This window comes from Arthrobacter sp. BK1 (assembly GCF_056680055.1).
This window is the reverse complement of record NZ_CM155263.1, coordinates 2,340,580-2,568,421: the sequence shown is the minus strand read 5'-3', so window position 1 is coordinate 2,568,421 and position 227,842 is coordinate 2,340,580. Positions and strand designations below refer to the sequence as shown.

Annotated in this window: 204 protein-coding genes, 6 rRNA genes and 2 pseudogenes (1 of these 212 cut by a window edge); 95 read left to right on the top strand and 117 right to left on the bottom strand. The window is 65.1% G+C overall.

The annotated features are described in order from the left end of the window. On the bottom strand, positions 1–2,077 hold the 5' portion of the coding sequence (locus AC1MCA_RS11620; RefSeq protein ID WP_479797194.1) for a bifunctional proline dehydrogenase/L-glutamate gamma-semialdehyde dehydrogenase. The gene continues 1,430 nt to the left of window position 1, outside the view; only the first 2,077 of its 3,507 coding nucleotides appear in the window; the start codon lies at positions 2,075–2,077; its stop codon lies off the left edge, out of view. Between the two features lie 261 nt (positions 2,078–2,338). Continuing rightward, entirely contained in the window at positions 2,339–3,802 is a 1,464-nt protein-coding gene (locus AC1MCA_RS11615; protein WP_479797191.1) for an amino acid permease, read from the bottom strand. 154 nt (positions 3,803–3,956) lie between these two features. Between AC1MCA_RS11615 and AC1MCA_RS11610 the strand changes: the two genes are divergently transcribed. From AC1MCA_RS11610 to AC1MCA_RS11600, 3 genes are all read left to right on the top strand, one after another. Next, the gene (locus AC1MCA_RS11610; protein ID WP_479797186.1) at positions 3,957–4,895 is read left to right on the top strand and encodes a LysR family transcriptional regulator; all 939 of its coding nucleotides are present in this window, start codon (positions 3,957–3,959) and stop codon (positions 4,893–4,895) included. A gap of 83 nt (positions 4,896–4,978) precedes the next feature. Next, a complete protein-coding gene (gene panD / locus AC1MCA_RS11605) occupies positions 4,979–5,404 on the top strand; it encodes an aspartate 1-decarboxylase (protein ID WP_479797183.1) in 426 nt (141 codons plus the stop codon). Between the two features lie 51 nt (positions 5,405–5,455). Continuing rightward, positions 5,456–6,382: an AEC family transporter gene (locus AC1MCA_RS11600; protein ID WP_108600942.1), complete on the top strand. Its 927-nt coding sequence runs from the start codon at positions 5,456–5,458 to the stop codon at positions 6,380–6,382. Positions 6,383–6,431: 49 nt separating this feature from the next. Here AC1MCA_RS11600 and AC1MCA_RS11595 read toward each other — a convergent pair whose 3' ends face one another. The 3 genes from AC1MCA_RS11595 to AC1MCA_RS11585 all read right to left on the bottom strand — a co-directional run bounded on the left by AC1MCA_RS11595 (position 6,432) and on the right by AC1MCA_RS11585 (position 11,908). Beyond that, positions 6,432–7,889, bottom strand: a complete 1,458-nt coding sequence (locus AC1MCA_RS11595; protein WP_479797179.1) for an MFS transporter — start codon at positions 7,887–7,889, stop codon at positions 6,432–6,434. Between the two features lie 31 nt (positions 7,890–7,920). Then, positions 7,921–10,569 carry a trehalase-like domain-containing protein gene (locus AC1MCA_RS11590; RefSeq protein ID WP_479797175.1) on the bottom strand — a complete coding sequence of 883 codons (2,649 nt, stop codon included), beginning with the start codon at positions 10,567–10,569 and terminating at the stop codon, positions 7,921–7,923. A gap of 349 nt (positions 10,570–10,918) precedes the next feature. After that, positions 10,919–11,908 (bottom strand): LLM class flavin-dependent oxidoreductase, encoded by a 990-nt coding sequence (locus AC1MCA_RS11585; protein ID WP_479797171.1) that lies wholly within the window; start codon positions 11,906–11,908, stop codon positions 10,919–10,921. A 143-nt stretch (positions 11,909–12,051) separates the two neighbouring features. On the opposite strand from AC1MCA_RS11585, the gene AC1MCA_RS11580 reads away from it, so the two are divergent. Next, positions 12,052–12,936 carry an aldo/keto reductase gene (locus tag AC1MCA_RS11580; protein WP_479797168.1) on the top strand — a complete coding sequence of 295 codons (885 nt, stop codon included), beginning with the start codon at positions 12,052–12,054 and terminating at the stop codon, positions 12,934–12,936. A gap of 58 nt (positions 12,937–12,994) precedes the next feature. Further along, positions 12,995–13,696, top strand: a complete 702-nt coding sequence (locus AC1MCA_RS11575; RefSeq protein WP_479797164.1) for a type 1 glutamine amidotransferase domain-containing protein — start codon at positions 12,995–12,997, stop codon at positions 13,694–13,696. A gap of 73 nt (positions 13,697–13,769) precedes the next feature. On the opposite strand, the gene AC1MCA_RS11570 is transcribed toward AC1MCA_RS11575, so the two are convergent. Continuing rightward, positions 13,770–15,830: a PxKF domain-containing protein gene (locus tag AC1MCA_RS11570; RefSeq protein WP_479797162.1), complete on the bottom strand. Its 2,061-nt coding sequence runs from the start codon at positions 15,828–15,830 to the stop codon at positions 13,770–13,772. A 288-nt stretch (positions 15,831–16,118) separates the two neighbouring features. Here AC1MCA_RS11570 and AC1MCA_RS11565 point away from each other — a divergent pair, with 288 nt between their 5' ends. Next, positions 16,119–17,099, top strand: coding sequence for an ABC transporter substrate-binding protein (locus tag AC1MCA_RS11565; protein ID WP_479797160.1), 981 nt, complete (start codon positions 16,119–16,121; stop codon positions 17,097–17,099). Between the two features lie 124 nt (positions 17,100–17,223). Continuing rightward, positions 17,224–17,796, top strand: coding sequence for an SRPBCC family protein (locus AC1MCA_RS11560; RefSeq protein ID WP_479803366.1), 573 nt, complete (start codon positions 17,224–17,226; stop codon positions 17,794–17,796). Between the two features lie 7 nt (positions 17,797–17,803). Here the strand turns inward: AC1MCA_RS11560 and AC1MCA_RS11555 are convergent, their stop codons facing one another. The 7 genes from AC1MCA_RS11555 to AC1MCA_RS11525 are packed head-to-tail and all read right to left on the bottom strand — an operon-like array spanning position 17,804 to position 24,226. Continuing rightward, entirely contained in the window at positions 17,804–17,965 is a 162-nt protein-coding gene (locus tag AC1MCA_RS11555) for a hypothetical protein (RefSeq protein WP_479797157.1), read from the bottom strand. Then, positions 17,962–19,338 (bottom strand): NtaA/DmoA family FMN-dependent monooxygenase, encoded by a 1,377-nt coding sequence (locus AC1MCA_RS11550; protein ID WP_479797155.1) that lies wholly within the window; start codon positions 19,336–19,338, stop codon positions 17,962–17,964. Before AC1MCA_RS11550 ends, AC1MCA_RS11555 begins: the two co-directional genes overlap by 4 nt. Positions 19,339–19,349: 11 nt before the next feature. Beyond that, positions 19,350–20,420 (bottom strand): LLM class flavin-dependent oxidoreductase, encoded by a 1,071-nt coding sequence (locus AC1MCA_RS11545; RefSeq protein WP_479797153.1) that lies wholly within the window; start codon positions 20,418–20,420, stop codon positions 19,350–19,352. Then, the gene (locus AC1MCA_RS11540; RefSeq protein WP_479797151.1) at positions 20,417–21,253 is read right to left on the bottom strand and encodes a DUF1684 domain-containing protein; all 837 of its coding nucleotides are present in this window, start codon (positions 21,251–21,253) and stop codon (positions 20,417–20,419) included. Before AC1MCA_RS11540 ends, AC1MCA_RS11545 begins: the two co-directional genes overlap by 4 nt. Beyond that, complete coding sequence (locus AC1MCA_RS11535; protein WP_479803365.1) at positions 21,250–22,257, bottom strand: transporter substrate-binding domain-containing protein; 1,008 nt, start codon at positions 22,255–22,257, stop codon at positions 21,250–21,252. The genes AC1MCA_RS11540 and AC1MCA_RS11535 overlap by 4 nt, the downstream gene beginning before the upstream one ends. A gap of 41 nt (positions 22,258–22,298) precedes the next feature. Next, positions 22,299–23,129, bottom strand: a complete 831-nt coding sequence (locus AC1MCA_RS11530) for an amino acid ABC transporter ATP-binding protein (protein WP_479797149.1) — start codon at positions 23,127–23,129, stop codon at positions 22,299–22,301. Then, positions 23,126–24,226, bottom strand: coding sequence for an amino acid ABC transporter permease (locus AC1MCA_RS11525; RefSeq protein ID WP_479797147.1), 1,101 nt, complete (start codon positions 24,224–24,226; stop codon positions 23,126–23,128). The genes AC1MCA_RS11530 and AC1MCA_RS11525 overlap by 4 nt, the downstream gene beginning before the upstream one ends. A gap of 284 nt (positions 24,227–24,510) precedes the next feature. Here AC1MCA_RS11525 and AC1MCA_RS11520 point away from each other — a divergent pair, with 284 nt between their 5' ends. The 4 genes from AC1MCA_RS11520 (at position 24,511) to AC1MCA_RS11505 (ending at position 29,886) form a co-directional block, all read left to right on the top strand. Further along, a complete protein-coding gene (locus tag AC1MCA_RS11520) occupies positions 24,511–26,469 on the top strand; it encodes an FAD/NAD(P)-binding protein (RefSeq protein ID WP_479797145.1) in 1,959 nt (652 codons plus the stop codon). Between the two features lie 3 nt (positions 26,470–26,472). Continuing rightward, positions 26,473–27,039, top strand: a complete 567-nt coding sequence (locus AC1MCA_RS11515; protein WP_479797143.1) for a GNAT family N-acetyltransferase — start codon at positions 26,473–26,475, stop codon at positions 27,037–27,039. 4 nt (positions 27,040–27,043) lie between these two features. Beyond that, positions 27,044–28,750, top strand: a complete 1,707-nt coding sequence (locus tag AC1MCA_RS11510) for a helicase HerA-like domain-containing protein (protein WP_479797141.1) — start codon at positions 27,044–27,046, stop codon at positions 28,748–28,750. A gap of 143 nt (positions 28,751–28,893) precedes the next feature. Further along, entirely contained in the window at positions 28,894–29,886 is a 993-nt protein-coding gene (locus AC1MCA_RS11505; RefSeq protein ID WP_181365310.1) for a hypothetical protein, read from the top strand. 21 nt (positions 29,887–29,907) lie between these two features. On the opposite strand, the gene AC1MCA_RS11500 is transcribed toward AC1MCA_RS11505, so the two are convergent. The 6 genes from AC1MCA_RS11500 to AC1MCA_RS11475 all read right to left on the bottom strand — a co-directional run bounded on the left by AC1MCA_RS11500 (position 29,908) and on the right by AC1MCA_RS11475 (position 40,605). Then, positions 29,908–31,926 carry an NHL domain-containing thioredoxin family protein gene (locus AC1MCA_RS11500; protein ID WP_479797139.1) on the bottom strand — a complete coding sequence of 673 codons (2,019 nt, stop codon included), beginning with the start codon at positions 31,924–31,926 and terminating at the stop codon, positions 29,908–29,910. After that, positions 31,923–34,064: a bifunctional copper resistance protein CopD/cytochrome c oxidase assembly protein gene (locus tag AC1MCA_RS11495; RefSeq protein ID WP_479797137.1), complete on the bottom strand. Its 2,142-nt coding sequence runs from the start codon at positions 34,062–34,064 to the stop codon at positions 31,923–31,925. The genes AC1MCA_RS11500 and AC1MCA_RS11495 overlap by 4 nt, the downstream gene beginning before the upstream one ends. Positions 34,065–34,228: 164 nt before the next feature. Then, positions 34,229–34,516 carry an HU family DNA-binding protein gene (locus tag AC1MCA_RS11490; protein ID WP_056341443.1) on the bottom strand — a complete coding sequence of 96 codons (288 nt, stop codon included), beginning with the start codon at positions 34,514–34,516 and terminating at the stop codon, positions 34,229–34,231. A 520-nt stretch (positions 34,517–35,036) separates the two neighbouring features. Then, positions 35,037–35,153, bottom strand: a 5S ribosomal RNA gene (rrf, locus tag AC1MCA_RS11485). A gap of 249 nt (positions 35,154–35,402) precedes the next feature. Further along, positions 35,403–38,539: ribosomal RNA gene (locus AC1MCA_RS11480) — 23S ribosomal RNA — on the bottom strand. Between the two features lie 543 nt (positions 38,540–39,082). Continuing rightward, a 16S ribosomal RNA gene (locus AC1MCA_RS11475) occupies positions 39,083–40,605 on the bottom strand. The 16S, 23S and 5S rRNA genes sit together here, the layout of an rRNA operon. A gap of 954 nt (positions 40,606–41,559) precedes the next feature. On the opposite strand from AC1MCA_RS11475, the gene AC1MCA_RS11470 reads away from it, so the two are divergent. Further along, a complete protein-coding gene (locus AC1MCA_RS11470) occupies positions 41,560–41,967 on the top strand; it encodes an SHOCT domain-containing protein (RefSeq protein ID WP_479797134.1) in 408 nt (135 codons plus the stop codon). Between the two features lie 364 nt (positions 41,968–42,331). Beyond that, positions 42,332–42,673, top strand: a complete 342-nt coding sequence (locus AC1MCA_RS11465) for a YciI family protein (protein ID WP_479797132.1) — start codon at positions 42,332–42,334, stop codon at positions 42,671–42,673. 323 nt (positions 42,674–42,996) lie between these two features. Here the strand turns inward: AC1MCA_RS11465 and rrf (AC1MCA_RS11460) are convergent. The 6 genes from rrf (AC1MCA_RS11460) to rpmB form a co-directional block, all read right to left on the bottom strand. Next, positions 42,997–43,113 (bottom strand): 5S ribosomal RNA (rrf, locus tag AC1MCA_RS11460). Positions 43,114–43,362: 249 nt separating this feature from the next. After that, a 23S ribosomal RNA gene (locus AC1MCA_RS11455) occupies positions 43,363–46,499 on the bottom strand. 543 nt (positions 46,500–47,042) lie between these two features. After that, positions 47,043–48,565, bottom strand: a 16S ribosomal RNA gene (locus AC1MCA_RS11450). A gap of 665 nt (positions 48,566–49,230) precedes the next feature. Then, positions 49,231–49,536, bottom strand: a complete 306-nt coding sequence (rpsN, locus tag AC1MCA_RS11445; protein WP_011693742.1) for a 30S ribosomal protein S14 — start codon at positions 49,534–49,536, stop codon at positions 49,231–49,233. A gap of 4 nt (positions 49,537–49,540) precedes the next feature. Continuing rightward, positions 49,541–49,708 (bottom strand): 50S ribosomal protein L33, encoded by a 168-nt coding sequence (gene rpmG, locus AC1MCA_RS11440; RefSeq protein ID WP_011693743.1) that lies wholly within the window; start codon positions 49,706–49,708, stop codon positions 49,541–49,543. Next, the gene (gene rpmB, locus AC1MCA_RS11435) at positions 49,708–49,944 is read right to left on the bottom strand and encodes a 50S ribosomal protein L28 (RefSeq protein ID WP_108598676.1); all 237 of its coding nucleotides are present in this window, start codon (positions 49,942–49,944) and stop codon (positions 49,708–49,710) included. Before rpmB ends, rpmG begins: the two co-directional genes overlap by 1 nt. A 351-nt stretch (positions 49,945–50,295) precedes the next feature. On the opposite strand from rpmB, the gene AC1MCA_RS11430 reads away from it, so the two are divergent. From AC1MCA_RS11430 to AC1MCA_RS11420, 3 genes are read left to right on the top strand one after another with little or no spacing between them, the layout of a single operon-like run. Beyond that, positions 50,296–51,762: a ferredoxin reductase family protein gene (locus AC1MCA_RS11430; RefSeq protein WP_479797128.1), complete on the top strand. Its 1,467-nt coding sequence runs from the start codon at positions 50,296–50,298 to the stop codon at positions 51,760–51,762. After that, entirely contained in the window at positions 51,759–52,277 is a 519-nt protein-coding gene (locus AC1MCA_RS11425; RefSeq protein WP_479797126.1) for an FMN-binding protein, read from the top strand. The genes AC1MCA_RS11430 and AC1MCA_RS11425 overlap by 4 nt, the downstream gene beginning before the upstream one ends. A gap of 55 nt (positions 52,278–52,332) precedes the next feature. Then, a complete protein-coding gene (locus AC1MCA_RS11420) occupies positions 52,333–53,088 on the top strand; it encodes an FAD:protein FMN transferase (protein ID WP_479803363.1) in 756 nt (251 codons plus the stop codon). Here AC1MCA_RS11420 and AC1MCA_RS11415 read toward each other — a convergent pair. Both AC1MCA_RS11415 and AC1MCA_RS11410 read right to left on the bottom strand, forming a co-directional pair. Next, complete coding sequence (locus AC1MCA_RS11415; protein ID WP_479797123.1) at positions 53,069–53,836, bottom strand: SGNH/GDSL hydrolase family protein; 768 nt, start codon at positions 53,834–53,836, stop codon at positions 53,069–53,071. The genes AC1MCA_RS11420 and AC1MCA_RS11415 overlap by 20 nt on opposite strands. Before the next feature lie 39 nt (positions 53,837–53,875). Further along, complete coding sequence (locus AC1MCA_RS11410) at positions 53,876–54,355, bottom strand: MarR family winged helix-turn-helix transcriptional regulator (protein ID WP_108598671.1); 480 nt, start codon at positions 54,353–54,355, stop codon at positions 53,876–53,878. A 60-nt stretch (positions 54,356–54,415) separates the two neighbouring features. On the opposite strand from AC1MCA_RS11410, the gene AC1MCA_RS11405 reads away from it, so the two are divergent. Further along, positions 54,416–54,703 carry a YciI family protein gene (locus AC1MCA_RS11405; RefSeq protein WP_479797121.1) on the top strand — a complete coding sequence of 96 codons (288 nt, stop codon included), beginning with the start codon at positions 54,416–54,418 and terminating at the stop codon, positions 54,701–54,703. Here the strand turns inward: AC1MCA_RS11405 and AC1MCA_RS11400 are convergent. The 10 genes and pseudogenes from AC1MCA_RS11400 to AC1MCA_RS11355 all read right to left on the bottom strand — a co-directional run bounded on the left by AC1MCA_RS11400 (position 54,700) and on the right by AC1MCA_RS11355 (position 67,925). Beyond that, the gene (locus AC1MCA_RS11400; RefSeq protein WP_479797120.1) at positions 54,700–55,506 is read right to left on the bottom strand and encodes an SGNH/GDSL hydrolase family protein; all 807 of its coding nucleotides are present in this window, start codon (positions 55,504–55,506) and stop codon (positions 54,700–54,702) included. The two genes, AC1MCA_RS11405 and AC1MCA_RS11400, sit on opposite strands and share 4 nt — an antisense overlap. A 183-nt stretch (positions 55,507–55,689) precedes the next feature. After that, on the bottom strand, positions 55,690–56,730 hold the full coding sequence (locus AC1MCA_RS11395) for a siderophore-interacting protein (protein WP_479797118.1): 1,041 nt from the start codon (positions 56,728–56,730) through the stop codon (positions 55,690–55,692). Next, a complete protein-coding gene (locus AC1MCA_RS11390) occupies positions 56,727–57,542 on the bottom strand; it encodes an ABC transporter ATP-binding protein (protein WP_479797116.1) in 816 nt (271 codons plus the stop codon). Before AC1MCA_RS11390 ends, AC1MCA_RS11395 begins: the two co-directional genes overlap by 4 nt. 1 nt (position 57,543) lies before the next feature. Then, a complete protein-coding gene (locus tag AC1MCA_RS11385) occupies positions 57,544–58,578 on the bottom strand; it encodes a FecCD family ABC transporter permease (RefSeq protein WP_479797115.1) in 1,035 nt (344 codons plus the stop codon). A 77-nt stretch (positions 58,579–58,655) separates the two neighbouring features. Then, on the bottom strand, positions 58,656–59,762 hold the full coding sequence (locus tag AC1MCA_RS11380; protein ID WP_479797111.1) for a FecCD family ABC transporter permease: 1,107 nt from the start codon (positions 59,760–59,762) through the stop codon (positions 58,656–58,658). A gap of 10 nt (positions 59,763–59,772) precedes the next feature. Then, on the bottom strand, positions 59,773–60,864 hold the full coding sequence (locus AC1MCA_RS11375) for an iron-siderophore ABC transporter substrate-binding protein (protein ID WP_479797109.1): 1,092 nt from the start codon (positions 60,862–60,864) through the stop codon (positions 59,773–59,775). Positions 60,865–61,018: 154 nt separating this feature from the next. Beyond that, positions 61,019–61,750, bottom strand: coding sequence for a hypothetical protein (locus tag AC1MCA_RS11370; RefSeq protein ID WP_479797107.1), 732 nt, complete (start codon positions 61,748–61,750; stop codon positions 61,019–61,021). A 195-nt stretch (positions 61,751–61,945) separates the two neighbouring features. Then, positions 61,946–65,401, bottom strand: coding sequence for an ATP-binding protein (locus AC1MCA_RS11365; RefSeq protein WP_479797106.1), 3,456 nt, complete (start codon positions 65,399–65,401; stop codon positions 61,946–61,948). Positions 65,402–65,643: 242 nt separating this feature from the next. Next, positions 65,644–66,462: pseudogene (locus AC1MCA_RS11360) on the bottom strand (DUF4194 domain-containing protein); the annotation flags it as partial. Between the two features lie 2 nt (positions 66,463–66,464). After that, positions 66,465–67,925, bottom strand: coding sequence for a DUF3375 family protein (locus AC1MCA_RS11355; protein ID WP_479797104.1), 1,461 nt, complete (start codon positions 67,923–67,925; stop codon positions 66,465–66,467). 321 nt (positions 67,926–68,246) lie between these two features. Here AC1MCA_RS11355 and AC1MCA_RS11350 point away from each other — a divergent pair, with 321 nt between their 5' ends. The 3 genes from AC1MCA_RS11350 (at position 68,247) to AC1MCA_RS11340 (ending at position 71,487) form a co-directional block, all read left to right on the top strand. Continuing rightward, positions 68,247–68,537, top strand: coding sequence for a hypothetical protein (locus AC1MCA_RS11350; protein WP_479797102.1), 291 nt, complete (start codon positions 68,247–68,249; stop codon positions 68,535–68,537). A 75-nt stretch (positions 68,538–68,612) separates the two neighbouring features. After that, complete coding sequence (locus AC1MCA_RS11345) at positions 68,613–70,628, top strand: acyl-CoA dehydrogenase family protein (protein WP_479797100.1); 2,016 nt, start codon at positions 68,613–68,615, stop codon at positions 70,626–70,628. A 52-nt stretch (positions 70,629–70,680) separates the two neighbouring features. Further along, a complete protein-coding gene (locus AC1MCA_RS11340; RefSeq protein WP_479797098.1) occupies positions 70,681–71,487 on the top strand; it encodes a TIGR04086 family membrane protein in 807 nt (268 codons plus the stop codon). Here AC1MCA_RS11340 and AC1MCA_RS11335 read toward each other — a convergent pair. Next, a complete protein-coding gene (locus AC1MCA_RS11335) occupies positions 71,484–71,885 on the bottom strand; it encodes a YchJ family protein (protein ID WP_479797096.1) in 402 nt (133 codons plus the stop codon). The two genes, AC1MCA_RS11340 and AC1MCA_RS11335, sit on opposite strands and share 4 nt — an antisense overlap. A gap of 233 nt (positions 71,886–72,118) precedes the next feature. On the opposite strand from AC1MCA_RS11335, the gene AC1MCA_RS11330 reads away from it, so the two are divergent. The 4 genes from AC1MCA_RS11330 (at position 72,119) to AC1MCA_RS11315 (ending at position 76,176) form a co-directional block, all read left to right on the top strand. Continuing rightward, the gene (locus AC1MCA_RS11330) at positions 72,119–73,000 is read left to right on the top strand and encodes a hypothetical protein (RefSeq protein ID WP_479797094.1); all 882 of its coding nucleotides are present in this window, start codon (positions 72,119–72,121) and stop codon (positions 72,998–73,000) included. Positions 73,001–73,162: 162 nt separating this feature from the next. After that, entirely contained in the window at positions 73,163–74,227 is a 1,065-nt protein-coding gene (locus tag AC1MCA_RS11325) for an aldo/keto reductase (protein WP_479797092.1), read from the top strand. A gap of 76 nt (positions 74,228–74,303) precedes the next feature. After that, the gene (locus AC1MCA_RS11320) at positions 74,304–75,308 is read left to right on the top strand and encodes an aldo/keto reductase family protein (RefSeq protein WP_479797090.1); all 1,005 of its coding nucleotides are present in this window, start codon (positions 74,304–74,306) and stop codon (positions 75,306–75,308) included. 7 nt (positions 75,309–75,315) lie between these two features. Continuing rightward, complete coding sequence (locus tag AC1MCA_RS11315; protein ID WP_479797088.1) at positions 75,316–76,176, top strand: SDR family oxidoreductase; 861 nt, start codon at positions 75,316–75,318, stop codon at positions 76,174–76,176. Between the two features lie 5 nt (positions 76,177–76,181). Here the strand turns inward: AC1MCA_RS11315 and AC1MCA_RS11310 are convergent, their stop codons facing one another. Genes AC1MCA_RS11310 through AC1MCA_RS11295 form a run of 4 tightly spaced genes read right to left on the bottom strand, consistent with a single transcriptional unit; the run spans position 76,182 to position 80,108 of the window. After that, positions 76,182–76,646: an RpiB/LacA/LacB family sugar-phosphate isomerase gene (locus AC1MCA_RS11310; protein ID WP_479803361.1), complete on the bottom strand. Its 465-nt coding sequence runs from the start codon at positions 76,644–76,646 to the stop codon at positions 76,182–76,184. Positions 76,647–76,669: 23 nt separating this feature from the next. After that, complete coding sequence (locus AC1MCA_RS11305) at positions 76,670–78,430, bottom strand: dihydroxyacetone kinase family protein (protein ID WP_479797087.1); 1,761 nt, start codon at positions 78,428–78,430, stop codon at positions 76,670–76,672. Between the two features lie 43 nt (positions 78,431–78,473). Next, complete coding sequence (locus tag AC1MCA_RS11300) at positions 78,474–79,247, bottom strand: SDR family NAD(P)-dependent oxidoreductase (RefSeq protein WP_108598158.1); 774 nt, start codon at positions 79,245–79,247, stop codon at positions 78,474–78,476. 36 nt (positions 79,248–79,283) lie between these two features. Then, on the bottom strand, positions 79,284–80,108 hold the full coding sequence (locus AC1MCA_RS11295) for a sugar phosphate isomerase/epimerase family protein (protein ID WP_479797085.1): 825 nt from the start codon (positions 80,106–80,108) through the stop codon (positions 79,284–79,286). Positions 80,109–80,297: 189 nt separating this feature from the next. Between AC1MCA_RS11295 and AC1MCA_RS11290 the strand changes: the two genes are divergently transcribed. The 6 genes from AC1MCA_RS11290 to AC1MCA_RS11265 all read left to right on the top strand — a co-directional run bounded on the left by AC1MCA_RS11290 (position 80,298) and on the right by AC1MCA_RS11265 (position 86,248). Beyond that, the gene (locus AC1MCA_RS11290) at positions 80,298–81,635 is read left to right on the top strand and encodes an MFS transporter (RefSeq protein ID WP_479797083.1); all 1,338 of its coding nucleotides are present in this window, start codon (positions 80,298–80,300) and stop codon (positions 81,633–81,635) included. Continuing rightward, a complete protein-coding gene (locus AC1MCA_RS11285; RefSeq protein WP_479797082.1) occupies positions 81,635–82,552 on the top strand; it encodes a transketolase in 918 nt (305 codons plus the stop codon). The genes AC1MCA_RS11290 and AC1MCA_RS11285 overlap by 1 nt, the downstream gene beginning before the upstream one ends. After that, positions 82,549–83,541 carry a transketolase family protein gene (locus tag AC1MCA_RS11280; protein ID WP_479797080.1) on the top strand — a complete coding sequence of 331 codons (993 nt, stop codon included), beginning with the start codon at positions 82,549–82,551 and terminating at the stop codon, positions 83,539–83,541. The genes AC1MCA_RS11285 and AC1MCA_RS11280 overlap by 4 nt, the downstream gene beginning before the upstream one ends. Positions 83,542–83,671: 130 nt before the next feature. Then, on the top strand, positions 83,672–84,331 hold the full coding sequence (locus AC1MCA_RS11275) for a GntR family transcriptional regulator (RefSeq protein WP_479797078.1): 660 nt from the start codon (positions 83,672–83,674) through the stop codon (positions 84,329–84,331). A gap of 73 nt (positions 84,332–84,404) precedes the next feature. Continuing rightward, positions 84,405–84,788 carry an RNA-binding S4 domain-containing protein gene (locus tag AC1MCA_RS11270; protein WP_479797075.1) on the top strand — a complete coding sequence of 128 codons (384 nt, stop codon included), beginning with the start codon at positions 84,405–84,407 and terminating at the stop codon, positions 84,786–84,788. Beyond that, positions 84,785–86,248 carry an amidohydrolase gene (locus AC1MCA_RS11265; RefSeq protein WP_479797073.1) on the top strand — a complete coding sequence of 488 codons (1,464 nt, stop codon included), beginning with the start codon at positions 84,785–84,787 and terminating at the stop codon, positions 86,246–86,248. Before AC1MCA_RS11270 ends, AC1MCA_RS11265 begins: the two co-directional genes overlap by 4 nt. On the opposite strand, the gene AC1MCA_RS11260 is transcribed toward AC1MCA_RS11265, so the two are convergent. Continuing rightward, positions 86,245–86,772: a hypothetical protein gene (locus tag AC1MCA_RS11260; protein ID WP_479797071.1), complete on the bottom strand. Its 528-nt coding sequence runs from the start codon at positions 86,770–86,772 to the stop codon at positions 86,245–86,247. The genes AC1MCA_RS11265 and AC1MCA_RS11260 overlap by 4 nt on opposite strands. 127 nt (positions 86,773–86,899) lie before the next feature. Between AC1MCA_RS11260 and AC1MCA_RS11255 the strand changes: the two genes are divergently transcribed. Continuing rightward, positions 86,900–87,517: a uracil-DNA glycosylase family protein gene (locus tag AC1MCA_RS11255; RefSeq protein ID WP_479797069.1), complete on the top strand. Its 618-nt coding sequence runs from the start codon at positions 86,900–86,902 to the stop codon at positions 87,515–87,517. A 90-nt stretch (positions 87,518–87,607) separates the two neighbouring features. Further along, positions 87,608–88,261 (top strand): SRPBCC family protein, encoded by a 654-nt coding sequence (locus AC1MCA_RS11250; RefSeq protein WP_479797068.1) that lies wholly within the window; start codon positions 87,608–87,610, stop codon positions 88,259–88,261. A 5-nt stretch (positions 88,262–88,266) separates the two neighbouring features. Here the strand turns inward: AC1MCA_RS11250 and AC1MCA_RS11245 are convergent, their stop codons facing one another. The 4 genes from AC1MCA_RS11245 to AC1MCA_RS11230 all read right to left on the bottom strand — a co-directional run bounded on the left by AC1MCA_RS11245 (position 88,267) and on the right by AC1MCA_RS11230 (position 91,418). Then, entirely contained in the window at positions 88,267–89,541 is a 1,275-nt protein-coding gene (locus AC1MCA_RS11245) for a type II toxin-antitoxin system HipA family toxin (protein ID WP_479797066.1), read from the bottom strand. Continuing rightward, entirely contained in the window at positions 89,538–89,804 is a 267-nt protein-coding gene (locus tag AC1MCA_RS11240) for a helix-turn-helix transcriptional regulator (protein WP_479797064.1), read from the bottom strand. Before AC1MCA_RS11240 ends, AC1MCA_RS11245 begins: the two co-directional genes overlap by 4 nt. A gap of 131 nt (positions 89,805–89,935) precedes the next feature. Beyond that, a complete protein-coding gene (locus AC1MCA_RS11235) occupies positions 89,936–90,892 on the bottom strand; it encodes a polysaccharide deacetylase family protein (RefSeq protein ID WP_479797063.1) in 957 nt (318 codons plus the stop codon). 112 nt (positions 90,893–91,004) lie between these two features. Next, entirely contained in the window at positions 91,005–91,418 is a 414-nt protein-coding gene (locus AC1MCA_RS11230) for a hypothetical protein (RefSeq protein ID WP_479797062.1), read from the bottom strand. Between the two features lie 123 nt (positions 91,419–91,541). On the opposite strand from AC1MCA_RS11230, the gene AC1MCA_RS11225 reads away from it, so the two are divergent. From AC1MCA_RS11225 to AC1MCA_RS11180, 10 genes are all read left to right on the top strand, one after another. Next, positions 91,542–92,321: a FadR/GntR family transcriptional regulator gene (locus AC1MCA_RS11225; RefSeq protein ID WP_479797060.1), complete on the top strand. Its 780-nt coding sequence runs from the start codon at positions 91,542–91,544 to the stop codon at positions 92,319–92,321. A 64-nt stretch (positions 92,322–92,385) separates the two neighbouring features. Next, on the top strand, positions 92,386–93,483 hold the full coding sequence (locus AC1MCA_RS11220) for an asparaginase (RefSeq protein WP_479797058.1): 1,098 nt from the start codon (positions 92,386–92,388) through the stop codon (positions 93,481–93,483). Positions 93,484–93,490: 7 nt separating this feature from the next. Next, a complete protein-coding gene (locus tag AC1MCA_RS11215; RefSeq protein ID WP_479797056.1) occupies positions 93,491–94,930 on the top strand; it encodes an aspartate ammonia-lyase in 1,440 nt (479 codons plus the stop codon). A 30-nt stretch (positions 94,931–94,960) separates the two neighbouring features. After that, positions 94,961–96,475, top strand: a complete 1,515-nt coding sequence (locus AC1MCA_RS11210; RefSeq protein WP_479797054.1) for an amino acid permease — start codon at positions 94,961–94,963, stop codon at positions 96,473–96,475. 173 nt (positions 96,476–96,648) lie between these two features. Beyond that, positions 96,649–97,596, top strand: coding sequence for an L-lactate dehydrogenase (locus tag AC1MCA_RS11205; protein WP_479797053.1), 948 nt, complete (start codon positions 96,649–96,651; stop codon positions 97,594–97,596). A 140-nt stretch (positions 97,597–97,736) separates the two neighbouring features. Then, positions 97,737–98,240 carry a universal stress protein gene (locus AC1MCA_RS11200; RefSeq protein ID WP_479797051.1) on the top strand — a complete coding sequence of 168 codons (504 nt, stop codon included), beginning with the start codon at positions 97,737–97,739 and terminating at the stop codon, positions 98,238–98,240. A 340-nt stretch (positions 98,241–98,580) separates the two neighbouring features. Further along, complete coding sequence (locus AC1MCA_RS11195; protein ID WP_479797049.1) at positions 98,581–99,957, top strand: FAD-binding oxidoreductase; 1,377 nt, start codon at positions 98,581–98,583, stop codon at positions 99,955–99,957. A gap of 114 nt (positions 99,958–100,071) precedes the next feature. Beyond that, on the top strand, positions 100,072–101,388 hold the full coding sequence (locus AC1MCA_RS11190; RefSeq protein WP_479797047.1) for an ATP-binding protein: 1,317 nt from the start codon (positions 100,072–100,074) through the stop codon (positions 101,386–101,388). A gap of 137 nt (positions 101,389–101,525) precedes the next feature. Further along, positions 101,526–102,032: a hypothetical protein gene (locus tag AC1MCA_RS11185; RefSeq protein WP_479797045.1), complete on the top strand. Its 507-nt coding sequence runs from the start codon at positions 101,526–101,528 to the stop codon at positions 102,030–102,032. 39 nt (positions 102,033–102,071) lie between these two features. Then, positions 102,072–103,328, top strand: a complete 1,257-nt coding sequence (locus tag AC1MCA_RS11180) for a low temperature requirement protein A (RefSeq protein ID WP_479797043.1) — start codon at positions 102,072–102,074, stop codon at positions 103,326–103,328. On the opposite strand, the gene AC1MCA_RS11175 is transcribed toward AC1MCA_RS11180, so the two are convergent. Both AC1MCA_RS11175 and AC1MCA_RS11170 read right to left on the bottom strand, forming a co-directional pair. Beyond that, positions 103,309–103,953, bottom strand: a complete 645-nt coding sequence (locus AC1MCA_RS11175) for an HD domain-containing protein (RefSeq protein ID WP_479797041.1) — start codon at positions 103,951–103,953, stop codon at positions 103,309–103,311. The genes AC1MCA_RS11180 and AC1MCA_RS11175 overlap by 20 nt on opposite strands. A 23-nt stretch (positions 103,954–103,976) precedes the next feature. Then, the gene (locus AC1MCA_RS11170; protein WP_479797038.1) at positions 103,977–104,453 is read right to left on the bottom strand and encodes a MarR family winged helix-turn-helix transcriptional regulator; all 477 of its coding nucleotides are present in this window, start codon (positions 104,451–104,453) and stop codon (positions 103,977–103,979) included. A 124-nt stretch (positions 104,454–104,577) separates the two neighbouring features. On the opposite strand from AC1MCA_RS11170, the gene AC1MCA_RS11165 reads away from it, so the two are divergent. The 6 genes from AC1MCA_RS11165 (at position 104,578) to AC1MCA_RS11140 (ending at position 111,188) form a co-directional block, all read left to right on the top strand. Continuing rightward, positions 104,578–105,522, top strand: coding sequence for an SDR family NAD(P)-dependent oxidoreductase (locus tag AC1MCA_RS11165; RefSeq protein WP_479797035.1), 945 nt, complete (start codon positions 104,578–104,580; stop codon positions 105,520–105,522). Between the two features lies 1 nt (position 105,523). Next, positions 105,524–106,414 (top strand): amidohydrolase family protein, encoded by an 891-nt coding sequence (locus tag AC1MCA_RS11160; RefSeq protein WP_479797032.1) that lies wholly within the window; start codon positions 105,524–105,526, stop codon positions 106,412–106,414. Between the two features lies 1 nt (position 106,415). Next, positions 106,416–107,660 (top strand): acyl-CoA dehydrogenase family protein, encoded by a 1,245-nt coding sequence (locus tag AC1MCA_RS11155; RefSeq protein ID WP_479797030.1) that lies wholly within the window; start codon positions 106,416–106,418, stop codon positions 107,658–107,660. 63 nt (positions 107,661–107,723) lie between these two features. Then, a complete protein-coding gene (locus AC1MCA_RS11150; RefSeq protein WP_209742095.1) occupies positions 107,724–108,179 on the top strand; it encodes a MaoC family dehydratase in 456 nt (151 codons plus the stop codon). 76 nt (positions 108,180–108,255) lie between these two features. Then, entirely contained in the window at positions 108,256–109,623 is a 1,368-nt protein-coding gene (locus tag AC1MCA_RS11145; RefSeq protein ID WP_479797028.1) for an MFS transporter, read from the top strand. A 17-nt stretch (positions 109,624–109,640) separates the two neighbouring features. Continuing rightward, complete coding sequence (locus tag AC1MCA_RS11140; protein WP_479797026.1) at positions 109,641–111,188, top strand: acyl-CoA synthetase; 1,548 nt, start codon at positions 109,641–109,643, stop codon at positions 111,186–111,188. Here AC1MCA_RS11140 and gluQRS read toward each other — a convergent pair. After that, on the bottom strand, positions 111,179–112,078 hold the full coding sequence (gene gluQRS, locus AC1MCA_RS11135; protein WP_479797023.1) for a tRNA glutamyl-Q(34) synthetase GluQRS: 900 nt from the start codon (positions 112,076–112,078) through the stop codon (positions 111,179–111,181). The genes AC1MCA_RS11140 and gluQRS overlap by 10 nt on opposite strands. A 406-nt stretch (positions 112,079–112,484) precedes the next feature. Between gluQRS and AC1MCA_RS11130 the strand changes: the two genes are divergently transcribed. Then, positions 112,485–112,946, top strand: coding sequence for an Lrp/AsnC family transcriptional regulator (locus AC1MCA_RS11130; protein WP_375134869.1), 462 nt, complete (start codon positions 112,485–112,487; stop codon positions 112,944–112,946). 4 nt (positions 112,947–112,950) lie between these two features. Here AC1MCA_RS11130 and AC1MCA_RS11125 read toward each other — a convergent pair whose 3' ends face one another. Beyond that, a complete protein-coding gene (locus AC1MCA_RS11125; RefSeq protein ID WP_108597594.1) occupies positions 112,951–113,406 on the bottom strand; it encodes an Lrp/AsnC family transcriptional regulator in 456 nt (151 codons plus the stop codon). A gap of 104 nt (positions 113,407–113,510) precedes the next feature. Between AC1MCA_RS11125 and AC1MCA_RS11120 the strand changes: the two genes are divergently transcribed. Next, complete coding sequence (locus tag AC1MCA_RS11120; RefSeq protein ID WP_479797020.1) at positions 113,511–114,164, top strand: LysE family translocator; 654 nt, start codon at positions 113,511–113,513, stop codon at positions 114,162–114,164. A 4-nt stretch (positions 114,165–114,168) separates the two neighbouring features. On the opposite strand, the gene AC1MCA_RS11115 is transcribed toward AC1MCA_RS11120, so the two are convergent. The 6 genes from AC1MCA_RS11115 to AC1MCA_RS11090 all read right to left on the bottom strand — a co-directional run bounded on the left by AC1MCA_RS11115 (position 114,169) and on the right by AC1MCA_RS11090 (position 119,768). Beyond that, the gene (locus tag AC1MCA_RS11115; protein ID WP_479797018.1) at positions 114,169–114,528 is read right to left on the bottom strand and encodes a nuclear transport factor 2 family protein; all 360 of its coding nucleotides are present in this window, start codon (positions 114,526–114,528) and stop codon (positions 114,169–114,171) included. A gap of 90 nt (positions 114,529–114,618) precedes the next feature. Continuing rightward, on the bottom strand, positions 114,619–115,584 hold the full coding sequence (locus AC1MCA_RS11110; protein ID WP_479797016.1) for a hypothetical protein: 966 nt from the start codon (positions 115,582–115,584) through the stop codon (positions 114,619–114,621). A gap of 26 nt (positions 115,585–115,610) precedes the next feature. After that, positions 115,611–116,111 (bottom strand): DUF456 domain-containing protein, encoded by a 501-nt coding sequence (locus AC1MCA_RS11105; RefSeq protein WP_479797015.1) that lies wholly within the window; start codon positions 116,109–116,111, stop codon positions 115,611–115,613. Between the two features lie 161 nt (positions 116,112–116,272). Beyond that, positions 116,273–117,472, bottom strand: a complete 1,200-nt coding sequence (locus AC1MCA_RS11100) for an NAD(P)-dependent malic enzyme (RefSeq protein WP_479797013.1) — start codon at positions 117,470–117,472, stop codon at positions 116,273–116,275. 298 nt (positions 117,473–117,770) lie between these two features. Beyond that, positions 117,771–118,379 carry a TetR/AcrR family transcriptional regulator gene (locus AC1MCA_RS11095; protein ID WP_479797011.1) on the bottom strand — a complete coding sequence of 203 codons (609 nt, stop codon included), beginning with the start codon at positions 118,377–118,379 and terminating at the stop codon, positions 117,771–117,773. 102 nt (positions 118,380–118,481) lie between these two features. Then, positions 118,482–119,768, bottom strand: a complete 1,287-nt coding sequence (locus AC1MCA_RS11090) for an MFS transporter (protein WP_479797009.1) — start codon at positions 119,766–119,768, stop codon at positions 118,482–118,484. Between the two features lie 128 nt (positions 119,769–119,896). Between AC1MCA_RS11090 and rraA the strand changes: the two genes are divergently transcribed. From rraA to AC1MCA_RS11075, 3 genes are all read left to right on the top strand, one after another. After that, positions 119,897–120,394 carry a ribonuclease E activity regulator RraA gene (gene rraA, locus AC1MCA_RS11085; protein WP_479797007.1) on the top strand — a complete coding sequence of 166 codons (498 nt, stop codon included), beginning with the start codon at positions 119,897–119,899 and terminating at the stop codon, positions 120,392–120,394. 159 nt (positions 120,395–120,553) lie between these two features. Continuing rightward, a complete protein-coding gene (locus AC1MCA_RS11080) occupies positions 120,554–122,203 on the top strand; it encodes an MDR family MFS transporter (RefSeq protein WP_479797006.1) in 1,650 nt (549 codons plus the stop codon). 185 nt (positions 122,204–122,388) lie between these two features. Further along, positions 122,389–123,831 carry a sugar porter family MFS transporter gene (locus AC1MCA_RS11075; RefSeq protein ID WP_479797004.1) on the top strand — a complete coding sequence of 481 codons (1,443 nt, stop codon included), beginning with the start codon at positions 122,389–122,391 and terminating at the stop codon, positions 123,829–123,831. Positions 123,832–123,879: 48 nt separating this feature from the next. Here the strand turns inward: AC1MCA_RS11075 and AC1MCA_RS11070 are convergent, their stop codons facing one another. The 8 genes from AC1MCA_RS11070 to AC1MCA_RS11035 form a co-directional block, all read right to left on the bottom strand. Next, positions 123,880–124,371 carry an N-acetyltransferase family protein gene (locus tag AC1MCA_RS11070; RefSeq protein ID WP_479803359.1) on the bottom strand — a complete coding sequence of 164 codons (492 nt, stop codon included), beginning with the start codon at positions 124,369–124,371 and terminating at the stop codon, positions 123,880–123,882. A 186-nt stretch (positions 124,372–124,557) separates the two neighbouring features. Continuing rightward, a complete protein-coding gene (locus AC1MCA_RS11065) occupies positions 124,558–125,316 on the bottom strand; it encodes an iron ABC transporter ATP-binding protein (RefSeq protein ID WP_479797002.1) in 759 nt (252 codons plus the stop codon). Further along, the gene (locus AC1MCA_RS11060) at positions 125,313–126,335 is read right to left on the bottom strand and encodes an iron chelate uptake ABC transporter family permease subunit (RefSeq protein ID WP_479797001.1); all 1,023 of its coding nucleotides are present in this window, start codon (positions 126,333–126,335) and stop codon (positions 125,313–125,315) included. Before AC1MCA_RS11060 ends, AC1MCA_RS11065 begins: the two co-directional genes overlap by 4 nt. Further along, a complete protein-coding gene (locus tag AC1MCA_RS11055; RefSeq protein WP_479796999.1) occupies positions 126,328–127,335 on the bottom strand; it encodes an ABC transporter permease in 1,008 nt (335 codons plus the stop codon). Before AC1MCA_RS11055 ends, AC1MCA_RS11060 begins: the two co-directional genes overlap by 8 nt. 36 nt (positions 127,336–127,371) lie before the next feature. Continuing rightward, complete coding sequence (locus AC1MCA_RS11050) at positions 127,372–128,319, bottom strand: siderophore ABC transporter substrate-binding protein (protein WP_479796997.1); 948 nt, start codon at positions 128,317–128,319, stop codon at positions 127,372–127,374. A gap of 269 nt (positions 128,320–128,588) precedes the next feature. Then, entirely contained in the window at positions 128,589–129,752 is a 1,164-nt protein-coding gene (locus AC1MCA_RS11045; protein WP_479796995.1) for a mannitol-1-phosphate 5-dehydrogenase, read from the bottom strand. Continuing rightward, positions 129,752–131,827 carry a PTS mannitol transporter subunit IICBA gene (locus tag AC1MCA_RS11040; RefSeq protein ID WP_479796993.1) on the bottom strand — a complete coding sequence of 692 codons (2,076 nt, stop codon included), beginning with the start codon at positions 131,825–131,827 and terminating at the stop codon, positions 129,752–129,754. Before AC1MCA_RS11040 ends, AC1MCA_RS11045 begins: the two co-directional genes overlap by 1 nt. A gap of 49 nt (positions 131,828–131,876) precedes the next feature. Beyond that, on the bottom strand, positions 131,877–132,602 hold the full coding sequence (locus AC1MCA_RS11035) for a TetR/AcrR family transcriptional regulator (RefSeq protein WP_479796991.1): 726 nt from the start codon (positions 132,600–132,602) through the stop codon (positions 131,877–131,879). 159 nt (positions 132,603–132,761) lie between these two features. Here AC1MCA_RS11035 and ptsP point away from each other — a divergent pair, with 159 nt between their 5' ends. Then, positions 132,762–134,447 carry a phosphoenolpyruvate--protein phosphotransferase gene (gene ptsP, locus AC1MCA_RS11030; protein ID WP_479796989.1) on the top strand — a complete coding sequence of 562 codons (1,686 nt, stop codon included), beginning with the start codon at positions 132,762–132,764 and terminating at the stop codon, positions 134,445–134,447. A gap of 47 nt (positions 134,448–134,494) precedes the next feature. After that, on the top strand, positions 134,495–134,773 hold the full coding sequence (locus AC1MCA_RS11025; protein ID WP_108598118.1) for an HPr family phosphocarrier protein: 279 nt from the start codon (positions 134,495–134,497) through the stop codon (positions 134,771–134,773). Between the two features lie 50 nt (positions 134,774–134,823). On the opposite strand, the gene AC1MCA_RS11020 is transcribed toward AC1MCA_RS11025, so the two are convergent. After that, positions 134,824–135,606 carry an alpha/beta fold hydrolase gene (locus tag AC1MCA_RS11020; RefSeq protein ID WP_479796987.1) on the bottom strand — a complete coding sequence of 261 codons (783 nt, stop codon included), beginning with the start codon at positions 135,604–135,606 and terminating at the stop codon, positions 134,824–134,826. A gap of 49 nt (positions 135,607–135,655) precedes the next feature. On the opposite strand from AC1MCA_RS11020, the gene AC1MCA_RS11015 reads away from it, so the two are divergent. Further along, positions 135,656–136,132, top strand: a complete 477-nt coding sequence (locus tag AC1MCA_RS11015; RefSeq protein ID WP_479796983.1) for a helix-turn-helix domain-containing protein — start codon at positions 135,656–135,658, stop codon at positions 136,130–136,132. Here AC1MCA_RS11015 and AC1MCA_RS11010 read toward each other — a convergent pair. After that, positions 136,129–137,425: pseudogene (locus AC1MCA_RS11010) on the bottom strand (PucR family transcriptional regulator). The gene AC1MCA_RS11015 and the pseudogene AC1MCA_RS11010 sit on opposite strands and share 4 nt — an antisense overlap. A 157-nt stretch (positions 137,426–137,582) precedes the next feature. Here AC1MCA_RS11010 and ald point away from each other — a divergent pair. Further along, positions 137,583–138,701, top strand: coding sequence for an alanine dehydrogenase (gene ald / locus AC1MCA_RS11005; protein WP_479796980.1), 1,119 nt, complete (start codon positions 137,583–137,585; stop codon positions 138,699–138,701). A gap of 78 nt (positions 138,702–138,779) precedes the next feature. Here the strand turns inward: ald and AC1MCA_RS11000 are convergent, their stop codons facing one another. The 6 genes from AC1MCA_RS11000 to AC1MCA_RS10975 all read right to left on the bottom strand — a co-directional run bounded on the left by AC1MCA_RS11000 (position 138,780) and on the right by AC1MCA_RS10975 (position 147,058). Beyond that, a complete protein-coding gene (locus tag AC1MCA_RS11000) occupies positions 138,780–139,859 on the bottom strand; it encodes a Gfo/Idh/MocA family protein (protein ID WP_479796976.1) in 1,080 nt (359 codons plus the stop codon). A 265-nt stretch (positions 139,860–140,124) separates the two neighbouring features. Next, entirely contained in the window at positions 140,125–141,843 is a 1,719-nt protein-coding gene (locus AC1MCA_RS10995) for an ABC transporter family substrate-binding protein (RefSeq protein ID WP_479796974.1), read from the bottom strand. Positions 141,844–141,895: 52 nt separating this feature from the next. Beyond that, positions 141,896–144,133 (bottom strand): dipeptide ABC transporter ATP-binding protein, encoded by a 2,238-nt coding sequence (locus AC1MCA_RS10990; RefSeq protein WP_479796971.1) that lies wholly within the window; start codon positions 144,131–144,133, stop codon positions 141,896–141,898. Next, positions 144,130–145,104 carry an ABC transporter permease gene (locus AC1MCA_RS10985; protein WP_479796969.1) on the bottom strand — a complete coding sequence of 325 codons (975 nt, stop codon included), beginning with the start codon at positions 145,102–145,104 and terminating at the stop codon, positions 144,130–144,132. Before AC1MCA_RS10985 ends, AC1MCA_RS10990 begins: the two co-directional genes overlap by 4 nt. A 2-nt stretch (positions 145,105–145,106) precedes the next feature. Then, positions 145,107–146,090: an ABC transporter permease gene (locus tag AC1MCA_RS10980; protein WP_108598492.1), complete on the bottom strand. Its 984-nt coding sequence runs from the start codon at positions 146,088–146,090 to the stop codon at positions 145,107–145,109. Between the two features lie 359 nt (positions 146,091–146,449). After that, positions 146,450–147,058, bottom strand: coding sequence for a TetR/AcrR family transcriptional regulator (locus AC1MCA_RS10975; RefSeq protein ID WP_479796967.1), 609 nt, complete (start codon positions 147,056–147,058; stop codon positions 146,450–146,452). Positions 147,059–147,181: 123 nt separating this feature from the next. On the opposite strand from AC1MCA_RS10975, the gene AC1MCA_RS10970 reads away from it, so the two are divergent. From AC1MCA_RS10970 to AC1MCA_RS10950, 5 genes are all read left to right on the top strand, one after another. After that, a complete protein-coding gene (locus AC1MCA_RS10970) occupies positions 147,182–147,739 on the top strand; it encodes an NAD(P)H-dependent oxidoreductase (protein WP_479796965.1) in 558 nt (185 codons plus the stop codon). A 259-nt stretch (positions 147,740–147,998) separates the two neighbouring features. Further along, a complete protein-coding gene (locus tag AC1MCA_RS10965) occupies positions 147,999–148,874 on the top strand; it encodes a GerMN domain-containing protein (RefSeq protein WP_479796963.1) in 876 nt (291 codons plus the stop codon). A 77-nt stretch (positions 148,875–148,951) separates the two neighbouring features. Further along, positions 148,952–150,256 (top strand): aminotransferase-like domain-containing protein, encoded by a 1,305-nt coding sequence (locus tag AC1MCA_RS10960; protein ID WP_479796962.1) that lies wholly within the window; start codon positions 148,952–148,954, stop codon positions 150,254–150,256. A 53-nt stretch (positions 150,257–150,309) separates the two neighbouring features. Further along, entirely contained in the window at positions 150,310–150,738 is a 429-nt protein-coding gene (locus AC1MCA_RS10955; RefSeq protein ID WP_108597811.1) for a universal stress protein, read from the top strand. A 156-nt stretch (positions 150,739–150,894) separates the two neighbouring features. Next, complete coding sequence (locus AC1MCA_RS10950) at positions 150,895–151,242, top strand: hypothetical protein (RefSeq protein ID WP_479796958.1); 348 nt, start codon at positions 150,895–150,897, stop codon at positions 151,240–151,242. A 55-nt stretch (positions 151,243–151,297) separates the two neighbouring features. Here the strand turns inward: AC1MCA_RS10950 and AC1MCA_RS10945 are convergent, their stop codons facing one another. The 5 genes from AC1MCA_RS10945 to AC1MCA_RS10925 all read right to left on the bottom strand — a co-directional run bounded on the left by AC1MCA_RS10945 (position 151,298) and on the right by AC1MCA_RS10925 (position 156,951). Then, the gene (locus tag AC1MCA_RS10945; protein WP_479796953.1) at positions 151,298–151,906 is read right to left on the bottom strand and encodes a phosphatase PAP2 family protein; all 609 of its coding nucleotides are present in this window, start codon (positions 151,904–151,906) and stop codon (positions 151,298–151,300) included. A 15-nt stretch (positions 151,907–151,921) separates the two neighbouring features. Beyond that, positions 151,922–153,397, bottom strand: a complete 1,476-nt coding sequence (locus tag AC1MCA_RS10940; protein ID WP_479796949.1) for a dihydrolipoamide acetyltransferase family protein — start codon at positions 153,395–153,397, stop codon at positions 151,922–151,924. A gap of 46 nt (positions 153,398–153,443) precedes the next feature. Further along, positions 153,444–154,424, bottom strand: a complete 981-nt coding sequence (locus AC1MCA_RS10935; protein ID WP_479796946.1) for an alpha-ketoacid dehydrogenase subunit beta — start codon at positions 154,422–154,424, stop codon at positions 153,444–153,446. After that, entirely contained in the window at positions 154,424–155,683 is a 1,260-nt protein-coding gene (locus AC1MCA_RS10930) for a thiamine pyrophosphate-dependent dehydrogenase E1 component subunit alpha (RefSeq protein WP_479796945.1), read from the bottom strand. The genes AC1MCA_RS10935 and AC1MCA_RS10930 overlap by 1 nt, the downstream gene beginning before the upstream one ends. A 149-nt stretch (positions 155,684–155,832) precedes the next feature. After that, entirely contained in the window at positions 155,833–156,951 is a 1,119-nt protein-coding gene (locus tag AC1MCA_RS10925) for a histidinol-phosphate transaminase (protein ID WP_479796943.1), read from the bottom strand. An 83-nt stretch (positions 156,952–157,034) separates the two neighbouring features. Here AC1MCA_RS10925 and AC1MCA_RS10920 point away from each other — a divergent pair, with 83 nt between their 5' ends. Then, a complete protein-coding gene (locus tag AC1MCA_RS10920) occupies positions 157,035–157,463 on the top strand; it encodes a phage holin family protein (protein ID WP_479796941.1) in 429 nt (142 codons plus the stop codon). Positions 157,464–157,498: 35 nt separating this feature from the next. Here the strand turns inward: AC1MCA_RS10920 and AC1MCA_RS10915 are convergent, their stop codons facing one another. Further along, positions 157,499–158,956, bottom strand: a complete 1,458-nt coding sequence (locus AC1MCA_RS10915) for an alpha/beta hydrolase family protein (protein ID WP_479796938.1) — start codon at positions 158,954–158,956, stop codon at positions 157,499–157,501. Next, positions 158,956–159,258: a hypothetical protein gene (locus AC1MCA_RS10910; protein WP_479796935.1), complete on the bottom strand. Its 303-nt coding sequence runs from the start codon at positions 159,256–159,258 to the stop codon at positions 158,956–158,958. Before AC1MCA_RS10910 ends, AC1MCA_RS10915 begins: the two co-directional genes overlap by 1 nt. Before the next feature lie 153 nt (positions 159,259–159,411). Here AC1MCA_RS10910 and purB point away from each other — a divergent pair, with 153 nt between their 5' ends. After that, complete coding sequence (purB, locus tag AC1MCA_RS10905; protein WP_479796932.1) at positions 159,412–160,854, top strand: adenylosuccinate lyase; 1,443 nt, start codon at positions 159,412–159,414, stop codon at positions 160,852–160,854. A 126-nt stretch (positions 160,855–160,980) separates the two neighbouring features. Next, positions 160,981–161,658: a histidine phosphatase family protein gene (locus tag AC1MCA_RS10900; RefSeq protein WP_479796930.1), complete on the top strand. Its 678-nt coding sequence runs from the start codon at positions 160,981–160,983 to the stop codon at positions 161,656–161,658. Here the strand turns inward: AC1MCA_RS10900 and AC1MCA_RS10895 are convergent. From AC1MCA_RS10895 to AC1MCA_RS10885, 3 genes are all read right to left on the bottom strand, one after another. Beyond that, complete coding sequence (locus AC1MCA_RS10895) at positions 161,655–162,548, bottom strand: serine/threonine-protein kinase (RefSeq protein WP_479796928.1); 894 nt, start codon at positions 162,546–162,548, stop codon at positions 161,655–161,657. The two genes, AC1MCA_RS10900 and AC1MCA_RS10895, sit on opposite strands and share 4 nt — an antisense overlap. Beyond that, positions 162,545–162,832, bottom strand: a complete 288-nt coding sequence (locus AC1MCA_RS10890; RefSeq protein WP_479796926.1) for a hypothetical protein — start codon at positions 162,830–162,832, stop codon at positions 162,545–162,547. The genes AC1MCA_RS10895 and AC1MCA_RS10890 overlap by 4 nt, the downstream gene beginning before the upstream one ends. Before the next feature lie 73 nt (positions 162,833–162,905). After that, positions 162,906–163,424, bottom strand: coding sequence for a MarR family winged helix-turn-helix transcriptional regulator (locus AC1MCA_RS10885; RefSeq protein WP_108599833.1), 519 nt, complete (start codon positions 163,422–163,424; stop codon positions 162,906–162,908). A 172-nt stretch (positions 163,425–163,596) separates the two neighbouring features. Here AC1MCA_RS10885 and AC1MCA_RS10880 point away from each other — a divergent pair, with 172 nt between their 5' ends. From AC1MCA_RS10880 to AC1MCA_RS10860, 5 genes are all read left to right on the top strand, one after another. Further along, positions 163,597–164,100, top strand: coding sequence for a GNAT family N-acetyltransferase (locus tag AC1MCA_RS10880; protein ID WP_108599834.1), 504 nt, complete (start codon positions 163,597–163,599; stop codon positions 164,098–164,100). 73 nt (positions 164,101–164,173) lie between these two features. Further along, positions 164,174–164,608, top strand: a complete 435-nt coding sequence (locus tag AC1MCA_RS10875; protein WP_108599835.1) for an acyl-CoA thioesterase — start codon at positions 164,174–164,176, stop codon at positions 164,606–164,608. A 194-nt stretch (positions 164,609–164,802) separates the two neighbouring features. After that, the gene (locus AC1MCA_RS10870; RefSeq protein ID WP_479796917.1) at positions 164,803–165,879 is read left to right on the top strand and encodes an extracellular solute-binding protein; all 1,077 of its coding nucleotides are present in this window, start codon (positions 164,803–164,805) and stop codon (positions 165,877–165,879) included. A 48-nt stretch (positions 165,880–165,927) separates the two neighbouring features. After that, a complete protein-coding gene (locus tag AC1MCA_RS10865; protein ID WP_479796913.1) occupies positions 165,928–166,995 on the top strand; it encodes an ABC transporter ATP-binding protein in 1,068 nt (355 codons plus the stop codon). Beyond that, entirely contained in the window at positions 166,992–168,812 is a 1,821-nt protein-coding gene (locus AC1MCA_RS10860; RefSeq protein ID WP_479796908.1) for an ABC transporter permease, read from the top strand. Before AC1MCA_RS10865 ends, AC1MCA_RS10860 begins: the two co-directional genes overlap by 4 nt. A 14-nt stretch (positions 168,813–168,826) precedes the next feature. Here the strand turns inward: AC1MCA_RS10860 and AC1MCA_RS10855 are convergent, their stop codons facing one another. Further along, positions 168,827–169,882: an FAD-dependent monooxygenase gene (locus tag AC1MCA_RS10855; protein WP_479796905.1), complete on the bottom strand. Its 1,056-nt coding sequence runs from the start codon at positions 169,880–169,882 to the stop codon at positions 168,827–168,829. Positions 169,883–169,938: 56 nt separating this feature from the next. Between AC1MCA_RS10855 and AC1MCA_RS10850 the strand changes: the two genes are divergently transcribed. Further along, positions 169,939–170,478: a TetR/AcrR family transcriptional regulator gene (locus tag AC1MCA_RS10850; protein ID WP_479796902.1), complete on the top strand. Its 540-nt coding sequence runs from the start codon at positions 169,939–169,941 to the stop codon at positions 170,476–170,478. Between the two features lie 69 nt (positions 170,479–170,547). Here AC1MCA_RS10850 and AC1MCA_RS10845 read toward each other — a convergent pair whose 3' ends face one another. From AC1MCA_RS10845 to AC1MCA_RS10835, 3 genes are all read right to left on the bottom strand, one after another. After that, entirely contained in the window at positions 170,548–171,738 is a 1,191-nt protein-coding gene (locus AC1MCA_RS10845) for a 4-hydroxybenzoate 3-monooxygenase (RefSeq protein ID WP_479796897.1), read from the bottom strand. A 120-nt stretch (positions 171,739–171,858) separates the two neighbouring features. Then, positions 171,859–172,599, bottom strand: a complete 741-nt coding sequence (locus AC1MCA_RS10840; RefSeq protein WP_479796892.1) for an IclR family transcriptional regulator — start codon at positions 172,597–172,599, stop codon at positions 171,859–171,861. Positions 172,600–172,638: 39 nt separating this feature from the next. Next, positions 172,639–173,691, bottom strand: coding sequence for an FUSC family protein (locus tag AC1MCA_RS10835; RefSeq protein ID WP_479796887.1), 1,053 nt, complete (start codon positions 173,689–173,691; stop codon positions 172,639–172,641). A gap of 84 nt (positions 173,692–173,775) precedes the next feature. On the opposite strand from AC1MCA_RS10835, the gene AC1MCA_RS10830 reads away from it, so the two are divergent. Then, entirely contained in the window at positions 173,776–174,627 is an 852-nt protein-coding gene (locus AC1MCA_RS10830; RefSeq protein WP_479796884.1) for an ACT domain-containing protein, read from the top strand. Between the two features lie 3 nt (positions 174,628–174,630). Here AC1MCA_RS10830 and AC1MCA_RS10825 read toward each other — a convergent pair whose 3' ends face one another. The 16 genes from AC1MCA_RS10825 to AC1MCA_RS10750 form a co-directional block, all read right to left on the bottom strand. After that, the gene (locus tag AC1MCA_RS10825) at positions 174,631–175,557 is read right to left on the bottom strand and encodes a diacylglycerol/lipid kinase family protein (RefSeq protein ID WP_479796880.1); all 927 of its coding nucleotides are present in this window, start codon (positions 175,555–175,557) and stop codon (positions 174,631–174,633) included. A gap of 50 nt (positions 175,558–175,607) precedes the next feature. Beyond that, positions 175,608–176,981, bottom strand: coding sequence for an NAD(P)(+) transhydrogenase (Re/Si-specific) subunit beta (locus tag AC1MCA_RS10820; RefSeq protein ID WP_479796876.1), 1,374 nt, complete (start codon positions 176,979–176,981; stop codon positions 175,608–175,610). Continuing rightward, positions 176,978–177,337: an NAD(P) transhydrogenase subunit alpha part 2 gene (locus AC1MCA_RS10815; RefSeq protein ID WP_479796872.1), complete on the bottom strand. Its 360-nt coding sequence runs from the start codon at positions 177,335–177,337 to the stop codon at positions 176,978–176,980. Before AC1MCA_RS10815 ends, AC1MCA_RS10820 begins: the two co-directional genes overlap by 4 nt. Then, on the bottom strand, positions 177,337–178,551 hold the full coding sequence (locus AC1MCA_RS10810) for a Re/Si-specific NAD(P)(+) transhydrogenase subunit alpha (protein ID WP_479796868.1): 1,215 nt from the start codon (positions 178,549–178,551) through the stop codon (positions 177,337–177,339). The genes AC1MCA_RS10815 and AC1MCA_RS10810 overlap by 1 nt, the downstream gene beginning before the upstream one ends. 100 nt (positions 178,552–178,651) lie before the next feature. Beyond that, the gene (locus tag AC1MCA_RS10805; RefSeq protein WP_479796865.1) at positions 178,652–179,464 is read right to left on the bottom strand and encodes an IclR family transcriptional regulator domain-containing protein; all 813 of its coding nucleotides are present in this window, start codon (positions 179,462–179,464) and stop codon (positions 178,652–178,654) included. 106 nt (positions 179,465–179,570) lie between these two features. Continuing rightward, a complete protein-coding gene (locus tag AC1MCA_RS10800) occupies positions 179,571–180,239 on the bottom strand; it encodes a 3-oxoacid CoA-transferase subunit B (RefSeq protein WP_479796861.1) in 669 nt (222 codons plus the stop codon). 2 nt (positions 180,240–180,241) lie between these two features. Then, positions 180,242–180,901 carry a 3-oxoacid CoA-transferase subunit A gene (locus AC1MCA_RS10795; RefSeq protein ID WP_479796858.1) on the bottom strand — a complete coding sequence of 220 codons (660 nt, stop codon included), beginning with the start codon at positions 180,899–180,901 and terminating at the stop codon, positions 180,242–180,244. A 3-nt stretch (positions 180,902–180,904) separates the two neighbouring features. Then, positions 180,905–182,101, bottom strand: a complete 1,197-nt coding sequence (locus AC1MCA_RS10790; protein WP_479796856.1) for a thiolase family protein — start codon at positions 182,099–182,101, stop codon at positions 180,905–180,907. A 3-nt stretch (positions 182,102–182,104) separates the two neighbouring features. Then, positions 182,105–182,569 (bottom strand): 4-carboxymuconolactone decarboxylase, encoded by a 465-nt coding sequence (gene pcaC, locus AC1MCA_RS10785; protein ID WP_479796852.1) that lies wholly within the window; start codon positions 182,567–182,569, stop codon positions 182,105–182,107. Continuing rightward, entirely contained in the window at positions 182,566–183,384 is an 819-nt protein-coding gene (locus AC1MCA_RS10780; RefSeq protein ID WP_479796849.1) for an alpha/beta fold hydrolase, read from the bottom strand. The genes pcaC and AC1MCA_RS10780 overlap by 4 nt, the downstream gene beginning before the upstream one ends. Further along, positions 183,377–184,879, bottom strand: coding sequence for a lyase family protein (locus AC1MCA_RS10775; protein ID WP_479796846.1), 1,503 nt, complete (start codon positions 184,877–184,879; stop codon positions 183,377–183,379). The genes AC1MCA_RS10780 and AC1MCA_RS10775 overlap by 8 nt, the downstream gene beginning before the upstream one ends. After that, the gene (gene pcaG / locus AC1MCA_RS10770) at positions 184,876–185,439 is read right to left on the bottom strand and encodes a protocatechuate 3,4-dioxygenase subunit alpha (protein WP_479796845.1); all 564 of its coding nucleotides are present in this window, start codon (positions 185,437–185,439) and stop codon (positions 184,876–184,878) included. Before pcaG ends, AC1MCA_RS10775 begins: the two co-directional genes overlap by 4 nt. Positions 185,440–185,443: 4 nt before the next feature. Then, on the bottom strand, positions 185,444–186,316 hold the full coding sequence (gene pcaH / locus AC1MCA_RS10765) for a protocatechuate 3,4-dioxygenase subunit beta (RefSeq protein WP_479796843.1): 873 nt from the start codon (positions 186,314–186,316) through the stop codon (positions 185,444–185,446). Between the two features lie 71 nt (positions 186,317–186,387). Next, positions 186,388–188,322, bottom strand: coding sequence for a bifunctional sugar phosphate isomerase/epimerase/4-hydroxyphenylpyruvate dioxygenase family protein (locus AC1MCA_RS10760; RefSeq protein ID WP_479796841.1), 1,935 nt, complete (start codon positions 188,320–188,322; stop codon positions 186,388–186,390). Beyond that, positions 188,322–189,203, bottom strand: a complete 882-nt coding sequence (locus AC1MCA_RS10755) for a shikimate dehydrogenase (RefSeq protein ID WP_479796838.1) — start codon at positions 189,201–189,203, stop codon at positions 188,322–188,324. The genes AC1MCA_RS10760 and AC1MCA_RS10755 overlap by 1 nt, the downstream gene beginning before the upstream one ends. Positions 189,204–189,398: 195 nt before the next feature. Beyond that, positions 189,399–190,274 (bottom strand): IclR family transcriptional regulator, encoded by an 876-nt coding sequence (locus tag AC1MCA_RS10750; protein WP_479796834.1) that lies wholly within the window; start codon positions 190,272–190,274, stop codon positions 189,399–189,401. A 227-nt stretch (positions 190,275–190,501) separates the two neighbouring features. Between AC1MCA_RS10750 and AC1MCA_RS10745 the strand changes: the two genes are divergently transcribed. After that, positions 190,502–191,821: an MFS transporter gene (locus AC1MCA_RS10745; RefSeq protein ID WP_479796832.1), complete on the top strand. Its 1,320-nt coding sequence runs from the start codon at positions 190,502–190,504 to the stop codon at positions 191,819–191,821. A 307-nt stretch (positions 191,822–192,128) separates the two neighbouring features. After that, positions 192,129–193,754 (top strand): HNH endonuclease signature motif containing protein, encoded by a 1,626-nt coding sequence (locus AC1MCA_RS10740; RefSeq protein WP_479796829.1) that lies wholly within the window; start codon positions 192,129–192,131, stop codon positions 193,752–193,754. Between the two features lie 86 nt (positions 193,755–193,840). Here AC1MCA_RS10740 and AC1MCA_RS10735 read toward each other — a convergent pair whose 3' ends face one another. Then, positions 193,841–194,917 carry an ATP-dependent DNA ligase gene (locus tag AC1MCA_RS10735; protein ID WP_479796826.1) on the bottom strand — a complete coding sequence of 359 codons (1,077 nt, stop codon included), beginning with the start codon at positions 194,915–194,917 and terminating at the stop codon, positions 193,841–193,843. Positions 194,918–195,021: 104 nt separating this feature from the next. On the opposite strand from AC1MCA_RS10735, the gene AC1MCA_RS10730 reads away from it, so the two are divergent. The 4 genes from AC1MCA_RS10730 to AC1MCA_RS10715 all read left to right on the top strand — a co-directional run bounded on the left by AC1MCA_RS10730 (position 195,022) and on the right by AC1MCA_RS10715 (position 199,405). Continuing rightward, on the top strand, positions 195,022–196,050 hold the full coding sequence (locus AC1MCA_RS10730) for a TIGR03885 family FMN-dependent LLM class oxidoreductase (RefSeq protein ID WP_479796822.1): 1,029 nt from the start codon (positions 195,022–195,024) through the stop codon (positions 196,048–196,050). Beyond that, on the top strand, positions 196,047–197,738 hold the full coding sequence (locus AC1MCA_RS10725; protein WP_479796820.1) for an alpha-amylase family protein: 1,692 nt from the start codon (positions 196,047–196,049) through the stop codon (positions 197,736–197,738). The genes AC1MCA_RS10730 and AC1MCA_RS10725 overlap by 4 nt, the downstream gene beginning before the upstream one ends. A 69-nt stretch (positions 197,739–197,807) precedes the next feature. After that, positions 197,808–199,034, top strand: a complete 1,227-nt coding sequence (locus AC1MCA_RS10720; RefSeq protein WP_108600513.1) for a pyridoxal phosphate-dependent aminotransferase — start codon at positions 197,808–197,810, stop codon at positions 199,032–199,034. A 134-nt stretch (positions 199,035–199,168) separates the two neighbouring features. Further along, positions 199,169–199,405 carry a hypothetical protein gene (locus AC1MCA_RS10715; protein WP_108600514.1) on the top strand — a complete coding sequence of 79 codons (237 nt, stop codon included), beginning with the start codon at positions 199,169–199,171 and terminating at the stop codon, positions 199,403–199,405. Between the two features lie 143 nt (positions 199,406–199,548). On the opposite strand, the gene AC1MCA_RS10710 is transcribed toward AC1MCA_RS10715, so the two are convergent. Continuing rightward, positions 199,549–200,322 (bottom strand): NAD(P)-dependent oxidoreductase, encoded by a 774-nt coding sequence (locus AC1MCA_RS10710; RefSeq protein WP_479796815.1) that lies wholly within the window; start codon positions 200,320–200,322, stop codon positions 199,549–199,551. Between the two features lie 97 nt (positions 200,323–200,419). Between AC1MCA_RS10710 and AC1MCA_RS10705 the strand changes: the two genes are divergently transcribed. Then, a complete protein-coding gene (locus tag AC1MCA_RS10705) occupies positions 200,420–201,121 on the top strand; it encodes a GntR family transcriptional regulator (RefSeq protein WP_479796812.1) in 702 nt (233 codons plus the stop codon). A gap of 3 nt (positions 201,122–201,124) precedes the next feature. Here the strand turns inward: AC1MCA_RS10705 and ligM (AC1MCA_RS10700) are convergent, their stop codons facing one another. After that, positions 201,125–202,537, bottom strand: coding sequence for a vanillate/3-O-methylgallate O-demethylase (gene ligM / locus AC1MCA_RS10700; RefSeq protein ID WP_479796808.1), 1,413 nt, complete (start codon positions 202,535–202,537; stop codon positions 201,125–201,127). 45 nt (positions 202,538–202,582) lie between these two features. Beyond that, on the bottom strand, positions 202,583–203,935 hold the full coding sequence (locus tag AC1MCA_RS10695; RefSeq protein ID WP_479796806.1) for an aminomethyl transferase family protein: 1,353 nt from the start codon (positions 203,933–203,935) through the stop codon (positions 202,583–202,585). 231 nt (positions 203,936–204,166) lie between these two features. Between AC1MCA_RS10695 and AC1MCA_RS10690 the strand changes: the two genes are divergently transcribed. From AC1MCA_RS10690 to AC1MCA_RS10650, 9 genes are all read left to right on the top strand, one after another. Next, positions 204,167–204,898 (top strand): PIG-L deacetylase family protein, encoded by a 732-nt coding sequence (locus AC1MCA_RS10690; protein ID WP_479796804.1) that lies wholly within the window; start codon positions 204,167–204,169, stop codon positions 204,896–204,898. Beyond that, a complete protein-coding gene (locus AC1MCA_RS10685) occupies positions 204,895–205,635 on the top strand; it encodes a 4-carboxy-4-hydroxy-2-oxoadipate aldolase/oxaloacetate decarboxylase (protein WP_479796802.1) in 741 nt (246 codons plus the stop codon). Before AC1MCA_RS10690 ends, AC1MCA_RS10685 begins: the two co-directional genes overlap by 4 nt. Continuing rightward, positions 205,622–206,701: a 4-oxalomesaconate tautomerase gene (locus AC1MCA_RS10680; protein ID WP_479796800.1), complete on the top strand. Its 1,080-nt coding sequence runs from the start codon at positions 205,622–205,624 to the stop codon at positions 206,699–206,701. Before AC1MCA_RS10685 ends, AC1MCA_RS10680 begins: the two co-directional genes overlap by 14 nt. Positions 206,702–206,723: 22 nt before the next feature. Next, positions 206,724–207,674: a VOC family protein gene (locus tag AC1MCA_RS10675; RefSeq protein WP_479796798.1), complete on the top strand. Its 951-nt coding sequence runs from the start codon at positions 206,724–206,726 to the stop codon at positions 207,672–207,674. Between the two features lie 65 nt (positions 207,675–207,739). After that, complete coding sequence (locus tag AC1MCA_RS10670; RefSeq protein ID WP_479796793.1) at positions 207,740–209,233, top strand: aldehyde dehydrogenase family protein; 1,494 nt, start codon at positions 207,740–207,742, stop codon at positions 209,231–209,233. Between the two features lie 96 nt (positions 209,234–209,329). Continuing rightward, on the top strand, positions 209,330–210,223 hold the full coding sequence (locus tag AC1MCA_RS10665) for a methylenetetrahydrofolate reductase (protein WP_479796790.1): 894 nt from the start codon (positions 209,330–209,332) through the stop codon (positions 210,221–210,223). Positions 210,224–210,233: 10 nt separating this feature from the next. Further along, the gene (purU, locus tag AC1MCA_RS10660; protein ID WP_479796786.1) at positions 210,234–211,106 is read left to right on the top strand and encodes a formyltetrahydrofolate deformylase; all 873 of its coding nucleotides are present in this window, start codon (positions 210,234–210,236) and stop codon (positions 211,104–211,106) included. A 59-nt stretch (positions 211,107–211,165) separates the two neighbouring features. Beyond that, entirely contained in the window at positions 211,166–212,578 is a 1,413-nt protein-coding gene (ligM, locus tag AC1MCA_RS10655) for a vanillate/3-O-methylgallate O-demethylase (protein ID WP_479796783.1), read from the top strand. 72 nt (positions 212,579–212,650) lie between these two features. Beyond that, complete coding sequence (locus AC1MCA_RS10650) at positions 212,651–213,271, top strand: PadR family transcriptional regulator (RefSeq protein ID WP_479796781.1); 621 nt, start codon at positions 212,651–212,653, stop codon at positions 213,269–213,271. Positions 213,272–213,312: 41 nt separating this feature from the next. On the opposite strand, the gene AC1MCA_RS10645 is transcribed toward AC1MCA_RS10650, so the two are convergent. From AC1MCA_RS10645 to AC1MCA_RS10605, 9 genes are all read right to left on the bottom strand, one after another. Continuing rightward, complete coding sequence (locus tag AC1MCA_RS10645) at positions 213,313–214,569, bottom strand: ABC transporter substrate-binding protein (RefSeq protein WP_479796779.1); 1,257 nt, start codon at positions 214,567–214,569, stop codon at positions 213,313–213,315. Continuing rightward, positions 214,566–215,657 carry a branched-chain amino acid ABC transporter permease gene (locus tag AC1MCA_RS10640; RefSeq protein WP_479796776.1) on the bottom strand — a complete coding sequence of 364 codons (1,092 nt, stop codon included), beginning with the start codon at positions 215,655–215,657 and terminating at the stop codon, positions 214,566–214,568. The genes AC1MCA_RS10645 and AC1MCA_RS10640 overlap by 4 nt, the downstream gene beginning before the upstream one ends. Further along, complete coding sequence (locus AC1MCA_RS10635; protein ID WP_479796775.1) at positions 215,657–216,547, bottom strand: branched-chain amino acid ABC transporter permease; 891 nt, start codon at positions 216,545–216,547, stop codon at positions 215,657–215,659. The genes AC1MCA_RS10640 and AC1MCA_RS10635 overlap by 1 nt, the downstream gene beginning before the upstream one ends. Continuing rightward, a complete protein-coding gene (locus AC1MCA_RS10630; protein WP_108599578.1) occupies positions 216,544–217,254 on the bottom strand; it encodes an ABC transporter ATP-binding protein in 711 nt (236 codons plus the stop codon). The genes AC1MCA_RS10635 and AC1MCA_RS10630 overlap by 4 nt, the downstream gene beginning before the upstream one ends. Beyond that, on the bottom strand, positions 217,241–218,023 hold the full coding sequence (locus AC1MCA_RS10625) for an ABC transporter ATP-binding protein (protein WP_479796773.1): 783 nt from the start codon (positions 218,021–218,023) through the stop codon (positions 217,241–217,243). Before AC1MCA_RS10625 ends, AC1MCA_RS10630 begins: the two co-directional genes overlap by 14 nt. 122 nt (positions 218,024–218,145) lie before the next feature. Next, the gene (locus tag AC1MCA_RS10620) at positions 218,146–219,498 is read right to left on the bottom strand and encodes an aminomethyl transferase family protein (RefSeq protein WP_479796771.1); all 1,353 of its coding nucleotides are present in this window, start codon (positions 219,496–219,498) and stop codon (positions 218,146–218,148) included. Between the two features lie 45 nt (positions 219,499–219,543). Beyond that, positions 219,544–219,831, bottom strand: coding sequence for a MoaD/ThiS family protein (locus tag AC1MCA_RS10615; RefSeq protein ID WP_479796769.1), 288 nt, complete (start codon positions 219,829–219,831; stop codon positions 219,544–219,546). Next, positions 219,824–220,945 carry a WD40/YVTN/BNR-like repeat-containing protein gene (locus AC1MCA_RS10610; RefSeq protein WP_479796767.1) on the bottom strand — a complete coding sequence of 374 codons (1,122 nt, stop codon included), beginning with the start codon at positions 220,943–220,945 and terminating at the stop codon, positions 219,824–219,826. Before AC1MCA_RS10610 ends, AC1MCA_RS10615 begins: the two co-directional genes overlap by 8 nt. A gap of 115 nt (positions 220,946–221,060) precedes the next feature. Continuing rightward, a complete protein-coding gene (locus tag AC1MCA_RS10605) occupies positions 221,061–221,261 on the bottom strand; it encodes a hypothetical protein (RefSeq protein ID WP_479796765.1) in 201 nt (66 codons plus the stop codon). 400 nt (positions 221,262–221,661) lie between these two features. On the opposite strand from AC1MCA_RS10605, the gene AC1MCA_RS10600 reads away from it, so the two are divergent. From AC1MCA_RS10600 to AC1MCA_RS10575, 6 genes are all read left to right on the top strand, one after another. After that, positions 221,662–222,180 carry a hypothetical protein gene (locus AC1MCA_RS10600; RefSeq protein WP_479796764.1) on the top strand — a complete coding sequence of 173 codons (519 nt, stop codon included), beginning with the start codon at positions 221,662–221,664 and terminating at the stop codon, positions 222,178–222,180. Between the two features lie 112 nt (positions 222,181–222,292). Then, a complete protein-coding gene (locus AC1MCA_RS10595) occupies positions 222,293–223,033 on the top strand; it encodes a class F sortase (protein WP_479796762.1) in 741 nt (246 codons plus the stop codon). Between the two features lie 62 nt (positions 223,034–223,095). Beyond that, positions 223,096–223,614: a universal stress protein gene (locus AC1MCA_RS10590; protein ID WP_108597722.1), complete on the top strand. Its 519-nt coding sequence runs from the start codon at positions 223,096–223,098 to the stop codon at positions 223,612–223,614. A gap of 313 nt (positions 223,615–223,927) precedes the next feature. After that, complete coding sequence (locus tag AC1MCA_RS10585) at positions 223,928–224,242, top strand: metal-sensitive transcriptional regulator (protein WP_479796760.1); 315 nt, start codon at positions 223,928–223,930, stop codon at positions 224,240–224,242. 76 nt (positions 224,243–224,318) lie between these two features. Continuing rightward, positions 224,319–224,543 carry a heavy-metal-associated domain-containing protein gene (locus AC1MCA_RS10580; RefSeq protein WP_108597724.1) on the top strand — a complete coding sequence of 75 codons (225 nt, stop codon included), beginning with the start codon at positions 224,319–224,321 and terminating at the stop codon, positions 224,541–224,543. Between the two features lie 88 nt (positions 224,544–224,631). After that, the gene (locus tag AC1MCA_RS10575) at positions 224,632–227,010 is read left to right on the top strand and encodes a heavy metal translocating P-type ATPase (RefSeq protein ID WP_479803358.1); all 2,379 of its coding nucleotides are present in this window, start codon (positions 224,632–224,634) and stop codon (positions 227,008–227,010) included. A 33-nt stretch (positions 227,011–227,043) separates the two neighbouring features. On the opposite strand, the gene AC1MCA_RS10570 is transcribed toward AC1MCA_RS10575, so the two are convergent. After that, positions 227,044–227,316: a DUF2277 domain-containing protein gene (locus tag AC1MCA_RS10570; protein WP_479796759.1), complete on the bottom strand. Its 273-nt coding sequence runs from the start codon at positions 227,314–227,316 to the stop codon at positions 227,044–227,046. A 203-nt stretch (positions 227,317–227,519) separates the two neighbouring features. Between AC1MCA_RS10570 and AC1MCA_RS10565 the strand changes: the two genes are divergently transcribed. After that, entirely contained in the window at positions 227,520–227,783 is a 264-nt protein-coding gene (locus AC1MCA_RS10565) for a WXG100 family type VII secretion target (RefSeq protein WP_479796757.1), read from the top strand. The last annotated feature ends 59 nt before the right edge of the window (positions 227,784–227,842 follow it).

Sequence of the window (227,842 nt, the reverse complement as noted above, 5' to 3'; positions counted from 1 at the left end):
GCTCGCCCAGCTGGACCATGGTCAGCACGTCCCGCGGAACACCGGCTTCCCACAGGGCTTCGATCATCACGGCGCCGCTGCGGCGGGCCTGCTTGGCAGGCTTGATCACGACCGCGGAGCCGGCGGCGAGTGCCGCGAGGGTGGACCCTGCGGGGATGGCGACCGGGAAGTTCCACGGGGGGGTCACCACGGTGAGCTTGGCCGGAACGTACGTGGCGCCGTCGACCTTTTCCAGCTTGCGGGCCGATTCTGCGTAGTAGTGGGCAAAGTCCACGGCCTCGCTGACCTCGGGATCGCCCTGGTCGATGGTCTTGCCGGTTTCGCTGGCCATGACCTCGAGGAGATCGGCGCGGCGGGCTTCCAGGACGTCGCCGGCGCGGTGCAGGATCTCGGCTCGCTCGTCGCCGGACAGTGCACCCCAGGCCTTGCCCTTTTCAACGGCAGTTTCGATCACGGAGTTGAGGGTTGCCTCGTCCGCGATGGTGGCTGCTTCCACGGCGGCGTTGCCCAGGGTGGAGGACGGGACGCGGCCCAGGATGGCCCGGCCCCAGTCCCGGTTGGCGGGCAGTGAGGGATCCGTGTCCGGGGTGTCCTTGAACGAATCGTGCGGCAGGGGCTGCGGCGGGAGGTTGCGGTTCTGCTGCCGGTTCGCCGGGGGGACGGCGTCGTCGAGCGTGTCCAGGGAGGCGAGGAAGCGCTGCTTCTCCCGCTCGAAGAGGACTTCGTTTTCGCTCAGCTCGAACACTGCGGACATGAAGTTGTCCTGGCTGGCGCCCTCTTCGAGGCGGCGGATCAGGTAGGCGATCGCGACGTCGAACTCGGCCGGGTGCACCACGGGGGTGTAAAGCAGGAGGGAGCCGACGTCCCTCTTGACAGCTTCGGCCTGGCCCTGCGCCATGCCGAGCAGCATCTCGAACTCGATGCCGGATTCCACGCCGCGCTGCTTGGCCAGGAGCCAGGCGAAGGCGATGTCGAACAGGTTGTGGCCGGCCACGCCGATGCGGATGTTTTTGATCCGGTCCGGGTGCAGCGAGTAGTTGATGACCCGCTTGTAGTTGGTGTCCGAATCCTGCTTGGTGTGCCAGGTGGCCAGCGGCCAGTCGTGGAGTGAGGATTCCACCTGCTCCATGGGCAGGTTGGCGCCCTTGACCACGCGGACCTTGATGGCGGCACCGCCGTTGGCGCGGCGTTCCGCGGCCCATTCCTGGAGGCGGATCATGGCGGAGAGGGCGTCCGGGAGGTAGGCCTGGAGCACGATTCCGGCCTCCAGGTCCTTGAACTCGGGCTTGTCCAGGATCCGGGTGAAGACCGCGATGGTCATGTCCAGGTCCTTGTATTCCTCCATGTCCAGGTTGATGAACTTGGCTTTCCCTCCGTCGCGGGCGAAGGAAGCTGCGCGGGTGAACAGCGGCGTGAGCTTTTCCACGACGTGCTCCACGGCCTCGTCGAACGCCCAGGCGGAGTGCGGGGCCACGGTGGAGGAGACCTTGATGGAGACGTAGTCAACGTCCGGGCGGGCCAGGAGGGTGTGGGTGCCCTCGAGCCGGCGGGAGGCCTCGTGCTCGCCGAGGACTGCTTCACCGAGGAGGTTGACGTTGAGCTTGATGCCATCCTTGCGGATCTTGGCGATGGCCGGGCCGAGCTTGGCGTCGGTGGCGTCCACGATCAGGTGGCCCACCATTTCGCGGAGGACCCGGCGGGCGATCGGGATGACAACCTGCGGCAGGACCGGGGCCATGGTGCCGCCGAGCTGGACAGCACTGCGCATGTACCAGGGCAGGAACGCCGGAACCTTGGGGGCCAGTGCGGCGAGGTTGCGTGCGGCGACGTTCAGGTCCTCGGGGCGGACGACGCCGTCGACGAAGCCCACCGTGAAGTCCAGGCCGTTCGGGTCCTTCAGGACGCCGGCGAGCTGCTGCGCGGAAGCATCGACGGGAACCTTCGAAGCTTCAGTGAGCCAGCGGCGGACCAGCGCGATGGTTTCCGCTGCCAGGGCGCGCGCCTGGGGCACGTCAACGTCGGCAGTGCGGGGCGCCGGGCCGGCGTTCACACCGGGTTCGATTGCAGTGTTGGTCATGGCTGGCTCTCGTTCTTTCTTCGGCAATGTTGGGGTCTTATTCATCAGTATGAGCCTGCGATCACATAAGATAAAGCGATGTTTTCTGAGCAATACAGGTTAGAAAACCCAACCTTTTCGGCGACGCTCTCTCACTCCCTGCACCCTCCCACCCGACGCTCTCTCACTTAATGCGGGAAAAACGGAAACGCTCTCTCACTTTCCTCAAGAAAGTGAGAGAGCGTCCGGGTTTAGGCGACGTTAAGTGAGAGAGCGTTTGGGTCAGGCGAGGGGGCGGTGCATCTCCACAATTTCCTCGTGGCGCGGGCTGTTGGGGTTCATCAGCGAGTGCTTCTTGCCGTAGAAGAAGTAGATGGCCAGGCCAATGACCAGCCACACACCGAACCGCACCCAGGTCTCCCAGTGCAGCTGGAACATCAGGAAGGCCGAGGCCAGGACGCCGAAGGCGGGAATAAAGGGCATCAACGGCAGGCGGAAGGTACGGGGCGCATCGGGCTTCTTGTAGCGGAAGACAATGACTGAGAAGCAGACGACGACGAACGCGGCCAGGATGCCGATGTTTGTGAGGTCCGCGACTTCCTTGATGGGGAACACGCCGGCCAGAAGGGCGGAAGCTACGCCGGCGATCCAGGTGACGCGCTGCGGCGTGCCGTGCCGGTCGGTCTTGGAAAACCAGCCCGGCAGGAGTCCGTCACGGCTCATGGAGAACCAGACCCGGGTAACGCCCAGGAGGAACGTCAGCATCACTGTCAGGATGGACAGAACCGCGAAAACAGAAATGATGGTGGCGATAACCGGCAGGCCTACTCCGGTGAAGGCGGAGGCAAAGCCCGCCTTGGGGTCAATGTCCTTGTAGTTCTGCATGCCGGTCAGCACCAGCGTCGCGGCAACGTAGAGCAGCATGGCAATGATCAGGGACAGGATGATGGCCTTGGGCATGTGCTTCTTGCCGTCCGTCGCCTCTTCGGCCGCCGTACTCATGGCGTCGTAGCCAAACACCGCGAAGAACACGGTGGCAGCGCCGGCCAGCACGGGGCCGAATCCGCTCGGCATAAACGGGTTGTAGTTGTTGGTGTCGATGTAGAAGATGCCAAGACCGATGATGAAAAGGATCAGGATGACCTTGATGGCAACGGCCACCAGTTCGAACCGGCCAAAGGCCTTGGTCCCGCGGGAGAGGATCCACGTCACGATCAGGCAGACGACGATCGCGGGGATGTTGACGATGCCGCCCTTGCCCTCATCGGGCGTGGAGGTCATCCAGACGGGCATGTGGATGCCCAGGCCCGAAAGGAAGGCATCGAAGTATCCCGAGATGCCGATGGCCACCACGGCCACAATCGCAATGTATTCGAGCAGCAGGTCCCAGCCGATGAACCAGCCGATCACCTCGCCAAGCGCCACGTAGCCGTATGTGTAGGCCGAACCCGCGCGGGGGATCATGCCTGCGAATTCGGCATAGGACAGGGCTGCCGCGGCTGAGGCCAGGCCGGCAACCAGGAATGAAATCAACACGGCGGGCCCCACACCCGGAGTGTCTTCGCTACCAGCCGCCACCAGTCCGGCGAGGGAAAAAATGCCGACGCCGATGATGCCGCCGACGCCAATGGCGGTGAGCTGCCAGAGCCCGAGGGACTTGAACAGACCGCTGTGCTTGTTTTCTTCTTCGATGTCGTCAATGGGCTTGCGCCTCATGATCGACTGGGACATGTCTTTAGTGGTCATCAGGAACTCCTGCTTGGGGTGGGGGCCCGTCACGGCGGTCGCTGGCAGCACTTGTGACGGAGGCAACTCAGTCCCAACAGTATGCAAGCATGCTTGCATTAGATAAAGTGACTACTTCTAACCAATATTCATTAGATTCGGTAAGGAATTCCTCATGCTTGATGTTCGCCGCCTCAGGCTTCTCCGGGAATTGAAGATCCGGGGCACCCTTGCGGAGGTGGCAGACGCACTCCAGTACAGCCCGTCGTCGGTCTCTCAGCAACTGGCCCTGCTCGAGAAGGAAGTGGGCGTGGAGCTGCTCCGGAAAACCGGGCGGCGTGTACAGCTGACGCCCCAGGCCGAGGTCCTCGTGGCCCACACCGCCCAGCTGCTTGAGACCATGGAGCAGGCTGAAGCGGACCTCGCCGCCTCCCTCACCACCGTCACAGGTACGGTCCGGATAGCCGTGTTCCAGTCCGCAGCACTGGCGCTGATGCCCGATACCCTCACGCGCATGGGGGCGGCCTACCCGGAGGTGCGCATTGAAATGATCCAGCGCGAACCGGAAACCGCGCTGCACGAGACCTGGGCACGGGACTTTGACCTGGTGATCGCCGAACAGTATCCGGGCCACGCCGCCCCGCGCTACCCCGAACTGGACCGCATCAAGCTGACCACGGATGCCATCCGGCTTGCCGTTCCGCCAAGGTCTCCGGACCAGCCACCAATCACCTCGCTGGAGGACACGGCCGAGCTGCCGTGGGTGATGGAGCCCCGTGGTGCAGCCTCCCGGCACTGGGCGGAACAGGCCTGCCGCAGCGCAGGCTTCGAACCCGATGTCCGCTTCGAAACTGCGGACCTCCAGGCCCAGATGCGGCTGATTGAATCGGGAAATGCCGTGGCGCTGATGCCTGACCTTGTGTGGATTGGCCGCGGCACCACCGCCCAGCTGCTGGATCTGCCCGGCAATCCGCACCGCACTATTTTTACGTCGGTACGCCGTTCCAGTGCCCAGCGCCCAGCCATCCTGGCGGCCCGGGAGATGCTGGCTGCGGCGGCCGCATCCGTGGCGCAGACCGACGACGGCGGCGTCCCCACCGGGGATGCGTCCTAGCGTGGCCGGTTCCGGAACTGCCCGGCCGTAGTGTTCCCTGCGTCACTGCGCGATGCGGGGCCCGGCGCTAGACTGTGGCTGTTATGAATCGCACAATGTTCAAGTCCAAAATCCACCGGGCCACCGTCACGCACGCCGACCTGCACTATGTAGGTTCGGTCACCGTTGACCTGGACCTCCTTGATGCTGCCGATATCCTCCCCGGCGAGCTCGTGGCCATTGTGGACGTGACCAACGGTTCGCGGCTGGAGACGTACACCATCGCCGGCGAGCGCGGCTCGGGCGTCATCGGCATCAACGGCGCCGCCGCGCACCTGATGCACGAGAACGACATCGTCATCCTGATCACGTACGCCCAGATGACCACGGAAGAGGCTCAGTCCTACTCCCCGAAGGTTGTCCATGTGGACCGGGACAACAGGATTGTCCAGATCGGGAACGATCCGGCGGAGGGCCACACGCCCGGCCTGATGCGCCCGCCCTTCGCCCTGAACAACGCCGCACTGTAGCCGGAGCGTGAGTCCGGGCACCCATCACCGCCGAAGCTTCGGGGGTTCCTCTTGGTAGGCGTGCTGCAGGGCTTCTTTGTGGTCTGGTTCATCATCCTGGTGGGCTGGTTTGTGGGCCGGCAGCGGATTCTTGGCGAGAATGGCCGCCAGGTCCTGAGCGGACTGACCTTCTTCGTTGCAAGCCCGGCCCTGCTGTTTGAGACCCTCAGCAAGGCTGAGCTGAATGCAGTCTTCGCGGAACCACTGCTGGTGACCGCCGTGGCTGCCTTTGGCAGCGCCCTGGTCTTCTTTGCGATCGTGAAGTTCTGGCTGAAACGGGCGCTGCCGGAAGCGCTGATGTCCTCGATGGCGGCCTCCCTGGTCAACTCCGCCAACCTGGGCATCCCCATCGCCATCTACGTTCTTGGTGACGCCAGCTACGTGGCTCCATTGCTGATCTTCCAGCTGGCCTTCTTCTCACCGCTGTTCCTGATGTTCCTGGATGCCAGCACCAGCTCACACCGCACCACACCGCTGGGGTTCGTCCTGATGATCCTGCGGAATCCCATGATCGTCGGCGCCGGTTTGGGCCTTCTGGTGGCGGGTACCGGCTGGGAGATTCCGGAGCTGGTCCTGGAGCCCATCCACCTGATCGGCGGCGCCGCGATCCCTGCCATGCTGATCGCGTTCGGCATGAGCCTTAACGGTGGCAGGCCGTTGCAGGCTGCCGCCGGCAGACGCTTCGATACGGTCCTGGCAAGCACCTTCAAGCTGGTGGTCCAGCCAGCCATGGCCTACGTCTTTGCACGCTTTGCCCTGGGCATGGAAGGGCACGCGTTGTTTGCTGTGGTGGTCATTTCCTCCCTACCCACAGCGCAGAACGTCTTTGTTGCCGCCAGTCGCTACAACACCGGGCTAACCGTAGCCAAGGACACCGTCCTGATCACCACAGTGGTGGCGGTACCAGCGATGATCGGCGTAGCCCTCCTGCTCAACTGAACCACCCACCAGGACTTGTGCCGGCTCGGCAACCTCAAGGCACGCGCTCTTAAGGCGATTCGGAGGCCGTATCAGGGTCGAACGTCTGCCGGGAGGGGTCGCCGGAGACGGGGGTGGCGGGCATCGCCATCACCGCGGCCACGGCGAGGACAGCACAGACGAGGACGCTCAGGAAGACGGCCCCGGACGCTGCCACAACGTTCGACCCACCCTCCGCACCGCCGGACGGGCCTGCGTAGACGGCGTTGGCGACGGCGCCGAAGGCAGCCACCCCCAGTGCACTGCCGATGGAGCGGGCGAAGAGGTTGGTGCTGGTGACCACACCGCGCTCGTTCCACGGAACGCTGGACTGCGCTGCGATCAGGGTAGGAGTCGCCACCAGGCCCAGGCCGAGCCCGACGACGAAGCAGCTGCCCGCCACCAGCGCCACGTTGGGTGTGGCCGAGGTGAATGCGAGGAGCGCCACCCCGAGGACGGTGACGCTGATGCCGATCAGGGCCGTGGACTTGAAGCCGATCCGCAGGTAGAACCGGCCCGCCTGCGAGGCGCTGATCGGCCAGCCGACGGTCAGGGCTGCGAGGGCCAGACCGGCAACCAGCGGGGACGTTGACAGGGCCCCGTCCAGGAACGTGGGCACGTAGGAGGTCAGTCCGATCATTACCGTTCCCACACCGAAGGAGACCAGGGCGGTGGTGCCGAGCAGCCGCCGCGATACAACGTACGGCGGAAAGACAGGCTCGGCTGCCCGCCGCTCAACCAGGATAAACAGGAAAAGAAGGACGGCCCCCGAGGCGAAGATGCCGATGCTGAGGGGCGAGTCCCAGGCCCAGCTGTGCCCGCCCTGGAGCGCGCCGAGGATGAGTAGGGTCAGCGAGGCAGCCAGCAGGACAGCGCCTGCATAATCCACCTTGTGCTTGGCCGGTTCCACGTTCTCGTGGAGGGTCCGCACCAGCATCCATCCCGCCAGCAGGCAGAGCGGGACGTTGACCAGGAAGATCCCGCGCCAGGCTCCCAGGGAGGCGAAAATTCCGCCGAGGCTCGGTCCCACAACGGACGACGCCGCCCAGACACTCGCCAGATAGCCTTGGACTTTCGCGCGTTCCTCGAGCGAATAGATGTCACCGGCGATGGTGATGGACACGGGCAGCACGGCTCCGGCACCCAGGCCCTGCAGCGCCCGGAAGGCAATGAGGGCAGGCATGCTCCAGGCGAGGCCGCAGAGGATGGAACCAAGGAGGAAAAGCCCGATGCCGGCCAGGATGATCGGTTTGCGGCCGGCCATATCGGAAAGCTTCCCGTAAATGGGCACCGAGACAGCCTGGGCCAGCAGGTATGCGGAGAAGAGCCATGGAAAAGACGAGAACCCGCCAATGTCAGCCACAATCGAGGGTACGGCTGTGGCCACGATGGTTGCATCAATGGCCACAAGCCCGGTGGCCAGCATGAGGGCAATTAGGATCGGGCCGCGTTCGGAGCGGAATCCCACGGGATTGGCCTCTGTTGTCATCGTTCCACTCTAGGACGGAACGATGCGGCACCTAGTTCTGCGTCCGCGGCTCCTGCCTGTCCTGGTGCCCGTCCAGGAGCCGGGCGCAGCGGATGAAGCCCAGGTGCGAGTATGCCTGGGGGTGGTTTCCAAGGTGTGTTTCCGTGCTGGGATCGTATTCCTCGGGCAAAAGCCCCGTAGGTCCGAACAGGTTCACCAGCTGATCGAACAGGTCCCAGGCCTCTTCTATCCTGCCCACGGCAACGTACGCCTCAATCAGCCAGGTGGTGCAGATGTGGAAGCCGCCCTCCAAACCCGGCAGACCGTCGTCGTACCTGTACCGGAACACGGTCGGCCCCACCCGGAGTTCCCGTTCCACCGCCGTCACGGTATCCAGGAAGCGCTGGTCGGTCACGTCCAGCAGGCCGGACAGGCCGATATGCAGGACGGCGGCATCCAGGTCCGGGCTGTCATACGCCACGGTGTATGACCTGGCGGAGTCATCCCAGCCTTCGCGCAGGACTTCCTCCCGGATGGTGCGGGCCGTGGGCTCCCAGGAGGGCTCCGGCTCCCTGCCGTGCCGGGCTGCGGTGCGGAGTGCCCGGTCCAGGGTTACCCAGCACATCACTTTGGTGTAGACGTGATGCCGTGGGGGACGGCGGGCTTCCCAGATGCCATGGTCGGGTTCGTGCCAGCGGGCCAGCACAGCGGCCGCCATCTGCACCATCAGCTCCCAGTGGTCATCCGCGAGGGTCCCGTGCCGTTCGCTGACGGTGTGGATCAGCTCCGCGATGGGGCCGAAGACATCCAACTGGACCTGATGGTCCGCAGCGTTGCCGATCCGGACGGGCCGGGAGCCCGCGTACCCGGGCAGGCTGTCGACGACGGCTTCGGTGGACAGCGGCGCACCCGTGACCGAATACAGCGGGTGCAGCCATTCCGGGCCGGGCGCATGCTCGAGGATGCGGCCCAGCCAGCCCAGGAATCCGGCCGCTTCCGTGGTGGACCCGAGGTCCACCAGCGCGTTCACGGTCATGGAACCGTCGCGCAGCCAGCAGTACCGGTAATCCCAGTTCCGCGTTCCGCCGATTCCTTCCGGCAGCGACGTGGTGGGGGCGGCCAGCACGGCACCGGTAGGCTCGTGCACCAGGGCACGGAGGACCAGCGCAGAGCGGCGGACCAGCGATGGTTTCACCGAGGGAAGCTCGAGATCCCGTACCCAGCGCCGGGAATGATGGGCTACCCCGGCGCGCCGATCGGTCTCCCCGCCGGGATCCGCCAGCTGCGGTTCGGTATCACCGCAGCGCAGGTTAAGGACCACTGGCCCGTCCTGCAGGTTGACCGACGCCATGGCTGTGGCATGGCGGCCGTCCGAGGTGATGGTGAAGCTGACGCCCGGGGCGAACAAAATGATGGGATCCGATGTGCCCACCACGTGGAGTTCGTCGCCGCGGGCCTCCATGCTGAACGGGGCGTTGGCGTAGTCCGGGCGCGGCGCAAAAACGATCTTGGCGCCGCCGGTGCCGGAGAGCACGCGGACCAGGCTGGTGATGCCCTCGGGCGCCGGCTCGAGGTAGTCCGTGACCGTGACGTCCGCCCAGCGGGTCTCCACAATCATGGTGCTGTCCACATACCGTTGGCCGAGCACCTGGGAGGGCTTGACCGGTTCCACCGTGAAGTGCCCTGCGGCGTCCCCGCCCAGGATGTGCGCGAACAAAGAGCCTGAATCCGGCAGCGGGTGGCTCATCCAGCAGATCTTGGCATCCGGGGTGACCAAAGCGGTGGAAGATCCGTTGCCGATCATCGAGTGCCGCTCGAGCCCCACGGCGTCCTCACCGAAGAGCCACGCGCGCCGCAGTTCGAAGAGCATGGCCAGGACCCGGGCGAATGATTCCGGGTCCCGCAGCCGGTGGGCGGCCTTGGTGTCCCCGGGCCCCACGCGCAGGCCCATGTCCGGACCGCGGAGCGTGGCGATGGCCAGCTCGTCGCTGTAGGCATCCCCGGCGTACAGGGCAGCGCTGGCGCCAAGCCGGGACCTGAGGCTTTCGAGTGCGTCCGCCTTGGACGGCTCCACCACGGAGAGGTCCAGCACGGAGCCGTCCACGATGAAGAACAGGCCGTGGGCCTTGGCGATGTCCCGCGCCGTTTTGGTGACGGTCTTCACCACGTCAGCTGTGGCCGGCCGGGTGTGTATGGAGACAGCCACTGGTTTACGTTCGATCCAGATGCCCGGGTGGAAGCCCACGGCCTCGGACAGTGCTGCACTGACTTTTTGAAGGGTAGCTTCGGTGGCAAGGGATTGGACGTGGGCGTAACCCATGTCCGACTCGGCACCGTGCGAACCGATGAGGTGCACTTCGGCGGGAAGCCGGGATACCGCGGCGAGGTCACGCAGTGAGCGTCCGGAGATGACGGCAGCGTGTGTATTGGGCAGTGCGGCCAGAGCACGCAAGGCGATGGCGGCGCTGCCCAACGGGAGCGTTTCCGTGGAGATGCCTTCGGCGTCGCACAAGGTTCCGCCATAGTTGCACGCCACGAGCAGGCCGGGAACGCGGGCCAGGACCTTGAGCTCTGCAAGCAACGAGGGGGTGAAGCCTTCGTCGGCTGCGTCGGACTGGACGAACGCGCGGAGCAGACCCAAGGGCAGTGACTTGGTCAGGAGCGCGGAATCGGCCACGCTCTGGTTGAGCGGTGTAGGCATTTGCATAACCCTTCACGCAGATTCCTGCCCGGAGCAGCAGCCGCTGGATCTTTCCTGGCGGACATCCGGGTGGTGCCCCGCTCGGGAATTCCCCAGCGGACTTCCTGAGGGGGCACTGTTCATTCTCCGCCTGGGCGGTTTCCCGCGAAAGTCTCCTGCATTACGTATGTGTAAAAGTCGAAAAAGTGGGAACTAACCCTGCAAACCTCATGTCACGCAGGGAAGCCTTTTGGCGCACGACGACGGCGCTCCCCGCGTGTTTCCGGGGAACCCGCCGTCGTGCATTCCCAAAACGGTGCCGGGGGTGACACTATGCGGCGGGGGCCTGGCGCCGCCGAACTGCCGGGTCCTAGACCCGGGCCAGCCCGGCGGCCTGTGCGAGCAACTCCACGGAGCGCAGCCGCGCCTCGGTTCCGGTGCTCTGGTGCGCGACGATGAGTTCATCGGCATCCGAATGCTTCGCAAATTCGTCAAGGTACTCGATCACGGCGTCCGGGGTGCCGATGGCGGAGTACGTCATCATCTGCGAGACGTGCTGGCCCTGCGGGGAGTCAAGGATCATGTCCGCTTCGTCGTCGGTGAACTCGCGGCCGCCACCGAAGAACAGCGAGACGCGGGCGCGCTTGGTGGCTCGGAACGTTTCCTGCGCCTCAGACGCGGAATCCGCTGCGATCACGTTCACTCCGGCGATAACGTGCGGGGCGTCCAGTTGGGTTGAAGGCTTGAATTCGCGGCGGTACAGGGCCACGGCATCCTGCAGGGCGGTGGGGGCGAAGTGGGACGCGAACGCATAAGGGAGACCCAACTGGGCGGCCAGCCGGGCGCCGAACAATGAGGAGCCCAGGATGTACAGCGGAACGTTTGTGCCCTTGCCGGGAGTGGCCTCAACGCCCTGGATCCGGGTGGGGCCGGTGAGGTAGCCCTGCAGTTCCAGGACATCCTGCGGGAAGCTGTCGGCGGACATCGGATCCCGGCGCAAAGCGCGCAGGGTGTTCTGGTCGCTGCCGGGGGCGCGTCCCAGGCCGAGGTCGATCCGGCCGGGGTGGAGGGTTTCGAGGGTGCCGAACTGCTCGGCGATGGTCAGCGGCGAGTGGTTCGGCAGCATGATGCCGCCGGCGCCCAGCCTGATGGTGTTGGTGTGGGCCGCCACGTGGGCAATCAGCACACTGGTGGCCGAGGACGCGATGGAGGACATATTGTGGTGCTCCGCGTACCAGATGCGCCGGTAGCCCAGTTCTTCGGCCCGCTGCGCCATGGCCACACTGCCCGCGAAACTCTCCGCCGCCGTCTGGCCCTTACCAATGGTCGCCAGGTCAAGGATGGAGAGGGGAAGCGTCACGTCGGTGCCGGCCTTTCAATTCGTTGCGTAGTGGTGCGCCGGCCGGGTTCCGGCGGGCACATTGTGGACAACGACGGCGGCGCCCGGGTTATTTCTCCTGTGAGCTACGGAATACTCAGCATGCTGAGGGTGTTGCCGCCCTCATGAGCCAAGACGCGAACCATAAGGAACTGTCCGCAACTATTGACCTCAAGGATTTGGGAACCGTGCACCGCCTGGGCTTCGGTGCCATGCGCATCGTGGGCGACGGAGTGTGGGGTGAGCCCGCCGACAGGCAGGCCGCCATCGCAGTGGTGCGCCGCGCCGTCGAACTCGGCGTGGACTTCATTGACACCGCCGACTCGTACGGGCCCAACGTTAGCGAGGAAATCCTGGCCGAAGCCCTCCACCCCTACAAGGGCGGGCTGAAGATCGGCACGAAGGTCGGCTTCACCCGGACCGGCCCGCACCAGTGGGTCGCGGTGGGCCGGCCCGAATACCTGCGCCAGCAGACCGAGCTGAGCCTGCGGAAGCTGAAGGTGGATACGCTGGATCTGCTGCAGCTGCACCGGATCGATCCGAAGGTGGACGCGGAAGAGCAGTTCGGGGTGCTTCGTGAACTGCAGGACGAGGGCAAGGTCAAGGCCTTGGGCCTGTCCCAGGTCAGCGTGGCCGAGCTCGAGGCAGCCGGAAAACACTTCACCGTCTCCACCGTTCAGAACCGCTACAACCTGACCGACCGCAGCTCCGAGGACGTGCTGGATTACGCGGAGGCACATGGCATCGGCTTCATTCCGTGGGCCCCCATCTCGGCGGGCGAGCTGGCGCAGCCGGGCGGCCCGCTGGACGAAGCGGCGAAGCGACTGGGTGCCACCACCTCGCAGGTGGCCTTGGCGTGGCTGCTGCGCCGCTCCCCCGTCATGATGCCGATTCCGGGAACCGGATCCGTGAAGCACCTCGAAGAAAACATGGCAGCGGCCGGGGTCAGCCTCGATGACGCAACCTACGCCGACCTGGAGGAAGCGTCCAGCGCACTCGCCGAAGCCTAGGAACTGCAACCCGCACTTTTTCAGCCGCGTGAAACCGGCACTGACAGGAGACACAAACATGGCAAACATTCTGATGGTCGTATCGGCCGCTGACTCGCTCACCATGAAGGACGGCAGCGAGCATCCCACAGGTTTCTGGGCCGAGGAGCTTGTGGTTTCGCACCAGCTGCTGCAGGCGGCCGGACATACGGTCCACATCGCTACTCCCGGCGGAATGAAGCCGACCGTGGACCAGGTGAGCCTGGCAGCGGAATCGGCGGGCGGCGAGGAACGTGCGGACGGCTTCCGGGACTACCTTGTTTCGATCGACGCCGAGCTCTCCGCGCCTCTGGCCCTGACCGACGTCGACATCAACTCCTATGTCGCCGTAGTAATGCCTGGTGGGCACGGCCCCATGACGGACCTGTACAAGGACGCCGACCTCGGCCGCCTTCTCGTCGCGGCGGATAAGGCCGGGAAGGTCATCGCCCCGTTCTGTCACGGCCCCGCCGGGCTCCTGAGCGCAACGCTCGACGACGGTTCGTTCGCCTTCGCGGGGCGCCGCCTCACCGTTTTCACCAACGAGGAGGAGCTGACCGGCGGCACCGGAGAGAACACGCCTTGGCTGGTTGAGGATGCCCTGAAGGAGAAGGGAGCCGTCATCGAGAATGCGGCGGCCTGGAGCTCCAACGTGGTCCGCGACAGCAACCTCATCACCGGCCAGAACCCGCAGTCCAGCGAGGCCGTGGCGAAGGAAGTGGTGAAGGCCCTGGCTGCCTGATCGGTTCCTTGCACAGCAGAAGGGGAGGCCCGGCCGTATGGCCGGGCCTCCCCCGATTTACTGTTGTTCGTTCCTACTTGAGCTTGAACTTGGCGTTGATTGTGCTGCCATCGGGAGCCTTCATCGTGAGCTGGTAGCACGTGCCCGCTCCGGTGGGCGTCTTCCAGTTGTAGATGAACTGGCCGGCAGTGGCGTCGTAGCGGAGTGCTGTGCCGCCCGTTGCTACTGTCGTCTCGATCGCGTCGGTAAGCACGTTCGGCTCACAGACGACCGTGCCCATACTCATTTTCATGAGGCTGGCGTCAGTGATTTCGGTGTCGCCCACAAAAACTTCGAACTTGGCCGGAACGGTACTGCCACCCTTGACCGTGTTCACGATCCCACCCATGTCGATCGGCTGGTAGAAGCCCTTGAGCGTCCAGGCCTTCACCTCGTAGGTCTGGTAAGCCACGGCGGTGTTGCCCGCCTTATCAGTAGCCGTTGCAGTCAGGGTGTGAGTGCCGACCGTTGTCTCGTAGTTACTGACAACACAGCTTTCCGGCCCAGACAGGAGGTCCGAAGCGGTGCAGGATGGCTCTGCCGGGGTGGAACCGAAGTAGCTATCCGCCAAGACAGAATCGAAGGCAGCCGTCGGCGGGGTTAGGTCGATCTTGAAAGCGTCCGATTTCGCAGTCCTCGTGTTGCCTGCCATATCTTCGAAGACGGGACTGTCAACCACCACAGAGCCTTCTCCTGTCGAGGTGGCCGTCAGCGTTGCCGGTGAGGCCAGTCCCGAGATCAGGTCGCTTCCGGCGAACGTGGCCTCGACATTGGTGTTGTACCAACCGTTTGCGTTGGGAGACGCGGGGCTGACACTGACGTATGAGACGTCGGGAGCAGTCCAGTCAATATCGAAGGACTGGCTTGCAGCGCCGACCTCGGAGGAATTCCCAGCGATGTCAATAAATGCGGGACTCGCGACGGATACGCCGGCTCCTTGGCCCTCGGAGGTCGCCGAGTCCGTGTCCTTAGTCAGTCCGGAGGTTGCGTCGGTGGCGGTGAAGAAAGCCTCCACGTTCGAGGTGTACCACCCGTTCTTGCCCAAGGTGCCGGTTGCACCGTCGGCGTTACTGACGATAGGTGCGGAGCCATCCTTCTTGATGGGCGCCGTCTCCCAAGTAGCGATACCGCCGCTGCTGGTGGCGGAGCATGAGTAGGTCGTTGCAACCTGATCTGCTTCGATGAGCTCGTCCACACAGTTCTCCCGATTAACCGTGGAAGGCGAATCTGCGTCGGTGACGATCCACGTCAGCTGGACTGCGCTCTTGTACCAGCCTTCGAGCCCGTTCGGATTAGCGGGGCTAAGGGTGTAGCTGATCTGCGGCGCCGTGGCGTCGACGATGTTGTACGTGACCGAACTCTTGATATAGAGGCCACCGGCGTCCGTGTATTCACAGGACGCCTCCTGGGAGCCGACGCCATAGAGGGCATCCGGGCCAGTTATGGCGCTGAGGGTTATGGGGCGAGCGATGGTCCCGTCTTCAGCGTCGGTCGCGGTGCAAACGGCAGCGGGGACGGAACCCTTTTTGTAGTCCTGGCCCCCTGCAACACCGGTAATCGAAAGGCTTGGCGCAGTGTTTGACGGCCCGGGACCAGGAGCGGGAAGCGTGACATTAACCGTGAAATTTACGGGAGTAAGGTCAAAAACTTCGCCCGTGGTGTTGCTTGTCTGAGTGGCGTACACAGAAGCCGTTCCAACACCAACTGGTTTCACAGCCACCAGCTGCACATCGCCACAGGAATCGAAAGTAGCGGAGGTAGGCGAGATGGTCGCCACGGCGGTGTTGCTGGACGCCAGACTCAGAGTAATGACCTCTTTGCTGCCGGTGATGTTGCAGCCATTACTTCCGTCTGCCTTGACCTTCACGACGTACAGAGTTGTAGTGCCGTCCGATCCCCCGAGTGTCAGCGGCATGACCTCTGCAGCGGTGTCGGCAACTGCGTCCAGGTCATTCGAAATCGCATCCGCGTAAGCCACCCCCGCACTCGCCAGAAGCAGGCTCCCCGCAGCCAGCGCAGCCAACGCTTTGAACCCTGCACGCCGGGGCTGTTTCCTGCCCGGTCCCGCGCCCGCACTTACCTCTGAAAGCCTCATAAAAATGCCCTCCCTCATGGCACTGCGGCCGCCGTGGACGCAACGTTGTTTCACCGTAGGCGGCGGGCCCAAGGGGGCACACGCGTAATGGGCACCTGTCTTTTTTGCGCGAGTACTCATATTCGTACGCGCCACTAGTAGCACTACGTGGTTTGTGACCGCCCCTGACGCCCGGTTAACCGCCGTTACTCCCGGTATCGCACCGTTTCGGCGGCCTTTGATCCCGTGCCTGCACTCCCGGATAGTTGCTGCCACAAGCACAAAATCACGAACTTCCAAGGGGAAATCATGGCCACATTCAGGACAAAACCGGCGCTCGGAGCAGCTCTCGCGGTGACCTCGCTGCTGGCGCTTGCCGCCTGCTCGGACCCGGGCGCCACAGCGGCGTCAGCACCGTCGTCGGGCTCCGCCACCACGGCGGGCAAAACGTTCAACCTGGCCCCTGAACAGGACCGCATCACGGTGGACGTCGATGCAGAAGCGGCCGCGCTGGTCCCCGACGCCATCAAGGCGGACGGCAAACTGACCGTGGTCACCACGGGCGGCTCCGCCCCGCTGACGCTGTTCGCGACGGACAACAAGACGCTCATCGGCAGCGAAGTGGACATTGCCTACGCGGTGGGCGGGTCGCTGGGGCTCGAGGTCGAAGTCCTTCCCGTCGCCTGGGCGGACTGGCCCCTGGGCGTCGAGTCGGGCAAATACGAGGCAGTGCTCTCCAACGTGACCGTCACCGAAGCGCGCAAGGAGAAGTTCGACTTCGCCACGTACCGCAATGACCTCCTCGGCTTCTACGCCAAGTCCGACTCCACCATCGGCGACATCAAGGAAGCCAAGGACGTTGCCGGCAAGCGCATCATCGTGGGTTCCGGCACCAACCAGGAAGCGATCCTGGTCCGCTGGGACGAGGAGAACAAGGCGAAGGGGCTCGAGCCGGTGGCCTTCCAGTATTACGACGACGACTCCGCCTCGACCCTGGCACTCCAGTCGGGCCGTGCGGACCTGACGTTCGGCCCGAACGCCTCGGCCGCCTATAAGGCCGCGAAGGACGGCAAAACCAAGGAAGTGGGCACGCTGAACGGCGGCTGGCCACTGACCGCTGAGATCGCCTTCACCACCCAGAAGGGCAACGGCCTCGCTGTTGCAGCCCAGGCGGCCCTCAACCAGCTGATCGAGGACGGCGACTACGCCAGGATCCTGGACCGCTGGGGGCTCTCTTCGGAAGCCATCCAGAAGTCCGAACTGAACCCGGCGGGCCTGCCCAAGAAGTAAGCGGACCTGCCGACGAATGGATCCCCGCACTGCAGCAGCGGTGCGGGGATCCGCCGTTGACCACATGTGGCGGCGTGAGTACGCTGGGCCAACTATCCCCTTGCCGTGGATCGTGGAGGCAGCAGTGGGCGGCAATGCCAAAAGCAGCACAGACTACGAATTTCTGACCGTCTGGCGCGTGACCGGGACCCCGCGCGAGGTGATGGACATTCTGGGTGATGCCGGGGCGCTGGCCCGCTGGTGGCCCTCGGTGTATTTGACGGTTGCGCCTCTGGACCCAGGCACCACGGATGAGAGCGCAAAGACGTTCCTCCTCCACACCAAGGGCTGGCTGCCGTACACCCTGAAGTGGCGGCTCACAGTCACCGAGCCCATCACGGAAAAGGGACTTGCACTGTCCGCCCAGGGTGACCTCAACGGCACCGGACGCTGGACCTTCGAACAGGACGGGCCGGAAACCGTTGTCACCTATGACTGGCGGGTCAGCGCCGCCAAACCGCTGCTGCGTCGGCTCAGCTGGCTGCTCAGGCCCGCCTTTTCCGCGAACCATCGGTGGGCGATGGCCCGCGGGCAGGAAGCCCTCGCCCTGGAATTACGACGACGGCGGCCCGGCGCGGATCTTTCCAATATCCCCTGGCCTGCGCCGCCCACATTTGTCAGCCGGTACCCCTGGCCACGGATAACAACCCACACCTGACAGGACCCTAGAGCCGCTGCTCCCACACCGTCAGCTGCAACCTGACGCCGCCAACTGAAGGGTCGACGGCGGCACTCACCGAAGTGCCGCCGTCGAACACTCCACCGAAGCTGCGGCGCGCGGCCATGAACCAGCTCCGAAGCCACCCGCCGAAGGGGACCGCGCTCATGACGCGCGGACCGCCCCGGCAGGTTCGTCAGCAAAACGCACCGGCGTGTCCAGCCCGAGGTTTTCCCGCAGCGTGCTGCCCGCGTACTCGGTGGGGTAAACACCACGCTGCTGCAGTTCCGGCACCAGATGGTTCACGATGTCGTCGAGGCCGGTGGGTATCAGCCAGGGCGAGATGTTGAACCCGTCCACGGCGCCCACCCGGGCGTACTCCGCCAACCGGTCCGCCACCGCCGTGTATGAACCGGTGAAGGTGGCGTCAATACGCGCCGTCTTCGAGGAAACGAACTGGCGGATGGACAGGCCTTTGTCCTTGGCCTCCGCCCGCCACTGGTCTGCCAGTTGGCGGGCCTTCGCGCCGTGAAAACCGCTGCCGCGGGTCTCGGAGGTCTCCTCCACGACGGGGTCAATCTCCGGCAGCGGGCCGTCAGGATCGTATTCCGACAGTTCGCGGCCCCAGAACTGCTCCAGGTACGCCACCGCCTGCTGCGGCCCGATCTGCAGGCTCCGCACCCACTCCTTCTTCTCCCGGGCCTCGGCATCCGTGGGCGCGAGGATGAACTCGCTTGCCGGCATGATCTGCACGGCATTGGCGCCGCGGCCGGCCGCCAGCGAACGCTCCACGAGGTCCTTGCGGAACTCCACGGCATCGTCGAACTTGGGGTGTGCAGAGAAGATGACGTCCGCCTGGCGTGCCGCAAAGTTGCGGCCCTCCGGGGAATCGCCGGCCTGGAAAAGCACCGGCCGGTACTGCGCGCTGCGGGGCAGTCGCGGCGTCACATCCACCGTGTAATGCTGGCCCTCATGGAGCACGCGGCGGGCGGGCCCCTGCGCCGTGTCCCAGGAGTCCCAGATCCGCTTGGCAGTTTCCACAAACGCTTCGGCGTGCTTGTAACGGTCTGCGTGGTCCAGGTATCCCCCGCGGCGGAAGTTCGCCCCGGTCCAGGCGTTGTCCGTGGTCACGATGTTCCACGCGGCGCGGCCGCCCGAAATCAGGTCAAGGGACGCGAGCCGGTGCGCGAGGTCCGCGGGATCGTTGTAGGTGGTGTTCTGGGTGGCCACCAGCCCGATGTTTTTGGTCACCGACGCCAGGGCGGCCAGCATCGTCTGGGCGTCCGGACGGCCCACCACGTCCAAGGCATGCGGGCGGCCCAGGTGTTCACGCAGGCGAAGTCCCTCGCCCAGGAAGAAGGCGGCGAACAGGCCGCGCTCGGCGGTCTGCGCGATGCGGCGGAACGACTCAAAGTCGGTCTGGGAGCCGGATTCGGCCGCCTTCCAGATGGTGCCGGAGTTGACTCCCTGGAAGAAGATGCCGAACTGGATCTTGCCCGAGGGTGTAAAGACCTCGGATTTAGCACGGTTGTGCTGAGTCATGGTTTTTCCCCTTATTTTCCGGCGCCGACGGCGGCGGCTGCGTAGCGGCTGGCCGGGCGTGTCAGCCCCAGCAGGTCACGGAAGGTGCCGTCCTGGACGGGCGGCCGAAGCGCGCCCCTGCGCCGAAGCTCCGGCAGCACCAGCCGGGAAAGTTCGTCCAGCTCCACGGCGAGCGACGCCGGGTGCAGGCGGACGCCGTCGGCCTCTGCCAGAAGCTCCGTGAGGAGGTCCGTGAGGCCTGCTGCGCTTCCCGCGTACCGCGCACGGCCGCCTTCGGACCCGGCCGAACGCTCAGCCGCAGCCTGCCCTCGGGAGTCAAGGACGACGTCGAGCTCGGCGATCACTGCCACAGTCGCCCCAATCCGGGCACGCACATCGCGCACCTCGGCGGCAAGCAGTTCCGGCGTCGGCGCGGTGACCAGCACAGCGTCAACGGCGTCGGCCGGCACCTGGCCGCTGCCCACCAGCGACGCCGCGGCGATCACAGGCAGCTGACCCTGCAGCGGCCTCGGAATGATGGATGGACCCTTCACCGAGTACGCTGGCCCGGCAAATTCTGCAGGCGTTTCGAAGTCCGCGTAGTGCAGTTTGTCCACGTCGAGGTAGCGGCCCGTGGCGACGTCGCGGATCACGGCATCGTCCTCCCAGGAATCCCACAGCCTGCGGGACACCTCGATGGACGCCGCGGCTTCCTGCGCCACTGCGGTGCCGCTCACGGCGGAACGTCCGACGGCGGCAGCCGCCTCAGGTGATTCCGCTGCGGTGACGATCCACCCGGCACGGCCGCCGGAGACATAATCCAGGCTTGCCAGCTGGGTGGAGACGTGGAACGGCTCCGTGTAGACGGTATCCACTTCGGGTACCAGGGCGATGCTGCGCGTCACCGGCCCTGCGAAGGCCGCGCGCTGCAGCGCGTTGACCCGGCCGGGAACCGGCGCGTCGGAGAAAGTGGCGGCGTGGAAGCCCGCGGATTCAGCGGCGAGGACGGCTTCGGCGAGGCTCGCGAAATCCCCGCCATCCCAGCCGGCGCCGTCGAGCCCGATGGCTAAGAACCCTACCTTGGACGATGCTGCTGTGCTCACTGCTGGTCCTGACGTTCGTAGGGGATCTTTTCGCCGGCTTCAATGGCCACCGGCAGCCGGTTTTCGGCCGGCGGCAGCGGGCAGGTGGCGAGGTCCGTGTAGGCGCACGGCAGGTTCACCGCCCGGTTGAAATCGAGCTCCACGGAACCGTCCGCCGCGGGCACCACCGACAGCGAGCGGTTGGCCGCATAGGTGGTCTTGCCGGAGGTCTGGTCCGTGAACAGCACGGACAGCGAGCCCGGGGCGTGCCCGTTGAACGCGGTCAGCGCCAGTTCCTGGCCCGCCAGCTTGAAGCGGATCTCGCCCGGCGCCTCGTAGACGTGCTGGATGCCTTCGACGGCGGCACCCACTGTGGTGGGCCGCGGCGCCTCGAAGGACACATAGGTTCCACGGACGGCGTACGCCGCATCCGGCGAGTAGGCCGGTGTGCCCTGGTATTCGCGCAGCAGACCGTTCTCCGGATTCCGTGGCCGCACAATGTACTCGCCGCCGCGCTTGGCCACTTCAATGACCGTCTCCCCGGACACCAGGTTGATGCCGCCACGCTCCTCAATCGGGCCGAATTCGAGAGCTGCCCCGGCGGCAGTGTTCAGTTCCTGCCCGTCACGTTGCAGGCTTTCGGCCGGCTCGAGGACTACGCTGACGACGTCGGCCTCCGCGCTCCAGGTGCCCGGGGCACCTTCCAGCCGGGTGGCTTCGCTGCCCAGCCAGTGCAGGTGGGTCACGGCCAGGAAGCCGTGCGGGTGCGCACGGTGGCGTTCGTGTGCAGCGTGCCATTCCTGCCAATCGGCCTCGAAGGATGCGAGGGCGGTTTGAGTATGTAGTGCGTTCATGATGCCTTTCCGGAAGGAGCGGCGGTGGCAGCAGCCTGGGCGGCCGCGAAGGATTCCTCGGTGATGGTCTTGGATTCCGGCAGCGCCTCCTCCGAAAGTCCCCAGCGTTCCAGGACTTCGGCGTAGGAACCGTCCTGGATGGCGGAGTTCAGCGCCTCACTGAGGACGGGAGCCAGGCCGTTGCCGCGCAGGGTGGTGGCGGCCACGAGTGTCTCGGAAGGCCAGCCCGCGTTCACCTTGCCCACCACTTTCAGGTCATCGCGGGTGTTCTCCCGGTACACGGTGGACGGGTAGGGGGCTATGTTGAGGTCGGTCCGGCCGGAGGAGAGCGCCAGGATGGTGTCCGCATCGGTGGAGTAGTACTGCAGGACGGCCGGAGCCTTGCCCTTGCCTTCGAGTTCCTTGTTCCAGGCCAGCAGGATCTTCTCCTGGTTGGTCCCTGAGCCCACGGAAACCTTCAGCCCGGAGATGTCATCCGCGCCCTTGATGTCATAGGCGGCGGACTTTTTGGCCTCGAAGCCCATGTACGCCGCGCGGTAGGTGGCGAAGTCGAACAGCTTCACGCGGTCCTTGTTGACTCCCACGTTGGAGAACACCGCCTCGAAATCGCCGGACTGGGTCTTCAGCGGCCAGTTCTCCCACGAGGTGATCTGGATGTCCAGTTCCAGCCCCAGCTTGTCCGCCACGAGCTGGGCGAGGTCCAGTTCCACACCGATCGGCGTCTTGTCGTCGGTGGCGTGGAAGGTCAGCGGAATGGAACCTGCCGTGGTGGCCACGGTGAGCTTGCCGTCCTTGCCGATCAGCTCCGGGACTGTGGCGGCGAGCGCCGCGTCCTTCTCTGCCCGGATGCGCTGCTGGTCCGGTGCGGTGTTGTAAACCACGCCGTTGCGTGCCGCCGTCGCAGTTGCACTGCTTCCGGACGCTGAGGCTCCCGGGTCTGCGCAGGCGGACAGTGCGGCCGTTCCCAGAAGTACGACGGCGGGCAGCGCCGCCAGTGGGCGCATGCGGCTGTGAGGGCTTGTGAAAGAGGTCACGGGGAGTTCCTTTAGATGTTGAAAGCCGGTTCGAGCATCTTGGAGAAGAAGCTCCGGGTGCGTGGTTCCTGGGGGTTGGTGAAGAGTTCCTGGGGGCTGCCCTGTTCCACGATCTGGCCCTCGTCCATGAACACCACGGTGTCCGCCACATCGCGGGCGAACCCCATCTCGTGGGTGACGATGATCAGGGTGGTGCCGGACTTAGCCAGTTCGCGGATGACATCCAGCACCTCGTTGACCAGTTCCGGGTCAAGGGCGGAGGTTGGCTCGTCGAACAGCAGGATCTTGGGGTCCAGGGCCAGTGCGCGGGCAATCGCCACACGCTGCTGCTGGCCGCCGGAGAGCTGGCGGGGGTAGGCGCCGGCCCGGTCCTTCAGGCCCACCCGGTCCAGGAGTTCAAGCCCGCGGCGGCGGGCTTCCTCCTTGGAACGCCCCTGCGCGACGACGGGCGCCTCGGTGACGTTCTCCAGGGCGGTCAGGTGCGGGAACAGGTTGAAGTTCTGGAAGACCATGCCGATTTCGGTGCGCTGCTTCAGGATGTCCTTCTCGCGCAGCTCGTGCAGGCGCCGGCCCCGGACTTCATAGCCCACCAGCGTCCCGTCGATGGCGATGTGGCCGCCGTCGACCTTTTCCAGGTGGTTGATGGTGCGCAGCAGCGTGGATTTTCCCGAGCCGGACGGTCCCACGATGACGGCCACTCCCCCGGGTTCAACGGTCAGGGTGATGCCTTTGAGGACTTCGGTGGTTCCGAACGATTTGCGGACCTTCGTGATTTCCACCAGGCCACGGGTGGCTTCCGGGGCGGTGGCAGTTTCCGGGCGGCTCTGGGTGGCGGTGCTCATCGCGGGCTCCTTGCGCGGTTGGGTGCCACGGCGTGGGTGGCGAAGAATTTCCGGGCCTTCTGCAGCGGTGTCAGCGGAAGGCTGCGCACAGCGCCCCTGGAGTAGTGCCGTTCGATGTAGTACTGGAAGACGCTGAGCACCGAGGTGATCACCACGTACCAGAGCGTGGCCACCAGGAGCAGCGGGAGTACCTGCTGGGTGCGGTTGTAGATGACCTGGACGGTGTAGAACAGCTCCGAATAGGCCAGGACGTACACGATCGAGGTGCCCTTGACCAGCCCGATGATCTCGTTGAAGGCCGTGGGCAGGATGGCGCGCATGGCCTGCGGCAGGATGATCCGGGTGGACCGGCGCCAGGCCGGAATGCCCAGCGCGGCTGCCGCCTCGAGCTGCCCCTGGTCAACGGAGAGGATGCCGCCGCGGATGATTTCGGCAGAGTAGGCCGCCTGATTCAACGTCAGGCCGAGCACCGCCGCAGCGAACTGGCTGATCAGGGTGGTGGTCTGGACCTCGAAGAACCGGACGTCCGTGAACGGGATCCCCAGGCTGATCTTCTCGTAGAGGTAACCCAGGTTGTACCAAAGGAGCATCTGGACCAGCAGCGGAGTGGACCGGAAGATCCACGAGAAGGTCCAGGACACGGAGACCAGCAGCGGCGAGGCGGAGAGCCGCATCAGGGCGAGAATGAAGCCCAGGACGAACCCGAGGATGCCGGAGATGGCGGTCAGTTTCAAGGTTTCCAGGAGCCCGATGACCACGGACTGCGCGGTGAACCACTGTGCCACAACGCCCCACTCCCACCGCGGGTTGGTGGCGAGCGACCATGCGATGCCGAAGACGCCCAGGGCCACCACGGCAGTTCCCACCCAGCGCCATGGATGCTTTGCGCCCACCAGCGGGAAGCCGGAGTAGTCGGTGGCCGGCTGGCGGGGTCCGGAGCCGGGTCCGGACGGGCCGGATGTCCCCGCCCCGGCGGCTCCCGCCGCAGTCGTTGCCGGATCGGCTGCCGTCTGTTCGGTGGCCGGCTGTCCGGTGGCCGGCCCTGCTGCTTTTGCTGGCTCTGCCGGCTGGGCCACTTTGGTTACTGCTGAACTCATGCGCCACCTCGCTTCTTCACTGGCTGTTTGGGTATCCGGTCGCCGGAACCTGTTGGTCCGGGTGCTGGCTGCAAATCTAGGGCGGTGCGGAAAGGGGCAGCAAGGCGGCAAGTTGCATTACTTCACCCGGCTTCGCACAAGGTCATGAGTCGGTTTTTTACGTCCTGCAACGCCCGGCGACGCGGAGTTAACGGGCGTTACCGGCCCCTCGACCGCCGTCGGACCGGCTGCCTAGCATGGGCACTCAACCCACTGCCAGCACACCGTCCCGATCAGGAGTTCCCATGCCAGCGAGCGCACCGACCGTCGTCTTCGTCGGGGGCGGACCGCGCACCGCAGGGGTGCTGGAGCGGATGGCTGCCAACCGGCCCGGGCTGTTCGCCGGCCCGCTGGATATCCACGTCGTGGAACCGTACGAACCGGGCTCCGGCCGGATCTGGCGGTACGACCAGCACCCGGGACTCATGCTCAACTCAACAGCCGCGGACGTCACCATGTTCACTGACTCCTCCGTGGAATGCGATGGCCCGGCCGTGGACGGCCCCGGCCTTGCCGGGTGGGCCGCCGGGATCCTGGACGGCTCCATCACCGATGTTCCGGACTTTCCGCGGTCCCTCCGCCACCAGCTGCAGTCCCTCACCGGAGGCACCTTCCCCACCCGCCAGCTGAACAGCCAGTACCTGGAGTGGTTCTTCCGCCGCGCGGCTGCTGCCCTCGGGGGACAGGTGACGGTACACCGCACCACTGCCCTCTCCATCGAGCCCGCCGCCACAGCGTCCGACGACGGCCCCCACCTCGTGCGGCTGGCCACCGGCGGGACCCTGCGGGCCGACGTCGTGGTCACGGCGCTCGGCCACACCGACTCACGGCCGGACGCAGCCTCGGCCACGTGGGCAGCCTTCGCCGCCCGGCATGGCGGTTTCCACGCGCCACCCAGCTACACCACCGACGTCGACTATTCAGCCATTGCCCCGGGCCAGGACGTGATCGTTGCCGGGATGGGGCTCGCGTTTGTGGACCTGCTGGTGCTGCTGATGGAAGGCCGCGGCGGCCGGTTCGAGGAAACGCCCGACGGCGGCCTGACCTACCGCGCGTCCGGACGGGAGCCCAGGCTATGGGCCGGTTCGCGGCGCGGGGTGCCCTACCATTCCAAGATCTCCTCCACCCTTCGTGGTGAGGCGCCCGGTGCACTGCGCTTCTTCACCGCCCGCGCCCTCGACTCGCTGCTGGAACGCCACACCGAACTGGACTTCCGTGAACACCTCTGGCCGCTCATCGCCAAGGAAGCCGGCTACAGCTACTACCGGGAGCTGTTCACCGGCAGCCCTGCGCGGGTGGGGGCGTCCTGGGAGGAGTTTGCCGCCCGTTTCGAGGAGCTCGACTGGTACAGCAGCGCCCGGGAGGAACTCGTGGCGGAAACAGTGCCCGATCCCGCCCTGCACCTTGACCTTGAGCGGCTGGACCGTCCGTTCACCGGGCGGGAATTCACCGATGCCCCGGAAGTCCAGGCAGCGGTGGCCGGCTACATCGGGCACGATCTTTCCCTCCGCGACGGTCCGGACCACCCCGAAACCATGGCACTGTTCCTGGCTCTGCTGAAGGTCTATATGGATCTGGGCCGGCTGGTCCCGGCTGACCGTCTTAACGCCCGTTCCCAGCAGGCCGTGCACGGCTGGTGGCACGGTTTCTTCAGCTTCGTCGACTCCGGCCCGCCGCCCCGCCGGCTCCGGGAGATGCTTGCCCTGCACAGGGCCGGGCTGCTGCACTTCCTGGGACCGGGCCTTGCCGTCAGCGCGGATGAGTCCACCGGGGAGTTTGTGGCCGGCTCATCGCAGACAGGCTTCACTGTCCGGGCCAGGGCTTTCATCGAGGCGCGCCTGCCGGCAACGTCGGTGGCCCGCTCACTGAACCCGCTGCTTGAATCCCTCCACCTGTCCGGGCTGGCCACCGAGCAGCAGCTGCTCACAGCCGATGGCATCCACTCCACCGGAAAGCTCCTGGTCTCGGACCGGCATCAGCTCCGGGACCAGCGGGGGCGGACCGCCGGCCGCCTGTTCGGAGTGGGTCCGGGAACGTCAGGCTGGGGAGCGGGCGCCTTTGCCAGGCCACGCACGAATGCCGCGCCCTTCCGGGAAAACGATGCCCTGGCCCGGACCATCCTGACCACCCTCGCCGGGCTGGCCCCGGTATCCTCAATCCGGCAGGACGCGCCTGCCGAACCCCTCGCCGCCGGAAGGACCTGAAGCATGGACGTCGAAACCTTTACTCCCGGTGCCTGTCGCATCCCTGAAGCGGCCCCGGCGGCCCTCGATGCTGCGGCGCTGACCGTGCTGGATCTGCCCATGCACGATCACCGGGTACGGCCGCTCCTGGACGAGCTCGCTGTGGAATACGACTCCAGCTACGGCGATCTCTTTGGCCGCGGCGCCGCCGCCGACGAGCTCAACCGGTACCCGGCGTCGGAGTTCGAGGGACCCGGCGGAGCGCTGCTGGTGGTCCAGGAGAACGGGACCTCCGTTGCAGGCGGCGCGTTCCGGCACTACGGGCCGGGGACGGCAGAATTCAAGCGGATCTGGACCCACTCCGCCCACCGCCGTCGGGGGCTGGCCCGGCTGGTGCTGGCCGAACTGGAAGCCCTGGCCGCCCGCCGCGGCTACACCCGCGTCTACCTGACCACCGGCCCCCGGCAACCCGAAGCCAAATACCTGTACCTCACCTCCGGGTACGAGCCGCAGTTCGACCTCAACGAGGATCCGGAAGTGGTTAGGTCGCTCGCTTTCACGAAGGATCTTCCGGCGCCCCGGCTAAGCTAGCCGCATGGCCAACAAATCCACTGCAGAGAAACTCGCCACCATCCAGAAGGGCTACACCCTGGAAGGTGCCACCATCGAGCTGGGTGCCGCCATTGTGGACGGCGAACTCCACAAGGAAGCCCAGGTCCGGCTGCCGCTTGCCATGATGAACCGCCACGGCCTGGTGGCCGGCGCCACCGGCACCGGCAAGACCGTAACCCTGCACATGATGGCTGAGCAGCTGTCCACCGCCGGCGTTCCTGTTTTCCTGGCGGACATCAAAGGCGATCTCTCCGGCCTGGCCACGGCGGCCACGGGAAGCGGGAAACTCACTGCACGCACTGACGGCATCGGCCAGGCGTGGGCCGGCAAGACCTTCCCGGTGGAGTTCCTTGCCCTGGGTGGCGATGGCAACGGCATCCCCGTGCGGGCCACCATCACCTCTTTCGGCCCTATCCTGCTCTCCCGCGTGATGGAGCTCAACGACACCCAGGAATCCAGCCTCCAGCTGATCTTCCACTTCGCAGACAAGAAGAACCTCGAACTCGTTGACCTCAAGGACCTCCGCGCCGTCATCTCGTTCCTCACCTCGGCCGAAGGCAAGGACGAACTGGAGGAGCTGGGCGGGCTCTCCAAGGCCACCGCCGGCGTCATCCTGCGCGAACTGATCAATCTGGAAGCCCAGGGGCTGGAAAAGTTCTTCGGCGAACCGGAATTCGATACCGCGGAGCTGCTCCGCACAGCCCCGGACGGGCGCGGCGTTGTCACCTGCCTGGAACTCCCCACGCTGCAGACCAAGCCGATGCTGTTCTCCACCTTCCTGATGTGGCTGCTGGCCGACCTCTTCGAAGACCTCCCCGAGGCCGGCGATCTGGACAAGCCCAAGCTCGTGTTCTTCCTGGATGAGGCCCACCTGCTGTTCAACGGCGCTTCCAAGGCCTTCCTCGATGCCATCACCACCACAGTCCGGCTGATCCGGTCCAAGGGCGTGGGGATCTTCTTCGTGACACAGACCCCCAAGGATGTTCCCGCGGATGTTCTGGGCCAGCTGGCCAACCGCATCCAGCACGCGCTGCGCGCCTTCACCCCGGAGGACGCCAAGGCCCTGAAGGCCACCGTGTCCACGTTCCCGGTCAGTGACTACGACCTTGAAGAAACCCTGACATCCGCCGGGATCGGCGAGGCAGTCATCACCGTCATGAACGAGAAAGGCGCGCCCACGCCGGTGGCCCTCACCCGGCTCCGCGCCCCCGAATCCGTCATGGGCCCCAGCACGGACAAACTCATCAAGAGCACGGTGGCCGGCTCCGCGCTGCTCGCCAAATACGGCACGGCGGTGGACAACGTCTCCGCGTACGAGAAGCTCAACGGCAAGGCCGCAGCCCCCACCGGCGACGCCGCGTCCGGCGAGCCCCCGGTTCCGGGACGCGGCCAGGCCGACGTCGATGCCGAGGCCCGCCGGATCGAAGAGGAAATCCTGGGCCGGCCCAGCAGCCGTCCGGCGCCTGCGCCGGACCGCGCCACCCAAGCTGAACCGACCGGGCGTGCACCCCGGCGGCAGGCACCCGAACCCGCGGCCCCGGCAGGTGGCGGGATGATGGGCGATCTGGCCGGAGCACTGGGTGGGGCCTTGGGCGGCGGCCTCAAAAGCATGGCCCGTTCCATGGGCACCCAACTCGGCCGGGAACTGCTCCGTGGAGTGTTCGGCACCTCGTCCCGGCGCCGCCGGTAGGCTGATCCGTACGACGCTCCAGGCCCTGGCCGCCCGCCGTCGGCCGTCAGGAAAGCCGCCGCCAGGACCGCCGCACGCCACCCAGCGGGACGGCGGCTACACCTGTGTTCCGCGGGCTTGCAGGTAACGTAAGGGAAATGCAGATGAGTCAAGCGTTGGTGAGGATAGCGGCCGGGTGGCTGCTTGGCCTCATGCTTGCTGTGGCTGCCGCCATCCTTGGCATCAACGTGGTGAACAATACCGTGGCGAGTCCCCAGCAGCCCGTCCGGGAGTATCTGGACGCCCTGGGCGCGGGTGACGGCGGCAAGGCGCTGGGCCTCCTGCGGGCCACCGTACCTCCCGCTAACGCGGCAATGCTGGACGGAACTGCCCTGCAGACGGCCGCCTCCCGGCTGGCGAATGTGACCATCGGGGACCCGGAAGAACGGGCGGCGAACCAGGTGATGGTGCCGGTCCAATATACGATCGACGGCAGCCGGCTCCGCACCGAGTTCATCTTGGAGAAGACCGGCACCGAATGGCTGTTCTTCAGCACGTGGGCGTTTGTTCCATCACAACTGCCCACGGTCAGTGCCACCGTAGTGAACGCCAGCGAAGCCAACCTTAACGGCGTTCCGGTGAACATGCCCGGCGGCCGGAATTCGTTTGCGGTGTTCTACCCGGGTGAATATGAAGCGTCCCTGAACGGTGAATATTTTGCTGCCCCGGCCACCCGCGCCACCGTTACCTCCCGCGACGTCCCGGCTGCCCCGCTGAACCTGCTGACCGAGGCCACCGAGCAACTGCGGAAGGACGTCGGCGCGAAAGTGAACGAGTTCCTCGATGCCTGCGCTGCCGAGGCTGTCAAACAGCAAAAGCTGCAACCGGACTGCCCCTTCTACTTCGCCAGCACCAACAATGTGGACGACGGCACCATCAAGTGGAGCATCACGGAGTACCCCTCGATCTCCATTGAGCCGTTCGACGGCCGCTGGGTGGTGGCCCCCCTCGACGGCAAGGCCAAGGTGGAAGCCGTCCAGCAGAGTTCCTTCACGGGCGCCTGGTTCCCGCTCAACGAAGAGGTGGACTTCAGCTTCACTACCCGCCTGGACGTCGCCGGCGACACCATCAAGGTGACCCCGCTGCTGAGCTACTAGCGCCGCGTTCGGCCGAGGTGGTCAGTCCATTCCGCGCAGGTCCAGCACCAGCTCGGTGTCGCCGTCGTTGGTCATGAGCACGGGGATGCCCCAGTCCTGCTGGTAGAGGTGGCAGGCGGCGTGGTCCGGGATCTCGCCGTCCTCGGTCTCCGGGCCGTCGCAGGCAGCGGCGCGGGCGGTGATGTGCAGAACGCCCTCCGGGATGTCCGAGGCGAGCTCCAGAGTGCGGAGCAGCCCAACGGAGGTCCCTCCGCCGGCCACGAGAAGCTCGTGCGGCGTGGAGGAGATCTTCAGCTGGGTGGGATCGCCCCAGCGGTCGTCCAGCTTCTGGCCTGTGGGTGCGGTGAAACGGACCGTCAGTTCCAGCAGGCCGGGGGCAATCGGGCTCTTGGGCCGGTGGGTCTGGGCCGCTCCCTCGTCCACCTGCTGCGCTTCCTTGGGGATGGGCACGTACACGAGCTGGTGCTTGTTGGCCTCCACCACAATCAGCAGCGGCTCGGCGCCCGCAGCCTGGGTGTGGTCCACAATGACGTCCGACGGCTCAGCCAGTCCCCGCGCGAGCGTGGATACTGCCTTGGTGGCGGGATCGTAGCGGCGGACGGCGCCGTTGTAGGTGTCGGCAATGGCTACCGAGCCGTCGGGCAGCACGGTGACGCCCAGCGGATGCTGCAGGCGGGCGTCGGAGGCGGCGCCGTCACGGAAGCCGAAATCGAACAGGCCCTTGCCCACGGCGGATTCCACGGTGACCGTACCGTCGTCGCCGATGGCGAGCTTGCGGAGCGCAGAGGTCTCCGAGTCGGCCACCCAGATGTTGCCGTCAGCGTCCTCGGCCAGGCCGGAAGGCTGGGCGAACCAGGCCTCGTGGGCGGGGCCGTCCTGCAGGCCTTCCAGTCCGTTGCCGGCAACGATCGCCACGGCGCCCGTGAGGGGATCGAAGCTGAAGATCTGGTGGGTGCCGGCCATGGCAATGACCACCGCGTTGAGCTTGGAGGACCAGACAACGTCCCACGGCGAGCTGAGCGAAACCTCCAGCGGGTGCTCACTGAGCTTCCCCGTGAACCCGGCCGCGTCCTCGTCCACGCGCGCCGGCCCGGTTTCGAGCAGGCGCTGCACGCCGCTTCCGACGAGGGTGGTGACTGTCCCGTCCGCCAGGGACAGTCCGCGGAGGCGGTGGTTGACGGAGTCGGCGATCACGACGTCGTACCCCGTCTTTGCTGCCATGTCTTCCGGGAGCAGTGCCAGGCCCTGCGGTTCGTTGAACTGTGCGGTCGGCTTGATGGAGTCAACGGCGGCGGCGGGGCCATCCGCATGTCCTTTGGTGCCCGAGCCGAACGTCGCCAGCACGGTGTGGAAGTCGGTGCCCAGTTCCACGACCCGGTGGTGGCCGGTGTCGGTAACCAGCCACGAGCCCCGGGTGGCTGCGGCATCAACGGAGGCGCCGTCGTCGGACGTTCCGTTAGTGGCGGTGCCGCGGCCTGCCGGCAGGAACAAAGCCTTGCCGGGGAACCGCAGCGTGCCGGAGGTGGCTTCCGGGGCGACGTACGGGCCGGAGCCGCGGTGCAGCGTCCCCTTGGCCTCGTGCTCGGCGATAAGTTCCGGGATGAGCACGGCCAGGCCGTCGGCGTGGCCTTCACCGGAGAGGTGGGCCACGATGTAGCCCTCGGGGTCGATGACCACCAGGGTGGGCCACGCGCGGGCTGTGTAGGCCTTCCACGTGTCCAGCTCGGGATCGTCCAGCACGGGGTGGTGGATCTCGTAGCGCTCCACTGCAGCCGCCAGGGCAACGGGATCGGCTTCGTGCTCGAACTTGGGCGAGTGGACTCCCACGGTCACCAGGACGTCGGAGAACTTCTCCTCGAGGGGGCGCAGTTCGTCCAGGACGTGAAGGCAGTTGATGCAGCAGAAGGTCCAGAAGTCGAGCAAAACAATCTTGCCGCGCAGGGCCTCCAGGTCCAGCGATTTGCCGCCGGTATTGAGCCAGTTGCGGCCCACCAGTTCGGAGGCGCGGACCCGGTGTTGCGTGCGTACGGTTTCGCTCATGAGCGTCCTTCCAGCTTTGGATTGCGTTCAGCCAGCTTGGCATCGCGTTCAGCCAATTTGGCAAACATATCGTTGTAAGCAGTCAGATCGGCGTCGTTATTCCTGTCCGCCGCGCGGTCCACCCGCTTGGTCTCGCGCGCATCGGAGCGGGACCACATGATGGCGACGCCGATTGCCACCAGGAGTGTGGGCACCTCACCGATGCCCCAGGCCACTGCGCCGCCCATCTGCTGGTCCAGGAGCGCGGACGGTCCCCAGGCCCGGCCGAGGTTGCCGAAGTAGTCCGCGGCAAGGAGGTTGGTGCCGCCCATGATGGACACGCCGAAGAACGCGTGGAAGCCCATGGTGGCCAGCAGGAGCAGCAGGCGCATGGGGTACGGCGCCCGGCGGGGCAGCGGGTCCGTACCGATCATGGTCAGGATGAAGATGTAGCCGGTGAGGGCGAAGTGCAGGATCATCAGCTCATGGCCCACGTGTTCGCGCATCGCAAACCCGAACGCCTCTGAGTAGTAGAACAGCACGATGGAGCCTGCGAAGTTGGCGGCCGCGAAGATGGGATGGGTCACCAGCTGCGAGAACTTGGAGTGGATGAATATGAGCAGCCATTCGCGCACGCCGCGTGAACCGTCGTTCCTGGCCGGCAGGGCACGGAGCGCCAGTGTCACCGGTGCGCCGAGTACCAGGAAGATGGGGGCCACCATGGTCAGCGCCATGTGGTCCACCATGTGCGCCGAGAAGAGGATCCGGCCGTAAACGGCGGGCGGTCCGGACGTGATGTACGTCAGCACCGCCAGGCCGATCACCCAGTTCACGGTGCGGAACCACTGCCATTTGTCGCCGCGGCGGCGGACCTTGGCCACGCCGAGGATGTACGCCACCAGGCCGAAGATGACCACGGCGATCCAGAGCCAGTCGAGGCGCCACTCCGTGAGCCAGCGCTCAGGGGTCAGTTCCGGAGGAAGCTCGTAGCCGGAGAGGATGAACGCCGGCGAGGCGTCGGGGGCGAAGCTGGTGGGCTCCGGCGGGGCCGAGCGGCTCAAGGCAACGGCGACTCCAGAGGTGGCTCCCATCACGAGAAGTTCCACGAGGACCAGCTGCCAGAGGACCCGGCGCGATGAAAACGCAGAACCCGTGCGGCCAAGCTGGGGGATGACCCACTGCCGGTGCATAAAGCCGATCCCGCCGAGGAACAGGGTGGCCGCCGACTTCACGAGGATCAGCTGGCCGTAGGCCGAGCCGAAGAGGTCGCCCCAGTTGGTAACCCGGATGCTGGCGTTGATCACTCCCGAGGCGAAAACCAGGACGAATGCGAAGCCGGCGAGGGCGGAGAAACGCCGCAGTGTGGATTCGGTGATGTCCGCGGCGGATCCCGCCTTTGTACCCGTCAGGATCCCGGACAGGAGTGCCAGCAGGATGATGCCGCCAACCCAGGTGCTCACGCCCACCAGGTGAAGGCCCAGGGAGTTGATGGCTCCTTCGTGGTCCGAGGAGCTGGACGAGTGGCCGATCAGTGCTGCGGGCACCAGGCCAACCAGAGTCAGGATCAGCGTGAGCGCGAGGCCACCCAGGGACCTTACACCGAACAATGCCGTGGTCACTACGGCGGCGATGATGGTGACGGTGAGCCATGCCCTGCCGGTCTCGATGTCCGTCATGAAGTACACCAGGGCGCGGGTGAACTCGGCGTCCCCGGACAGCCCCTGCCCCGCCACGTCCGAATACGTAAGGACCAGCACTGCGATGGCGGAAAGCGTCCACACGGCACCCGCGGCGGCGGCAATCGCCAGGGCCCGGGCGAAGGCGGGGTGTTCCGGGGCCTCGCCGTCGTGATGCCTGGAGCGTGGGCCCGACGTCCTGGGCAGGATTCCGACGGCGAATATCAGTCCGCCGATGACGGTGGCCAGGGAAACGTTGTGGATGGCCTTGCTGACCGGGAGTCCCCAACGGGCCAGTGCTCCGGGGTCTGATACTTCACGCGTTGCTGCTGCACCGGAAAACAGGAGAGCAACTGCCAGGCTAACCAACAGTGCTGCGAGTCCCGCCAACTGCCACGGCCGGGAAATCCCCAGGGTGCCAGCGCCGTTCTGCTGAGGGGCAGGCTGTGGTGCTGTGGGACGGGACTTTGCTGCGGAAGGCACCTATCCATTGTCCGCTACCGGCGCCCACGCGGCGAATCGGCTGAAGGGCAACCGGGCTCAGGCGGCGCAGCCACTCAGGGGACGAAGCGGTACAGGACACTTCGGGTTAAAGCAGTGGAGCGGCGACCACATGGTCACCGCTCCACTCATGTTGCCGAAGAAGACTACTTCTTCTTGGCGACAGCAGCCTTCAGCTTGGAGCCTGCGGTCAGCTTGACGCTGTGGCCGGCTGCGATCTGGATGGTCTCGCCCGTCTGCGGGTTGCGGCCGGTGCGAGCTGCACGGTCGGTGCGCTCAACTGCGAGCCAGCCCGGGATGGTGATCTTCTCGCCGGCGGCGACGGAAGTCTCGAAAACCTCGAACAGTGCATCGAGGACGGAGTTGACGGCTGCCTGGCTGGTGCCGGCCTTGCCTGCTACCTCTGAAACAAGTTCACTACGGTTCTTAGCCATTGATGTCCTCCTGGACGGTCACGATTCTGGAGCCTGAACGCGGCATGCGTGCAAGCCACTGTTCGAAAACTTACCAGCTTGCGCCCGTGAGGTCCGCAAATTCCGCGTGTTTCCGCGACTTTTTGACTTAAATCACGGGTTTTTAGGGGATTCTGAGGGGAATTGCGCCCAGAGCGGACGCTCTCTCACTTCCTGCACCGTTTCAAGGAACGCTCTGGCAGTTGCTGCACCGTTTAGGGGGACGCTCTGGCAGTTGCTGCACCGTTTGGGCGGACGCTCTCTCACTTCCTGCACCATCTGAAGGAACGCTCTGTCTGGTCATCAGCGACCTTCGGGGAAAGTTCTTGGTAAGGTCCGACGGCGGTACGTGGCCCGGGTGCGTGGGCCCGGGAGTGGTGGGTGGGCCGGGGTCGGTGTGTGGCCTGGGCCGGGGCGCCCACCGTGTGTGGTGGTGTGGTGGGTGTTGTTTAAATGGGTCAGGCCCCGACACGTGTGTGTCGGGGCCTGGCCTTGAATGATGTTCCGGCGGTGACCTACTCTCCCACACCCTCCCGGGTGCAGTACCATCGGCGCTGTGGGTCTTAGCTTCCGGGTTCGGAATGGGACCGGGCGTTTCCCCCACGCTATGACCGCCGTAACCCTTGCTCCGCACCCGTCCGGGCCCTGTTTGTTTGGGCCTGGCTTGGGGTGGGAAAATTTGTGGTTACAACTGTGCTCCAGTTTTTGGTTGGAGCTGTGGTGTTGTTATTCAGTTGTTGGTTCCTGTGCAACTTACCGTGTGACGGGTTTGTTGGTTGGGAACCACATAGTGGACGCAAGCAGTCTTGTTTATCTTTTTACCGACCCCGTGGTGCAAACGCTTTTGAATCCGTTTGCGGGGTGGTGTGTGGTGTAAGTTATCGGCCTATTAGTACCGGTCAGCTTCACGAGTCGTTAGTCCTCGCTTCCACATCCGGCCTATCAACCCAGTGGTCTGGCTGGGGGCCTCTCACACACAAGGTGTATGGAAATCTCATCTCGAAGCGAGCTTCCCGCTTAGATGCTTTCAGCGGTTATCCCATCCGAACGTAGCTAATCAGCGGTGCACTTGGCAGTACAACTGACACACCAGAGGTTCGTCCGTCCCGGTCCTCTCGTACTAAGGACAGCCCTTCTCAAATTTCCTGCGCGCGCAGCGGATAGGGACCGAACTGTCTCACGACGTTCTAAACCCAGCTCGCGTACCGCTTTAATGGGCGAACAGCCCAACCCTTGGGACCTACTCCAGCCCCAGGATGCGACGAGCCGACATCGAGGTGCCAAACCATGCCGTCGATATGGACTCTTGGGCAAGATCAGCCTGTTATCCCCGAGGTACCTTTTATCCGTTGAGCGACGGCCATTCCACAATGTACCGCCGGATCACTAGTCCCGACTTTCGTCCCTGCTCGAGATGTCTCTCTCACAGTCAAGCTCCCTTGTGCACTTACACTCGACACCTGATTGCCAACCAGGCTGAGGGAACCTTTGGGCGCCTCCGTTACTTTTTAGGAGGCAACCGCCCCAGTTAAACTACCCATCAGGCACTGTCCCTGACCCGGATTACGGGCCGAAGTTAGATGTCCAAAGTGACCAGAGTGGTATTTCAACGATGACTCCACCCGAACTGGCGTCCGGGCTTCAACGTCTCCCACCTATCCTACACAAGCCACTCCGAACACCAATACCAAACTATAGTAAAGGTCTCGGGGTCTTTCCGTCCTGCTGCGCGTAACGAGCATCTTTACTCGTACTGCAATTTCGCCGAGTTTATGGTTGAGACAGCGGGGAAGTCGTTACTCCATTCGTGCAGGTCGGAACTTACCCGACAAGGAATTTCGCTACCTTAGGATGGTTATAGTTACCACCGCCGTTTACTGGGGCTTGAATTCTCAGCTTCGCCGTGAGGCTAACCGGTCCTCTTAACCTTCCAGCACCGGGCAGGAGTCAGTCCGTATACATCGTCTTGCGACTTCGCACGGACCTGTGTTTTTAGTAAACAGTCGCTTCCCCCTGGTCTCTGCGGCCCCGATCCCCTCCGGACAGCAAGTGTCCATCAAGGTTGGGGCCCCCCTTCTCCCGAAGTTACGGGGGCATTTTGCCGAGTTCCTTAACCATAATTCTCTCGATCGCCTTAGTATTCTCTACCTGATCACCTGTGTCGGTTTGGGGTACGGGCGGCTAAAACCTCGCGTCGATGCTTTTCTCGGCAGCATAGGATCACCAAATCCCCCCAAACGGGGGTCCCATCAGATCTCAGGCATCATGAACGGCGGATTTGCCTACCGTTCGCCCTACATCCTTAGACCGGGACAACCATCGCCCGGCTTGGCTACCTTCCTGCGTCACACCTGTTAATACGCTTGCCTCCCAGGATCAGGTCCCGCGCTCCACCAAAACCCTCACACCACAAGGGTGATCGGGCAGGTCTCGGGCGGTTAGTATCCCCTGTTCAGCATGGGCGGTTTTTCGCCGGTACGGGAATATCAACCCGTTGTCCATCGACTACGCCTGTCGGCCTCGCCTTAGGTCCCGACTTACCCAGGGCAGATTAGCTTGACCCTGGAACCCTTGATCATTCGGCGGACGGGTTTCTCACCCGTCTTTCGCTACTCATGCCTGCATTCTCACTCGTGTAGGCTCCACCGCTGGTTTACACCGCGACTTCACTGCCCACACGACGCTCCCCTACCACTCCAGACGCCTGAACCAACCCAACAAGTGGGCGGCTTGGCTACTATCTGAAATCCACAACTTCGGCGGTGTACTTGAGCCCCGCTACATTGTCGGCGCGGAATCACTTGACCAGTGAGCTATTACGCACTCTTTTAAGGATGGCTGCTTCTAAGCCAACCTCCTGGTTGTCTTCGCAACTCCACATCCTTTCCCACTTAGCACACGCTTAGGGGCCTTAGTTGGTGGTCTGGGCTGTTTCCCTCTCGACTATGAAGCTTATCCCCCACAGTCTCACTGCTGCGCTCTCACTTACCGGCATTCGGAGTTTGGCTGACGTCAGTAACCTTGTAGGGCCCATTAGCCATCCAGTAGCTCTACCTCCGGTAAGAAACACGCAACGCTGCACCTAAATGCATTTCGGGGAGAACCAGCTATCACGAAGTTTGATTGGCCTTTCACCCCTACCCACAGCTCATCCCCTCCATTTTCAACTGAAGTGGGTTCGGTCCTCCACGACGTCTTACCGTCGCTTCAACCTGGCCATGGGTAGATCACTTCGCTTCGGGTCTAGATCACGCCACTGCAACGCCCTATTCAGACTCGCTTTCGCTACGGCTTCCCCACACGGGTTAACCTCGCGACGTAACACTAACTCGCAGGCTCATTCTTCAAAAGGCACGCCGTCACAACTACAAAGGCTGCTCCGACGGATTGTAAGCACACGGTTTCAGGTACTGTTTCACTCCCCTCCCGGGGTACTTTTCACCTTTCCCTCACGGTACTGGTCCGCTATCGGTCATTAGGGAGTATTTAGGCTTATCAGGTGGTCCTGACAGATTCGCACGGGATTTCTCGGGCCCCGTGCTACTTGGGATACTCTCCAGGCGGCACAAAACATTTCGGTTACGGGGCTCACACCCTCTCTGGCCGGCCTTTCAAGACCGTTCACCTATGCCTGCACATCACACCTCACTGTCCCGGCAGAGACAGTACGGAAAGTCCCACAACCCCGACCATGCAACGCCCGCCGGCTATCACACATGGAACGGTTTAGCCTGATCCGCGTTCGCTCGCCACTACTAACGGAATCACTATTGTTTTCTCTTCCTGCGGGTACTGAGATGTTTCACTTCCCCGCGTTCCCTCCACGCACCCTATGTGTTCAGATGCGGGTCACCAGATCACTCGCGCGTCTGGCGGGGTTTCCCCATTCGGACACCCTGGGATCACAGTCCGGTTATCGACTCCCCCAGGCTTATCGCAGATTCCTACGTCCTTCTTCGGCTCCTAATGCCAAGGCATCCACCGTGTGCTCTTAAAAACTTGACCACAAAAGATCAAAAAAACTAATTTTCGAGAGAACCACGAAAACCACCCGGACACCACCACCACAACCCAAAGGCCACAGCAACAGACGCCCGGACAGATCCAGGTTCATATTCTTGGAAATTGCTTCTTATAAAAGATGCTCGCGTCCACTATGTAGTTCTCAAACAACAACCCCATACCACACACCCCACACACAACCCCCAAAGGGACCAACATGCATGATCGGTGCAGCCAGGAAACCAGAAACAAACAAACCCGAACCCCTCCCCATCAGGGAAGAACCCGGCCCTGTTGCCTCAGGACCCAACAGTGTGCCAAACACTAAACCACCCATTCCCCACCCCACCGTTCCAGGACACCGGCCGTGGTAAACCACAACAGGACATCCGTACTGGACGGGACAAAAAACACGCGGCCGCTACTTGTTGATATTCCACCCTTGAGCACCCGCCGCAGAACAATCGTCTGCGCAACGGGCATATACTCCTGACAACCCCACCACACGGACATACATCCGGCAGGATGGTTGTAGGTGCTCCTTAGAAAGGAGGTGATCCAGCCGCACCTTCCGGTACGGCTACCTTGTTACGACTTAGTCCCAATCGCCAGTCCCACCTTCGACAGCTCCCTCCCACAAGGGGTTAGGCCACCGGCTTCGGGTGTTACCAACTTTCGTGACTTGACGGGCGGTGTGTACAAGGCCCGGGAACGTATTCACCGCAGCGTTGCTGATCTGCGATTACTAGCGACTCCGACTTCATGGGGTCGAGTTGCAGACCCCAATCCGAACTGAGACCGGCTTTTTGGGATTAGCTCCACCTCACAGTATCGCAACCCTTTGTACCGGCCATTGTAGCATGCGTGAAGCCCAAGACATAAGGGGCATGATGATTTGACGTCGTCCCCACCTTCCTCCGAGTTGACCCCGGCAGTCTCCTATGAGTCCCCGCCATAACGCGCTGGCAACATAGAACGAGGGTTGCGCTCGTTGCGGGACTTAACCCAACATCTCACGACACGAGCTGACGACAACCATGCACCACCTGTGAACCGACCGCAAGCGGGGCACCTGTTTCCAGGTATTTCCAGTCCATGTCAAGCCTTGGTAAGGTTCTTCGCGTTGCATCGAATTAATCCGCATGCTCCGCCGCTTGTGCGGGCCCCCGTCAATTCCTTTGAGTTTTAGCCTTGCGGCCGTACTCCCCAGGCGGGGCACTTAATGCGTTAGCTACGGCGCGGAAAACGTGGAATGTCCCCCACACCTAGTGCCCAACGTTTACGGCATGGACTACCAGGGTATCTAATCCTGTTCGCTCCCCATGCTTTCGCTCCTCAGCGTCAGTTAATGCCCAGAGACCTGCCTTCGCCATCGGTGTTCCTCCTGATATCTGCGCATTTCACCGCTACACCAGGAATTCCAGTCTCCCCTACATCACTCTAGTCTGCCCGTACCCACCGCAGATCCGGAGTTGAGCCCCGGACTTTCACGGCAGACGCGACAAACCGCCTACGAGCTCTTTACGCCCAATAATTCCGGATAACGCTTGCGCCCTACGTATTACCGCGGCTGCTGGCACGTAGTTAGCCGGCGCTTCTTCTGCAGGTACCGTCACTTTCGCTTCTTCCCTACTGAAAGAGGTTTACAACCCGAAGGCCGTCATCCCTCACGCGGCGTCGCTGCATCAGGCTTGCGCCCATTGTGCAATATTCCCCACTGCTGCCTCCCGTAGGAGTCTGGGCCGTGTCTCAGTCCCAGTGTGGCCGGTCACCCTCTCAGGCCGGCTACCCGTCGTCGCCTTGGTGAGCCATTACCTCACCAACAAGCTGATAGGCCGCGAGTCCATCCAAAACCACAAAAAGCTTTCCACCCCCCACCATGCGATGAGGAGTCATATCCGGTATTAGACCCAGTTTCCCAGGCTTATCCCAGAGTTAAGGGCAGGTTACTCACGTGTTACTCACCCGTTCGCCACTAATCCACCAGCAAGCTGGCTTCATCGTTCGACTTGCATGTGTTAAGCACGCCGCCAGCGTTCATCCTGAGCCAGGATCAAACTCTCCGTTGAAGTAAAACAAAAACGAACACAACCACCAGCCCCGGGAAAACGGGACAAAACGGCTGCAAAATTTGAAACCAGCTGTAAAAACCAAACACCATCCACGGGATGGACAGGCCTGGCCAAAACAACCAATCAATAAAACAATTGGTATCAACAAACTTGGCACACTATTGAGTTCTCAAACAACAGACACACCCGGCACCACCACAACAACTCAGCCGTGGATCGCTCCGGAGCAACTTTTCAAACTTACCCGAACTCCCGCCCCGATGCAAATCCATATCCCAGGACCAACACCAGCAAGAAACCCGAACCCCCACCACATCCAGGCACTCAAACGAGCCACCAGAATCTGGACTTGAATTAGGGGGTTTGGCCGCCCGCGGTAACCAGCTCTTCGCTGTTCCCCTCGCGGCGACTTAGAAAACAATACACCCACCCAACCCCCACCGCAAATCCACCCCCACACCACGCCATGCACTCGGCAAATCCCCGGAAACACACGGAATCCGGGGCCCTACGGCCGCCTCAGAGGCAGCCGCACCCTGGATACTCGTTGTGTTCACTGGCTCACATCTATCCGCGCCCGCATGCCCCGCATGCCCATCGCTGGAATGATCCGTATTGGGCATGGTTGTCGGTGGTGATGAACATGCACTACTCCACGTCCTTGCCGGGCTGGAGAAGGACTTCGAGGACGCCTTCGGCGCGGCTAGGCCGATCATTACTCCCATGCCGGGATTCCAGGACCCCATCCTGACATGCGCGCCGGACCTGGGTCCGGCGCAGGTTGTTCGCGAGTCCCACGCCGCCGGACGGCCACACATGGCTCCGGCCACGAGGCGAGCCTGCAGTTCGCTGCCGTCAGCGCGGTGAGGACGGGCCCACCGGCACCAGTGTCGTCCCAGAAGTACACGCCGGGGATGTTCAATAAACAGCCGCAGGTCTAGTCTTCATCCCATGAACGAACACACGGTTCCCCACGAGGCGGGCGGGTATTTGTTCGAGTTTGGAAGGAGGCCTCCCCTCCGTGAGACGGCACGTTGGATGACTGGACTCGGCCTCATCATCGGCGGCGTGGCCATCATGGTCATAGGAAATGCTTCGTCCTCCTATTTGTCCCTCCCCCTGGGAATTGCAATAGCAGTTCTCGGCGTCATTCTCCTCATAACGTATGCCTTCGACAAGAACAGGAAGAACCGAGCTTTCCCCGTTCAGGCAAACAGGCATCGGATCAGGTCCAGCCGTGGGGTGAGGGGCAAAGATTCCTTAGCATCGGATCTTGCCATCCTTGCAGACCTCTATTCGCAGGGTGCACTCTCCCGAGGGGAATTTGAGGCCGCCAAGCGCCGATTACTCGATGTCTGACACCTGGCCTCCTGTGGCAACCCGGCGCTGAGGTAGCTGACCGGTATTCCCCAGGTAAACCCGTCAGGTGGAGCCGCGAGGGTATTTTGACTCATTCGTTGATGGCGTCGGTTGGGCCGTTGGACGTGACGGCACATCGAAGGATGCCGGCACCCGGGCGGCTCGCTTCTCTAGGGCCAGAACAGGCGCGGTGACCTTTCGGCCGGCCACCAGGGCGCCGACGTCGAGTAGGTTCTTCGCGCCGATCGAGGCGCCCCCGCCTTGACCACATAACGTGCGCCGGAGCCATAATCGAGCTGGGCGCCAGCGCTGTGCCGATGACAGTAGCGAATGGATGGCGCTGCCGGAGCAGAGGAGTTCTCGAATGACAAAATATCTGATTTCGTTCCCGGGAGAGGCCATGGTGGTCCCCGCGGAGGAATTCGAGTCCGTGGTTGAAGCATCGCATGCCGTCATAGAGGAGGCCAAGGCGGCGGGCGTGTACGTCTTCGGCGGCGGGATCGATGAGGACGTGGACCCGGTGCGCGTGACCGGCGACGGTACGGTCACGGAAGGCACGTACCCAGGCCACAAGGTGCCCAACGGCGGCTACACCATTCTCGAGCTGCCCTCGTGGGAGGCGGCACTTGAGTGGGCCGCGAAAATCGCCATCGCCTGCCGCTGCCCCCAAGAACTCCGGCAGTTCCACTACGACCCTGCCAGCTGACCTGCGCAACTTTCGCCACAGTCGGTCGCGGGCCGAATAGGGCGTTAGAGCTGGCCGACGCTACTTTGCTGTCGGCAGCCGGCGCTGCGTGCCTGTGCGTGATCACGCTTCATGACTACTGGCGAGGGTTTGCGGATATCGTGCGGCTAGTGCCAGAGGGTTCCCTGGGTTCGTGCGGGTGCTGCCTGGGCGTTGGGAGAATCGGTGCAGGTACTGCCAGAGGGTTCCCCGGTTGCTTGGGGCTGGCGTGGGTGGTGTGGGTGGTGTTGTTTAAATGGGTCAGGCCCCGACACGTGTGTGTCGGGGCCTGGCCTTGAATGATGTTCCGGCGGTGACCTACTCTCCCACACCCTCCCGGGTGCAGTACCATCGGCGCTGTGGGTCTTAGCTTCCGGGTTCGGAATGGGACCGGGCGTTTCCCCCACGCTATGACCGCCGTAACCCTTGCTCCGCACCCGTCCGGGCCCTGTTTGTTTGGGCCTGGCTTGGGCTGGGAAAATTTGTGGTTACAACTGTGCTCCAGTTTTTGGTTGGAGCTGTGGTGTTGTTATTCAGTTGTTGGTTCCTGTGCAACTTACCGTGTGACGGGTTTGTTGGTTGGGAACCACATAGTGGACGCAAGCAGTCTTGTTTATCTTTTTACCGACCCCGTGGTGCAAACGCTTTTGAATCCGTTTGCGGGGTGGTGTGTGGTGTAAGTTATCGGCCTATTAGTACCGGTCAGCTTCACGAGTCGTTAGTCCTCGCTTCCACATCCGGCCTATCAACCCAGTGGTCTGGCTGGGGGCCTCTCACACACAAGGTGTATGGAAATCTCATCTCGAAGCGAGCTTCCCGCTTAGATGCTTTCAGCGGTTATCCCATCCGAACGTAGCTAATCAGCGGTGCACTTGGCAGTACAACTGACACACCAGAGGTTCGTCCGTCCCGGTCCTCTCGTACTAAGGACAGCCCTTCTCAAATTTCCTGCGCGCGCAGCGGATAGGGACCGAACTGTCTCACGACGTTCTAAACCCAGCTCGCGTACCGCTTTAATGGGCGAACAGCCCAACCCTTGGGACCTACTCCAGCCCCAGGATGCGACGAGCCGACATCGAGGTGCCAAACCATGCCGTCGATATGGACTCTTGGGCAAGATCAGCCTGTTATCCCCGAGGTACCTTTTATCCGTTGAGCGACGGCCATTCCACAATGTACCGCCGGATCACTAGTCCCGACTTTCGTCCCTGCTCGAGATGTCTCTCTCACAGTCAAGCTCCCTTGTGCACTTACACTCGACACCTGATTGCCAACCAGGCTGAGGGAACCTTTGGGCGCCTCCGTTACTTTTTAGGAGGCAACCGCCCCAGTTAAACTACCCATCAGGCACTGTCCCTGACCCGGATTACGGGCCGAAGTTAGATGTCCAAAGTGACCAGAGTGGTATTTCAACGATGACTCCACCCGAACTGGCGTCCGGGCTTCAACGTCTCCCACCTATCCTACACAAGCCACTCCGAACACCAATACCAAACTATAGTAAAGGTCTCGGGGTCTTTCCGTCCTGCTGCGCGTAACGAGCATCTTTACTCGTACTGCAATTTCGCCGAGTTTATGGTTGAGACAGCGGGGAAGTCGTTACTCCATTCGTGCAGGTCGGAACTTACCCGACAAGGAATTTCGCTACCTTAGGATGGTTATAGTTACCACCGCCGTTTACTGGGGCTTGAATTCTCAGCTTCGCCGTGAGGCTAACCGGTCCTCTTAACCTTCCAGCACCGGGCAGGAGTCAGTCCGTATACATCGTCTTGCGACTTCGCACGGACCTGTGTTTTTAGTAAACAGTCGCTTCCCCCTGGTCTCTGCGGCCCCGATCCCCTCCGGACAGCAAGTGTCCATCAAGGTTGGGGCCCCCCTTCTCCCGAAGTTACGGGGGCATTTTGCCGAGTTCCTTAACCATAATTCTCTCGATCGCCTTAGTATTCTCTACCTGATCACCTGTGTCGGTTTGGGGTACGGGCGGCTAAAACCTCGCGTCGATGCTTTTCTCGGCAGCATAGGATCACCAAATCCCCCCAAACGGGGGTCCCATCAGATCTCAGGCATCATGAACGGCGGATTTGCCTACCGTTCGCCCTACATCCTTAGACCGGGACAACCATCGCCCGGCTTGGCTACCTTCCTGCGTCACACCTGTTAATACGCTTGCCTCCCAGGATCAGGTCCCGCGCTCCACCAAAACCCTCACACCACAAGGGTGATCGGGCAGGTCTCGGGCGGTTAGTATCCCCTGTTCAGCATGGGCGGTTTTTCGCCGGTACGGGAATATCAACCCGTTGTCCATCGACTACGCCTGTCGGCCTCGCCTTAGGTCCCGACTTACCCAGGGCAGATTAGCTTGACCCTGGAACCCTTGATCATTCGGCGGACGGGTTTCTCACCCGTCTTTCGCTACTCATGCCTGCATTCTCACTCGTGTAGGCTCCACCGCTGGTTTACACCGCGACTTCACTGCCCACACGACGCTCCCCTACCACTCCAGACGCCTGAACCAACCCAACAAGTGGGCGGCTTGGCTACTATCTGAAATCCACAACTTCGGCGGTGTACTTGAGCCCCGCTACATTGTCGGCGCGGAATCACTTGACCAGTGAGCTATTACGCACTCTTTTAAGGATGGCTGCTTCTAAGCCAACCTCCTGGTTGTCTTCGCAACTCCACATCCTTTCCCACTTAGCACACGCTTAGGGGCCTTAGTTGGTGGTCTGGGCTGTTTCCCTCTCGACTATGAAGCTTATCCCCCACAGTCTCACTGCTGCGCTCTCACTTACCGGCATTCGGAGTTTGGCTGACGTCAGTAACCTTGTAGGGCCCATTAGCCATCCAGTAGCTCTACCTCCGGTAAGAAACACGCAACGCTGCACCTAAATGCATTTCGGGGAGAACCAGCTATCACGAAGTTTGATTGGCCTTTCACCCCTACCCACAGCTCATCCCCTCCATTTTCAACTGAAGTGGGTTCGGTCCTCCACGACGTCTTACCGTCGCTTCAACCTGGCCATGGGTAGATCACTTCGCTTCGGGTCTAGATCACGCCACTGCAACGCCCTATTCAGACTCGCTTTCGCTACGGCTTCCCCACACGGGTTAACCTCGCGACGTAACACTAACTCGCAGGCTCATTCTTCAAAAGGCACGCCGTCACAACTACAAAGGCTGCTCCGACGGATTGTAAGCACACGGTTTCAGGTACTGTTTCACTCCCCTCCCGGGGTACTTTTCACCTTTCCCTCACGGTACTGGTCCGCTATCGGTCATTAGGGAGTATTTAGGCTTATCAGGTGGTCCTGACAGATTCGCACGGGATTTCTCGGGCCCCGTGCTACTTGGGATACTCTCCAGGCGGCACAAAACATTTCGGTTACGGGGCTCACACCCTCTCTGGCCGGCCTTTCAAGACCGTTCACCTATGCCTGCACATCACACCTCACTGTCCCGGCAGAGACAGTACGGAAAGTCCCACAACCCCGACCATGCAACGCCCGCCGGCTATCACACATGGAACGGTTTAGCCTGATCCGCGTTCGCTCGCCACTACTAACGGAATCACTATTGTTTTCTCTTCCTGCGGGTACTGAGATGTTTCACTTCCCCGCGTTCCCTCCACGCACCCTATGTGTTCAGATGCGGGTCACCAGATCACTCGCGCGTCTGGCGGGGTTTCCCCATTCGGACACCCTGGGATCACAGTCCGGTTATCGACTCCCCCAGGCTTATCGCAGATTCCTACGTCCTTCTTCGGCTCCTAATGCCAAGGCATCCACCGTGTGCTCTTAAAAACTTGACCACAAAAGATCAAAAAAACTAATTTTCGAGAGAACCACGAAAACCACCCGGACACCACCACCACAACCCAAAGGCCACAGCAACAGACGCCCGGACAGATCCAGGTTCATATTCTTGGAAATTGCTTCTTATAAAAGATGCTCGCGTCCACTATGTAGTTCTCAAACAACAACCCCATACCACACACCCCACACACAACCCCCAAAGGGACCAACATGCATGATCGGTGCAGCCAGGAAACCAGAAACAAACAAACCCGAACCCCTCCCCATCAGGGAAGAACCCGGCCCTGTTGCCTCAGGACCCAACAGTGTGCCAAACACTAAACCACCCATTCCCCACCCCACCGTTCCAGGACACCGGCCGTGGTAAACCACAACAGGACATCCGTACTGGACGGGACAAAAAACACGCGGCCGCTACTTGTTGATATTCCACCCTTGAGCACCCGCCGCAGAACAATCGTCTGCGCAACGGGCATATACTCCTGACAACCCCACCACACGGACATACATCCGGCAGGACGGTTGTAGGTGCTCCTTAGAAAGGAGGTGATCCAGCCGCACCTTCCGGTACGGCTACCTTGTTACGACTTAGTCCCAATCGCCAGTCCCACCTTCGACAGCTCCCTCCCACAAGGGGTTAGGCCACCGGCTTCGGGTGTTACCAACTTTCGTGACTTGACGGGCGGTGTGTACAAGGCCCGGGAACGTATTCACCGCAGCGTTGCTGATCTGCGATTACTAGCGACTCCGACTTCATGGGGTCGAGTTGCAGACCCCAATCCGAACTGAGACCGGCTTTTTGGGATTAGCTCCACCTCACAGTATCGCAACCCTTTGTACCGGCCATTGTAGCATGCGTGAAGCCCAAGACATAAGGGGCATGATGATTTGACGTCGTCCCCACCTTCCTCCGAGTTGACCCCGGCAGTCTCCTATGAGTCCCCGCCATAACGCGCTGGCAACATAGAACGAGGGTTGCGCTCGTTGCGGGACTTAACCCAACATCTCACGACACGAGCTGACGACAACCATGCACCACCTGTGAACCGACCGCAAGCGGGGCACCTGTTTCCAGGTATTTCCAGTCCATGTCAAGCCTTGGTAAGGTTCTTCGCGTTGCATCGAATTAATCCGCATGCTCCGCCGCTTGTGCGGGCCCCCGTCAATTCCTTTGAGTTTTAGCCTTGCGGCCGTACTCCCCAGGCGGGGCACTTAATGCGTTAGCTACGGCGCGGAAAACGTGGAATGTCCCCCACACCTAGTGCCCAACGTTTACGGCATGGACTACCAGGGTATCTAATCCTGTTCGCTCCCCATGCTTTCGCTCCTCAGCGTCAGTTAATGCCCAGAGACCTGCCTTCGCCATCGGTGTTCCTCCTGATATCTGCGCATTTCACCGCTACACCAGGAATTCCAGTCTCCCCTACATCACTCTAGTCTGCCCGTACCCACCGCAGATCCGGAGTTGAGCCCCGGACTTTCACGGCAGACGCGACAAACCGCCTACGAGCTCTTTACGCCCAATAATTCCGGATAACGCTTGCGCCCTACGTATTACCGCGGCTGCTGGCACGTAGTTAGCCGGCGCTTCTTCTGCAGGTACCGTCACTTTCGCTTCTTCCCTACTGAAAGAGGTTTACAACCCGAAGGCCGTCATCCCTCACGCGGCGTCGCTGCATCAGGCTTGCGCCCATTGTGCAATATTCCCCACTGCTGCCTCCCGTAGGAGTCTGGGCCGTGTCTCAGTCCCAGTGTGGCCGGTCACCCTCTCAGGCCGGCTACCCGTCGTCGCCTTGGTGAGCCATTACCTCACCAACAAGCTGATAGGCCGCGAGTCCATCCAAAACCACAAAAAGCTTTCCACCCCCCACCATGCGATGAGGAGTCATATCCGGTATTAGACCCAGTTTCCCAGGCTTATCCCAGAGTTAAGGGCAGGTTACTCACGTGTTACTCACCCGTTCGCCACTAATCCACCAGCAAGCTGGCTTCATCGTTCGACTTGCATGTGTTAAGCACGCCGCCAGCGTTCATCCTGAGCCAGGATCAAACTCTCCGTTGAAGTAAAACAAAAACGAACACAACCACCAGCCCCGGGAAAACGGGACAAAACGGCTGCAAAATTTGAAACCAGCTGTAAAAACCAAACACCATCCACGGGATGGACAGGCCTGGCCAAAACAACCAATCAATAAAACAATTGGTATCAACAAACTTGGCACACTATTGAGTTCTCAAACAACAGACACACCCGGCACCACCACAACAACTCAGCCGTGGATCGCTCCGGAGCAACTTTTCAAACTTACCCGAACTCCCGCCCCGATGCAAATCCATATCCCAGGACCAACACCAGCAAGAAACCCGAACCCCCACCACATCCAGGCACTCAAACGAGCCACCAGAATCTGGACTTGAATTAGGGGGTTTGGCCGCCCGCGGTAACCAGCTCTTCGCTGTTCCCCTCGCGGCGACTTAGAAAACAATACACCCACCCAACCCCCACCGCAAATCCACCCCCACACCACGCCAAAACCCCGCAGTTCCGGGCCCTGAGGCGGCATCTACCCTCAAAACCGGGCGCCGCCGTCGTTCGCGGTTTCTGTGTGCTGCAGCACAACCACGAAGCACCACTCCCACAGGCAGGACCACAACGCTTAAAGCAGAAGGGCCGGCAACCAAACGGTTGCCGGCCCTTCTCAAGCAGCTGGAATCAGCGGTGCTGGATTACCAGGAAGACTTGGTGATACCCGGAAGCTCACCACGGTGAGCCATGTCGCGGAAGCGAACACGGGAGATACCGAACTTCTGGAAGGTACCGCGGGGACGGCCGTCGATGATGTCGCGGTTACGCAGACGGACGGGCGACGCGTTGCGCGGCAGCTTCTGCAGGCCGAGGCGTGCAGCTTCGCGTGCCTCGTCGGTGGACGCGGGGTCAACCAGAGCCTTCTTCAGTTCGAGGCGCTTTGCAGCATAACGCTCAACGATGACTTTACGCTGTTCGTTCTTGGCGATCATTGACTTCTTAGCCATGTGCTTAGCGCTCCTCTCGGAATTCGACGTGCTTACGGATGCGGGGGTCGTACTTCTTCAGAACCATACGGTCCGGATCGTTACGACGGTTCTTGCGCGTCACGTAGGTGTAACCCGTGCCCGCGGTCGACTTGAGCTTGATGATCGGACGTACGTCCTTGTCCTTAGCCACTAGAGCTTCACCCCACGAGCCAGGATCGAGGCGACGACTACGTCGATGCCGCGTACGTCGATGGTCTTGATGCCACGAGCAGAAACCTGCAGCGTGACGTTACGGCGCAGGGACGGAACCCAGTAGCGCTTCTTCTGGATGTTCGGATCGAACCGACGCTTGTTGCGTCGGTGCGAGTGCGAAATGCTGTGCCCAAAGCCCGGCTCGGCTCCGGTCACTTGGCAGTGTGCTGCCATGACTTCTCCTCAAGAATTGAATGTAATGATCCGCATATCTGCTGCAGGATCATGCGTCTAGATGCGACCCAAAGTGATCAGGGTGAACGGTTAGTCACGCAACTTGAGCCCCTAACTACCGGCTACCCTGCAGAAAATTACCGGGCCACCGGAGCAATTGCGCACGCTCCGCGCACTTAGCGCCCACCAAGTCTACGAGTTCAGGCAATTAAAGACCAATCCGCCGTCAAGCGGGTGTATAAGGGCCGTGCATCGGGCGGCTCCGGGACAACCTCCGTCGCCACTGCACTCATAGCTGGGTGACCGGTATTTTCACAGCTGAATGAAAGCTTCGGGGTTCATCTTTGAAGCATGACAACACAGCTCCGGCGGGCCGCTCCGGCCCACAACCCATCCGGCCACCGGGGCCTCAGACCGGTCCACGGCCGGTCCGGCCTGTTCCACGGCCAGCACCGCCGGCGCCTGCTCCGCATGGACGCCCTGACCGCTATCGCCTGGAGTTCGGTGGCAGCCGCGGTGGCTTTGTGGCTGGCCGACGGCGGCGCAACAGTGATCAGTTCACCCGCCGCCGCGTTTACCGCACTGGGAATTGTGGCCGGGTTGGCAGGAATGGACCTGGTCCTGCTGATGCTGCTCCTGGCCGCCCGGATCCCCCTGATTGACCGTACCTTCGGCCATGACAGGGCACTTGAATTCCACCGCAAGCTCGGCAAACCGTCGCTGTACCTGTTGCTGGCCCACGGGCTCCTGATAGCCGTCGGCTACGGCATGGCGGAGGGCCTCAATCCCATTAGCGAATCGATTGCCCTGTGGGTATTGGTACCCGATATGTGGCTGGCCTTCGTGTCGCTGGCCCTGTTCATCGCGGTGGTGGTCACCTCGCTGGTGGCGGTGCGGCGTCGGTTCCCCTACGAGTTCTGGTACGCCGTGCACCTGCTGACGTATGCCGCCGTCGGCACATCCCTTCCGCACCAATTCAGCGTGGGCGGGCTGTTCGCGGAGGGGACCTGGCAGCGGGCGTATTGGCTGGCCATCTGCATCGCCACCGGCGCTGCCCTGCTGTATTTCCGGGTGGCTCAGCCTATCGTTGCCACGTCCCGGCATCAGCTCACAGTCAGCCGGGTGACCAGGGTTGCCCCGGGCGTGGTCAACATCGAAATGACCGGGTACCAGCTGGACAGGCTCTCCGGGAATGGCGGACGCTTCTTCATCTGGCGCTTCCTGTCCCCCGGCCTGTGGTGGCATCCGCACCCCTTCAGCCTGTCGGCCGAACCCCTGGCATCCGGACCCCAGGGTGAATCGAAGCTGCGCATCACCGTCCGGAATCTGGGCCGGGGTTCCGCCCAACTCATGAGGCTGCGGCCCGGCACCAGGGTTGCTGTGGAAGGCCCGTACGGAATGTTCGGCACGGCCGCGCGTACCCGGGACAAAGTGGTGATGATCGGTGCGGGAATCGGCATCACACCGTTGCGCGCCCTGCTGGAAAGCACACCGTTTGCTCCCGGCAGCGCTACCGTCCTGCTGCGCGGCCACACCGAACAGGAGCTCTACCTGGGATCCGAGATCCTGGAGCTCTGCGAAAACCGCGGTGCCAGGCTTTTCCATCTGACAGGTCCCCGTGTGCCTTGGGACGAGAAAGGCTGGTTGCCGGAAGACGCTGTGCGCGCCGGCTATGACCTGGCATCCTATGCCCCGGACATTGCGGAGGCGGACGTCTACATCTGCGGGCCGGCGGCCTGGGCCCGCAACGTCGTCGTAGCTGCCCACGCTGCCGGCGTCGGGCCGGAACAAATCCATCACGAAAGGTTCGACTGGTGAAAGCACGGGGAGCAGTATCAGCGGCCCTGGCCTCGGCCGGCATCCTCCTCGCCGGCTGGCAGGCCGGAGTGCAGGTAGCGGAAATCCACAGCTCGGCGGCGTCCACATCGGCCGGCACAGACACGGGTGGAACCGGAGCGACCGGCGCCTCAGGTTCGTTGGATTCATCGAGCCAGGCCGCCGCACCGGCGTCCGGATCGTCCGGAGCAGCCGGTTCCGCTGGCGCGGCGGCCGCTGCTGCAGCCACGTACGACGGCGCCGTGGTACCCACGCGGTTCGGCTCGGTCCAGGTGCAGATCACCGTGAAAGCCGGGGCAATCACCGATGTCACAGCGCTCCAGCTCACGGACGATGACCGGAAGTCCATCCAGATCAGCAACCGGGCCGCGCCTTTGCTGCGCAGCGAAGTACTGGCCGCCCAGTCGGCCGACGTCAAGAGCATCAGCGGGGCCACCGTCACCAGCAACGCCTACCTCACGTCCCTCCAGGCAGCCATTGATGCCGCGAACCTCTGAGAACGTCCCCGCCACTCCCCCGCGGCCGCTCCTGAAGGCAAGGACTTTCCAGAGCATGGGCACCGTCATCAGCCTCACCCTGCCCGTCGCAATCCCGGGAGGAAACCCGCCGGACGACGAGCTGGCAGCGGCTGCCGCCGTCGTCGAACGCCTGTTCCGTGACCTGGACCAGACATTCAGTCTGTACCGGCCGGATTCCGAAGCCAGCAGGCTGGCACGAGGCGACCTTTCGCTCCGGGCGGCGTCGCCGGCCATGCGTGAGCGGTACGAGGAGGCAATGACGTGGCGGCTGCGCACCGAGGGCGCGTTCACACCCGAAAGGCCCGACGGCGTACTGGACCTTTCCGGCCTCATCAAGGCCCATGCGGTCCGCGAGTCGGGGACCTCGCTGCTGGCTCTAGGGCGCGCGGACTGGTGCCTGAACGCCGGCGGGGACATCCTGGTCAGCGGTTCGCCGGAGCCCGGAAGCTACGAACTCTGGGATGCCGGCATCATCGATCCCCTGGACCGCGGGGCCCTGCTCACCGGCTATCCGCTGGGGCACGGACGCGGGCATGAGGCGTTGGCGACCTCAGGTTCGGCGGAACGGGGGGACCACATTTGGTCCGCGGCAGCTTCAGGCAGTGAGTTTATGCAGGTATCGGTGCTGGCCAAGGACATCGTCACCGCGGACGTTTTAGCCACGGCGATCGTCGCCGGCGGAGTACCGATGCTGAACCGCGCCACTGACGGCTGGGATATCGACGTCCTCGCTGTCAGGACCGATGGCCGGCTGCTGGCAACCCCTGGTTTTAGGGCTGGAGTCTCGTGAGCTGAGGGTACCTGGGCGCCAGCCCGTCCCCGGAGGACTTGCCCGTCACGCGCCGGACCACCCACGGCCCGGCAAATTCGCGGACCCAGCGGGCGTTGGCGCGGAGGGCGTCGGCCCGGCTCAGTTCCGGGACCGGCGTCATCGGCGGGACCTCAATGGAGTGGTCATGCTGCAGCACCGCCAGGACGCGCTTGGCCATGTTGGCGTGCCCGGCGGCGGACATGTGCATCCGGTCCCGGGCCCACATTCCCCAGTCGTAGTACTCGTTGAAGCGCCAGTAATCCACCAGCAGTGCGCCGTGGTCCCCGGCGATGCCGCGGACCAGTTCGTTGTAGATGGCCGTGCGGCCGCGCATGGTGCTGAAAACCTTGGAACCGCGTGCGTCGAACCCGGTGAACACCACAACCGTTGCCCCGGTCGCGGCCAGCTTGCCAATTCCGGCGTCGTACTCGGCCAGCAGATCATCGATGTCGATCCTGGGCCGCAGGATGTCATTGGCACCTGCGTAAATGGTCACCAGGGTGGGATTAAGTTCGACGGCGGCGTCCACCTGTTCGGCCATAATCTGGCGAAGTTTCCTGCCGCGGATGGCGAGGTTGGCGTACCCGAAGCCCGGATCCGCCGCACCCAGCTGTTCCGCTACCCGGTCAGCCCAGCCGCGGACACCGTTGGGGCGCGCGGGATCGTCATCACCCACGCCTTCCGTGAAGGAATCGCCGAGGGCTACGAAGCGGGTCGAAAAATCCATAGCGCCAGTGTGCCACCTGTTGCTGCAGGCAACCAAGAATCAGCTTTCGCGGAGGATCCAGTGGTCATCGTCGAGGCGGGCCACAATCTTTTCCGCGATGCGGGCCAAATCGTTGACATCGCGGTCTGTCAGGGCGTCCAGGAACTTGGTGCGGACCGCTTCCACGTGCCCCGGTGCCAGTGACACCAAAGTGGCCATCCCGTCGTCGGACAGGTGTGCAGTGGTGACGCGTGCATCCCGGGGGTGCGGACGCCGTTCCAGCCAGCCGCGCTTCTCCAGCTTGGACACAACGTGCGAGAGCCTGGACAGCGAGGAGCTGGTCCGGGCGGCCAGTTCACTCATCGGCAGGAAGCGGCCCTCGGCTTCGGACAGCATGGCCATGACGTTGTAATCGAACAGCGACACTTTGCCGGCGGTGTGCAGCTGGTTGTCCAGCGCGGCGGGAAGCATGGTGTTGATGCTCAGCATGGCCAGCCAAGCACGGCGTTCATCGGCATTGAGCCAGCGCGGTTCGGTCATGAATCCATTCTATGCTTGACAGTTCAAGTGGCTGGCCGACGCCCCGGTAAGATTGTGCCCATGTATGTTGTGTCCCTGACTTACAAAGTGCCCGAAGACATTGTGGAGTTTCACCTGCCGGGCCATGTTGAATGGCTGAAGAATGCCTTCGACGACGGCGTCTTTGTTGCAGCCGGACGCAAGGTCCCCCGCACCGGCGGGCTGTTGCTGTCCAGGGCGGACCGGCAGACTCTCGACGGCAGCCTGGCCAAGGATCCCTTCTACATCAACGGCGTGGCTGACTTCGAAGTCATGGAATTCGCGGCCAACAGGGTGGCGCCGGGCTTTGAAAACCTGTTGGATACCTAGGATTTTCCGGCCTTTGCCCGGTTCTTTTCGGCCAACTTCTTCAGCCCGCCCTTCCGCGGCACCTTGACCGGGTCCGGCCAGCGCGGTTTGAGGGTGTCGCCCAGCGTGACGCCCCGGATTTTGCGGCCGAAAAGTGGCAGCACCCACTCCCTCACCCAGCTTCGCTGACGCTGTTCCCACTCCCTGAGGCTGAGTCTTTCGAGCGGTTCCCACTCCTTGGGACGGATCTTATGCGGCACTCCAAGCTGGTCCAACACTTGCCCGGCGAGGTACTTGTGGCCGGCCTTGGACATGTGAAGCCTGTCCGAGTCCCACATCCGCCGGTCGTGGAAGGCGTCCAGGCACCAGTAGTCGACCAGGACGGCGCCGTAGGTAGTGGCAATCGTTCGCACGCGCTGGTTGTAGAACGTATTGCGCTTCTTCAGCAGTTCCAGGACGGCGGAAACCTTGACGTCGAACCCGGTGAAGAGGACCACCGTCGCCCCACTCCCGGCAAGCTGTGCCACCACGCCCTCATACTCGTCCATCAAGGCAGTCATGTCGGTGCCGATGTCCAGGATGTCGTTGCCGCCGGCGTACAGCGTAACCAGCGTGGGTTTCATGGCGAGTGCCGGCTCCAACTGCTCGCTGATGACGTGCCGCAGGCGTTTGCTCCGGATGGCCAGGTTGGCGTATTCCCAGCCAGGTTCCGCCTTCGCGAGTTTCTCCGCTACCCGGTCAGCCCAGCCCCGGACCCCGTTGGGCAGCCGCTCGTCCCGGTCCCCCACGCCCTCGGTAAACGAATCCCCGAGGGCAACAAACACACGCCGCCCACTCGAAGGAAGCAAAGAATAAGCGCACACCCCGCCACGCTAACCAACCAAGGAAACAACAGGGTTAACGGCCAGCGACAGGAACTGCAAGAGCGTCTGGAAAAAACCCACATTAAGTGCGAGAGCGTTTGGGGTGGGGCCGGACGTCTGCCCTCCGGCCCGGGCCTGCGAACCTTAGAGCTCGGCCTTGCCGCGGCGCCAGTAGCCCATGAACGCGACCTGCTTCCGGTCGATCCCCACGTCCCGCACCAGGTACCGCCGCATGTCCTTAATGACGGCCGCCTCGCCGGCGATCCAGGCATAGAAGGGCATGCCGCCCGCCGGAACGTCGGGGTTCTTGCTGGCCTCGATCTCGGCGGTTTCCATCCGCGCCGGGGTCTCCCAGAGGATGTCCACGTCCACATTGACGTCCTCGGGCTCCGGGCCTGCGCCGGCGTCGGACGCTTTGATCCCCACCCAGCCCGGAACGGGGACGGCCTTTCGCACCGCGTCCTGCAGCAGTTCCCCGTGCGGGCGGGCGCGTCCGATGGCTGCGCCGCGCGCCAGCCAGGTGATCTGGACGTCGGCCGGCGACGTCAGTTCAAGGAAGTCTCCGGCCTCCGGGACCTCCAGGAAGGCGTGGCCGGTCATGTAGGGCGGCAGGCTTTCGAGGATGGCGGAGATGGCGGGAACGGCGGTTTCGTCACCGGCGAGGAGGACGCGCTGTGCCATTCCGGGCCGCCACTCGATCCCGCCGTAGATCTCGGCGGTGTAGCACTGGGCGGCGCGGTTGTTGGGGCCGATGATGGTGATGGCATCGCCCGGTTTGGCTTTGAGGGCCCAGTTGGCGGCCGGGCCGCCGTTGCCCTCCGCATCAAAGTGCATGACGAAGTCGACGTCAATTTCCGGGTACACCGAGTCCAGCCGCGACCCGCGGACAGTGTAGGTGCGCATGGAGCCCCGGACGGCCGCGTCCATGGCCAGCCATTCCTGGTACCAGCCGGACTGCGCCATCTCGAAGGCGGGCAGGGGGATCTCCGTGCCGTCGTCCGCGAGGGAGGGGATCATGAGCTTGATCCGCAGGTCCAAGGTGTCGCCGTTCACGCCGAAGTCACGCAGGCAGTACCCGCCAAAGGTGATCCGGCGGAAGTTGGGGCTCAGCTCCTGCACGGAGGATACGGTGACCTCGAAGGCCAGGGTCATGGGCTGGGTGGCGGCAATATCGCGGGTCTTCATGAAACGAGCTCCAATTCAGTGGCGGTGGTGTGGTGGCGTCCGATGGGAATGATCAGTGGCGTGCCTGAGACCGGATCAGGGATCACCCGGGATTCGAGGCCGAAGACGCTGCGGACCAGCTCCTCGGTAACAACAGCAGAGGGATCGCCGAGGGCAACGACTGCGCCGTTCTTCATGGCGATGACGTGGTCCGCGTAGCGTGCCGCCAGGTTCAGGTCGTGCAGGACGATGGCCACGGTGGTGCCGCGTTTGCGGTTCAGGTCCGTGACGAGGTCCAGGACTTCCACCTGGTGGGCCAGGTCCAGGTAGGTGGTGGGCTCGTCCAGCAGGAGGACCTCCGTTTCCTGGGCCAGTGCCATCGCGATCCAGACGCGCTGGCGCTGTCCGCCGGAGAGCTCGTCGACGTTCCGATCGGCGAGGTCCAGCGTTTCGGTCGCTTCGAGCGCGCGCTGCACGGCGGCGTCGTCCTCCGGGCTCCAGCTCCGGAAGAAGCCCTGGTGCGGGTACCGCCCGCGCCCCACAAGGTCGCGGACGGCAATGCCGTCCGGCGCGGTGGGGTGCTGCGGGAGGAGTCCCAGGGTGCGGGCCAGTTCGCGGGCGGGGCGGGAGTGGATGTCCTTCCCGTCCAGCGTGACCGCTCCGGCGGCAGGCTTGAGCAGGCGGGACAGTCCGCGGAGCAGCGTGGACTTGCCGCAGGCGTTGGCGCCCACGATCATGGTCACCTTGCCCTCGGGGATATCAGCCGTGAGGCCGTCCACCACGCAGCGCTGATCGTATTTCAGCGTGAGGTCCTTGGCGCTGAGAACAGCCATGTCAGGCATCCTTCCGGTTGGCCGTGACCAGGAGCCACAGCAGGAACGGGGCACCGAGCGCGCCGGTGATGACGCCGACGGGCAGCACGGTGCCGTCCAGCAGCAGGGGGGCGATGTTGGCGGCGAAGTAATCGGCCGCCAGGACAATGAGCGCCCCAACAAGGGCCGACGCCGGCAGGCTGGCTTTGTTCGTGACGCGCCGGGCGATGGGACCGGCGAGGAAGGCGACGAATGCAACCGGGCCTGCTGCCGCCGTCGCCACCGCTGCCAGCGCTACTGCCGTGACCACCACGGCGAGGCGGGTGAAGCCGACGCGGATGCCCAGTCCGGCCGCGGCGTCGTCGCCGAGTTCCAGGATGCGGAGCGGGCCGGCGAGGGCGATGACGGCCGGAATCAGGACCAGGAGTGCCAGGGACAGCATCGTGGCCCGGTCCCAGTTGGCGGAGTTGAGGGACCCGTTGAGCCAGACGAGTGCATCGGCTGCGGTGCGGATGTCCGCGCGGGTCATCAGGAAGCTGACCACTGCGTGCAGGGCGGCGGCGATGCCTACGCCTGCCAGGATCAGCCGGTTTCCGGCAGCGTTTCCACGGTTGCCGCCGCCGGAGCCGAGTGATCCGCCGCGGGAGATGGCGTAGATGACGGCTGCCACTCCCAAGGCTCCTGCCAGGGCGGCGCCGGAAACCGCCGCACCGGATGCGCCGAAGACCACGATGGCCGTGACTGCTGCAGCGCTGGCGCCGTAGCTGATGCCGATCACATCGGGGCTGGCCAGCGGGTTGCGGAGCATGGTCTGGAACAGTCCGCCGGCCAGGCCGAAGGCCACCCCGATCATGGTCCCGATCACGGCCCGCGGCAGCTTGTTTTCCATCACGATGAAGCTGGCGCCGGGGATCCGTTCGCCGCCTGTCAGGTGGGCGATCACGATCTTGAAAAAGTCCGGGATGGTCACGGTGTAGCTGCCGAGCAGGACATAGACAGCAAACAGGAGGATGACGCCGGCCGCCAGAAACCCTGTCCGCCAACCTTGCGCTATCACTTTTGGCCGCCGAAACCCGGTTTTGACGGCCGGAAGTGACAGGGCAACGGGGGGTCTGGGGACGGTTTCGGTGAGTTTCACAGCCCGGCCCCTTTCCCGCGGCGGATCAGCCAGACGAAGACCGGTGCGCCGATAAGGGCCGTCATAATGCCGGCCGGGACCTCTCCGGGGAGCAGGATGACGCGGCCAACGATATCGGAGCCGAGGAGCAGCGCCGGGGCCAGAACCAGGGAGAACGGCAGGATCCAGCGGTAGTCAGGACCCGTCAGGGAGCGGACGGCGTGCGGAACGACCAGTCCCACGAAGCCGATGGGTCCGGCCAGCGCCGTTGCCGAACCGCAGAGCAGCACAATGCCCAGGGCAGTAATCCCCCGTGCAAGGCCCACTCGCTGGCCGAGGCCGCGGGCGATGTCGTCGCCCAGGGCCAGGCTGTTGAGGATCCGTCCGGTGGAAAGGACAATCAGGGCCCCTACTGCCAGGAACGGCAGGCCCGGAAGCACTACGGACCAGTCGCGGCCGGCAATACCGCCCACCTGCCAGAAACGGAAGCGGTCCAGGGTGTCCTGGCTGGAGACCAGGATGACGTTCATCAGCGAGAACAGTCCGGCGCTGAGTGCTGCGCCGGCAAGGGCGAGCTTGACCGGGGTTGCACCGTCCCTGCCCAGGGAAGCGACGAGGTACACCACGACGGCGGCCGCCGCTGCACCGATGAAAGCGAACCAGATGTAGCCGGTGAGGGAGGAGATGCCGAAGATGTAGATGCCGGTGACCACGGCCAGGGCGGCGCCGGCGTTGACGCCCATAATGCCGGGGTCCGCCAGCGGGTTCCGGGCCACACCCTGCATGGCAGCGCCGGCAAGGCCCAGGGCACTGCCGGCGAGAAGTCCCAGGACGGTGCGCGGGATGCGGGCGTGGACAACAGCGTGGTCGCCGTTGGCGGGATCGAATTGGGTGAGCGCCTGCCACACGGTGACGGGGGAAAGTCCGCGGGCACCGATGGCCAACGATGCGGCGGTCAGCACAACAAGTACGACGACGGCGGCCAGCAGCCAGGCGGCTTGCTTGCCCCGGGGGCGCGCGCGGCCGGCGGCGGGGCGCTGAGAGGTGAGCTCTCGGCGCTTAGGCGGCACCAAAGCGCTGAGGCCTCGCCTCTGGCTGGGCGCCGTCGTCGTACTTTCGGTCATGGGACGGTATTTACTTCACTGCGTCCGCGGCGGTGGCCAGCTGCGGGAGGAACGTGTCCAGTGACCACGGCAGGCTCAGCGGGGAGGAAGCGGAGATGGACAGCGTCAGGGTGTTGTCCGAATCGGCAACCAGGGCGCCGCTCTGGATGGCCGGGATCTGGCCGAGCAGCGGGTCCGCCTTGATGGAATCGGTGGTGGCTGCATCCGGGACCCAGGTCACGAAGATGTCGGATTCGAGTTCATTGGCCTTCTCAGCGGACCACCGGATGAAGAATTCCTTGGAGCCCTTCGAGTTCTCCTCCACAACGGGGGCAAGCGTCATGCCGATCTCGCTCAGGAAGCGGGGGCGGTTGTCGTTGGCGGTATAGACGTTGACACCGTCGGCCGAGGCGGGCTCCAGGTTGCCGTAGATGTAGCTCTTGCCGGCGATCTGCGGGTACTTGGACACCTTGTCCTTGATGGTGGCCTCGGTATCGGAGATCAGCTTGGTGGCCTCCGCGTCCTTGCCAAGGGCCTTACCGATAATGGAGGTGGAGTCCTGCCAGGACGTTCCGTAGGCCACCTCGGGGTGGGCCACCACAGGGGCGATCTCGCTGAGCTTCTTGTAGTCCTCTTCGGTCAGGCCGGAGTAGGCGGCCAGGATGACGTCAGGGGTGAGCTTTGCGATCTCCGTGAAGTTGATGCCGTCGGCCTCGGAGTACTGGACCGGAGCCTTTTCCGTGCCGAAACCGGCGCCGAGTTCCGTCAGTGCCGCGTCCTTCCACGGTGTGGAGCCCTGCTCGTTGCCGCCCCACTCGTTCTTGGGGACGCCCACAGGAACAACACCGAGGGCAATGGCTACGTCGTCATTGACCCAGGAGACGGTGGCTACACGGGTGGGCTGTTCCTTGATAATGGTTTCGCCAAAGACGTGCTTGATGGTGACCGGGAACTGTGCGCTGCTGGAGCTGGAAGTGGTGGCATCCGAGGTGGAGGCCGCAGGTCCGGTAGAGCAGGCGGACAGGCTGAGCGCCGCGGCGGCCAGGACGGCCGTTGCCTTGCCGGCTGTCTTGAGCAGCGTGCGACGGGTGGCACGGGGGCCGGAGAAGAGGGGGGAAGTCACGGAACTCCTTAGGTCAATGATGCGAACCTAAGTAAGGGTAGCCTAGCCTCCTGTGAATTACGCAACGTTGTCATGGCGTAATTGACATACATGACGAAGGACACAAAAAGCGCTCCCCCACTTTCGTGAAGGAGCGCCCCTGGTGGTTGGCGTGTCAGCTGTAGGAAATGCTCATCATGAGGGCCTTCAGCGCCTGGCCTTCTTCCCCCGCGAGCCACGCTTTGGCGGCGTCTTCGCTCGCGAACGGGTTGTCAATGAACGTGACTTCGGCAATCAGGATCCGCTCACCGATCCGGATAAGTCCGGGCAGCCCCATCTCCGCCCCGGCAATGGGAGCCCCCGGCGTCAGGTGCATGCGGTACCTGGGGATGTCGTTCACGTTGTCCACATAAAAGGAGTAGTGGGCCGCAGGTTCTGGCTGCCCCTGGAGCCCGGGAACCGGCAGGGACTCGAACACGGTCCGGATGACGGGGCTGCTCACGCCATCCGCGATGACGCCTGTGTAGATCTCGGCCTGCCGCTGCCCGGTCGCGTCATAAACCGTGGCTGTTCCCACCAGCGGCGACGCCGAGGCCTCAAACAGCTCCACCCGCCAGTCGGCCGGGTACTTAAAGGAAAGCCGCCCGGCCGGGAATGTGTACGTTGCCAGCCCGGCAGGCGCTGGCGCTGATGCCGTGGGAGCGGACGACGTCGGCCGCTCACCCGCCGTCGCCGGGCTCGCCGTGCCGCTGGGGACAGGGGTCGCGCTCGCTGACGCCGGGGCGGTGGCCCCTGCGGCAGGAGTGCCGGCAGCGTCTGATGAGACGTTTGCCATGCAGCCCGTGAGGGTAAGGGCTGCGAGGGTCGCGAGAGCCGCAAAGGTGCGGGCGCGATGAACTGGGTGCATCGGTGGTGCCTTTCCAAAGAAGGCCGTCAAACTCAGCAGGCGTCAGACGCGGGACCCAGCGTTCCGCAACTACCCATCGGGGAGGATGAAGGCGAGTGTTTGATGTCCACCAGAATGGCATCCGCTTCATCGCCCCGACTAGGGTTTCCGGAATATATCCATCGATTTGTTATAAAAACATTCCTAGCACCACCGTTAGCGCAAAACGATGTCAACCGGGTTCGCCTCGGAGCGCCAGGCCCCCTCTTCGCCGGCCCGGGGGCGGATCACGGGCGCCGTCAGGACACCGGAACGGTTGGTGCGCTTGTCCCGCAGGATTTCCGTGACCGAGCCGAGGTGCCTGGACAGGTCGATCACGTTTTCCGGGGCGGCCAGCAGCAGCTGGAATCCGAACTCGTGCAGGGCTTTGATGCCCGCACCGGCGAACTCCTCGGAGGCCAGCACGAACGCCTCGTCCATCATCACGGTGCCGTAGGTAGTGAAACCCTGCTCGGCGATGCCCAGCTGGTAGCTCAGTGCTGCGGCCATGATGAAAGCGGTAAAACGCTGCCGCTCGCCGCCGGACATGGAGCCGGTATCGGCGTGCATATAGACATCGGTCCGCTTGCCGCCCCGTGGACCGGCAACTTCCCGGTGTTCCTTGCACTGGATGAAAAGGTGCCCACGGACGTCCAGCACCTCGGCGCGCCAGCGGCGGTCCTCCGGAGCCTGGGAACCCAATCTCTTGACCAGCGTTTCGAGGGTTTTGTAGCGGGCGGTCAGCTCGGCGTCGTCGTCTCCTCCTGATGCGGTGGTGTCCGTACCGCCGCGGGCGGGCCGCGTGTGCCGGGCCTTCAGCGCGTTATGAATGGCGTCCTTGAACTGCTTGGCCGTGGCGGGCATGGTCTGCTTGATGTCCAGTTCCAGGAAGCTGCCTTCGTGGAAGTTGACCTCGGCCAGGATGCCGTTGAGGGGGAGGATCCGGCTGGAGATGGAACGGCGCTCCTCGTCCAGAAGGTGCAGCAGCGTGCTGAAGGATTCATGGGTCCGCTGGTTGAAGAACTGGCGGAACTCCGATTCCTGGGCAGGCAGGCCGTCGCTGACGATGGCGTGGTAGCGGGATTCGAACTCCCCCGCCGCGCCGATGGACGTGCCGTGGTCCGCGGAAATTGCCGATCCCCACTCACGCACAAAGCCCTCGAAGATCCGGGTCAGCCGCTCGGAGGTTGCCTGACCGCGCGTCTCGGTGGCGTGCAGCTCCCCCAGCAGCGCTGTCCGGACACGGTTGGCAAGGTTGTCCAGCTCGTGCATCTCGCTGATGTCACCGAATTCGGTGAAGTAGGGCTCCAGCGCGGTGACGGTGGCGGCCGACGGCGGCGCCTGCTCCAGGCGGGTCCGCGCAGCTTCCAGCAGGGAATCGGCGGCGCTGAGCTGCCGGTCGAGCGACTTGTATTCGCTTTGCAGGACGGCCGCGGCCTCGGTGCTGGCCTGGTGTTTCTGCCGCGCTGATTCGATGTTCGCCCGCAGCGGTTCCAGGTCTGCCTGAGCTGCCAGGGCATCCTTGAGCCGCTGTTCAATCCTGGTGAGTTCCTCGCCGGCAACGGCGGCAGAGACCTGTTCCCAGGACCGGTGGTCCTCGGCGATACGGCGCAGGGCGTCAAGCTGACGGCTCATGCCCTGGTGGGATTCTTCGCGGCTCTGCGCCAGCTCGGCCGCCTTGGCCAGCTCCTGCTGCAGATCTTCCACCTGCGCGGCCACAAGTTCCAGCTTGGCCGCGTTGTCGAAACCGAGCACGTAATCCTGGCGCCCGGTGAAGCGGTCGTCTTTCTCCACCGTGTGCCGGTTGCGTTTGACCACCCCGCCCAGGCTCAGGCCCTTGTCCAGGGCGGCCAGTTCATCGGGGTCCTCGACGCACTGGTAGGCGAAGTCGAGGGCGATCCGCTCGCGGATCCACTCGCCGGCGTCCGCCACCGCACCGCTGGCAAGGATGTCCAGCTTGGTGAGCAGATCGCCGTCGCGCACGTCCTCAACGGCCAGCGCGCCGCCGGCGAGCGGCTTGGAGACGTCCACGGCGCGGATGGCGCCGCGCACCTTGTGGTCGTTAAGGAAACGGGTCACGGCGGCGAAATGCTCACCGGGGACCAGCAGCGTGGTGGCCAGGTTCCGGAGCGCGCGCTCCGCCGCCGGCCGCCACTGTTCCTGCCCGTCGGCGAGGTCCATCAGCTCGCCACCGAACGGCATCCGGTCTTCGGGCACGCCCGTTGCGGCAGCGATCGCCGCACGGTTCTCAATGCTCGACGGCGGCAGCAGGGACTTGCGCGTCTTCAGCGACACGAGCTCCTGCTGGGCGGCGGCCAGTTCGCGTTTTTTGGTGGCGTGGCCGTCGAACGCTTCGAACCGGAGTTCCTGCAGGGCCTGGGAATCATCCTTCAGTTCCGCGGATCTGGCTGCTGCGTGCTCGTGGGCCTGTTCCCAGCCCCCAGCCGTCCACTCAAGCTGCAATCCGGCGTCGGACAGTGCCTTGCGGGCAGCCTCCTCCACCTGCTGGCGGAGCCTCAGCCCAACCCTGGCGTTCTCCATCGACTGCTCGATCGCGGAGATCGCGTTGCCGCCCTGGTTGTTGTAGTCGGTTTCCAGCTCGCGCAGTTCCTTGGCCAGTCCGTCACGGACCGAACGCTCGGCGGCGAGGTCCTTGGCCTTGGCCTGGGCCAGTTCCTTGATCCGGGCCAGCGTCTTCTGGTGCACGGTGACCGCGAGCTGCTGCTTGTAGGTTTCGAACTCCTCGCCTGCAAGTTCGCGGAGCCGGTTCGCATCAAGCAGGGACTGCGCGTACTCCTTGTTCAGCCCGGGCACGGGGGCAAGCTGGTCGCGCTGCTGCCGCACATCCTCCAGCCGCTGCCGGATGGACATCAGGTTACTGAACTCCTCCACCACGTCATCGGCTGCGGTGAGGGTGGCGGGAGCATCCAGGACCTGGTCGCGGAAGAACGTGTTGACGCTTCCACCAAGGCCCTTGCCTGCCTGGATCACCCGGAGCAGCGGCAGCGCCTGGTCCGAGCTGATCCCCAGCAGCCGGCGAAAACGCTCGGCGAATGCCTTATGGACATCGAAGATCTGGGCGTCGGGGAAGATGGCCTCGAGCGCGGCCTTGGTGAAGCGCTTGTCGGTGATGTCCTCGATGGCCGGCAGGTCCAGCGGCTTGTTGTCGATCAGGTAAAAGCGGCCGACGCTGGACTCGGTGCCGTTCTTGGGCACGTCGAACAGGGCGGACACCGTGACGCGGGTGCCCGCTGCGTTATCGAACGTCAGCGCAACGGCGGACCACGTGGCACCCGGACGCTGGAACGCGCTGGCCGAGCCTTCGCCCACCGCCTTGTCGCCCACCTTGCCCCGCATGTAGGTGAACGTGGTCCTCTTGTCCTCCACAGCACCGCCTGCGCGCTGGGCCGCCGCCTCATTCGAGCGCGGCCTCGCATCAAACACGCGCAGCATGGCGTCAAACAGCGTGGACTTTCCCACGCCCGAGTTGCCCGTCAGCAGCGTTCCGTTCCGGTCCACGTGCATCGTGTGGGCCCCGTGGAACGTCCCCCAGTTGACCACCTGCACCAACGCAAGGCGCATCTGGCCCGGGTTCGTGAGCTCGCCCATCGGCAACATGGATGCGATGCTCATGCGTCTACTCCCCCGGCTTCCGTTGCTTCCTCACCAGTCGCAGCACCACCGGACACATGCTCTGCGTGCTCGCTCGTTCCTCGCTTAGACGCACGCTGCCGCATGTCCCCGGCGTCACCGCTCATACCCGGAACCTGCGCACCCACGGACGACGACGCCGATGCCGCCCAGGGAGTGGCTTCGGGCCTATCGGAGCCGGGCGACTCGCTGCTTGCAGCAGAGTCGCCCGGCGGAGGGGCGGGGGCGGCGTCGTCGTCGTCGTCCCCACTGTCCTCGTCCGCGGGACTGTCGCCGTCGAGCTCCAGCATCGCTTCTGTGCCTGTGGCATCCGTGGTGGCGGCCACCAGGGCTTCGATCTGGGCCGGGATGTCGCCGATGTTTTCGAAGGGCAGGGCCAGGGGGAGGGCGTTGGAGATGGTGTAGACGTCATCCAGGGGCGTGGTGAGGAGGAGCTGGCGGGCCAGGAGTTTGGTGATGGCGCGGGTGACCACGTCCGAGTCGCGCAGGGCGTCCTGCTGTCCGGCGGGTTGGTAGTGGGCCACGAGGTCGGCGATTTCCTCTCGCGTGATGGTGGGGTCCGTCTGGGCAGTGACGTGGCGGTCCAGCAGCAGGCGCAGCCGGAGCAGCACGATGGTCTCCACCCGGCTCAGCGCGCGTTGCTGGCGCAGGATGCTGGAGCGTGTGCTGCCGCCGATCGCCTCGGGATCGACCGGGCGCAGGACGGCGATCTTGCGTTCGTGGTCCAACTGGAGGGTGAGGAAAAGTTCGGACAGCCGGCTGCGGAGAATCAGCTGGTTGTCCAGCAGCGTGGTCCAGAGTCTCTCGTCGCGGCCGCCATCCACGTACGGTCCCTTGAGCAGCTTCACCAGCGCCTGGCGCACCTTCATGGTGAGCACGCCGGTATCGCCGGGGAACAGCGCAGCACCATCCACGAAGGTGTCTCGGGGAGTGACTGTGAAGGGGCGCTCACTGTGGGATGGCACCTCTGCAGCGGGGGCGGTCTCCGCAAGGTGCGGGTCCTCCTCAACGGGAGGCGCCGCCGTCGTGATCTCTTCAGTCATCGTCAATCCTTCTTCAGGGTGACCACCGGCAGGTATGCCTTGCGGGTGGTGCCGTCGATCTGTTCGAAGTCGAGGCCGTCCCAGGCTTCGCGGTCGAAATTCGCTCCGGCCTGCAGCGCGTGCGCGAGCAGGGCCCGGATGGAGTTGATGTGTTGCTCTTCCGCCGGCAACTGGGCCCAGGCCTCGGCAAGGGTGGCGGCTCCGGCAACGGCTGCCCGGATGGCCTCCGGCCGGGCTTTGCCCGTCCTCGGCGAGCGCACCCGGTCCGAGTCGCTGAAGGAAATGGGATCGGCGAGCTTGGGTGGCACTGCGAACTCGTCCGGATCGTAGAGCTTGACCATGGCCAGGGATTCGAACCCGGCGTTGAAAAGCACCGGGCCGCGGACCAGGCCGGGCCGTTCCCGTTCGTATGGCAGGGACCTGATGGCCTGCTCGGCCTCGCGGAGGACCTTCCGGAGGCGGACGGACTGGCGGAAGTCATCGCTCTGGACGTAGGTGTTCAGGCTTTCGCTGAGCTTGCCGTAGATGCGCTGGATCTGGCCGTGCTGGTGGCGGAGTTCAGCCACCAGGTTCTTGAGCGTCTCCCGGTCCTCCGGGGACAGGTCGTCGGCGAACTGCCGGCTGAGCACCTCGCCGATGGCCGAACGGAACCGGACCTGCTGCTGGGGGTCCTCCAGGAACGCCGTGAAGGACCGGAAAGTCCTGCCTTCGGGACTTTGCCGGAGCCGCTTGTCCGCCTCAAGGACCTGGGCCATGGTGGCGCCCTTGCTGAGCGATTCCTCGATGATCTGGTTACGGAGGGCGCCCACCAGTTCCTCGATGCGGTCGCGCATCTTCTTGTAGTCGGCGGGCAGGCTTGCGGCCAGGTCCAGGATGTTGCCTGCAGCCTCCACGGCTTCGTCGTCATCGAGGAGGCCGTCGAAGTCGCCGGAGCTGATGTCCTGGATCAGTTGCCGCCGCTCGCCGATCTCCTCTTCGAGGGATTCGAGCCGGGCGCTCTGGTCCGGGTTGGTCTCGTTGGCGAGCTTCTCCACGTCGCCCAACAGGGTGCCCAGCCGGGAACCGTTCAGGGTGGACCGCTCGCTGGAGAGGCTGTCCAGGAAGGCGAGGACACGGGCCGCGGGTTCGGTGACCTCGTAGACAATCTGTCCGGACTGGTTTCGGCGGGTCAGGAAGTTCTTGCGTGTCCACTCGTCCGCATACTTCTTCCCGGTCGGAGGACCGTCGACGGAGCCTCCCAGCCCCGGATCCTGGCGCCGCAACTGCTCAAGGAAAGAGTCGACGTCGGCGTGGAACTCCTCAAGCGGAAGCTGCGGGCGGGTGCGGGTGAAGGAGGCCTGCAGGACGGCGATGACCCAGGGAGCCGACCGAGTGAGCGCCCAGGCAGGTCCTTTGGTCAGGAGTTCGAGGTCCCGGAGCCGGGCGCTGATCGCATCAGCGGATGACGCGGCGGAGCGGGGCACGCACTCTCCTTCAGCTGCTGGGTGTTGGTTGGGCAGCGCGGAAACGCGAAAACTGCCAACTACAAGGTTAACGCAGACCCTCCCAACCCAACGCGGGGTCACTTCCGGCCCGATGCAACGGCATTATCGGGCGTGGAGTGACCCCGCGTTGGGTGGGAGTGCGTGAGGGTTCCGCGATCGCTCCGTTACCTACCTCGCGGTAGCATTTCGATCCCATACCAACCCGGCATTATCAGCGCCGCCGCTCTGGATGCGGCGGCGGCCTGCCCCTACGCTCGTGCTACTGATCTCAACCGAAGCAATGGCGCAGCAGGGGGAAGCATGCAGTTTGATCTAAGTGCAGTGGAAACGGCCACCATGGTATTCGTCGGAACCCTGGTTTTCGGCCTGCTCCTGGTGGCTTTCATCCTCACCGCGGGGTTTCTTGCCCTGGTCCTGGTGGGGGTGGGAAAGCTTGCCTGGTTCCTCGTTTCCACCTCGCTGCTGGCCGTGGTCCACGGCATCAACCATGGTTGGGACCGGCTGGTGCACCACGCCTCAACTGTCGAGGTCCCCGGGGACTTCCAGGGCCAGCCATCCCCTAGCACCGGAAGCTACCCGCGGGTAATCTAAAGGGACAGCTGAAGGGTTCTCCAACCCGGCGGATCCATGGCTTGAACCGGCCATCCCGGGCAGAGGAGATACCCCATGAGCTCCGCAACCGACAGTCCTGCCGCCAACACCGCTGCAGCCGATGCTCCGGCCGCGGACGTCCCGGTCGCTGCCAGTAACATCGGGCCCGAGGCTACTGCGGCAGAAGCCCGCGCCCTTTCCGAGGCTGCCCGTGAAAAGGGCTGGGACCGGCCGAGCTTCGCCAAGGGACTGTACCTGGGAGACTTCGACCTCAGCCTCATCCACCCGTGGCCTAAGGCCCAGGCCGAGGACGTGGAGCGCGGCGAGGCTTTTATGGAGCGCCTCACCGAGTACGCCCGCACCATGTCCGGCCGGGTGATCGAGCGTGACTCGCAGATCCCGGACGAATACATCAGGGGCCTGGCCGACCTTGGAGTCTTCGGCATGAAGATCCCCCAGGAGTACGGCGGCCTGGGCCTGTCCATGGTCTACTACGGCCGTGCCCTGGCGCTGCTGGGCAGTGTCCACCCGAGCATCGGCGCCCTGATCTCGGCCCACCAATCCATCGGCGTCCCTGAGCCGGTTAAGGTCTTCGGGACCCCGGAGCAGAAACGCGAATACCTGCCCCGGTGCGCCGCCGGGGCCATCACCGCCTTCCTGCTCACGGAACCGGATGTTGGCAGTGACCCTGCCCGGATGGGCAGCACCGCAGTTCCCACGGACGACGGCGGATCCTACGTTCTGGACGGCGTGAAACTTTGGACCACCAACGGCGTGATCGCCGAGCTGGTGGTGGTGATGGCCGTGGTGCCGGCCCGCACCGACGCCGACGGTTCGCACCACAAGGGTGGCATCAGCGCCTTTGTGGTGGAGATGGACTCCCCCGGCATCACCGTGGAGAACCGCAACTCCTTCATGGGACTGCGCGGCATTGAAAACGGTGTGACGCGCTTCCACCAGGTCCGGGTCCCGGCGGCGAACAGGCTCGGACGCGAAGGCCAGGGCCTGAAGATCGCCCTGACCACGCTGAATACCGGCCGGCTCTCACTCCCGGCGCTGTGCGTTGCGTCCGGCCGCTGGAGCCTGAAAATCGCCCGCGAATGGTCGAACGCCCGCACCCAGTGGGGGCAGCCGGTGGGCAAACACGAGGCCGTGGGCAAGAAGATCGCCTTCATCGCTGCCACGACCTTTGCTTTGGACGCCGTCTTCGAGCTGTCTGCGGAACTCGCCGACGCCGGCCAGAAGGACATCAGGATCGAGGCGGCCCTGGCCAAGCTGTGGTCCACCGAGATCAGCTACCTGATCGCCGACGAGCTGGTCCAGATCCGCGGCGGCCGCGGCTTCGAGACGGCCGAGTCCCTCGAGGCCCGCGGCGAAAGGGCGGTTCCGGCGGAGCAGCAGCTCCGCGACCTCCGGATCAACAGGGTCTTCGAGGGCTCCTCGGAAATCATGAAACTGTTCATCGCCCGCGAAGCCGTGGATGCCCACCTTGCCGCCGCGGGCGCCCTCGGGTCCATGGAAGCGAGCCTGCAGGAGAAGGCTCGGGCCGCCGTCGGGGCTTCCGGCTTTTATGCCAGGTGGCTGCCCAAGCTGGTGGCCGGCGCCGGCATGGATCCCCGGTCCTACAGCGAGTTCGGCCGGCTGGGAAAGCAACTGAGGTATGTGGAGCGTTCCTCGCGCCGGCTGGCCCGGCAGACTTTTTACGGCATGGGCCGGTGGCAGGCGAAGCTTGAACTCAAGCAGGCGTTCCTGGGCCGGGTAGTGGATATCGGAGCCGAGCTGTTTGCGATGGCAGCAAGCTGCTCGCGGGCCGAGATGCTGCTGCGCACCGCTCCGGACCGCGCGGCCACCGCCTACGAGCTCGCCGAGGCATTCTGCGAACAGTCACGCGTGCGCGTTGACGGGTACTTTGACGAGCTGTGGCGGAACACCGATGACGGCGACCGCGACCTTTCGCGCAAGGTCCTCGCCGGCGATTACACCTGGCTCGAGGCCGGGGTCCTGGACCAGTCGGAGGGCACCGGCCCGTGGATCGCTGACGCGACGCCGGGCGCTTCCACCAAAGAAAACCTGCACCGGAGGTACCGCTAGCACGATGGTAAGCATCCTTGTTATCGCGGCGAACCAGTGGTTGAGTTGACCCATGAGCAACCTAACGAACCCAGAGGACAAACTTCCGCGGACTGCCCGGAATGAGAATCTACGGAGTGAAACTGCTCGTGACCAGGCCTTCGCCGGCGGCGAACCCACGCGCGTCTACGACCGGACACCGGCGCCTTCCGCTGAACGGGACTACCAGCCGGATCCGGCCGCTGCCGAACAGGACTCGCCGGTCGTCGATCCGCGCCTGACCGACCCCAGCCTGACGGACCGGCACACCGCGGTGGCCCGTGAGAAAGAACAGTTTGGCGGCATCAAGGTGGGCTCCGCCTTCTTCGGCTGGCTGGCGGCAACCGGCATGTCAGTTCTCCTCACCGCCTTCGTGGCGGCTCTGGGAACCGCGGTTGGCCTGGCGAACAGCACCGATGTCAACGAGGCCCTCAACCAGGTGGCCACCAACGGCACGGTGGGGCTGGTGGGAATGATCGTCCTGCTGGTGATCCTGTTCGTCTCCTACTATTCGGGCGGCTACGTGGCCGGCAGGATGGCCCGCTTCAACGGAGCCAAGCAGGGCTTTATGGTGTGGATCTGGGCGTTGATCGCCGCTGTCGTGGTGGCACTGCTGGGCATCATCGCCGGCCAGCAGTTCAACATCCTGGCCAACCTGAACAGCTTCCCGCGGATCCCCATCAACGAGGGCCAGCTGAGCACCATGGGCATCATCGCCGCCATTGTGGTGGCCGTTGTTGCCCTCGCCGGAGCGGTCCTTGGCGGACTGGCTGGCATGCACTTCCACCGCAAGGTGGACCGGGCAGGCTTCACCCCGGATGCAACGTACAGCGAGAGCTAGTCCTGCAGCACAGCATCAACGTAGTACCAGCGCCGGTTCTCGCGGACGAAGCGGCTGTTTTCGTGCTGGACTCCGCGTTCGCCGTCGTGCCTGAAGTGGGCGTTGAACTCGACCGTGCCTGCGGTGTCCAGCGGGCCGCCGCGGCTGGTGGACAGGATATCCAGGCGCCGCCACTCCATGGTGGGATCGAGTTCCAGCCCGGCAGGTGCCGTGTCCGGATGCCAGGTTTTGAGCAGGTATCCGGTGTTGAGCAGGGCAAAGGCACTGTAGCGGGAACGCATCAGCTGCTCAGCCGTGGCGGCCTCTGCCTGGCCGGAGTGGAAGCGTCCGCAGCATTCGGCATAGGCCAGGCCGGAGAGGCAAACGCAGTTGCTGGTGTCGAGTGGTTTTTCAGGCATTTTGCTCCGGCCGGTTGCGCGTCAGCCACCGTTCGGCGGACGCTTTGTTCCCTTCCGATTCTAGGCGCAGGCGCCGTTGTCACATCCGGTAACAGGTTCGGAACAACCTCCACCGGGCCCCCTCCACGGGCGGCACAGCCCGCAAATAGTCCGTAAGGTGGTGGAGGGGGCCGGTTGCCCGCTGGCAGTGGTTTCCGGGACGGACGCCGCAGCCGCAGAGAGGAGAAGTGCACGTGGGAGATTCAACGACGATCGCTCTCCACCTGACTTTTTTCGGCACGCTTGGCCTGGCGTTGGTGATGTTCCTGGGGCTGTTCCTGCTGGTGATTCTCACGCTGGTGATCGCCGGCGTGGGGCGGCTGGCAGCCCTCTTCGTCATGGCCCTCCTTGGCAGGCGTCCCAGGAACGAGACCCTTCCGCTGGTCCGCTTTTCCGGGACGCAGGCGCCGGGCGCTTCCGCGTCACCGCAACATTCAACGCACGACGACGGCGCGGCCCCTTTGCGGATAAAGCCGGCCCGCGCCGGGGTGCTTCGTGCCAAAACCGGCGTTCTGCTGGGTCATACCCGCACCCTGCACAGCTCGGCGAATAAAGCTGCCTCCTCGGCTGTTTCGGCAGCGGTGTCCACGGCGCAGGCACACAGCCGGGCGGCCAGCGCCGTCGTGCTTAAGCCACGCGACTGGCGCAAGGCTGTCCGCAACGGCCGCAACCTCCTGAAACCGTCCGAACTCGGGCCACGGCTGCAGGACGCCGTGGAACACCACCCGCTCCTGACCGCCGCGCGCCGGGAACCGCCGGTGCTGGCTGAGGACTGGGCAGCGGCCGTCGCCAAAGCAGACGCCCGTGCCATGGCCCGGGCCCGGGCCGCCGCACCGGAAATCACCATCTCGGTCCGCGACCTGCCCGCTCCCTGCGTGCCGGCGGAAAAAGTGGTGGCCGTGGCGCCCCTGGTGGAGTCGGCGCTGCACCAGGACCGTCCTGCTCGTGATGTGCCGCGGTCCTTCACGAAACCCTCGGAGCCCGCTCCCTTGTCGCCGCTGGACACCGGCTCGCTGTTGTCCCTGTCCGGACACGCCAGCATCCTCAAAGGAAAGCTGCCTGCCGACAGGCGCTGACCGCCCTGCTGCTTCACAAACCGTCATCGGTGCGGGCCTGCGTTACCCCGTGCTACGAAAAGCTAAGGACTGTGGACTTTTCCTGCTGCCCGGTCCCGAATTTGTGTAGCGTCGTGACGATCCACAGCAAACGCGTGGGACATCGATCGTCAGGAGCCGGGGATGAGCCTCAGCGAACTTCGTGTGTTCGGCCGGTCGGGCACGCCCATCAGCCCGCTCACTTTGGGCACCATGAACTTCGGCGAAGGCCCCGGCGCCTCCCCGGGCAGCGCCCCGACAGGCGGCTCGCCCACCGGCGCGGATGACAGCATCCGCATCATCCAGGCCGCCCTTGACGCCGGCATCACCGCGGTGGACACCGCGGACGTGTACTCACAGGGTGAGTCCGAACAGGTGGTGGGGCGCGCACTCCGCGGCCGCCGCGACGACGTCTTCCTGGCCACCAAGTTCCACGGCCAGATGAGCGCCAACCCGGCCCACTCCGGGAACTCGCGCCGCTGGATCATGCAGGCAGTGGAAGGCAGCCTCCGCAGGCTCCAGACGGACCGGATCGATCTCTACCAGGCGCACCGGCCGGACTACAACACTGACGTCCTGGAGACCATCACGGCCCTGAACGACCTCATCCGCCAGGGCAAGATCCTCTACTACGGCACCTCGGTGTTCACCCCGGCACAACTGGTGGAGGCCCAATGGCTCGCCACCACCAACCACCTGATCCCGCCGGTGGGCAACCAGGTCCCCTATTCCATGCTGGTCCGCGGCAATGAACGCGACGTTCTCCCCATCTCCCAGCAGTACGGACTGGGTGTTCTGGCGTACGGCCCCTTGGCGGGCGGGTGGCTGTCCGGCGACTTCGTCCTGGACGCCGGCAAGCCGCCGGCCCGCGTGCATTCGTTGCCGGGCCGGTACGACATTTCCGGACCGGCCAGCGAGCGGAAACTTTTGGCCGCGGACTCGCTGGCACGGCTGGCGGATAAGTTGGAGATTTCCCTGGTGGAACTCGCCATCGGCTTCGCCCTGAACCATCCGGCCATCAGCAGCGTGATCATCGGCCCGCGCACCGAAGAGCACCTGAACGCCTACCTCAAGGCCGCGGACAGCCTGCTGGGCGAATCGGTGCTTGATGCGATCGACGAACTCGTACCGCCCGGCACCAACTTCGTGGAACGCGACGCCGGAGCCGTGGTGCCGTCACTGGAGTACGCGGAGCTCCGCCGCCGCTAGGCGCGCCACCCACCACCGCCGTCGTTGTTGTGGAAAGCCCTTACCGTGAGCCGCCATCTCGGCTAGCGTGAAAACCATGGAATTCAGATACCTCGGAAACAGCGGCTTCAAAGTCTCGGAAATCACGTTCGGCAACTGGCTGACCCACGGCTCCCAGGTGGAGAACGACGTCGCCACCCAATGCGTGCGGGCTGCGCTCGACGCCGGCATCAGCACCTTCGACACGGCAGACGTCTACGCAAACACCGCCGCGGAAACTGTCCTGGGCGAGGCCCTGAAGGGCGAGCGCCGCGAGTCGCTGGAAATCTTCACCAAGGTCTACAACCCCACCGGCCCCAAGGGGAAGAACGATGTGGGCCTGTCCCGCAAGCACATCATGGAGGCCATCAACGGTTCCCTTCATAGGCTGCAGACGGACTACGTGGACCTGTACCAGGCACACCGCTACGACTTCGAAACGCCCCTTGAAGAGACCATGCAGGCGTTCGCGGACATTGTCCGGCAGGGCAAGGCGCTGTACATCGGTGTCAGCGAGTGGACCGCGGAACAGCTCCGCGAAGGCCACGCCCTGTCCAAGGAACTTGGTTTCCAGCTGATCTCCAACCAGCCGCAGTACAGCATGCTGTGGCGGGTCATCGAGGCCGAGGTGGTGCCCGCGTCCGAAGAGCTGGGCATCTCCCAGATTGTCTGGTCCCCCATGGGCCAGGGTGTCCTGAGCGGCAAGTACCTGCCGGGCCAGCCTGCGCCCGAAGGCAGCCGCGCCACAGACAGCAAGGGCGGTGCCCGGATGATCGAGCGCTGGATGCGCGACGACGTGCTCGCCGCAGTCCAGGAGCTCAAGCCCATCGCGGCCGAGGCCGGGCTGTCCATGCCGCAGCTCGCCGTGGCCTGGGTCCTGCAGAACCCCAACGTTGCCTCAGCGATCGTCGGCGCGTCCCGCCCCGAGCAGATTGCGGACAGCGTGGCCGCCGCAGGGATTGTCCTGGACCCTGATGTCATGAAGAAGATCGATGACGCAGTGGGCTCCGTGGCCGAACGCGATCCTGCGCACACCCAGTCCCCCGCTACCCGCCAGGCCTAGGAGTTCAATGACCGCCCTTCCAGCCCTGCCAGAGCTTGCCATCACCGGATCCACGGGTTCTTTGGGCGGGATGGTGGCACGGCAACTGGCCGGCGCCGGAAGCCCCCAGCGCCTGCTGGTCCGGGAAGCCAGCCGCGCGCCGGAGCTGGAAGGCGCGGTCCCTCTGGTTTTCAGCTACGCCGATCCGGCCCTGGCAAAACAGGCATTGGAGGGCGTCAAGGTCCTGTTTATGGTGTCCGGCCAGGAGGCCGAGGACAGGCTGAAGCAGCACTTCACGTTTATCGCCGCGGCCGCCGCGGCAGGCGTCGAGCACATCGTCTACACCTCCTTTTATGGCGCAGCCCCCGATTGCACGTTCACCTTGGGCAGGGACCACTACGCCACGGAGGAGCGGATCAAATCCTCCGGCATGGCATACACGTTCCTCAGGGACAACCTGTACCTCGACTTCCTGCCGCAACTGGCAGGCCAAGACGGCGTGATCCGCGGCCCCGCCGGGGACGGTGTGGTTTCGGCGGTTGCCCGCGAGGACATCGCCCGGTGCGCCGTGATGGTCCTGCGGGATCCTGCGCTCCACGTGGGGGCCACCTATAACCTCACCGGCCCGGAGGAACTGACCCTGGCCCGGGCAGCCGAGATCCTCACGAAGGGCACCGGGCGGAGCATCTCCTACCAGCCCGAAACCGTGGAAGAGGCGTACCGGTCGCGGGAGTCCTACGGCGCGCCGCCGTGGCAGGTGGATGCCTGGGTGAGCACGTACACCTCCATTGCTTCCGGCGAGGCAGCCGGCCTGTCACCCGATGTCCACGCGTTGACGGGCCGTGAGCCGCTGGGCCTGGCGGAGTTCGTGGAGCAGCCCCAGTTGTAGACGGGTCAGCAGCCCTCGGAATCGGTGAGGACCTTGACCTTGTGGGCTGAGGCCGAGTCCGGATCGAAGGTGTAGCCGATCCATTCGCGGGCCAGCCTGCTGGCAAGCTCCACCCCGATGACGCGCTGTCCCATGGTGAGCACCTGGCAGTCATTGGAGAGGACTGAGCGTTCCACGGAGAAGGAGTCGTGCGCGGTGGTGGCCCGGATTCCGTCCACATTGTTGGCGGCGATGGCCACCCCGATTCCGGTGCCGCAGAACAGGATGGCGCGGTCGGCCTTCCCGTCCCGGATCAGTTCGCCCGCGGCGATGCCAACATAGGGGTACGGTTTGCTGAACTCCTCCGGGCTGTCGGTGCGGTTGACTCCGAGATCCATGACCTCGCTGATCCGCGGGTCAGCCCGCAGGTCGGCCAGTATGCGGTTTTTGTAGTCGACGCCGGCCTCATCTGCGCCCACCACCAACCGCAGTCCGGTGGAGGGGCTTGCGGCGGTCACGAACGGGCTCCTGCCGGGTGTGCGGACACGGGGCGGGAAGAAACGGCGCCGGCCAGGATCGGGCCAATCACGGTAAAGATCATGGCCAGCGACGTGGCACCGGGGTCAGGGGTGCCCACGCTTTTCTCAGCGAGGGGGCGGGCCCGTCCCTTCAGTGGCCGCAGCGAGGCGGTGGCCTTTGCCGCCGTTTCAGCTTCCTGCGCGGCGGCCGCCCACGCCTGGCGAAGGTCAACGCCCCCGCCCACCAGGCGGCTCAGGGTTTCGGTAAAGGGCAGCAGCGCGTCCACCATGGTCTTGTCGCCTGCTTCGGCCTTCCCCAGGCCAGTGATCCTGGCAGCGAAGGCGCGCATTCCTGCCGCCAGCGCAGCCGCGTCGGGTGTCTCCTGGTTCCCCAGTGATTCGCCCAGCGCCCGCAGGCCCGCGCCCCAGAGCACCCCTGACGTGCCGCCGGCCTTATCAGCCCAGGCATCGCCGGCGGCGATCAGGACCGAGCCCGCACCCGCGCCGTGGTCGGCAGCATCGGTACCGGCTGCTGCGGCGGCATCGATCCCGCGGACCATGCCGCGGCCGTGGTCACCGTCGCCGGCCACGGCGTCCAGGTCGCCGAGCCACCCCTCGGCGTCGTGCAGGGATTGGCGGGTGGCCTCAAGGGCCGCCACGCACTGGACCGCATAGCTCCGGGAGCCGCGGTCGGCGTCATACGCTGTCTCGGTGGCGTCGACGTCGGCCGTGTCGTTGCTGCGGTCACCCGTCTGGGCCGCCGCAACACCGCGCCGGTAGGCGGGCGTTTCGGCCGGCGCCGCCCAGAGCGGCTCCAGCTCGTCATCCAGCCACGTGACGGTCAGCGAAACACCGGACATGTCCAGGCTGGTAACCAGCTCCCCCACTTCCGGCAGGACCAGGGTGTAGCCGGCGTCGCGCAGGAGCGGGGCCACGGTCAGCCAGAGGACGAAGAGTTCCTCGTGCTTGGTGGAACCGAGCCCGTTCAGGATCACCGCGAGGCGGTCTCCGGCATCGGGTGGGGTTTCGGCGAGGATCCGGGACACAAATTCCTGGCCGAGTTCCTTGGCGGACGGCAGGTCCGTGTCGAAGAGGCCCGGCTCGCCGTGGATTCCCAAACCGAGCCCCATCTGCCCGTCAGCGAGAGCGAACAGCGGGGCGTCGGCGCCGGGAAACGTGCAGCCATGGAACGCGCTGCCGATGGTCCGGGTCAGGCTGTTGGCCTTCCGGCCCAGGCGCACCACATCGGCCAGGTCCGCGCCGGCTTCGGCGGCGGCACCCATGATCTTGAAGACGGTAAAGTCACCGGCTATCCCGCGGCGCTTGTCAGCTTCCGACGGCGGCGCACTGGCGATGTCATCAGTGACCAGGACGTTTTCAACCCCGATGCCCTCGGCGGCAAGCCGCTCGCTGGCCATCCCGAAGTTCAGCACGTCCCCGGCATAGTTGCCATAGGTGAACACCACGCCGGCGCCTGACTCCGCAGCCTTGGCCACAGCGTAGGCCTGTTGCGCCGAGGGTGAGGTGAAGATGTTGCCCACCACGGCGCCGTCGGCCAGTCCGCTGCCGATCAGGCCGGCAAAGGCCGGGTAGTGCCCGGATCCGCCGCCGGCGAGGACCGCCACTTTCGGCCGGGCCGGACGGTGGCGGCGAACGGCGCCGCCGGGGACCTGGCGCACCAGGCCGGAGTGGATATCGCAAAATCCGGCCAGGGCTTCGTCCGCGAATTCGGCGGGATCGTTGAAAATCTTGGTCATGGTGGGCTCTCTGATGGGGTCTAAGTCTGCAGGTGGAGCGCTGCTAGTGGATGTGGCTGCCGCCATTGATGTCGATGGTGGTGCCCGTGAGGTAGGCCGACTCCTCGGAGGACAGGAAGGTGATGACGGCGGCGATTTCCTCGGTGGTGGCGTTGCGGCCCAGGGGGATGCCGGCGTTGATGGCGGCTTCCTGTTCCTCGGTGCTGCCCACGCGGATGTTGGTGTCCACGGCGCCCGGGGTGATGGCGTTGACGGTGACGCCGGTGGCACCGATTTCGCGGGCCAGTGCCTTGGTCAGGCCGAGGATTGCCGCCTTTGCTGCGGAGTAGGGGACCTTGCCGAAGACGCCGCCGCCGCGCTGGGCCGAGACGGAGGACATGTTGACGATCCGGCCCCAGCCGTTCTCGATCATGTCCGGCAGGAACGCCTTGGTGACCAGGTAAGTACCCGTGGCGTTAACGTCCATCACCTTGTGCCAGAGCTCAAGGGTGGTTTCCAGGAACGGCACCGGCGAGGTGATCCCGGCAATATTCGCAAGGGCTCCCACCGGCGGAAGGTTGCCGGCGGTGATTTCGGCCTTGACGGCTGCGTAGGCGGCGTTGACGGAACCTTCGTTGGCGACGTCGACCTCGTAGCCGAATGCCGGGACGTTGAACTCATTGCCGATCTCGGCGGCTACCTTGGCGGACTTCTCGGCGTCGAGGTCCAGGATCACCACCGCCCAGCCCTGGTTCGCGTAGCGGCGTGCGGTGGTGATGCCGATGCCGCGGTCCGAGGTTGCTCCGGTGAGGACGGCAGTACGCTGGATGGTGGTCATGATGCTCCTTGTAATTGGTTGGTCTAGCTGGGTGATTCAGATGAGGTCGGTGATGAAGCTGGCCGCTTTGGCGGCGGCAGCGGGGCGTTCGTCGTGGGTGACGTCGCGGGTTTCGAGTTCGAGGGAGAAGTGGCCGGTATAGCCGCCCGCCGCAAGGGCGTTCAGTCCCGCGGCGAAGTCCGCGTTGCCGTTGCCGATGCTGAGGTTGATGTTCCCCGGCACGGCGTCCCGGAGGTGGACGTGGGAAATCCTTCCCTCGTGCCGCTTGAGGTACTCCAGCGGATCCTCGCCCGCAGCCACGATGTGGCTGAAGTCCATGACAATCCCGACGCCGGATCCGGCCAGCCGCTGCGCCAGCAGTTCGGCTCGCTCCAGGTTCCAGCAGAACCGCAGGAAGTGCAGCGATTCGGTCCAGAGTTCGACGCCGAATCCGGCGGCCCGCTGTCCGGCGTGGGTGAGCTGGGCCGCGATGAGGTCGAGATCGGCTTCCAGGTTCTGGACCGGTTCGTGGCCCAAGGCGCCGCACGGCAAAACAAGCGCCCTGGCGCCGGTTGTGGCCGTCAGGGTGAGCAGGGCTTCCAGGTGCCGCTCGCGGGCGGCCTGCTGGCCGCCGTCGAGCACTGCATTGAGATCCCCAATGTCCCCGTTGACTGAACGGACCCGCAGCCCGGATGCGGCAACTTCCGCAGCAACGGCGGCAACAGCGTCCAGGGTCAGTTCATAAGGGACGTGGTCACACACTCCCGGCAACGCGCCCAGATCGATTTCGTCGAAGCCAAGTCCGGCGATGGTGCGCAGGGCAGTCGCCAGGTCCTGGTGGCGGAAGCTGATGGACGAGCAGCCGAGTCGGGAGGTGAACATCGTCGTTGATCCTCTGGTTCATGCGTTGCGGGTGGTGATGCAGACCACACTAGCGTTGGCAACTGTCAACAGTCAACTGTTGAAGTTGACTGTTGACATTGGATCATGATGCAGGTCACACTTGACGCATCAGTTGTTAACAGTCGACAGTGGTGGTGCGAGAGCATCACGCTTTTCGAAAGGAATCACATGAGCAACGAGGCTCTGAAAATGCGCGGCCACGTGCATGGCACCAAGGACGCCAAGCGCGTCGCGATCGGCTCCGGTGTTGGCGCCGTCATTGAGACGTACGACTTTATTGGCTTCGGCACCGCCGCTGCACTGTACTTCGGAACCGCCTTCTTCCCCACCGGTGACCCGGTGACTGGTACGCTCGCGGCCTTCGCCACCCTCGGCGTCGGGTTCGCAGCCCGGCCCATCGGCGGCATCATCGGCGGCCACCTGGGCGACAAGGTGGGCCGCAAGCCGGTCCTGGTAGCCTCCCTGATCCTGATGGGTGTGGCCACGTTCCTGATCGGCCTGCTTCCCACCTACGAGCAGGTGGGCCTGCTCGCTCCGGCGCTGCTGGTCTTCGTCCGTGTTGTCCAGGGCCTGGCCTTCGGCGCTGAATGGGGCGGCGCCATCCTCATGAGTTACGAGCATGCACCGTGGAAGTCCAAGGGCAAGTACACCGGCATCGTCCAGGCCGGGTTCCCGGTAGGCCTGCTCCTGGCGAACCTGGTGTTCCTGGTCAGCGTGAACCTCGGCGGCGAACTCGCCTGGCGCGTCCCGTTCCTTGCCAGCATCGTACTGGTGGCCGTTGGCCTGATCATCCGCTCCAAGGTCCCCGAGTCCCCGGTCTTTGACGAGGTCAAGGAAAGCGGCTCCATTGTAAAGAACCCCATCATGGAGGTCATCAGGACCGACTGGCGCAGCATCGTGCGCGGCATCGGCCTGCGCATCGCCGAGACCGCCGGCTACGCCGTGTCCATCACCTACATGATTTCCTACCTGCACACCCAGCAGCTCGCTGACAAGACCCAGACCCTCGTGGCATTGTGCATCGCCTCGTTCATCGGCATCTTCGCCACCATGGCCTGGGCCCGCCTCACGGACAGGATCGGCCGGCGCCCGCTCTACATCTGGTCCACGGCCTTCGCCCTCCTGTTCGGCATCCCCATGTTCCTCATGGTCAACACCGGCATGCTCATCTTCATCATCGCCACGATCGTGATCTCCTACGCCGTCTGCCAGAACTCCCTCGCCGGTGCGCAGGGCCCCTGGTTCCCCGAACTGTTCCAGGCCAAGACCCGCTCCTCCGGAGCGTCGCTGGCCTACCAGATCTCGGCCATGGTCTCCGGGTTCACCCCCTTCATCACCACCCTGCTGTTCGTAGCACTCGGCTGGATGGGCCCCGCGCTCCTCTTCAGCCTGTACGCCGCGATAGGCCTCTGGGCCGCCCTCGTCACCCGCGAAACCTGGGGCAAGCGCGAGCGCCAGCTCGCCGATGAGGCCACCAAAAGCACCCCCCAGTCGGTGAACGTCTGATGACCACCACCCACGAACTGCATACGGCCGCACCCCTCCGGAAAGGGCGCAGCACCACGGAAACTCCGGCAGAACGGCTCGAAAGGGTATCCGCGGCCGCCTACCGGATCCGCCACCACGCCCTGAACATGGGCGAGGTGCAGGGCCAGGGCTACGTGGGCCAGGCCCTGGGAGCCGCGGACATGCTGGCAGTCGTTTACGCCGACCAGCTCCGTTTCCGCCCCGAGGATCCGCACTGGGAAGCACGTGACCGGTTCCTGCTCTCCACCGGGCACTACGCGATCGGCCACTACGCAGCCCTGGCCGAAGCCGGCACCATCCCTGTCTCTGAGCTTGAGACCTACGGCTCGGACGATTCACGGCTGCCGATGTCAGGCATGTCCACCTACACCCCCGGCATGGAAATCTCCGGCGGATCCCTGGGCCACGGCCTCCCGATCGCCATCGGCATGGCCCTGGGCCTGCGTTACCAGGGCTCCGGAGCGAGGGTCTACAACTTCCTCTCCGACGGCGAACTGGACGAAGGCTCCACCTGGGAGGCCGCCATGGGCGGGCACCACCACCAGCTGGGAAACCTGACAGCCATGGTGGACATCAACGCCCTCCAGGCCGACGGCAAAACCGATACCGTGCTCCGCACCGAACCCGTGACCGAGAAGTGGGAAGCATTCGGCTGGTACACCCAGCGCGTGAACGGGAACGACGTCGGCGCGCTGCTCGCAGCGTTCGACAACGCAGCCGCCCAGGCCGCCGCCGTCGGACGGCCTTCGGTGATCCTGTGTGACACGAAGGTGGGCCGTGGAGTGCCGCTGCTGGAGGAACGGGAGAAGGCGCACTTCATGCGCATCGAGGAACACGAGTGGCAGACCTGCCGCGAACAGCTGACCGCAGGATTCGAAGGAAAGGCAGTCCGATGAGCGCCGTTGCCGCACCCAAGCTGAAGACCTCGGCCATGATCGCGTCCTTCGCCGATCCCGGCCAGAAGACAGCCCCGGCACCGTTCGGGCATGCGCTGGTCAAAGCCGCTCAGGAAAACGACAAGATCGTTGGCCTGACCGCGGACCTGGGCAAGTACACCGACATGCACATCTTCGCCCAGGCCTTCCCGGAACGGTTCTTCCAAATGGGCATGGCCGAGCAGCTCCTGTTCGGCGCCGCCGCCGGCCTGGCCGAAACCGGACTGGTGCCGTTCGCATCCACCTACTCGGTGTTCGCCGCCCGGCGCGCCTACGACTTCCTCTGTCTGGACGCCGCCGAGCCGAACCTGAACGTGAACATCGTGGGCGGACTCCCCGGCCTGACCACAGGCTACGGCCCCAGCCACCAGGCCACCGAGGACATGGCGATCTTCCGCGGCATGCCCAACCTGACCATCGTGGACCCCTGCGACTCGATCGACATCGAGCAGGCAGTGCCCCAGCTGGCCGCCAGCGAGGGACCCACCTACCTCCGGCTGCTGCGCGGCAACGTCCCCACCGTGCTCGATGAATACGGCTACACCTTCGAACTGGGCAAGGCCAAAGTCCTCCGCGGCGGAAACGACGTCGTGTTCATCTCCTCCGGGCTGATGACCATGCGTGCCCTCCAGGCCGCCAAAGCACTGGCAGAACACAACGTGGACGTCGCCGTCGTACACACCCCCACCATCAAACCGTTCGACGCCGCCACCGTCCTGGCCGAAATCAACACCGACCGGCTCGCGGTGACCCTGGAGAACCACAGCGTGACCGGTGGCCTGTTCGAAACGGTGGCCTCCGCCGTCGTCACCGCAGGTCTTGGCAGGCGGGTGGTACCGGTGGCGCTGCCGGACGCATTCCTTGATGCCGGGGCGCTGCCCACCCTGCACGACCGCTACGGGCTCACCGTGCAGAAGATCGTGGCGAAGGTCCTGTCCGAGCTGAAGTAGGCCGCGCCCCACAGAAGCTTCTTCCGGAAGCGCGGAGCCATCACCACCGGGCTCCGCGCTTCTGGCGTAGCATCAACAGTTAACGCGCCACTGTAAACAGTCGACCACTGACATTGAGGAAGTAACCGCGATGGCCGGAGCAACAGCACCGCTGCTGGGACTGCAGAAGAAAAGCCTTCGCGAGCAGGCCCTCGCCGCGCTTCGTGCGGCCATCACGAGCGGCGAACTGGAGCCGGGCAAACACCTGGTGGAAACCGAGCTCTCGGAAATGCTCCAAATCAGCCGGGGCACGCTCCGCGAAGCCCTCCGCCAGCTGGAGCAGGAGGGGCTCCTGTCCGCCGGACCACGCGGCCGCCTATCGGTCAGGCACCTGGATGCCAAGGAAATCCGCGACATCTTCTCCGTCCGGGCAGCCCTGGAATCCCTGGCGGCGCGGACCCTGTGCGAACTGCCGGACCGGCAGCTCGTGAGCAGCAAGCTGCGCGCGGCCATTGATGCGATGACTGCGGCCGAGAACGGCAGCATGCCGGAGCGCGTGGAGTCGGACCTGGAATTCCATCGGACCCTGTGCCGGCTGACCGGAAACGAAACCCTGCTGCACTCCTGGGAATCGCTTGAGGGGTCCATCCGGATGTCCATCATGTTCGCGGGACAGGAAAGGGGCATCAAGAACATGAGCGTGGACCGGCACAACGAGATTGTCGATGCGATCGAAACCGGCGATGCCTCCCTGGCCCGGAACACCATCCGCGAGCACATGGACACTGCCGCAGCGAACCTCGTGGCGTAACGCCTGCACCGCCTTCGGCTTCCCTGCACTGTCCTTTCGCCAGGGCAGCCACGCCGTATACTCGTTGCCAGCCATGACCATCCTCCCGTCCTCCCCCGCCAGCGTCCGCATCGACGCCTGGTTGTGGGCCATCCGCGCCTACAAGACCCGCTCCCTGGCCACAGCCTCCTGCCGGGCGGGACACGTGCGCCTGAACGGCAGCCCGGCCAAGGCGTCGGCCACCCTGGTTACCGGCGATACGGTCACCATCCGGATGTCCGGCTTTGAACGCACCCTTGAAGTCCGCCGCCTGATCGCCAAACGCGTGGGCGCCGAAGCCGCATCGCACTGTTTCACTGACCACACGCCGCCGCGGCCAGTGGCACCGGCGCTGGGACTCCCCCAGCGGGACCGCGGTGCGGGACGGCCCACCAAAAAGGACCGCCGCGAGATGGAACGGCTCAAGGGCCCGGCGTGACCGAACTCGTTTTGGCAGGAGCACGGCAGCCGGGCGGGCCCGGGCCCGTCAACCTGCACCTTCGCAACGGCGCCGTGGCCGGGATCAGCAACGGTGGAGAGTTGCCGGCAGGCGTCCGGGTAGTGAATCTGGATGGACGCTATGTCATTCCCGGCCTCTGGGACGAGCACGTGCACATGACCCAATGGGCCCTGCACACCAACAGGCCCGATCTCTCGGGGGCCGCCTCCGCGGGCGCGGCGGCCTCCGTCGTGCGTTCCCATGCGTCATCAGGTGACCCTTCAATCACCACCGTTGGTGTGGGCTTCCGCGATGCGCTCTGGCCGGATGTTCCCACCTTGGAAATGCTCGACGCCGCGACCGGCAACCAGCCGACGGTCCTGATCAGCCATGACCTGCACTGCGTCTGGCTGAACAGTGCGGCGGCCCGCCGTTACGCAGTGGAGCCGGATGCCAGCGGGCTGCTTCGCGAAGAACCGGCGTTCGCCCTGACCCGCGAGCTGGGAAAACTGCCGGACAGTGTTGTTGACACGTGGGTCCTGGACGCCGCGCGGGACGCGGCAACCCGGGGTGTTGTGGGCATAGTTGACTTCGAAATGACGTGGAACCGTGAGCCCTGGCTGCGCCGGATCGCGAACGGATTCAACGCGCTCCGGGTGGACGCCGGCGTCTATCCGGAGGACCTGGACCGGGCAGTCAATGCGGGAATGCGCACAGGACAGGAGGCCGACGGCGGCAATGCCCTGTTGCGGACCGGTCCGCTGAAGGTACTGATCGACGGTTCGCTGAACACCCGCACGGCCTACTGCGCGGACCCTTACCCCCACGGCGGGCATGGCTTGCTCACCGTGAGTGAAGAGGAACTGTTCAAGCTGCTGGTCCGCGCGGGGGAGGCCGGCTTCGTCCCGGCAGTCCATGCCATCGGAGATGCCGCCAACCAGGTGGCTTTGGACGCGTTTGAACGTGCCGGCATAGGTGGCCGGATCGAGCATGCCCAGTTTGTCCGTGCGCAGGACCTCCGCCGCTTTGGCCGGCTGGGCGTCACCGCGAGCATCCAGCCGGTTCACGCCCTGGATGACCGCGACGCCGCCGAGTCCAACTGGCGCGGCCGCACCGACCGGGCCTTTCCGCTGCGGTCCCTCCTGGATTCCGGCGCAACCCTGGCCCTCGGCTCGGACGCTCCCGTTGCACCGCTGGAACCGTGGACCGCCATCTCGGCGGCCACCACGCGTGCCCGGTGTGACGGACGCGGGCCCTGGCATCCGGAGGAGGCCATTTCACGGCAGCAGGCACTGGCTGCCTCCGCCAGGGGACGCAGCGGCCTCCGGATTGGCGATCCGGCTGACCTTGCCGTCCTCGACGCCGATCCGCTCAGCATCCCGGACGCCGGCCTGGCCGGCATGCCTGTGGCCGCCACGCTGCTGGCAGGCAGGTTTACGTTCGACGGCGGTTTGGCCTAGTCAGGGATGCCGGTTTCCGGACGCTGGTCCTTCGTGCGCGCCTGGACCAGGTTCGCGAACGGCAGCTTTCCGTGGGCTTCGACGAACTCTGCGTGATACCGCGCTTCGGCGTTGTTAAGTTCCTCGGCAGGCAGCTCTTTCCACGCGACGATGAGCGCATCCGTGTGGGTCAGCTGCCAGATGAGCCGGCCGTCCCAGTGTCCCGGCGGTTTGCCTTTGCCGAAGTCGAGGAATTCCTGGATCTGACGCCGGAGGCCTCTGTTTCCCTTGCTGCCCGGCCCTGCCTTGCCGATGTAGAGGATGTCCGCGCCGTCCACCCATTCGGCCAGGAGGGGCTCCGGGGGCAGGCTGGGATCCTTCTTTTTGAAGATGCCGGCGGTACTTTTCTTCAGGAAATGCGGCTCGTACTCATTCGGCCGCATCACCGCGAACAATCCGGTCCCCTGCGGCACCCTCATGATCTCCAGGCTGCCGAGGGTCCTGAAGCCGGCAAACCCATCCGCTTTGAGCGTTTTCCTGTCCATCCAGAAGACGTTACCCCGCGGGGCGCCCACCCGGAGGAGCGAAATCACCCTGCGCACCCCCACGCCCAAAAGCGTAGAGTGGAACAAGACGCCTGATTCTGGACGCCTTGCTGCTGAGGGAGAGATCGTGACGATTGACTGGGACGAAAAAAAGGCCCTGCTACAGGAACCAAACATCGCGGCGGTGACGCAGCTCTGCGATGAACTGATGGAAAAGAAGCCAGGGTCCGTCGTCCCGTACATCGACCCCGTGCACGATGAGGACGAATGCCGGATCGTCAGCCTCCATGTCAGCCCGGGCAAGGGCACCGAGTCCGGCTTCGTCTCGCACTTCAATGACGACGAAGCCGCCCGCCGTGCCACGCAGATCTACGAACTGGCCGAGCTTGACCCCCGCTACGTGATGCCGTGGAACGCCTACCCGTGGGTGCGGGACCCCGATCTTCCCTCCGCGCTTAACGTCCAGGAAAAGACCGACGGCCTGCGCCCCTTCCGGCAGTTCCTCAAGATCAACCGGCGCGTATCGGCAGTCATTGCACACGGCACGGACGCCTCCACGTTCCTCACCCTCTTCGAGAAGACCTACCACTCTTCGCTGAAGAACAGCGGCATCAAGATCTACAAGGCCAGCGCGCTCGGCGGGCGGGCCTTTGCTGTTTCCGAAGCCAAGCAGGAAGAGCTCCTGGCCAAGAGCGTGGATGTCTACAAGGACGCCATGCAACGGGCCGGCATCCAGCACCTCTAGCTCTGGCCCCTGGCCTCCGACGGCGCTATGTTGAGCCTACTGATGACGTGAGAGTTCCCATCAGATTCGGTTCCAGTCGAAGGAGACGCTGTGAGCACGAAAGTAACGAAACATATTGTCGTTGAGGTACCGGTCGGCACTGCCTACAACCAATGGACCCAATTCGGGGACTTTCCGCATTTTATGGGCGGCGTGGAAAGCGTGACGCAACTCAGCGATGCCCGGCTGAAATGGGTGGCGCACATCGCCGGGGTCCGCAGGCAATGGGAAGCCAGGATCATCGAGCAGATTCCGGACAGCAGGGTGGCATGGACGTCCACCGAAGGCGCGACCAACTCAGGCGTGGTGGACTTCAAGGATGCAGGCGGGAACAAAACGCAGGTGTCGCTCACTCTGGAATACCAGCCCGAGGGCATCGTGGAAAAGGTCGGCGACCTGCTCCACGTGGTGGCCCGGCAGGCGGAGCACGACCTGAAGAAGTTCAAGGAGTTCATCGAACATGAGGGGCACGCCACCGGAGCCTGGCGGAAATCAGTCCCCGGCACTGAAACCCGAGCAGCCTCGGGGACAGCTGCGGGTGCAAACCGGTTCGCCCATCCGTTCGACCAGACCAACGGCCTGGTGGATTTCGAGGGCGAGTCGGACGAAACGGCCGAAGGCGAGAACTACAGCGCGGCGGAACGCAAGGCCCGCCACCGGGACGAGGGCTACCTACTGCCTCCACCCACCAGCGGCACGTTCTGACAGCTTCAGCCTTCCAGCAGGCGCCGTCGGTGTTTCAGCTCCTTGACCCATGCCCTGGTGACCATGTCCGGAAACGGCGAGCCGCCGTCGTCGTTCCGTCCGGCACTATTCCGTTTGGCACTATTCCTTCCGGCATCACTGACACCCGCGAAAGCGGTGCCCGCCTCGAGATCCGCGATCAGCGGACCTGACGCCTTCAGGGCCACCTCCAGAACCTGGACCGCCGTGCGCTCGGTAAGGCCCAGCTCCTTGGCCCAGCCAAGGAAGTGGCGGCGGGAAATGCCGCTCCTTTTGCCGTTGAGCGTCAGCGCCAGGGTCTTGTCCCCGTAGACCACCGTGGAGGGGATGTCGTACACCGGCGCGATGGTCCACTCGCCGTGCGGCTGCTGGACCATGGAAACGTTCTTCGCGTGCAGGTCCCCGTTGCCGCTCAGCCACGCAAACGCTCCCTGGATGGCGAGGTTGCGCAGGGCCGGCAGGGGTGCGGCGCAGTAGTCAGCGAGCGCGTGGCACACCGTCCCGAAGCCCACGTTGTACTTGTCCGCCGGATACAGCTTCAGGACCTGCGCCCCGTCCTCGACGGCCAGGCGCTGGATCCCGCCGGACTGTCCGCCGGGAACCGGAACCCGGTCGAAGCGCTCCACCAAAAGGCCAGGCCGGCCCGCGACATCCCGGATCAGTTCAACCCTGCTCAGCGGGATCCGCAGTTTGGCCGCGTACCGGAACATCACCAGCTCGTTCTCCACCACGTGCGGGAATTCCGGGGCGTTGAGCTTGAGGATGAACCGCCTGCCGGCGCTGGCCACGGGGAGCGAGATCATCCCGGCGGACAGCTTGTCCTGCACCCCGGCGAGTGCCACGGGATCGATCAGGTCCGGATCCCCCAGCAGCTGGTCGAAGTCCACCGGCAGCCTGGTGTCCACCTCGACCGCGTGCTCATCGGGGTCCAGCGGTTCGCCGTGCCCCACGATCTGAACGTCGCCCACCGGGTTTCCGCCGGCGGCGATGAGGAGGGAGAGGTCGTCGTCGGCGCTGGTCTTGATGGACCGCCGGAGAGCATTGAGTCGGCGGCCTTCGGGCAGCAGTCCGGTGAAATAGGGCGGCGCCGCCCCCGCCGCGGAAAGGACCGGCTCAGTGGTCAGGGGAAGGGAACTGGCGACGGCGGGTCCCCCGGACGCGAGATAGGCCGGCAGGTAGCTGAACTTGGTCCCGCCGTCGTGCCGTTCCAGCCGCGCGGCGAGCACGCCTGCTTTGTAGATGTCCGCGACGCGGTGTTTCATGACCCTGCTGCTTCGGGGCTGGTTTCGTGCGTGAGCGCCCTGGCAGCTTCGCTGGACCGGGTGGCGAGCCGGAGCTCGAGGCCCAGGGTTTCCAGCACGGCGGTCAGTGAATCCAGCTGAACGCTCGGTTTACCTTGCTCCACAAACCTGACAAAGCGCTCGGACACACCGGCCATATCGGCGAGGTCCTGCTGCGTCAGGCCCAGCCCGGCGCGGCGGGCGCGGACCTCCGCGGCCACCAAGTCTGTGAAAGGTTCAGTCATCGCGCTCCAATAGGTACGATCGTGCCGTTCTGCTGCCTGTCACCAGACTACGCCGGTCCATTGATCCTGAACACTGGCATAACGGAACGATCGTACCGATTCTGCAACTTTGAATTTCGCCTCAAACGGCACTACAGCAGGCTGTCCAACGTCACGAAGCTGTACCCGGCAGCGCGGACGCGTTCGATGATCTGCGGGAGGGCGTCCGCGTCCAGGGTGGAGCCGTCGTCGGGGTTGGAGCCGATGTGCATCAGGACGATCTCGCCCGGACGCAGCGCAGCCAGCACCCGGTCCGCCACGATCTGCGCGCTGATGCTGCCGCTGGTCCCTTTCCAGCCGAGCGTGTCCACGGTCCACCGCACAGGCACGTAACCGAGGTTGTTCACGGCCGCGATGGTGCGGGCATCGCGCTCACCGAACGGAAAGCGGAAGAACGGCCTCGGGTCTGCGCCTTCGGCCAGGATGGCCTGCTCCGCAGCCAGTATTTCGCTGGCTATGCCGGCATCCGGGAGCCCGGCGAAACCAGGATGCGTCATCGAATGGTTGCCCACCCGGTGGCCGGCCGCCACAATTGCGGACACGCCGGCAGGATTCGCCGCGGCCCAGCTGCCGGTGAAGAAGAACGACGCCGGGACCCCGCCATTAGCGAGCCCCTGCAGGATCTTGGGCAGTCCGGCGGAGTTGGCGCCGGCGTCGAACGTCAACGCGACAACCGGCCCTGCGCCCGGCAGCACTTCAACATCCTGGCCCAGCAGAGCGAGCGGGAACGGCGCGGCCGGCGGCGGTTCGGGCGGGGCGGGGGGCTGTTCGGTCACGGGCGGTTCGGGACTTATCACCGGCGGGGGCGGGGCGGAGGTGGGTATGGCGCCGGACACTGACGGCGACGGCGACGCCGTAGTGGGAGCCGCCGTCGTAGTTGGTGCGGGAACCTCGGAGGTGGCGGCCGCCGACGGCGAAACTGAAGGGGCCGGGCCACCAGCCTGTGGGGCCATGGACACGGCCGCCGCCCACACAATGGCCCCCATCACCAGCACAGCAGCCAGGACCGCGGCGACCACAGGGCGGTTCCAGGTGGAGATCGGCCTCATGCTTCAGCGTGCCGGTACTGCCCGCCCGACCGGAAGGGCAGAAAGGCCCGGCCAAAAGACCCTGCCCGCAAGGAGAAGCCGGGCTGCAGGCCGTCAGGGCCCATGCCGCGCTCTAGAAGAGCGGTGCGGTGTCCTTCTGCACCAAGGCCGGATTTCCTACTGATTCCCTCTTTTTCTTAAGGAACCCGGCCCGCTGGTACCGCTGGGCCATGATGAAACCGGCAGGGGTGCCATGCTCGTAGGACTCAACAAAGACTGCTTCCTGCCGCCCTTCCGACGAGGTGATGAATCCGTCCCAGGCAAGGGCTACGCGGTCAGGCAGCGGCTCTTCCGTGACGGACTGCCTTGCCGCGGCGACTCCCGCTTCAAGCTGGCCGTCCACCAGGTACCTCTGCAGGTCCCGTCGGCCGCCATGCTCCCGGATCACGAAAGGCACGAGGTCGGCGCCCGACGAAACCACTGAATCGATGGCGTGGTCCAGCGCCATGAAGGCGAGGTTGACAAGCTCCTCAGAGTATTCATCCATGGCAGGAGACTAGCGGGTGTGCTGAGCAAAATCCGGTCAAGGAGGGCAAACACTCCGGAGTTCATGAAGCTTCACAGCAGGAGCCCTATTGACACCCGGTGTGACCCGTGCCATATTGAAAGGGTGAACCTGTCAGACAGCCGGACAGCAGGACAACCTGCGAATCCTTCCCGCGACCAGCCCGCCGGTGCCCAGTTAGCGGGCACCCAGTTAGCGGGCACCCAGTCCGCCGGCGCCCAGCCGCTCGCCAGGCTCAGCGCTGCCGAGGCGGTGTTCAACGCCATCCGCGGCGACATTGAGTCCGGCCACGTGGCAGTGGGCGGGAAGCTCAGCTCCGAGGCGATGCTCGCCCAGCAGTATGGGGTCAGCCGTTCTGTCATCCGGGAAGCCCTCAGGTCCTGCACGGCCCTGGGCCTGACGGTCACCAAAACCGGAAAGGGCACCTTTGTGGTGGCCGACAAGGTAGCCAACGACCTCACGCTCGGCCAGTACTCGGCGCGGGACCTCACCGAGGCCCGTCCCCACATCGAGGTTCCGGCAGCGGGTCTGGCCGCGCAGCGCAGAACAGCTGACGAGCTGGAAACCCTCCGCCACATCGTCGCCGCCATGACCACGGAAACGGACCCCGAATCCTGGGTCGCCCTGGACTCCAGCTTCCACGCCGCCATCGCCAGGGCCAGCGGCAACAAGGTGTTCGCCAGCGTGGTGGCCGATATCCGGGGAGCCCTGGCCTTCCAGTCCGAGACGCTGAACATGGTGGCCGATCGCCAACACGCCTCGGACATCGAGCATCAGCAGATCCTCGCCGCCATCGAGGCCGGCTCCGCGGAGGAAGCCAGCCAAGCCATGGCCACGCACCTGCGCGCAGTCGGCGTCGCCCTCGACTCCATCCTCAGCAAGTAACCGCTCCCACCAGTAACCGCCCCGTCACGTACCCGCTTCACCAAGCGGCTCCCTTGAGGACTTCATGCCAGCCCCTGCCTTTCCTGCTGCCCAAACCGCGGCCGTGCGCGCCGCCGAACCAGAGCCCGGGATGCTCCCGCAGCACTCACCCCTGGTGGTAGCCACCCGCGATGGCCTGGTGGAGAGCGTCCATTACGGCTCCGTCATCGCCACCGCCCCGGACGGCGAAGTCCTGGCAGCCGCCGGGGACCACCTTGCCCCGTTCTACCCCCGTTCCTCACTCAAGCCCCTGCAGGCCGTGGCCATGGTCCGTGCGGGCCTGAAGCTGCCCGCCGACCTGCTCGCCCTCACTGCCGCGAGCCACTCCGGCGGGGCCAGGCACCGCGGCGGTACCCAGCGCATCCTCGCCATGCACGGACTCACGGCCGGCGACCTGGAGAACAGCACCGACCTCCCTTACGGCACCAGCGAGCGCGAGGACTGGCTGCGCTCAGGCCTCCACGCCACGCGCCTGACCCAGAACTGCTCCGGCAAGCACGCCGCCATGGCTGCCACCTGCGTCATCAACGGCTGGCAGGTCAAGGGCTACCTCGACCCCTCCCACCCGCTGCAGCAACTGGTCGCCGCCACGGTCGAAGAGCTCACCGGTGAGCAGCCGCTGGGCCACAGCACCGATGGCTGCGGAACCCCGCTTTTTGCGCTCACCCTCCGCGGAATGGCCCGCGCTTTCGGAACCATCGCCGCCGCTGCGGCCTCCGCCGGTGCGAGTGCTGCCGTCAGCACCCCCGACGGCGGCGGGAACGCCCCGCAACTGGCGGAAGCCGCCGTCGGGCTCGCCATGCGGCAACACCCTGACATGGTGGCCGGCGAGCGCCGCGACGTCACCGAACTGATGCGGCTCCTCCCGGGCGCCGTGGCGAAAGACGGCTTCGAGGGTGTGCAGCTCGTGGGGCTGCCCGACGGCCGCGCTGTAGCCGTGAAAATTTCCGACGGCGGCGACCGCGCCCGCATGCCTGCCACCGTCCATGTCCTGCATGCCCTCGGCGTGGACACCGCGAACCTCGCCGGGATCGGCACCGCCCCCGTTGTGGGTGGCGGCCACCGGGTCGGCCTGCTCCAGCCCCTCGATTTCCTGTCCACGCCCGACACCGAAGCCCTGTAAGGACACCATGCCCGACCTGACCATTAGTGAAGCCGCGCCCATTGATACCGCGCCAGGGACCCGCCCTGAGCACGACCTCCTGGGTGACCGCGACGTCCCTGCGGCCGCCTACTGGGGAGTCCACACCCTGCGCGCTGTGGAAAACTTCCCCATCACCGGGCAGCCGCTGTCCTCCAACATGCACCTGGTCCGCGGCCTTGCCGCCGTGAAACTCGCCGCCGCCCGGACCAACCACGAGCTCGGGCTCCTGGACGCGGAACGCGCCAACGCCATCGGGCAGGCCTGCGAAGACGTGATGGCCGGAAAACTCAGCGACCAGTTTGTGGTGGACGTGATCCAGGGCGGTGCCGGGACCTCATCGAACATGAACGCGAACGAGGTCATCGCCAACCGCGCCCTCGAAATCCTCGGCCACCCCAAGGGCGACTACGCCCGGCTGCACCCCAACGACCACGTCAACCTCAGCCAGTCCACCAACGACGTCTACCCCACAGCCGTGAAGCTGGGCACCATCTTCGCCACCCGGGAACTGCTGGACGCTCTCGCCGAACTCGAAGAGGCCTGCGCCGCCAAAGCCCTGGAATTCCGCGCCGTGGTGAAAATGGGCCGCACCCAGCTGCAGGACGCCGTCCCCATGACCCTGGGCCAGGAGTTCGGCAGCTACGCCGTGACCATCGGCGAGGACCGGCTGCGTCTGGCCGAAGCCGACCTGCTGATCCACGAAATCAACCTCGGCGCCACGGCGATCGGGACCGGCCTGAACGCCCACCCCGGCTATGCCGAGGCAGCCTGCCGGCACCTCGCCGAGATCACCGGCCTGCCGCTGGTTACCGCCGTCGACCTCATCGAAGCCACCCAGGACGTCGGCGCCTTCGTGCACCTGTCCGGCGTGCTCAAGCGTGTGGCCGTGAAGCTCTCCAAAATCTGCAACGACCTCCGCCTGCTCTCCTCCGGCCCGCGTGCCGGCTTCGGCGAAATCAACCTGCCGGCAGTCCAGTCCGGCTCCTCGATCATGCCCGGCAAAATCAACCCCGTGATCCCCGAAGTGGTCAGCCAGGTGGCCTACGAGGTCATCGGCAATGACGTCACCATCACCATGGCGGCCGAGGCCGGGCAGCTCCAGCTCAACGCCTTCGAACCCATCATCGTCCACAGCCTCCACAAGAGCATCTCCCACCTCGAAGCAGCCTGCCGCACCCTCACGGCACGCTGCATCCGGGGCATCACCGCCAACACCGAACACCTCCGCCGCACCGTGGAACAGTCAATTGGCCTGGTCACGGCACTGAATCCCCACCTCGGCTACGCCACAGCCACCGCCATCGCCCAGGAGGCCCTCGCCACCGGCAAGGGTGTGGCCGAACTCGTGCTCGAGCATGGCCTGCTCACCGCCGGCCAGCTCGAGGAACTCCTCAGCCCCGAACGCCTCGCCAACCTCAGCAAGTAGTCCCCCAACGGATCATCCCAAGGACATCCCATGACGAATCCCCCCATCCCTGACCACATCATCGACGGCGGCCACGCGCACGCCTCCGAGACTGCCCTGCACGCGGAAGACCAGGGCTACCACAAGAACCTCAAACCCCGGCAGATCCAAATGATCGCCATTGGCGGGGCCATCGGTACCGGCCTGTTCCTCGGCGCAGGCGGCCGCCTCAACGCCGCAGGCCCCTCGCTGGTCATCGCCTACGCAGTCTGCGGCTTCTTCGCCTTCCTCATCCTCCGGGCCCTGGGCGAACTGGTACTCCACCGGCCCTCCTCGGGCTCGTTCGTCTCCTACGCCCGCGAATTCTTCGGCGAGAAAGCCGCGTTCGTCTCCGGCTGGTTCTACTGGATCAACTGGGCCACCACCACCATCGTGGACATCACCGCCGCCGCCCTGTACATGAACTTCTTCGGCAACTACATCCCCTGGATGGCGGACGTCCCGCAATGGGCCTGGGCCCTGATCGCCCTCGTGGTGGTCCTCGCCCTGAACCTGGTCTCCGTCAAGGTCTTCGGCGAGATGGAATTCTGGTTCGCCCTGATCAAGGTCGCCGCCCTGGTCATCTTCCTGGTGGTCGGCACATACTTCGTCATCTTCGGCACCCCCGTGGACGGCCAGCAGGTCGGCCTGAGCCTCCTCTCGGACAACGGCGGGATCTTCCCCAACGGCCTGCTCCCCATGATCATCCTCATGCAGGGCGTCCTGTTCGCCTACGCCTCCATCGAACTGGTCGGCACAGCCGCCGGCGAAACCGAAAACCCCCAAAAGATCATGCCCAAAGCCATCAACTCCGTGGTCTTCCGCATCGCCGTGTTCTACGTCGGCTCCGTCATCCTCCTGGCCCTGCTCCTGCCCTACACCTCCTACGAAAAAGGCGTCAGCCCCTTCGTAACCTTCTTCGGCTCCATCGGCATCCAAGGCGTCGACGTCATCATGAACCTCGTGGTCCTCACCGCCGCCCTGTCCTCCCTCAACGCCGGCCTCTACTCCACCGGCCGGATCCTGCGCTCCATGTCAGTGAACGGCTCCGCCCCGAAATTCGCCTCCCGCATGAACAAAGCAGGCGTCCCCTACGGCGGCATCGCCATCACCGCCGCCGTATCCCTGCTCGGCGTCCCACTGAACTACCTCGTCCCCGCCCAGGCCTTCGAAATCGTCCTGAACGTCGCCTCCGTCGGCATCGTCATGACCTGGGCCACCATCGTCCTCTGCCAGATCCAACTCAAACGCTGGGCCGACAAAGGCTGGCTCGAACGCCCCTCCTTCCGCATGTTCGGCGCCCCCTACACCAGCTACCTCTCCCTGCTCTTCCTCGCCGGCGTCCTGATCATGGTCTTCATCGACTCACCCCTGACCATGCTCGTCACCGCCATCGCCTCCGCCCTCATGGTCGCCGGCTGGTACGCATGCCGCCACCGCATCCGCGAAATCGCCCAGGCCCGTGAAGGCTTCACCGGCAGCGCCCCCGTAGTGGCCAACCCGCCTGCGGCGACGTTCAAGAAGTAGATTCCCGTCCGGACTGGCACGGCTGCGGCTCGCGCGGCCGTGCCAGACCGGACGGCCGCGCCGGGACAGGTGTCCCGTAGCTCCCCAGTCGGTAGCATGAGGCCATTGCGGACACTCGTACAGCGGTGTTTCCGGAGCTCCCCGAGTTCCGGGAACAGGGGAAGAGGTAGGTCGTGCCAGGTTCCAAACTTGCCATTGTGGGAGCCGGAAGTGTGGGCACTTCGCTTGCCTACGCCGCCCTGATCCGGGGTTCGGCCAGCAACATTGCCCTCTTCGACGTCAACGCCCTCAAGGCTGAGGCGGAAGTCCTGGACCTGGCCCACGGCACGCAGTTCGCCGCAGCGGCGGCCGCCGTCACCGGTGGTGGCGACATCGCCGTGACGGAAGGTGCCGACGTCGTGGTTATCACTGCCGGAGCCAAGCAGGCTCCGGGCCAAACCCGGCTGGACCTGGCGGGGACGAACGTCCGCATCCTCGAACAGCTTATGCCGCAGCTGATGCAGCACGCCCCGGACGCCGTCTATGTCCTGGTCACCAACCCGTGCGATGTACTCACGGTGGCTGCTCAGAAGATCTCCGGGCTGCCGGCCGAACGAGTCTTCTCCTCCGGCACCGTGCTGGATACGTCGCGGCTGCGCTGGCTTTTGGCCCGGCGGGCCGGCGTCTCCGTGGCCAGCGTCCACGCCAGCATGGTGGGTGAGCACGGCGATACCGAGTTCCCCGTATGGTCCGGCGCAACCATCGGTCCCGTCCCCATCCGCGACTGGGAAGAGGACGGCAAAAAGATCTTCACCCCCGCGTACCTTGCAGAAACCGCCCAGGAAGTGACCCAGGCGGCCTACAAGGTCATCGCCGGCAAAGGTGCCACGAACTACGCCATCGGCCTTTCCGGGGCACGGATCGTGGAGGCCCTGCTCCGGGACGAGAACGCCGTCCTTCCCGTTTCCACTGTGCTCAGCGGCCCCTACGGGATCAACGGCGTGGCACTGTCCCTGCCGAGCGTGGTGGGCCGCGGCGGCGTGCACCGCATTCTTCACACCCCCATGGACGACGGCGAACTGGCGGCACTGCAGCATTCCGCCGACACGTTGCGGAACACCATGGGCACGCTGGGAATCTGAGCCTCCAGCGGGCAACGCACAGAGCTCCTTAGCCTTTCCGTCCCGGGACCTTGTGCTCTTGAAAGCCCGCATCCCCGGGTCTAGCGTCAGCCACATCATGCTGATTCAACGGCGAACCGCAGCTTAAGGAGCTTAGGGAAATGACGGATAGGGAAGCCAAAGTAATAGTCGGCGTCGACGGTTCCGATGCCTCAGTGCAGGCACTGCGTTTTGCTGCCCAGCTGGCACCCGCGCTGGACGCCCACCTTCATGCAGTAGCCTGCTGGGACTTTCCGCAGATGTACGCCGGCTACGTTCCGCCCGATTTCGAGGCCTTCCAGGCGGCCGCCGCCAAGACGCTGGCCGAGAGCCTCGACAAGGCGTTCGGGCCGGACGCGCCCCAGGACATGAGCAAGGAGCTGATCCGGGGCCCGGCCCCGGCGAAACTGGTTGAGGCAGCGGCCGGCGCCGCAATGCTGGTGGTGGGCCGCCGCGGGCATGGCGGTATCCGCGGCATGCACCTGGGTTCTGTCAGTACAGCCTGCGTTTCCCATGCCGACTGCCCGGTCCTGGTGATCCATTCGGACGGCGGCAGCAGCAGCCAGGGCACCCACCGCCTCTGGCGAGGCCACAAATCCAAGGGTGAGAACACGCCCGCTGTGTAGGTCGGGCGCTCCCCGGCCGTGCCCTCAGGACAGAATCTGAGCGTACGACGGCGGCACCCGGGGTTCCCTCCCCGGAACCCGAGGTGCCGGCGTCGTACGTTAAGTGCATTGACCATCGCCCGCCGTCGGCGTACTTTGGCGAATAGCCGGTCCCGCTGACGCGCCCGGTCGGACTGCCATCCGGCGGCCCTGCAGTCATGAAGCACGCCACGGCAGAGCGTGCGGCGAGGCCGCACCGCCGCTGCTGCGGTGCACCGGTCTCGAAACCTCACATCGGGCAAGGCCAGCTGGCGGGGTGCACGCCTGAACACCTGAGCATTCTTCAGCTTTGGAGTTCACCATGAACAGCAATTCCCTTCTGTCATTGCAGGAAAAAGTACGCGGGCCCCTCACCACGGCCGACAGCCCGGATTACGACACCGCCCGGGCCGTCTACAACGGCATGATCGACAAACGTCCGGCTGCCGTCCTTCAGGTTTCCCAGGTGGCTGACGTCATCGCCGGAGTCAATTTCGCCCGGGACGAGGGCCTGGACATTGCCTTGCGGGGCGGCGGCCACAGCGCCCCCGGCTTCGGGACCTGCGACGGCGGACTGGTGCTTGACTTCACCAACCGCCGCGGTGTGCGCGTGGACCCCTCCACAGCGACGGCGTGGTCGGAAACTGGTGCAACGTGGGCGGATTTCAACCACGCCACGAACGCTTTCGGCCTCGCCACCACAGGCGGCTTCGTCGGTTCCACGGGGGTCGCCGGGCTGACCTTGGGCGGCGGCATCGGCTACCTCTCCCGCAAATACGGGCTCTCATGCGACAACCTGAAGTCAGCCGATGTGGTCACCGCTGACGGGAAATTCCGGCATGCCAGCGCTACGGAAAACGACGACCTCTTCTGGGCCCTCCGCGGCGGAACCGGAAACTTCGGGGTGGTGACCTCCTTGGAGTTCACCCTTCATCCTGTGGACATCATCTATGGCGGCCTGATCATCTACCTCCTTGAACATGCGGAGGCCGTGGGCCGGCTGTACCGTGACACCATCGCCACGGCACCGGAGGAACTGGGTCTCTTTATCGGGGTGCACCAGGGACCACCGGTCCCGTTCCTTCCGGAGGAATACCACGGACGTCCCGTGGTGGTGCTGGTGGGCGCCTGGATGGGACAGCCTGATGAAGGACAGCGGCGGTGGCAGCCATTCATGGACGTGGCTCCGGTGGCCGGCTCGTTTGTGGGGCCGATCCCCTACCCTGCCCTGAACACCCTCTTCGACCCGATGTTGCCGAAAGGACTCCAGGCCTACTGGAAGGCCGAGTTCCTGCCCGCGATGAGTGACGAGGTCATCAAGGTGGCAAAGCACTTCGGCGAAGCTGTCCCCAGCCTGCAGACAGCCAACCACTTTTACCCCATCAACGGCGCAGTGCAGCGTGTGCCGAAGGACGCGACGGCCTTCCCGTGCCGGGATGTCGATTTCGCCGCGGTGATTGCAGGAATGTGGGAGAACCCTGCGGACAACGAAGCGAACACCCGCTGGGTCCGCGAGTATGCGGCCGCGCTGAGTGAGCACAGCGCAGGCGGCGCCTACATCAACTTCATGGACGCCGACGATCAGTCCCGGATCGCGGACAACTACGCCGGCAACTACGGACGGCTGGCCAGCATCAAGGCGAAATACGATCCCGACAATCTGTTCCACATCAACCAGAACATCAAACCGGCCACCTGAGCATTCCTCCCCGTCCTCCTGTAACGCAACGCTCCCGCAACCCTCCGTCGCGGGCTGATCGCCTATGCTCAGCAGAGCACTCAGTTCAACGACGAACCACCCGGGAGACACGGCATGACCAACTGGCGGATCAGGGACTTCCACTCTGCGGACCTGGACGGGATCCTGCACCTGTGGGAAACCCTCAAGGCAAACAACGTGGAACCCGTCTATGCCCTCTCCGAGGTCCTCGCCTCCTGCGAAAAGGACCACGCTGTAGTGGCGGTGCTGGGTGACATGGTGGTGGGCGCCGCCGTCGGACGCGCAGCCCACGACCAGGGCTGGATCGTCTTCCTGGCCACCCTGCCGGAATATCGCGGCCGCGGGATCGGCACCTCGCTGCTCGCCGCCGTCGAAAACCGGATGGCGCCGCACGGGCTGAACAAACTGTCCGCCCTGATGCCCGAGTCCGAGACCCGTGTGGAAGCCTTCCTCAGCCGCGGTTTCGCGCTCAAGAAGAACCTGCGCTACTTCGAGCGGACCATCCCGGTGCAGCGCCAGGAGCTGGGTGCGCTGGGGCAGCTGGGCGGGCGGATCCTGGCACGCGACCTCTGGGAAAACGTGGCCGGCATGCGCAACGAAAAGGAACTCCTCGAACGCCGGCTGGTCCTGCCGCTGGCCGAGGCCGATCTCGCGGACGAATACGGTGTGGTGCCGCCGCGTGCAGTCGTTCTGTTTGGTCCTCCGGGCACAGGCAAAACCACGTTCGCGAAGGCCATCGCGTCCCGGCTGGAGTGGCCGTTCGTGGAGGTTTTCCCATCCCGTTTGGCCTCCGACCCGAAGGGCCTGGCCGGCGCGCTGCGCGAGACCTTCCTGGAGATCGCCGAACTGGAGCACGCTGTGGTGTTCATCGACGAGGTGGAGGAGATCGCCTCCCAGCGGTCAGGTGAACCGCCGTCGCCGCTGCAGGGCGTCACGAACGAACTCCTGAAGATCATCCCGGCCTTCCGCGAACAGCCCGGGCGCCTGCTGGTCTGCGCCACCAACTTCATCCGCGCGCTGGACACGGCGTTCCTGCGCCACGGCCGGTTCGACTACGTCATCCCCATCGGCCTCCCCGACCGCCAGGCCCGCGAGGCCATGTGGCAGCGTTTCATCCCCGCCACCGTGGTGGACGACGTTGACGTGGAGCTCCTGGTGGAACGGACCGGCGGCTTCTCCCCCGCGGACATCGAGTACGCTGCCCGGAGCGCCTCCCAGCGTGCCTTGGAAAAAGCAGTGTACGACGACGGCGGTGCGGCTTCCGGCGGAAGCCTTTCAGTCCGCGAGGCGGTGCGGAAGGGGCCCTGCACGCAGGACTATCTGGACGCGATCGGCGAAACGCGGACCACCGTGAGCCAGGAAGTCCACGAACAGTTCCTCGAGGACATCGACGCCCTGGGCCGGGTTTAGCCACAAGTTTCCTGGTACTGCACTGCCGTGGGGTCCTGCGGGCGGCTGTGTTATCCACACCGGGTTATCCACGCTAGTTATCCACATGGGCGCTCATCCTCCGGGTGCTTCCCTGGCTCCCGCGGGATGCTATGTACATGGGAAACAGGGCAGCGGTTGAGGCGGCGGAGGCTGTTTGTGCCTCCGCCGCCTTGCTGCTCGCTGCGGCCAAGCGCGGCGCGGATTCTGCCGGGTTGGTGGGGCCTGGCGGCCTCACGGGGTCCGCTGGGTATCCCGGGACCGCGGACTCTGCCGAACTGGCGGGGTCTGCCGGAGCTGCCGGCTGTGCGGATGATGATCCGTTGAGCCGGGAGGCTGACGGCTGGCTGGACACGCTGGCCCTGACTGCTCGGATCAACGCGCAGATCGCCGCCGTCACCGTCCACGCAGCGGCGGGCTACGCGGGCACGGCACAGGCTCTGGCGGCTCCTGATGTCTCTGACCGGGCCCACGAGATGGCTGTCGTGGCCGGCCATACCGACTCCGAGCGGCCAGAGCTTCCCCTGCCCAGCCGTGCGGAAATGGAAGCCGCTGCCGATGCGGGGGCCAAGGCCGGCAGAAAACCACAGTCCCAGGAGAAGCCTGAGTTTCATAGGCATTCGTAACTGTGGAGTGCGAAACACGCCAACGGTAATCTGTGACGCATGCCTTCAAATCCACTCCGGCACACCATGGCGCGCATGGGCGGGCGGGATCCTCACGAACGGCACCGCGCCGCCACCCCGCTTGAGCTCTTCTTCGACCTCACGTTCGTCATTGCATTCGGCGTGGCAGGAAGCCAGTTCGCGCACGAGATCGCCGAAGCCCACTTGGGTGCGGGCCTGCTCGGGTTCTCCTTCGCCATGTTCGCCGTGATCTGGGCGTGGATCAACTTCACCTGGTTCGCCAGCGCCTACGACACCGACGATTGGATCTTCCGGGTGGTGACCATGATCCAAATTGTCGGTGTACTGATTCTCACCATGGGAATCGAACCCATGTTCCACTCGCTGGTGGAAGGGGAACACGTCGACAACCAGGTGATCGTGGGCGGCTATGTGGTCATGCGGGTCGCGCTCATTTTCCAATGGCTGCGCGCGGCCAGGCAGGATCCGGCCCGCCGGCAAACGTGCCTGCGCTACGCCAGGTACCTTGCCCTCGTCCAACTCGGATGGATCGCGGTGCTGGTCATCCAGGCCGACGTGCTCACAACCTTCCTCATGACGGCACCCCTGATCATGCTCGAGATGGCCACTCCGTACGTGGCAGAGCGCAGAGCCACCACACCGTGGCACGCGCACCATATCGCGGAACGGTACGGCTTGCTGGCCATCATTGCCTTAGGAGAATGCCTCGTGGGCGCCATCGAAACCCTCCGCGCCATCGTGGCCAGCCATGGCTGGAGCGTTGATGCCGCCCTCGTCGGCTTCGGCGGAACGGCATTGGCGTTCGCCATGTGGTGGATCTATTTCATGCTTCCCGCAGGCCAGGCGCTGCACAAACGCCGACGCCAGTCCTACCTTTTCGGATACGGACACATCCCCATCTTCGCCGCGATTGCTGCCACGGGCGCAGGTCTCCATGTGGCGGCCTACTACATCGACCACGAGGCACATGTCAGCGCGGCGATGGCCGTAGCCAGCATCGCCGTCCCCGTGGCACTGTTCAAAGGCTCACTGACCTGGCTGTACAGCGTCATGGTAGGCGCCGACCGCACCATTATCATCGTTGCCGCTTGCGTACTGGCCGCGTTGGCAGGCTCAGTTGGCCTCGCTGCTGCCGGGGCGTCGGTGCCGGTATGCCTGCTGGTCATGGTGCTGGCGCTGGGCGTTTCGATTGTTGTTGACGAGCGTCGGGGCTCCGAGCGGCTGCAGCGTGCGCTGGAACAGCTGGAATCCGGGGCTACTTCTCCCCAGCGTTAGCAGCGTCTGCCACTCCACGGTCATCCTCATAGGACAGGTTCTCGTAGTCGGTCTGGTCTTCCTCGTCCAGCCGGTCATCCAGCTCCTTGAGCAGCCACGGGTTCACCCGGCCCAGGATCTTGCGGATTTCCTCGACCTCCACGGCGGCGTAAAGCACGGGGCGCGCATCACGGTATTTGGTGACGGGCGGCTTGTCCGGCCATTTTTCGGCCAGTGCCCTGACGCGCTCGGGCAATGAGTTGTGGGCGTTATCCGCAATCTTGACCAAGGCGGCGTCGTGGTCTTCCGCGATGTAGCGGATCCCGTCAGCGTAGTCGTCGGGATTGTCGTGGAGCCTGTTGGTCACCCGTTCGATGATGTCCACGGCACGCTCGGAAACACCCATGTCCAGGAGTGCCCGCCGGGTGATCGGTGTGTCCTCGGCGATATCGTGCAGGTATCCAGCGATCCGGATGTCGTCGTCGAAGTCCGCGAGCGCGTCTCCCACGGCAATCACGTGCTCACGGTAGGGCCGCTTGAGCTTGTCCTTCTGCCGGTTGTGGGCCACTTCGGCCAGGACCTTCGCAGTCTCTACGGTGAATCCGGGCTGGGGGGAGGCTGCTTCTTGGAACTCTGGTTCGGACATGGTTCCAGCCTACGCGCCGGACTCTAGGAGTCGCCCCACAGCGCCTTACGGAGCAATGCCTTGACGGTCGCCACTTCGTCCGCCGACAACCGCTCCAGCGCCTCGACCTCCGCGGATTGGGCGGCCTTCCGCGCTTCGACAAGCAGCTTTGAGCCTTCCCCTGTCGCCGTGACCGTCTTTGCCCGGCGGTCTTGCTTGCCCGGAGCCCGGACAACCAGTCCGCGCTTTTCCAGCTCATCCACCAGGGCGACGATCTGGCTGGGGTCAAGGCTGAGGAAGTCGGCAAGCTCGCGCTGGGTTGGCTCGAGGCCGCTGTCTGAAAGGATGAGCACCGAGTACGAGCGCTCCTTGAGATTGAAATCCGCCAGCGCCCGGTTGTTCAGCACCGACCCCGCCGCATGGAGCTTGGCCAGCAGGAACCCCATGTCATTGGTGATCGAGGCTCCCACCAATTTATCCTCGGCCCCGTTCTGCTTCAGGCCCTGCATATCGATCGTCATAGCGCTCCAGAAAGTTCCCAAAATAAATCGTTGACATTTACAACAATCCATATTCTCATGGATACAGAACACAGCATCCCATGCCGGACGGCAGGATGCACGGTCGGGTAGCAAAGGAGCAGCCATGAGCCTGTCAGGAAAAGTAGCAATCGTCACCGGCAGCGGACGGGGCCTGGGCCTCGCCTACGCCAGGGAACTCGCCAAACAGGGCGCCGCCGTCGTCATTAATGACGTGGACGCGGCCGTGGCGGCGGAGGCAGTCAGCCTTATCGAGTCCGACGGCGGCCGCGCGGTTTCAGTCGTCGCTCCCGTGGGAAGCAGTGAAGTCGCCAAGCAGCTCGTGGAGACGGCCGTGGCGGAGTTCGGGCGCCTGGACATCCTGGTCACCAACGCCGGCATCCTCCGCGACAAGAGCCTGCTGAAGATGACCGATGAGGACTTCGACCTGGTGATCAACGTCCACCTGAAGGGCACTTTCACCTGCGTCCGCGAAACGTTCGCCTACTTCAAGGAAAACGGTATCGCCGGCCGCATCGTCACCATCGGCTCCCCCACCGGCCAGCGCGGCAACTTCGGCCAGACCAACTACGCCGCAGCAAAGGCCGGGATCGTGGGCATGGTCCGGACCTGGGCGCTGGAGATGAAAAAAGCGGGCGTCACCGTCAACGCCGTCATCCCCGTCGCCGCGACCGCCATGACCAAGACCGTGCCGTACTTCCAGAAAGCCATCGAAGCGGACGAGCGCGGCGAAGCCATGCCCGCCTTCTTCCGCCACGACCTGGGCTTCGGCACGGCCGACGACGTCGCGGGGCTCGTTGCCTTCCTCGCCTCTGACGCCGCAGCGGGAGTCACCGGCCAGGCCATCGGTGCCGGCGGGGACCGCCTCCAGCTCTGGACCCATCCGGAAGCTGCGGCCACCGAATACCGCGAAGGCGGCTGGCGCTACGAGGATCTGGTGGAAAACTTCGACTCGCTCCTGGGCGGCAAACTCCAGGGTTTCGGCGAGGAATTCCTGCCGCTGCCCGAAGACCTCCAGCCGGCCCAGCCCGCAGCAGCGGTGGCGCGCTGACATGTCCACCCGCTACGAACCGGCAATCGACATTGCAAAGATCGATGCGATCGACATGCACGTCCACCTCGAGGTGGACGGCCACGGCCACCAGTCCCTGCCCCCAACCCTCACCGAAGCCTCAGCCAAGTACTTCAAATCCGAGGACCGAACCCCCTCCCTTGACCGCATCGCCGAGGTCTACCGCGAACTGAACATGGCCGCCGTCGTGTTCACCGTGGATGCCCGCACCCAGCTCAACCACGAGCCCAACAGCATTCCGGATCTGATCGCGGGCGCCGCCCGCAATAACGACGTCCTGATTCCCTTTGGCAGCGTGGACCCGCGCACCGGACCGGAAGCGATCCGCGGAGCCGTTCACCAGGCCGAGGACTTAGGGGCCCGCGGCTTCAAGTTCCACCCGAGCCTGCAGGGCTTCGACCCGTCCAACGAAGAGTTCTACCCCCTCTGGAATACGCTCCAGGACCTCCGCTTGCCGGCGATTTTCCACACCGGCCAGAACGGCATGGGCGCAGGCCTTCCCGGCGGCTACGGAATCAAGCTGGGCTACTCCAACCCGCTCCTGTTGGACGCCGTCGCCGCGGACTTCCCGGAACTGCAGATCATCATGGCCCATCCCTCCGTTCCGTGGCAGGACGAGGCCAACTCCATCGCTACGCACAAGGCGAACGTGTTCATCGACCTCTCCGGCTGGTCCCCCAAGTACTTCCCGGAATCCCTCGTACGAGCCTCCAACTCCTACCTCCAGGACAAGGTCCTGTTCGGCACCGATTTCCCGCTCATCACACCGGAAAAGTGGCTCGGGGCCTTCGCGGACCTTCCGCTCAAAGACGAGATCAGGCCCAAGATCCTCAAGCACAACGCCGTCCGCCTGCTCGGACTCGGAGGCTGATATGACTGCCACCACGGACATCAACGCCATAACAGACCCCGCTTCAGAACAGACCCGGCTCTATGAGGTCTGTGACTACTACGAGGCCGAGTCCCTCCTGACCGGGGACGAAAGGCGCGTCCTGGGCAGGCTGCGCAGCTTCCTGGATGAGAAAGCCCGTCCACTGCTGGCCGATCACTGGGAACGCGGGGAGTTTCCCACCGAACTCGCACAGCCGCTGATCGACCTGGACCTGATGGAACCCGCCGGACTGACCGGGGGCGACGCGGGTGCAGGACGGGTTCCGGCCCGCGGCATCTACCAGGGCTTCCGGATCTTCGAGCTCGCCCGGACCGATGCCTCGCTGGCAACCTGGTACACCTCGCAGGCCGGGCTTTTCCGCACGGCTATCAGGGTGGGCGCCTCAGCGGAACAGCAACAGGAGTGGATGCCCAAGGTCATCGACTTCTCGCTCAAGGGCGTCTTCTCCCTGACCGAGCCCGACTCAGGCTCCGATATCGCCGGCGGGCTCTCCACCACCGCACGGCGCGAAGGCGACAGCTGGATCATTGACGGTGCCAAGCGCTGGATCGGCGGCGCTGCCAGCGCCGACGTCCTGGCAGTCTTTGCCCGCGACGTGGCCGACGGCCAGGTGAAGGCCTTCCTGGTTGACCGCCAGGCCGAGGGCGTGACGCTCGAAAAGATCCACCGGAAGACATCCCTGCGGATGATGCAGAACGCGCACATCACCCTGGACGGGGTGCGGGTTCCGGAGTCCATGCGCCTGCACAACGTGAACTCCTTCCGCGACGTGGCAGCGATGCTGCGTGCCATGCGCTCCGACGTCGCCTGGATCGCCGCCGGCGTCCAGGCCGGCGCTTTCGAAGCCGCGTTGCGCTACGTCAAAGAGCGCCAGCAGTTCGGCCGTTCGCTGGGCTCCTTCCAACTGGTCCAGGAGAAGCTGGCCAGGATGCTCGGCAACGTCACGTCTGCACTGTCCCTGGTGGTCAGGCTGACCGAACAGCAGGCCAAGGGCATCTACCGGGACCAGGATTCAGCCCTGGCAAAGATGCAGACTTCCCTGCTCATGCGGGAAACCGTTGCGCTGGCCCGCGAGGTTGTGGGCGGCAACGGCATCACCCTCGAAACCGACGTGGCCCGGTTCCACGCGGACGCCGAGGCAATCTACTCGTACGAGGGCACCCACGAAATCAACGCCCTCATCATTGGCCGCGCTCTTACCGGCGAAAGCGCCTTCACCCGCTGAACCGCCCGTCGTCGTACTTTCACCATCCCCGATCAGGAACCGACCCCCAAACTGGAGGCAAAGATGCCCAATCTCGTCGTCGACTTCGACAAACTGCTCACCCTCGCCGGCACCGACCTCGGTGTCACCGAATACCGTGAAATCACGCAGGAACAGATCAACAAATTCGCTGACGCAACCGGCGATGACCAGTGGATCCATGTGGACCCGGAACGCGCCAAAGACGGCCCGTTCGGCGCACCGATCGCCCACGGCTTCCTCACCCTCTCGCTCATCATCCCGTTCTGGGGCGAGCTGTTCGACGTCGACGGCGTCACCACCAAAGTGAACTATGGCCTGGACAAGGTCCGCTTCACGTCGCCGGTGAAGGTGGGCTCGCGGATCCGCATGCAGGCCACCATCGCCGAGGTCACCGAGGTCAAGGGCGGCGCCCAGATCAAGGTCGCCAACACCATCGAGATCGAAGGCCAGGAACGCCCCGCCGTCGTCGCGGAATTCCTGGCGCGGTTCTACAAGTAGCCCTCCGACTTCCCACGTTTCCGCACCACACCCCTCGTCTTTTCTTCTGTACTCATCCGTACCAAAAGGAACAGCCATGTCCGGAATCACCCAGCTTCAAGCCATGGGCACCGCGGAGCGCCGCAAGGAAGCGCGCACCGTCATCGCCTCCAGTTACCTCGGCAGCACCATCGAATACTACGATTTTCTCCTCTATGCCACCGCCGCGGCCGTGGTCTTCCCGAAGGTCTTCTTCAGCGGGATGGACGACTGGGTAGGCGTGGTGGCTGCCTACGGCACCTTCGCCGCGGGCTACGTCGCCCGGCCCCTGGGCGGCATCATCTTCGGCCACTTCGGTGACAAGGTTGGCCGTAAGAGCATGCTCATCATTTCCATGCTGGTCATGGGGATCGCATCCACACTCATCGGCGTGGTCCCGGATGCGTCCGTGGCCGGGCCGTGGGGTGCTGTACTCCTGGTGATTCTGCGCGTTTTCCAGGGCATCGCCGTGGGCGGAGAATGGGGTGGCGCAGCGCTCATGGCCCTGGAGCACTCCGAGTCCGGAAAACGCGGCTTTGCGGCCTCGTTCGTCAACGCCGGCGCTCCGACCGGCGCCGTCCTTGGCACGCTCATGATGGGAGCATTCTCGGCCCTGCCCAACGACCAGTTCCTCACCTGGGGTTGGCGGGTGCCCTTCCTGCTCTCGTTCGTGCTGCTGGGCGTGGGCATGTTCGTCCGCCTGAAGGTCTCCGAGAGCCCCATCTTCAAGGCCGCGCTCGAGCAGGAAAAGGTCGAGCGGGAACGCGCCGACCAGGAAGCGCGGAAGCAGGGACTGACCAGCAAGCGGGACATCCCGCTGCTGCAGGTGCTGCGGCGCCCCAAGACCCTGATCTTCACCATGCTGGCGGGGGCCGCCGGCTTCGCCCTCCAAGTAGTGCTGGCAACTTTCTCGGTAACCTTTGCGGTCTCCAAGGGCGCCGATCGGCAAGGCGTTCTCTACGCCTTCGCGGCGGCGTCGGCCCTGTCCATCGTGTTTGTCATCCTGGGTGGCCGGCTTTCGGACAAACTCGGGCGGCGGCCGGTGATGATCGGCGGCCTGGTGCTGTTCGTCATCTACCTGATTCCCATGTTTTCGCTGCTGTCCTCAAACAACATCGCCCTGATCTTCGTGGCATTCGCCATCGGCCTGATGATCCACTCCACATTGTTCGGTCCCCTGGCGGCGTTCGTATCGGAACAGTTTGGTACCACGTCCCGCTACACCGGCGCGTCACTGGGCTACCAGCTGGCCACCCTGCTCGGTGCCGGATTCACGCCCGGGATCGTGGCGCAGATCTTCAAGGATTCCGGCCAGGACACGGGCTCCGTGGTCATTTACCTTGCGATCATGTCTGTAGTGTCCATCGTCTTCATCCTGCTGACCCGGGAGCCGAAGAACAACGACCTCCTGACAGTCAAGTCCTGAGCGGAAAGGATTTCGCCGTGGAAAACTTTGGCATCGGCTCGTGGCTTCAACGCCGCCGCCCCAAGTCCGGCAGCAAGACAGCCCTGATCAGCGGCCAGCAGGAAATGAGTTACGACCAGCTGGCCGAGCGGTCCGTCAGGCTGGCCAACGCACTGCGGGATGGCGGCGTGGGCCGAGGGGACAGGGTGGCCTATCTGGGCGATAACCATCCGTCCTTCCTGGAAACCCTGTTCGCCTGCGGGCAGCTGGGGGCCATCTTCGTCCCCCTGAATACCCGTTTGGCGCCGCCGGAAATCCAGTTCCAGCTCGTGGACTGCGGGGCGTCCGCCCTGATCCATGGACTGAGCCTGGATGCCCTCGCCGCTGCCGGTTCAGCCGGCACCGCCGTCACGCGCCGCATCTCAGTGATGGATGCCGTGGGTACCAAGGGACAGGGCCCGACGGCGGCGGAAGACTTCGAGGAGGTCCTCGCGGCCGGCGCGGACCAGTACATCGATGAAGAGGTAGGCCTGGACGACGGCGCCATGATCCTCTACACGTCCGGCACCACAGGGCACCCCAAGGGGGCGTTGCTGACGCACGGAAACGTGGCGTGGAACTGCCTGAACGTGATCGTGGACTTCGATTTTGCATCCACCGATGTGGCCCTGATGATCTCGCCGATGTTCCACGTGGCCTCCCTGAACATGGGGGTCCTGCCCACCATACTCAAGGGCGGAACAGTGGTACTGGAAACCAAGTTCGATCCCCGGCGGACCCTCGAACTCGTCGAACAGCACCGCGCCACCACCATCAGCGGGGTGCCCACGACATACCAGATGCTGTGCGAGCACCCGGCGTGGGACACCTCGGACCTCAGCTCGCTCAACAAGCTGACCTGCGGCGGGTCCGCTGTGCCAATGCGGGTCATTGACGCCTACGAAAAACGGGGCCTCCGCTTCTCCAATGGCTACGGAATGACGGAGACCGCGCCCGGGGCGACCACACTGCCCGCTGCCAGGTCGAGGGACAAGGCCGGCTCGTCCGGGCTTCCCCACTTCTTCACGGATGTGCGGATCGCCGACTTCGACGGCACCGTGGCGGTGCCGGGATCGGTGGGTGAAATCCAGATCAAGGGTCCCAATGTAATCCGCGAATACTGGAACCGGCCTGAGGCGAGTGCGGACTCCTATGCGGAGGGCGGCTGGTTCAAGTCCGGCGACATGGGCTACAAGGACGACGACGGTTTTGTGTTCGTCTCGGACCGGCTCAAGGACATGATCATCTCGGGGGGAGAGAACATCTACCCCGCCGAAGTGGAGCAGGCCATCAGTGAACTGGTCCCGGTAGGCAGCGTGGCGGTGATCGGGGTGCCGGATGAGAAATGGGGTGAGGTTCCCCGGGCCGTGGTGCTGCTGCGCGAGGGCGCCAGGCTCACAGAGGCGGAACTGCGGGCACATCTTGAGGGCCGGCTGGCGCGCTACAAAATTCCAAAATCAGTGGTCTTCGTCGATGAGATGCCCCGTACTGCCAGTGGCAAGATCCGGAAGGCTGATCTTCGGAAGCTTTCTGCAGGTCAGCCCTGAGCTGCCCCCTGGAAACCGGTCCACACCCACGGCTCCCGCGGGAGGCTGTCCGGCCGGAACGCTGCGAGCGCCTGCTCCAGCCTTCCGGCCGGCAGTCCCAGGGACCGCAGGATGAGGTCCCGGACGCCGGTGGCCGGATGGCCACTTAGCTCCAGGTCGGCGAGGGTGACTGCACCGTCTCGCTTGGCAAGCCGGGCGCCGTCGGAATTCACCACCAGGGGAACATGGGCATATTCCGGGACAGGAATATTCAAAAGCATGGCGAGATATGCCTGGCGCGGGGTGGACGGCAGCAGGTCGTCGCCCCTTACCACCTGATCGATTCCCTGGGCGGCGTCGTCCACCACCACGGCGAGGTTGTAGGCCGTCACGCCGTCGTTACGGCGCAGCACGAAGTCGTCCACTACACCGGTGAACGCACCATGCAGGACATCCTTCACCGTGTACTCCGTGACCTCGGCGCGAAGCCGGGTGGCGGCCGGCCGGGTGGACCGCCTGATCTCCAGTTCCGCTGGCTCCAGGTTCCGGCAGGTCCCCGGGTAGGCACCCTGCGGGGCGTGCGGGGCAGACGGCGCCTCCTGGATTTCGCGGCGGGTGCAGAAGCATTCGTACGTCAGGCCAGCGGCGCTGAGCCTGCTGATCGCGTCGGTGTACAGCCCTGATCGCTCGGTCTGGCGCACGACGGCGCCGTCCCAGGTCACGCCGACGGCTGCCAGATCGCGGAGCTGCTCAGCCTCCGCGCCGGCCCGTGCACGGTCCAGGTCCTCAATGCGCAGCAGGAAGTCCCGGCCGGTGGACCTGGCGAAAAGCCACGCGAGGATGGCGGTGCGCAGGTTGCCAACGTGCAGTTCGCCTGATGGGCTGGGGGCGAAGCGGCCTGCTGGGGTCATAAAACCAACCCTACGCAACAGCACAACGCGGGGTCACATAAGACCCAAAACGGACGCCCGGAGGGACCGGAAGTGACCCCGCGTTGCAGTATCCCAGGTGAGGCAAACACAAGAGCCCCTCAGCTACGGCCGGCTTCGGGAGTCGGACGTGGCTCAGGGGCTCTTGCTTTGGTTGCGGAGTGACAATGGTGTGAACAAGTGTCAATCAGCGGCGGCTTCCTTGCGGGAAGCTGAGTCCAGGGACCGGGTGGTGTGCCGGGGGTCCTGTAGCCTGGCGGGCGTCGGCGGTAGCCACTGCCCTGTTGCCACCATTTGACCAGAGAACCTACAGTTGGCACAACGGGCACACCATTCGTTGGTCAGTCTGACTAGCAGAGGCCAATACAATCGACAGGAACTGATCAGATTGCAGCAGCAGCTGGACTCCACAGACCGCCGCATCCTCCTCGCCCTTGATGAGGACCCCCGCGTGCCGGTCATGGTCCTCGCCCAGCGGCTCGGCCTCGCACGCGGAACGGTTCAGGCCCGGCTCGAGCGGATGACGGCGTCGGGATTCCTCCGGCCCAACAGCAGCCGCGTCCTGCCGTCGGCCCTCGGCCGTGGCGTGGCTGCCGCCGTCAGCGCAGAACTGGACCAAAGCCACCTCAATGAGGCCATCGCCGCCCTCCGCGAAATCCCCGAAGTCCTGGAATGCCATGCACCCGCCGGCGATACCGATCTCCTCATCCGGGTGGTGGCCACCAGCCCCGACGATCTTTACCGGGTGTCAGAGGAGATCAGGCTCTGCCCAGGCATCGTCCGCACCTCTACCAGCATGTTCCTGCGCGAGGTCATCCCCTACCGAACGTCGGGGCTGCTCCGCGACTGAGACGCTACACCGGCGGGCCGGCGTTGGACTTGAGGTTCTTCATCACCAGCGTGGACGTCAGCCGTTCGACGCCGGGCAGTGAGGTGAGTTCGGCATCGTAGAAGCGCTGGTAGGCCGGCAGGTCTTCGGCGATGACCTTCAACAGGTAGTCCGGCGAGCCGAAGAGCCGCTGGGCTTCGACGATGTTCGGATTGTCCGCCACCCGGTTCTCGAAGATCTCCATGGTGGAGCGGTCCACCTGGCGCAGGGTGACGAACACGATCGCCTCGAAGCCCAGCCCTACTGCGGCCGGATCGATGTCCGCTTTGTAGCCCCGGATCACGCCAGAGGCCTCAAGATCGCGCAGCCTGCGGTGGCAGGGCGCAACGGTCAGTCCCACCTTGGCTGCAAGCGCCGTGGCCGTCATTCGGCCGTCCTGCTTGAGGTGACGCAAGATATTCCTGTCAATATGGTCAATCACGCAAAAATCTTACCAAGACAGACCCTAAGCGGGCGAAAAAGGTAAGCACTTATGCCCCCTGATTCAATATGGTTTGTCCTGTAGCCATCGGACAGGAGCAAACCATGAACCCCCAACTGTTTTTCGCCTTTGTGCTGGTGGCTGCCGCCCTCGCCTGCACCCCCGGCGTGGACTGGGCCTACTCCATCACCGCCGGACTCCGTCAGCGCAGTTTTGTCCCTGCTGTCGCGGGGCTCTGCGGCGGGTACGTCCTGCACACCGTGCTCCTGGTGGCCGGACTCGCGGCGCTGCTGACCGGCCTGCCCGGCGTCCTGGGCTGGCTGACCGTAGCCGGCGCAGGCTATCTGCTCTGGGTGGGCATCAGCACCCTCCGCTCCTGGCGTGGGGCATCCTTCGCGGCGGCCGACACCATCGGGAAACCGTCCAACCAGCTGCGGACCTTCCTTCAGGGCATGGGGACCAGCGGCATCAATCCCAAGGGGCTCCTCTTTTACGTGGCCCTGGTGCCGCAGTTCGTCAGCCCGGACGCTGCCCTCCCGGTTCCGGTCCAGTCCGGCCTGCTGGGGCTGACCTTTGTCCTGCTCGCCGGGGCCGTCTACACCTGCGTTGCGCTGCTGGCCCGCAAACTCCTGCAGTCCCGCCCGGGTGCCGCGCGCGCGGTCACCCTTGCCAGCGGAATCATCATGGTGCTCCTTGGGGTGGTGCTCCTGTCCGAGCAGGTGGTCCCGCTGATTGCCGGACTCACCAGCCAAGCCTGAGGGTTCAGGCCTTGCGCTCCATAAACCATTCAGTGAATGCCGACGCCCGCCCATCCGGTTCCAGACGGATGACCCACAGGTTGTCGTAACTTGGACGGTCCGCCAGATAGTCGGTGAACCCCTGCACAAAAGCCAAGGGGCCGTCGGCACCGACCAGGTTCCAGTCAAAGATCCAGTGGTCAGGCTCATCGCGGGCCTCCAGCCAGCGATCCACGATCTGTTCGCGCCCGCGCCAGGGATCCCTGTCATGCGGCCGGGTTTCGTAGACGGCGTCCTCGGTAAAGAGTGCGCGGATATCGTCGGGCTCATTGGTGGTCCACGCCGCGATGTACTTTTCCATCCAGGACCTCACTGCGTCGCTCATGCCTCCGTTGTACTCCGGGGCGGTGGGCTCCACAAGGCCGGCCGGCCCCAGACCGTACGCACCATCAGCCGCCAGGGCCAGCCTGCAAGGTCATTTTCCGCCCAGCTGTTCCCATTCCTGCTCCCACAACCGGCGCTCATCGATGTCCTTGCGGATAACTTCGAAAGTTTCCAGTTCTGCAGGCCTCCCGCGGAGCCAGTCACGCGGGTTGAGCGATTTCCGGCCGTTGTCCAGCACCAGCAGCGCACGGTCCGTCAGGGCATCATTGCGGAGCACCAGATCGGTCTTGCGACGACGGAGCACCTCCTTCAGCGCTTCCTGCGCCTTCGCATGCAGGCCGAGCCGCCGCAGCGCCCGCCCGCGGAGCAGCAGCAGCGCTGCCGAAAGGTCATCGGAGTTCATCAGGCCCTCGGTCCAGATCACCACTTCCTTGTCCCGTCCCAGCGAGAACGCCAGCGCACAGCGCGCCAGGGCGGACGGCAGCGACGGCGGCAGGGCGGCCACCGTCTGCAGGGCGGCTTCCAGCTGGCCGGTCTCCCGCAGGGAATGCGAGAGCGCCAAGAATACGGACTCCTGGCTGAACAGGACAGGAACCACGATGCGTTCGGCCACCTCGACCCGGGTGACCACGCGCGTAAGGTAGTTGGCCGCGTAGATGTTGGCGTCGTCGTCGTTCCTGATGGACAGCCCGCGCTGGAGCAGTTCGGAAGCGCGCAGGTGGCCACCGTGCTGGTACGCGAGGAGTCCGGCCATCACCGAGCAGAGCCCAGCCCAGCCGGGGTAGGTGCGGCCCAACGTGATGAGCCGTTCGGGTTCCTTGCTGTTGAAGATGGCGTCGTGAACCGCTTTGACGGGCTTGGCGGGCATCCGCTTGAGCCTGGGGACCTCGCCATCCACGGAGATCAGCGCCGCGTCCCGGCCGCCCAGCACGCCGTGGAGTATCCCGCCCACGTTCCCGGCAAGCTCCCGGACCGGCGTCTGCAGGTGGGTGTGGCCGAACGGCGTCAGATCGCGCGTATCCCGGTAGATCGGTCCTTTGGCATCCCCCACGGTCATGCTTCCATGCTACGGGGCTGTCCCGGCTACGTGGCTGCGGCGACCCAGAGTCCGATGACCCACGTGCTCGCCGCCAGGCACGCCAACCCGAACTCCACCAGCATGCCCAGCCCGGTGGCTTTCAGGGCGGCCCAGCTGGTGGACGTGGCCGTGCCGATGTTCCGGGTGCGCAGGAATTCGCTGAGCAACAGTCCGGCGGCGAACCCGACAAAGAGCCCCACCACGGGGATGAGGAACATTCCGGCCACACCTGCCACGAGACCAATCACCACGCTGCGGTTGGGAATGCTGTGCTGCCTGAGCTTGCGTCCGGTCAGCACTGCACTGGCCGCCATGCCGGCGAGCACAAACACCATTCCTACCGCGAAGACCACCCAGCCGGCCGTTCCGGCACCGCCCCAGATCGCCCACGCCAGCAGGCTGAGTCCGATCAGGAAGCTGCCGGGCAGGACCGGGATGACGGTGCCCGCCACACCGACCAGGATCGCCAGGCCGCACAGAATGGTCACAACAGTCTCGGAGTTCATGAACCCCAGCTTAGGGCGGCAGCACGGCCGCTCCCGGCACCGCCCGTATCGCGCTGGTTAACTTCCGCGCGGACCAGTGCGTTAACGCCCGACGGCGGCGCCCCGGTGAGGGAGGCACCGCCGTCGGGCGTTGTTGCTGGTTGTGCTGGTGTGCGCGGGCTTTACTCCGCTACCACGGCTGCGGCGACGGCTGCCGTCACGGCCGGGGCAACACGGGGATCCAGCGGGCTGGGCACGATGTAATCCGCGGACAGGTCCGCTTCGGCGAGTTCCGCGATGGCACGTGCCGCGGCGAGCTTCATGGCGGGCGTGATCCGGCGGGCGCCTGCATCCAGCGCGCCACGGAAAATCCCGGGGAAGGCCAGCACGTTGTTGATCTGGTTGGGGAAATCGCTGCGGCCGGTGGCCACGACGGCTGCGTACTTGGACGCGACCTCGGGCAGGACTTCAGGGTCCGGGTTGGAGAGTGCGAACACGATGGAGTTGGCGTTCATCAGCTTGAGGTGGTCCTCGGCGAGCTTGGAGGAGGAAACCCCGATGAAGACGTCCGCGCCGAGCAGGGCCTCGCCGGGGCCGCCGTTGATGCCGCGCGGGTTGCTGCGTGCCGCCATCTGGGCCTTCTTGCTCTGCGGATCGGCGGCGATGTCCGCGCGCTCACTGTTGATGACGCCCTTGGAGTCGAGCAGCACCACATCGCTGATGCCGGCGGTGAGCAGGATTTCGGCGACGGCGATGCCGGCGGCACCGGCACCGGAAACCACCACCTTCAGTGCTTCCAGCCCGCGGCCGGTGACCTTGGCGGCGTTCGTCAGGGCGGCGAGCGCAACCACGGCGGTGCCGTGCTGGTCATCGTGCATGACCGGGCAGTCCAGTGCCTCGATGAGCTTCTCTTCGAGCTCGAAACAGCGCGGTGCCGAGATGTCCTCGAGGTTGACGGCGCCGAAGCTGGGGCGGAGGCGGACCAGGGTTTCGATGATCTCGTCCACGTCGGTGGTGTTCAGGACCAGGGGAATGGAATCCAGTTCGCCGAAGGTCTTGAACAGGGCGGACTTGCCCTCCATGACGGGCAGCGAGGCGCTGGCTCCGATGTTGCCCAGGCCCAGCACCGCGGTGCCGTCGCTGACCACAACCACCAGGCGCTGCGCCCAGGTGAGGGTCCGGGCCAGTTCCGGATTGTGGTGGATGGCGCGGCTGACTTCGGCCACCCCCGGGGTGTACGCGATGGAAAGGTCGCGCTTGTTGGCCAGCGGGACGGTGCTGCTGATGGAGAGCTTGCCACCCAGGTGGGCGTCGAAGATCTCGGCTTCGGTCAGGGCCGTGGCGGCGGAATTGTCGGTGGGTGCGATTGCGTCAATGGACACTTCGTTGTCTCCTGGGGCTAGCCGTGGGCGCACGGCGCAGAAAGGCTCAAGCACAGGGAGGCTCAAGGTGAGGGAAATCGGAGCTTCCTGGGCCCTAAGGTGGCGGGCCCGGTGTGAAGCCGTTGAGATGTCTGCAGATGCTGGTTGCCAGCCACTCCGGTCCTGCAATGATAATCAGCATGGGCCCGACGAAATCGACGTCAAGCACCCTCAGAGGCCCAAAAAGGGCAAAAACAGCCTTTTTTGTGACTCAAATCACGGCAAAAAGCGCATTTATAGCCGCATTGGTCTAGACCGGTTACGCTGTCCGGCGGGTTGTTTTGACCGTGGGCGATGCCGGAGCGAGCAGGGTGCAGGCCTTTTTGAGGTCCTCTTCGGCTTCGAAGAGCGACAACCGGCGGTTTCGGACTGACTGGACCAGACCAGTGACCGTCAGCAGGAGCACACGCGCTGCCGCGGCGTCGTCGGAAGCCACCGAAACAGCCTTTTCGCTCAGCGCATCGATCTCCCGCAGGAGGGCGGTGGTGTCTTTCTCCTCGAGGTAGACACCCCGCCGCAGGCACTGCTCTACAGCGGGCTGCATCACCCGCATGTGGAAGATCTCCATCACCACCCCGGTGAGGGCCCGGCCGCGGAACCGGGAGGCTGACGCCTGGGTGCGTGACTGGAGCTCGTCCAGCTGGTGGCGGTAGAGCGAGAGCATCAGGTGCGTGGCGGAGGGAAAGTAGCGGTGGATCGTACCCAGCGGCACGTCGGCCTTTTCTGCGATCTCCGAGAGTTCCACCGAGTCGAGCCCTTTGCGGGCAAACCCTCCCGCGGCCTCCAGGATGCGGGTGTAGCGCAGCCGCTGGCGCGGAGTGGCGGGCCTCTCGGCCATGGGCGGATAGACGGAAAGGGTCTCAGGCATCAGCGTTCCGGGGTTGTGTTTTATGGCGCAGCAGCCAGGAGCGTCCCCATCCCGTGCCGCCTGCAGTCCGCGTCAACTATACGGCACAACTTTGTGGCGTATTTAGTCAACACCTTTGATTTTCACGACGAACACGGCGCCCAGCAGGCCGATGACCGCTGCCGTGGTGAACAGCGTGACGTACCCGCCAAGGAACTGCAGGGAGATGAACGCAATGAGCGGAGCGAAGACCTGCGGGAGGGAATTGGCCACGTTGATGACGCCCATGTCCTTACCCCGGTCCGCCGCCTGTGGAAGCACTTGGGTCAGCAGCGCGAAGTCGACCGCGAGGTAGGCTCCGAACCCGACCCCCAGGATGCCTGCACCCACCAGAGCGCCGGGCCAGACGGGGAAGAAAGCCATGATCAGCCCGGCCATGGCGATGGTGGCCGAGGAGGCGATCACAAAGGGTTTGCGCTTCCCCACCCGGTCGCTCCAGGGCCCTGCCACCACTGCGGTGATCATGACCATCACCGCGTAGATCCCGGTAAGGATCAGAACGCCCAGCGCCGGGTCCTCATGTTTGATGACATCCCGCAGGAAGAAGAGCAGGTACACGATGGTCAGCTGGTTACCCACGTTGACCAGGAACCGCGTGAGCCATGCCCATGCAAAGTCCGGGTGGCGGGCCGGGCTGATCCAGAATCCGCGCAGGAAGACTGCCCACGCGAAGGGTGGCCGGGCTTCCTTGGGCAGCGGCGGATCATTCCGATGGAAGAGATACGGCAGGACGGAGAACAGCAGGGCCGCCGCACACATGGTGTATCCCACCATGTAGTTGCCCGAGACCACTGCGCCGAAAACCGCGCCAACCAGGATTCCCAGGGTCTGGCCCATGGCCGCCAGGCCGCCCACTCCGCCGCGCTGCAGCACTGGCACGCGGTCCGGGACAGCAGCCGTAATCGCCGCATAGGCCGCGTTGGCACCGAGCTGGACCAGGCACCAGAACAGGACCATCAGGGCCACAGCGGTGGCGCCGGACATGGCCAGCAAAGCGGCAGTGGCCAGGATGGCACCCGCCAGGACCCACGGAGCCCGCCGGCCGAACCCGGAGACCGTCCGGTCGGACAACGCACCAAAGAGCGGATTGGCCACCAGCGACACCGCAGCACCGCAGCCGGTCACCAGGGACAGGATGGCTTCCTTGCTGCCCGCATCAATGCTGATGGCCTGCTGGCCGATGAAGACATTAATGGGACCGAAGAAGGCGGCGTTGATGCCGACGTTGACCAGCACCAGCCCGGTCACCCAGCGCGCGGTGACCTTCTGCGTCGGTTCGGCGAGCGCCGCCGTCGAGCGTTCCGCCGCAGCGCCGTGATCCGGCGCGGCCGGTATGTCGGACAGGCTCATGCTGGTTCCCCCTGGAACGGTTGGTGATTCTGAAAATCAGACTATCGTGGGCATCACCCCGCAGCGTGTCATACGCCGGGACATTCCCAGGCGCACCTGCCCGCTCTACGGACTCCAAGGAGAACCACATGGCCGCATCAGCCGAAAACACGTCCAGCCCTGCCGTCAACACGGCCGACCTCTACGACGAGCGCGGCGAGGAACTGGCGTCAGTCTCCCTCCAGTTCCAGTCCCTGGGCGGCCGCTCGCATTTCAGCGGACCGGTACGGACCATCCGCTGCTTCCAGGACAACGCCCTGGTGAAGTCCACCCTCGCCACCCCCGGCAACGGCGCCGTGCTGGTAGTGGACGGTGGCGGGTCGCTCGGCACTGCCCTCATGGGGGACATGATTGCCGAAAGTGCCGTGGCAAACGGCTGGGCCGGCGTCGTCATCAACGGGGCAATCCGGGACCGCGAAGCGATCGCCGCCCTGGATCTGGGGGTCAAGGCGCTGGGCAGCAACCCGCGCAAGAGCGCCAAGGACGGCGCCGGTGAAGTCGACGTGGATGTGGTGATCGACGGCGTGACGTTCCGGCCCGGCGTCACCGTCTGGTGCGATCCGGACGGGATCCTGGTCCAGCGCTGAGTGGCGGGATCCCGGCGCTAAAGCGGCTTGAGAGAGCTGGGATTCCGCCAATCGGTTCGAGCTACGGGAATTTACCCGGCTGCAGGAACAAATCGGGAAGTAACATAGTTACCGAAAGCAACTAACAGGCTTGATCCCTTTTTCTTCGTTGGAGCACCCATGTCCAAAACCACTGCCGCGCGCGCCGCCGGCGAAACCCTGACGCAGCGTCAGATCGTCACCGTGATGGTGGGACTGATGCTGGGCATGTTCCTGGCCTCCCTGGACCAGACCATCGTGTCCACGTCCATTTACACCATCGCCAACGACCTCGACGGCCTCTCCCTCCAGGCCTGGGCAACCACCGCATACCTCATCACCTCCACCGTGAGCACGCCGCTGTACGGCAAGCTGAGCGATATCTTCGGCCGCCGCCCGCTGTACCTGATCGCCATCGTGATCTTCCTGGTGGGCTCGCTGTACGCGGGTTCGGTGAACTCCATGACTGAACTGGCCATCGCCCGCGGTGTCCAGGGCCTCGGCGCCGGCGGCCTGCTGGCCCTCGCGCTGACCATCATCGGCGACATCGTGTCCCTCAAGGACCGGGCCAAGTATCAGGGCTACTTCATGTCGGTGTTTGGCATCTCCTCCGTGCTCGGCCCTGTGGTGGGCGGTGCATTCGCCGGATCAGCCACCATCCTGGGTTTTGACGGGTGGCGCTGGGTGTTCTTCATCAACCTGCCCATCGGCCTGGCCGCCCTTGCCGTGGTGTTCCTGTTCCTGCACCTTCCGGCCAAGCATGTGAAGCAGAAGATCGACTACTTCGGCGCCGCCGCCATCACCCTCGCGATTGTCCCGCTGCTGCTGGTGGCGGAACAGGGCCGCAGCTGGGGCTGGGCCTCGTTCAACTCATTCCTTTGCTACGGGCTGGGCGTCGTCGGCATCATCTGGTTCCTGCTGGCCGAAAAGCGCGCCGGCGACTACGCCCTGATCCCGCTCCGGCTCTTCCGCAACCTGACCTTCGGCCTTTCGTCGTTGCTGAACTTCATCATCGGCATCGGCATGTTCGGCGCCATCGCCATGCTTCCCATGTACCTGCAGCTGGTGAAGGGCCTGACCCCCACCGAGGCCGGCCTGATGATGATCACTTTCACCGTGGGCATCCTGACAGGTTCCATCACCGCCGGACGCACCATCTCGGCGTCGGGAACGTTCCGGATCTTCCCCATCATGGGAACGGCGATCCTCACCACCGCAGCGCTGGTGATGGGTCTGTCCCTGGGCGTGGACACCGGCCTGTGGGTCCCCGGCGTGATCGCGGTGTTCTTCGGCATGGGACTTGGTTTCTGCATGCAGCCGCTCACCCTGGCCATGCAGGTTTCCGTGCCGCCAAAGGACATGGGCGTGGGGACTTCCTCCGCTGCATTCTTCCGGTCCATGGGCGGCGCGGTGGGCACTGCGGTGTTCATCTCCATGCTGTTCAGCGTGGCCGCCGGACGGATCGCCGACACCATGAAATCGGCCATGGGAAGCGCCGATTACCAGGCCGTCCTAAACGATCCCGCCGTGGCCGCGGACCCCGCCAACGCCAAGCTCTACGAATTCTTCCGGAACGGCGCCTCGAACGATTCACTCAATGACACCAGCTGGCTGCACTCGGCCAACAGCGTGCTGACCCGTCCCATCACCGAGGGCTTCGCCTACGCGATCGATTCGGTCATGCTCACCGCCGCCGTCCTCACCGGCATCGCCTTCCTCATCAGCTTCGCGCTGCCCAAGAAGAAGCTGACGGACCCGAAGACGGCCAAGGAGCCCGTGGCGGTCCACTAAAGCCCCGCTCCGAAACTGCGGACGACGACGGCGGCGCGGCCCGCCGTCGTCGGCTTTCCGCCCTTGACTGGAACAGGACGCCGCGGCATGGAACACTGTGTAGCGCGTGTGCGCCGGCCATCCGACCCGTCGCCGCAGCCGACGACGTCCGCCGCACCCACCCCACCCCCAACGCAGGGAGCACCATGCCCATCGCCCAGGAACAGACCACCGCCAAGGTTCCGCAGCGGGTGATCTGGCTGGCTCTTGCAGGAGCGGTGGGCGGTTTCCTGTTCGGTTTCGACTCCTCGGTGGTCAACGGTGCGGTGGATGCCATCAAGGATGAATTCGCTCTCTCCGAGGCCGTCACGGGCTTTGCCGTGGCCGTCGCTTTGCTGGGCTGCGCCGCCGGCGCGTTCCTCGCCGGCAAGGTGGCCGACCGCTACGGCCGGATCCCTGCCATGAAGCTCGGCGCACTCCTGTTCCTGGTCAGCGCCATCGGAACCGGCTTCGCGTTCGGCGTCTGGGACCTGATCTTCTGGCGCCTCGTAGGCGGCCTGGGCATCGGCCTCGCATCGGTGATCGCCCCGGCCTACATTTCCGAGATTTCGCCGCGGCAGGTCCGCGGCAGGCTCGCCTCGCTGCAGCAACTTGCCATCACCACGGGTATCTTCGCCGCGCTCCTGTCCGATGCCATTTTCGCCACCACCGCCGGCGGCGCGGACCAGGCGTTCTGGCTCGGCATCGAAGCCTGGCGCTGGATGTTCCTCGCCGCGGCGGTTCCGGCAGTGGTTTACGGCTGGATCGCGTACACGTTGCCTGAATCCCCGCGCTTCCTGGTCATCCAGGGCAAGGAAGACGAAGCGCGGAAGGTCTTCGATTCGATCGCTCCGTCCGAGGAGACCGATAGGCACATCCGCGAGATCCAGGACGCCATCGAAGAAGACAAGCTGGCCGGCCAGAAGGGCTCCCTCCGGGGCAAGACCTTCGGACTCCAGGCCGTGGTCTGGGTGGGCATCATCCTCTCCGTCCTGCAGCAGTTCGTGGGCATCAACGTGATCTTCTACTACTCCACCACGCTGTGGAAGGCGGTTGGTTTCCAGGAGAAGGACTCCCTCACCATCTCCGTGGCCACCTCCATCACCAACATCCTGGTGACCCTCGTGGCCATCGCCCTGGTGGACCGGATCGGCCGCCGCCCCATCCTCCTGGCCGGCTCCATCGGCATGGCGGTGTCCCTGGGCACCATGGCCTTGGCGTTCTCCTCCGCCGTGGGCGCCGGCTCGGAGATCTCCCTGCCGGGCGCGTGGGGACCGGTGGCCCTGGTGGCGGCCAACATCTTCGTGGTCAGCTTCGGTGCGTCCTGGGGACCCCTGGTGTGGGTGCTGCTGGGCGAGATCTTCCCGTCGCGGATCCGTGCCCGTGCCCTGGGCCTGGCTGCGGCCGCACAGTGGGTGGCCAACTTTGCCATCACGCTCAGCTTCCCCGTGATGGCCGCCGCGTCACTGCCGCTGACCTACGCGATGTATGCGCTGTTCGCTGCGGCGTCCTTCTTCTTCGTGATGTTCAAGGTGCCGGAGACCAACGGCATGTCGCTGGAGCAGGCCGAGACCCTGTTCGTGCGCAAACGCAAGGGCTCCGCCGTCTGACCCAACGCTCTGGCACTTCCTGCGCATTTCCCGGCAACGCTCTGGCACCTAGAGTGTGAGCTTCATGCCCTCGTGGCTGGCGTCGAAGCCAAGGCGCTCGTAGAACCGGTGCGCCGCCGTCCGGGTTTTGTGGGTGGTCAACTGCATCATGGAACAGCCCCGGCGCCTGGACTCCTCGATGGCCCACTGGACCATCACGTTGCCGATCCCCTGGCCACGAAGGCTCCCCGCAACGCGTACGCCTTCAAGCTGCGAACGCCACGACCCCTGCCGCGAGATGCCGGGCAGGAAGCTCAGCTGGAACGTCGCAACCACCGAACCGGTAGCTGCCCCTTGCGGCACCAACTCCCCCACAACCAGCAGGTGGGACGGGTCTCCGTCGATCGCGGCAAAAGCCTGCTCGTAAGGCTCCATGTCCCCCACGTTTTCACGCGCGGCGCCCATCGAGTCGTCCGCAAGCAGCTGCACCATGGCGGGCAGATCGGCACGTACGGCGGGGCGGAGCCGGAACGTCCCGCCGTCGAAGTCGGCAGTCAGCAAAGGGAGCGGGGCATCTGGGTTCCGGGTCACCGCACAAGCATTTCACAGCCGACGCCGGCACTCACCGCGAGTGCCGGCGTCGTGCGTTGCGCGAGAGCGTTGCCGCAAAACTGCATGAAGTGAGTGAGCGTTGCCCAAAAACCCGCATTAAGTGAGAGAGCGTCGGTAGGCAGTGCTGGCAGCGGGTCAGGCGAAGTAGACGCCGATGCGGTTGCCGTCGATCTCCTCGATGCGGATATCGATGTCGTAGACGTCGTGCAGCATGGCGGACTGCATGATGTCCGCCGGGCTCCCCTGATGCACCAGGCGCCCGTTCTTCATCGCCAGGATGGTGTCCGAGTAGCAGGACGCGAAGTTGATGTCGTGGACCACCAGGACGATGGTCTTGCCCAGATCGTCGGCCAGCCGGCGCAGCAGCCGCATCATTTCCACCGAGTGCTTCATGTCCAGGTTGTTCAGCGGCTCGTCCAGGAGCAGGTATTCGGTGTCCTGCGCCAGGACCATGGCGATGTAGGCCCGCTGCCGCTGCCCGCCGGAGAGTTCGTCCACAAACTTGTCCGCCATGGAGCCAAGGTCCAGGTGACCAATGGATTCCTCCACGATGGCCTTGTCCTCAACGGTGGGGCGGCCGCCTGAGTGCGGGAACCGGCCGAAGGCCACGAGGTCGCGGACGGTCAGGCGCATGGTCAGGTGGTTCTCCTGGCGGAGGATGGCCATGGTCCGCGCGAGGTCCCGGCTGGGGGTTCCCGCGACGTCGAGTCCGCCAACGGAAACGGCGCCGCTCTCCAACGGTTGCAGCCGGCTGATCAGGGACAACAGCGTGGACTTGCCGGCACCGTTGGGTCCGATGATCGAAGTGATCCCGCCGCGGGGAATCACGCAGGTCACGTCGTCCAGGACTGCCTGGCCGCCGTAGCTCTTGGACACGTTCCGAACGTCGATCACTTGAGCGAGCCTTTCAGCAGGAGGTAGAGGAACAGGATGCCGCCGGCGAACTCGATGACCACGCTCAGGGCGGTTGCGAAGCCGAAGACGCGCTCCAGGACCAGCTGGCCACCCACCAGGGCCACGGCCCCGATCAGCACCACAATCGGGAGCAGCCGGGCGTGATTGAAGCCGCGGCAGAGCTGGTACCCGAGGCTGACCACCAGCAGGCCAAAGAACGTCACGGGCCCCACCAACGCGGTGGACACGGCCACCAGCAGCGAACAGGCCAGCAGGATCCACATGACCACCCGGCGGTGGTCCACACCCACATTGATGGCCAGTTCCCGGCCCAGGGCAAGGACATCCAGCGTGCTGCGGGCCCGCCAGACGGCCACACACACAGCGGCGATAACGACGGCGGACACGGCCAGCAGGGCAGGATCCACGTTGTTGAAACTCGCGAAGAACAGGTCCTGCAGGATGATGAATTCGCTCGGTTCCATGAGCCGCTGCAGCAGGGACGAGAAGCCCCGGAAGAGGCTGCCCAAAATGATTCCCACGAGCAGCAGCAGGTGCAGGGAACGGGTGGCCCCGGTGAACATCCAGCGGTACAGCAGCGCACTGAAGGCAACCATGAGGACCACTTCGACGCCGAACATCAGCGTGGGCGGCGCGGCGTTAACGGCTGCCGCCCCCACAGTGAACGCGAGCGCGGTCTGCACCAGGATGTAGAGCGAATCGAAGCCCATGATGGACGGTGTGAGGATCCGGTTGGCCGTGACGGTCTGGAAGAGCAGGGTGGAGACGCCCACGGCCACCGCCACGAGCAGCATGGCCGCAACCTTCAGGGCGCGCCGCGGGAGGACGTAGCCTACGTTGCCTTTGAGGTCGCTGAACAGGAAGAAGGCGACGGCGGCGATGGTGCAGGCGAGCAGGGTGCCGATGACCAGCTTGGGTGAAGCGTTCCGGACGGAGGCTATGAGTTTTGTACCCGCGCCGTGCGTGGTGTTTTTCTGCTGGAGGAGGGTCTCAGCCATTGCGTTTCCTCAGGATCAGGATGAGGAACAGGATGGCCCCCACCACGGCCATCACCATGCCCACGGGTACCTCGTACGGATAGCGGATGGTCCGGCCGATCACGTCGCAGATAAGCACAAATCCGGCGCCGAACAGGGCAGTCCATGGAACGGCCCGGCGGAGGTTGTCGCCGAACAGGAGTGAGACGATGTTGGGTACCACCAGTCCGAGAAACGGCACGGCCCCCACAGTGGTAACCACCACGGCGGAGATCAGCGAGACAATCACCAGGCCCAGGCGCATGGTCCGGGCGTAGTTGAGGCCGAGGTTCGTGGTGAAGTCCTCGCCCATCCCGGCCACAGTGAACCGGTCGGCGGCGAGCAGGCCCACCAGTATGAGCACCGCCACGATCCAGAGCAGTTCATAGCGCCCGCGGAGCACGCCGGAGAAGTCACCGATCATCCAGTTGCTGAGGGTCTGCAGCAGGTCGTACCGGTAGGCAAAGAACGTGGTGATGGCTGCGATGACTCCGCCCAGCATGATGCCCACCAGGGGGATGAGGAGGGTGTTGCGCGCGGGCAGGCGCCGCAGGATGGTCAGGAACAGGGCGGTGCCCAGGATGGCGAAAACACTGGCCACGCCCATGCGGAGGAGGATGGGCGCCGTCGGGATAAAGACGGTGATCACCAGGATTCCCAGGGTGGCCGATTCCACGGTTCCCACCGTGGACGGTTCCACAAAACGGTTGCGGGCCATCAGCTGCATGATCAGGCCCGCCACGGCCACTGCCATCCCGGCGAGGACCACGGCGAGGGTACGGGGTACGCGGGAAATCCAGAAGATTTCGACGGCGGCCGGGTCACCAGCCAGCAGCGCGGGCAACGACACGTCGCTGACGCCCACGAACATACTCCCGGCGGCCAATGCCAGCACAACGGCGGCGGCCGCAGCCAGTCCCGCGAATTCGCGGGTCCGGCTGCGGCTTACCGGCGCGGTGGTGCGCAGGGCCGTGGCGGTCACTTTCGAAGCTCAGTCAGGGAGAGTGTCAGAAACGGTTCAGGCCACCGAATCGGCGACGGCATTGACCATTGCCTGGACGTTGTTCAGGCCGTAGCCAACGATGTACCAGGCGGCCGGGTCCAGGTTGATGACCCTGTTGTTCCTGGCCGCATTGGTGGACTGCACCAGTTCGTTGTCCAGTACCGGGCTGGCTGCAGCTTGGGTTCCGATGGCGGTGTCGCGGTTGATCACGTACAGGAGGTCCGGGTTGACCTGCTTGATGTATTCGAAGGAGACGGCCTCGCCGTGGCTGCCTTCGGACTTCACGTTTGCTGCGGTGGGAACGCCCAGGACGTCGTGGATGATGCCGAAGCGGGACCCGGCGCCGTAGGCGGTCACTTCGCCGCCGGACGTCAGGACAATAAGACCCTTGCCTGCGTTGGCGGCCTTGGCCCGGGTTTCAGCGATGGTGGAATCCACGCTGGCCAGCTTCGCGTTGACGTCGGCTTCCTTGGCGAAAATGGTGCCCAGCTTCTGCGTCTGGGCCTTGAAGCTTTCCATCGGGTTGGCTGCATCGACGGACAGGTCGATGGTGGGGGCGATCTTGCTCAGTTCCTCGTACGCGCCGGCGGTGCGGCCGGAGATGATGATGAGGTCCGGCGCGCCGGCGCTGACGGCTTCAAAGTCGGGCTCTTTCAGCGAGCCGATCTTCTCGTATGTGGCGTCCGCGTACTTCGAGAGGGACTCAGGGTAGCTGGCCTCGGGAACGCCGGCGGGCTCCACGCCGAGGGCGTCCAGGGTGTCCAGGACGCCAAGGTCGAAGGTGAAGACCTTCTCCGGGTTGACCGGCACATTCGCCGTGCTGCCCTGCGCGTGCTCCACCGTGATGGTGGCGGCTTCGTCTGAGGAGGAGGACGCGACGGCGCCGCCCCCGCAGGCGGTGATGGTCAGAAGAGCTGCTCCCGCCGCTAGTGCCCCCAAGTAGCTCGACAGCTTCTTCTTCATGCCAGGATCTCCACTCCGCTATTACGTCACAAGTTTGTTCGCTAATGTCCCTGAACTCTATAAGTAAGGTGAGGCTAACTTCAAAACGCGGAGCCCGATACGGACACAAAGTGCTGGAGCTCACAACGCACGACGCCGGCACTCACGGTGAGTGCCGGCGTCGTACGTTGCAGGAGCGTCCCTCGAAAACCCGCAGGTACTGCGAGAGGGTTCCCGGAAAAGCTGCAGATAGTGAGAGAGCGTCCGGGGCGGGGGCTCGGGGCAGCGGATCAGGCGGGGGTTTTGGCCCCTTCCTGCTGGCGCTCCTCGACGAGGGTGGCGACGGCGTTGAACAGCGGATGGTCCGGAGCCAGGCCGGTGATCTTCTCCGTAGCCTCAGCCGGTGATGACGACGCGAGGATCTGCGTAAGCTCTGTGGCTTCGGCGTCGGCGGGGTCGTTGAAGCGCAGGGCCGCCGCGATGGCGCCCAGGAGCGCCTCCGGCACGATCCCGCGCTCGGCCAGCTCCGCAGCCGGGCCGATGAACCGTTCATGCCGGCTCAGCTTCCGCAGCGGGGCGCGGCCCACCCGGTTCACCGTGTCAGGCAGGTGCGGGTTGGAGAACCGGACCAGGATCTTCTGGACGTAGGCTTCCTGTTCGTCGTTGCTGAAGCCGTGCTTGGCCACCAGCAACTGCTTGGTCTCCTCGAGGACCGCCCGGACGTCTTCGGCAACGTCCTGGTCAGCCATGGCTTCGGAGATCTTCTCCAGGCCTGCCTCGAAGCCGAAGTAGGCCGCGGCGGCGTGCCCCGTGTTGACCGTGAACAGCTTCCGTTCGATGTAAGGCGAGAGGTCGTCCACGAACGTTGCGCCCGGGATCACCGGCTCGGCCCCGGCGAACGGGGTGCGGTCGATGACCCACTCATAGAACGTTTCCACCGTGACGTCCAGGCCCTGGCCCGGCTCCTGGTTGGGTACGATCCGGTCCACGGCGGTGTTCGCAAACACCGCCAGGGAGTCCAGCGATCCGGCGGCATCGTCCCAGAGCCCGGCCACTTCCGCCCGAAGGATGTCCGTGGCGTTGATGGCATTCTCGCAGGCCATGACCTGCAGCGGCGCCAGACCTGCCTCCCGGGCCGCGATGCCCTTGGTGATGGCGGGCGCCACGAACTTCAGGATGTGGGGGCCCACCGCCGTGGTGACGATATCCGCCGTCGCGATTTCCCGGACCAGCTCCGCTTCCTGGGTGCCCGAGTTCAGCGCGCGGAAGCCGTCCACGGTCCGCACGGTGGGGTGCTCCCCCACCTCGTGGACCTTGTAGCTGTCCGCCCCGGCCAGTTGGTCGATCAGGGCCTCGGCCACGTCCGCGAAGACCAGCTCATAGCCTGAGTTGTGCAGCAGCAGTCCCACGAATCCGCGGCCGATGTTGCCTGCTCCGAAATGTACGGCCTTCACTATGCGTTCACCTTGCCGAACAGCTCCAGGACTTCATCCACGGACGTGGCCGCTTCGAGCTGGGCCACCTGGGCCTTGTTGGTGAACACCTTGGCGATGGAGGACAGGATGTGGAGGTGCTCGTTGTTGACGCCGGCCACACCCACCACGAACTTGACCTGCTTGCCGTTCCAGTCGATGCCGTCCGGGTAGCGGATCACGGAAACCGCGGACTTCATGATGTGGTCCTTGGCGGCGTTGGTGCCGTGCGGAATTGCCAGGAAGCTGCCCATGTAGGTGGAGACGGATTCCTCGCGCTCGTGCATGGCGTCGATGTAGGCCTCGTCCACGGCGCCGCGTGCCAGCAGGAGCCGGCCCGCCTCGTCGATGGCGGCATCGCGTGTGGTGGCCCTGCCGTTGAGGATCACGCTGTCAGGAACCAGGATGTCCGACGGCGGCGCGGCGGCCGGTTCTGCATCCACCGGGGCGTCCGCTGCGTGTGCGCCGTGGCCGGCAGCACCGGCAGCGGCACCTCCTGCGGCGGCGGCGGCACCGAGGGCAGCACCGGCAGTACCGGCACCAGCAGCGCCAGTGGCAGTCCCGGTGCGGGCACCGGCGTCGGCAGTGCCCTCCGTGTTGCTTTCCCTGACCAGCTCAACGATTTCGTCGTAGCGGGGGCTGTTCATGAAGTTGTCCACGGAGAAGTGCGCGGCACTGGCTGTAGCCGGTTTGGCGCGCTCGGTGAGGTCCTGGTGCGTGATCACGATGTCGTAGGTATCACTGAGGTTGGCGATGGCGGAATTGGTGACCTTGACGTCCGGGAACCCGGCGGCCTTGATCTTGTTCCGCAGCACCGAGGCGCCCATGGCACTGGACCCCATGCCGGCGTCGCAGGCGAACACGATGTTCCGGACGGGTCCGGCGAGGACGGCCGTTCCCACTCCCGCACCGGCAGCACCGGCGAGGGTTGAGGAAACGGAGCTCTTCTTGCCCTTCAGGGATTCCATCTGGGAGGTTGCGGCGGCCAGGCTGTCCTCCTCGGTGTTACCCACCGGGGTCTTGCTGGCCTTCAGGATGACCGAGGCGATCAGGAAGGACACCGTTGCGGCGAGGAGCACGGACAGTGCCACCCCGAAGTAACTATCGCTGGCGGTGGCCGCGAAGACGGCGAGGATGCTGCCCGGGGCTGCCGGGGAACGCAGGCCTGCGCCGGTGAGCACCAGGGTGAAGATGCCGGTCATGCCGCCACCGATTGCGGCGAGGATGATGATGGGCTTCATCAGGACGAACGGGAAGTAGATCTCGTGGATGCCGCCGACGAACTGGATCAGGGCAGCGCCGGGGGCCGAAGCCTTGGCCAGGCCCTTGCCGAAGAACATGTACGCCAGCAGGATGCCTACACCGGGACCGGGGTTGGCCTCGAGCAGGAAGAGGATCGACTTGCCGTTGGCGAGCGCCTGTTCCGTGCCCAAGGGCGTCAGGATGCCGTGGTTGACGGCGTTGTTCAGGAAGAGGACCTTGGCCGGCTCGATGAAGATGCTGGTGAAGGGCAGCAGGCCGTTATTGACCAGGAATTCGACCACGGCACTGGCACCGTCGCTGAACGTCTTCACCACCGGGCCGATCACCAGCATGCCGAAGATGGCCAGGACGGCGGCCACGATACCGGCCGAGAAGTTGTCGATCAGCATCTCGAAGCCCGGCTTGACCCTGCCTTCCCAGACCTTGTCCAGCTTCTTCATGATCCAGGCGGTCAGCGGGCCCATAATCATGGCGCCGATGAACATGGGGATGTCCGTACCAACGATCACGCCCATGGTTGCGGCCGCGCCAACAACGCCGCCGCGGACGCCGTGGACCATCCGGCCTCCGGTGAAGCCGATCAGCAGCGGGAGGAGGTAGGTGATCATTGGCCCCACGAGCTTGGCCAATTCCTCATTGGGAGTAAAGCCAGCCGGAATGAAGAAGGCCGTGATGATGCCCCAGGCGATAAACGCCCCCATGTTGGGCATGATCATTCCGGACAGGAACGTCCCGAACTTCTGGACGCCGACCCGCAGGCTGGTGCGGGGTTTCGCAACTGTCTCTGTTGCCATGTGATTTCCTAACCGTCTTTCCTGCGGCTTCGCAGGCTGGGTCCGATAATTACGACGAGCTGGTGGAGATCCGGTGGAGCCATTCGAGGAAAAGCTTGAGTTCCGAGTTCGAGAGCTGGTCTGAGTGCGACGCCTGAAGTGCGGCGTTCAGGGCGATCGCTGCCACCACCACCGAAGATTTCCCGGAATCTTCCGGGACGGCCCCTGTGGCCTGCTCGGAGGACACCGCAAAGATCATGGCGTCTCTGGTCATGGAGGACAGTTCAAGGTTCCGTTCGGCGGCGGGTTCCGCGATCAGCATCAGGGTCACGCCCACGTTGGCCGCCAGGATTGACCTGGCTGCTTCCCGCGGCTGGACATTGAGCTGGCCCGCCACTGCGGCTTTGTTCAGCATCTCCTCCATCAGCGCCTCGGCATCGGCAACGATGGCGGGGCGGCTTTCAGGACGGATATTGCCGAACATCACCAGATAAAGCTCCGGCTGGTTAAGCCCGAACTGGACGTGGTTATCCCACATCCGCCGGATATCCACGAGCGGATTCCCGGACGGGGCGAAATCCCTTTCGCCCGCAACGTATTCCTCAAAACCTGCGGCGACGACGGCGTCGAAAAGACCTTCCTTGTCACCGAAGTGGTGGTATAGCGTGGGCGCCGTAACACCGGCCAGCTGCGTGATCTGGCGGGTTGAAATGGACGCTCCCGCGGACTTTGCCAGCAATTCTGCCGCTGCTCGCAACAGCCGCATTTTGGGGGGAAGCTGGCCATCCAAACTCATAGCCGCTACCCTATCACCTATAGCATTGCTATATGAACTGAATCACATACAATTTTTTCAGGCGCGTTTCCGCTGTTGCACAGAGTAGTTGCGGCGGCCCCGGCATGGCGCCGGGACAACCTTGGCGGGCCTGGCTATCGGAAGAGAACGAGGAACTCAGTGCAGACCTTCCCAGGAGTAGGCGTCAGCCCCGGCCGCATCATCGGAACCATCCGCCAAATGCCCAAACCGATCAGCGAACCCCCTGCTGGCGAACAGCTGGCTGCCGGAGTCACCGCCGAGGATGCGACAGCCGCCCTCAAGACCGCCTCCCAGGCCGTGCACGATGAACTGAAGAACCGTGCCGCCCACGCCACCGGTGACGGCAAAGCAGTCCTCGAAGCCACAGCACTGATGGCCAAGGACACCATGCTGATCAAGGGCGCGGCCAAGCTCGTGGCCCGCGGCACCTCCGCTGAACGCGCCATCTGGGAGTCCGGTTCCTCCGTGTCCGAGATGCTCCACAACCTGGGCGGCTACATGGCTGAACGCGCCACCGACGTCCTGGATGTTCGCGCCCGGATCGTCGCCGAGCTGCGCGGCGTGCCCGCGCCCGGCATTCCCGCGTCCAGCACGCCGTTCGTCCTGATTGCCGAGGACCTGGCACCGGCTGATACTGCCACCCTGGACCCGAACAAGGTACTGGCACTCGTGACGGCAGGCGGCGGCCCCCAGTCCCACACCGCCATCATTGCCCGCTCCCTTGGCCTGCCGGCCGTAGTGGCGGCAGTAGGGGTGGACGAGCTGAAGGACGGCACGGAAGTTTATGTGGACGGCGCCGCCGGCACCATCACGGCCGAGCCTGATGAATCACTGCGTGCCACAGCGGAAGCCTGGGCTGCCACCGCTTCCCTGCTGGCCGAATTCAGCGGCACGGGCACGACGGCGGATGGGCACCTGGTGCCTCTGCTCGCCAACGTTGGCGGCGGCAAGGATGCCGAAGCGGCCGCAAAACTCGGCGCCCAGGGCGTTGGCCTGTTCCGCACCGAATTCTGCTTCCTGGAACGGGACACCGAGCCCACCGTGGAAGAGCAGGCCGCCGCCTACAAGAGCGTTTTTGATGCGTTCCCGGGCAAGAAAGTGGTCCTTCGTACGCTCGACGCCGGCGCCGACAAGCCGCTCCCGTTCCTGACCGACTCCACCGAACCCAACCCCGCGCTGGGCGTCCGCGGCTACCGCACGGACTTCACCACCCCGGGCGTCCTGGACCGCCAGCTGGAAGCAATCGCCCAGGCGGAGAAGGGCTCCGGGGCCGATGTCTGGGTGATGGCACCGATGATCTCCACAGCGGAAGAGGCTGCCCGCTTTGCCTCCATGTGCGCCGACGCCGGAATCAAGACGCCCGGCGTGATGGTGGAAGTGCCCTCCGCAGCGCTGACCGCCGAAGCGATCCTCCGCGAGGTGGGTTTCGCCAGCCTGGGCACCAACGACCTCACGCAGTACGCCATGGCCGCCGACCGCCAGCTCGGCCCGCTCGCAAACCTGAACACCCCGTGGCAGCCGGCCGTGCTGCGCCTGGTGGGCCTGACCGTGGAAGGCTCCCGGGCTGAAGGCCACAACAAACCCGTGGGCGTCTGCGGTGAGGCCGCCGCTGACCCGGCCCTCGCCGTCGTACTGACCGGGCTGGGGGTGAGCACACTCTCCATGACCGCGCGGTCGCTTGCCGCCGTGGCGGCAGTCCTGAAGACGGTCACCCTGGCCGAGGCCCAGGAGCTGGCCAAGCTCGCGCTGTCCGCACCGAGTGCCACCGAAGCACGCGCCTGGGTGCGGGAAAAACTGCCCATTCTCCAGGAACTCGGCCTCTAGCCACCAGCTTGATGACCACCGCCCTCACCACCCCACCAGGAGGAACCATGCCCGAACGCACCGCCACCATCGCCAGCCGCTCCGGCCTGCACGCACGCCCAGCGGCGCTGTTTGCAGAAGCCGCCGGAGAGGTGGGCGTGGAAGTCACCATTGCCAAGCCTGGCGAGCCGGCAGATGAGGCGCTGGACGCCTCGAGCATCCTGTCGCTGATGACCCTGGGGGCTGAAAACGGAGACGTCGTGGTGCTCCGGGCCGAGGGCGACGGCGCCGATGCCGCACTGGACTCGCTGGTCAAGCTACTGGAAACAGATCTCGACGCCGTCTAGCGCACAGTTGTATAACGCCCGACGGCGGGACGCTGCTTTGCGGACTGCGCTCAGGCGGTGACGCCGAAGCCGTTCACAGCCCGCACCCACGCGGTGATCGCTGCCGCCGCGGGCCCCGGGGCGGTGTGCTGGAAAACGTGACCCTGTCCGGGGATCTCGGTCAGGCTCCCAAGGGCCGTTTGCCCTGCCAGCCGTTCACACCATCCGCGGCTGGCCACGGGATCCTTGCTGCCACGCATCACCAGAACGGGTTGCCCGATCCCGCGGACCCTGGCTTCGATCGGATATTCCATCATCACGGGCAACTCGGTCAGGTACCAGCGGAAACCGGCCCGGAAGTAGTCCGAGAAAACTATGGCGTTCGAGGTCACGCTTTCGCTGAACATCGCATCGCGGGTCAGGGCGAGTGCCTGCCGGGCCACGGATTTGCGGTTCGCGTCCACTACCGGACCCATCAGCACCACACCGGCCACCAGTTCCGGTTCCTGCAAGGCGAGTTCAACGGCATGCTGGGTTCCCATGGAATGGCCGATCACCACGCAGGATCTCACGCCGGCGTCGGATAACGCCGTATGGACAAAGGCCGCGTACTCGCCCACCGGCACCTGGCGGGCGGGCCTCGGGGCGTCGCCGAAGCCGGGGAGGTCAAAGGTGTAAACGTCGGCGGCCAGAGCGAGTTCATGGTGCAGCCTGGCAAGGTATCGGTGGGAGACCCCGATCCCATGCAGCAGCACGTACGCCGGGCGTGGAGGGGTTCCGGCTGCCGCCACGGAGGTGTACAGCCGGCCGGTCAATCCGCCGAATTCAATGGCCTTGCCACCGGTGAGTTTCACCCAGTGAGCATACCGCCGCCGCCAGCGAATCCGGCGTTAGGCTGATGCCATGGCACTGATAGCTCCGAGGATGACAGCCGGCCTTCCGGCCGAGGACGCAGGAAAACTGCGGCAGGCACTGGAAGGTGGCCACGACATCACGGTGTTTGTGGACGGCACCGTCCACCGGCTGACGCCCGGGGCGAGGGACGCCGTCGTCGACCTCCTCAGCCGGTTCAGCCGCGGCGAAGCGGTGACCGTCAGCAGCGTTGAGGAAATGCTCACCACGTCCCAGGCCGCGGAACTTGCCGGGATTTCCCACACGTACCTGCGGAACATGACCGACCGCGGTGAGATCCCGGTGGAATACCGCGGCACACACCGCCGGATCAGGCTTGCTGCGATCCTGGCGTGGCTTGACCAGCAGAAGAAAAGCGAACAGCAGAACGGCGGGGAAGCCCCTGCAGCCCCGGAGGCTGTGGCTTCGGAGGCTGCTGCCAAGAGGGCGGGAAAAGGTCAAGCGGGTCAGTCAGCCGGTGGCAACTAAATCCGGGGCCGCAGGGCCCAGCGCCGCATTTTCAGCGCCGCATGGAGCTCCAGCCGTGGCATTCCCCGGAGCGGGTCCACACCCAGGAGCTGGCGGATGCGGCCCAGCCTGTTGTAGATACTGCTCCGGTGCAGGTGGAGTTTGGCGGCAACGTCCTGGATGGAGCCGTCGTTGTCGTAGATGAGCTCCAGGACAGGGAGGAGCTCGCCGTTGCGGTCGTGGTCCTCCAGCATGCGCACATAGACGGAGCCCGAGTCAGCCCATGCCCCGGCCCCGCCCCCGGCCGAGCCCAGCAGCTGGTAGATCCCGGTGGCCCGGCAGTCCACCAATTCGCCCAGTTGGGGATCCACCGCTGCCGCCTGGGCGGCCAGCCTGGACTGCCGGTACGCCTCAGCAAGCCCGCGGGGTTTGGCGAAGCCCTCACTGATCCCCAGAATGATGCGGTGCACCGGCCGCCCGGAACGCTTGGCGAGCTCCAACTGGTAGTGCACCAGGACTTGGGCGTGGCTGGCGCGCCCCACGGATTCGCGGAACAGCACCACTGAATGGGTTTCAGTTCCTGCGCTGAACAGCACCAGGTCAACGCCGATGGTGGCCTGCAGGGCGGCCGAACGGTGGATCAGCGTGGAGGCAAGGGGGTCGGGGCCGCCGGCCCAGCCATCGGCGTCGAGCACTGTCACCACCTGCCACGGCCCTTTGCCCTGGATTTCCTTCCACCCCGCAACGGCCGCCAGGGCGTTGGCTTCGCCGGAACAGGCGGCCAGGAACTCCCGTTCACGGCCGCGCCGGAATTCGGATTCGGCGGTGTTGGATTCCAGCAGCAGGCCCGAGAGCTGCTCGATCTCCTGGCCAACGTCCGGCAGCTGGGCAAGGATCGCCGCCGGGTTTTCGTCCTCCGAATCCTGCTGGACCCACAGGTAGCCCACGCGGAATCCCCGCACCATCAGCGGAACGCAGATCCGGCCCAGCATTCCGAGATTCGGGTTGGCGGGGATCGCCAACGGACGCACCGCCGTCGCAATGCCATGGGAAAGCTGCCAGGCGCTGACATCGGCCGGCACCCTCTTGCTCAGCAGGAAGTTGACCCGGACCCGGTCCGCGTGGGCCTGGTTGGAGCTGTAGGCGAGCAGCAGGCCGTCCAGATCTTCCAGCGAAAGTCCGTGTCCGAGCTTCCCGGCCACCTGTTCCACAAGCTGTTCCACATCCTGCTGCTGCATGGGGCAACACTACTGCTTTGCGGGGCGCCGCGACGAACGGACACGAGGCGACACCTGACGCCCTCAGGCTGAACAAGTGTCGAGCATCGAGGGATTAAAACCGCAGAATGGCGCGGATCCCGCCCCGGGGCCAATCCGTCTTTCCTGTCGACTGGGTCACATCCGGATTTATTCTGGAAGTACGAATTTTCCCGCGATTCCGGGCCGCTGGCCTGGTGAACATGGAGCCCAAAATGATCATCGGTGTCCCCAAAGAGATCAAGAACAACGAATTCCGCGTGGCCATCACCGCCGCCGGCGTCCACGAGTTCCGCACCTACGGCCACACAGTCCTGGTGGAGCGCGGCGCAGGTCTTGGTTCCGGGATCACGGACGAGGAATACGCCATCGCCGGCGCCGAAATCGTCGCCGCCGCGGACGATGTCTGGGCCCGCGCCGACATGGTCATGAAGGTCAAGGAACCCGTTGCAGCGGAATACCACCGCTTCCGCAAGGGACTGATCCTCTTCACGTACCTGCACCTCGCGGCCGAACCGGAACTGACCCGGGAGCTGATCAACTCCGGCGTCACCGCCATCGCCTACGAAACCGTCCAGGAAGGCCGCGCGCTGCCGCTGCTGGCCCCGATGTCAGAGGTCGCCGGCCGGCTTTCCGTCCAGGTTGGCGCCACTTCCCTGATGGCTCCGGCAGGCGGCAAGGGTGTGCTGCTCGGCGGCGTCCCGGGTGTCCGTCCCGCCAAGATAGTTGTCCTCGGCGCCGGTGTTGCCGGAACCAACGCTGCGGCGATGGCCCTGGGCCTGGGTGCCGACGTCACCATCCTGGACATCAACATCAACCGCCTCCGTGAACTCGATGCCCAGTACCAGGGCCGCCTGAAGACCGTGGCCTCAAACAAGTACGAGATCGAGAAGTCAGTGGTGGACGCCGATCTGGTGATCGGTTCCGTCCTGATCCCCGGCGCCAAGGCTCCCAAGCTGGTCAGCAACGAACTGGTCTCCCGCATGAAGCCCGGCTCCGTGCTGGTGGACATCGCAGTGGACCAGGGCGGCTGCTTCGAGGACACCCGCCCCACCACCCACCAGGAACCCACGTACAAGGTGCACAACACCATCTTCTACTGCGTGGCCAACATGCCCGGCGCGGTGCCCAACACGTCCACCTACGCGCTGACCAACGTCACGCTGCGGTACGCCGTTGCACTGGCCAACCTGGGCGTCAAAGCCGCTTTTGACCGCGACCCCGCCCTCGCCGCCGGCCTCAACATCGCTGCCGGACATGTGGCACACCACTCCGTCTCCGAGGCCCACGGCCTGCCGCTCGTCGCCGACTGGCACCAAGTGGTCTCAGCCTAAGCCTTAGTCCGTCCTGCTGCGCTGGACGACGCACATCCCCTGCGTGCTGCCGGATGTGTGTCGTCCAGCGCTTGTTGGTTAAGCCCGTTTCGCAGCCAGTTCCCGTGCTTGCTCGATTAAATTGAGGGCCTCTACCGGCCCTGCGGGGTCTACCGGGACGGGGAGGACTGAGGCCGTGCCGCCGTCGAGGATCTTCTGTGCCAGCAGCCGGTAGAACTCGGGGTAGGCACCGCGCTCTGTGGGCAGTGCCTCGAGATGGCCGTCGCGGCCCAGTGCTCCCGCCCATTCCGGCGCTTCGACGCCGAACTCCTCGTCCAGCGGGCTGCCGCCGGCCACGATGTACGGCTCCTGCGGGTCGATTCCGTGCTTGGTGAACGCTCCCGTGGACCCGAGGATGCGGAAGCGCGGACCCTGCTGCGCGCAGAGCATGTTCATGCTCAGGTGACTGGTCACGCCGGACTCGTGGTTGAGGACCAGGAAGACGTCGTCGTCCACTTTCTCGTGGGGACGGCGTGCCTGCAGCTCAGCGTGGGCCACAGTGGCCGGGCCGAACAGCAGGAGTGCCTGGTCAATGAGGTGCGTGCCCAGGTCGAACAGGACACCGCCTCCGTCCGCTGCCGTGGCGTCTACCTTCCACGCCTTTGCGGTGTCCGGGGACCACCGTTCGAAACTGGACTCAAAGCGGGTCACGCTTCCCAGGGCTTCCCCGGCCAGCAGCCTCCGGACCGTGAGGAAGTCCCCGTCCCAGCGGCGGTTCTGGAAGACCGTGAGTACGCGGCCCAGCCGCTCCGCCAGGGCGATCAGCTCCCGTCCCTGCGCGCTCGTGACGGCAAAGGGTTTGTCCACCACGACGTCGAGCCCGGCCTCAAGTGCAGCCTTAGCCAGCGGGTAGTGGGTGGCGGGCGGGGTCCCCAGCACCACCACATCAAGCTCGCCGGCCAACGCAAGAACAGCGTCGCCGTCGGGCACTGTTTTGGTGCCCGGGTACCGCTCCGTGACGGCAGCCTGCCGGCCGGCGTCGGACGTTGCAACGACGTCCAGCGAATAGTGGGGGTCCGCCGCAATCAGCGGCGCGTGGAAGACACTGCCGGACAGGCCAAAGCCGACGACGGCGGTGCGGAGGGTGCGGTTGGTGCGTTCAGGTTCGGTGCCGGTCATAGCCCAACGCTACCCCGCCACCCTCTGGCACTTCCTGCAGGTTACACCCACACGCTCTGGCAGTTCCTGCGGGCCCCAGACGAACGCTCTAGCACTCCCTGCGGTTAGCGGCGCCGGCGGTTAAAAGGAGGTGCCAGAGCGTTTCGGGAAAACCTGCAGGAGGTGCCAGAGCGTCGGACGGGGTGGGGGAACGGCGAAGGCCGGCACTTCCTGGAGTTCAGGCAGTGCCGGCCTTGGCCGTAAGAGGTGGAACGTCAGGCGGGAGTTACTTCTTTTCCCAGCCGATGGTGGTCCAGTCCGGAACCTGGGAGAGGCTCTGGAACAGGGACGGGCCGTAGTTGGCCAGGCCGGTGCGGACGAACGAGATCTGCGGGCCGTTCATCACAACACCCATGGAGAAGTACTTGGCCATGTGCTCTTTTTCAACTTCCATGGCTGCCTTGTTGCGCTCCACGTTGTCCTCGATGGAGGCCAGGTCAGCGATCTTCTTGTCCAGTTCGGCGTCGCCCAGCTGGTTTTCGTTGACCTTGGAGTCGTAGTACTGCTTGACGGCGTCCGTGGCGTCCGGGCCAACCGTGTAGCCGGAGACGCTCATGTCGAAGTCGCGGCCGCCGATGACCTTGCCGAAGTCGGCAGAAGCGCGCTGGTCGATCCCAACGTCCATGCCGCCGGCCTGGAGCTGCTTCTGGAGGGTCTGGGTGAAGGCGAGCGTGGTGGGATCGTCACCGAAGTTGCTGATCTTGAACGCGGCCGGCTTGCCGTCCTTCTCCATAATGCCCGCGGCGTTGGCGGTGTAGCCGGCGTCGGTCAGGACCTTCTTGGCTGCGTCGGCGCCCGTTTCCTTCACAGGGTAGTTGTCCTGGTAGTACTCGGAGAACGGCAGGACCATCATGGAACCGGAGCTGGGCTCTTCCCAGTTCAGGCCGTTGAAGCGGACTTTGCGGAGGGCTTCGCGGTCGACGGCGGCGAAGATCGCCTTGCGGACCGCCACATCGGTGACCTTCTGGGCGTTGATGTTCATGCCACCGGCGAAGAGACGCTGGCCGCGGCGGACCTCGGAGTCCTTGGTGCCCTCCAGCTGCTTGTACAGGGAGATGGTGTTGGCGGACATGCCGTCGATCTCACCGTTCTTGAAGGCTGCGATCTGGGCACTGGTTTCCAGCTGCCGGAAGACCACGTTTGCCAGCACGGGCTTGGTGCCCCACCACTTGTCGTTGGGAACGAGGGTTACCGTCTTGGCTGCGGTGTCGTACTGGTCCAGCTTGAATGGACCGGCCATCCACTCAGGGTGCATTTCGCCAACGAAGCCCTCGTTGAAGATTTCGGGGGTGTTGACGGCCGGGTGGATCAGGCCGAAGAAGAGGGAGTCCACCGGGTAGACCGGCTGGCTCGTCTTGACGATGATTTCCTTGTCGCTGCTGCCGGCTTCAACGGACTCAACGAATTCGTAGGCTCCGGAGCTCACGATGTCGTAGCCGGCATCCGGGCTCTTGAGGATGTTCCAGGTGTTCTGGAAAGCCTTGATGTCGATGGGGGTGCCATCGTTGTAGGTGGCCTTCTCGTTGACCTTGATGGTGACGGTCTGCTTGCCGTCCTTGACTTCGCTCTCAACCGACTCGCAGAAATCCTTGTTCGGCGTGGCCTTGCCGACGAAGTCGACCTTCCAGCAACCGCCGATGCCGCCGCTGTTCACAGCCACCGGGTTCATGGGGATCTGCAGTGCGGAGTTGTCGGCGCTGTTGCCGTTGTTGGAGAACCCGTTGAAGTCCGGCCCGATGTTGCCAAGCGGCAGGGTGACCTTGCCGCCGGGCTCAAGGTCCGCCGCCGGCTTCTCATTGATGCTTATCAGCTTGGAGAGGTCGCTGCCTGACTCCTGCCCCTTGGCAGTCTCCGGTCCGGTAGACGTGCCTCCACCGCCGCAAGCAGTCAGCGTCAAAGCAGCCGCTATGGCTGCCGCTCCGCCAATCTTGGTCAGATTCTTCATGGTTTTCCCTTCATTGGTGCGAGTGGTGGTGCTTGTGGTGGGTCGAAAAAATCTAGGGCGCATGGGGTTCCGCGGTTTCATGGACCACCAGCATGTCCTCGTCCAGTTCGCCGTCCGGGAAGAAGCAGGCGAACTGCTGGTCCAGGACCGGAACCGGCCCCGCTTCAAGGGCTTTCACTGCCGCCGAGGGCTGGACAGCCTCCAGCGGCGGCTCCAAGGTGAGGCATTTCTCCTGCTTGGCAGCAGGGAGCGCAGCGAACACAGGGCAGCGGGTGGCGAAGTTGCAGCCCTTGGGAGCGTCCAGTGGCGACGGCAGGTCACCTTTGAGGATGATCCGCTCGCGTGTGCGTTCGAGCTGCGGGTCGGGGACCGGAATGGCGGAGAGCAGCGCGCGCGTGTAGGGGTGGCGCGGGTTGTCGAAGACCCTGTCCACTTCCCCGATCTCTACAATCTTCCCGAGGTACATGACCGCCACGCGGTTGGAGATGTGCCGGACCACGGAGAGGTCGTGGGCCACCATCAGGTAGCTGAGGCCCAGCTCCGCGCGCAGCTTGTCCAGCAGGTTGATGACGCCGGCCTGGACGGACACGTCCAGGGCAGACACGGGCTCGTCCAGAACCACCAGCTTCGGGTTCACGGCCAAGGCACGGGCGATGCCCACGCGCTGGCGCTGGCCGCCGGAGAACTGGTTGGGGAACCGGTTGACGTGATCGGGCTGCAGCCCCACCAGCTTCATCAGCTCCATGATCCGATTCCGGATGGCCGCCTTGTCCATCCCGGCGTTCTGCAGCGGTTCGGCCAGGACCTCGTACACGGTGAAGCGGGGGTCCAGAGCACCGGTGGGATCCTGGAAGACCATCTGCAGCTCGCGCCGCATGGCGCTCCTGGTCCTGGCGTCGGTGGCTTCCTTGTTGCTGAGGCCGCCGATCCTCACCTCGCCGTCCTGGTCCTTGTGGAACTCCATGATTTCCAGGAGCGTGGTGGTCTTGCCCGAGCCCGACTCCCCCACGATGGCGAAGCATTCACCTTCACGGATGTCGAAGCTGAGGCCGTCCACGGCCTTGACGGTGCCGATGCGCCGTTTCAGCAGCGCGCCCTTGGTCAGCGGAAAGTGCTTGCGCACGTCCTTGAGCTCCAGGACCGTGGCGCGTTCCGCCCGGGGGATGGCGTCAAAGCCGGACACCGGAACCGGCGGGGCCGAGAAGATTTCCAGGACATCGACGTCGCCGCCCAGTGAGCCGGACTTGATGCAGGCAGCGTTGTGTCCCGGGTGTCCGCCGGCCGGCAGCAGCGGCGGCTCGCCGGTCAGGCAGGCGTCCGCCACCAGGGGGCAACGCGGTGCGAAGGAGCAGCCGGTGGGCGTGTAGATCAGGTTGGGCGGGATGCCCTCGATGGGGACCAATGAGGTCTTCTCGGCAACGTCCACCCGGGGGACCGCGCCCAGCAAACCCATGGTGTAGGGCATGCGGGGGTTGTAGTAAATGTCATCCACCCGGCCGGTTTCCACGGGCTTGCCCGCGTACATGACCATGATGTCGTCCGCGATGCCGGCCACCACACCGAGGTCGTGGGTGATCATCACGACGGCGGCGCCCGTCTCTTCCTGCGCCTTATGAAGCACCTCAAGCACCTGGGCCTGGATGGTGACGTCCAGCGCCGTCGTCGGCTCATCCGCGATCAGCACCCGCGGGTTGTTGGCGATGGCGATCGCGATCATCACGCGCTGGCGCATACCGCCGGAAAACTCGTGCGGGAACGCCCGGAGCCTGTCCTTGGGACTGGGGATCCCCACCATCGCCAGAAGTTCGACGGCGCGGGCTTCCTTCGCCGGGTTGCTCATGCCGGGATTGTGGATGGTGAGCGCCTCGATGATCTGGGCGCCCACGGTGTACACCGGGGTGAGGGAGGACAGCGGGTCCTGGAACACCATGGCGATGTCGTTGCCGCGGAAGGCGCACATGGCTTTGTCGCTGAGGCCGAGCAGCTCCTTGCCCTTGAGCCGCACTGATCCGGAGATCTCCGCGGTGGGCGGCAGGAGCCCCATGATGGCGAGCGAGGTGACGGACTTTCCCGAGCCGGATTCGCCCACAATGCCCAGGGTCTGGCCCGGCATAAGGTCGAAGTCAACACCGCGGACCGCGTGCACCACACCGTTCTCTGAGTTGAACCGGACGTTCAGGTCCCGGACCGACAGGACCGCGTCCGACGGCGTGTGGAGGCCTGCGATGTGGAGGCGTTCTGCCGGCGTGGGGGCCGGGTCAGCCGGTTCGAGGTACGTTCCGCTGCTCATGTGGCCCTCTTCTGTGCGCTGTTCTTCTTTGCCCGGCCAACCGAACTCGAGCTCGGGTCAAACGCGTCACGCAAGCCGTCGTTCATCATGGCCAGCGACCCTGTGAGCAGGAACATCACGGTCAACGGAACCCAGAACATCCACGGGAAGGTCTGCACCTGGGAGGTGGCCCCGCCGATCAGCACGCCCAGGCTCACGTCCGGAACCTTGATGCCGATGCCGATGAACGAGAAGGCAACTTCCGCCAGGATGGCGCCGGTGACTCCGCGGGTGATGTCCAGGACCAGGAGCGAACCGATATTCGGGACCAGGTGCCGCCACACAATACGCCGCGGCGGGACACCCATGTACTGCGCTGCCTTGACGAAGTCACGCTGCATCAGCGACATGGACAGCGAGCGGATCAGCCTGGCGGTGCCCATCCAGCTGAACACGAGCAGGACGATGATCAGCAGGAGCCAGCTGGGGAGGTTCTTCTTTAAGCCATCGCCTCCGCCGCTGGTGGCGACGGCCACCACCAGCAGGGCAGGCATCATGATGAGCGCCTCGAGGAAGAAGAGCATCACCTTGTCCACTTTGCCGCCGAAATAGGCCATGGTGCAGCCGTAGACTGCGGCAATCAGGACGGACACCAGGCCCACAATGAGGCCGATGAGAATGGAGATGCGGGTGCCTTCGACGGTCATCGCGTAGAGGTCGATGCCGGCCTGGGATGTGCCCAGGAAGTGCTCGGCCGACGGTGGCATGCCGATGTTGAAGGGGTCGATGGTTTCTTTGTCCCACGGGGTGAAATATCCGCCGACAAAGGAGAAGGCAGTCAGACCGAGGAAGATGGCCAGGCCCGCCACGGCGGTCCGGTTCCGCATGAAGCGCCGGAAAATGATGGTGGATTTGCCGATGATGACATCTGCGCTGTCCAGGTGGGCGTCCTGGGCCACTGCCGCCGGGTCGATGGCGTTGAGGTTGGTCATGGCTACTGCACCCTCACTCTCGGGTCTACCAGCGTGGTGGCAAAGTCAGCCAGGATGGCGCCGAGGGCAAAGATCACTGAGCCGTAGGCGAGGGTGGCGGTTGCGGCATTCACGTCCTGCAGGGAGATGGCGTCAATGCTCCACGAACCCACTCCGGGCCAGGCGAAGATCTTCTCGGCGAAGAAGCCGCCCGCGAAGATAGCGGGAATGGTGAACGCGATGCTCTGGGCTACGGGAATAAAGGACACCCGGAGGGCGTGCCGGGAAATGGCCTGGTTGCGGGTCAGCCCCTTGGCGCGTGCCGTTCGGACAAAGTCGGCATTGACGTTGTCCAGCAGGTACTGCCGCTGGGCGATCTGGTACGAGCCCCAGCCCACCAGGGTGATGGCTGCCGTGGGTACTGCGTAGTGTGCCAGCATGTCCACGAACTGGGCCCATCCCGGTGCCATGCCCGGCGTGGAGATGCCGGTGACGAAGAAGATGCGCTCCCCGACAGTCTCGTTGATGTTGATGGCACCGAGCTGCACCAGGAAGTAAGCGATGGGGGCCGGCACGATGTACGCCAGGTAGCTGTACGAGGTGATGACACGGTCCTGGAACTTGTACTGGCGGGCCGCCGAGTACACACCGAGGGCGACGCCAATGACAAGGGTCAGGACGATCGAGGCGAGGAACAGTCGGGTTGAGATCCATACCCGGTCACCGAATTCGGCGTTGATGAAGGCGCCGTTGGGGCTGCGTCCCCAGTCCCAGCGGGTCACGATCGCCGTGAGCCACTCCACGTAGCGTTCCCACGGGCTAAGGTCCGGGTCCAGCCCCTTCAGGCGCATGGAGTTGGCTACCTGTTCCGGGGTGGGGCGGGGAATCCGTTCCTGCTCGAGCAGTGCCGGCTTGAGGGAACTGACCGCCAGGAAGTACCCGGCCGAGGTGGTCAGGAAGATCATGAAGACGTACGTGATGCCGCGCTTGGCAAGGTACCTGAGCATGCGGCAGCTACTTTTGGATCGTTGCCGCCGGGACGCTTGACGTACACACCAGGGGATCGCCCTGTGCCGGCACCGGCCTGTTTACCTCGACTGCATCCACGTTTCAGATCCTTCCGATTTCCCCAGCCAGCCACGGATCGCGCCGCCCCCAGGTCTCCGCCGGCGCATTCGCCGGCCTTCGCGACCGACACTCACAAGTCCATAAGAACTATGTTGCGGGTCACATTCCAGAGGAAACTATCACATGGATGAGTCCGGCATGTGAGCATCTGCCGGAGAATGGCGGGACCGTATCAGATCGTTATGAATTGTTCAGTGGAATTGATTTGACTGGACGTTTTGCCGGAATGTGGCGTATGCTACGGCGCCCGAACCAGCCGGGTGACGAGTTCCCGCCAGGACGCCGCGAGCCGCCCGGGCGGCAGTCCATGGACGCGGACGGCATGCAGCAGCCTGTCCGGTTCGAGCGTGGCGCCCAGTGCCATAGCCATCAGCCACGGGTCCGCGTCCATCCCCTCCTCCCGCAGGAGGAACTCAATGTGGCGCTGGGCCAAAACCGCGGCCGGCACTTCGTAACGGCCGTTCGCCGTACCCTCGGCAGCGGCCGCCAGATCGCCGTGCTCCAGGACAAATGCGATCCGCTCCGCACCGAACGCGATCAGCCGGTCCAGCCCCCGCGCGCCCGGCCCGAGCGGTGGCGGGCCGAACATAAAGCGCTCCTGAAACGCCGCTTCAGAATCGCTAAGCAGCGTCATCATCAGCCCGGTACGGCTGCCGAAGCGGCGGAATACAGTGCCCTTGCCCACTCCGGCGCGTTCCGCGAGGGCGTCCATGGTCAGGCCATCCACCCCGGACTCTGTGATCAGCTCGCGGGCGGCATCCAGCAGACGCTGCCGGTTCCGCGCGGCGTCGCTTCGCTCTTGAACGGGGCCGGAGAGCGATCCGGGCAGCAGTGGGATGAAGCTCACACTCCGTATCCTAGTCCCCGGGAATAATAATCGGACCGCGGTCCGTTTAGCTCAGTGAAGGCCACACAGCCTCCATCTTCCACCGGTTAGCGGCCCGGCCGCAGCCCGAACCCAGGAGTCCGTATGTCAAAGAACACCGTACTTACCCTTGTCGGCAGCCTCCGCGCCGAGTCCACCAACCAGAAGCTGGCCGAAGCCATCGCGCTGAACGCTCCCGAGCACGTGGACGTTGTCATCCACGAGAGCCTCGGAAACATCCCGTTCTACAACGAGGACATCGACGTCGAAGGCCAGGTCCCCGCGGCCGCCGCAGCCCTGCGCGCCGCTGCCAACGAGGCCGACACCCTCCTGCTGGTCACCCCCGAGCACAACGGCACGGTGCCCGCGTCCCTGAAGAACGCCATCGACTGGCTGTCCCGCCCCTACGGCGCCGGCGCCCTCACCGGCAAGCCCACCGCCGTCGTCGGCACCGCCTTTGGCCAGTTCGGCGGCGTCTGGGCCCAGGACGAAGCCCGCAAGGCAGTCGGCATCGCCGGCGCCCAGGTCCTCGAGGACGTCAAGCTCGCCGTCCCCGGCTCCATGGTCCGCTTCGCCGAACTGCACCCGAAGGACGACGCCGAAGTTGTTGAGCAGATCAAGGGCGTCTTCGACGCACTGCTCGCACCGCAGCCTGCCGCCTAAGGCTGACGCCGCAGGCTGCATCCCGGGCTGCCGCCCGCACCACCTGCACTGCCTCAAGGCTTGTGCAACCTCAATGCCCCGGACGCAAAAAAATGGCATCCGGGGCATTTTTGTTACCGCACCGTAAGCGCCGGGGGCACGGGGAGCGCAGGCGTGACCAAGTCTTGTTCCAACCGGAACCATGCCGCCATTTTCAGGCCTGCTGGAGCGCCGTAACGTTAATGCACGGGGACGCACAGGATGGGAACACGGTGCAGAGATGGCAGGCAGACGGGGTGCCGGAAAACTGATGGCGACGGCGGCAGTACTGACGCTTCCGCTGTGGCTGGGCTGCTGCGCTCCCGGCTCCGATCCCTCCGCCGGCCGCGTTTTCACGCCGGGTTCAGCCACCGTTGGCCGCACTGCGCCCGCCGAGGGGCCGTTGGTCCCGACCCCACAGCCCCAGGCTCCCCCGCCGTTGGAAACGGTACGGACCGACCCGCCCGCCACTCAAACAGGCACTGCCCTGACCGACCCAGTGCAATCCCCTCAGACAGAGCCTGACACCGGGCCCGCCGGACCGGCTTCCTCCGTGATCGCCGCGGAGCTATCAGCGCCCGGCGGGGCTACCGCTACGACCCCTCCTGGACCGTCGCTGCGCACTGATCCCGTGGTGACTGTCCGCCCGTCGCCCACGCCCGGGTCCCCATCGCCGCGATCGTCTGAAACGCCCGACGAAACCGCCTCTGGCCGGTCCGCAGGCACCGGGACGGTGACCGCCTACTACGTGCTGATTGACGACGGCGGCGCGAGCGGTGTGCGTTTCGGCTGCAATGACAGCCTGGCCGGCATCCGGCGGACCGTGCAGGGTCCGGTTGAGCCGCTGCCGTCCGCAATGCGCGCGCTCCTGGACGGAACCACCGCGGACGGGTTGTACAACTCGTTGTCTGCGTCAACCCTGACGTTCCTGTCCGGAAGTTTCGATGGCACCACTGTCACGGTCTACCTTTCAGGCACCATCCGCCCCGGTGGCGCCTGTGACATCCCCCGGGTAGAGGCCCAGCTCACGCAAACGGCGGTTGCATCCGTGGGCGCCATCCGGGCCGAGGTCTATATCAATGGGACTCCGCTGGCCGAAGCGTTGCGCCTGAACTAGGAGTTCCCCGGCAAGGCAAAAAACTTTTTGTCAACAAGTGTTGCCTAACCGGCAACTAGCGGCTGTATCCTGAGGAAGTGACCCACGAGACACTTGCCGCCGCAGCAGCGCAGCTGCCACCCGAAGCCATCGACGCCATCGAACGTGCGGCCACGTCCGCCCATCGCGCCGTCCATCCGCACGAGGCGCTCTTTTCCGCCCGCGCTGCCCACATCAAACAATCCGCGGTCAGGGATGTTTTTGACATCTCGATGCGGCCCGGGCTGGTGTCGCTCGCCGGCGGCAATCCCTACCTCCAGTCGCTCCCCCTGAAACGCCTGGCTGAGACCGCAGCCGGTATTTTCGCCGAGGAAGGCCTCACAGCGCTGCAATACGGCGCCGGCCAGGGCACCGAGGAATTGCGCACCCAGATCTGCGAGGTCATGGCCGAGGAGGGGATTATGGACGCCCTCCCGCAGAACGTGGTGATCACTGCCGGCTCACAGTCGGCCCAGGACGTGGCCACCAAGGTCTTCTGCAATCCGGGAGACGTAGTGCTGGTGGAGAACCCCACGTACGTGGGCGCATTGAACACCTTCGAGGCGTACCAGGTAGAGGTGGCCACGGTGGAGATGGACGACGCCGGGCTGATCCCTGAGCTCTTGGAGGCAAAGATCGCAGCACTCCAGACTGCCGGGAAGAACATCAAGTTCCTGTACACCATCCCCAGCTTCAACAACCCCTCGGGCATTACGCTCGTTCGGGAGCGCAGGCAGCAGATCGTCGATATATGCCGCAACGCGAATATTCTGGTCCTCGAGGACAACCCCTATGGGCTCCTGCGGTTCGACGGGAAGCCCCTGGAGCCACTCCGGGCGGCCAATCCGGCGGATGTCATCTATCTGGGCTCGTTCTCGAAGATCTTTGCTCCGGGCCTGCGGATCGGCTGGGCGCTGGTTCCCGAACACCTTCAGCGGCGCTACTACCTGGCCTCCGAGGCAGTCACGCTGTGTCCGCCCACCCTGAACCAGATGCTGGTTTCCGCGTACCTCCGGGACTACGACTGGAAGGGCCAGATCGAAACCTACCGTGGCCTGTACGCCGAGCGCTGCGCTGCGATGCTCTCCGCCCTCGAAGAACACATGCCGGCCGGAACCAGCTGGACCAGGCCCGAAGGCGGCTTCTTCGTCTGGGTCACGCTGCCGGAAGGGATGGACACTTATCCCCTGCTGCAGAAGGCAATCGATGCCGGAGTCGTCTTCATCCCGGGTGCCGCCTTCAGTCCCGCCGACGGGCCCTCGAACAAGCTGCGGCTGGCTTTCAGTGCAGTACCGCCCGACGCGATCAAGGAAGGCATCCGCCGCTTGGCGCCGGTGCTGCGCGAAGCCCTCGCCGCGCTGTAGCGTTGGCCTCACTGAGCGTGGCCGTAAGTCATACCGAGTAAAGGAGCACGAGAATGAGCGGAATCATCGTAGTGGGGGTTGACGGCAGCGAGACTGCCAAGAAGGCAGCCGAGTCGGCCCGGGACCTCGCAGCCGCCCTGGATGCCTCGCTGCATGTGGTCTCCGCTTTCGACAGCGACCGTACCGAGGTCTTCGGCTCGGGCAGCGATCAGTGGATCGTTTCCGACGCCGACGGTGCCGAGCACGTCGCCAGGACGGTAGCCGACGCCCTGGCCGGTCCCGTCAAGGTGACCTACTCGTCTGCCCGCGGCAAGCCCGCAGAGGCACTCATCAAGGAAGCCGAGCGCCTCGATGCCAAAATGATCGTGGTGGGAAACCGGCGGATGCGGGGCATCGGACGGGTCCTGGGCAGCGTGGCGAACAGCGTGGCACACAACGCCACATGCGACGTCTACATCGCCAACACGTACGACGTCAACTAAATAGCGGACCAGTACCGGGCACCATGCCCTCCCCACGGCGGCGCATGGTGTCCGTTCTCACGCCCGGACGGCCGATGTGGGCATGTCCCGGACGATAAAATGGGAGTGCCCTCAATGGAGCGGACAGCCACTATCCACGCCGTCCAAAGGGTTCCCTTGATTTCTCTCCAGCGCCGCCAGCTTGTAGGCCACGACATCCTCCTGGCACGTCACGGCAACCACATCTGCTCCACGCGGGTCGACCACGGCAACGGCCGGGTGGTCGCGCTGCTGGATGACGGCTCGGTGGACAGCGCCCCCAACCTCATCTCGCCGGATCTCCGCCTGCCGGAGACCATCCGCAGTGTCCTGCGCGAAGACCGGAAGTTCTTCGGGGCTGTCGCGGGGGTGTCGGTGGTGCTGGGCGGCCTGTTTTTCGCCGCCTACGCAGGTGTGGCAGGATCCCTGGGCAGCGATGCCGAAGTTTCGGAACTGATGATGGCGTTCTCCGCCTACACCTACTGACGGCTTGTATCCCAACGCTTAATCGCAGGTGTCCGAGGCTGGCCCTGACGCGCTCCTAGAGGAGCCAGCCGCGCAGCAGCCACCACAGACCGGCCATCACCACCGCGCCGAACAGCGATCCGGCCACCACCTGGGCAAGGGTGTGTGCGCGCAGGACCACGCGGGACCACCCGACGGCGGGGATGAGCAACACCAGGGGCAGCCATGCCGGCCCCAGCATCAGGACAGAAATAACGGCCGACGACGATATTGCGGCCGCGTGCCCGCTGATCTTCCAGAACGGGCTGACCGCCGCCAGGACGATGATGCCGGCCACGATCGCCAGCACGGTGACCACGACGCTCCGGGGCGCATGGGTGGCTGCCAGCACCACCAGTCCGGCGACGACAGAACCCAGCGCCATCAGCATCACCGGCGCGCGCTGCCTGCGGTTGCTGACGTGGTGGTCAGTGACTTTGCCCAAACGCACCAGCGCCAGCAGCAGGATGAGCGGGAGCACGCAGACGAACAGCGCAGCCAGGGCGCCATAGCCGATGGTTCCCGGGAATCCCGGCTCGATCACCGGGCTGATGAGCAGCACCAGCGTGACCACCACCGGGGGTTGGAAGACTTCGGTCAGCCATCTGGCGGTACGGTTTTGGGCGCGGAGCGTTGCGTTGCTCACTCGTGTGCTCCCCGACTAGTCCAGCAGGAGGGCCGGCTCCTCGAGGATGGCGGCTACGTCCGCCATAAAGCGGGCGGACAGGTCCCCGTCCACCACCCGGTGGTCGAAGGAACCGCCGAGCGTGGTGATCCAGCGCGGAATGACTTCGCCGTCGAGCACCCAGGGCTTTTGCTTGATGGTTCCGAACGCCACGATCGCCACTTCACCGGGGTTGATGATGGGCGTTCCGGTGTCGATCCCCAGCGCGCCGATGTTGGTGATGGTGAGCGTTCCGCCCTGCATCTGGGCCGGCTGGGTCTTGCCCGCCCTGGCTGTGGTTGCCAGATTGTTCAGGGCAACGGCCAGTTCCTTGAGCGAGAGATCCTGGGCGTCCTTGATGTTGGGAACCATCAGGCCGCGCGGGGTTGCTGCTGCGATGCCGAGGTTCATGTAGTGCTTGACGTGGATCTCGGCGGTGTCGGTTCCGTCCGCATTGTCCACCCACGTGGCGTTGACGCTCGGGTTCCGGGCCGCGGCCCAGATGACTGCCTTGGCCAGGATCAGCAGGGGCGATACCTTGATTCCTTCGAAGTCGCGGGAGGCCTTCAGCCGCTTGACGAACTCCATGGTGCGGCTGGCATCCACGTCCACGAAGATGCTCACGTGAGGGGCGGCGAACGCCGATTCCACCATGGCCCGGGCCGTTGCCTTGCGGACGCCCTTGACGGGAATCTTTTCGATGCGCTGGTCCTGCGGCTTCCCGGCCTTGCCCCAGAAGCCGTCGGCCTTGTCCAGTTCGGCGTCGCGCTGGGCCTGGTAACTGACCAGGTCCTCACGGGTCACTTCGCCGCGGGAGCCGGTGGCCACCACATCGGCAAGGTCGATTCCCAGGTCCCGCGCGATTTTCCGCACCGGCGGCTTGGCCAGGACACGGTTCACCAGCCCGGTGATGGTTCCACCGAGCGTTGGACGGGTGTCGACGGCCTCGGCGGCCTGGCCCGGAGCAGTCTCCTGCCACTGTGCGGTGACTTCTGCCAGTGTGTGCGGCTGTACAGGCTCGATTTCCGGTGAGTTGCGCGACACGGCGGCGGCGGGCGCCGCCTTCCGGGGACGGCGTTTGACGGCGTCCGCTTTCGGACCGGATCCCACCAGCGGACCGCCGGCCGGGGCACCGCCTGAAGTGCCGGCGTCGTGCGTGGGAAGCATGCCGTATAGGGGCTGGACCGGAGTGGCGGGCGCGGGGACATCAGCGGGAGTCGGGTCGCCGGAAACGGCGTCCGAGACGCTGATGATGGCGGTGCCGACGTCGATGGTCACCCCTTCGGGGACCAGCAGTTCGGTGACCGTGCCGGCGAAGGGCGACGGCAGCTCAACGAGCGATTTGGCGGTCTCGATCTCGCACAGGACATCGTTGATGGCAACAGTGTCCCCGGGCTTGACCTTCCACGCGACGATTTCCGCCTCGGTGAGGCCTTCGCCCACGTCGGGAAGGTTGAACTTGTTCAGGGTCATGATGTCCTCTTTCAGCGGCAAGCGCGAGCGGGGAGGGTGCGGTCGGCTAGTAGGCCAGGGCGCGGTCCAGCGCCTCGAGAATCCGGTCGATGTCCGGGAGGTAGTCTTCCTCCACCTTGGCCACCGGATACGGCATGTGGAAGCCGCCGACGCGGATGACGGGAGCTTCAAGGGAAAGGAACGCCCGTTCGCTGATCCGGGCAGCGATCTCGCCGCCGATCCCGCCGAACGTAGGTGCCTCGTGGGCCACCACCAGCCGCCCGGTCTTTTTCGCCGACGCCGTGACGGTATCGAAGTCGATCGGGGAGATGGAGCGCAGGTCAATGACCTCGATGCTGTGGCCGTCCTCAGCGGCGGCTTCCGCGGCGGCGAGGGCTACGGGCACGAGCGGGCCGTACGCCACCACCGTGGCGTCAGTGCCCTCGCGGAGCACGTGTGCCTTGAAGGGGTCGGCGGAGGCGCCGGGTGATTCCGTGTCCACTTCTCCCCTGAGCCAGTAGCGGCGCTTGGGCTCGAAGACAATCACCGGGTCCTGGCACTCAACGGCCTGCCGGATCATCCAGTAGGCGTCGTGGGCGTTGGACGGCGTGATGATCCGCAGGCCGGCGGTGTGCGCGAACAGTGCTTCCGGCGATTCCGAATGGTGCTCAATTGAGCCGATTCCCCCGCCGTAAGGGATCCGGATGACCACCGGAACGGTCAGGTTGCCGTTGCTGCGGGCATGCATCTTGGCCAGCTGGGTGGTGATCTGGTTGAAGCCAGGGAACACAAAACCGTCGAACTGGATCTCGCAGACGGGCAGGTAGCCGCGCAAAGCCAGGCCAATGGCGGTGCCGATAATGCCTGACTCCGCCAACGGGGTGTCCACTACGCGGTCTGCGCCGAACTCCGCGAGGAGACCATCGGTGACGCGGTAGACGCCGCCGAGGGCTCCGATGTCCTCGCCCATGAGCAGGGACCGCGGATTGTTCCCAAGGGTGGCGCGCAGGGCCTCGTTCAGTGCCTTGGCTATGGTCATGGTGGTCATCAGTTGGCCGCCCCGTCCTCTGCCCCGGCGGGCCTCGTGTCGGATTCAGTGGTGTCAGCAAACCCGGCGCTGTACGCCTCGAACCACGCGAGTTCCTCGGCGACCAGGGGGTGCGCTTCAACGTAGGTGTTGGCGAACGAGGTCCGGATGTCCGGGGTTTCGAAGTCGTGGATGGTTTTGCGGACATACGTGGCGAGGTCGTCGCCGTCGGCCTTGACCTGTTCAAAGAAGGCGTCGTCTGCAAAACCCTGCGCCCGCAGGTACTTTTCCAGGCGGTCGAGCGGATCCTTGGCCCGCCAGAGGGCTTCCTCAGCGGATGCCCGGTACTTGGTGGGATCGTCAGCGGTGGTGTGGGCACCCACGCGGTACGTGAAGGCCTCGATCAGCACCGGCCCGTTGCCCTCACGGGCTTGCTCCAGGGCCCATTCGGTGACCGCGTGGACGGCGATCACGTCATTGCCGTCCACCCGGATGCCGGGGAAACCGTAGCCCTTGGCGCGGTTGGACAGTGGAATGCGGGTCTGCACCGAGCTGGGCACTGAGATGGCCCAGTGGTTGTTCTGGCAGAAGAACACCACAGGTGCTTTGTAAGAGGAGGCAAACACCATGGATTCGTGGACGTCGCCCTCGGAACTGGCACCGTCACCGAAATAGACCATCACGGCAGCTTTCGGTTCCGCCGGCTGGCCCGGTACGGCCTCGGCAGCAGCCGCAGCAAGCTTCTGGTCCCGCTGGATTCCCATCGCGTAGCCCACCGCATGCGGGGTCTGCGCCGCAAGGACCAGGGTGTAGAGGTGGAAGTTGGTGTCCTTCGGGTTCCAGCCGCCGTTGGAGACGCCCCGGAACTGCCTGAGGAGTTCGGCAAGGTCCACATTGCGCGTCAGGGCAACGCCGTGCTCGCGGTACGTGGGGAAGATGTAGTCCTGCGGCTGGCTGGCCCGTCCAGAACCGATCTGCGCGGCTTCCTGGCCGGTCAGCGGTACCCAGAGCGAGAGCTGGCCCTGGCGCTGGAGGGCCGTTGATTCGACATCGAACCGGCGGATCTTGGCCATGTCAGCGTAGAAGCCGCGAAGCTTTTCTGCATCCAGCCGGTCCGCATAGGCGGAGAACAGGGGATCGGAGCCCAAGGTCCCGTCAGGTGCCAGGAGCTGGATCATGGGCTCTGCCGGGTCACCCTGCTGGGCTTCCGCCTCTGCCTCGAGTTGGTCGTCCAACTCTGTGCCGTCGAACTCGGTGGAGGGCAGATGTGTGGCGCCCATACCGTCTCCTTGCTTGCCGCATATGGATGCGTTGCAATGTCGCTGGGATATATGCCCCACAAGGAATGCATTCCCTTGATGGCATATATATTGGCTTTCTGGTCCTTACTTTATCTTCAGTAGGTGCCGCCGCTGTTACATGTTAAGCGCTAGGAACGCCGTGGCGGCTTTGTATAGTCCGCACAGAGCTCGAGGAAACGGGTGTTCGCCTCCACTTCCCCGATGCTGACCCGCACGCCTTCGTTGCCGAATGCCCTGACCGACAACGCGTGGGTTCCCGCGAGTTCGGCAAATTCACTGCTGTTTTCGCCAAGGCCCAGCCACACGAAGTTGCCCTGGGCCTCGGGGACAAACCAGCCGAGTTCGCGCAGCCCGGCAGTGACGCGCACCCGTTCATCCACGAGGCTTTGTACCCTTTCTACAACCTGGTGGTAGTTCTGCAGCGAAACGATGGCGGCCCGTTCAGCGATCTGTGACACTGCGAAGGGTGTGGCAGCGACCCGAAGATACTGTGTCAGTTCAGGGCTGGACACGCTGTAGCCCACGCGGAGACCTGCCAGGCCGTGGGCCTTGGAGAACGTGCGGAGCACTATGACGTTCGGGTATTTGCGATACAGCCTGATGCCGTCGACAGCATCGTCGTCCCGGACAAACTCCTGGTAGGCCTCGTCGATGACCACCACAACGTCGGATGGGACCGCCTGGATGAACCGCTCGGTTTCGGCGGCGGTCAGGATGGGGCCCGTGGGGTTGTTCGGAGTGCACAGCAGGATGACGCGGGTGCGGACCGTGACGGCTGCCGCCATGGCATCCAGGTCGTGGCGCCCGTCCGGGGTCAGCGGGATCTGGACGCCTTCGGCGCCCACCAGTCCCACGCTGATGGGGTAGGCCTCGAAAGAGCGCCATGCATAGATGACTTCGTCGGCCTTGCCGTCATCATTCTGACCGGCGAAGGTGGTCAGCAGCTGGTTGAGGGCGCCCAGGCTTCCGGCGCCAGTGACGACGTCTTCGGCGGGGACATCGAGGAATTCGGCGAGCGCCGCGCGCAGTTTGCTGCTGAGCGGATCCGGGTAACGGTTGAAGTCCGTCTGCCCTGCAATGGCTTCAAGTACTGCCGGAATGGGGGGCAACGGGTTCTCATTGGAGGACAGCTTGTAGCTGGTCAATCCCTCGACGGCGACGGGAGGCTTACCTGCGGCGTAGCGGGGAAGCCGGGCCACCACCGGGCGGGGGCGGATTCCCCCGGACAGGGTCTCTGAAGAAGTCATGCAGACCAGCCTACTTCTGATGTCCGGGCGTGCAGCCGGTGTCCGCCCAGGAGGCGCACAGGGCAATGTGACAGCATGGACGCATGCGATCTTTCATTGTTCGGGTCCTCATAAACGGGCTGGCCCTCTGGATTGCCAGCTGGATACTTCCGGGCCTGGATATTTCCACGTCGGCGACCACCGAGGCCGTGGCCAAGACGGGTGTAACCCAGGGCACGGATACCATCGGCATCATTCTGGCCTACCTCTTCATCGGGCTGATCTTCGGCGTGGTGAATGCCTTCGTCCGCCCCCTGGTCAGCTTCCTCAGCTTGCCCATCACCATCCTTACCCTGGGCCTGTTCACGATCGTCATCAATGCCGCCATGCTGTACCTGACCTCATGGATCAGCAGCTACACGCCGGTGCACTTCACCATCGACTCCTTCTTCTGGACAGCGGTACTCGCCGCCATCATCATCACGCTTATCTCGCTCGTGGCCGGCCGGGTTCCCGGCGGCCGGCGGCGCTGACAGCGGGCACGGCGTCAGCTGCCCGCCGGAGCTGACTACCGGCCGGCGCTGACTTCCGGCGGCTTGGGTGGGGACTGCGGCCGGGGCGTCGGCTGAGGCGCCGTGACGGTCTGTGGCTCGGGCGCCTTCGTGCGGGAAAGTGCGAAACGGGTGGCCATCGCCGTACTGCCCGCGCCGAGCACGCCGCCAAGGACGGCCGTCGATGCCACAAGCGAGGGGTCCGCGCTGGCCGAAACAAGCCGGGCGCCTTCTTCATAGTTGGTGAGCCGGTGGCCAGGCCCAAGGCCGGGGTCCTCCCCCTCCGGCGTGTGGACAGGACCATTCAAAGTCACGGTGACCCGGTTCCTTGAGTCGGGGCCGGGCGTCCCGTCACTTCCCGGAACCCAGTCCTGCCGGTGCTCCAGATGCAGGGTGCTGATCCCGGCGGCAGGAACGATCCCACCCACCGGGGAGCCGGCTGTGAGGACATACTTCATGTCGTACTCGTTGAGAAACAGCTCGTCGGTGGCAAGGTTCATGGCATGGATTCCGCCCTGGCTGTAGCCCACGGCAACAACGGGCGCCCCGGTTTCGGCCCCTGCAGCCCGCAGGGCCTGCAAGACGGCAGCATTGATTTCCTTGGAGCGATGACCAAGTCCTTCAGCAATCCCTGCTTCGTCAAAGGGGTTGCTGCCACCCATTTCGCCCCCGGTCTGGGTACCGGGGATCACCACCACGAACGCCTTCTTCCCATCGTTATCCACCTCGACCACCTCGATATAGCCTTCGCCGCGTTCATTGACGATCCGCGCCCGCTCCAGGAGCGCTGCGGGCGAACCATCGAACCCGATGGGCAGCGTCTCCCGCCGGTCACCCGTAACAGCACGCGGCTGCAGGATCCGGATGTCCTGCCCTGCAACGCCGGTGAGCAAGGGAACGGCAGCTGCTATGTGCCTGCCGGCAGCCAGATCGGCCCCGACCGCCACGGCAAAGCGTTCCGGTGAGACTGCCAGCAGGACCCCCAGCGCCAACGGACCGACGATCTGTTCCGCGGTTTCTCCGTTGAGGGCATGGCCCAGCCAGAGATCTCCCGCCTGTCGGCCAAGGGCCCCGGGGTCTCCCAGCCCGGCACCGGCACCGCGCGAAAGGTCCGCCAACACCTCCGCCGCCTCGTAGTCGCGCTGGCTGGCCCGAACCTGGCTGCTGATCCGTCGCAGCTCGTCTCGGACGGCCCGGACGCTCCACTCGGCTTCGCCGACGGACAGCAGGGCCAAGGCCCCTGAAGGCCGCGAATCGTTCTGATATGCGCACAGGTCCTCCCAGATGCGGTGCACTTCGACCTCCACGGCGGCCAGTTCGTCGGCGAGATGATCGAGCTTTCCGGCACCGTGGATGAGTTCCTCAAGCTGGAACGTCATGCCGCCGATACCGCCCCTGATTTCGAGTGCCCCGTCCATCGCAGGCCCGGTCAGCGAGATGGGGCCGCCGCTGCCGGACGGCGTCACCTCGGCCATCAGTACCGCCCGGCCGTTGTGCCTGCCTGGGATGCAACCTCCCGGGCATGGCGGTGCACCGCAGCCGAGGCGTCATGCAGCCGAACCCGTACCCGGCCGAGCGCGGCCTCCTGGAGTGCCACAGAATTCCGGTAGGCCCGCCCGGCCGGTGACTGCCATTCGAGCAGCTGGATTTCCCGGAAGCTGTAAACAACGTTCTCCACCTGCTCTGTACACCTGGCTACCCGCCCGGCCAACTGCAGGACCTCATAGGCCCGCGACATACGTGCCGCCAGGTCCCCTGCCCCCAAGTCCCCGCTCATGCCTGCCTGTTCCCCTCACCTGTTCTGTGGTGTTGTACGTGCCGACGCTACGGAACAGCACCCGCCCCCGGAAGCACCGGCGTCGGCTATGTGGACAAGTCACACCAGGTTCCCGCTTAAGCAGCGCCTGGGAGTTCATGAAACAATCAGCACATGCCTGAAACTGCCGCCCCAGCTGATACCCGCACGCCCTCCGGACGCCTTGCCCTCGCCGCGTCATCGGAGCAGATCGCCCTGGGCCCGCTGGACGGCCGCTACCAGTCCGCCGTCGCACCCCTCGTTGACTACCTGTCCGAGGCAGCATTGAACCGCGACCGGGTGGCTGTTGAAGTCGAGTGGCTCATCCACCTGACGGGTAACAATGTCCTGCCCGGCGCAGGCCCGCTCACCGCGGAGCAGCAGGACCAGCTGCGGGCAATCGTCACTGAATTCGACGCCTCATCAGTCTCCGAGCTTGCCGAGATCGAAGCCGTTACGGTCCACGACGTCAAGGCCGTGGAGTACTACATCGGCCGCCGCCTCCCGGCCATCGGCATCGAAAACCTGACCGCCATGGTGCATTTCGGCTGCACCTCCGAGGACATCAACAACCTTTCCTACGCCCTCGGCGTCAAGGGCGCTGTGGAGGACGTGTGGCTGCCTGCAGCCCGTGACCTCGTGGCGCAGATCAGCGCCATGGCAGCGGATAACCGCGCCGTGCCCATGCTGTCCCGTACGCACGGCCAGCCGGCCACGCCCACCACGCTGGGCAAGGAACTGGCCGTCATCGCCCACCGCCTGACCCGCCAGCTGGACCGGATTGCCAGGACCGAATACCTGGGCAAGATCAACGGCGCCACCGGCACGTACGCGGCCCACGTGGCATCGGTTCCGGGCGCGGACTGGCAACAGGTCTCCAAATCGTTCGTGGAGGGCCTTGGCCTGACCTGGAACCCGCTGACCACCCAGATCGAAAGCCATGACTGGCAGGCAGAGCTGTACGCCGACGTCGCGCGGTTCAACCGGATCCTGCACAACGTCTGCACGGACATCTGGAGCTACATCTCCATCGGCTACTTCGCGCAGATCCCCGTGGCCGGCGCCACCGGATCCTCCACCATGCCGCACAAGGTCAACCCGATCCGCTTCGAAAACGCCGAGGCCAACCTGGAGATTTCCTCCGGCCTGCTGGACGTCCTCGGTTCCACGCTGGTGACCTCCCGCTGGCAGCGCGACCTCACGGACTCCTCCAGCCAGCGCAACATCGGCGTGGCGTTCGGCCACTCCCTCCTGGCCATCTCCAATGTGGCCAAGGGCCTGGACCGCCTCGACGTCGCCGAAGACGTCCTCGCTGCGGACCTGGACACCAACTGGGAAGTCCTGGGCGAGGCCATCCAGATGGTCATGCGCGCCGAGGCGATCGCCGGCGTCGAGGGCATGGAGAACCCTTATGAGCGGCTTAAGGACCTTACCCGTGGCCAGCGCGTGGACGCCGCCCGCATGCAGGAATTCGTCCAGAGCCTGGGCCTGTCTGCCGAGGCCGAGGCGCGGCTGCTCGCACTCACGCCCGGCAAGTACACCGGCATCGCCGATCAGCTGGTGGACCACCTCAAGTAGGAGGAGCCCGCGCGGCAGGTAGCTCCGTCCCGGTTGCCGGGGCTGAACGCCCAGCCAGCATAAATTACGACGGCGGCGCCGGGCTCTGTGGGCCCGGCGCCGCCGCTGAGGTGCGAAACTGGGTCCATGAAGCTGCTCCTCATCCGTCATGGACAGACCCCCGGCAACGTACTCGGCCAGTTGGACACCGCGCACCCCGGGCCAGGGCTGACCGAACTGGGCGAACGGCAGGCCGAGGCGATGGCGCGGTCACTGGTGAACGAGCCGATCGGTTCGCTCTACGCCTCCACCCTCCTCCGGACACAGATCACTGCTGCCCCGCTTTCCCGGCTGCTCGGCGTTGAGGTGGAAGTGCTGGACGGACTGCATGAAATCGAAGCCGGGTCGCTGGAAAAGCTGACCGATAAGGAATCGCATAAGCACTACATGGGGACGGTTTTTGCGTGGGCAGCCGGGGACCTGGACCGCAGGATGCCTGCCGGTCCCGACGGGCACGAGTTCTTTGGCCGGTTCGACGCCGCCATCACCCTGATTGCCGAACGCGCCGTCCGCGGAGGTGACAAGGGAGTGGCCGCCGTTGTCAGCCATGGTGCCGCTATCCGCACCTGGGCTGGTCTAAGGGCCGACGGCGCAGACCACGAGTTTGCCGCGAAGCATGTGCTGTCCAACACCGGAATTGTGGCGTTGGAAGGGGACCCCGACGCCGGCTGGAAGCTGATCCATTGGGATGGAAGCCCGGTTGGCGGCCTCGCCCTGGCGGACCCTACAGCCGAGGACCCGACCGGCCAGGACAAATCGAGCTAGGCCGGCAGCCGCTGCCTCTGGCTTGGGCACCACGCGCTCCGCGGCCGGCGGTGGGTGAAATCGGGGTATGAGACCGCCGGGAGAAGCCGCCCAACCCAGGCAGCTGCTTCGGCGGCCGAGGGCCGTTCCAGGGGATCCATGGCCGTCAATGCCCGCAGCAGGGGCTCCCAGCCAGGGCCCAGGTTCTGCGGAATCCCAGGGTTCCGGAGCGTCCGGGCCACCAGGGATTCAACTGCCGTGCCGGGAAATGCCTTCTTCCCCGTCATCAGTTCAAGGAGGACAAGCCCCATGGCGTAGACATCCCAGGCAGGCTGCGCGGCGCCACCGGAGGCCTGCTCCGGGCTCATGTAGTGGACGGTTCCCGACGAGATGCCGGCTTGGGGCGCGGCTCCAACCTGTGAGGCGATGCCGAAGTCGACGAGGCGCACCGGACTCCGCCGGAGGCCACTGAGCATGAGGTTTGCCGGCTTGATGTCGCAGTGCACCAGGGCGTTGGTGTGGATGTGATTCAACGCCTCGAACATGCCCACTGCCCAGGGCGCCACGTCCGCCGGGCCGCGGGGACCGGTCCGGATGACCTCCAGGAGGCTGGTACCAAGAGCCAGTTCTTCCACCAAATACGGCCGGTCGGCGAGGGGTCCGCCGGCAGGCATGATGCCCTCGGCGATGAAACCGATGATGGAGGGGTGTGCCAGGGATGCAAGAACCCTGGCTTCGTTGTGGATGCGTTCGTGCGCCTTCCGGCCAGGCTCCGCGGCGACTTTGACAGCCACCTCACGGAAGTCTGACTGGTCGATCGCGCGGAAAACCACAGCCAGGGAGCCGCGGCCCAGGCGTTCGCGCAGTTGGAAACGGCCGGTGGCCTCGGCCCGGCCTGCGGAAATGCTCAACGGCCCGTGTGCATGGCCGCGGGGGCCATGCCGGCAACAAAGCCCGCCGATGCCTCAGGCGCAGCCCAGGCATCCAGTTGAAACCCGCAGCCGCAGCGCCACACCGGCGGCAGCTGCACGGGCCCATCCTCGTCATCGAAAGAGTAGCCGGCGCCCTCGGCGCCGACAGCCGGTGTCACCAGGTCCATCGGTTCGTTGCAGTGGAGCGGCGTGCCGCCTGTCCCTGGATGCTGCCGTTCGTCGAACTGCATGCCTATCTCAGAACACCGCTCAAAAGTGACCATCGGCCTACGACTCCATCTCCAAGGACTGAACAATCGTAAGCATACATATATATAGTCCAACTAACTAGTCAGGCTAGATACTTTCTTCGGTCGGGTGTCGGCGCTCACCTTCCAGCGCTTCGGCCATGCGCCGCAGGAAGTCCACCACAACGCGCGCATCCTCGGCAGAAAGCCCCTCGGCCACTGCCATCATGCGGCGGTGCATGCCGCCCAGGGTCACCCGGACTTCCTTGTCCGATTCGACCGTAGGAACCACCACCACGGAACGGCGGTCAGTGGGGTGCGGCTCACGGCGTACATGGCCGCTCTCCACGAGCCGATCGATCAGGGAGGTGGTGGAGGCGCTGGTTATCCCCAGGAACCGGCTGAGGTCCTTGGGTACTGCCGTCTGACCGGAGGCCTGCACACGCAGGAGGTAACGGAGGGCCAGGATGTCCGTTTCACCCATCCCCATGGAGTCGCGGGTGGAGCGGCGCACGGCGGTTTCGGCGGTCCGGTAGTCCCTCAGCGACTTGAGAACGGCTGCACTGTAGTCCAGCTGGCCGTCCGGCCCGTACCAGTACCCGGAACCCTCGTTGTCAATGGAAGCCATGCCATAACATTAGCCCGTCTTGTATCTAGGCTTCCATGCAAAGTCGTCGCAAGCAGGCACCCTCAGGGTTATCGCTTTGCTTACGCCGGGGAAACACAGCGTTAACGGCGCACTCCTAGGCTTGGTACGCATAGCCCTTCGCCACATCGAGTTCGCCGGAATCGAGGCAGTCATGCAGACCAATCCCCGTCTCAGCATCAGGTCCGTTACATGGTCCAACCCAGTGGGAGCTGATCTGCGCAGGGCACAACAGGCCGAACTGGACGCCCGCTTCGGTACCCCTGACCACGAACCGGGGACCCCGCCGTCGAGCGCTGACTGCGCCGTATTCCTGGTGGCATATGACAAAGCCTCCGGGCAGCCGGTGGGGTGCGGCGGACTGAGGCTCCTGGACAGCGTCACCGCTGAAATCAAGCGACTCTACGTGCTCCCCTACACCCGGGGTTCAGGGGTGGCGAGCTCCATCCTGGCGGCACTCGAGGCCGAGGCCTACAAACAGGGCATCACCCGGGTCAAGGCGGAGGCCGGCTCAGCACAGCCGGATGGCCGCAACTTCTACCAGAACTCCGGCTTCGAACCCGTCCCCAACTTCGGCGCCTATATCGGAGTGGCGCACTCGTACTGCTACGCCAAGGTGATCGATTCCCACAGCGCAGCGCACACCGCCATGGCCTGAGCAGTAAGGGTTGACGCCGTCACACTGCCTCCGCCACTGCGCCCCGCGCGCCGCCGTCGACTAATCTCGCCGTATGGAATCCGCTGACATCACCTTCCGCACCCGCAAGTGGGTCCGCCCAGAGGACCTCAACGCCAATGGCACGTTGTTTGGCGGAAGCCTGCTGAAGTGGATCGATGAAGAGGCTGCGATCTACGCGATTCTCCAACTCGGAAACGGCCGCGCTGTCACCAAATACATCTCTGAAATCAACTTCGTGAGCTCCGCAGTGCAAGGCGACCTGATCGAAATGGGTCTGACCGCGACCCGCTTTGGCCGTACGTCACTGACCATGCGGGCCGAAGTACGCAACATGATCACCCGCCAAAGCATCCTGACCATTGAGGAGATCGTTTTTGTGAACCTCAACCCGGCAGGCAAGCCGGAACCCCATGGCTACACCGAGATTACCTATGACCGGGACAGGATCCCGACGCACCATCTGACGGAAACCCTCGAACAGGACTGAGGGCCCGACGGCGGTCGGCGCCTGTTTGCCGCCCGTTCACCTCCCGCACGCTGAACGTTTCAGTGCTCGCACCAGACTGATCAGCCCGGCTGTTTATCAAATCGATAGCAATAGACGCATCTATTCGACGCGCCCAGCTATAGGCTTGCCGAACAATGCTCCGGTCCGCTCCAGTCCAGAAATGAGTCCTGATCGTGCGAAAATTCCAAACCTTGGCCGCCGCCGTCGTCGCCGCTACCCTGCTTGCCGGTTGCGGGGGTGGATCCCCTACCCCGGCCGCGTCCGGTGATGCTTCGTCCGCGCCCGCCGGTGCCTCCGGCGAAACCCTCGTCATCTACACCAACTCCAATGGAGAAGGGCGCGGCGAATGGCTGACTGCCGAGGCTACGAAGGCGGGCTTCAAGGTCGAGGTTGTCGGCGCAGGCGGGGCGGATGCGACCAATAAGCTGATCGCCGAGAAGAACAACCCCATCGCCGACATCGCTTTCGGACTGAACAACATGTACTTCGCCCAGATCAAGGCCGAAGGCGCTCTGGAGCCGTACAAGCCGGCCTGGGCGGGTGACGTGGACGCGGAGCTCGGCGACGGTGAAGCCTACTGGCCGCTGGTAAAGCAGGCCATCCTCCTCGGCTACAACTCGGACAAGATCAAGGCTGATGCCGCCCCCACTGACTGGACCGACCTCTGGACCAAGGACGAATTCAAGGACCGCTACGAGCGTGTCACAGGCATGGGCACCGCCACTGCGCAGCTCGTGTTCGCGAGCATCCTCACCCGCTACAAGGATGATTCGGGTGACCTGGGCATCTCGGATGAGGGCTGGAAGCAGGTGGAGCAGTACTTCCAGAACGGCAGCCCGGCCGTAGCGAAGACGGACCTGTTTGCCCGCATCGCTTCGGGCGAAGTGGACATGGGCCAGATGCCGTCCTCGATCATCACCGAACGTGAGAAGACCTTCAAGGTCAACGTGGAGACCGTCATGCCGTCGGTAGGAGTTCCGCTTGCTGTGGAGCAGATTGCCCTCGTCAAGGGAACCGACAAGAAGGAAGAAGCCCAGAAGTTCATCGACTGGTACGGCAGCGCCGAGGTCCAGGGCGCATTCGCCAAGAAGTTCAACTCGATGCCGGTCAACAAGGTCGCGGCAGAACAGGCCAACCCTGAGGTGCTGGACTTCTTCGCCGACCTCAAGCAGCAGGACATCGACTGGGACTTCGTCCAGGAGAACATGGGCCCGTGGGTGGAGAAGATCGAACTCGAGTACATGCCCTAGTTCGCCATCCTTCCCGTTCCTTCCAGTCCCACCCAGACAGGCTCCGTCATGATCCGCTTGGACAACATCGAAGTTTCCTTTGGCGATTTCATTGCCATTCCCAACCTAGACCTGCATGTGAAGCCCGGGGAGTTCTTCACCTTGCTCGGCCCCAGCGGGTGTGGCAAGACCACGGCACTGCGGACCCTGGCAGGGTTCATTGAGCCCTCCCAGGGAACAGTCCACGTGGACGGAAAAAACGTGACGAAGCTGCCCAGCGACAAACGCCAGGTGGGCATGGTGTTCCAGAACTATGCCCTGTTCCCCAGCATGAGCGTGTGGGAAAACATTGCGTTCGGCCTCCGGGTCCGGAAGGAAAAGTCAGCCGAGAGCGACCGCCTGGTGCGCGATATAGCGCACCGGGTGGAGCTCAGCGATGAACAGCTGCACAAAAACGTGGCTGAGCTTTCGGGTGGCCAGCAGCAACGCGTGGCCGTGGCCCGCGCCCTGGTGCTCAAGCCCAAGATCCTGCTGCTGGATGAGCCGCTGTCCAACCTCGATGCGAAGCTCCGGCACCAGCTGAGGCAACAGCTCAAGGACCTGCAGAGCGAGTTCGGGATCACCACGGTCTATGTCACCCACGACCAGGATGAGGCCCTGGCCATGAGCGACCGGGTGGCTGTTTTCAACAAGGGCGTGGTGGAGCAGATCGGAACACCGCAGGACATCTATGACAATGCGGCCACGGAATTTGTTTGCAACTTCATCGGCGACAGCTCCGCGCTCACCCCCAAGTTCGTGGCGGAGGTGAACAGGGCGTCCGGTGAGGAACTCAGCACCGGGGCCAACTCCTACCTCCGGGTGGAAAAAGCCTCCCTGACCCCACCGGCGGACGGAGGCACCGCCGTCGGGCTTTCCGGGCAAGTGGTGTCACGGACGTACCACGGCCTCCACAGCCGCTATGTGGTCCGCAGCCACGGGGCGGAGATCCGCCTGCTCGTCAAAGAGGACGGCGGTGTGCAGCCGGAACCCGGTGCGGACACCACCGTTTATGTCCAGCCCAACCACATCCTGCAGTATGACCGGGATACCGGGCTGGCCCTGGACAGGCAGGGCGAGCCAGTGGCCCTGCCATGAGCACCCCCTCCTCGACCAAAGGCATGCTCCGCTCCCCGTTTGTGCTGATCGTGGGCGTGGTCCTCACGTGGTTCATCGCCGCCTTCCTGGTGTGGCCCAACCTGAACGTCCTGATGGTCACGTTCTTTCCGGACGGCAATTTCTCCGGCCGCGCAGCGGAGAAGCTGTTCTCTTCACAGCGGGCCATGAAGTCCCTGGGCAACAGTTTCCTCCTGGCTGTGGCACTGTCCATCACCGTCAATGTGGTGGGCATCTTCATTGTGCTGGTCACGCATTACTTCAAAATCCGCGGATCGAGGATCCTGTTCCTGGGCTACGCCTCGACGTTCATCTACGGCGGCATTGTGCTGGCCGCGGGCTACAAGTTCATCTACGGGGACAAGGGAATTGTCACCTCGCTCCTGGTGAAGGTCTTTCCCGGGATGGATCCGGCGTGGTTCTCGGGGTTCTTCGCCGTCCTGGTGGTGATGACCTTCGCCACCACCACCAACCACATGCTGTTCGTGGCCAATGCCCTGAAGGGTGTTGATTACCAGACCATCGAGGCGGCCAAGAACCTGGGCGCCTCAACGTGGACCATTCTGCGCCGGATAGTGCTGCCGATGCTCAAACCCACCCTGTTCGCGGTCACCATCCTGTCCTTCCTCACCGGCCTGGGTGCCCTGAGCGCTCCGCAGGTGCTGGGCGGGCGGGATTTCCAGACCATCACGCCGATGATCCTGACGTTCACCAACAGCCCCACGTCCCGGGATCTGGCCGCCCTGCTGGCCGTCATCCTGGGTGTGGCCACGATCCTGATGCTGGCCGTGATGTCTCGGCTGGAGAAAGGCGGCACCTACTTCTCGGTGTCCAAGGTGTCCTCCGCGCTGCAGAAACAGCAGATCACCAGCCCCGCAGCGAACGCCACGGTCCACATCCTGGCCTACCTGCTGTTCGCTATCTACACCCTTCCGGTGGTCCTGATCGTCCTCTACTCCTTTGCTGACGGCGCCGCCATCCAAACCGGGCAGATCTCCTTCGGCAGCCTGACCCTGGACAACTACATCCATGTCCTGACCCAGCCATCGGGCCTCCGGCCGTTCATTGTCAGCGTTATCTACAGCGCGCTGGCCGCGGTCATCGCCGTGGGCGGGCTGCTGTTTGTGGCCCGGCTGCTGCAGAAGTACAAGAACTGGGTCAGCACGGTGTTCGAGTACCTGCTCCACATCCCCTGGGTCCTGCCCTCAGCGCTGCTGGCACTGGGCCTGATCCTCAGCTACGACCACCCGAATCCCCTGGTGGGCGGAGCGGTCCTCACCGGGACCACGGTAATCCTGCTGATTGCCTTCGTGACGGTCAAGATTCCCTTCACGCTGCGGATGCTCAAAGCCTCTTTTGCCTCGGTCAACTCTTCCCTGGAGGAAGCGGCGGCCATCATGGGCGCCAAAACGCTGTACGTCTTCCGCCGCATCCTGCTCCCGCTGGTCCTGCCCGCCGCCGCGGCTATCACGGCCCTGAACTTCAACAGCATGCTGGACGACTACGACACCGCCATCTTCCTGGCCCACCCCCTCGTCCAGCCGCTCGGCCTGGTGATCAAAGCGAACACCGACGGCGCTGAAGGGGTCCAAGGGGTGGCGAACACCTTTGTCTACACCGTGCTGCTGATGGTGATCACCGGCGTGACCATGTACCTGGTCTACGGCCGCTCCAGCCGCCGGGGCACCTCGGGGAAGCGGCCGGGCGTGGCGGTGGCCCCGACTGTTCCGGGCCCCGTCCTGGCTGAAGTTCCAGGCGGCGTCCCGGGCGGTAAGGAACCCGCGGCGCCGGTACGCTGAGCCCGGCCGGCCGGCTACCGGGTGGAACCGCTTCCGACGGCGGTGCGTGCTGTCCGCCGTCCGGCCAGGGCGAGGAGCCGGTCCCGCAGCGGCTGGGCAGTCTCGGCGAGAGCCACCCGCCCCATCGCCGAAGATGCAAGGCTCATGCCCTGGGTGCGGAGCCGGCGCGAGCGGTCGTAGGTGCGCAGCGCCTCTGCGCGGGGCCGGGTATTGAGCAGGCCGGCCAACGTGGCTGCGTCCACCAGCGATTCACAGGCGCCGCGGCCGAGGTTGGGCGTCATGGCATGTGCGGCGTCGCCAATCAGGATGGTGTTGCCGCGGACGTAGGACCGCAGCAGAGGAGTAGTCCAGATCCGCTGGGCCAGCGTGAGCCCGGGAGTGGCCCCGGCGAGTACCTGGCGGATGGCAGGCCCGTGCCCTGAGTAGCGCCGCCTGACCTCCTCGAGCGTTGACGCGACGTCGATGCCGGTGGGCCCAAGTTCGGAACGGTAGCTTGCGAACCACAAGGTCCCGGTAGCGATGGGGCCAATGCCGAACAGGTCCCCACGGCCCCAGTACTCCCCCACATGGTCAGGATTGACCGGTGATGGGACCACACCACGCACTGCGAGATAAGGGGTGAGCCTGGCGCCGGTCTGTGCGCCCCAAACACTTCGGCGGACTGCGCTGTGCACGCCATCCGCACCCACCACCAGATCCGCTCCGGACGGAACCGTGTCCACCCGCCTGGTGATCCGGCGGACTGAGTCCGGGACCGCGGCGTCAAGCAGGCGCAGAAGGTCCACCCGGGAGACAGCCACCACATTCTTTTCGTCGAAACTTACCCACGGAGCCCCTGCGGCATTTCGTAGGGCCCCGCTGCTGACAGCCGGGCTGCACCGCCTGACGTCCTCGAGGATACCCACCGTTTCCAGCGCCCCCTGCGCGTTGGGCCACATGGCCAGCACCGTTCCAACGACCGGCAGTTCCGGCCGCTTCTCGATGACAGTTACTTCGAAGCGGCTGTGGTCCAGGCAGGCTGCCAAGGCAAGGCCCGCGATTCCGCCGCCAATGATCGAGATCGATTCCATGGGAGCGAGTTTACTACTTTTGTAGTGAAACGGAAGATCCCAACTAGACTTGGCATATGCCTGACCGCCGGACGCAACTCATCGATGCCGCCTTATCCGTCGTGGCGGACAAAGGGATGAAGGGCCTGACCCACCGCTCCGTGGACGCCGCGGCGCAGCTTCCGGAGGGGACGACGTCGAATTACTACCGGAACCGGGCATCCTTGGTGGAGGCCGTCCTGGACCGGCTGGAGCAGCTGGATGTCGAACTGCTGCAGCGCTTCGGCCCCGCCGGCCCGCCACAGGACACCGGGGAAATCGCCGAACAGCTTGCCGCCCTGGTCATGGCGCTCCTCCAGCAGCACGCTCCCCTCACGCGGGCCCGCCTGGCCCTCTCACTGGACCGGCCCGAGGCCGTGACGGCAGGACACTACCGGCTGGTGGGCGGCCTGGAGCAGACCCTCACAGGACTGGGCATCCCGGACGCGGGCGCTCGGGCACGCGATGTGTCCGACTATGGGGACGGCCTCCTGCTCCACCAGCTGACCGCACGGCGCGCCGAACAGCCGGACCAGACCGCGGTGGCCAACGCGATCCGGCGGCTGCTGGCACCCTGAGGCACCTTTCGCCGCCGTGCGCGACGGCGACCTGCCGCCTCCGGCAGCGCCAGCACCGCCGTCGTACTGCTAAGCCTGGCCCGGCCAGCCTGTGTAGGCCTCTGCGAGGTAGGCCATGCCGTGCTTCGATGAGACCACGGAGTTCAGTTCGCCGAGCTGGCGGGCCCGGGAGAAGTCGTCCGCGTCGGTGGGGGTGTGCAGCATGGTGGTCATCCAGTAGGAGAACTGCTGGGCCTTCCACACCCGCTCCAGCGCGCGGTCGCTGAAGGAGTCCAGCAGGGCGGTGGAGCCGTTGCCGTAGAACGAGTCCAGCCCTTCGAACAGGACCTTGACGTCGTGGATGGCCAGGTTCAGGCCCTTCGCGCCGGTGGGCGGAACCGTGTGGGCTGCGTCGCCGGCAAGGAACAGGTTCCCGTGGCGCATCGGGGTGTGCACAAAGCTGCGGAAGGGCAGGACCATCTTGTCGATGACCGGGCCCTCCTTGAGCTCGAACCCGTTGCCGTTGACGCGGCTGCGGAATTCCGCCCAGATCCGGTCATCGTCCCATTCGGCCACGTTCTCCTTGGGATCGCACTGGAAGTACATCCGCTGCACGGTCTCGGTGCGCTGGCTGATAAGGGCGAACCCGTTGTCAGAGTTGGCGTAGATCAGCTCGTCCGAGCTGCGCGGGGCCGCGGCCAGGATGCCGAACCAGGCGAACGGGTACTCGTGGAAATACCACTTGCGGTTTGCCTCCGGGATCTGGAAGCGGCAGTGGCTGCGCGAGCCGTCCGCGCCTACCAGGAAGTCCGCCTGGATCTCGAACTCCACACCGTCCGCGTCCGTGAACCAGACCTTCGGTTTGCCTTCCAGATCATGCACGCTGGTGTCCGTGACGCTGTACCGGACGTCGCCGCCGTCGGCCTTCCGCCGTGCGGCGAGGTCCAGGAAGACGTCCGTCTGGGGGTAGAGCCACACTGACTCCCCGACGAGTTCCTTGAAGTCGATGCGGTGGCTTTCGCCGTTGAAGCGCAGCTCGATGCCGTCGTGCCGGTCCCCGTCACGGAGCACACGGTCTGACGCTCCGCTGTCCACCAGCATGTTGACGGTGCCGTGCTCGAGGATACCGGCGCGGACCGTCTCCGAGATTTCCTTGTGGCTGCGGACCTCGATCACGGTGGACTCGATGCCTGACTTTGCCAGCAGGTGGGAAAGCATCAGCCCTGCGGGGCCGGCGCCCATGATGGCGACTTGGGTGGTGATGACCTTGCGTGGTGCCATGACTCGTCTCGCTTCGTTGCGGGACTCCTGCCCGGCAGGAGTCGTGGATGCGTCTGCTAACAGTGTCCGCCGCCTGCCCCGACTCCCCATAGACCGCTTCCGTTGAATGGAAGGACGAGTTCAGTCAATGAGCTGCCTCGCGATGCCACGGGCGGCGGTCTGCAGGGCCGGAACCAGCGCCTGCAGGCGCATCTCCTGCAACGGAACAACGACGCCGAGCGCAGCCACTGCGCGCTGCCTTACGTCCAGGACGGGGACGGCAATGCCCCAGGTGTCCGGATCCACGACGCCTGCCAACTGCGCAAACCCCTGGTGTGCCGTCTCGGCCAGGAGCAGCCTGACGGCGTCCGGAGTGAGCCTGCCGGCCGGATCAGTGAACTGCGTGAGGTAGTCCGCCTGGAGGGACTTCTCCTGATGCGCCATCAGGGCCAGCCCTGCCGAGGACACGTGGACCGGCATCCGCCCGGCCACTTTCGCCCGGTTGGCAACGGATCCTCGGCGCGACATCCGCTCCACAAACAGCGCCTCCCAGCCATCTAAGACCGCCAGGTTCACATTCTGGTTGAGTACCTGCTGGATGTCCTCCATAAAGGGAAGGGCAGCCTGCCGCAGGGCCAGGGTGGGCGAATTGCGGTTCACCAACTCCCAGAGCCGCAGGCCGAGCCGGACGTTACCGCCGTCGCCCGTTTCGAGCAGGCCATGGGCTGAGAGCTGCCGCACGATGCGGTGGGCGCTGGTGAGCGGCAGCCCGGAGCGTGCGGCGAGCTCGGAGAGCTGGAGGCTGCTCACGCCCTCAGGGAAGGCGGAGATGACCCGGACCACCCGGTCGACCACAGAATCACCGGACGTCGAGTTGGCCATGGCTGCTGCTTCCGTTCAATGGTGCGATCTGTCTCCAGACTACAGCCCGCGCAGCCGCCGCCAGGCTGCAGGAGCCAGCACCACGCCAACCCCCACGGCGGCACCGATCACCGTTTCGATGATCCGGTCCCGGAGCAGGAGGGCGGGCGAGGAAGGTACCACCAGCAGCGTGGAGATCAGGGCCAGAGGTGTGATGAAGACCTGCGCCAGCAAGTACTGCCGGATGATGAACATCTCTGCGCCGAACTGGCAGAGCGCCATCACCAGCACTGTCTGCCACGGTTCCAGGCCGAGCAGGAGGATAGCGGCGAGGACCGCCAGGCCCAGCACTGTCCCGATGATCCTCTGGACGCCGCGGCTGATACGGTGCCGCGTGGTGTGCCCCACGAGCGGCACCACGGCAGCCACCATGGCCCAATAATTGTGGCCGAATCCCAGCCACTGCCCCGCCAGGGTGGCCAGGGTGCCGGCCACGCCCGCAGCGACGAGGTAGCCGAGGCCTTCCAGCCAGGCGGCGCGCCTTTCGCCAGGCGTGCGCCGGATATGCGGCGGCCGTACCCAGGGTGTGCGGTGGCTGGGGAGAATCCGTGACGAGAAACCAATAACCAGTGAAAGCACAGTGGCGAGCGCGGCAACCAGCATGGCCTCCCCCAGGGGTGGCTGGTTGGGGATGGAGGCGATGGCTGCGAATGCGAAGATATGGAACAGCGAGCCGCCCGGCCGAAGACGCAGCAGGGAAATCACCAGGGAGCAGCCGCCGGCCACCAGTGTGGTGGCCAGGACCAGGAACCACGTGGCAGCCATCGCGTCCAACCCCCAGGCGCCACCCAACCGGGCCGCGAGGGCTGCCAGGAACATGACCAGGAGCATCAGCAGGCCCGCCCGGAGCTGCAGCACAAAGCGGGTGCCGTGGGGTTCCCCGCGCCCGTAGATTCCGGTAAACGCGCCGAACGACGCGAAGATGGCCAGATCCAGCCGGCCCAGCAGCACCAGGGTGATCAGGGGCACAAACACCCCCACGGCGCAGCGCAGGGCGGGGTGGTGGTCCTTGTTGCCGGGGGCAATGCTGAACATGTCAGCGAGGAACTTCACCTTTCGATCCTAGGGCCTGGACCTTTCGCATAATCGGAACGGCAGGGCAACACCCCCGAAACACCGTCCTGTGACTCTGATGACATGAAGTACTCCGGGGATAAGAAGCCTGCTGCCACGAACCCTGCCGCCGATCTGAGCTGCGAAGTCTGCGGCCTTATGCCGGAACCCACCAAGACCCGCCTGACGCTCGCCAACATCGCGGTGATGCTCCCGATCGAACTCCTGGTCCACGCACTCGTGGTGGAAACACACCTGCCGTACGTGGCAAAAGTCCTGGTGCTCACACTCACCGCAACCGCCCTGGTGATCTGGGTGGCGGAACCCTCCGCGGCGCGGATCCTGCGTGGCTGGCTGCATGCGCCGGCGCTGAAGCTCCGCAGGAAAATGGGCACCGCACCGGCCTTGTGGCGGGCCCGGACGGTCATGCAGGACACGCCCGGCTCCCTGCACAGGCTCACCCAGGCGTTGGCCCGCCTGGACACCAATATCCTGAGCATCCATGTCCACCCGGTGCCCGGCGGGGTGCTGGACGAGTTTGTGCTCTCCGCTCCGGGGAACCTCAGTGAACGCCAGCTGCTGGAGGCACTGCACGACGGCGGCGGCTCGCGTTCCCAGGTCTGGCCCACCACGGCGCTTGCCATGGCCGACGGGCAGACCAAGGCCCTGAGCCTCGCCGCACGGATCGCCGGAGCCCCGGATGAACTTCCGCTGGCAGTGGCCGAGCTGCTCCGCGCCCGGATCCTCACCCCGGCGGAAGCCATCCTGGAAAAGTACGACGCCGGCACCCGGTTGAAGATTCCCACCGCCTGGCACGGGCCCATCACCTTTGTCCGTCCCGGCGAGCCGTTCACGCCGGCTGAATCAGCCCGCGCCCACCGGCTCGCCGAGCTGGCGGAGATCCTCTCGCACCAGCCGGCGGCCGCCGCCCGGTGAACGCTAGTTGGCCGCCATCCGGATGGTCAGGGCCTCAGGATCCATGGTCATGACCACGTGCTTGCCCTCGCCCTCGTGGTCGCCATCGAGCTGGTAGTCGTCGTTGTGCTCCAGGGTGATCTCCACGGATTTGCCCTGGAAGTATTCAACGGAGGTGTCCTGGCCCTTGCCTTTGCCGATCATGCCGGCGATCACTGAGAACCAGCCGAGCTTCCCCTTCGGCGCGAGGACCACAACATCCAGGAGACCGTCGTCCACCTTTGCGTCGGGGAAGATCTCCAGGTTGCCCTGGACCTTGCCGCAGTTTCCCACCATCACGCTGCGTACCCCGCGGTGGACCACGTCCTTGCCGTCCACAATAATGGTGGCCTTCACGGGCTTACCGGGCAGGTTCCGGATGCCGGCGTCCACGTAGGCCAGCCAGCCCACTTTGTCCTTGAGGTCCTCGTTGGTGTCGGCCATGATGGTGGCGTCATACCCCACGCCTGCCATGACGAGGAACACCTGTTCTTTGTCCGGGTTGGACCGGACAGCCCGGACGACGTCGATTTTGCGCTCCCAGCCGGTCAGGGCCCCCACCATGGCGCCTTCAACGTCGGTGACGTCCATGCCCAGGTTGCGTGCCAGCAGGTTTCCCGTGCCCAGCGGCAGCAGGCCCATGGGGATGCCGGTGCCGGCGAGTACCTCAGCGACGCACCGGACGGTGCCGTCCCCGCCGGCCGCAATGACGATGTCGGCACCCTGCTCGAGTGCCTCTTTCGCCTGGCCCACGCCGGGGTCATCCTTGGTGGTTTCCAGCCAGATGGGCTCGCCCCAGCCGTTGCTCTCGGAGTGCTTGGCCATCAGGCCGCGCACGTCGATGTCCACCGGCTTGGCCGGGTTGATGATGACGGCTGCGCGCTTGGGGGAAGTGGAGCTCGTATCTGACATGGTGTCCTTCGCTGACGTGGTGAAAGAGGTCCTGCTGACAGCGTACTTGGCTACAGCGCCTTAACCGCGCCGAGCACCTTGGCCAGGGAGTCCTTGGCGTCGCCGAAGAGCAGGGAGGTCTGCGGTTCATACAGGAGGTCGTTCTCGATCCCCGCGAACCCTGGCCGCATCGAGCGCTTCAGGAAGATCACCTGGCGGGCCTCTGCCACTTCGAGGATGGGCATGCCGTAGATGGGTGAGCCTGACGAGGTCTTGGCGGCGGGGTTCACCACATCGTTTGCGCCCACCACGAGGGCCACGTCCGCGGTCCGGAACTCGGAGTTGATCTCGCCCATTTCCTTGAGCGATTCGTACGGCACGTTGGCCTCGGCCAGGAGCACGTTCATGTGCCCTGGCATCCGGCCGGCCACGGGGTGGATGGCGAAGTCCACCTCGATTCCGCGGGCTTCCAGGGCCAAAGCGAGTTCGGCGGCGGTGTGCTGTCCCTGCGCCACGGCCAGGCCGTAGCCCGGCACGATGATCACCCGCTGCGCATACCCCAGGAGCACGGCCACGTCCTCCGCACTGGAGGACCTGACGGGACGTTCGCTCACGGCGGTGGATCCCGCCGTCGAACCTCCCTTGAAGGCGCCGAACAGGATGCCGGCCACGCTGCGGCCCATGGCGGCAGCCATCGCCCGGGTCAGGATGGTACCGGAGGCGCCCACCAGGGTGCCCGCCACCACCAGGAGAACGTTGCCGAGCACCACGCCGGACGCCGCGACGGCCAGGCCGGTGAAGGCGTTCAGCAGCGAGATGACGATGGGCACGTCCGCGCCGCCCACCGGCAGCACCAGCAACGCACCGGCAGCGAGCCCCAGCACCATCAGCAGCACGGCAAGCGGCAGCGAGCCGGTCAGGACCACGGCGGCGCCGGTGCCCACCGCAGCGAGCAGGACCGCCGCCATGACTATGGGGAGCCCGGGAAAAACGACCGGCCGGGTGGTCATCAGCTCCTGCAGTTTGGCGAAGGTGACCCCCGATCCGGCAAAGGACACCGCGCCCACCAGGAGGGTGAAGACGATGGCCAGCCGCACCCACGGATCGCCGGTGTGGCTGAGTTCGAGCAGTGCCACCAGGGCCGCCGCGCCGCCGCCCACCCCGTTGAAGAGCGCCACCAGTTGCGGCATCTGCGTCATCTTGACGCGCCTGGCCACTGGTGCGGCGACGGCGGTACCTACCGCTATGGCGCCGACGATCCAGGGAATGTTCTCGAGCCGCGCGGAGAAGAACACTGTGACAACGGCGAGCAGCGCCCCGAAAGCCCCGATCAGGTTCCCGCGCCGGGCCGTGCGCGGCGAGCTGAGGCCGCGCAGCGCCAGGATGAAGAACACCGCGGCGGTGAGGTAGAGGAGCGATGTCCAGACCGGATCGAGGAGGGTCATTTCCCCTCCCCTCTGGCCGGCAGCCCGTTGGGCCCGGGATTCTCCCTGCGGCCTGCGGGTTCGTTGGGGGCCGGGGTCTCTTTGCGCGCATGGAACATGTGCAGCATCCGGTCCGTGACTACAAAGCCGCCCACCAGGTTTGCCGTGGCCAGGACGACGGCGAGCAGCGCCACCGCGAGGACCCACGGGTCCGCAGCCTGGCCGGCCACAATGATGGCGCCCACCAGGATGATGCCGTGGATGGCGTTGGCTCCGGACATCAGGGGCGTGTGCAGGGTGCTGGAGACCTTGGAGACCACTTCGAAGCCCACAAACACTGCCAGCACGGTGACCGTCAGCAGGCTCATGCCGTCCATCAGCGCTCACCCCTGTCCTGAACGCTCGGTGCGTGGCCGGGTACATGGGGTGCGTGGTCCGGCAGGGCCGGGATGAGCGCCGCGAGTGCTTCCGCTGTGGGCAGGTGCCGCACCGCGCCGTCGTGGGTGAGACACGCACCGGCTATGACGTCGTCGTCGAAATCGGGTGCAACAACGCCGTCGCGGGTCATCAGGGCCAGCAGGTTGGCGACGTTCTTGGCGAAGAGGCGGGACGCGTCCGACGCCAGAGCGGACGGCGCGTCCTTAAGCCCCACGAGGGTGACGTGGCCGTGCCCGTCGGCGGTGGGGACCAGGATGTCCTCGCCGGGGACGGAGCCTTCCACGTTGCCGCCGGACTCCGCGGCGAGGTCGACGACGACTGAACCGGGGCGCATTGCCTGCACCATTTGGCGGGAAACGAGGAGGGGGGCCCGCCTGCCGGGGACGGCCGCCGTCGTAATCAGGACGTCGGACTGGGCCACATGCGGGGCCAGCAGCTCACGCTGGAGGGCGCCGCGGTCAGCACTGAGCTCCCGGGCGTAGCCTCCCGATGCTTCGGCGGTCTCGAGGTCCAGTTTGATGAAGGTGCCTCCCATCGAGGCCACCTCGTCCGCGGAGGCCGGCCGGATGTCGTTCGCGGAGACGCGGGCACCGAGCCGCTTGGCGGTGCCGATGGCCTGGAGGCCGGCCACTCCCGCTCCGAGCACCAGCACACGGGCCGGCGGAACGGTTCCGGCGGCGGTCATAAACAGCGGGAAGAACCGTGGCAGCCGGATGGCAGCTTCCAGGACGCAGCGGTAGCCGGCCACCAGAGCCTGGGAGCTGAGGGCATCCATGGACTGCGCCCGGGAGATGCGGGGCACCAGTTCCAGGGCGAAGGACGTGACCCCTGCGTCCGCGAGTGCCTGGACGGTAGCCAGCTCGGACGACGGCGAGGCCAGGCCCACGGTGACGGCGCCACTGTGCAGGGCCTTCGCCGTCGCGGGTTCCAGGGGGCGGACATGGGCCAGGACATCGAGTTCGGACAGGTCCAAGGCCTGTACCAGCCGGCAACCGGCTTCCGCGTAATCATGGTCCGGGTAGCCGGCGGGGGCACCGGCCATGGACTCGACGATGACTTCAAGGCCCAGCCCTGCCAGCTGCCTGACGGTTTCCGGTGTGGCGGCCACCCGGAGCTCACCTTCATGACGTTCCCGCGGTATGCCCAGTTTCACCGGCCAACTCCCCTCACGGACGTAGTTGGCTAGAGTCTATGACCCTGCCGTGCGAAGTGGCAGCAGTTCCGGAAGAATCGCAGCAGGCGGGAGATGGTTCCTAGCCGCGGGCGGTCAGGTCCGCGGAGATCAGCTTGGCTGTTGCCACAATTTCTTCGGCCACGGAGGCGAGGTAGGCGTCCCGGTCCGGCTGGGCGGCCACCGACTGGGCCTGCAGCGAAACGTTGACTGCGGCCACCACTTTGGTGGGTCCGTCGTACACCGGGGCGGCAACGGACATCAGCCCCAATTCGAGCTCCTGGTCCACCAGGCACCAGCCCTGGGCCCGGACGGTTTCGAGCACGGCCAACAGTTCCGGGACGCTGCCCAGCCCCCGCGGGGTCAGGGGTTTGATCTCCGTCCCCGCGAGGTAGGCCTTGAGGCCGGCCGGCGGAAGGGCGGCGAGCAGGACCCTGCCCATGGACGTGGCATACGCCGGGAAGCGCGTGCCCACGGTGATGCCGACGTTCATGATCCGGCGTGTGGTCACCCGGGCAATGTAGGCGATGTCGGTGCCGTCCAGCACCGCAGCGGAGGTTGACTCCCCCAGTTTCAGGGACAGTTCCTCCAGGTGCGGCATGGCCAGCTGCGGCAGGGACAGCCCCGAAAGGTAGGCGTAGCCCAGTTGCAGGACCATGGCCGTGAGCGCGAAGGTTTTGCCGTCGGTGCGTACGTAGCCGAGCTCAACGAGCGTGTGCAGGAAACGCCGCGCCGTGGCCCTGGTCAGGTTTGTCCGGGCGGCGACCTCGGTGAGGGTCATGACCGGATGTTCGGTGTCGAACGCACGGATCACGGCCAGCCCGCGTGCCAGCGACTGCACGTACTGGTCGCTCGCCTGCGGGGCGGCCAGTACCTCTTGGCGTGCGTCGATCATGGTTACCAATCCTAGCGGCGCGGTGGGCGGGGAAATGCGGCTTGTGGGGCCTGCTCTCCGTACCCCCGCAGCTGCGAACGGACGTAGGGCGGGCCCCACAAAGGGCCTAGGCGGAAGCCTTGAGCGGGACCGGTACGAGCGCCTGGAGCTCCTCGAAGGTGCAGCCGAACGTCTCACGGACGGTGACGCCGTCGGGTCCAGTGAGGAACACCGCCTTGTCCGTGTACACGCGGGTCACGCAGCCCACCCCGGTCAGGGGGTAGGTGCAGGACTCCACGATCTTCGACGCGCCTTCGCGGGTCAGGAGCGTCATCATCACGAACACGTCCTTGGCACCGGTGGCCAAATCCATGGCGCCGCCCACGGCCGGAATGGCGTCCGGGGCGCCGGTGTGCCAGTTGGCCAGGTCACCGGTGGCCGAGACCTGGAATGCGCCGAGCACGCAGATGTCCAGGTGGCCGCCGCGCATGATCGCGAACGAGTCGGCGTGGTGGAAGTAGGACGCACCCGGGAGTTCGGTGACGGGGATCTTGCCGGCGTTGATGAGGTCGCCGTCGATCTGGTCTCCGGTGGCTGCCGGGCCCATGCCCAGCATGCCGTTCTCGGTGTGGAGCGTGATGTTCTGCTCCGGCTTGAGGTAGTTGGACACCAGCGTGGGCTGGCCGATGCCGAGGTTCACGAACGAGCCCGGGGCGATGTCCCGCGCCACCAGTTCGGCGAGTTCGTCCCGGCCCAGGGGCTTATCGGAGGTCTGGATGCTGGTCGGGGTGCTCATGGTCAGGCCACCTTCACGATGCTGTTGACGTAGATTCCGGGGGTAACCACGTTTTCCGGGTCGAGGCCTCCGGTGGGGACGATCTCGGACACCTGGACCACCGTGTGCTTGGCGGCGGCGGCCATGATGGGGCCGAAGTTCCGGGCGGTCTTGCGGTACACAAGGTTCCCCACGCCGTCGGCCTTCAGCGCCTTGATCAGTGCGACGTCGGCGTGGAGGGGCGTCTCGAAGACCTGGCCGCGCCCGTCGATGATCCGGGTTTCCTTGCCCTCGGCCAACATGGTGCCGTAGCCGGTGGGGGTGAAGAACCCGCCGATGCCGGCTCCGGCGGCGCGGATCCGCTCGGCAAGGTTGCCCTGCGGGACCAGCTCGAGCTCGATCTCGCCGGCCTTGTACTTGGCATCGAAGTGCCAGGAATCGGACTGCCGCGGGAAGGAGCAGATCATCTTCTTCACCCGGCCTTCCTTGATGAGCAGCGCCAGGCCCTGGTCACCCTGGCCGGCGTTGTTGTTCACCACTGTCAGGCCGGTGGCCCCGCAGTCCATCAGGGCGTCGATCAGTTCGAACGGCTGCCCGGCGTTGCCGAACCCGCCGATCATCACGGTGGAGCCGTCCTTGATGCCCGCGACGGCCTCGTTGACGGTGTCTACAAATGTCAGCATTGCTCAGCCCTTCATGGAAGTTACATTTTCAAGCACGATGGCGAGGCCCTGGCCGACGCCGATGCAGATCGCGGCGACGCCCCAGCGTTCCCCGGAGGCCTGCAGGGACCGGGCGAGGGTGCCCAGGATCCGGGTGCCGGACGCGCCGAGCGGGTGGCCCATCGCGATCGCACCGCCGTGCCGGTTCACAATTCCCGGGTCGATGCCCCAGGCGTTGATGCACGCCAGGGACTGCGCAGCGAACGCCTCGTTAAGTTCGACGGCGCCCACCTGGTCCCAGCCGATGCCCGCCTTCGCGAGGGCCTTGTTCGCAGCCTCCACCGGCGCGTAGCCGAAGAACTGCGGATCATTGGCGTGCGCGCCGCGGCCGGCGATGCGGGCCAGGGGTTCCAGGCCCAGGATTTCCGCGGCGTTCTCGGAGCCGATCCACGCAGCCGACGCCCCATCGGAGAGCGGCGAGGCGTTCCCGGCCGTGACGGTGCCGTTCTCGGCCCGGAACACGGTCTTGAGCCCGGCGAGCTTCTCCGCCGAGGACCCGGCCCGGATGCCCTCGTCCCGGACCAGGTCAGTGCCAGGCACCGGGGTGACCAGGTTGTCGTAGAACCCCTCATCCCACGCCGCAGCGGAGAGGTTGTGCGAGTTCGCCGCGAACTCATCCTGCTGCTCCCGGCTCACCCCGTACTTCTCCCGCAACCGCTCGGTGGCCTCGCCCAGGGAAATGGTCCACTCCGCCGGCATCGCCTTGTTCACCAGCCGCCAGCCCAACGTGGTGGACGCCAGTGTCAGGTCCCCGGCCGGGTACGGCTTCTCGGTCTTCGGCAACACCCACGGCGCCCGCGACATCGACTCTGCCCCGCCGACCAGCATCAGCTCAGCGTCCCCGGCATTGATCTGCCGGGACGCGATGATCGCCGCATCCAACGACGAGCCGCACAACCGGTTAACCGACGTGCCCGGGATCGAGACCGGCAAACCCGCGAGCAGGGTGCCCATCCGGGCGATGTTCCGGTTCTCCTCACCGGCACCGTTCGCGTTCCCGAACACCACCTCATCGATCCGCTCCGGATCCAAACCCGGAGCCCGCTTCACGGACTCCCTGATCACATGCGCAGCGAGGTCATCCGGACGGACCCCCGCCAAACCCGAGCCGAACTTACCGAACGGAGTGCGCACGGCGTCGTACACAAAAGCCTGATTCATGATTTATTGCCCGTTTCTTTCTGTATCAATGACGGCGTTGTCCATTTCATGGAATACCTGCTGAGCTGTCTTGAAGGCCGTATTTGCCGACGGAACGCCACAGTAGATGGCGGTCTGGAGCAGGATTTCCTTGATTTCGTCCCGGCTCAGGCCGTTGGTGAGGGCGGCCCGGATGTGCATGGCCAGTTCCTCCCAGTGACCGTGCGCCACCATGGCGGTGATGGTCACGGCCGAGCGCATCGGGCGGGATATGCCCGGGCGGGTCCAGATGCCGCCCCAGGCGATCCGCGTGATCATGTCCTGGAAGTCCTCGGTGAAGGCGTCCATGTTGGCGGTTGCCCGGTCAACGTGGGCGTCACCCAGCACTTCACGGCGGACCACCATGCCGCCGTCGTAAATTTCCTTGCTGGTGGCAGCGGGCTGGACCACGCCGTGGCGCTCCGGGCCGGCTGTCTGCAGATCGGTCATTTGCCGGCTCCGCGGGATTCGCTCCAGGAGATCAGGTTCCGCAGCAGTTCGGCCACGTGGGCGGGCGCCTCGGCGGGGGCAAGGTGCGCCACTCCTTCGAGGGTCACGGCGTTCGCTGTACCGCCGCCGGCGGTGATGCCGGCAACGATTTCTTCAGCGAACGACGGCGGTACAACCGTATCCGCCGCGCCCGCCACAGCCTGGGTGGGGACGGTGATGCTGCCGAGTTCGTCGCGGACGTCATACGCGGCCAGCGCTTCACAGCAGTAGGCGTAGCTGAAGCGGTCGGCGTCGCGCAGCGAGTGCAGGAGGCGGCTGCTCAGGTCAGGGTCGCGGTCCATAAAGCCCGGGGCAAACCAGCGCTCAGCCGAGCCCTGGAGCACCACCGGCGTCCCCAGCTTCCGTACTGTTTCGGCCCGTTCCAGCCAGCCTTCGGGGGTGCCGATCTTCGCGCCGGAGCACTGCACCGAGAGGCTCTTGAGCCGTTCGCCGTGCTTGATGCCCAGCTGCAGGCCGGTGGCCCCGCCGAGTGAGACTCCCGCGTAGTGGAAGGCTTCACCGGGGGCGATCGAATCCACCAGGTCCACCACGGAGTCCGCCAGCGCTGCGACGTCGAAGGGCTCGCTGGCGGCCGGCGAAACACCATGTCCGGGAAGGTCCCAGGCTACGACGTCGTAGTCGTTGCCGAGCAGGGAAGCCGTTGCGGACCACAGGATCGAGGACGTACCCAGCGAGGGTCCCACCACCAGGAGGGGATGTTCGCCCAGGGGGCGCTGGGGCGAAAGCAGGACTGCCTTCAGGGTTGGATTAGCCACGGTTGGCTCCGTTCGCGTTGGGGTCCACAGGTGACCCGGGGTCTGAAATAGGTGTGCCCGGTGCGGCAAAATCCGGATAGGCGGCGAGGATCCGCCGGGTGATTCCGGCCGCCTGTCCCAGGTAATTGGCCGGGTCCAGCAGCTCGTCCAGCTGTCCATCGGACAGCCGGTCCGCCGGAACGGCACCGCGGAGCAGCCGGCGGTACGTGCCCGCCTGCTCTGCAGTCGGGACCTGGAGCGTCTGGTCCACCACGGCCTGGAGCTGCTCCTTGCCGGCGCGGCCGTCCTTGGCCTCCAGCAGCGGAGCCACGGCGGCGCCCACCCCTTCGGCCAGCAGCAGCGGACCGGCGAGGTCCAGGTTGCGGCGGATGGCGTCCGGAAAAACCTGCAATCCTTCGGCGAGCTCCCTGAGCTGTCCGGCTGCCCCCAGGGCCAGCTGCAGGAGCTGGCGGAGGGCCGGCCATTCCGTGTGCCAGGCGCCGTCCGGGCGTTCGTCGTTGAAGTTGGCCGCAGCCAGGTGCAGCTGGGCCACGAGCTGGGGGGCCTGCAGGGCGGCACTGCGGATCAGGACGGAGAGGACCGGGTTCTGCTTCTGCGGCATGGCCGAGGACACACCGCGTCCGGCTGCCCGTGGTTCGGCGAGCTCGGCAACCTCGGGCCGGCTCAGGAACAGGACGTCAGCGGCGATCTTGCCGGCGGCGTCGAGCACCGTGGCCAGCGCATTGCCCAGGGACGTGACGGCCAGCCGGTTGGTGTGCCACGGTGCGGGCGCTGCGGCAAGGCCCAATTGCGCGGCCAGCGCGTCAGCGAGGTCAAAGGGGTTTGTTGCAGCTCCGGCTGTCAGCACGGTTCCGGCGGCCAGGGTACCTGCCGCACCACCGAACTGCACCGGGAATTCAGTCCGTTCCAGCAGCCGTCCCGCCGCGGCCACACCATGGAACCACTGCGCCGCCCGGAGCCCGAAGGTGAATGGCAGGGAGTGCTGGGTGAGGCTGCGGCCCACCCCCAGCGTGTCCGCATGCTTCTCCGCCAAGGCGGCGAGCGCCGTCGTCGTGCATTTCAGGTCCGCGAGCAGCGCGTCAACGGTGTTGCGGGCGAGCAGCATCAGGGCGCTGTCCAGCACGTCCTGGCTGGTCAGCGAGGTGTGGACCGCCTTCCCAGCCCCGATGCCCGCGGTATCCAGCGCCGAAACCTGCTTCCGCAGATCGGCGAGGAGCGGGATCACGGGATTGCCGCCACCCTGGGCACGGAGCGCGATGTCCGCCACGTCGTAGCGGCCAGCCTCGGCGGCGGAGGCCACGACGGCGGCGGAACCGGCAGGTGCCAGGTCCGCCGCTTCGAGCACCGCAGCCCAGCCCGACTCGACGGCGAGAATCGCCGCCAGCACCGCCCGGTCCCCCGTCAGCACCCGCACCAGGGGCGAGGCTGACACGGGACTCAGCAGGCCGGCGTCGCCATCAGCGTCGGCTCCATAACCCAGGGCGGCAGCGCTCACTGGAAGTCCAGGAAGACTGTTTCGCCCTCACCCTGCAGCCGGACGTCCCAGGTGAGTCCGCCGTCGGCGTCGCGGCGTGCGATCAGGGTCTTGCGGCGCTCCGGATCCAGCGAGGACAGCAGCGGGTCCTTCGCCAGCGCCTCCTCATTTTCCGGAAGATAGATCCGGCTGAACAGCCGGTTGGTCAGGCCGCGGGCAAAGATGGCGACGGCGATGAACGGCGCCGAGCCTTCCTCGGTGGCTCCGGGGTTGACCGTGGTGAACGTGTAGATTCCGGTGTTGCCCACGGAGCTGCGGCCGAAGCCGGTGAAGGAGTAGCCGTCACGGACCAGGGAACCGGTCCGGTCCACCACGTTGCCTTCAGAGTCCGGCTGCCAGATTTCCAGGATGGCATCCGGGACGGTGGCGCCGGAGCCGTCATAAACGGTGCCCTGCAGGCGGATGGAACCGGGCGAGCCGGGGGCCAGCAGTTCGCGGTCTTTTTCGTACGGGAGGGCGTAGCCAAAGAAGGGGCCAACCGTCTGGCCGGGCGTCGGGGTGAGTTTGGTCTGGTTGCTCATGTGACTAGGCCTCGTCGCCTTCTGCGCCAAGCGCTTCGTTCTCGGTCCAGGTCCGCTTGGAACCGGTCAGGACGATGTCCCAGTTGTAGCCCAGGGCCCACTCGGGCTCCGTGAGGTTGTGGTCGTAATCGGCCACCAGGCGGTCCCGGGCATCCTGGTCCACGATGGTCTGGTAGATCGGATCCAGCGGGAAGAGCTGGTCCCCGGGGAAGTACATCTGCGTGATGATGCGCTGGGTGAACTCGGTCCCGAACAGCGAGAAGTGGATGTGCGCCGGGCGCCAGGCGTTCAGGTGGTTCTTCCAGGGGTAGGCGCCGGGCTTGATGGTGGTGAACCGGTAGGAGCCGTCCGGGCCGGTGATGCAGCGGCCAACGCCGGTGAAGTTGGGATCCAGCGGGGCCGGGTGCTGATCGCGCTTGTGGATGTAACGGCCGGCAGCATTGGCCTGCCAGATCTCCACCAGCTGGCCGGCCACAGGCCGGCCGTCGCCATCGAGCACACGCCCGGCAACAATGATCCGCTCGCCCTGCGGCTCGCCGTTGTGCTGGATGGTCAGGTCCGATTCCAGGGCGTGGACGTCCTGGTGGCCGAACGCCGGCGAGTACAGCTCGATGGTCTCCGGATCGGCGTGGTGCAGGTCCTTGGTGGGGTGCCGCAGGATGCTGCTGCGGTACGGCGGGTAGTCCAGCCGAGGCTGCACTTCGGCCGGGGTACCGCTCTTCAGGGCCTGGGCATAAGCCTCCCCGATGGACTTGATCTCTGCACTGAGATCCTGCTGCGTCTCCACTGCTGCGTCCAGGGGGGCGTGTCCTGCCTTCGGTTCTGCAGGGGGTACAAGCTCATCCGTTTCAAGCTCGGCTTTGGTTTCTTGCGTCACGGCTGGCTCCTCTCGTTTCTGTTCGGTGTGCGGTACTGCTCTTTGGATGGGTCAGATCGGTGTGGGCGGGATCAGGTGGTGCGGCTTAGTTGGTCGTACTGAACGGCGTGCCGCACGGGCGCGTTGGGTGCGCCGTAGCCGTCGTAGGCCCCACGGCGTTCCACCATTTCGAAGAACACGCTGCCCACGGTGGCGGTGTAGAAGTGCAGGAACTCGCCGTCGGCGTCGCGGTCATAGAGGAGGTTCAGTTCCTGCAGCGTGGCCAGGAAATCCGGGGCCAGGCCAAAACGGGCGTCCAGGTCCTCGTAGTAGTTGGCGGGAATTTGCAGGAACTCCAGGCCGCGGGCTTTGCAGTCCCGGGCGGTGGCCACCAGGTCATCCACGGCGAAGGCGATGTGTTCCTGGTACGTCCTGCGCGCGCCCGTCCCGGCGGCTGACCCGGGTCCGGAGGCGCCGTCCTGCTGCATCAGCGGGGCGAGGTTCAGAACAAGCCGCACCGAACGGTCCCCGGTGAGCATGACCTGCGAGCGCACCAGCCCGGTGGGGCTGGGAACCTCGGCGAACGGCTGCGGCTCCAGGGCCAGCGCGCTGGTGTAGAACAGGACGGCTTCGTCGAAGTGCTGCCAGGGCTGGGCCAGGTTGACGTGGTCAATCACGGCCGTGGCCCCGGCTGCCGGCACCTCGAGGCCTTCGCCAAACTCGCGCGTCCAGGCTGCGGTGCCGTCGGGGCTGCCCTGGCACAGGAAAATTTCGGTGGAATCCGGGGCTGCGAAGCCCTGGAAAATCTCCTCGTTGGCCTGTGTCTTCCGCGGGACCGCGGGGGCCTTCAGTTGCTGGGCGCGGGCGGCGGCAATCACCGGAGACTCGACGTCGAACCCCAAAGCGGCGATGGCAGGCTCGGCGTGCGTCGCAGCCTGCTCGTTGATGATCACCCGCGCGTGGCCCATGGACCAGAGCTGCACGTCCTTGGTGCGGTGCCTGCCGTTGAACTCGAAGCCCAGCTGGCCCAGGACCGTTTCGAGGACTTTCGAGTCAGCGGCCCGGACCTCGGCGAAGTTGTATCCCGCCGGCTCGGCAACCTGCGGCAGGGTGGCCAGTTCCATGGGATAACGACGACGGCCCGGGGCCTTCGAAGCTGCGGCACCATTGCCGGTGGCATTGGCGGCGGCCAGTACAGGGGCGTTGGCGTCCAGCCACTTGGCGCTCTGTTCCTCCAGCCAGATGAGCGAGCGCATGGCGTCAACGGCCGTGCGCTCCACGTCCGACTGGCGGAAGACGTCGTTGAAGATCTCCAGCGACACCGGTCCGCTGTAGCCGGCCCGGATCACGTGGCCCATGAACTTGGCCAGCTCGAACTGACCCTCGCCCGGGAAGACCCGGTAGTGCCGGCTCCAGGACAGCACATCCATGGAGAGTTTGGGCGCGTCGGCAACCTGGACGAAGAAGATTTTCTCCGGGTTGAAGGCTTCGATGGGAGCGGTGTTCCAGTTGCGGGAAAGGATGTGGAACGAATCCAGGCAGGTGCCCAGGCTGGGGTGGTCCACCGCTTCCACCAGCTTGTGGGCATGTTCGTAATCGCTGACGTATTTGCCCCAGGCCAGGGCCTCATAGGCAACCTTGACGCCGTGGTCCCCCGCGAGGGCTGCCAGGCGGCCCAGCTGTTCGGCGCGGAGGTCGTCGCTGTCGATGCTGGCCGTGGCCACGTTGGAGCAGACCAGGATGGTGTCCATGCCGAGCCGCTCCATGAGCTTGAATTTGGCTTCGGCCCGGCGCAGGTTGGCGGCGAGGAGGTCCTCTTCCACGCTGTCGAAATCGCGGAAGGGCTGGTACAGGTCCAGCGTCAGGCCAAGGTCTGCGGCCATTTTCCGGACGTCCTCCGGCGCGAGCGGCGAGGTCACCAGGTCCTGCTCGAAGATTTCGATGCCGTCAAAGCCCGCGATGGCGCAGGCCTGCATCTTCTCCTTCAGGGTGCCGGAAAGGCAGACGGTGGCAATTCCGGTGCGCATCAGGCGGCCACCTCTTCAGCGGCCACAAGCTCCAGGAAGTGGCCGCGCATGCGGTCAGCGTCAGCCGTCAGCCCGGTGAAGATCCGGAATGCATCCGCAGCCTGGCCAACAGCCATCCGCCCTCCGTCCAGGACTTCGCAGCCCTTGGCCCGGGCAGCCAACACCAGTTCGGTCTCAATGGGACGGTAGACAATGTCCGCCACCCAGTGCCGTGGTTCGAGCAGATCAAGATCCAGCGGAGCTCCCGGATGGGCGGCCATTCCTACCGGAGTGCAGTGCACCAGACCGTCGGCCAGGGGCATCAGCTGCGGCAGCTCCGCCGTCGTACGCGCCGTGACGGTGCGGCCCGGGAAGAAGCCGGCCAGTTCCCCGGCGCGCGCCGCGGCGCGGGCGGGATCGACGTCCACCAGGTCCAGTGCCTGAACTCCGGCGGTCAGCAGGGCGTAAGCGACGGCGGAACCGGCACCGCCGGCGCCGAGCTGGACCACCCGGTCAAGTTTCGCTCCCGGCAGTCCGGAGGCAAGGGCGGAGGCGAAGCCGGAAAAGTCCGTGTTGTGGCCGATGAACCGGCCGTCCTCGATCACCACGGTGTTCACGGCGCCCAGCTTGAGGGCGTCCGGGGAAATCTCATCCAGGTGCTGGAGTACAAGCTGTTTGCAGGGGTGGGTGATGTTCAGGCCGTTGAAGCCGAGGCTGCGGGCACTGTTGAGCAGGTCGCCCACAGCTTCACCAGTCAGTCCGAGCTCCAGCAGGTCGATGGGGCGGTAGAGATAGCGCAGGCCCTGCACATCACCTTCGCGTTCGTGCATGGGCGGGGTGAGTGACGGCATCACGCCATCGCCAACCAGTCCCACAAGGTAGGACTCAGTTCGATTGCTCATCCGGGCAGCTCCTTTGATACGGCACCTGGCGGGCGGCGTCGCACTGGGCGGACGCGGCGGGCCGGTGATAGGGATTACAGTACAACACTTGTTCACTTCTCGCACTCTTGTTCGACATACGAACATAGAATATTGGCGGGGGTTGTTGCCGGCTCCGGGTCCGGCGCGGCATTGACACCCGGCCCGGCCCCCGCATCACCGCTGCGGCAGGCGCGCGGCCAGCTCGGCGGCAGCTTCCTGCAGCAGGGGGACGTGCGCCAGGAGGGCCTCCATGCTGAGGCGGAAAACCGGCACGGCAGTGGCCAGGGAGGCGAAGGCGTGGCCCTGTGAATTGAGCAGCGGCACCGCCACGGCGCGCATCCCGTTCTCGTTCTCCTCATCCATGACCGCGTAGCCCTGCCGGCGCACCTTCTCCATTTCCGCGCGGAAGACCCCGCGGTCCGTGATGGTGTGCTCGGTCAGCGGCTCGAGGTCCAGCTCTTCGATGAGACTTTCACGCTCCGCGTCCTCGGCGAAGGCCACCAAGGCCTTGCCAACCGCGGTTGCGTGCAGTGCACCCAGATGACCGGGGTCACTGGTCACGCGGAAGGTTTGCGGGCCGTCCACCTTGTTCACCGTCAGGTGGTGATGGCCGTCGCGGACGCTAAGGATGGTGGCCTCGCCCGTCTGCTCTGTCACGCGGCGCAGGACCGGCATGGCTGTACCGGCGAATCCATGGTGATTGGAGACCCGCTGGCCCAGCTGGAAGATCCGGAGGCCCAGGTGATAGCGGCGGCCATCCGGCTCATAGTCCACAAAGCCGTCCCGGGTCAGGGAACCCAGCAGCCGATAGGTAGTGCTGAAGGGAAGCTCGGCACGGCGGGAGATCTCGGCTGCACTGGCACCCTTGGGTTCATCGCCAAGGAGGACCAGGAGCCCAAGCGCCTTACCCACCATGTCAGTACGGTCAGCCTTCGGAGCTTTCACCCCGGCATTTGCCTCGGCGCTCTTGATCACGGCCTCGGCCTGGGCGGAAGCTTCATCTGTGGCAGCGGAGGCGTCATCGGCCGCTGTGGTTTGGTTCACACTCATAACTCGATGTTGCCACATCGTGGAAGCAATTTCTAGATGGTGATTATTTTCTTGACAAGTGACTCCACTCACAGTCATGATTGCTGTATCGCACAAGTAGCTCCCACTATGTGGCTACAAGTCCAGATTCATTGACGGACTCCAGCCGCACCGCACCCGGCACCACCACGCTGCGGCTGCGACTCCCCAGATCCATCCGCGACACTGTCGTCACACAAAGGAACTCCATGAGCCAGACACTTCCGTCCGCGGGGCAGGGCACTGTAGCCCCGGCCGGGACACCAAAGAAAGCAGCCCTCGCCAGCTTCCTGGGCAGCGCGGTCGAATACTACGACTTCTTCATCTTCGGTTCGGCCGCCGCCCTGATCTTCCCGACGGTCTTCTTCCCCGATGCGGGAGCAAATGCGGCCGTCATGTCCTTCGCCACCTTCGGATTCGCTTACGTGGCACGGCCCGTCGGCGCCGTCATCCTGGGCCACTTCGGTGACCGGGTGGGCCGCCGGAAGGTCCTGATGTTCACCCTGCTGCTGATGGGCGCCTCGACGTTCCTGATCGGCTGCCTTCCCGACTTCAACACCGTGGGCTGGTGGGCTCCGGCCCTGCTGGTGCTTGCACGGCTTTGCCAGGGCCTCTCCGCCGCAGGTGAGCAGGCCGGCGCCTCATCCATGACCCTGGAACACGCACCGGACAACCGCCGCTCCTTCTTCACCTCCTGGACCCTCACCGGCACCCAGGGCGGCCAGATCCTCGCCGCCCTCGTCTTCATCCCCGTCCTGGCCCTCCCGGACGAGATCAAGTTCGGCATCGGCTGGCGCATCCCGTTCTGGCTCAGCGCCGTGGTGGTGCTGGTTGCGTTCTTCATCCGCCGCACCCTGCACGAACCGCCGGCTTTCGAGGAAGCCCAAAAGACTGCCCAGATCTCCAAGCTCCCCGTCGCCGACCTGCTCAAGGGCCACTGGCGCGACGTCCTCCGCGTTATTGCCTGCGCCTTCATCGCCGCAGTATCCACCGTGTTCGGCACACTGGCCATCACCTACGCCAAGACCGTCGCCGGTGTTGACGGCACCACCACCCTCTGGCTCGTCGTCGGCGCCAACCTGGTGGCCCTGGGCACCCAGCCGCTGTTCGGCATGCTGGCTGACAAGATCGGCCGTAAGCCGGTCTTCATCTACGGCGCCGTTGCCAGTGCGGTCCTCACGCCGGTGTTCCTGCTGAGCCTGGAGTCCGGCAGCGTTCCGCTGATGTTCCTTGCAGCCATCGGCTTCTTCTCCTGCGGCTATGCAGCCTCGAACGCCGTCTGGCCGTCCTTCTACGCCGAGATGTTCAGCACCAAGGTCCGCTTCTCCGGCCTGGCGATCGGCACGCAGCTGGGCTTCCTGATGGCAGGATTCGCCCCGGCCATCGTGGCTGCCATGGGCGGCATCCGGCCCGGGGGCTGGGTCCAGATCAGCATCTTCACCGCTGTTATCTGCAGCATCGCAGCCATCTCAGCCCTCACTGCGAAGGAAACCTTCAAGGTCCCCACGAAGCAGCTCGGCCTGAAGTAATCCCCGTCCGGACCGACTGACCGGACGTTCCTGCCCGGTTCCTCCAGGAAAGCCCGCCATTCTTCCACGGAATGGCGGGCTTTCCCATGTTCGGGCTGCGGGAACCGGCCGGAGCAAACGGGCAGGAACGTACGTACGACGACGGGTGTCAGCACGTGCCTATCGCGAACTCGCCCCTCCCTCTTTCCCCTTCCGCTTGCACGGGGGCACCCGCCCGGGGCCGGTCTTTCTGGAGCGAGGACTCCGGTCTTTGGGCCAGGCCCGGGCCTGCCGCGTTATTGTCAGACCCACCTGTGATGATGAATTCATGGGAACAAGCGCGGTGGTGGCGGAGGCATTTGCGGCTATCAATGCCGGCTTCGCTGTGCTTGCTGCCGTGGTCACCGACGCCCGTGTTGGAGCAGCAGCCGCCGGGCCGGATTCGGGTGCTGATCCTGCGGCCTGCCTGGCCGAAGACTGCCTTCAGATCCTCTCCCGGGTCGCTGAATCGGAGCCGCGGCTGGCCGCCGTGAAGGCCCTCGCCGCCGCCAAATACTTCGAAACTGCGGCGTTGATCGCCGGGCCCCTAACCGTCCCCGGGGACGCTGCAGTGCAGGAGATGGCGGTCCGGGCAGAAGTCGCCTGTGTCCTGACCATCGGCGAGCGGGCCGCGGGTTCGCTCCTGCACCACTCCCTGATGCTGACCACCAGGCTGCCGCTGACCCTGGCCGCCCTGCGGGACGGCTCCCTGTCCTGGCAGCACGCCCGGGTCATGGTCGAGGAAGCGGACACCCTTGACCCGGCAGGTGCCGCGGCGTTGGAGACACACTTCCTGGACCCGGGCCCGGAGGCCCCGGATGCCGCCCGGGCCTGCACCGCAGGACAGATGCCGGCGTCCCGGTTCCGGCACAAGGCTCGCACCTGGCGGGAACGCCACCATGCCGAGAGTATCGAGGAACGCCACGCCAAGGGTGTCCTGGACCGCCGGGTCCAGTACTGCCCGGACCAGGACGGGATGGCCTGGATCACCGCCTACCTCCCCGCAGATCAGGCAGTGGCGATCTGGAACCGCACCACCGCGATCGCCCGCGGCCTGCAAGGGCCTGATGAGTCGCGCACCCTCACCCAGCTCCGCGCCGACACGTTCGCCAAGGCCCTGCTCAGCAGCGGGATCGCGCTCAACGCCACGGCCCTCGACAACACCGGGGCCCTGGCCAACACCGGGACCCCGATCAACACCTGGAACGAGTCCGGCAGCGGGGAAGAGTCCAGCAGCGGGGAAGGCCGCAATGCCAGCGGCGGTGAAGCGGTGAATCCGGGCAAGGTCCCCACCCCGCGGGCCCAGGTCCTGGTCACCGTCCCGGTTTTCGCCCTGCTCGGCGTCACCGGTGAACCCGCGATGCTCGACGGGTACGGCCCGATCCCGGCATCGATGGCCCGGGACCTCCTGGCCAACGGGGCCGAATCCTTCTACCGGGTCCTCGTGGACCCCCGCGACGGGGCACCACTGGAGATCGGCCGGACCAGCTACCGCCTCACCAAAGCCATGAAACACGCCCTTCAGCTCCGGGACGGCAAATGCACCTTCCCCGGCTGCAACAACCAGTCCCTGGACAACGACACCGACCACCTCACCGCCTGGGCCCACGGCGGAACCACCGGCATCAGCAACCTGGCCCAACTCTGCCCGAAACACCACAAACTCAAACACAACAGCGGCTGGACACCCACGGCCGCCGCCAGAAACCAGTCCCCCGGCTGGACCTCACCCACCGGCAGACACTACAAAGCCGAACCCCACGACTGGGAACCACCCCACTGGCCCCAAAAACCCGAAACACAACGCAAACCCGAACCGGGCCACGGCTCCGGCTCGGGCCACCCCGACTTCATCCACATCGGCCTCTCCCTGGGAGAGGGCGGCATCGAACGGTTCCTCCACACCGCCAGCTGACAGTAGCCGAGAGCCGCCTGCACCCAGTTACCCCCACAATCCGGCAATCCGGCAATCCGGCAATCCGGCAATCCGGCGAACCCGTACTACGGCTGCCCGGCCTGTAGGACGGATTCGAGATCGAAGTTAACAGGTTCCTCCAGCTGGGCGTAGGTGCAGGATTCGGGGTCGCGGTCCGGCCGCCACCGGTTGAATTGGGCTGTGTGGCGGAACCTCTCGCCCTCCATATGGTCGTACCTGACCTCCACCACCAGTTCAGGCCGCAGCGGAACAAAGGACAGGTCCTTCCCGGCGCTCCAGCGGCTTCCCTCGGCCTTCCGGGGCGTCCGTTCACCTTCCTCCTGTTTCGCCCAGGCCCAGGGATGGTCGTCGAAGTCGGTAACCAGCGGCTGCAGCTGCTCGAAAAGCTCCTGACGGCGTTTCATCGGGAAGGCGCCGATCACCCCCACGCTGGCCAGGGCGCCGTCGTCCTTGTACAACCCGAGCAGCAGCGAGCCGATCGCGTCCGGACCGCTCTTATGCACCCGGTAGCCGGCCACCACGCAGTCGGCAGTGCGTTCATGCTTGATCTTGAACATCACGCGCTTGTCGGGCTGATAGCTGCCGGCCACAGGCTTGGCCACGATCCCGTCCAGGCCCGCCCCCTCGAACTGCTGGAACCACTGTTCGGCGAGTGCCTTGTCCCGGGTCGCGGCGGTGAGATGGACCGGTGCCTTGCTGCCGGCGAGCGCCTCCTCCAGTGCCGCTCGGCGCTCCGCGAAGGGCCGGCCAGTGTAGTCGTCGTCGCCCAAGGCAAGCAGGTCGAAGGCTACAAACTTGGCGGGGGTCTGCTCCGCCAGCAGTTTGACCCGGCTGGCCGCCGGGTGGATCCGCTGCTGGAGGGCATCGAAGTCCAGCCGGTCCCCTGAGGCTCCCACCAGGACAATCTCGCCGTCCACCACACAGCGGGGCGGCAGGTTCTCCTTCAGGGCCACCACCAGCTCAGGAAAATACCGGGTCATGGGTTTCTCGTTGCGGCTGCCGATCTCCACCTCATCGCCGTCGCGGAAAATGATGGACCGGAAGCCGTCCCATTTTGGTTCGTAGCTCAGGTCGCCGTCCGGCACACCACTGACGGATTTGGCGAGCATGGGCGAAACGGGAGGCATCACGGGAAGGTACATACTGCCCATTCTTGCCCGGCCACGGCGGCTGCGAAAGGCCTTCGTCGGCAAAAGCCCAGTTGAGGGCCTCGACACTGCACACCGCGGGACGGTAGACCTTAACGATGCCCACTATCGGATTTCACGCTTCCCATGAACAGATCAGTCCCGGACAACTGCTCAAGGACGTCCAGCACGCGGAGCAAGCCGGCTTTGACGCCGCCATGTGCTCGGACCACATCGAGCCATGGTCAGCCAGGCAGGGGCACTCGGGGTTCGCCTGGTCCTGGCTGGGCGCCGCGCTGGCCACCACGTCGCTGAAATTCGGTGTGGTGACGGCCCCCGGCCAGCGTTACCACCCCGCCATCATTGCCCACGCTTCGGCCACCTTGGCCAGCATGTTTCCGGGCCGGTTCTGGCTGGCCCCGGGCAGCGGCGAGAACATGAACGAGCACGTCACCGGTGATGCCTGGCCGCCCAAGGAAACCCGGCAGCAGCGGCTTGAAGAGTGTGTGGACATTATCCGGCGGCTGCACAGTGGCGAGGAAGTGACCCATCAGGGGCTGGTGACCGTGGAGCAGGCCCGGATCTGGGATGTGCCGGATCCTGCCCCGCAGCTGATCGCGCCGGCCATCAGCGTGGACACCGCGCGCCGCGCAGCGGGCTGGGCGAACGGACTGGTGACGGTGAACCAGCCTGCAGAAAAGCTGAAGGACATGCTGACCGCCTACCGGGACCACGGAGGCCGAGGCAAGGCGGTGCTGCAGGTCCACCTTTCCTGGGCGCCGCGGGAAGCAGACGCCGTGGCGGTTGCGATGGACCAGTGGCGCACCAACATCTTTGCGCCACCCGTCCCGTGGGATCTCCCCACAGCAGGGCATTTCGACGGCGTGAGCGCCCACATCGGCGAGGATCAGGTCCGCAAATCCGTGAACGTCTCGGCCAGCCTGCACCAGCACGCGGAGTGGCTCGCCGGCTACGCCGACCTGGGCTTCGACGAGCTCTACCTGCACTTCGTGGGGCAGGACCAGGCCCCGTTCATCGACGCCTTTGCAGCGGATGTCCTGCCGCAGTTGCGCCCCAAACCTCCGCTGTGGTCACCCGTGCAGGAATCCCCCGCGCCCGAGTCAGCCGTCAAGGAGAGCACGCCATGAGAATCGCGCAAACGTCTGACCTCTGGTGGAAAAATGCCGTCATCTACTGCCTGGACCCTGAGACCTTTTTCGACGACGACGGTGACGGGACCGGTGACTTCGCCGGCCTCACCCAGCGGGTGGACTACCTCGCAGCACTGGGCGTTACCTGTATCTGGCTGATGCCCTTCTACCCGTCGCCGGACAGGGATGACGGCTACGACATCACCGACGTGTACGGCGTGGATCCACGACTCGGCACACTGGGCGACGTGGTGGAGTTCATCCGGACCGCCAAGGACCGGGGAATGCGGGTGATCGCGGACTACGTCATCAACCACACCTCGGACAAGCACCCGTGGTTCAAGGAATCCCGGAAGTCCGTGGACAACCCCTACCGCGATTACTACGTGTGGCGGAAAGACACTCCCCCGGACACCTCCGAACAGGTGGTGTTCCCCGGTGAGGAAACGTCCATCTGGACCCAGGACAAGGCCACCGGCGAGTGGTACCTGCACATGTTCGCCAAGCACCAGCCGGACCTGAACGTCGCCAACCCTAAGGTCCGGGACGAGATCGCCAAATCCATGGGTTTCTGGCTGCAGATGGGACTGGACGGTTTTCGCTTGGATGCCGTGCCGTTCTTCCTGGAATTGCAGGGGGTGTCCAAGGATGATGCGGCGAAGATCGATCCGCACGACTACCTGGCAGCCCTGCGCAGCTTCCTGAACCGGCGCAGCGGGAGCGCAGTGCTGCTGGGCGAGGTCAACCTCCCGTACAAGGAGCAGGTGAAGTACTTCGGCGGGCCCGAGGGCAACGAGCTGAACATGCAGTTCGACTTCCTGAGCATGCAGAACCTCTACCTCTCGCTGGCCAGGGAGGATGCCCGCCCGTTGGCCAAAACCCTCGCCGCCAGGCCCGCCATCCATCCGGATAACCAGTGGGCAATGTTCGTGCGCAACCACGACGAACTGACGCTGGACAAACTCACCGACGACGAGCGTGAGGAAGTTTTCGCAGCGTTTGGCCCGGACCCGGACATGCAGATGTACGGACGCGGCCTCCGGCGTCGCCTCCCGCCGATGCTCGACGGCGATCCCGCCCGGCTGCGCATGGTCTATTCGCTGATGTTCTCACTCCCCGGAACACCTGTCCTTTTCTATGGCGAGGAGATCGGCATGGGTGAGGACCTGCGTGCCGAGGGCCGCTCCGCCGTACGATCGCCGATGCAGTGGAATGACACCGACAACGGCGGATTCTCCACCGCTCCCGCCGACAAGCTGGTAGCGCAGGTGGTTGACGGCTACTTCGGGCCGAAGAACATCAACGCGGCGCAGGCCGTCAGGGACCCCGATTCGCTATGGAATTTCATTGCCACGCTCATCCGGCGCTACCGGGAGAGCCCCGAGCTCAGCTGGGGGGACTTCGAACTCATCAAACAGTCAGATCCGGGGGTGCTCCTGCACAGCTGCACGCGCGCCGGTTCAACAATGGTGGTGGCCCACAATCTGGCCGCCCAGCCGGCAGCCGTCACAGCAAAGGTCTCCTCGCCGGAAGATCCCCAGGAGACGTTTGACGGCGCCATCCTGCTGGATCTGCTCGACGGCGACAACGTGCCGTTGGAGGCCGACGGCGGCTTCACCGTTGAGCTGGGCCGTTACGGCTACCGCTGGTTCAGGATCCAGCGGCCGGGTGACCGCCGTATCTGACCCCGCGTGCGTGGCTGACTCCGGGCTGGCAGTTCGGCAGTTACCCCGCACCCTGTGAAATGATCAGTCATGCGCATGATGCAGCACTCCAGCAAGCTCCAGAATGTCCGGTATGAACTCCGCGGCCCGATTCTCCAGGCGGCCAAAAAGATGGAGGCCGAGGGGCACCGGATCCTGAAAATGAATCTCGGGGACACCGCCCCCTTCGGACTGGAAGCTCCCGAGTCTGTGGTGGTGGACATGATCTATCACCTGCGGGGCGCCCAGGGCTACAGCGATTCCAAAGGCATCTTCTCGGCCCGCACCGCCATCTCGCAGTACTACCAGACCCGTGGACTGATGCAGATCGGCGTCGAGGACATCTTCATCGGCAACGGCGTGAGCGAGTTGATCTCCATGTGCCTGCAGGCGTTCATGGAAAACGGCGATGAGATCCTCGTCCCGGCCCCCGACTACCCGCTGTGGACGGCCGCCGTGACGCTCACAGGCGGCAAACCGGTGCACTACCTGTGTGATGAGGCAGAGCAGTGGTGGCCGGACATGGACGACGTCGAGGCAAAGATCACCGAGCGCACCAAAGGCATCGTGATCATCAATCCGAACAACCCCACAGGGGCTGTGTACCCGCGGCGTATCCTGGAGCAGTTCGCGGCCCTTGCCCGCAAGCACAACCTTGTCCTGTTCTCCGACGAAATCTACGAGAAGGTCCTGTATGGGAAGGCGCAGCACATCCATACGGCGTCGGTGGCGGAAGACGTGTGCTGCCTGACCTTCAGCGGACTGTCGAAGGCCTACCGCATGCCCGGGTACCGGGCGGGCTGGGTGGCCATCACCGGCCCCCTGGCGGCCACGGCGAACTACCGGGAAGGCCTGGAGCTGCTTGCTTCGCTGCGGCTGTGCGCGAACGTCCCCGCCCAGCATGCAATCCAGACCTGCCTCGGCGGTTACCAAAGCATCGATGCGCTGGTCCGGCCCGGCGGCAGGCTGCGGGAGCAGCGGGATCTCGCCTTCAACCTCCTGACGGCCATCCCCGGTGTCACGTGCGTCCCCGCCGCAGGTGCCATGTACCTCTTTCCCCGCCTGGATCCTGAGCTTTACCCGATCCGGAGTGATGAGGAGTTTGTCCTTGATCTTCTTCAGGACCAAAAGATCCTCGTCTCGCACGGCTCCGCGTTCAACTGGCCCGCGCCGGACCACTTCCGTTTCGTCATCCTTCCCACCGCGCTGGAAATCGAGGAAGCGGTCCGCAGGATCTCGACGTTCCTGGCGGGCTACCGCGCCCGCTTGGCGGCCTGAGGGCAACGGCCCGGCAATACTTCGGCCTGAGAACTAACCGGCCCCTAACGCTGAGGAAATGCGGCCGCAACATTGCCCCGCCACACTGGAGTTGTCCGCAAGCGCAGGCACCCAGCTCCAGCCAGGAGGCCCCCATGTTGAAGGAAGCCAGAACCCATGTGACACGAGTCCGCGCCCTGGACCAGCTCCACCGCGGCGACGAGATCGAAGCCCGCCTGTCAGTGGGCCCCAGTTACGACGACGTCGTCATCCGGCGCGGCAGCGTCCAGGAAACCGCACCCGGCATCGGAGTGGTGTGGATCATGGACCACCACACGGGAATGCGCAAGGCCATCAACACGGAGGAATGCCGGATCTGGCGGATCGCCTGAAGCTTCCACAGCACGGTCCGGACACAGGCAATGGCAGTCAGCGGCTGCTGGCCAGTGGCGGGTGTAGTCAGTAAGGACTGCCCGCCGGCCAGCAGCCAGCCGACCCGGTCCTGCCTGTTTCCGGTTTCACCCGGGATCCGCTTTCACCCTGGATCGGGCCGAGACAGTGAATGCAGCCACTGAATCGTGCCGTCTGTCATCGGATGGGGTACGCCGAGCGTCTCGAGGAACGAACGCGCGTCGTCCATCTCAGCCTCACGCCGCTTGGCATGCACCGGCGTGCCCCCAAGGATCCGCGACACCACTGAATGCCCGGCAGGGCCCAGCTCGGACGCGATCTGGTCGACGATCCAGTCCTCCGCACCCACTGCCCGGGCAGCAGTGACAGACTCAAGAACTGTTGCAGCGAGGCCTTTCATAAAAACGCTGCGAAGCAGCTTCAGCCCCGCCGCCGCTCCCGCTTCGTCACCCACCACCGCGGCGGGAATCCCCAGCCCCGTCAGGATGGCCTGCAGCTCCCCTGCCGCCGAACCACTCAGCGCCAGGGGTGTCCCCACCCCGGACCGGGCCACCGGCGCGAGGATGGCAACATCAACAAAGGCAATGCCCTGTTCGTCGGCACATTTCGCGAGCCGCCGCTTGTCCGTCGGACCGGCGGTGTTCATGTCGGCGAAAATTGCCGTCCGTTCCATCGCCGGCAACGCCTCCGCCAGGGCGGAGTCCGCCGCGCGGCCGCCCACCAGGCTCAGCACCAGCGCAGCCCCGCGGACTGCAGCGCCGGCGTCGCCCGCGGAACGGACCCCTGACGGCACAGCGGAAACGAGCGGATCCGCTGCCGTTACGCTCAGTCCCAGCCGGGCAAGATCGGCTGCATAGATGCTTCCGGCTTCCCCCAGGCCCAAAACGGCGACGCGCATGGGAACACTTCCCTCCGTTGCTCCTAAGATTGTAGACAAAATGGTGGCCAGCATCCGGGGCGCCAGGGTTCCGGCGATTTTGGGAGTTTGAGTACGAATGCCGTCAACACTTGAGAACGCTTCACCGGCGGCCGACGCCGAAGGCGGCGTCGATCAAAGAGTGACCGACCTTATCCGCGACGCCATCATCCGGGGTGAATACGTCCCGAACCAGCGGCTCGTCGAGGCGGACCTCAGCGCGGCCTTCTCCGCGAGCCGGGCAACCGTCCGCACTGCCCTTCTTGAGCTTGCCGGCGAAGGCCTGGTCGAACGCCTGCCGAACCGCGGATCCAGGGTGAGGGCAATATCCGTGGATGAGGCCATCGAGATCCTTGAGGTGCGGATTGGAGTCGAGGGCCTGTGCGCCGCCAAGACAGCCGCCACCCTCACAGACGAAGATGCCGAAGCCTTCGGCCGCCTTCGCGCAGCGATGATCGACTCGGTCGCCGAGGGGGACCTCGTCGAGTATGCGCGGCTGAACCGCTACCTCGACGTCAGGGTCCGCGAACTGAGCAATCATGCCACCGCCTCCGATGTGCTGGCCCGGTTGCATGCGCAGAGCGTCCGGCACCAGTTCAAACTGTCCTCGCGGCCGCAGCGGGCCAAGGTCTCGGTCTGGGAGCACGTCGCGATCATCGACGCCGTCGTGGCCCACGATCCGGACGCTGCGGAGCAGGCCGTACGCACCCACCTGTTGAGCGTCATTGATGCACTTCGCGATATTTCATCCGCTGAACCCGGACAGCCCGCAGCACCCTGACACTTAACTGGCCGCGGGTCCGGCCGTGCGCCAGCCACCGTGGTATTCGGTCCGTGCGGTAACGGCGTAAGGGGCAGGGCTCACCACTGCACGGACACTGAGCTGCTCGTGTGGCTCCACCGTGGTCTTGCGCGATCCGCCGTCCGGTTCGCCCCAGATAACGCGGACTTCGGTGCCGATTTCGACGTCGGGATCCACCGTAGCCAGGGAGAGCCCGCGCCGTTCGTTGGCGGTGACACCGGTGAAGAGCGAAAGACCCACCCCCGTACCGTCAGCGTCCACCACGGAGTCGTAGTTCGATGAGCCGTAGTTCGCATTGGGGATGTCGAAGAACTGGTAGCCCGGCTTGTCGCGGTCCAGGAATGACGCCCAGATCTTTGCCAGGTCCTCGTCGTTCCAGGCCAGGGTGACCTTCTTGCGCTGTGAAGCGGGGTCCACCTTTTCGAGGGCATCACGGCCGATGAAGTCGTGATCGAACTTCACGAACGAGCCGTAGCCGAGCTCCCACGGCGTCAGGTAGTAGTCCTCGATGTTGCCGGATACATAGGAGCCGGCGAGCGCATTGATCGCCTCATAACTCGTGGCAGGCAGCCATTGACGGTAGGCGCGCTCGGCGTCGCTGCTGTAGATCGCCGGCAGGGGCGAGGGGATCCAGCCCGATTCGAGGGTGTTCGAGGAGTACGCACGGGAACCGCAGGGTTCGAGCCCGAATTCGGCGCCCGCGGTGAGCACCGCGTCGCGGATTTTCCCGTGCTGCTCATACGGTCCCCAGATCTCCAGTCCGGGTGCTCCGGCCATCCCGTGGCGCAGGGTGCGTACCTGTTCCCCGCCAATATTCAGGTGCCCCATGTGGAAAAACTTCACCTGTTCAAGCTTCCCGTTATTGAGTTTCTCAATAATCTGCCACGCATTCGGACCCTGGATCTGGAAGCGGAAGAACTCCCGCTCGACGGCCTGGCCATACGGGCGCGACGGCGACCGGTCGTCGTAGGTGCATTCGACGTCGTATCCTCCCGTCTCGGCGTGGAACTGCAGCCAGTTCGCGGCCGGCGCCCGCCCGACGTAGACGAACTCGTTCCCGGCGAGGTGGAAAAGGATGCCGTCACCGATCACACCGCCGTTGGACGCCGTCGGCACGAACTGCTTTGCGGTGTTCACGGGGAAGTTGGCGAAGCTGTTGATGCCGGTATCCGAAAGGAGCTTGAGCGCGCCGGGGCCCTTCATGAAGAAGTTCACCATGTGGTGGGACTGGTCATAGAGCACCGCGGTTTCCCGCCAGGCGCGCTGCTCACGCCGCCAGTTGGTGAACTCCGCCGGGACCACGGGGTAGATGTACGTGCCGAGTTGGGAGTTTCGCAACAGTTCGACGGTGTTGCCTGCCTCGTCGAGCACATCCTGCAGGGACTTGCTTGCCATCAGGTTTTCTCCTTCGGTACTGGTCGGGTTTTTGGCCGCGCACCCTTAGGCGGCGCGGTAGCTCTCTCGCGCGAACTGAACGAACGGCGCCGGGGCCACCGTGGCGCGCACGGCCACCTGGCGGTGCGGTTCCACCTGGAGCTTGGTCGAATTGGGTTCTTCGCCCCAGAGCACGCTCACTTCAGCACCGATCTCAGCGGTGCCCGGGTCCAGGCTGGCGAGCGAGACGAAGGACTGCTCATTGGCGATATAGCCGCAGTCGAAGGACTGTCCGATGCCGGCCCCGTCCTGGAGCACTTGATCCACCTGGTACAGGGCATACCGTGCTTTGGGCAGCTCGATGTACTTGGCCGGGAGGCCTGGCCGCAGGAGCGAGCCGATCGCTTCCTGGACATCGTCAGGGTTCCACACCAGCGTCACTTTCCGGCGGTGCGAGCCCTGGGGCAGGCCCTTGAGGGCGTCGCTGCCGATGAAGTCATGATCGAAAGCGACGGAACGTCCGTAGTCCAGGTCGTAGGGCGTGAGGTAGTAGTCCTCGATGTCCGCCGAATCGTAGCTGCCGCCGAGGGAGCCGGCCGCCGGGGCGGGAAGCCATTCACGGTAGGCCCGGAGCGCGTCGTCGGAGAAGATCGCCGGCACCGGGGACGGAACCCAGCCCGATTCGAGGTTCGCTGTGGAGTAGCCCTTCGCCCCCACCTGGGTCAGGCCGAACTCCGCGCCTGCCTCCAGCAACGCGTCCCGGACCCGGCCGCCGTCGGCCCATGGCCCGAACAGTTCGTAGCCGGGCTGGCCGGCCATCCCGTGCCGGATGCTGCGGACTTCGAGCCCGGCGATCGGGAAGCGGCCCATGTGGAAAAAGCCGATGTGCGGAACGGCGCCGCCGATCAGCTTCTCCACGATTGCGGGGGCGGCGGGTCCCTGCAGCTCGTACCTGAACAGCCGCGGGTTCCCCTGGCGGACGATCGAGTTTCCGTCCCGCTCCACCTCGACGTCGTGGCCGCCGGTCTCGGCATGGAACTGCACCCAGTCGATCACCATCTGGTGCCCCACCAGGTTGTAGGAGTCCTCCTCGAGGTGGGCCAGGATGGCGTCGCCGATCAGTTGCCCCTGATTATTGACCGCGATGAACTGCTTGGCGCGGTCAACCGGGAACCTGGCGAAGGAGTTCACGGCGAGCCCGCTGAGCAGCCGCTCCGCGCCAGGGCCCCTCACGAACAGATCCGTCATGTGGTGGGACTGGTCAAGCAGTGCGCAACTGGCGCGCCAGGAGTGCTGTTCGGAACGCCAGTTGCTGAATTCGGGCGCTACCGGGAAGACGGTGGGGTGGGCCGGCGAGTTCCGCAGCAGCTCCATTGGAGAGCCCAGCCGATCGATCGCGGCCTGCAGGGTTTCGGTCATTGCAATGTCTCCGTCACGGTGAACTCCTTTGTCCGACCCCGCCGGGCGAATGGGCGGCAGGCTCCTTGAACGTGAGTCTAAAACATGCGTGCCAAGATTGGTAACAAAATTGTATCCGAAGCCTTGACCGGCGTGCCAGAGCGTGGTTGTCTGGCACTGTCCGCTGGTGCCGGGCTGTTCACGGATGCGGGCGCGTCGAGGATTGCTGAGCGATCCGGGGAGGACCTGATCATGGCTACTCAAGGGACAGTGCTCGTGGTGAGCGCGCACGCGGGCGACTTCGTCTGGCGTGCCGGCGGCGCCATTGCCGCCGCCACCGCCCGCGGCGACCGCGCCGTCGTCGTCTGCCTCTCCTACGGCGAGCGCGGCGAGTCCGCCAGCCAATGGCTCGCCGGGAAGTCGCTGGAGGAAATCAAGGCCTTGCGGCGCAGTGAGGCCCAGGCCGCCGCGGGAGCACTTGGAGCCGAGATCGAATTCCTCGACGCCGGCGACTATCCGCTGCTGCCGAGCCGCGAACTGCTCGATCAGCTCGTCCGGATCTACCGGCGGGTGCAGCCCACAGTGGTGCTGACGCACCCGCTCTCGGACCCGTACAACGGCGACCATCCGGCGGCTGCCCGGCTGGCGATCGAGGCAAGGATCCTGGCCCAGGCGATCGGCTACGACGCACCGGGCGAGGTGCTCGGTGCGCCGCCGGTGTTCTTTTTCGAGCCGCACCAGCCCGAACAGTGCGACTTCAAACCCGACGTCCTGCTCGACATTACGGCCGCCTTCCCAGCGAAGCAGAAGGCCATGGAGTGCCTGCCGGCGCAGCAGCACATGTGGGATTACTACACCTCGCTGGCAGTGCGGCGCGGGGTGCAGGTCAAGCGGAATGCGGGCCCGAACCTCGGCCTTCCGGTGGACACTAAAGGCGAGGCGTACATGCGGTTCTACCCCCAGGTCACCGAGGTCCTCGAATGAACACCGTGGTGGTCACAGATGTGGAACGGGCTGATGCCTCAAACATCGGGGAGCTCGCGGCCCACGGCGTCGCGACCGTGCACGAGGCGATGGGGCGCACCGGACTCGTGGGCGCAACGCTCCGCCCCATCCAGGACGGCGTCCGGATCGCGGGGTCGGCAGTGACCGTGCTGTGCTGGCCGGGAGACAACCTCATGATCCATGCCGCCGTGGAGCAGTGCCGCGACGGAGACGTGCTGGTGGTGACCACTGCTTCCCCTTCGCTGGACGGTTCATTCGGTGAACTGTTCGCCACTGCGCTGCAGCACCGCGGGGTCCGCGGCCTCATCACCACCGGCGGGGTCCGCGACGTCGCTGACCTGCGGGCGATGGGCTTTCCCGTCTGGTCCGCCGCCGTCAACGCCCAGGGCACGGTCAAGGCGACGGCCGGCTCGGTGAATGTGCCGATCACCGTGGGCGGCACCATCGTCCGGGCGGGGGACGTGATCGTGGCCGACGACGACGGCGTGCTGTGCGTGCCGCGCGGGGACGTGCCGGCGGCACTCAAGGCCGCCGATTCCAGGGTCAGGAAAGAGGCGGAGTCCCGCGCGGCCTACCTCGCCGGTGAGTTGAGCCTGGACCGCAATAACCTCCGCGGCGTGCTGGACCAGCTGGGTGTGCGTTACCTCAGCGCAGCCGAGTTTGAGGCCGGCCACTACGGCGCCGGCGGGCTCGAGGCGGACCGTGGCCGCGGTTGAGGGCATCCCCTGCATGTACCTTCGCGGCGGCACGTCCAAGGGAGCGTTTTTTCTCGCCTCCGACCTCCCGGACAACACGGACCAGCGGGATGACCTGTTGCTGCGGATCATGGGCACACCTGACCCCCGGCAGATCGACGGGCTGGGCGGCGCGCATCCCCTCACCAGCAAGGTGGCCGTCATCTCGCCGTCCCCGGACGGGGGCGCCGACGTGGACTACCTCTTCCTGCAGCTGGGCGTCGACACGGCGTTCGTCACAAGCCGCCAGAACTGCGGCAACATCCTGGCCGGGGTGGGGCCGTTTGCGGTGGAGCGCGGCCTCGTCGCTGCCGGGGACGGGCTGACCCGGGTGCGCATCCGCATGGTCAACACGGACAGCATCGCCACCGCCACGTTCGCCACCCCCGGCGGGGTGGTGGATTACGACGGCGGCCTGGAGATCGACGGCGTACCCGGAACCGCCGGTGCCATCAGGCTCAACTTCGAGGACACTGCCGGTTCGTCAACGGGGGCGCTCTTCCCGTCCGGGAAGGTATTGGACCACGTAGCCGGGGTGGACGTGACGTGCGTGGACAACGGCATGCCGAGCGTGCTCCTGCGCGCCGCGGACGTTGGCGTCAGCGGCAGCGAGTCGCCGGAAGACCTTGAAGCGAACGAGGAACTGGCCCGCCGTCTCGCCGGGCTGCGCCGCGCGGCCGCCGAGCTAATGGGCATGGGGGACGTCTCCGGTGCCACCGTGCCGAAGCTGGTGCTGCTGGCCCCGCCCCGGGCGGGCGGTGCCATCGCCACCCGCAGTTTCCTGCCGGTCCGGGTCCACACGTCGATCGGCGTGCTCGGGGCACTCACGGTCGGCGCGGGAGTTCTCGCCGAGGGGTCGGTGGGCCACGACCTCGCCGGGTTGCCCGCCGCCGGAACCCCTTTCCGCATCGAGCATCCCACCGGCCACTTCGATGTTGAGGTCGGGGTGGAAGCGGCCGCGGACGGCTTCACAGTCACCCGCTCCGCAGCCCTTCGCACGGCACGAAAGATCTTCGACGGCCGCGTTTTCCCGCGCCCCCGCCTGTGACCGCCAGAGAGAGGACAAGTCCATGACCGGGTACACCTCGTTCGACGTCGCCCACCTGGGGAACGTGGAGCTGCTGACGCCCACCTTCGAGAAGAGCCTGTGGTTCTTCCGTGATCTCCTGGCGATGCGGGTCGTTGCGGAGTCCGGTGATTCCGTTTACCTGCGCACGTGGGACGAGTACCAGCTTTACTCGGTGAAGCTCACCTCAGCGGCGGACGCCGGCGTCGGGCGGACCACCTTCCGCACCACCAGCCAGGAAGCGCTTGAGCGCCGCGTCGCCGCCATTGAGGCGACGGGACTCGGCGTCGGCTGGGTTGACGGCGAAGTGGGCACCGGCCCTGCCTATGCCTTCCGCGACCCCGACGGACACGATCTGGCCATTTACTACGAGACAGAGCGGTACGTGGCCACCGATGACAAGCCGGCGCTCAAGAACCAGGCCTCCGCCTTTCCCGGCCGTGGCGTGAACGCCCGCCGGCTGGACCACATCAACTTCCTCGCCAAGGACGTGGTGGCCAACGGCGAATTCATTGCCACCGCCCTGCAGGGGCGCGAGAGTGAGAGGATCAAGCTCGACGACGGCGGATACGCCGCGTGGTGGTTCCACTTCAACAACAAGTCCTACGACATCGTCTACTCGGATGACTGGACCAAGCACGGCAACCGGCTCCATCACGTCGCCTTCGCCCCGGACACCCGGGAGGACATCCTCAAGGCCGCCGACATCTTCCTCGAGAACGGCATCCACATCGAGTCCGGCCCGCATAAGCACGCCATCAACCAGACCTTCTTCCTCTACGTCTGGGAGCCGGGCGGAAACCGGATTGAACTGGCGAACGCCGGCGCCCGCCTGCTGCTGGACCCCGATTCCCCTGTGGTGGAGTGGACCCAGGAGGAACGCAGGAAGGGCCAGGCCTGGGGCATGAAGACCATCGAGACGTTCCATACCCATGGAACGCCGAACGTCCAGTGACCGGAAATGAACCAGGGACCAGAATTAAGTTATCCGGCAGTACTGCACAGAGAGGTGCTTGAGCCATGACCAACACAGTGAACACAGCGGCCCCGGTGACAACGGGGCTGTACATCGGTGGCGCGGAACGCCGGGCGTCCGCCACGCTGGACGTGGTTGATCCGGGAAAGCCGGGCGTCGTCGTCGGGCATGCAGCGGCGGCAGGTCCCGGGGACGTGGACGATGCCATTGCCGCGGCGAAGGAGGCATATCCCGCCTGGTCTGCGCTGAGCGCCCGGGAACGCGCCGAACAGATGCGGGTGGCACTTGAGGGGATCGCCGACTTCCGGGACGAGGACGCCGCCATCCTCTCGCAGGAAAACGGAAAGATCCGGATGGAGGCGTGGGTGGACTCCCTCGTCTTCGAGATCCGGTGGAACCTTGCCCTGGCAATGGCGGATGAAGTGGACGCCACCAGGGTGCTCCCGCCGGCGCCAGGCACGCCCGTATCCACCACTGTGGCGTTCCAGCCGCTCGGCGTGGTGACCATCATCGTGCCGTTCAACTGGCCCATAGCCATCCTCGCGGCGTCGCTGCCGCACGCCCTTCTCGCCGGCAACACCGCCATTGTGAAGCCACCGCCCACCACTCCCCTCGCCACAACCCGGGTGGTCCAGCGGATCGCCGAGAAGCTGCCGCCGGGCGTGCTGAACGTAGTGACGGGCAAGGACGCTGATGTGTCAGCCCTGATCACCAGCCCAGACGTGGCGAAGGTGTGCTTCACCGGCAGCGTCGCCGGCGGTAAGCGCATCATGGAAATGGCCTCGAAATCACTGACCCGGGTGACCCTGGAGCTTGGCGGGAACGATGCCGCCGTCATGCTGGAGGACGCGGTCCTCGACGACGTCCACCTGGACCGGCTGTACGCCGCGATCTTCGACACCACCGGGCAGATCTGCATGAACGCCAAGCGGATCTACGTCCACCGTTCGCGCCTGGACGAGGTGGTGGCGGGACTTTCGGAGCGGCTGGACAGGGCGGTGATCGGCTACGGGCTCGCCGAGGGCACCACGATGGGTCCACTGCATTCCCCTGCCCAGAAGGCCTTCGTCAGCGAAATCATCGAGGAGGCGAAGGCCGCCGGAGCGGACGTCCGGGAGTTCGGAACCCTTCCGGCAGACCCGGACCTGCAGGGCGGCAACTTCCTGCGCCCCGCGCTGGTGATCAACCCGGACCCCTCGCTGCGGGTTGTGACGCAGGAACAGTTCGGCCCCGTGATCCCGCTAATTCCTTTCGACACGGAGGAAGAAGCTGTGAAGATGGCGAACGACACCTGGTCCGGGCTCTGCGGGTCTGTGTGGACGGCCGATCCAGGGGCGGCCAACCGGGTGGGCGGCAAGCTCGTCTGCGGTTACGTCTGGGTCAATGACCACGGGGCCACGCGCCTGGACCTGCGTGCTCCGTTCGGCGGCATGAAGCAGTCCGGCATGGGCAGGGAACAAGGGATCGAAGGAGTCCGCGCGTTCCAGGACACCCGCTCGATCGCCCATCTGGATCCTGACGCCCTCGCCGCGGGCTGAGGCCGGTCCGCCACTTTACCTATGTACATTCCCTATCCACATAGGTAAAGTGGTGTGTGGGCGCAACGGGGCGCCTCGCCGAAAGGACCTGCGATCGTGACTAAAATTTCGCACGCGACCAACCGTGCAGCATCCCTGAACCTCATGAAGGATTTCTCGCTTGAAATGACCGGGAAAGACATCCCGGCGCTCATCGAGGCCAGACCCCTGATCCCGCTGGGCACCCGCATCAACGTGACCTTCCTTGGCAACGAGGACCTGGAAATGCGGGTGGCCGCGGCCAAGGCAGTGCGCGAACTCGGCTTCGTGCCCGTCCCGCACCTCTCGGCCCGCCGCCTGAAGTCCCGGCAGCAACTTGAGGAGTTCCTCGGACGCCTGCAGGAGGTCGACGCCGCCGGGCACCTGTTCGTCATCGGGGGCGATCCTGCCCAGCCCGAAGGGCCGTACAGCGACTCGCTGGCCGTCATCAACAGCGGAGTGCTGCAGCAGTTCGGGGTCCGCGAAGTGGGGATGTCCGGCTACCCCGAAGGCCACCCAAGCATCCCCAGCGAAACCCTGTGGCGTGCGCTGGAGGAGAAGTCAGCGGTGCTCCAGGAGCAGGGCCTCGACCCCCTGATCGTGACCCAGTTCGCGTTTGACACTGATCCCGTTGCCGGCTGGATCGACGCCGTCCGGGCCCGCGGCATCAACGCTCCCATCCGCGTCGGTACGCCGGGCCCGGCAGGAGTCAAGCGGCTCCTGGGCTTTGCGCGCCGCTTCGGCATCGGCGCCAATGCCATGATCGTGAGGAAGTATGGCTTCTCCCTCACCAACCTGATGGGGGTTGCCGGCCCGGACAACTTCGTCAACGACCTGGCCGCAGTGCTCGCCGAACACTCCGCGGGCGGCGGCCCCGGCCTGGCCGGGCCGGTCGGACTGCATTTCTACACTTTCGGCGGCCTGGCGGAGACCGCCACGTGGGTCCGCCGGTTCAACTCCGGGCAGGAGTGAGGCGGCAGCGATGGCTGTGCACACCGAGGCCAAGCGGGACCAGGCATGCCTGATTGTCCACGGTCCGGACCAGCCGGGGATCGTCGCCGCGGTGGCGGCCCTGGTCACCCGCAACAAAGGGAACATCGTCTCGCTCGACCAGTACTCGTCCGATCCCACCGGGGGTGACTTCTTCCAGCGGGTGGTGTTCAGCCGGCCCGATCTGGCAGTAGCGATGCCCGCGCTCGAGGACGACCTTGGGCAGACCCTCTCCCCGCTGGGGCTGGACTGGACCCTGACGGACCAGTCCGTTCCCAAGCGCATGGCCATCCTGGTCTCCACGTCCGATCACTGCCTGCTTGAACTGCTCTGGCGGCACCGCCGCGGTGAGCTGCCGGTGACCATCCCCATGGTGATCTCGAACCACACCAATACTGCCGAGGACGTCCGTTCCTTCGGCGTCCCGTTCTTCCATGTGCCCTCACTGGATGCGGACAAGTCACATGCGGAGGCCGAGATCCTGAAGCTGCTGGCGGGCAATGTGGATTTTGTGGTGCTCGCCCGCTACATGCAGATCCTGTCCCCGGAGTTCCTCGACCGGGCCGGGGTTCCGCTCATCAACATCCACCACTCCTTCCTGCCCGCGTTCATCGGCGCGGCCCCTTACCGGAAGGCGAAGGCGCGCGGCGTGAAACTGATCGGCGCAACGTCGCACTACGTGACCAAGGACCTCGACGAGGGCCCGATCATCGAACAGGATGTGGCCCGGGTGACGCATGCCCACACCGCCACCGACCTGCAGGCCCGTGGCGCGTACGTGGAGCGGGCCGTCCTCTCGCGCGCCGTGCAGTGGCACGCCGAGGACCGCGTCATCCGGCACGGCAACCAGACCATCGTTTTCTGATCCGTCCCACTTGGATCAAGCAACCACAACAGAGCACATCGACAGACAAGAGGTTCATCGTGGCACCCAGGAATCTGCAGGAAGTACTCGATTCGTCCCGCGGCGCGGTTGACCTGCTCCGCAACTCGCAGATCGGTTCCTACATCTACCCGGTGGTTCCGGCCGACTTCCAGAACTGGATCAAGGAGCAGACAGCGTGGCGCCAAACCGCGGTGCTGTACGACCAGTCCCACCACATGGACAACCTGTTCATGCGGGGTTCGGACGCCATCAAGCTCATCTCGTCCACGGCCATCAATTCCACGGCCGTGTTCCCCGTGAACAAGGCCAAGCAGTATGTGCCCACCACAGCGTCCGGCCACGTGATCGGCGACGGCATCCTGTTCCGCGAGGGCGAGGACGAGTACACCTATGTCGGCCGCGCCCCGGCAGCGAACTGGCTGCTGTACCACGGCGAAACCGGCGGCTACAGGAATCTGGACATCACGGTGGACCGCCGTTCCCCGTCCAGGCCCTACGGCGGGAAGGTCAACCGCCACTACTACCGTTTCCAGATCCAGGGCCCGAACGCCTGGCAGGTCATCGAGAAGCTCAACAACGGCCCGCTCGAGCAGCTCAAGTTCTTCAACATGTCCACGATGACCATCGCCGGCACCACCGTCCGCACCCTTCGCCACGGCATGGCAGGCGCACCGGGCCTGGAGGTCTGGGGCCCCTACGCTGACCACGGCCGTATCCGTGACGCGATCGTCGAGGCAGGGGCCGAGTTCGGGCTGGTTCCCGTTGGTTCCCGCGCCTATCCTTCCAATACCCTGGAGTCGGGCTGGATCCCGTCGCCGCTGCCGGCCATCTACTCCGGTGAGGCCGAGCGCGGGTACCGCGAATGGCTTCCTGCCGACGGCTACGAGGCCACTGGAACCCTGGCCGGTTCGTTCGTGTCCGCGAACATCGAGGACTACTACCTGACCCCCTGGGAGCTCGGCTACGGCTCGTTCGTGAAGTTCGATCACGACTTCATCGGCCGCGACGCCCTTGAAAAAGTGGATCCCGCTTCGCAGCGCAAGAAGGTCACCCTGGCCTGGGACGGCGGGGACGTTACCTCGATTTTCGCCTCGCTGTTCAACGTTGAAGGCCCGAGCTACAAGTTCTTCGACCTGCCCCTCGCGAACTACGGCTCCGCGAACTACGACTCCGTCGTCGACGCTGACGGCACCGTCGTCGGGTACTCCATGTTCACCGGCTACAGTGCCAACGAACGGCGGGCACTCTCCCTCGCGACGATCGACCCCAACGTCCCCGAAGGCACTGAGCTGAAGGTCGTGTGGGGCGAGCCCGACGGCGGAACCTCCAAGGCCGCCGTCGAGCCGCACGAACAAACTGAAGTGCGCGCCGTCGTCAGCCCGGTGCCGTACTCCTCCGTTGCCCGCGCAACGTACCAGGGCGGGTGGCGGACAAACTACAAGTCGGCCTAGGCTGGAAGCCGGCCCATCAGGGGGCTGCGTGAGCCCCCTGATACCGGCGTCCGGCCACCTAAGGAGTCCTCCATGAGCCTGCGATACGCGCTGCTTGCGCTGCTTCGTGTGGGGCCGCTCTCAGGCTACGAACTGCAGAAGCAGTTCTCGGCCTCTGTTGGACACGTGTGGCACGCGCCGGACTCGCAGATCTACCCGGAGCTGCGCAAGATGGAGGCCGAACACCTTATCGAAGGTGAAGAACAGCCCCGCGGCCAGCGCGCCACCCGGAAGGTCTACCACGTGACGGAGGCGGGGGACCAGGCGTTCCAGGCCTGGATGCACACCCCTTTGGAGTATGCGCGGGTCCGCGATCCCGCCCACCTTCGGGCGGCCTACCTCGAAGCAACCACCCCTGAGGCGGCCCGCGAGTTCTTCCGAGCGCACATCGTGCAGTGGGAAAGCGAGCTCGCGCAATGGGAGCGGGAACTCCTGAGGATAGAGGAAGTTGCCAACCCCATGCTGGTACGCCGGCTTGCCGTGACGGAACCGGAGGACCGCGAGCGCACTATCGCCTTCAAACGGTTCACCTACGAAGGCCTGGTGGAGCGTGCCCGCGGGGAAATCGCCTGGGCGCAGCGCGGCCTCAAGCTCATCGACGAACTCGGCGGTACAGGCCGCGTCCAGCCGAACCGGGGCAGCGCCCGCGTGTAGCGCGATGCCCCCGGCCGTTTTAGCCGTTCACCCTGCAGCGCCTAGCCGAAGTTCTCCGCGGTGGCGTATCCCCTGCCGTTGTACTTCTGGACCAGGACCGAGGAAACGGCCGGCTGACCGTCAACTGTGGTGTCCACGGCCGTGCCTTCGAGCATCAGAGGCGCCTGCAGGCCCTTGATATCCCGCAGGGCCGTCATGAAATTCTCACGCGTCGGCTCGGTCATGTTCTCGAACGCCTCCTCAAGCGTGGCGCCCACCATGTAGCTCCACATGCAGTGCGGGAACGCCGGCATGTCCGGGTAGTTGCCGTATTGCTTGAGGTCCGCCAGGAACTTCACCACGTCCTCATTCTGGGCGAACTCCGGGCTCTGCGGCGCCTTGGCGAAGGAGACAGTGTAAATGCCCGGATAGGCCGCGGCACCTCCCGGCTGGAGGATGGCGGTGGGGCTTGAGGTGTTGGACGGCAGGAACCAGCTGGGCTTCCAGCCGATCTGCTGGGCCTTCTGCAGCGATGCAATCACCAGCGGGGTGATGGACATCGCGTTGAAGAAGACGTCAGCGCCCGACGCCGCCAGCTGGGTCAGCTGCGCGTCCACCGATGTGTCGGTGGCCTCGTACGTCTGTTCCCCGACGATGGAGACATTTGAGGCTCCCTGGACGGCTTCCTTGAAGCCCTCCACATACCCCTTGCCGTAGTCATCGTTCTGATACAGGACCGCGACCTTGTGCTGCTGGCCCGACTTCGCGAGCAGCTCGCCGAAGGCCGATCCCTCGTTCTGGTAGATCGGGACGAAGCCGATCTGCCAGGGGCTCTCCTCCCGGTCGCTGAACAGCGGGTCGCCGGTCATCACCAGTACCTGGGGGACCTTGGCGCTGATGGCAGCATCGCGGAAGGCACGGTTGGTCGGTGTGCCAAGTCCTGACGTCACCGCAAAGACGTTGTCCGAGACCATCTGCTGGAAGTTCGACAGCGACTTCTGGGGATCGTAGGCGTCGTCGTAGGCCTTGATATTGACGGTCCTGGTCTTGCCGTCGCCGAACTTCACGCCGCCCGCTGCGTTCACGGAACCGAAGTAGGCCTGGACGCCTGCGACGGTGCAGGTACCGGGTCCAGCCGTCGCACCGCTCAGCGGAGTGGTGACACCCAGGGTGATCGCCGAGTCCGTGATGCCCGGCGCCGCCGTGGTCCCGCCGCCCTCCCCGGGCGCCGTGCGGGTGCATCCTGTGAGGGAGAGCGCAGCGATCGATGCCATCGCGACGATGCCAAGGACCCCGCCTGATTTTTTTCTACTCTTCATGATCGATCTTGCCTCTCTGTTTTTTCGAGTCCCTCCGGCGCGGGCTCCGTGGCTGGAGGGGGCGCCGGAGTGGTCTGCGGAGGATGACTCCCGGTGGTGGTTCGGGCGGTGGTGGGACGGTTGGTGCGCCCGCGCATGAGCCGTCGGACCACCCGGGGAAGACTGACCAGTCCCTGCGGCAGCAGGAAAAGGACCACGAGAAGGATGGCACCCTGGCTGGCTGTGGTGAAGCTGGGATCGATGGCGTTCGTGAGCTGCGGAACAAAGACGTAGTACGCGCCACCGATCAGCGAGCCGATGATGCTCCCCGCGCCACCGATCACCATGGCCGCCAGAAGGCTGATGGAGTGGCCGAAGCTGAGGGTCTCGGGCGAGGTGTACTGCACGGCAGCCATGTAAAGAAAGCCGCTTGCCCCGCCGTAGATCGAGGCGATGGTGAACGCCAGGACTTTGGTGCGGTAGGGCGAGACACCCATGGAGGCAGCCACGGCTTCGTTTTCCTTGACCACTCCGAACGCCCGCCCGTACTTGCCGCGGACCAGGTTCCGCGCCAGGAGGAAGGCGACCACCGTCACCAGCAACACGATGTAGTACTGCCACTGGTCGCTATAGAGGTTGCTCCACTCGGGGGCGTCCGAGAAACGGGCCGAGATGCCCTGGGACCCGCCGGTGAATTCGTCGAGCCGCTTGGCCAGCGGGACCCCCACAATAGGCAGCGCGATGGTCACCATGGCGATCGCGAGGCCGCCGAGCCGGGCCGCTGCGAGCGCCACGAGCAGCCCGACGATGCCCGCGACGGCGCAGGCGGCAATGAACACCACCACAATGTTCCAGTCATGGTTGACGCCGTAGGCGGTGACGTAGGCGCCGAGCCCAACGAAGAAGATCTGGCCCAGGTTGACCTGTCCCGTGTAGCCCATCACGATGTTGAGCCCCAGGACGGCCACGGCGTAGACCCCGATCCGGACCAGTGTCTGGTTGGCGAACGGCGGAAGGAAGAGCGGGGCCGCGAGCAGTACAAGAGCGAGCACCACAACAAGGGCAATCCGCGCCGGCCTGCTGCGGAGAACGGACGGTGCGTTGCTCATCAGACCCTCACCACGACCTTTCGGCCGAACAGGCCCTGGGGACGGAGGATGAGGATGACGAAGATCAGGGCAAACGGCACAGCGATCTTCAGGTCATGGCCGATGAGGGGCACGTAGACGGCGACGAGGTTCTCCAGGACGCCGATCGCTGACGCGGCAAGCACGCAGCCGATCGGGCTGCTCAGGCCGCCGAGGATAACGGCGGCGAGCGCATAGACGAGTGCGGTGTCGAGCATGCCGGGGGTCAGGGTCAGTTGCGGGGCCACCATCACGCCGGCAATGGCACCGAGGGTCGCGGCGAGCCCCCAGCCGATCATCAGCAGCCGCCCTACCGGGAGGCCCGAAAACGCGGCGGAGCCGGGGTTGTCGGCGACTGCCCGGAGCGCGAGCCCCAGCTTGGTCCGGAGGAAGAGCACCTGCAGGACCACCATGATCACGATGATGGTCAGGGTGGTGGCAAGGGACCGGACGCTCACCACAGCGCCGAGGATTTCCAAGCTGGTCAAGGGGAAGAGGGAAGGGAACGGAAGGTTGTTGTAGCTCCAGACGACGGCGGCGATGCCGGTGACCAGTGTCAGCAGGCCGATGGTCACCACCACGGCCGTGTCCGGGTCGCCGCGTTCGAATCGGCGGACCAGGAACCGTTCCACCAGTGCGCCGATGAAGAAGGAGAGCACCACCGAGAGAAGAATTGCGGCAATGAGCGGCAGGCCCCACTGCACGAAGGCGTAGGCAATGTACGCGGACAGGACGGCCATCCCGCCCTGGGCAAAGTTGATCAGGCCGGTCGCCTGGTTCACCAGCACGATGGCGAGGGCCAGGGCGGCGTAGACGGAGCCGGTTGCCAGGCCGTCCACCACAAGCTGGATAAAGGTCCCCAGGGTGCTCAACCCCCCAGGTAGGCGCGGCGGATCTCGTCCATGCCCTTGAGTTCGGCCGAGGTGCCGGTCAGCACGTTGCGTCCTGTCTCCAGGACGGTGGCGGTGTCCACCAGCGAGAAGGCGAGGTTGGCGTTCTGCTCCACCACCACCATGGCGATGCCGGACTCGAGCCGCAGCCGCCGGATGGCCTCATAGACGGTTTTGGCCGTGCTCGGCGCCAGCCCCAGGGACGCTTCGTCGAGCAGCAACAGCTTGGGTTTCGCCATGAACGCCCTGGCGACAGCGAGCATCTGCTGCTCACCCCCGGAGAGTGCCGCCGCCCGCGAGCCGATCCGGTCCTGGAGCTGCGGAAAGAGGTCGAGGCAATAGTCGACGTCGGCGGAGATCCCCTGCCGGCCTTTGCGGAGGTAGGCGCCCACCAGCAGGTTTTCACGCACGGTGAGCTGGCCCAGGGTTCCACGGCCTTCCGGTACGTGGGCGATCCCCAGCGCGGCAACCTGGTCGGGGCGGAAACCGCGGATTTCGCGGCCCTCGAACGTGATCCGTCCGCTGGTACGGACGGTGCCGCTGATGGCGCGCAGGGTGGTGGTCTTGCCCGCCCCGTTGGCGCCGAGGATGCCCACCGAACCGCCCTCGGGCACGCTGAGCGACACCCCGTCGAGCACCTGCACAGGCCCGTAGGACGCGGTCACGCCGGCCAGTTCAAGCAGCGTCATCCGCGGCGTCCTTTCCGATGTAGGCCTCGATCACCCGGGGATCTGATTGCGCCTGGGCGGCAGTGCCCTCCATCAGCTTGCGGCCGTGGTCCAGCACCACCACCTGGTCGGTGAGGGCCGAGATTAGCCCCATGTGGTGCTCGACGATGACTATGGTGATGTCCTGCTCGGCACGGACCCGCTTGACGGTACTGATCAGGTGCTCCACCTCACCGTGCGACAGCCCGGCGGCAGGTTCGTCGAGCAGCAGCAGTGAGGGTTTGGAGAGCAGCGCGCGCCACAGCTCAACACCCTTGTGCAGCCCGTGTGAGAGTTCATCGGCGGGCCGGTCCGCCGCCCAGCCCAGGCCTGCGCGGTCCAGGAGTTCGAGCGCCTCCGAGCGCATCCCCCGCTCGGCCCGGACGGTGTGCGGCAGCCGCAACGCCCACGGGATGGGCCCGCCGGGGAGCCTGGTGTGGCCCCCGAGGAGCACGTTTTCCAGGACAGTGGAGTGCAGCTGCAGGGCAGGATGCTGGAAGGTCCTCGCCAGGCCCAGGCGCGAAAGGTGCGACGGAGCGCTGCCCAGCACCTCAGTGCCGTCGATGGTGATGGAACCCGAATTCGGCTTGTAATGGCCGCTGATGCAGTTGAAAAGGGAGGTCTTTCCCGCACCGTTGGGACCCACCAGGCCGAAGATGACGCCCGGCTCCACGTTGAAGCTCACTTCCTGCAGCACCTTGACGCCGCCGAAGTGCAGGTTCACGTCCTTCAGGCTCAGGCCTGCGGCCACCCTCTACCTCCCTGTCGCATCATTGCTCGGGATAGACGCGTCCGTCACGTCCGCACGAAACAGACGCTACGGATCGAAAACGAAATTGTCAACGATTTTGAAACGAGTTTTCACGCCCTTTTTCATGACGTGCGGTAGCCGGCCCGCGCGTACTCGGTGAAGGGGGCCGGGGCGACAGTGGCGCGCATTTCCACCTGCCGATGGTGTTCCACCTGCGCCTTCCCGGAATTGGGTTCCTCACCCCAAAGGACGGTCACTTCGGTTCCCGTTTGGGCATGCTCGACGTCGATGGTGGCCAGGGAGAGGAAGACCTGCTCATTGGCCAGGTAGCCGACGTCGAACGAGATCCCGACCGTGTTGCCGTCCTTCAGGATCCGGTCCGTCTGGAACAGCGCATAGCGCGACTTGGGGAGCTCGATGTACTTGGCGGGATTGCCACCGCCGAGGATGGATCCAAGCGCTTTGGTCACGTCCTCGTTGTTCCACACCAGCGTGACCTTCGTGCGCCGCTGGTTTTCGGCATGCCGCTGCAGGGCTTCTTTGCCGAGGAACTCGTGGTCGAAGGAGACCGAGCGGCCGAGCCCGATGTCGTACGGAGTGACGTAGTAGTCGGCGACCTCCGCCGAGTAGAAGCTGCCCCCGAATGAGCCCGCCTTCGAGAGGTCGAGCCATTCACGGTAGGCCTTGAGTTCGGGCTCGAAGATTGCCGGCGGCGGCGACGGCACCCAGCCGGAGCCGAGGTTCGCCGAGGAATAGCCCTTCGCCCCGACCTGCGTGATGCCAAATTCCTCGCCGTCCGCGAGCAGTTTCGCGTGCACTGCCGCGGCATCTGCCCACGGACCCCACAGCTCGAAGCCCGGCTGCCCGGCCATGCCGTGCCGCAGAACGCCCACGTTGCGCCCGTCGATGCTGACTTCACCCATGTGGAAGAACTTCAGCTCCGGCGCCGGCTGCCCGGTGACCTTCTCGATGATGGCGGGTGCGTTCGGCCCTTGCAGTTCGTAACGGAAGAGTTTCGGATCGCCCTTGCGGATCAGCGAATGGTCATCGCGTTCCAGCGTGAGGTCCCAGCCGCCGTCGACGATGTTGTATTCCACCCAATCGGCCAGCATCGGAAGGGCCACAAGATCGAAGGAGTCCTCGGCGAGGTGGAAGAGAATACCGTCGCCGATGAGGTAGCCGTCGTGGTTGACCGCGACCAGCTGCTTCGCGCGGCCCACGTGATAGGCGGCAGCTGAGTTGGTGCCGATCCAGGTGAAGAACTCCGTCGCGTCGGGACCACTGACGAACAGGTCCGCCATGTGGTGCGACTGGTCCAGCAACGCGCAAGCGTCCCGCCACGATGCCTGTTCAGTCCGCCAGTTGGTGAACTCCGGAGTGACGGGAAAAGTGAAGGGCCGGGACTTGGCATTGCGCAGCACCTCAACGGCGCTGCCCTGCTGATCGATTGCTGACTGCAGGCTCTGGTTGGTCATGACAATTCCCTCCTGTGGAATCCAGGACGGCCACGTTGCCGTCAGTTATCCCCCTGCCACCGACTGGATGATGAGCACCTCCTGGCCCGGAGCCACTTCGGTGTCCAGGCCGTGGAGCCGGCGCACTTCGTCCCCGTCCACGTAGATATTGACGAACCGGCGAAGTGCACCGGTTTCGTCACGCAGGCGCCTGCCCAGCACCGGGTAACCTCCGGTGACCGCATCCAGCAGCGAAGCCACAGTCAGCGGCCCGGCAGCAGGCGCAGTCAGTACCGGCTGGCCGCCGGCCAGAGGCTGGAGGACGCTGGGCAGCACCACACTGATGTCAGGCACCGCTGACAGCTGCCCCTGAGAGTACGGCGGCCCGGACACACAGGACGTCGGGAAGATGCGAGGCCACCTCGCGGAAGGTTTCCCCCTCATCCGCGCTGGCGAATACCGTACCGCCGCGTGTGCCGAAGTAGACGCCTGCCGGTTCAGCCGTATCCACCGAGGCGGCGTCGCGCAGGACGCTGTTGTATTCGTGCCCGGGCAGTCCCGCATCCAGCCTCTTCCAGGTGCCGCCGGCGTCGTCGGTGCGGTGCACGGCAAGCTTTCCGTCAGGCGGGATCCTCTCGCCGTCGGCCTTCAGCGGGACAACCCAGGCAGTTCCTTCGCGGCGCGGGTGGGTCAGCATCACGAAACCAAAATCGGCCGGCAGGCCTTCTGCGATGGAGTTCCAGTTTTCCCCGTCATCGTCCGTGCGGTAGACGCCGTGGTGGTTCTGCGCATAGAGCCTGCCGTCGACGGCGGCGTCCGCGGCGATTTTGTGGACGCACTGGCCGAATTCAGGGTTGGGATCCGGCATGAAGTAGGCCGAGATCCCCTTGTTCCTGGGCTCCCAGGAGGTTCCGCCGTCGAGCGAGCGGTAGACCCCGCCGGTACTCATCGCAACGTGGACCTTGTCCCCGGCGGGGCTCACCACAATGGAGTGGGCGGCAGCGCCGCCATAGCCGGCACCCCATTCGCTGCGGTGGGGGTGGTCCCAGAGCCCGCGGTTAAGCTCGAAGTGCTCGCCGCCATCGGTGGACTTCCAGACGGAGATCGGTTCGGCTCCGGCCCAGACGACGCCGGGCCGCGACTCTGCGTCAGGGTAGATCTGCCAGATGCGTTCCACTGCTGCGCCGGTATCCTCCGGAAAGGTGATTGCCCCTTGCTCCGGTTCGGTCCACGTGGCACCCAGGTCATCGGAGTGGGCAACTGTGGGGCCCCAGTGCTCGGATCTGACGCCCACCATGATCCGCGTACGGCCGTCCCGGGTGTCGATGGCGATGCTGGGAATTTCACTCATCAGGAAATGCGGGCCGGAGAAGGACCATTGCTGCCTGTCCTGGCTGGTGGCCAGCCACAGGCCTTTTTTGGTCCCGATTGCCAAGACAAAACTCTCTGCGGTTGCCATGCACCCCATGCAACCACCGCGGCCGGGCAGCCGCAACGCTTTTCTTCGCTATGTGTACTTACTTCGCTAGGTGGACCGGCAGCGCGCAACGCGGCGGCTGGTGCGCTGGTCCATCTGCTGCCCGTCAGTCCACGAATTCTGACTGGGTCTCAATAAAGTCCCAATCGGCCTCCGTGAGGACCGAGACGGGCGTGCCCGGGTGGGGCCCGCCCGCTTCGGCGATGCCCTGCAGGACAGGGAGCGGCAGCTCCTCCGCACGAAGGTTTTCCCGCAGCCACTCCTTGCTGTCCAGGTTCAGATCCAGCCACCACATGAAGATTTCCATGACCCTCACGCACCTTTCATATGCTCCAACGTTAGGCTCGGGTCCGCCATCGTTCAAGGGCCCGCCAATCCGAGTACTACCAGCCCGCTTCCGGGTACATACAGGTATCGCCGCAGGTCAAAGCCGTGCAAAGACGAGTACCTCCTACTCGCGACCGGGCCGTATCTGCGCCCCTAGCCTGATGTCATAAGCAAGCTGGCCATGCTGTTGGGGCATCGAGAGCCGTCGCTAACCCCTCCGCATGGTCCGTTTCACAACAGACTGGGGAGAAAACATCATGAAACGAGCCATCACAACTTTGGGGGTCGTGGGGCTGGCATTGTTCAGTGTCGCTGTACCGGCCTCCGCGGACAACGAAAATAAGGAAGAAAAGCTTGTGTCGATCTGTCACGGGGGGAACATGACCAGCATGGCTCCTCAGGGCGTTGGCGGGCCGAACGGCCACAGCGGGCACCCGGACGACATCATCGAGCCGTACGATCTTCTGCCTTTGGGGTTGAACTGGAACGAGGCCGATGGCTTCAAGAACTGCGGGGTCGTGGTTCCGCCGGTCGTTGTGGTCACACCGCCGCCCGTTGTTGTCACGCCGGAGACGCCCGTCATCGTCACTCCGGAGACGCCCACCATCGTTGAACCGCCTGCAGGGGCAGTGGTTCCGGCGGGGCAGACACCGGCTGCGCAGACACCGGCACCACAGGCGGCTGCTCCGAAGGCAGCCGCCCCTAAGGCAGCCGCAAAGGTTCCCGCCGCAGCAGCCTCTGCTGTCAAGGGCACCAACCAGGGCTACAACGCGCAGACCTCGGTGGGCGGGGCGGGCGAAAGCACCACCTGGCTGGCCGGGCTGGGTGTCCTGCTCGGTGCCGGTGCCCTGGTGGCAATGCGTCGCAGGTCCGGCACGGAATCGCCGACGGCGGGCTGACGCCACCGGCTTTCGAGGACTCACACCGAGGGCGTCCCGCCGTATGAGGCGGGGCGCCTTCGGCGCACTCACCGCCGTGGGGTACACCCGGCTGACCAACAAAGGGGGCACCGTGCCTAAGCATTCCGGCCAGCGTGGCATCCTCGGCCGTGTCCTTCCGGGCCGCGGGTTGAACCGTGGAGATTTTGCCATCCTGCTGTGCGGCGTCCTGGGTTTCCTTTCCCTGACCTTCGGCGCTCCCCTGCTCAACCACGCGGAGCCCGCCGTGCCGGCGGCGGCACCATTCACCACGTCCCGCGCAACGCCGCCGGCCGTTCCCTGGCCACTGTCCCTCACGCCCGAGACGACCGCACCTGCGGGTGAGCCCCTGCCTGGCGCGGCCGGAAGTGCCGCTGACCCCGTTTTGCCCGATGCCTCGGCGCCCCTTCGTGTTCTTTATCCCTCAGCGGCAATCGACACAGCCATCCACCCTTTGGAGCCGGACTCCTCGGCAGTATCCAGCCGGACCCTCGTTCCGCCCACCACGATGGACGGGTATTGGCTGACTCCGTTCGGGACGCCGGGCAACGGGTCAGGCAACACCACGTACATCATCGGGCACAGCTGGGAGGGCCGGGATGCCCCGTTCAACCACCTCAGCTCCGCCGCCTCGGTGGGCGATGTGTTCGACGTCGTCACGGCAACCGGCACCATTGCCTACCGCGTGGACAGTGTGACCACCTACCTGAAGTCCGGCCTCAAGGACAGCGACATCTGGGACATGGTTCCCAACCGCGTGGTCCTGATCAGCTGCTATACCGAAGACCCGTGGGGGAAGAACGTGGTGGTGTCGGCGTCACCGACCGGCCCATAGGAAGCCGGGCTCATCGCGCGGCGCTCTGTTCAAGCGGCGGCATGCAGGCTAAGAATGGGCGTATGACTCCAGAACGATTCAGTGCCCCGGCCCCGCTCCTCGTCGGAGTGATGCCCAACCAGCATCCGGAAGTGCTGAAGACGGCAGCAACGCTGGCTGCCAGGCTGTCTGTGCCTTTGGTGTGCGCCTACGTGGATGAGGCCAGCTACCTGGTGGAATGGGATCCGGCCAGGTCCGCCCACCGCCTTTCCCTCCACCCGGACCAGAACGGTGACGACATCCGCGCGATGACCGCCGGGCTCGAGGCGGAAATCGAAGGGGCAGTCGCCGATGCCGCGCAGGGGGGCACGCCGGTCGAGTGGACCCTGAGGACCCTGGCGGGAGATCCCGCCCGCGCCCTGGCCCGGCTGGCCGCGGAAGGCGACGCCCCCATGATCATCGTCGGAACATCCGAGAAAGGGCTGTCCCACAGGATCGCCGAGGCCTTGAGCGGCTCTGTGGGACAGTGGCTCGCCCACCATCAAAGCAGGCCGGTGCTGGTGGTTCCCTACCGGCGGCCGGCGCATGAAGACCGGGACTAGGGACGCAGGCTGAGGCTTCGGCGGCCCCTGCCGGAGCGGGTTCCGGCGGCAGAAATAATAAAGCGAAAGTAGTTATTCGAGGTGGTAGCGGTCAGCCATACCGGCAAGTAAGCTGGTTCAAGCAGAGCGATCCGGCCAAAGTTCCGGGGAGAATCTGCCCAAAGACTGCTCCGGAGTGCGTATCCCCCAATAACGCACTCCGGAGCTTTTTTTGTGCCCTTTGTGACGGCGGCCGGCTTCCGGCCCTCCCCCTCGGATTCGATACCCCCAGGGGGTACTTGACGGATACCCCCACGGGGTATAGCTTGGAAAAATGGAAGCAACCCAGGCAGCAGTGCACGGTTATACCGCGAACAAGGAAGCGTACCTGCGCCGGCTCAAGCGCATCGAGGGCCAGGTGCGCGGGATCGCCAGGATGGTGGATGAGGACAAGTACTGCATCGACATCCTGACGCAGGTCGCCGCGGTCACCAAGGCACTCCATGCGGTGAGCCTGGGGCTGGTGGAAGAACATATCGGCCACTGCGTCGTCGGGGCGGCTGCGGAACCGGATGCCGGCCTCCGTGCTGAAGCAATCGACGCCAAGGTCAAAGAGGCATCAGAGGCCATCGGCCGTCTTCTGCGCTGACGGCCGGCAACAACACCAGCCAGGAACAACACAAGCCAGTGCCAGCCACCCGCGGGCACCAACAAAGGAGCAAGCCATGAGCACCACCACCGTCAGCGTTTCGGGAATGACCTGCGGACACTGCGTGTCCTCCGTCAGTGAAGAACTTGAGTCACTCGCCGGCGTTGAAGCTGTCGACGTCGACCTCAACGCCGGCGGCATCTCCACCGTGACCATCACCTCAACCGAGGAACTCTCGCCGTCCGAGATCGGTGAAGCCGTGGCCGAGGCCGGCTACCTGGTTATCGCCAACGAGGCGTAGGAACCTGAACATCCGGGAGCCCGCAGTGAGCACAGACCACCTTCAGCAACCGGCCGGAACAAGGGTCCTTGAACTGGACATCGAAGGCATGACGTGTGCCTCCTGCGTCAACCGGGTGGAACGGAAACTCGGCAAGCTCGACGGCGTCCAGGCATCAGTCAACCTCCCCCTCGAATCCGCCCAGGTCACGGTACCGGCCGCCATTACGGACCAGCAGATCGTGGACACAGTCAACGCCATCGGCTACACGGCTAAACTCCGCCACCACCCGACGCCCGAACACCACGCCGGCGAGTTCGAGGACCACGCGGGGGGCGGCGTTACGGACGGCGACCCCGGCGCCGATTCCGGTGGTATGCGGAAGCGTGCGTCTAAGGTGGGCCCACGGGGGCAGGGTTTCCTGGCCGGGCTCGCGAGGCAAGGGGGCCAGCGGGGAGGAACGACCGAGCACGCGGAGCATGGTGCCGGAGCCGGCGCCCAACGTGACCACATGTCCCACGCTGCTTCCCAATTGAGGCCGCGCCTGATCGTGGCGGCCGCCCTGACACTGCCCGTTTTCCTGATCTCGATGATCCCCGCCCTGCAGTTCCCGAACTGGGGTTGGGTTGCGGGTTTGCTGGCTCTTCCGGTGGTCAGCTGGGCAGCGTGGCCGTTCCACCGGGCTGCGGCCATCAATGCGCGCCATCTTGCCTCCACCATGGACACCCTGGTCTCCATCGGCGTCTCGGCGGCCTACCTCTTCAGTGTGTGGCAGCTGGCGATCGATCCCCGCATGACCGAGCACCCTGGCATGGCCGGAATGGAATCCGGCGCCCTGTACTTTGAAGTGGCCGCCGTGGTCACTACTTTCCTGCTCCTGGGGCGCTTCCTGGAGGCCAACGCCAAGCAGAAGGCGGGCGATGCCCTGAGGGCGTTGCTGAACCTCGGCGCGAAGGACGCCACCGTGCTGCGCGACGGCGCCGAACACAAAGTCCCGGCTGACCGGCTCCGGGTGGGGGACATTGTGGTGGTCCGGCCGGGTGAGAAGATCGCCACCGATGGGGTGGTGATCGATGGAAGTTCCGCCGTGGATGCCTCCTTGTTGACCGGCGAGTCAGTTCCCGTGGAGGTGGGGCCGCAGAGCAAGGTCACCGGGGCCACCATCAACACGTCCGGCCGCCTTCTGGTCCGTGCCACGCGGGTGGGCTCGGAAACAACACTTGCCCAGATGGCACGGCTGGTCTCGCAGGCACAAACCGGCAAGGCACCCATTGCCCGCCTCGCGGACAGGATCAGCGCCGTCTTCGTCCCTGTGGTGCTGGTCATCGCTGTGCTCACCTTCGCGTTGTGGCTGGCCTTCAGCGGCCCCGCGGTTGAAGGTTCCGAACTCCGTGCAGCCTTTACAGCGGCAGTTGCCGTCCTGGTCATCGCCTGCCCCTGCGCGTTGGGCCTGGCTACCCCGGTGGGGCTGCTCACCGGAACCGGCCGCGGGGCCCAACTGGGCATCCTGATCAAGGGTCCCCAGGTCCTGGAAGACACCCGCACCGTGGACACCATCCTGCTCGACAAGACGGGGACCGTGACCAGTGGCAAGCTCGCCGTCGACAACACCATGGTTTTCGACGGCTACCAGCAGCGGGACGTGCTGCGCCTCGCCGGGGCTGTTGAAGCAGCGTCGGAGCATCCGATCGCGCACGCGATAGCGGCTGCCGCGTTCGACGGCGGGCGCCCGCCCGCCGTCGAAAACTTCCGTTCAGCGCCGGGCGGCGGTGTCGAAGGAACCGTGGAAGGGCAGGTTGTCCTGGCGGGCCGGACCGGCTGGCTCACAGAAAATGGAATCCGCGTGTCGGCAAGCCAGCAGCAGGCCCTCGCGGCGGCGGAAAGGACCGGCGCCACCGCTATCTGGGTGGCTGTGAACGGCGCGCCTTCGGGCATCATCAGCCTCCGCGACACCATCAAGCCGGGTTCCGCTGTGGCCATCGCCAGGCTGAAAGAGCTGGGCTTGCGTCCTGTCCTGCTGACCGGTGACAACGCGGCAGTGGCGCAGCAGGTGGCCGCCGCCGTCGGCATTTCCCCCGATGACGTCTACGCAGGCGTCCTGCCCGCCGGAAAGGTCGAAGCCGTCCGCACGCTTCAGGCGGCCGGCGCAGTCGTGGCCATGGCCGGCGACGGTGTGAATGATGCGGCCGCCCTGGCGCAGGCGGACCTGGGCATCGCCATGGGTTCAGGTACCGATGTAGCCATCGAAGCGGCTGACCTCACGGTGATGGGCAACGATCTGGGCCAGGTGGCGCAGGCTATCGAATTGTCGCGCCGGACACTGGCCACCATCAAGACCAACCTGTTCTGGGCGTTCTTCTATAACGCCATCGGCATTCCGGTGGCTGCCCTGGGGCTTCTGAACCCCATGATCGCGGGAGCTGCGATGGCTGCCAGTTCAGTACTGGTGGTAGCGAACTCGCTCCGGCTCCGGAGCTTCGGCAAGTAACGGCGTCGAAGCGCCCGCGCTTGTCCGGTGCGCTCAGGCAGTGCCGAAGCGGACCGCGGCACGGGCCTTGGCTTTGGCAGCCTCTTCGTCCCGGTCCTTGGCCGGCGAATGGGAGACCAGCGAGTCCAGCAGGTGTTGGGTGATGTGGGCGATCTCGTGCACCGCCTCTTCGAAAGCGTCCTCGTTGGCCTTGGACGGCTTCGTGCTTCCGCTGATCTTGCGCACGTACTGCAGCGCGGCGGCGTGCACCTCTTCGGAGGTGGCGTGCGGCTCAAAGTTGTGGAGGGTTCGAATATTCCGGCACATATTGCCATGCTAGGCTCTGGAGCGCCTGGGATCGACCCCCTGCCCGTGACACAGGTGTGCATGGGCAGGACTGTATGGGCAGCGGTCCCCATCGACTATGTTTGGGGGCCGGGATAGGTTCTAGGTAATGGATCTTCCGGATGAGCCGGAGGCCGCTGGGGATGCCGACACCGTTCGGATCCAAGAAAATGAGGAGAACACAGATGGCTATTTGGGGCGCAGATGTAGAGCAGCTCAGGACCCTCGGCACCAAGCTGCAGAACGGTGCTGACCAGATCGAGCAGCAGCGGACCAACCTCGGACGCCTCCTGGACAGCACCACCTGGGAAGGCCCGGACGCCAAGCACTTCCGCAGCGAATGGCACGGCACCCACACGAGCGCCCTGAACCAGGTCATCCAGGCCCTGAAGGACGCCGGCACGAAGGCCACCAAGAACGCCAACGAGCAGGACCAGGCTTCACGCTAGCCAGTAGCGCCCAAGCATTCACCGCAAGGGTCCGGACACAGCACAGTGTCCGGGCCCTC

Excerpts from the sequence above, each read along its gene's own strand:
- AC1MCA_RS11615 (WP_479797191.1), bottom strand. The coding sequence starts at position 3,802 with ATGACCACTAAAGACATGTCCCAGTCGATCATGAGGCGCAAGCCCATT.
- AC1MCA_RS11610 (WP_479797186.1), top strand. The coding sequence starts at position 3,957 with ATGCTTGATGTTCGCCGCCTCAGGCTTCTCCGGGAATTGAAGATCCGG.
- panD (WP_479797183.1), top strand. The coding sequence starts at position 4,979 with ATGAATCGCACAATGTTCAAGTCCAAAATCCACCGGGCCACCGTCACG.
- AC1MCA_RS11595 (WP_479797179.1), bottom strand. The coding sequence starts at position 7,889 with ATGACAACAGAGGCCAATCCCGTGGGATTCCGCTCCGAACGCGGCCCG.
- AC1MCA_RS11590 (WP_479797175.1), bottom strand. The coding sequence starts at position 10,569 with ATGCCTACACCGCTCAACCAGAGCGTGGCCGATTCCGCGCTCCTGACC.
- AC1MCA_RS11580 (WP_479797168.1), top strand. The coding sequence starts at position 12,052 with ATGAGCCAAGACGCGAACCATAAGGAACTGTCCGCAACTATTGACCTC.
- AC1MCA_RS11575 (WP_479797164.1), top strand. The coding sequence starts at position 12,995 with ATGGCAAACATTCTGATGGTCGTATCGGCCGCTGACTCGCTCACCATG.
- AC1MCA_RS11570 (WP_479797162.1), bottom strand. The coding sequence starts at position 15,830 with ATGAGGCTTTCAGAGGTAAGTGCGGGCGCGGGACCGGGCAGGAAACAG.
- AC1MCA_RS11565 (WP_479797160.1), top strand. The coding sequence starts at position 16,119 with ATGGCCACATTCAGGACAAAACCGGCGCTCGGAGCAGCTCTCGCGGTG.
- AC1MCA_RS11555 (WP_479797157.1), bottom strand. The coding sequence starts at position 17,965 with ATGAGCGCGGTCCCCTTCGGCGGGTGGCTTCGGAGCTGGTTCATGGCC.
- AC1MCA_RS11550 (WP_479797155.1), bottom strand. The coding sequence starts at position 19,338 with ATGACTCAGCACAACCGTGCTAAATCCGAGGTCTTTACACCCTCGGGC.
- AC1MCA_RS11540 (WP_479797151.1), bottom strand. The coding sequence starts at position 21,253 with ATGAACGCACTACATACTCAAACCGCCCTCGCATCCTTCGAGGCCGAT.
- AC1MCA_RS11535 (WP_479803365.1), bottom strand. The coding sequence starts at position 22,257 with ATGCGCCCACTGGCGGCGCTGCCCGCCGTCGTACTTCTGGGAACGGCC.
- AC1MCA_RS11530 (WP_479797149.1), bottom strand. The coding sequence starts at position 23,129 with ATGAGCACCGCCACCCAGAGCCGCCCGGAAACTGCCACCGCCCCGGAA.
- AC1MCA_RS11525 (WP_479797147.1), bottom strand. The coding sequence starts at position 24,226 with ATGAGTTCAGCAGTAACCAAAGTGGCCCAGCCGGCAGAGCCAGCAAAA.
- AC1MCA_RS11520 (WP_479797145.1), top strand. The coding sequence starts at position 24,511 with ATGCCAGCGAGCGCACCGACCGTCGTCTTCGTCGGGGGCGGACCGCGC.
- AC1MCA_RS11515 (WP_479797143.1), top strand. The coding sequence starts at position 26,473 with ATGGACGTCGAAACCTTTACTCCCGGTGCCTGTCGCATCCCTGAAGCG.
- AC1MCA_RS11510 (WP_479797141.1), top strand. The coding sequence starts at position 27,044 with ATGGCCAACAAATCCACTGCAGAGAAACTCGCCACCATCCAGAAGGGC.
- AC1MCA_RS11505 (WP_181365310.1), top strand. The coding sequence starts at position 28,894 with ATGAGTCAAGCGTTGGTGAGGATAGCGGCCGGGTGGCTGCTTGGCCTC.
- AC1MCA_RS11500 (WP_479797139.1), bottom strand. The coding sequence starts at position 31,926 with ATGAGCGAAACCGTACGCACGCAACACCGGGTCCGCGCCTCCGAACTG.
- AC1MCA_RS11490 (WP_056341443.1), bottom strand. The coding sequence starts at position 34,516 with ATGGCTAAGAACCGTAGTGAACTTGTTTCAGAGGTAGCAGGCAAGGCC.
- AC1MCA_RS11470 (WP_479797134.1), top strand. The coding sequence starts at position 41,560 with ATGAACGAACACACGGTTCCCCACGAGGCGGGCGGGTATTTGTTCGAG.
- AC1MCA_RS11465 (WP_479797132.1), top strand. The coding sequence starts at position 42,332 with ATGACAAAATATCTGATTTCGTTCCCGGGAGAGGCCATGGTGGTCCCC.
- rpsN (WP_011693742.1), bottom strand. The coding sequence starts at position 49,536 with ATGGCTAAGAAGTCAATGATCGCCAAGAACGAACAGCGTAAAGTCATC.
- rpmB (WP_108598676.1), bottom strand. The coding sequence starts at position 49,944 with ATGGCAGCACACTGCCAAGTGACCGGAGCCGAGCCGGGCTTTGGGCAC.
- AC1MCA_RS11430 (WP_479797128.1), top strand. The coding sequence starts at position 50,296 with ATGACAACACAGCTCCGGCGGGCCGCTCCGGCCCACAACCCATCCGGC.
- AC1MCA_RS11420 (WP_479803363.1), top strand. The coding sequence starts at position 52,333 with ATGGGCACCGTCATCAGCCTCACCCTGCCCGTCGCAATCCCGGGAGGA.
- AC1MCA_RS11415 (WP_479797123.1), bottom strand. The coding sequence starts at position 53,836 with ATGGATTTTTCGACCCGCTTCGTAGCCCTCGGCGATTCCTTCACGGAA.
- AC1MCA_RS11410 (WP_108598671.1), bottom strand. The coding sequence starts at position 54,355 with ATGACCGAACCGCGCTGGCTCAATGCCGATGAACGCCGTGCTTGGCTG.
- AC1MCA_RS11405 (WP_479797121.1), top strand. The coding sequence starts at position 54,416 with ATGTATGTTGTGTCCCTGACTTACAAAGTGCCCGAAGACATTGTGGAG.
- AC1MCA_RS11395 (WP_479797118.1), bottom strand. The coding sequence starts at position 56,730 with ATGAAGACCCGCGATATTGCCGCCACCCAGCCCATGACCCTGGCCTTC.
- AC1MCA_RS11390 (WP_479797116.1), bottom strand. The coding sequence starts at position 57,542 with ATGGCTGTTCTCAGCGCCAAGGACCTCACGCTGAAATACGATCAGCGC.
- AC1MCA_RS11380 (WP_479797111.1), bottom strand. The coding sequence starts at position 59,762 with ATGACCGAAAGTACGACGACGGCGCCCAGCCAGAGGCGAGGCCTCAGC.
- AC1MCA_RS11370 (WP_479797107.1), bottom strand. The coding sequence starts at position 61,750 with ATGCACCCAGTTCATCGCGCCCGCACCTTTGCGGCTCTCGCGACCCTC.
- AC1MCA_RS11365 (WP_479797106.1), bottom strand. The coding sequence starts at position 65,401 with ATGAGCATCGCATCCATGTTGCCGATGGGCGAGCTCACGAACCCGGGC.
- AC1MCA_RS11350 (WP_479797102.1), top strand. The coding sequence starts at position 68,247 with ATGCAGTTTGATCTAAGTGCAGTGGAAACGGCCACCATGGTATTCGTC.
- AC1MCA_RS11345 (WP_479797100.1), top strand. The coding sequence starts at position 68,613 with ATGAGCTCCGCAACCGACAGTCCTGCCGCCAACACCGCTGCAGCCGAT.
- AC1MCA_RS11340 (WP_479797098.1), top strand. The coding sequence starts at position 70,681 with ATGAGCAACCTAACGAACCCAGAGGACAAACTTCCGCGGACTGCCCGG.
- AC1MCA_RS11335 (WP_479797096.1), bottom strand. The coding sequence starts at position 71,885 with ATGCCTGAAAAACCACTCGACACCAGCAACTGCGTTTGCCTCTCCGGC.
- AC1MCA_RS11325 (WP_479797092.1), top strand. The coding sequence starts at position 73,163 with ATGAGCCTCAGCGAACTTCGTGTGTTCGGCCGGTCGGGCACGCCCATC.
- AC1MCA_RS11320 (WP_479797090.1), top strand. The coding sequence starts at position 74,304 with ATGGAATTCAGATACCTCGGAAACAGCGGCTTCAAAGTCTCGGAAATC.
- AC1MCA_RS11315 (WP_479797088.1), top strand. The coding sequence starts at position 75,316 with ATGACCGCCCTTCCAGCCCTGCCAGAGCTTGCCATCACCGGATCCACG.
- AC1MCA_RS11305 (WP_479797087.1), bottom strand. The coding sequence starts at position 78,430 with ATGACCAAGATTTTCAACGATCCCGCCGAATTCGCGGACGAAGCCCTG.
- AC1MCA_RS11300 (WP_108598158.1), bottom strand. The coding sequence starts at position 79,247 with ATGACCACCATCCAGCGTACTGCCGTCCTCACCGGAGCAACCTCGGAC.
- AC1MCA_RS11295 (WP_479797085.1), bottom strand. The coding sequence starts at position 80,108 with ATGTTCACCTCCCGACTCGGCTGCTCGTCCATCAGCTTCCGCCACCAG.
- AC1MCA_RS11290 (WP_479797083.1), top strand. The coding sequence starts at position 80,298 with ATGAGCAACGAGGCTCTGAAAATGCGCGGCCACGTGCATGGCACCAAG.
- AC1MCA_RS11285 (WP_479797082.1), top strand. The coding sequence starts at position 81,635 with ATGACCACCACCCACGAACTGCATACGGCCGCACCCCTCCGGAAAGGG.
- AC1MCA_RS11280 (WP_479797080.1), top strand. The coding sequence starts at position 82,549 with ATGAGCGCCGTTGCCGCACCCAAGCTGAAGACCTCGGCCATGATCGCG.
- AC1MCA_RS11275 (WP_479797078.1), top strand. The coding sequence starts at position 83,672 with ATGGCCGGAGCAACAGCACCGCTGCTGGGACTGCAGAAGAAAAGCCTT.
- AC1MCA_RS11270 (WP_479797075.1), top strand. The coding sequence starts at position 84,405 with ATGACCATCCTCCCGTCCTCCCCCGCCAGCGTCCGCATCGACGCCTGG.
- AC1MCA_RS11260 (WP_479797071.1), bottom strand. The coding sequence starts at position 86,772 with ATGGACAGGAAAACGCTCAAAGCGGATGGGTTTGCCGGCTTCAGGACC.
- AC1MCA_RS11245 (WP_479797066.1), bottom strand. The coding sequence starts at position 89,541 with ATGAAACACCGCGTCGCGGACATCTACAAAGCAGGCGTGCTCGCCGCG.
- AC1MCA_RS11240 (WP_479797064.1), bottom strand. The coding sequence starts at position 89,804 with ATGACTGAACCTTTCACAGACTTGGTGGCCGCGGAGGTCCGCGCCCGC.
- AC1MCA_RS11235 (WP_479797063.1), bottom strand. The coding sequence starts at position 90,892 with ATGAGGCCGATCTCCACCTGGAACCGCCCTGTGGTCGCCGCGGTCCTG.
- AC1MCA_RS11230 (WP_479797062.1), bottom strand. The coding sequence starts at position 91,418 with ATGGATGAATACTCTGAGGAGCTTGTCAACCTCGCCTTCATGGCGCTG.
- AC1MCA_RS11220 (WP_479797058.1), top strand. The coding sequence starts at position 92,386 with ATGCCAGCCCCTGCCTTTCCTGCTGCCCAAACCGCGGCCGTGCGCGCC.
- AC1MCA_RS11215 (WP_479797056.1), top strand. The coding sequence starts at position 93,491 with ATGCCCGACCTGACCATTAGTGAAGCCGCGCCCATTGATACCGCGCCA.
- AC1MCA_RS11210 (WP_479797054.1), top strand. The coding sequence starts at position 94,961 with ATGACGAATCCCCCCATCCCTGACCACATCATCGACGGCGGCCACGCG.
- AC1MCA_RS11200 (WP_479797051.1), top strand. The coding sequence starts at position 97,737 with ATGACGGATAGGGAAGCCAAAGTAATAGTCGGCGTCGACGGTTCCGAT.
- AC1MCA_RS11195 (WP_479797049.1), top strand. The coding sequence starts at position 98,581 with ATGAACAGCAATTCCCTTCTGTCATTGCAGGAAAAAGTACGCGGGCCC.
- AC1MCA_RS11190 (WP_479797047.1), top strand. The coding sequence starts at position 100,072 with ATGACCAACTGGCGGATCAGGGACTTCCACTCTGCGGACCTGGACGGG.
- AC1MCA_RS11185 (WP_479797045.1), top strand. The coding sequence starts at position 101,526 with ATGGGAAACAGGGCAGCGGTTGAGGCGGCGGAGGCTGTTTGTGCCTCC.
- AC1MCA_RS11180 (WP_479797043.1), top strand. The coding sequence starts at position 102,072 with ATGCCTTCAAATCCACTCCGGCACACCATGGCGCGCATGGGCGGGCGG.
- AC1MCA_RS11175 (WP_479797041.1), bottom strand. The coding sequence starts at position 103,953 with ATGTCCGAACCAGAGTTCCAAGAAGCAGCCTCCCCCCAGCCCGGATTC.
- AC1MCA_RS11170 (WP_479797038.1), bottom strand. The coding sequence starts at position 104,453 with ATGACGATCGATATGCAGGGCCTGAAGCAGAACGGGGCCGAGGATAAA.
- AC1MCA_RS11165 (WP_479797035.1), top strand. The coding sequence starts at position 104,578 with ATGAGCCTGTCAGGAAAAGTAGCAATCGTCACCGGCAGCGGACGGGGC.
- AC1MCA_RS11160 (WP_479797032.1), top strand. The coding sequence starts at position 105,524 with ATGTCCACCCGCTACGAACCGGCAATCGACATTGCAAAGATCGATGCG.
- AC1MCA_RS11155 (WP_479797030.1), top strand. The coding sequence starts at position 106,416 with ATGACTGCCACCACGGACATCAACGCCATAACAGACCCCGCTTCAGAA.
- AC1MCA_RS11150 (WP_209742095.1), top strand. The coding sequence starts at position 107,724 with ATGCCCAATCTCGTCGTCGACTTCGACAAACTGCTCACCCTCGCCGGC.
- AC1MCA_RS11145 (WP_479797028.1), top strand. The coding sequence starts at position 108,256 with ATGTCCGGAATCACCCAGCTTCAAGCCATGGGCACCGCGGAGCGCCGC.
- gluQRS (WP_479797023.1), bottom strand. The coding sequence starts at position 112,078 with ATGACCCCAGCAGGCCGCTTCGCCCCCAGCCCATCAGGCGAACTGCAC.
- AC1MCA_RS11120 (WP_479797020.1), top strand. The coding sequence starts at position 113,511 with ATGAACCCCCAACTGTTTTTCGCCTTTGTGCTGGTGGCTGCCGCCCTC.
- AC1MCA_RS11115 (WP_479797018.1), bottom strand. The coding sequence starts at position 114,528 with ATGAGCGACGCAGTGAGGTCCTGGATGGAAAAGTACATCGCGGCGTGG.
- AC1MCA_RS11110 (WP_479797016.1), bottom strand. The coding sequence starts at position 115,584 with ATGACCGTGGGGGATGCCAAAGGACCGATCTACCGGGATACGCGCGAT.
- AC1MCA_RS11105 (WP_479797015.1), bottom strand. The coding sequence starts at position 116,111 with ATGAACTCCGAGACTGTTGTGACCATTCTGTGCGGCCTGGCGATCCTG.
- AC1MCA_RS11095 (WP_479797011.1), bottom strand. The coding sequence starts at position 118,379 with ATGCCTGAGACCCTTTCCGTCTATCCGCCCATGGCCGAGAGGCCCGCC.
- AC1MCA_RS11090 (WP_479797009.1), bottom strand. The coding sequence starts at position 119,768 with ATGAGCCTGTCCGACATACCGGCCGCGCCGGATCACGGCGCTGCGGCG.
- rraA (WP_479797007.1), top strand. The coding sequence starts at position 119,897 with ATGGCCGCATCAGCCGAAAACACGTCCAGCCCTGCCGTCAACACGGCC.
- AC1MCA_RS11080 (WP_479797006.1), top strand. The coding sequence starts at position 120,554 with ATGTCCAAAACCACTGCCGCGCGCGCCGCCGGCGAAACCCTGACGCAG.
- AC1MCA_RS11075 (WP_479797004.1), top strand. The coding sequence starts at position 122,389 with ATGCCCATCGCCCAGGAACAGACCACCGCCAAGGTTCCGCAGCGGGTG.
- AC1MCA_RS11060 (WP_479797001.1), bottom strand. The coding sequence starts at position 126,335 with ATGGCTGAGACCCTCCTCCAGCAGAAAAACACCACGCACGGCGCGGGT.
- AC1MCA_RS11050 (WP_479796997.1), bottom strand. The coding sequence starts at position 128,319 with ATGAAGAAGAAGCTGTCGAGCTACTTGGGGGCACTAGCGGCGGGAGCA.
- AC1MCA_RS11040 (WP_479796993.1), bottom strand. The coding sequence starts at position 131,827 with ATGGCAACAGAGACAGTTGCGAAACCCCGCACCAGCCTGCGGGTCGGC.
- AC1MCA_RS11035 (WP_479796991.1), bottom strand. The coding sequence starts at position 132,602 with ATGAGTTTGGATGGCCAGCTTCCCCCCAAAATGCGGCTGTTGCGAGCA.
- AC1MCA_RS11025 (WP_108598118.1), top strand. The coding sequence starts at position 134,495 with ATGCCCGAACGCACCGCCACCATCGCCAGCCGCTCCGGCCTGCACGCA.
- AC1MCA_RS11015 (WP_479796983.1), top strand. The coding sequence starts at position 135,656 with ATGGCACTGATAGCTCCGAGGATGACAGCCGGCCTTCCGGCCGAGGAC.
- ald (WP_479796980.1), top strand. The coding sequence starts at position 137,583 with ATGATCATCGGTGTCCCCAAAGAGATCAAGAACAACGAATTCCGCGTG.
- AC1MCA_RS11000 (WP_479796976.1), bottom strand. The coding sequence starts at position 139,859 with ATGACCGGCACCGAACCTGAACGCACCAACCGCACCCTCCGCACCGCC.
- AC1MCA_RS10995 (WP_479796974.1), bottom strand. The coding sequence starts at position 141,843 with ATGAAGAATCTGACCAAGATTGGCGGAGCGGCAGCCATAGCGGCTGCT.
- AC1MCA_RS10990 (WP_479796971.1), bottom strand. The coding sequence starts at position 144,133 with ATGAGCAGCGGAACGTACCTCGAACCGGCTGACCCGGCCCCCACGCCG.
- AC1MCA_RS10985 (WP_479796969.1), bottom strand. The coding sequence starts at position 145,104 with ATGACCAACCTCAACGCCATCGACCCGGCGGCAGTGGCCCAGGACGCC.
- AC1MCA_RS10980 (WP_108598492.1), bottom strand. The coding sequence starts at position 146,090 with ATGCTCAGGTACCTTGCCAAGCGCGGCATCACGTACGTCTTCATGATC.
- AC1MCA_RS10970 (WP_479796965.1), top strand. The coding sequence starts at position 147,182 with ATGTCAAAGAACACCGTACTTACCCTTGTCGGCAGCCTCCGCGCCGAG.
- AC1MCA_RS10965 (WP_479796963.1), top strand. The coding sequence starts at position 147,999 with ATGGCAGGCAGACGGGGTGCCGGAAAACTGATGGCGACGGCGGCAGTA.
- AC1MCA_RS10955 (WP_108597811.1), top strand. The coding sequence starts at position 150,310 with ATGAGCGGAATCATCGTAGTGGGGGTTGACGGCAGCGAGACTGCCAAG.
- AC1MCA_RS10940 (WP_479796949.1), bottom strand. The coding sequence starts at position 153,397 with ATGACCCTGAACAAGTTCAACCTTCCCGACGTGGGCGAAGGCCTCACC.
- AC1MCA_RS10935 (WP_479796946.1), bottom strand. The coding sequence starts at position 154,424 with ATGACCACCATGACCATAGCCAAGGCACTGAACGAGGCCCTGCGCGCC.
- AC1MCA_RS10930 (WP_479796945.1), bottom strand. The coding sequence starts at position 155,683 with ATGGGCGCCACACATCTGCCCTCCACCGAGTTCGACGGCACAGAGTTG.
- AC1MCA_RS10925 (WP_479796943.1), bottom strand. The coding sequence starts at position 156,951 with ATGACTTCTTCAGAGACCCTGTCCGGGGGAATCCGCCCCCGCCCGGTG.
- AC1MCA_RS10920 (WP_479796941.1), top strand. The coding sequence starts at position 157,035 with ATGCGATCTTTCATTGTTCGGGTCCTCATAAACGGGCTGGCCCTCTGG.
- AC1MCA_RS10915 (WP_479796938.1), bottom strand. The coding sequence starts at position 158,956 with ATGGCCGAGGTGACGCCGTCCGGCAGCGGCGGCCCCATCTCGCTGACC.
- AC1MCA_RS10910 (WP_479796935.1), bottom strand. The coding sequence starts at position 159,258 with ATGAGCGGGGACTTGGGGGCAGGGGACCTGGCGGCACGTATGTCGCGG.
- purB (WP_479796932.1), top strand. The coding sequence starts at position 159,412 with ATGCCTGAAACTGCCGCCCCAGCTGATACCCGCACGCCCTCCGGACGC.
- AC1MCA_RS10900 (WP_479796930.1), top strand. The coding sequence starts at position 160,981 with ATGAAGCTGCTCCTCATCCGTCATGGACAGACCCCCGGCAACGTACTC.
- AC1MCA_RS10890 (WP_479796926.1), bottom strand. The coding sequence starts at position 162,832 with ATGGTCACTTTTGAGCGGTGTTCTGAGATAGGCATGCAGTTCGACGAA.
- AC1MCA_RS10885 (WP_108599833.1), bottom strand. The coding sequence starts at position 163,424 with ATGGCTTCCATTGACAACGAGGGTTCCGGGTACTGGTACGGGCCGGAC.
- AC1MCA_RS10880 (WP_108599834.1), top strand. The coding sequence starts at position 163,597 with ATGCAGACCAATCCCCGTCTCAGCATCAGGTCCGTTACATGGTCCAAC.
- AC1MCA_RS10875 (WP_108599835.1), top strand. The coding sequence starts at position 164,174 with ATGGAATCCGCTGACATCACCTTCCGCACCCGCAAGTGGGTCCGCCCA.
- AC1MCA_RS10865 (WP_479796913.1), top strand. The coding sequence starts at position 165,928 with ATGATCCGCTTGGACAACATCGAAGTTTCCTTTGGCGATTTCATTGCC.
- AC1MCA_RS10860 (WP_479796908.1), top strand. The coding sequence starts at position 166,992 with ATGAGCACCCCCTCCTCGACCAAAGGCATGCTCCGCTCCCCGTTTGTG.
- AC1MCA_RS10855 (WP_479796905.1), bottom strand. The coding sequence starts at position 169,882 with ATGGAATCGATCTCGATCATTGGCGGCGGAATCGCGGGCCTTGCCTTG.
- AC1MCA_RS10850 (WP_479796902.1), top strand. The coding sequence starts at position 169,939 with ATGCCTGACCGCCGGACGCAACTCATCGATGCCGCCTTATCCGTCGTG.
- AC1MCA_RS10845 (WP_479796897.1), bottom strand. The coding sequence starts at position 171,738 with ATGGCACCACGCAAGGTCATCACCACCCAAGTCGCCATCATGGGCGCC.
- AC1MCA_RS10840 (WP_479796892.1), bottom strand. The coding sequence starts at position 172,599 with ATGGCCAACTCGACGTCCGGTGATTCTGTGGTCGACCGGGTGGTCCGG.
- AC1MCA_RS10830 (WP_479796884.1), top strand. The coding sequence starts at position 173,776 with ATGAAGTACTCCGGGGATAAGAAGCCTGCTGCCACGAACCCTGCCGCC.
- AC1MCA_RS10825 (WP_479796880.1), bottom strand. The coding sequence starts at position 175,557 with ATGTCAGATACGAGCTCCACTTCCCCCAAGCGCGCAGCCGTCATCATC.
- AC1MCA_RS10820 (WP_479796876.1), bottom strand. The coding sequence starts at position 176,981 with ATGACCCTCCTCGATCCGGTCTGGACATCGCTCCTCTACCTCACCGCC.
- AC1MCA_RS10815 (WP_479796872.1), bottom strand. The coding sequence starts at position 177,337 with ATGGACGGCATGAGCCTGCTGACGGTCACCGTGCTGGCAGTGTTTGTG.
- AC1MCA_RS10805 (WP_479796865.1), bottom strand. The coding sequence starts at position 179,464 with ATGATCGACGCACGCCAAGAGGTACTGGCCGCCCCGCAGGCGAGCGAC.
- AC1MCA_RS10800 (WP_479796861.1), bottom strand. The coding sequence starts at position 180,239 with ATGAGCACCCCGACCAGCATCCAGACCTCCGATAAGCCCCTGGGCCGG.
- AC1MCA_RS10795 (WP_479796858.1), bottom strand. The coding sequence starts at position 180,901 with ATGCTGACATTTGTAGACACCGTCAACGAGGCCGTCGCGGGCATCAAG.
- AC1MCA_RS10790 (WP_479796856.1), bottom strand. The coding sequence starts at position 182,101 with ATGAATCAGGCTTTTGTGTACGACGCCGTGCGCACTCCGTTCGGTAAG.
- pcaC (WP_479796852.1), bottom strand. The coding sequence starts at position 182,569 with ATGACCGATCTGCAGACAGCCGGCCCGGAGCGCCACGGCGTGGTCCAG.
- pcaG (WP_479796845.1), bottom strand. The coding sequence starts at position 185,439 with ATGAGCAACCAGACCAAACTCACCCCGACGCCCGGCCAGACGGTTGGC.
- AC1MCA_RS10760 (WP_479796841.1), bottom strand. The coding sequence starts at position 188,322 with ATGCGCACCGGAATTGCCACCGTCTGCCTTTCCGGCACCCTGAAGGAG.
- AC1MCA_RS10755 (WP_479796838.1), bottom strand. The coding sequence starts at position 189,203 with ATGAGCAATCGAACTGAGTCCTACCTTGTGGGACTGGTTGGCGATGGC.
- AC1MCA_RS10750 (WP_479796834.1), bottom strand. The coding sequence starts at position 190,274 with ATGAGTGTGAACCAAACCACAGCGGCCGATGACGCCTCCGCTGCCACA.
- AC1MCA_RS10745 (WP_479796832.1), top strand. The coding sequence starts at position 190,502 with ATGAGCCAGACACTTCCGTCCGCGGGGCAGGGCACTGTAGCCCCGGCC.
- AC1MCA_RS10740 (WP_479796829.1), top strand. The coding sequence starts at position 192,129 with ATGGGAACAAGCGCGGTGGTGGCGGAGGCATTTGCGGCTATCAATGCC.
- AC1MCA_RS10735 (WP_479796826.1), bottom strand. The coding sequence starts at position 194,917 with ATGTACCTTCCCGTGATGCCTCCCGTTTCGCCCATGCTCGCCAAATCC.
- AC1MCA_RS10730 (WP_479796822.1), top strand. The coding sequence starts at position 195,022 with ATGCCCACTATCGGATTTCACGCTTCCCATGAACAGATCAGTCCCGGA.
- AC1MCA_RS10725 (WP_479796820.1), top strand. The coding sequence starts at position 196,047 with ATGAGAATCGCGCAAACGTCTGACCTCTGGTGGAAAAATGCCGTCATC.
- AC1MCA_RS10720 (WP_108600513.1), top strand. The coding sequence starts at position 197,808 with ATGCGCATGATGCAGCACTCCAGCAAGCTCCAGAATGTCCGGTATGAA.
- AC1MCA_RS10715 (WP_108600514.1), top strand. The coding sequence starts at position 199,169 with ATGTTGAAGGAAGCCAGAACCCATGTGACACGAGTCCGCGCCCTGGAC.
- AC1MCA_RS10710 (WP_479796815.1), bottom strand. The coding sequence starts at position 200,322 with ATGCGCGTCGCCGTTTTGGGCCTGGGGGAAGCCGGAAGCATCTATGCA.
- AC1MCA_RS10705 (WP_479796812.1), top strand. The coding sequence starts at position 200,420 with ATGCCGTCAACACTTGAGAACGCTTCACCGGCGGCCGACGCCGAAGGC.
- ligM (WP_479796808.1), bottom strand. The coding sequence starts at position 202,537 with ATGGCAAGCAAGTCCCTGCAGGATGTGCTCGACGAGGCAGGCAACACC.
- AC1MCA_RS10695 (WP_479796806.1), bottom strand. The coding sequence starts at position 203,935 with ATGACCGAAACCCTGCAGGCCGCGATCGATCGGCTGGGCTCTCCAATG.
- AC1MCA_RS10690 (WP_479796804.1), top strand. The coding sequence starts at position 204,167 with ATGGCTACTCAAGGGACAGTGCTCGTGGTGAGCGCGCACGCGGGCGAC.
- AC1MCA_RS10685 (WP_479796802.1), top strand. The coding sequence starts at position 204,895 with ATGAACACCGTGGTGGTCACAGATGTGGAACGGGCTGATGCCTCAAAC.
- AC1MCA_RS10675 (WP_479796798.1), top strand. The coding sequence starts at position 206,724 with ATGACCGGGTACACCTCGTTCGACGTCGCCCACCTGGGGAACGTGGAG.
- AC1MCA_RS10670 (WP_479796793.1), top strand. The coding sequence starts at position 207,740 with ATGACCAACACAGTGAACACAGCGGCCCCGGTGACAACGGGGCTGTAC.
- purU (WP_479796786.1), top strand. The coding sequence starts at position 210,234 with ATGGCTGTGCACACCGAGGCCAAGCGGGACCAGGCATGCCTGATTGTC.
- AC1MCA_RS10650 (WP_479796781.1), top strand. The coding sequence starts at position 212,651 with ATGAGCCTGCGATACGCGCTGCTTGCGCTGCTTCGTGTGGGGCCGCTC.
- AC1MCA_RS10645 (WP_479796779.1), bottom strand. The coding sequence starts at position 214,569 with ATGAAGAGTAGAAAAAAATCAGGCGGGGTCCTTGGCATCGTCGCGATG.
- AC1MCA_RS10640 (WP_479796776.1), bottom strand. The coding sequence starts at position 215,657 with ATGAGCAACGCACCGTCCGTTCTCCGCAGCAGGCCGGCGCGGATTGCC.
- AC1MCA_RS10630 (WP_108599578.1), bottom strand. The coding sequence starts at position 217,254 with ATGACGCTGCTTGAACTGGCCGGCGTGACCGCGTCCTACGGGCCTGTG.
- AC1MCA_RS10620 (WP_479796771.1), bottom strand. The coding sequence starts at position 219,498 with ATGACCAACCAGAGCCTGCAGTCAGCAATCGATCAGCAGGGCAGCGCC.
- AC1MCA_RS10610 (WP_479796767.1), bottom strand. The coding sequence starts at position 220,945 with ATGGGGTGCATGGCAACCGCAGAGAGTTTTGTCTTGGCAATCGGGACC.
- AC1MCA_RS10605 (WP_479796765.1), bottom strand. The coding sequence starts at position 221,261 with ATGGAAATCTTCATGTGGTGGCTGGATCTGAACCTGGACAGCAAGGAG.
- AC1MCA_RS10600 (WP_479796764.1), top strand. The coding sequence starts at position 221,662 with ATGACCAGCATGGCTCCTCAGGGCGTTGGCGGGCCGAACGGCCACAGC.
- AC1MCA_RS10590 (WP_108597722.1), top strand. The coding sequence starts at position 223,096 with ATGACTCCAGAACGATTCAGTGCCCCGGCCCCGCTCCTCGTCGGAGTG.
- AC1MCA_RS10585 (WP_479796760.1), top strand. The coding sequence starts at position 223,928 with ATGGAAGCAACCCAGGCAGCAGTGCACGGTTATACCGCGAACAAGGAA.
- AC1MCA_RS10580 (WP_108597724.1), top strand. The coding sequence starts at position 224,319 with ATGAGCACCACCACCGTCAGCGTTTCGGGAATGACCTGCGGACACTGC.
- AC1MCA_RS10575 (WP_479803358.1), top strand. The coding sequence starts at position 224,632 with ATGACGTGTGCCTCCTGCGTCAACCGGGTGGAACGGAAACTCGGCAAG.
- AC1MCA_RS10570 (WP_479796759.1), bottom strand. The coding sequence starts at position 227,316 with ATGTGCCGGAATATTCGAACCCTCCACAACTTTGAGCCGCACGCCACC.
- AC1MCA_RS10565 (WP_479796757.1), top strand. The coding sequence starts at position 227,520 with ATGGCTATTTGGGGCGCAGATGTAGAGCAGCTCAGGACCCTCGGCACC.